Origin of the sequence: Roseateles saccharophilus, from assembly GCF_031458095.1 — a bacterium.
Lineage (GTDB): Bacteria > Pseudomonadota > Gammaproteobacteria > Burkholderiales > Burkholderiaceae_C > Pelomonas > Pelomonas saccharophila_A.
Map to the genome: position 1 here is coordinate 1241320 of NZ_JAVDXU010000001.1, position 220946 is coordinate 1462265.

The window sequence follows — 220946 nt, forward strand, 5'->3', positions numbered from 1 at the left end:
TCTTGATCTTGCCGACGTACTGGATCTCGAAATTGACATTGGGCGTGTAGGCCACGACGCAACCCGTGTCCACCAGCAGGGTCTGACCCGGTTGCAGGCTGCGCTTGACGATGGTGCCGCCGGCGTGCACAAAGGCCAGGCCATCGCCGTCGAGCTTCTCCATGATGAAGCCCTCACCGCCAAAGAAGCCCGTCGACAGCTTCTGCTGGAAGGCGATGCCCAGGGACACACCGCGCGCCGCGCACAGGAAGGCGTCCTTCTGGCAGATCAGCGTGCCGCCGAGCTGCTTGAGGTCCATCGCGATGATCTTGCCCGGATAGGGCGATGCGAAGGCCACGCGCTGCTTGCCGCTGCCGTTGTTGGTATAGACCGTCGTGAACAGCGATTCGCCGGTCAGCAGGCGCTTGCCGGCGCCGAGCAGCTTGCCGAAGAAGCCGCCCTGCCCGGCCGAGCCGTCGCCGAAGACGGCGTCCATGCTGATGGACGAGTCCATGAAGAACATCGAACCGGCTTCGCCGATGGCCGCCTCGCCGGGATCGAGTTCGATCTCGACGAACTGCATCTCGGCACCCTTGATCTCATAGTCGACAACATCCATGGCCATATGGCTCTCCCGTCTATCAAAAACGGCCCGCATGATAGCCACGGCCGGTGTCTCCAATTTCCATTTCCGTATTGACAGAAATTACAGACGGCGTACGCTCGCGCCATGGAACTCACCGACATCGCCCGCCGCTTCATCGTCCACTGGGGCGAGATGGGCTCCAACTGGGGCGTCAACCGCAGCGTCGCCCAGATCCACGCCCTGCTCTTCGTGCACGGCCAGCCCCTGCATGCCGAGGATATCGCCGACACCCTGGTGCTGGCCCGCTCCAACGTCAGCAACAGCCTGAAGGAACTGCTGAACTGGCGGCTGATCCGCGTCACCCATGTGCTGGGCGACCGGCGCGACTACTACGAGACCTCGGGCGATGTCTGGGAGCTGTTCCGCACCATCGTGCGCGAACGCAAGGAGCGCGAGTTCGATCCCACCGTGGCCCTGTTGCGCGAGCTGTCCCAGGACCCGGCCCTGGACAAGGAGGCCCCCGCCCTGCAGGACCGGCTGCGCAGCACCCTGGACTTCATGCAGACCCTGGGCAGCTGGAGCGACGAGATGCTGCGGCTGTCACCGGCCACGCTGGAGAAGATCCTGCGCCTGGGCGCCCAGGTGCAACGCTTCGTGAGGCCGGGTGACGGGGCCGAAACCGGGGCGCCCAACGTCTTCCCGGTCACGCCTCCCATGCCGCCGATGGGGTGAGAAACAAGCGCCTCTTCCGGGGCCCTTTTTTTGCCTTGCAATTTCACTTTAGACAGAAATAACCGCCATGACCGCAAATCAATCCCAGATCCACACCGTCTACTACGACGGCGCCTGCCCGCTGTGCCGCGGTGAGATGGCGCTGCTGATGGCCCGCAATGGCGCAGGCCTGCTCGAGTTCATCGACATCGCCGCGCCTGGTTTCGACCCAACGCCACTCGGCGTGAGCCTGGACGCGATGCTCAAGCTCATCCATGTGCGCCGGCCCGATGGCGGCTGGCTGATCGGCATTCCGGCGTTTGAGGTCATCTACGCGGCCACCGGATTTCCCGGCATTGCACGCTGGCTGCGCCGGCCCTGGTTTGCGGCCCTGGCTGCGCGGGCCTACCCCTGGCTCGTCAAGCACCGCTACCAGATGCCCCACAACCTGGTGCGGGGCCTGTTTCGTCTTCAAGAGCGCAGCTGCCCGGTCGACGGCAGCTGCCGCGTGAACTGATTCAACCCAAGGAGAGCAAGCATGCTTGAACTGAACTTTTCCCTGACCCTTCTGATTGCCGTGCTCGGCCCCGTCATTGCCATCGGCTATCTGCAGCCCATCCTGCTGGTGGTGCTGGACTCGCTGTGCGTCGAGCCCCTGCCCGGCAAGGTCGGTGCCCACTTCTGGGTGCGCAGCGCCTATGTGCTGGCCATCGCAGGCACGCTCGTGCTGGCGCTGACCTTTGGCGACATCCGCGGCAGCATCCTGGACGCCGTGCACCGCGCGCTGTGGCTGACGGCGGCCGGATGCTTCGTCAGCATCGCCGTCATCTCGAGCCGCGTCTGGGCGCCGGTGCAGCAAAGGCTGGCCAGGCAGGCCAAGCCCATGGCATCCCTGGGCCCCGTCGCAACCGCTGCAGCCTCGAGGTGAAGCCATGAAGATCCTCGTTGTCGGCGCCGGCGGCTTCGTCGGCCGCCATCTCCTCACCGCCCTGGCCGCCGCCGGCCATGAAGCGGTGCGAGCCGACCTCCAGCCGGTGGACTGCTGGGACCTGCCCGAGGCCTGGGAGACGCAACTCAAGGGCGTGGACGGCGTTGTCTACACGGCCGGCTCCCTGCGTGACCAGGCGGGTGGGGTGAACGACCTGCTGGATCTGATGCACCACCGCGCACCCGCCGCCCTGGCCGACGCCTGCGAGGCCCGCGGCATCGGTCGCCTCGTGCATGTGTCGGCGCTGTGCGGCGGCGTCAGCGCCTATGCGCGCAGCAAGCAGGCCGGCGAGATCGCCCTGGCCGGGCGCGCCTGCATCGTGCGGCCCAGCCTCATCATCGGCGTCGGCGGCATCAGCAGCCGCCTGCTGGACCGGCTCAGTCGCCTGCCCTGGCTGCCGCTGCCGGCCGCCGTGGCTCGCTGCCGTGTGCAGCCCATCCGCGTCGAAGACCTGGCGGCCGGCATCGTCGCGGCGCTGCTCACTCCCCACGCTCCCTCATGGACCGCCGTGGGTCCCGAAGCCGCGACGGTGGCCGAATGGATCGCGCGCCGCCGCGCCACCCGCGGCCTGAGCACGGCCCGCCAGGTCGAACTGCCCGATGCGCTGACGCGCGCTTCGGCCCGCCTCGGCGACCTCATCCCCCTCGGCCCCTGGTGCAGCACGGCTCTGGACCTGCTGGCCCACGACAGCGCCGAGCCCGCCGGAATTTCGCCGCTGGGCCGGCCGCTGCGCAGCGCCATGCAAGGGGCCTGGGCATGACGGCCGCCCGACTCTCGCTGGCCCGCGCCTCCCTCGTGCTGCTGTGGTGGGGCACCGTAGCCGCCAGCCTGCATGACGGCGGCGCCGCGGGCATGGCCCTGCTGCAGAAGACCACGGGCATGGACGCCGGCATGGCGCTCGCCGTCGTGCTGCTGGGCAGCGCCTGGGACGCCGGCATCGGCCTGCTGATCCTGCTGCGCCCCGGCGCCCTCAGCTACCGCCTGGCCGCGGCCGGCGTCATCGGCATGACGGTAGTGGCCACCTTGCTGCTGCCCATGCTGTGGCTGGACCCCTTCGGCCCTTTCCTGAAGAACCTGCCCGTGCTGGCCCTGCTGGCCCTGCTGGAGCGCCCCACCGCATGAACACCTATCTGCTTGTCAAATGGCTGCACATCGTGTCGAGCGTGCTGCTCGTCGGCACCGGCTTCGGCTCGGCCTTCTATCTCTTCTTCACCAACCGCAGCGCCAACCTCGAAGCGCGCGCCGTCGTCGCCCGCCTCGTCGTGCGGGCCGACCTGTGGTTCACGTCGCCCGCCGTCATCGTGCAACCGCTCAGCGGCCTGTGGCTGGCGCATGCCGCCGGCTTGCCGGTCACGACGCCTTGGCTGCTCGCGTCCATCGTGCTCTACGCCCTGGCGGGCGCCTGCTGGCTGCCGGTGCTGTGGCTGCAGCTGAAGATGGCGCGGGAGGTCGAGGCCGCGCTGGCTCACGGACGCAGCCTGTCACCGCGATATGCCGGCTGGCAGCGCACCTGGGAGGGGCTGGGTTACCCGGCCTTCATCGCCATGCTGGCCGTGTTCTTCCTGATGGTGAACAAACCGGCCCTCTGGGCCTGATTCCCATGTCCACGCCCTCTCCCCACGCGACACCCCGGCCCCACACCGTCTACTACAACAGCGCCTGCCCCGTCTGCGAGGCCGGCGTATGCGCGATGCGCGCGCGCATCGCCGAGGCCGACGTCGAGTGGGTGGACATGCACAGCCAGCCAGAGCGTCTTGACGCACTCGGGCTCGACCTGGAAGACGTCCGCGAGCGGCTGCATCTCATCGATTCCGAAGGCCAGCTGCAGATAGGCGCACCCGCGCTGCTCACCACCTGGTCTCTGCAGCCGCGCTGGGGCTGGCTGCTTCAGCCGCTGGCATGGCCCGGCCTGCGAACCCTCACCTCGTGGACCTACAACGCTTTCGCACGCCAGCTCTACCGCTGGAATCGTCGCCGCGGGCACTGGTGACCCCTTCAGGCAAGGAAAACAGCATGACCACGCATACCAACTTCGATGCCGGCGAGCTCGACAAGTTCCAGGCGCTGGCTTCGCGGTGGTGGGATCCGGATTCCGAGTTCTGGCCCCTGCATGCGATCAATCCGCACCGGCTCGAATGGATAGCCCAACTGGCGGGGCTGGCGGGCCAGCAGGCACTGGACGTCGGCTGCGGCGGCGGCATCCTGGCCGAAGCCATGGCAAACCGCGGCGCTGCCGTGCTGGGCATCGATCTCGCCGACAAGGGACTGAAGGTGGCGGCGCTGCATGCGGCGCAGAGCAAGGCTTCGGTCACCTATCGCCACATCGCGGCAGAAGACCTCGCTGCCGAAACACCCGCTGCCTTCGATGTGGTGACCTGCATGGAGATGCTGGAACACGTACCCGATCCGGCCCAGGTCGTGGCCGCTTGCGCGACGCTGGTGAAACCCGGAGGCTGGGTGTTCTTCTCGACCATCAACCGATCGCCCCTCAGCTGGCTGGTCGCCATCCTGGGCGCCGAACGTCTGCTGAAGATCCTGCCGCGCGGCACACACGATTTCTCCAAGTTCATCCGACCTGCCGAGCTGAAGGCGATGGCCGCCGCGGCCGGATTGGTGCTTCGTGACGAAAAGGGTCTTCGCTACCACGCGTTCACCCGGCGCTTCAGGCTGGGGACCTGGATGGGCGTGAACTATCTGCTGGCGATGCAGAAGCATCCCTAGAACCTCGGCTGGCTTCTGCGTAAACCCTAGTCGACCGTCAATTTGGAACCGGTTCCAATGCCCCGGCGACAGGAGGCTGACGCGGCAGTTCTGCATGGCTTTCGGATCGCATCCACAAGCGCGAACGCGCAAACAAGGAGACACCGAACCATGACCCACTTCCGCCCGTCCCTCGTCCGAGGGCTGTTGATCGCCGCCCTCGCCGGCCTCAGCGCCACCGCCCACGCCGCCCTGCCCATGCTGCGCGCCAGTGGCCGCAATGTCGTCGACGCCGCCGGCAATGTCGTGCCGCAGCGCGGCCTCAACCTCGGCGGCTGGTTCGTCATGGAGAAATGGATGACCCCGCTGGACAGCGGGGCCCTGCCCGACCACTACAGCGTCATGCGCACGCTGAACAACCGCTTCGGCGTCGCCGCCCAGCAGGCGCTGATGAAGGGCTACCAGCAGAACTGGATCACCACGGGCGACCTCGACAACATCAAGGCCGCCGGCTTCAACACCGTGCGCGTGCCGGTCTGGTGGGGCCAGTTCTATCCGCTGGACAACGTCTCCAACGCCGGCTGGCGGCCCGATGCCTTCGAGATGCTGGACTGGCTGGTGAACGCCTGCGCCCAGCGCGGCCTCTACGTCATCATCGTCATGCACGGCGTGGTGGGCAGCCAGTCCACCTCCGACACCACCGGCCAGGCCAACACCAACGCCTACTGGAGCAATGGCAACCACCAGGGCAACACCGGCTATATGTGGTGGCAGATCGCCAACCACTACAAGGGCAACCCGACGGTGGCGGGCTACGACCTGCTCAACGAGCCCACCGGCGCGCCCAACAACGCCGCCGTCATCTCGGCCTACGACAGCCTCTACAGCACGGTGCGATCGGCCGACCCCGACCACATCATCTACCTCGAGGGCACCTTCTCCAGCTGGAACTGGGACATGCTGCCCTCGCCCAGCTCGCACAACTGGACCAATGTCGTCTACCAGATGCACGAGTACCAGTACGGCAACATGAGCGACGCGGGCGTGCGCGCCGGCACCGACAAGCAGGTCAACGATTTCAACAATCACGCGAGCTGGAACGTGCCGGGCCTGATCGGCGAGTTCAACGACTTCGGCAACAGTTCGGCCACCTGGCAGTACACGGTCAACGCCTACAACAACGCCGGCCTGAGCTGGACGATGTGGTCCTACAAGGCCACCCATGGCCTGGGCAATGACAGTTGGGGCTTCTACAACCCGACCTACTGGCCCCAGACACCCAATATCTCGACGGACTCCCAAGCCACCATCGCCTCGAAGTGGGCGCAGTGGACGACGGCCAACGCCTTCGCCAAGAACCCGGCGCTGGGCATCAGCGGCGGCGGTGTCAACGGCCCTCGCGGCGTGTCGACAGGCAGCTGGTTCAACGTCATCAACGTCAAGAGCGGGCTGTGCGTCGATGCCGCCGGCTGGGGCACGGCCAACGGCACGGCGCTGCAGCAATGGAGCTGCGGCAGCAACCAGACCAACCAGGGCTGGCAGTTCCAGACGGCCAATGGCGACATTCGCAAGGTGGCCAATCGCGGTGCGAGCTCGGAAGTCTGGGACGTCGCCAACAACGCCTCAGCCAACGGCTCGCCCACCCAGCTCTGGGCCTATGGCGGCGGCGCCAACCAGCAGTGGCGGCCGGTGCTGCGCAACGACGGCTACTACCAGTTCGTCGGCCAGGCCAGCAACCGCTGCCTGACCGTGGCGGGCGGCGCCACCACCAATGGGGCAGCCCTGCAGATCGCCGATTGCGACGGCAGCGCCCAGCAGGGCTGGAAGCTGTCGGCCCAGCCTTGAGGTTTGTCAGGCGATGGCGGTGCGAAAGCGCGCCGCCGCATCCCGCAGCTGCCCGGCCCGGTCTTCCAGCATCGACGCGGACGCCGCCGTCTGCTCGACGAGAGCGGCGTTCTGCTGCGTCGTCGAATCGACTTCGCGGATGGCCGCGGCGAGCTGGCGGATCTGGTCGGCCTGGGACGAGGACTGGCTGCTGATGTCGCCAACGATGGCCGCGACGCGCTGGATGGCCTGCACGATCTCGCCCATGGAGCCGCCGGCCTGGGCCACATAGGCCTCACCCTGATGGACGGTCTCGATGGAGGTGGTGATCAGCGTCTTGATTTCACGCGCAGCCTCGGCCGAACGCTGGGCCAGCGAGCGCACCTCCCCGGCAACGACCGCGAAACCGCGGCCCTGTTCGCCGGCCCGCGCCGCCTCGACGGCGGCGTTCAGCGCCAGGATGTTGGTCTGGAAGGCGATGGAGTCGATGACCTGGATGATGTCGCCGATTTTGCGCGAGCTGGCGGTGATCTCTTCCATGGAGTCAACGGCGCGCTGCACGATGGCGCCGCCACGCCCTGCCAGGTCGGCCGCGCCCTGCACCAGGTCGTGGGCCTCGCGGGCGCTGCTCATGTTGTCGTCCACCGTCTGCTCCAGCACACCGGTGCTGGCGCTGGTCTGCTCGACGACGGAGGCCATGGCATTGCCGCGGGCCGACAGGTCCTGGTTCGCGCCCGAGATCTGCGTGGCAGAGCTGGAGATGTGCTCAGCGCCCGCGCGCACTTCGTGCACAAGGCCGCTGAGGCGCTTCACGGCGTCGCGCATGGCGTTGGTCGCCAGCACAACCTCGTCGCGGCCCTCCAAGGCCGGGGTCTCGCTGAGGTCGCCGGCACCCAGCGCCTCGATGCGGCGGCCCAAGGCCGCACAAGTGCTGCGCGCGGCCAGGTAGTAGCTCACCAGCGCATAGACGGCGATGGTCACGAAGGTGATGGCCAGCACCATGGCTGTCCACAGCTCACGCGTCAGGCGCTTGACCCGCACCTCGACCAGCTCGGCCAGCTTGGCCTCGGCGGCCCGCTCCAGCTTGTCGGTGGCGGCAATCTGCGCCGTGCCGAGGGCGAACCATTCGGCAGCTTCGACCTTGGGCGCCTCGCCCAGCACAAAGCTCTGGGCGAACTTCTCGCGGTAGTCCTTGCGGATGCGATCCGTGAGCTGCACGTCCAGGTCCTTGACGGCCTCGGGATTGGCCGCCGCGACGCGGTTCAGCGCGCCGGTCAATCGCGTCAGGTATTCCTCGGTCAGCGTGTCGGCCTGGTGAAGACGCTGCAGCACGCCATAGGGCGGTGTGCCCATTTGCGCCGCGGCGGCACCAAGAGCGCGCATGCGCCCGACGGCGTCCCGCAGATGGGGCAAGGCGTCGGTGACGCTCAGCATCAGGTAGTAGGTGTCGGCGTCGGGATCCAGGGCCAGGTTGGATTCCGACGCGGCCTGTTCGACCAGCGACTGCACGCTGTCGGTCAAAGCAAAGCTGGCGACGATGACGGCCTCGGGCTCGCCCGCGCCCAGGGCGACGAGGACTTTGGCCTTGTCCCGAACGGCAGCGAGGCCGGCAGCGAGCTTGAGCGGATCCTGCTCGGCGGCGATGTGCTGGCCCAGCGCGTCGGCCTGGGCGTTGAACTTGGCCAGGGCCTCGTCGCGCCTGGCCTCGGCGCCGGGCGTCTTGGCGCTCACGCCGATGGAGCTGCCGCGCAGCACCATGGCGGCATTCAGCAGGCCGCTGACCTGGCGCACCTGCGCGACACCGACCAGCTCTTTGGCCGAGAAGTCGCGGGCATCGGCGCGGTCCCCCGCCAGCGACGCCAGAAGATAAACCAACGGGATCGCAAAGCACAGACAGACGATGAGGAACTTGTGCGCCATGGGCAGGCGGCGCATCAGTTTCACGGCAGGCAGAAAGATCAGGTTCATCCGACGCATCCCTGTAGCTAATGCGCCAGCTGGGCGGCGCGAGTGCCCGGAATGTAGTCAGGCCAAGTCCCTGATTCAGGTGACGAGTTCACAAGCACGCATCGTTCTTCGCACGAGCGTGCATTTGTTGCCAACAAAAAAGCCGACCGCATCGCGGCCGGCTTTCAGCAAGCTTGCAGCGCTTGAATCAACCCATGTGCATGCCGCCATTGCAGGAGAAATCCGCACCGGTCGAGAAGCCCGAATCGCCGCTGGCAAGCCAGGCGACGATGGAGCCGATCTCCTCGGGCGTGCCCAGGCGCTTGACGGGAATCGTCGCGACGATCTTCTCCAGCACTTCGGGCTTGATGGCGCGGACCATGTCGGTACCGATATAGCCGGGGCTGACGGTGTTGACCGTCACGCCCTTGCTCGCCAGCTCCTGGGCCAGGGCCATGGTGAAGCCATGCATGCCGGCCTTGGCGGCCGAATAGTTGGTCTGGCCGGCCTGGCCCTTCTCGCCGTTGACCGAACTGATCTGGATGATGCGGCCCCAGCCCTTTTCGACCATGCCGGGCACCACCTGCTTGGTGACGTTGAACATGCTGTTCAGGTTGGTGTCGATGACGGCATGCCAGTCGTCGGGCGTCATCTTCAGGAACATGCGGTCCTTGGTGATGCCGGCGTTGTTGACCAGCACGTCGATGGCGCCATGCTCGCCAATGGCCTTCTGGAAGGCCTCGACGGTCGAGTCCCAGTCGGCCACGTTGCCGACCGAGGCATAGAAGGTGTAGCCCTGGGCCTTCTGCTCGTCCAGCCACTTCTGGTAGTCGCGGCTCGGCCCGCAACCGGCGATGACCTTGAAGCCTTCCTTGTGCAGGCGCTGGCAGATGGCGGTACCGATACCGCCCATGCCACCCGTGACGTAGGCAACTTTCTGGCTCATGGGATGTCTCCTGTTGTGGTGAGTGAGGGTATCAACGTTCGACGGTCAGGGCCACGCCCATGCCGCCGCCGATGCACAAGCTGGCGATGCCCTTCTTGGCGTCGCGCTTGACCATTTCATGCAGCAGCGTGACGAGGACACGGCAGCCGCTGGCGCCGATGGGGTGGCCCAGAGCGATGGCGCCACCATTGACGTTGACCTTGCTGAGGTCCCAGCCCATCTCGTTGTGCACGGCACAGGCCTGGGCCGCGAAGGCTTCGTTGATTTCCAGCAGGTCGAGGTCGGCAGGCTTCCAGCCGGCACGCTGCAGGGCCTTCTTGGCGGCGGGCACGGGGCCCATGCCCATGTAGGCGGGGTCCAGGCCGGCCGAGGCGTAGGAGGCGATGCGGGCCAGCGGCGTCAGGCCCAGGGCCGCGGCCTTGGCGGCCGTCATGACGACCACGCCGGCGGCACCGTCGTTCAGGCCCGAGGCATTGCCGGCGGTCACGCTGCCGGCCTTGTCGAAGGCGGGGCGCAGCCCGGCCAGGGCTTCAGCGTTGGATTTGCGGTTGATGAACTCGTCGGCGGCGAACACGACGGGGTCGCCCTTCTTCTGCGCAATGCTGAAGGGCACGATCTCGTCCTTGAAGCGGCCGGCGTCCTGCGCGGCGGCCGCCTTCTGCTGCGAGCCCAGCGCGAGCGCGTCCTGCTGCTCGCGCGTGATGCCGTACTTCTTGGCCACGTTCTCGGCCGTGATACCCATGTGGTACTGGTTGTACACGTCCCACAGGCCGTCATTGATCATGGTGTCGACCATCTTCCAGTCGCCCATGCGCTGGCCGTCGCGCGAGTTCGGCAGCACGTGCGGGCTCATGCTCATGCTCTCCTGGCCGCCGGCGATGACGATCTCGCTGTCGCCATCGCGGATGGCCTGGGCCGCCAGCATGACGGCCTTGAGGCCGGAGCCGCAGACCTTGTTGATGGTCATGGCCGGCACCGCATGTGGCAGGCCGGACTTGACGACGGCCTGGCGCGCCGGGTTCTGGCCAACGCCGGCCGTCAGCACCTGGCCGAGGATGACCTCGTTGACCTGGTCACCGGCCAGGCCCGTGCGGCGCAGCAGGTCCTGGATGACGGCAGCGCCCAGCTCGCTGGCGGGCGTTTTGGCGAGCGTGCCGCCGAACTTGCCGATGGCGGTGCGTGCCGCCGCGACGATGACGATGTCTTCTTTGCTCATGGAAGTCTCCTTAAAAACGATCAGGCCTTGGCCTTCACATACCGACCGGGCGCGGGCTCGATCGCCTTGAACTTGCGGTTGCCCGGCGTCTTGGGCGCCGGCTTCATGGCGCCGGCATGCGAGGCCAGCCAGGCGGACCAGTCCGGCCACCAGCTGCCTGGATGCTCGGTCGCGCTCTTGAACCAGGCGTCGGGGTCGGCCGGCAGGGCCGTGCCCTTGGCGATCCAGTGGCTGCGCTTGCCCTTGGCCGGCGGGTTGATGACGCCGGCGATATGGCCCGACGCGCCCATCACGAAGCGCTTCTTGCCGTTGAGGATCTGGGTGCTGCGGTAGGCCGCCTGCCAGGGCACGATGTGGTCTTCGCGCGAGCCGTAGATATAGACCGGTGCTTCGATGGCGCCGAGGTCCAGCTTCTCGCCGCAGACTGTCAGCTTGCCCGGCTGCTTCAGCTCGTTTTGCAGATAGGTGTGGCGCAGATACCAGCAGTACATGGGCCCGGGCAGGTTGGTCGAGTCGCCGTTCCAGTACAGCAGGTCGAAGGCCGGCGGGGCCTCGCCCTTCAGGTAGTTGCCGACGACGTAGTTCCAGACCAGATCATTGGGGCGCAGGAAGCTGAAGGTGGTGGCCAGTTCCTGGCCGTGCAGCAGTTGCGGGCCCTTGGGCGACTCGGGGCCCAGCGTGGCCTCGCGCAGCCTCACCATGGCTTCGTCGACAAAGATGTCCAGGATGCCGTTGTCGGCGAAGTCCAGCAGCGTGGTCAGCAGCGTGAGGCTGGCGGCCGGCTGCTCGCCGCGGGCAGCCAGCACGCCCAGGGCCGTGGCCAGGATGGTGCCGCCGACGCAAAAGCCCAGGGTGTTGATCTTGTCCTGGCCCGAGATCTCCTGCACGACGCGGATGGCCTGGATGGCACCCTGCTCGATGTAGTCGTCCCAGGTCAGGGCCTTGACGGATTCGTCCGGATTGCGCCAGCTGACGACGAAGACGCGGTGGCCTTCGCTCACCGCATAACGGATCAGCGAGTTGTCCGGCTGCAGGTCGAGGATGTAGAACTTGTTGATGCAGGGCGGCACCATCAGGAAGGGTCGCGCATGCACCTGGGCCGTCAGCGGCGTGTATTCGATGAGCTGGAAGAGCTCGTTCTCGAACACGACGTTGCCCGCCGTCGTGGCGACGTTCTTGCCGACCTCGAAGGCACTCTCGTCCGTCTGCGACACGTGGCCGCGCTGCACATCGCCCCACAGATGCTGCAGGCCGCGGGCCAGGGTTTCACCATGGCTGTCCAGGGCCAGCTTCTGTGCTTCAGGATTGAGCGCCAGGAAGTTGCTGGGTGATGCAGCATCGACGAACTGCTGCACGGCGAAGCGGATGCGCGCCTTGGTCTTGTCGTCGGCCTCGACGGCCGAGGCCATCCTGCTCAGCGTCTGGCTGTTGAGCAGATAGAGCTGAGTCATGAAGTTGGCGGCCGGGCTGGCCCGCCATTCGGGCGCGGCGAAGCGGCGGTCGCCGATGGCCGGAGCCTCGCCGTGACCGAGCGAGGTGTTCCACAGCGCCGTGGCCTGCTTCAGGTAGTCGGCCTGCAGTTCGGCCAGGGCCGCGGGCGAGATCTGCGGCAGATGCGCCATCTGCTGCATCAGGTCCGCAAACGCGGCCTGCCCCTCCATCGCGGACGGCGCGTCGTTCTTCTTGCGTGTGGCCATGTCTTCCTCGGAGCTCCCGCTTCAGCGGGTGTTGTCTCGATCCGTTGCAATAAGCTTGCCACATCTCGCAGACCCAGCTTTTTAACTGCACGCGCTGACGTGCCAATGACACATGTATCTCGTTGCGATTGCCTGGGCCTATGTGGCGCTGATGATGGCCGCGGCCGAAGCGACAAGCCCCCAGGGTACGCTCTTCGGTGCTTTCATCACGCTGATGCTCTACGGCATCCTTCCGCTGGGCCTGTTGCTCTACATCCTCGGCACGCCGGGCCGCAAGCGTCGGCGGCGCGCCGCTGAATCAGCGGCGCAGGGCGATGCAGGCGGCCATGCGACCCCGGGGCCGGCCGAGGGCCTCGCCCCGGAACGAGAAGAAGCGTGAATCATCGGTCAGCGTGCACCAGGCCCCGCCGCTGATTTGAGTGACATTGACCGAGGTCAATCTTTCGCGAGCCAGCAAGGGCAGGTCGGCGCGCCAGCGAGGCTCCGGATTCGGGCGGTAGACAAAGCCGGGCTGGTCGCGCTCGACGGGCGCACGACCGAAGGCCGCAACGACCTCCGGCCCAACCTCGAAGGCCTGGGGACCGATGCAGGCCCCCAGCCAGGCCTTCACCTGATGCGGCTCGCAGCCGGCGGCGTTGCACAGCTCGGCCACCGTGTTCTCCAGCACGCCGGTCGCCAGGCCCCGCCAGCCCGCATGCGCGCCGGCCACGCCGCCCGGCGCCGTGAACAGCACCGGCAGGCAGTCGGCGACGAGGATGGCCACAGCCAGCTCGGGGTCGGTCGACACGGCGGCATCGGCCTTGGGGGCGTTGTCGTCATGCCAGTCGGGGCGCAGGCGCAAGACGTCGGCGCCATGGACCTGGTCGAGGAAGACGGGCCGCGCGCCCAGCGCCTCGGCCAGGCCGGCGCGGTTGGCCAGGGCCTGGGCCGGATCGCCCGCCTTGCGGCCGAAGTTGGGGCCGCGCGTCGTCATGAAGGCCGTCACCTCCGGCCAGTCGGGCCGCAGCCAGTGGGGATCAAGCAGCATCGGGACAGGCGCTGGGATGGGTATTGGCAAAGGCCGGCAGGGTCAGGCAGGCGGCGTTGACGCGCATGACGGTGGGGTAGTCGTCCAGCGGGCATTCGAAGCGCTGGGCGTTGTAGATCTGGGGCACCAGCACGCAGTCGGCCAGGCCCGGCGTGTCGCCAAAGCAGAACCGGCCCGCCGTGGCCGCCAGGCGCTGCTCGACGATGGCCAGGCCCGTGGCCACCCAGTGGCGGTACCAGCGGTCGACCGTGGCCTGTTCCTGGCCGAGGTCGTTCTTCAGATAGCGCAGCACCCGCAGGTTGTTGATGGGGTGGATGTCGCAACCGATGTCCTGGGCCAGCGCCCGCACCTGGGCGCGCGCCAACGGGTCGCGCGGCAACAGCGGCGGCTCGGGATGGGTCTCGTCCAGGTACTCCAGGATGGCCATGGACTGGCTCAGCCACTGGCCGTCGTCCAGCACCAGGGCGGGCACGAGATGCGAGACCTGCTGATTGGCGAAAGGCTCGGCGAACTGCTCGTTCTTGGCGAGATGGATGGCGGCGTAGTCGTAGTCCACGCCCTTCAGCGCCAGGCCGATGCGCACTCGCCAGGAGGCCGAGGAGCGAAAGTAGTTGTAGAGCTTCATGGTCTGGAATTCTGCGCCTCTAAACTGGGCCGATGCCCTTCCCCAGCCCGCTCCGACACTGCCCCAACTGCGGCACCGCCGTGGAGTACCGCGTCCCCGCCGACGACAACCGCGAACGCGCGGTCTGCCCGGGCTGCGGCGCCATCCACTACCAGAACCCGCTGAACGTGGTGGGCACGCTGCCGGTCTGGGAAGAAGACGGCCGCGTGCTGCTGTGCCGCCGCGCCATCGAGCCCCGCCACGGCCTGTGGACGCTGCCGGCCGGCTTCATGGAGCTCAACGAGACCCTGGCCGAAGGTGCCTGGCGCGAGACGCGCGAGGAGGCTGGCGCCGACATCGAGATGGGACCGCTGTACACGGTGCTCAACGTCGTGCGGGTCGGCCAGATCCACCTCTTCTACCGCGCCCGGCTGCTATCGCCGCACTTCGACCCCGGGCCGGAGTCGCTCGAAGCCCGGCTGTTCGGCGAAGACGAGATCCCCTGGGACGAGATCGCCTTCAAGACGACCCGCGAGACCCTGCACTGCTTCTTCGAGGACCGCCGCAAGGGTGTGGGTTACAGGCTGCACGAGATCGACATTCCTTGATCCCGACGCCCCGGGCGCGCATCATCGACGGCATCTCCAAGAGGGGGAGCTGAGCCATGTCGACACGACGCGTTTGGTGCAGGGCGGGACTGGGTTGGATGGCGGGCATGGTATTGCCTCGCGTGGCCCACGCGACGCCGCTGCGGGCGGTGGGCTCGCAGTTTGCGCGCATCTTCGAAGGCGCGGAGGGCCAGGCGCCCAAGGGACTGGCGGTGGAGTTGCTGGGCATGCTGTTCGGCGACAACGTGCGCTGCGAATGGGTGCCCTGGTCGCGGGCGCAGTTGATGATCGAGCAGGGCGAAGCCGACATCCTCGTCGGCCCCTACCGCACACCCGAGCGCGAGGCCCGCATGCTGTTCAGCGTGCGCTCCTTCTACTCCGACGCCATGGTCTGGTATGCGCGGCGCGGCGAGGAAGGACGCTGGACCGGTGAAGTTGCCGAACTGGCCCAGACCCCCGTGGCCGCCGTGCGCGGCTGGGCCTACGGCAGCCGCTTCGAACGCATGAAGACCGCGATGAACCAGCTGACCTGGGTACAGAACGTCGACGCCGGCCTGCAGATGCTGACCAAGCGGCGCGTCGACCTGTTCGCCGCCAACGACCGCAACTGCCAGCCGGTGCTGCAAAAGCTCAACGTCGGCGACGCCGTGGCGCGCTGCTCGCCGCCGTTGGACGTGCTGCACGGCCATATGGCCTTTGCGCGCAGCGCCTCGGGCGAGGAGATCGCGCGGCGCTACGACCAGGCTTTCGAGCAATGGCTGCGCACCGGCTCGGCTTCGGAGCTCTACCGGCGCTGGGGCGTGGACCGCCCCATCACCGCCGCCTAGCGCCCGCTCAGCACCCGCGCCGGCAGCATGACGATGGCGCGCAACAGCCCGAAGGCGCCATCGACCGCGATGCCCAGCAGCCTGAAGGGCAGCGTGATCAGCCAGACCAGCGGCCACAGCAGCAGGGCCAGGATGGCCAGCGGCCAGCAGATCACAAACAGGATGCACCAGAGCAGGAAGCTGAACATCGCGGAACTCCTTACTTCGCGGGCTGGCCCACGCCAGGCTTCAGGTATTTGTCGAGGAACTCGACCATGCGGCGGTTGGCTTCCAGCGTGTTCTTCTTCTTCGAGAAGCCGTGGCCCTCGTCGTCGAAGACCAGATAGTCCACCGGCACACCGTTCTTCTTGACCGCCGCGACGATGTCATCGCTCTCGGGCTTGATGACGCGGGGATCGTTGGCGCCCTGTATGACCATCAGCGGCTTCTTGATCTCGCCGGCGTGGAACAGCGGCGAGGTGGCCATCAGGCGTTCGCGGTCCTTCACCGGGTCGCCGATCTCCTGGTAGAGGGCCAGGCGCTGGGCTTCCCAGTAGGGCGGGATGCTCTCCAGCGTGCGGATCCAGTTGGCGACGCCGAAGATGTCGATGCCGACCTTGAAGGCCTCGGGCCGGAAGGCCATGGCCGACAGCACCATATAGCCGCCATAGCTGCCGCCGACGATGCCGATGCGCTCGGGGTCGATGACGCCGGTGCCGGCCAGGAAGGTCTTGGCCTCGATGCAGTCCCACAGCGGCTCGCGGCCATGCTTGCCATCGTCGGCCGTGAAGAAGCTCTTGCCATAGCCCGAGCTGCCGCGGTTGTTGATGCCGAGCACCGCATAGCCGTTGTTGACGAAGTACTGCATCAGCGCCGAGTAGCCGCGCGTCGTCTGGCCACCGGGGCCGCCATGCACCCAGACGATGGCCGGCACCTTGTTGGTTGGCGAGGCGTCCTTCGGTGCCATGTAGACCGAGGGGATGACCATGCCGTCAAAGCTCCTGAAGCGGACGATGGAGGCATCCACCAGTTCGGCCGGGTCGATATCCTTGGACAGGCTTTGCGTCAGCTGCCTGGGCGCGGCGCCGGAGCCGACGTCGGTCACGAAGAGATTGCTCGGCGAACGGTCGCCATTGACATAGAAGGCCATGCGCTTGCCGCTGCGCGAGAAGGTCACGCCACGCGCCTCGCCGCCGGGCAGCTTGGGCAGGGCGACCGGTTTGCCGTCGCGATAGATGCGCAGCTGGGTGCTGGCATCGGCATTGATGCCGGTCACACGGTGGTGGCCGTCCTTGGAGAAGCGTGTGTAGGCCACGTCCCAGTCGGCCTTCTCGACCTCACGGGTCGCGCCGCTGGCCAGGTCATAGGCAATGACGCGCGTGAACTCGCCGCCGTCATTGCTCGTCATCAACAGCTCCTTGCTGTCGGGATCGAAGTCCTCGGAGGCGTACTGGGCGATGCCCTGGTGCTTGGTGATGTGCTTGATCTCGCCGCTCTTCAGGTCGGCCAGGTGCACGTCGGTGTCGGCCGTCGTGTTGACCTTGCCCAGGGCCAGCCAGCGGCCGTCGCGGCTGATCTCCAGCGAGCCCCAGCCGGCGTCGTTCTTGAAGACCAGGGTGCGGGCATAGGTCTTGGCGTCGTAGCGGTAGAGGTCGTAGAACTTCGCATTGCGCTCGTTGGTCGCGACATAGAAGGCCGAGTCATCGCCGCTCCAGTCGACGAAGCGAGCCTTGAGCTTCTCGCCGGGCGTCAGGTCCTTCTCGCTGCCATCGAGCTCGCGCACATAGAGGTGGTTGAGCTCGTTGCCGGCCTGGTCGCGGGTGTAGAGGAAGCGGTCGTCGCCCGGGAAGAAGCTGACGGCGTAGTGGCTGTCGGTCTTGGAGTTCGTCAGCTGCACCGGCTTGCCGCCGGCCACGGGCATGGCATAGACATTGAAGATGCCCGTCTCGTTGTTGTGGAAGAGGATGCGGCTCTCATCGGCCGAAAAGCTGGCGCCGCCGATGTTGACGGTCGCCATGAACTGCTCGATGGTGTAGCGCTTGGCCGGCTTGGGCGCCACGGCGGCGGCCGGCTTGTCGGCAGCCACGGCGGCCAGGGGGGCGCCGGCCAGCAAGGCCAGGGACGCGACGAGAGTCAGCAGGGGTCGGCTCATGGAGTCTCCGTTGAATTGAACGGGCAGACTCTAGCCACCCGCGCCGCCCTCCCCCATCAGGGTTGTGACGAAGCGGCGGAATCGACCGACAGGCGGTTCAGAGCATGGGACGGCCTGCAACGTAGCAGGCGGCCAGGTTGCGCTCGTCGGCCAGCGTCATCCAGGCGAAGACCCGCTCGTGCAGCTCGCGGGCGACGGCGTCACGCGCCTCGGCCACCGGGCCGGCCGCCCAGTCCCACACGCAGATGTCGGCGGTCTGGCCGACCGACAAGCCTCCGATCTCGCCGCCCAGCTGCAGGGCCTCGGCCGCGCCGCGCGTGGCGGCGTGCAGGGCCGCCCAGGCCGTCATGCGCTCACCGCGCAGGGCCTGGATCTTGTAGGCGTCCAGCATGTTGCGCGGCAGGCTCAAGCTCGTGCCGCCACCCACGTCGGACGCCAGGCTGACGTTGAAGGCCGCGCCCGGCCAGTCGAACAGGCCGCTGCCGAGGAAAAGATTGCTCGACGGGCAATGCGCCACCTGGGCGCCGCGGTCGGCGATGACGACGCGGTCATGCGGGTCCAGGTAGATGCCGTGCGCCAGCACCGAGCGCTCATGCACCAGGCCGACGGCGTCGTAGACGTCCAGATAGCTGCGCGCCTGCGGAAACAGCTCGCCCACCCAGGCCACCTCGGCGCGGTTCTCGGCCACATGGGTCTGCATGTAGAGGCTGGCGTCGGCGCGGCACAGGGCGCCGGCCATGGCCAGCTGCTCGGGGGTGCTGGTCGGCGCAAAGCGCACGGTCACCGCATAGGCCAGGCGGTCGCGGCCGTGGAAGCGGCTGATGAGGTCGATGCAGTCCTTCTCGGCCTGCACGACGTCGTCCCGCAGCCCGTCGGGCGCATGCCGGTCCATCAGCACCTTGCCGGTGACGAGGCGCATGCCACGGGCCGCAGCGCTGCCGAACAGGGCCTCGGCCGAGACCTTGTGCACGGTGGGGAAGACAACGGCCGAGGTCGTGCCGCTGGCCAGCAGCGCGTCCAGAAAGACCTCGGCGCCGGCGCGGCTGCGGGCCGGGTCGGCAAAGGCGCATTCGCTGGGGAAGGTGTAGCGCTTCAGCCAGTCCAGCAGCTCGGTGCCATAGGAGCCGATGACCTCCAACTGGGGGCAATGGACATGGGTGTCGATGAAGCCCGGCAGCACCAGCTGGCCGGCATGGTCCTTGCGCACCCAGGTCGCGTCGGGCTCGGCCGCCTGGCGGCCGACGATGCGGCCGTCCTCGACCAGCAGCCAGTGGCCGCGGTCAAAGCGCACCGCCGACGACTCCGTGTCGCCCCAACGCGGTGCGGCCGTGAAATCGAGCAGATCGCCCCTCAGGGCCCATCGCCGGGGGCTGTCGACGAATTTTTCCTGGTTAGTAAAACTCATATGGCAATTCTGAGGCAAGGCCGGACAATCGGAGCCAGCATGAATACCCGTCCCATCCGCTTTTTCCACCGCGGCGAAGTCGTCGAGGTCCAGAACCTGCCCCCGACGACCACCGTGCTGCAGTACCTGCGCGAGCATGCCGGCTGCACCGGCACCAAGGAAGGCTGCGCCGAGGGCGACTGCGGCGCCTGCACCATCATCCAGGGTGAATTGGGCGCCGACGGGCAGTTGGAACTGCGCAACGTCAACGCCTGCACCCAGTTCCTGCCGACCCTGGACGGCCGCGCCCTGCTGACCGTGGAAGACCTGGGCGGCCCCGAGCAGCTCAACCCTGCCCAGGAAGCCCTGGTGGCCTGCCACGGCTCGCAATGCGGCTTCTGCACCCCCGGCTTCGTCATGAGCCTGACGGCCTGTTACGAGACCCACCAGGGCGCCGGCACCCAGCCCACGCGCCAGCAGCTGGCCGACGCCCTGGCCGGCAATCTCTGCCGCTGCACCGGCTACCGGCCCATCCTGGACGCCGGTGAGCAGATGTTCGACGCGCCGGCCCGGGTTCTCGACCGCGCGCCCATCGCCCAGGCCCTGCAGGCCCTGGCTGCCGACGAGCCGCTGGACTATGGCCAGGCCGGCGCCCGCTTCCATGCGCCGCAAAGCCTCCCCGACCTCGCCCTGCTGCGCGAGACCTATCCCCAGGCCACGCTGCTGGCCGGATCGACCGATGTGGGCCTGTGGGTCAACAAGCAGTTCCGCGACCTGGGCGACATCATCTACACCGGGCGCGTCGCCGCCCTGCGCGAGATCCGCAACGACGGCAGCAGCCTGTGGATCGGTGCCGCCGCGTCGCTCGAAGACAGCTGGGCCGCCCTGACCGCCGCCGTGCCGCACCTGCGCGAGCTGTGGCTGCGCTTCGCCTCGCCGCCGGTGCGCCATGCCGGGACGCTGGGCGGCAATATCGCCAACGGCTCGCCGATCGGCGACGGCGCCCCGGCCTTGATCGCGCTGGGGGCGGACGTCATCCTGCGCCGCGGCGCCACGCAGCGCCGCCTCAAGCTGCAGGACTTCTATCTCGACTACATGAAGAAGGACCTGCAACCCGGCGAGTTCGTCGAGGCCATGCATGTCCCCCTGCCCTCGCCCGACTGGCGCTTCAGCGCGCACAAGATCGCCAAACGGCATGACAGCGACATCTCGGCCGTCTGCGCCGTGCTGGCCGTCAGGTTGGACGCCGGCGTCGTGCAGGAGGCCCGCTTTGCCTTCGGCGGCATGGCGGCCATCGTCAAGCGCGCCGCCGCGGCCGAAGCCGCCGTCGTCGGCCAGCCCTGGACCGAGGCCGCTGCCAAGGCGGCGGCCGCCGCGCTGGCCCAGGACTTCAAGCCCATGACCGACATGCGCGCCAGCGCCGACTACCGGCTCAAGGTCGCGCAGAACCTGTTCACCAAGCTGTGGCTGGAGACCGCGGGGGCCATTCCCATCGGCATCTGGCCTTCCATGCAGGAGGTGGCGGCATGAACAAGCCCGAAACCCTGCCCCTGGCGCAACCCGTGGTCGGCAAGTCGACGCCGCATGAGTCGGCGCATCTGCACGTCAGCGGCGCGGCGCCCTATATCGACGACCTGCCCGAACCCGCCGGCACTCTGCACGCGGCCCTGGGCCTGTCGCCCATCGCCCACGGCAAGCTGCTGTCGGTCGACCTGGACCTGATCCGCCGCCAGCCCGGCGTCGTTGCGGTCCTCAGCGCGGCCGACATCCCGGCCGAGAACAACTGCGGCCCGCTGCTGCATGACGATCCCATCCTCGCCTCGGATGAGCTGCGCTATGTCGGGCAACCGGTATTCGCCGTCATCGCAACCAACCGCGAACTGGCCCGCCGCGCTGCGAGTCTGGCCAAGCAGGTCATCCAGGCCGAGGCGCTGCCGCCGGTGCTGACGGCCCTCGATGCTCATGCCCAGGGCCAGTACGTCTTGCCGCCCATGCATCTGACGCGCGGCGAGCCCGACCAGCACCTCGCCACCGCCCCACATCGCCTGCAAGGCAGCTGGAGCCTGGGCGGCCAGGAGCAGTTCTATCTGGAAGGCCAGATCAGCCTGGCCGTGCCGCAGGAAGGCGGCGAGGGCCTGCTGGTGCATTGCTCCACCCAGCACCCCAGCGAGATGCAGCAGCTCGTCGCCCACTGCCTGGGCTGGCACTCGCACCGCGTGGCCGTGCAGTGCCGGCGCATGGGCGGCGGCTTCGGCGGCAAGGAAAGCCAGTCGGCGCTGTTCGCCTGCGTGGCATCCATCGCCGCGCTGAAGCTGAAGAAGCCCGTCAAGCTGCGCGTCGACCGTGATGACGACTTCCTCGTCACCGGCCGCCGCCACGGCTTCGACTACCGCTGGGACATCGGCTTCGACGCCGACGGCCGCATCCTCGCCGCCGAGATCGACCTGGTCTCCAACGCCGGCCACAGCGCCGACCTGTCCGCGCCCGTGATGGCCCGGGCCCTCTGCCATTTCGACAACGCCTACTGGCTGCCCCATGTGGCCATGCACGGCTACTGCGCCAGGACCAACACGCAGAGCAACACCGCCTTCCGCGGCTTCGGCGGACCTCAGGGCGCCATCGCCATCGAGATGATCCTGGACGGCATCGCGCGCCAGCTCGGCCTGGATGGGGCGGTCGTGCGCGAGCGCAACTTCTACGCCGCCGGCCAGGACATGACGCCCTATGGCCAGCAGGTCGAGGAACTGCATGCCCAGCCGTTGACGGCCCAGTTGCTGGCCAGCAGCCGCTACGACGAGCGCCGTGCCGAGATCACCGCCTTCAACGCCGCCAGCCCGGTGCTGAAGAAGGGCCTGGCCTTCACGCCGGTCAAGTTCGGCATCTCGTTCAATGTCGCCCACCTGAACCAGGCCGGCGCCCTGGTCCATGTCTACACCGACGGCTCGGTGCTGGTGAACCACGGCGGCACGGAAATGGGCCAGGGCCTGAACACCAAGGTGGCCCAGGTCGTCGCCCATGAGCTGGGCCTGCCTTTGAGCAGCGTGCGCTGCTCGGCCACCGACACCAGCAAGGTCGCCAACACCTCGGCGACGGCCGCCTCCACCGGCAGCGACCTGAACGGCAAGGCCGCCCAGGACGCCGCGCGCAAGATCAAGGCACGCCTCGCCAGCTTCGCCGCCGAGCGCTTTGGCTGCGCCGCCGAGCTGATCGCCTTCGAGAGTGGCCAGGTCAGCGGTGGCGGACAGAGCATCGCCTTCGGTGACCTCGTGAGCGCTGCCTATCTGAAGCGCGTGCAGCTATGGAGCGATGGCTTCTACGCCACGCCCGGCCTGCACTGGGACAAAGCCAAGCTGCAGGGCCATCCCTTCTACTACTACGCCTGGGGTGGCGCCGTCTGCGAGGCCCTCGTCGACACGCTGACCGGCGAGAGCCGCATCACCCGTGCCGACATCCTGCACGACGTCGGCACCAGCCTGAACCCGGCCATCGACATCGGTCAGATCGAGGGCGGCTTCATCCAGGGCATGGGCTGGCTGACGATGGAGGAGCTGGTCTGGCACCCCGTGACGGGCCTGCTGACCACGCACGCGCCAAGCACCTACAAGATCCCGACCGCCAACGACTGCCCGCCCGAGATGCGCGTCGAGCTGTTCGGCATCGCCAATGCCAGCGAGACCATCCACCGCAGCAAGGCCGTCGGCGAGCCGCCGCTGCTGCTGGGCTTCGCGGCCCTGCTGGCCATCAAGGACGCCTGCGCGGCCTGCGGGCCCGAGCGCTGCGATCCGCCGCTGCGCGCGCCGGCCACGGCCGAAGCGGTGCTGAACGCGATCGACGCCATCCGATGAGGCTTGCCGCAGCCGCACTGCTGCTCGCGCTGGCCGGCTGTGCCAGCGCTCCACGCATCATCCCCGTTGAAGCCTGGGGCGGCAGTCCGCCCACGGCCCACGACGAGCCTCAACACATCAGCCGCATCACCCTGCATCACCAGGGCGAGATCTGGAAGGAAGGCGCCGACCCCGAGGCCTATCTGCGCCGGCTGCAGCAATGGTCGCGCCTGACCAAGCGCTGGGCCGACATCCCCTACCACTACGTCATCGCGCCCGACGGCCGCATCTATGCGGCGCGGCCGCTGACCCAGGCCGGCGACACCAACACCGAATACGACCCGCGCGGCCATGCCCTCATCATGCTGGTGGGCAATTTCGAGGAGCAGCAGCCTACGCCGGGCCAGCTCAAGTCCGCCGTCGAGCTGACGGCCTGGCTGGCGCGCGAACACCATCTCGGCCTGGACGCCATCGCCAGCCACAAGGACTACAGCCGCCAGACCGTCTGCCCGGGCAGGAACCTCTACGCCTATCTCGAATCCGGCTGGTTCAAGGCCGAGGTCGCCAAGCGCCTCTAGCTGCGCTTCTGCGTCGCGATCAGCACGGCCTGGGTGCGCGAGCTGGCGCCCAGGGCCTTGAAGACGGCGGCGACATGGTCCTTGACGGTCTCGACGCTGACGCCCAGTTCGCGGGCGATCAGCTTGTTGGACAGGCCTTGGGTCAGCAGATGCAGCACATGCTTCTGGCGCGGCGTCAGCGGCAGCTCGGCCCAGTCGGGCAGGGGCGCCGCCGCGCTGGCCGCCGCGGGGGTGTCATCCACGCGGGGCTTCAGCGGGGGCACGTAGGTGCCCCCGGCCAGCACCAGGTGCAGGGCCTGCACCAGGGTGTTGAGGTCGCTGCGCTCGGGCACATAGCCCATGGCGCCGGCGCCCAGGGCCTGCAGGGCCTCCTCGGTGTCGTCGCTCCCCGAGATGACCACGACGGGCAGCAGCAGATGCTCGCGGTGGATCTGCTGCAGCAACTCGAAGCCGCCGTCCATGCGCAGGTCCAGCAGCACCAGGCGGGGCACGCCCTGCTCCAGCGCGGCGCGCGCCGCGGCAACGCTGTCCACGCCCTGCACCTGCGAGCCGGCAAAGTGCTGCTCGATCAGGCCGGTGAGCGCAGCGCGCACCATCGGAAAAGCATCGACCAGCAAGACCCTCATCGCAACCCAAGCCTGTTCATTGGGCGCCGATGATAGTCAACGCAGGGCCGCCGCCAGCAAAGGTTTTGCCCAGGCCGGCACGCTGCGCAGCGGCGCGTGCGCAATGACACGGCCCGCCTGCATCCGCAACAGCAGCACCGGCTGGGGCCGGCGGCCGGCGCGCGGGTCGGCCTCGAAGCTGTTGTCATAGACGCGCAGGCTGGCCAGATGCGGCATCAGCTTGACCAGATTGCTGCGGCTGGCGTCGAAGCGCTCGCGCACCTTGGTTTCTGGGATGTCATGGCCGCCCGCCGCCACGCGCGCAGCAATGCGGCGCAGATGCAGCTCGGGCGTCGCGAGGCCCGCGTACCAGAGGTGGACGTCGGCACCAGCGCGGGCACCTTCGAGCAGCAGCTTGACGATGCTGTTGCCACCCAGCGTGGTCTCGAAGGCATAGGTCAGGCCCTCGGCCAGCGCTTTTTCAAGACCGTGCCGGCCCAGCGTCCAGGCCAGGCCATTGGCCTGTTCGGCGGACAGGCCCGGCTGCTGCTCGCGCAGCCGCGCGGCGGCGATATCGGGGTTGAAGAACTCGGCGCCGCTGGCCTGCAGGGCCGCGCCGCCGATGGAACTCTTGCCGGCACCGTTGACGCCGGCCAGCACATAGAGCTTGGCGGGCAAGGCTCAGGCGGCTTTCTTGATGCGCGGGCGGCCGGGCTTGGCAGCCTTGACGGCTGCCTGGCCGAGGGCTTCGGGCGCCATCGCGAAAGCATCGGCGAGGGCATCGCCCTGCTCCTGCATGCGCGCCAGCATGGCGTCGAACTCGCCGCCCAGGGCGCCCAGGTCGGGCTCGGCGGCGCGCTGCAGTTCGCGGTAGCGCTCGACCGACATCAGCACATAGGCTGGCTGGTCATGCTTGGTGATCAGCACCGCGCCATGGGTGGCGACCGTGCGGCCGACCTTCTGGATGCCCGCCACGAGCTGGGTGGCCGACACGCTGGGCAACTGGTCGGCCAGGGTGGGTTCGAGGACTGCGGACATGATGAGGCTCCCGACTGGCATTTTCGGTATTTTCCCTATTTTGGGAAAAATAGGAAATCCAGGGGATTGCAACACCTCTTTCAGTGGGCTTCTTCCCAGTTCGAGCCCACGCCCACCTCGGCCAGCAGCGGGACCTTGAACTGGGCCACGCCAGCCATCAGGCGCGGCACCTCGGCCTTCATCCACTCCAGCTCGGCCTCGGGCACCTCGAAGACGAGTTCGTCGTGCACCTGCATGACGATCTTCGACTGCTTGCCGGCGCGGTCCAGCTCGGCCTGCACGGCCAGCATGGCCAGCTTGATGAGGTCGGCCGCCGTGCCTTGCATGGGCGCATTGATGGCCTGGCGTTCGGCGCCGGCGCGCCGCGGGCCGTTGCCGCCGCGGATCTCGGGCAGATAGATGCGCCGGCCAAACAGCGTCGACACATAGCCGAGTTCGGCCGCACTCGCCTTGGTCTCGTCCATGTACTTCTTGACGCCGGCAAAACGGGTGAAATAGCGCTCGATGTAGTCCTTGGCGGCCTTTTGCTCGATGCCCAGGGCCGAGGCCAGACCGAAGGCGCCCATGCCGTAGATGAGACCGAAATTGATGGTCTTGGCATAGCGGCGCTGCTCGCTGGAGACCTCGTCCAGCGCGACGCCGAAGACCTCGCTGGCGGTCGCCTTGTGCACGTCCTGGCCTTCCTGGAAGGCGCGCAGCAGGCCCGGGTCCTCGCTGATGTGGGCCATGATGCGCAGCTCGATCTGCGAGTAGTCGGCGCTGACTATTCTGAATCCCGCCGGCGCCACGAAGGCCTCGCGCACCTTGCGGCCCTCGGCCGTGCGGATGGGGATGTTCTGCAGATTGGGCTCGTTGCTGGACAAGCGCCCCGTCACGGCCACGGCCTGGGCGTAGTTGGTGTGCACGCGGCCGGTGTGGGCGTTGATCTGCAGCGGCAGCTTGTCGGTATAGGTGCTCTTCAGCTTGGACAGGCCGCGGTATTCGAGGATCTTGGCCGGCAGCGGGAAGTCGGCAGCGAGTTCGGTCAGCACCTCTTCGTCGGTGGACGGCGCGCCAGTGGCGGTCTTCTTGACGACGGGCAGGCCCAGCTTGGTGAACAGGATGTCGCCGATCTGCTTGGGGCTGCCGATGTTGAAGGGCTGGCCGGCGATCTCGTAGCACTGCTGCTCCAGCAGCACCAGGCGCTGGCCGATCTCATGGCTTTGCAGCTTGAGGCGCTCCGAGTCGATCAGCACGCCGTTGCGCTCGATGCGGGCCAGCAGGTCGGCCGACGGCATCTCGATGTCGCGGTAGATGCGGGTCAGGCCGGCGTCGGCCTCGATCTGAGGCAGCAGCACGCTGTTCAGGTGCAGGCACATCTCGGAGTCTTCGCCCGAGTAGGTCGTCGCCTTGGCCACGTCGACCTGGGCGAAGGGGATCTGATGGGCGCCCTTGCCGCACAGGTCCTCGTAGCTCAGGCCCTTGCGGCCCAGGTGGCGCTCGGCCAGGGCCTCGAGGTTGTGGGTCTTGTGGGCCTCCAGCACATAGCTTTGCAGCAGGGTGTCGTGCTGCACGCCGGCGAGATCGATGCCGTGATTGAGCAGCACGTGGCGGTCGTACTTCAGGTTCTGGCCGATCTTCTTGGCGGCCTCGTCCTCCAGCCACGGCTTGAGGCGGGCCAGCACCTGGTCCAGCGGCAGTTGCTCCGGGGCGTCCGGGCCGCTGTGGGCCAGCGGGATGTAGGCCGCCTCACCGGGCTTGTCGGCGAAGGAGATGCCGACGATGCGGGCCGCCATCGGGTCCAGCGAGTCGGTCTCGGTGTCCAGCGCGCACAGCGGCGCGGCGTGCAGGCGCACCAGCCAGGCTTCCAGCTGCTCGAAGCTCAGGATGGTTTCGTACTGGCGCGCCAGATCGCCCGCGTCGGCAGGCGGCTGCGGCTCATCGAACAGGCCCGGGTTGGCGACGGGCGCTGCCTTGGGCTTGGGGATGACGGCCGTGCCGGTCAGCTCCTCCAGCCACTGCTTGAAACCGTTGCGGGCGTAGAACTCGCCGAGGTGCGCCTTGTCGGGCTCGCGGAAGGCGAGCTCATCCAGCTTGGGCCAGCCGGTCACATGCTCGGCCAGCTCGCAATCCACCTTCACGGTGACGAGCTTGCGGCCCATGGGCAGCCAGTCCAGGGCGGCGCGCAGGTTCTCGCCGGCCTTGCCCTTGATCGTCGGCGCCGCGGCGATGACGCCGTCCAGGGACCCGTACTCGGCAATCCACTTGGCCGCCGTCTTGGGGCCGACGCCGGCCACGCCCGGCACGTTGTCCACCGTGTCTCCCATCAGCGTCAGGTAGTCGATGATGCGATTGGGCGGCACGCCGAACTTCTCCACCACGCCGGCCTCGTCCAGCCTCTCGTTGCTCATGGTGTTGATGAGTTCCACGTCGGGGTTGACCAGCTGGGACAGGTCCTTGTCGCCGGTGGACACGATGACGCGGTGGCCCTCCTTGGCCGCGATGCAGCACAGCGTGCCGATGACGTCGTCCGCCTCGACGCCCGGCACCGTCAGCGTCGGCCAGCCCAGCAGCTTGACGACCTCGTGGATGGGCTCGATCTGGGCGCGCAGCTCCGGCGGCATGGGCGAGCGCTGGGCCTTGTATTCGGGATACCAGTCGTCGCGGAAGGTCTTGCCCGGGGCGTCGAAGACGCAGACGGCGTGCTCGGCACCGATGTCGCTCTGCAGCTTCTTCAGCATGGCCACCATGCCGCGCACCGCGCCGGTGGGCTGGCCCTCGGGGCCGCGCAGGTCCGGCATGGCATGAAAGGCACGGTAGAGGTAGCTGGAGCCGTCAACCAGCAGCAGGATGGGTTTACTCATGGCGACGGATTGTCCGGTAGCCGGCCACCTAGAATCGGCAGCATGTTGCGCCTCGCCGTACCCCTGCTGATCGCCGCCTTCGCCGGCAGCGCCCTGGCCGACCCGCCGCCCGAACCCAAGGTCGAGAGGACCGTGGCCGAGGACGACCAGGTCCGCATCGAGGAGCTGAAGGTGAGGGGCGAGACCAAGAAGGTCACGGTCAAGAACAAGAACAGCAAGGCACCGGACTACGAAATCGTCGTCAACGATGCGGGCCGCGAGTCGGCCGGCGGTACGGGCACCGGGATGCCCAAGAGCGGCTCGGGAACGCGGGTCTGGCGAGTTCTCAAATTCTGATCGCGGGCGGCCCTCCGGGCCCCTTTTGGACCCATGGCCGTTTTTACTGAAGTCAGCCCGGCGCAGGCGCAAGCCCTGCTGGACCACCTCGCCCTCGGGCAGCTCACCTCGCTGCGCGGCATCGGCGCCGGCATCGAGAACACCAACTATTTCGTCGACTGCACGCAGGGCGACGGCCATCTGCACCGCTATGTGCTGACGCTGTTCGAGCGCCTGACCGCCGAGCAGCTGCCCTTCTATCTGCGCCTGATGCAGCACCTGGCCCAGCGCGGCGTGCCGGTGCCCGAGCCGCATGCCGACGCCAGCGGCGAAATCCTCTTCAAAGTGGCCGGCAAGCCGGCAGCCATCGTCGACCGCCTGCACGGCGGCCACCAACTGGCGCCTGACGCCTTCCACTGCGAGCAGGTCGGGGCGACGCTGGCCCGCATGCATCTGGCCGGCCAGGACTTCCCCCTCTACCAGCCCAATCTGCGCGGCCTGGCCTGGTGGCGCGAGGTGGCGCCACAGATCCTGCCCTTCCTGGACGCCGCCGAGACCGAGCTGCTGCAAAGCGAATTGGCCTACCAGGCACAGCTGGCCGCGTCGGCCCGCTACGCCGATCTGCCCAAGGGCCCGATCCACGCCGACCTGTTCCGCGACAACGTCATGTTCGAGCCCGGCGAGGGCCCGGGCCGCGAGCGCCTGACCGGTTTCTTCGACTTCTATTTCGCCGGTTGCGACACCTGGCTCTTCGACCTCGCCGTCTGCCTGAACGACTGGTGCATCGACCTGACCGACGGCCGCCTCATCGAGGAGCGCGCCGGCGTCTTCGTCCAGGCTTATGAAAGCGTGCGGCCGCTGTCGGGCGCCGAACACCGCCTGTTGCCCGCCCTGCTGCGCGCCGCAGCCTTGCGCTTCTGGCTGTCGCGCCTGTACGACCTGCATCTGCCGCGCGAGGCCAGCCTGCTCAAGGCTCACGATCCGCGCCACTTCGAGCGCGTGCTGCGCGAGCGCATCGCCAAGCCCTGGCATGCTCTGCACGACGGAGCGGCTGAATGACGATGCAGCTGCACCTGCAGCAGGTGCCCGCCGCCAACGGTCGGCTCTGGATACGCCACGGCTTCAAGATCTTCCGCCGCCAGCCGCTGGCCTTCTCGGGCCTGCTCGGCCTGGCCCTGCTGGCCTCCATGCTGCTGGGCGCCCTGCCCTTCATCGGCCCGGTGTTGGGCCTGATGGCCATCCCCGTGTGCTCGCTGGGCTTCATGCTGGCCACCCACCTGGCCCTGCAGCGCAAGACGCCCAGCGTCGAGGTCTTCGTCGCCCCCTTCAAGCTGACGCGCGAGAGGCGCCGTCATCAGCTCGTGCTGTGCATCGGCTTTGCGCTGGCCATGCTGCTCATCCTGCTGCTGTCCGACCAGATCGATGGCGAGGTCACGCACGCGCTGATGACGCTGATGAAGAACGACGCGAACTCCGAAGCCATCGCCGCCGTAGCGGCCGACCCGCGCCTGATCTGGGGCTTTGCGGCCCGCGCCACCGGCATGACCCTGCTCTCCATCCCCTACTGGCATGCACCGGCCCTGGTGCACTGGGGCGGGCAGAGCGCGGCCCAGGCCCTGTTCTCCAGCACGCTGGCACTGTGGCGCAACAAGGGCGCCTTCGCACTGAACGCATTGCTGTGGGCCGGGCTGGCCTTTGCCTGCAGCGGCGTCATCAGCATCGTCTTCGGCCTGCTGGGCCTGCTGCAGCTCGCGCCAGTGGCTTCCATCGCCTGCTTCCTCGTGCTGATGTCGGTGTTCTACGCTTCGCTGTACTTCAGCTTCGTCGACTGCTTCATGTTCGGCGCCCCGCAGAGCCTGCTCGACGACCAGCAGGCCTGACGCTTCCATCGGTGGACCGGGCCGCGTTTTCACGCGGCTGACACGCAGACTTCCTACATTGCGCGGCTCGTGCCGGGCCGGCGTGCGACCTCGCACAAGGCCTGGCTGTGCAGTCTTCTTCTGTAGCAGTCGCCCAATGTCCGAATCCCTGAATCGCCGCCACGCCCTCAAGTTCATGGGTGCTCCCCTGATGCTGCCCATTGCCGGTACCTCCATCGCCGGCCTGCTGACCGGCTGCGGCGGCGGCAGCGACGACGACAGCAAGCCCGCCCCGAGCTTCGCCTCCGCCAGCTTCGTCGCCATGTCCGCGCCCAGCCTGGCCACGCCGGCCGACATGGCCAAGACCCTCGTCAACTCGACGCTGATGGTCAAGTTCAGCGACGACAGCACCCAGGGCTTCTCGCTGTCCTATGCCCCCTTCTTCACGACCGGCGACCTGGTTGCCGACGGCAAGGGCGGCACCGTCCTGGCCGGCGGCTATGTCGACTTCGCCGGCAAGCCCATCGTCGACACGACCGTGGCCGGCAAGGAGCGCCAGTTCTTCAGCGATTCGCCCGACGGCACCTCCCTGCTCAAGCTCGACAACGCCAGCGTCGCCGGCGTCAAGGGCAATGCCGTCTTCGCCGTCGTGCAGTTCGAATACACGACCTGGGCCCAGGACGGCAAGACCGACATGTACGGCAAGCTGCCCTCGCCCATCGCCGTGCTGACGCTGGACCAGGACCCCGCCACCGGCAAGCTGTCCCTCGTCAAGTACCACAACGTCGACACTTCGCCCGCCATGGGCCTGTGGATCACCTGCGGCGCCAGCCTGTCGCCCTGGGGCACCCATCTGTCCAGCGAGGAATACGAGCCCGACGCCTTCACCATCGCCGGCAACGCGCAGTTCAAGGCCTACAGCAAGAACCTGTTCGGCAACGAAACCCAGGCCAACCCCTATCACTACGGCCATCTGCCCGAAGTGACGGTCAACCCCGACGGCACCGGCACCATCAAGAAGCACTACTGCCTGGGCCGCATCTCGCATGAGCTGATCCAGGTCATGCCCGACAACCGCACCGCCATCATGGGCGACGACGCGACCAATGGCGGCTTCTTCATGTTCGTCGCCGACAAGGAGAAGGACCTCTCCGCCGGCACGCTGTATGTCGCCAGGTTCGGCGCCGGCTTCTCGCTGGACCCGGCCGCCGCCGGCGCGCCCATCACCTGGATCAAGCTCGGCTCGGCCAGCAGCGCCGAGATCAAGGCCCTGGCCGACACGCTGAAGGCCACCGACATCATGGACATGGCCACCACCGATCCGCTGGACGCCACGTTCACCAAGATCTGGTTCAGCGGCAAGGTGCAATGGGTGCGCGTCAAGGCCGGCATGGACAAGGCCGCCGCCTTCCTCGAGACCCATCGCTACGCCGCGCTGAAGGGTGGCTCCATGGCCTTCACCAAGATGGAAGGCACGACGGTCAACGCCAAGGACAAGATCGCCTACTCGGCCCTGCAGAACATGCAGAGCTCCATGGTGCGCGGCAACGCGGCCTGGAACGAGGCCGCCAACATCACCCTCGACAAGGCGCTGAACGCCGGCGGCGTGCTGGCCCACACGCTGAGCACGGGCCAGAAGGACACGGGCGGCGCGGCCATCAACAGCGAGTGGGTGCCCTCGCTGACCAAGACCCTGCTGGTGGGCGAAGACCTGGCCACGGCCGACGCCCTGGGCAATCTCGCCAACCCCGACAAGATCGGCGCGCCGGACAACCTGAAGTTCTCGGAGAAGCTGCGCACCCTCTTCATCGGCGAGGACAGCAGCTACCACGTCAACAACTTCGTCTGGGCCTACAACGTCGACACCAAGGTGCTGAGCCGCATCGTCTCCATGCCTTCCGGCGCCGAAGCCACAGGCCTGGGCGTCGTCGATGACCTCAACGGCTGGACCTATATCACCAGCAACTTCCAGCACCCGGGCGACTGGGGCACCCCGCTGCACAACGTCGTCAAGGCCACGCTGGACCCGCTGGTGCGCGCCAACTACAAGGACCGCTTCGGCGCCCAGGTGGGCTATCTGACGGGTGCCATCACCAGCGTGAAGCTGGCCAAGATCGGCTGATTGCAGGCGTGTGGCCGAAGGGCTGCGTGAGCAGCCCTTTCTCGTGGATCACCGAGGCTCGGCCGCAGGCGACACGCCCTCCTCATCGACCTCGCGGGCCATGTCGGCGCTCAACTCACCGGTGCCCACGTGGCGCCGCTGGCTGTCCTGCTTCCTGCCCAGCGCCGAATCGAGCGTCCGCGTCAACTTGTCGGCCGCGCCCTCGATCGCCAGGTGCAGGCTTTCGGCCTGGTGCTTGACCGCGATGTTCTTCAGCCCCAGCACGCGCGCCTCCAGCAGGCAGCGCATGTCGTCGGGGCCCGATTTCACGCCGCCATTCATGTCGCCCAGATGCGCCTCCACATGCGTCACCTGGCCCTGGTAGTGGTCCACGGCGTCGCGGATCACGCCCTCGACATGCTCGATCAGCTTCTCCCGGCCCTCGACGTGGTTGTCGGTCTCGATGTGTACCTGCATCGCATTTCCTTTCGGCGTACGGAAGTCGCGCGCTTGAAAGCAAGGGGCAAGCGGCATGCCGCACGGTGCTGCGCAGGCGATGGACCTCAACGCTCCCGCGGAATCGCGTAGGTGCCCGTCGCGTGTGCCACCGGCTCGTCCTCGCCTTCCGAGAAGATCCACACCTCGCCCACCGCCAGCGTCTTGCCCAGCTTCATCAGCCGGCAGCGCGCAATGACACGCCGGTCCGCGCGCGGCTTGCGCAGGAAGTTGATGGACAGATGGGTCGTCACCGCCAGCGGCACGATGCCGATGCGCGCCAGGATGGCCAGGTAGAGCGCCACATCGGCCAGCGTCATCATGACCGGCCCGGACACCGTGTTGCCCGGGCGCAGCTCGCGCTCGCCCACGGGATGGGCGACCACGACGCTGCCATCCTCATCCACCTCTTCCAGCGTGCAACGGTTCTGCGGGAACTCGGCCAGCAGGAAGGCGTTCAGCTCAGCGTGTGAGGGACGATGTTCGGTCATGGCGAATTGCAAGTATTTGCGAAGACAGCGCCGGCGAGCCTAGCACCGCCTCAGAATCGGCCCATGAACCTCACCGACCGGGGCTTCACGGGCTCCATCCCCGAGCTCTACGAGCGCTATATGGTGCCGCTGATCTTCGAGCCCTATGCGCTCGACCTCGCGGCACGTGTTGCTGCGCTGCAGCCCGCCGACGTGCTGGAGATCGCCGCCGGCACCGGCGCGCTGACGCGCCGCCTGGTGGCCGAGCTGCCGCCGCAAACGGCCATCGTCGCCAGCGACCTCAACGCCACCATGATCGACATGGCCGCGACGCTGGGCACGGAGCGCCCCGTCGAATGGCGGCTGGCCGACGCCATGGACCTGCCCTTCGAGGACGAGAGCTTCGACCTCGTGGCCTGCCAGTTCGGCGCCATGTTCTTTCCCGACAAGGCCCTGGCCTATGCCGAAATCCGCCGCGTGCTGAAGCCGGGCGGCTATTTCCTGTTCAACGTCTGGGACCACATCGACAGCAACGAGCTGGCCAAGACCGCCACTGACGCCCTGGCCCAGGCCTTCCCCGACGACCCGCCACGCTTCATGGCGCGCACGCCCCACGGCTATCACGACGTCGACGTGCTGCGCGCCGACCTGGAAGCCGGCGGCTTTGAGCGCGAGGCCGACATCGTCACGCTGCCGCTGCGGGCCTGCGCCGATTCGCCGTCGCCCGCAGCCCTGGGCTATTGCCAGGGCACGCCGCTGCGCACCGAGATCGAGGCCCGCGCGCCGGGCCGCCTGCCCGAGCTGACGGCCCTGGTCGCACGCGCCTTTGCCGATCGCTTCGGCGCTGGGCCTCTGGACACGCGCATCCAGGCCCACATCGTCATCGTTGGCCGCTGACCCTCAATCGATCGGCGTCAGTTTGGCGACGGAGAGCGCCAGCCACTTCGTACCGTGGCGGCCGAAGTTGACCTGGGCCCGCGCATCCGCGCCCGTGCCTTCCAGCGTCAGCAGCACGCCTTCGCCGAACTTGGTGTGGAAGACGCCCTTGCCGACACGCAGGCCGCCATGCTCTTCCGACACCTTCTGCTTCATGCTGGGCGGAATGGGCGGCTCCACCCAGGCCGCTTTCTGCACATTGCCAGCCCCCACCATGCCCTTGAGGCCCGAGCCCCGCTGCCAGGCCTGCTGATACTCGCGTGCAAAGCCCGAGCCGAAGCCCTGGTTGCGCGGCGTCAGCCATTTCAGCGCCTCCTCGGGCAGCTCGTCGAAGAAGCGGCTCTTGATGTGATAGCGGGTCTGGCCATGCAGCATGCGGGTCTGGCAGAAGCTCATGGACAGCTTCTTGCGCGCCCGCGTGATGGCCACATACATGAGCCGGCGCTCCTCCTCCAGCCCGTCGTGGTCGGACATGGAGTTCTCGTGCGGGAACAGGCCCTCTTCCAGGCCGGTGATGAAGACGGCATCGAACTCCAGCCCCTTGGCCGAGTGCACCGTCATCAGCTGCACCGCGTCCTGGCCCGCCTGGGCCTGGTTGTCGCCGGCCTCCAGCGAGGCATGGGTCAGGAAGGCCACCAGCGGCGACATGATCTCGCCGGTCTCGGCGTCGGGCACGGCGCCCGGCGTGCCGGTGGATTGCACGCTCGGGGCCACCTCGTCCACGGGCAGGCCCACGGCGTTCTTGCCAAAGCCCTCCTGCATGACGAAGGCCTCGGCGGCGTTGATCAGTTCGTCCAGGTTCTCCAGCCGCTCGGCGCCATCCTTGTCGGTGCGGTAGAAGTCCAGCAGGCCTGAGGTCTCGAGCACCTGCTCGATGATCTCGCGCAGCGTCATGCCTTGCGTGAGGTTGCGCGTCGAGTCGATCAGGTTGGTGAAGGCGACGAGGTTGGCGCCGCCCTTGCCGGGGATGGCGCCCACGCTCTGGTAGAGGCTGCGGCCGCTGGCCTTGGCGGCGTCCTGCAGGTTCTCCAGCGTCTTGGCGCCGATGCCGCGGGTCGGGAAGTTGACGACGCGCAAAAAGCTGGTGTCGTCGTTGGCGTTCTCCAGCAGGCGCAGATAGGCCAGCGCATGCTTGACCTCGGCACGCTCGAAGAAGCGCAGGCCGCCATAGACGCGGTAGGGGATGCCTGAGTTGAACAGCGCCGACTCGATGACGCGCGACTGCGCATTGCTGCGGTAAAGGACGGCAATCTCCTGCCGCTCCAGGCCGCCGCGGTGCAGGCTCTGGATCTCCTCGATCAGCCACTGCGCCTCGGCGAAGTCGCTGGGCGCCTCGTGCACGCGGATGGGGTCGCCCAGGCCGGCGTCGGTGCGCAGCGTCTTGCCCAGGCGCTGCGTGTTGCGGCTGATCAGCTCGTTGGCGGCATCCAGGATATGGCCGAAGCTGCGGTAGTTCTGCTCCAGCTTGATGACCTTGCGCACACGGTACTCGCGCTCGAAGTCGGCCATGTTGCCGACGCGGGCGCCGCGGAAGGCGTAGATGCTCTGGTCGTCGTCGCCCACGGCCAGGATGCTCTGGCCGCTGTCGGCTCCCGGCGGCGCGAACATCTTCAGCCAGGCATATTGCAGCTTGTTGGTGTCCTGAAACTCGTCCACCAGAATGTGGCGAAAGCGCCGCTGGTAATGCTCGCGCACGGCCTGGTTGTCGCGCAGCAGCTCGTAGCTGCGCAGCATCAGCTCGGCGAAATCGACGACGCCTTCGCGCTGGCACTGGTCTTCGTAGTTGGCGTAGATCTCGACGAGCTTGCGCGTCTGCTCGTCGCGCTGCTCGACGTCGCCGGGGCGCTGGCCGTCTTCCTTGCAGCCGGCGATGAACCAGCCGACCTGCTTGGGCACGAAGCGCTCCTCGTCGAGGTTCATGGCCTTGATGACGCGCTTGACGGCCGAGGTCGTGTCGCTCGCGTCCAGGATCTGGAAGGCCTGGGGCAGGTGAGCCAGCTTCCAGTGCGCGCGCAGGAAGCGGTTGCACAGACCGTGGAAGGTGCCAATCCACATGCCGCGCACATTGAACGGCAGCATCGTGCCCAGGCGCGTCAACATCTCCTTGGCGGCCTTGTTCGTGAAGGTCACGGCCATCACGCCGCCGGGGCTGACCTGGCCGGTGTTCAGCAGCCAGGCGATGCGTGTCGTCAGCACGCGGGTCTTGCCCGAGCCGGCGCCGGCGAGGATGAGGGCGGGTTCCGGAGCGGCGGTGACGGCGGCCAGTTGCTCGGGGTTGAGGTTGCGCAGCAGCGGGCTGGACGCAACGTCGACGACAGCGTCGACAGGGAAGGAAGTCATCCCGGCATTTTAGGGAACCCCCTCTTACAGACCCGGCCGGCGGCCACCGCATTCCCATGAGACCGTTGGCGATACTTCTGGTTTTCCCGTAAGCGACCCTTTCGAATGCCTCGTCTCACCCTCGCCCTCGCCGCCTTCGCCCTCACTGTCGCTTCGCAAACCACCCAGGCCCAGGACACGCCCGACGGCAAATGGCACGGCGGCCTCAGCGTCTCCGGCGCCCTGGCCAGCGGCAACAGCAGCAGCAAGACCTTGGCGGCCAACGCGGACGCCAGCCTCGCCACGGCCGAAGACAAGCTCAGCCTCTATGGCATCGCCAACTACGGCCGCAACAAGAACGCGGGCGTCGACACCACCACCGCCGACCTGCTGCGCGTGGGCGGCCGCTACGACTTCAACCTCGGCCCGCAGTGGTTCTCCTTCGGCGGCGCGGAAGGCGAGACCAACAAGGCCGGTGGCGTGCGCGACCGCTACAGCCTCAACGGTGGTCTCGGCTACCACCTGGTCAAGGACGATGCCACCAACTGGGACATCTTCAGCGGTCTCGGCTACACGGCCACCCGCCTCACGGACGGCAGCGAGGCCAATGGCGCGCAGGTGCTGTTCGGCGAAGAGTCCAGCCACAAGGTCAGCGAGACGACGACGCTGAAGCAGCGCCTCGTCTACTACCCCGGCGGCGGCGATCTCGGCAACCGCGCCACCTTCGACGCCGGCCTGGCCACGCAGATCCTGGGCGGCTGGACGCTCAATGCCGGCCTGGCCAGCCGCTACAGCAGCCGCGTGCCCGTCGGCACCAAGAAGACCGACAACCTGTTCACCGTGGGCTTCGGCTACAAGTTCTGATTCAACGCCCCTTGCGCACCTTGCCGGCCCGGCCGGCCTTGGACCACTCGTAGGCCTCGCCGTCGGGCGTGCGGCCGGACTCCACAGCCGCGACACCCGCCTGACCGACGTGGTCCTCCAGCTCGGTCGAGATACTGACGTGGCGATGGCCCGCCCGGCGCCGGTCTTCCGCCCAGGCCAGGGCCTGGGTCAGCTCCTTGCTGCTGAAGAGCTGGCAGACGGGCATGGTCGTCTCGCCCTCGCTCTCCAGCCAATACACGACGATGCCCACTTGCTTGCTCCCAGTTTGACGCCGGCGCCAGCGTAGCGCCTCTCAAACCACCCAGCCTAAACTGCGGCCCGCGCGACAGCACGGCCACGTGCGGATCGCGAGCCAGGGAGGCGAACATGAGATCAATGGGCTGGATGGCCGGCATTGCGCTGGCCTGGGCGTTGACCGCCTGTGGCGGGGGCGGCGGCGGTTCGACGCCAACGCCCACACCACCACCACCGCCGGCGACAACCCTCAGCGGCAGCATCGCACCGGGCCCCGTCGCGGGCGCCACCGTGCAACTCTTCAGCGTGGACGCCCAGGGCCGCACGACGCTGCTGGAGCAGGTGCGCACCGGCAACGACGGCGAATACGCCTTCCATGCCACGCCGGCGGCGGACACGGTGCTGATGGTGTCGGCCAACGGCGGCAATTGGACGGACCCGCTGCGCAAGGCCAGTGCGACTCTGGACGCCCCGATGCGCTCTCTCGACGTGTGGGCCGGCACGACGCGGCGCGTCAATATCACGCCCTATACCGAGGCCTTCGTGCGCGGCATCGAGAAGGCCAAGGCACCCAACTGGTCGGCAGCCGGCGTGCGTGCGGCCAGCAACGAGGCGGCCAGGACCCTCGGCTTCGACAGCCTGACCGACTTCACGCGCCTGGACCTGACCCAGCCACCGGGCACCACGGCGCCCAAGCTCAGCGATGTCAGCCATGCCGTCGCCAACGGCAGCTTCCTGGGCTTCTGGCACCGCCTGGAAACTACGCCCGGCCAGCTCAACCTGGCTGCGGCCCTGGACGCGCTGGAGCGCTTCATCAATGTCGACCCCGAGGACGACCGCCTGGTACCGGCCTTCATCGCCGGCGCCGTGGACTTCGTCGACGTGGCGGCGTTGAGCGCCGATGACAAGCTGGCAGCCAAGGGCCAGATCCTGTACGGCACCGACATCGTCCCGACGCCGGCCACGATTGCCCAGGCCATGCCCAGGGGCGTGTCCAGCGGCGGCGGCCAGGCGCCCATGCCCGACGACCAGTTCAGGCTGGTCGGCCAACCCCAGGGGCGCACCCACTTCAACCTGCGCGGCGCCCTGGTGAGCTATGGCGAAGGCGACGCCAAGACGCGCCGCAGCGAGCTGTATTCCGCCAGCGTCGCCGAGGTGTTTGCCGACGGCGACGTCGGCGTCGGCCGGTGGAACGGCGGCCTGCAGCAGCTCACGTCGCCGTCGGGGAGTTCCAGCGTCACGAATTCCGTCATCCTGTCCACCGACGGCTGGACCTATGCCGCCGGCCGCGAAACCTCCCAGGTTCCGGCCTGCGGCCTGCGCAAGCTCAGCCTGGCCGGCAGCACCAAGCTGCTGTTCACGCCGTGGAACAGCGGCGATACCGGGCCGGCGCTGACGCTGGACGCCGATTCCGCGCTGGGCGCGCTCTACCTGGGCTATGTGCAGGTCGGCGTCGACATCGGCATCAGGACGGCGGCCGGCGACACCCTCCGCCTGCAGTCCGTCGGCGGGCTCGACCATCCCGAACTCGCCGGCCTGCAGTCGGCCGCCGAGAACGAGGTCTTCCTCAACGTGCCGACGTCGGCCACCTTTCCGGCCGGCAGCACTGCGACGCTGACCGTGCGCCCGGCCGGCGCCGGCGCGCGAAAGGCGGCCGCGCTGCTGAAGATCAGGATGGCCGGCGGCAGCACCTACAGCGCCGCGCTGGCCTTCGTCGCGCCCGACACGCCGCCGGACGCCCGCGGATGCGCCCAGCCTGGCGCGCCGGGCGCCGGCATCAATCCCAGGCCCGCGCCGGGCAGCTACTACGTCTTCCTCAACCAGGCCGACACCGATCTCTTCATGGGTGCCCCGCAGGACGCGGTGGCCTTCGGCAGCGCGGGCGATCTGACCGGCAGCCTGTGGGGCATGAAGTTCGCCGGCCCGGCCTTCGACCTGGCGGGCAACGCCTATGCCAGCATCGGTCGCATCACCGTCACCACCGGCAGTGCGGCCGCGGGCAATGAGCTGACGCGCTCCCAGCCCTATGCCGTCGCCCAGCCGGGCGCAGTGACGCCCACCAGCGGCAGCGCCGTCTACCAGTTGGTGGCGGCCACCGCGGTCACGGCGGAGCGCGGCAGCGGCCAGGCGCAGCTGCCGCCCGGCCAGATCGATGCCGCCAGTGTGACGGTCTACTTCAACCAGGACCCCGTCGGCACGATCAACCCCAACTACGGCACGGCGCGCTTCAACATCGCCGGCCGCTTCGCCGGCCTGCCCTTCGGCAGCGATGTGCTGGCCAGCCAGGGATTCGGCCCGGTCGACGTGCGCATCTATGGCCAGACCCTGGGAGGCAGCAGCCAGGTCTCGGGATCCTTCGCCGGCCCGAGCGGTGACTACCTCGTCGTGCTGTACCGGGACGGCGTCAGCGGCGTCCCGGTACGCGCCGCCCTGTTGTTCAAGCGCCAGGGTTCCTGAGCGGCCCGACGGCGCTGATGAACCGGCCAGCAGGCTCCGGCAGGAAAGCGAAGCGGAGGACTCGAGGCATGCGGGCTCTCGGTTGACGTGCGCCTTCATGGCCCGCGAAAATACTTGCCAAAAGCAACCATCACGTCGAAGATGGCGGCCATGAGCACTCCCAATCCGGCTTTGGACGTCCGCGCCTTCAACCGCTTCTACACGCGCCGCATCGGCGTGCTGGCGCCCAAGCTGGACAGCGACTTCACGCTGCCCGAGGCGCGCCTGATGTGGGAACTGGCGCACCACGCGCCGGTCAGCGCGTCGGCCCTCAGCAAGAGCCTGCAACTGGATGCCGGCTATATGAGCCGACTGCTGCGCGGGCTGAAGAATCGCGGCCTGCTGGCCGAACAGGCTCACCCGAGCGACGGCCGCCAGACCCTGCTCAAGCTCAGTGCCGCCGGCAAGCGCGCCTTCGTGCCGCTGGATCGTGAGGGCACGGCCAAGGCAGAGGCCATGCTGGCCCCGCTGTCCGAAGCGCAGCGCCGTGCCTTGCTGAGCTCGATGGCGCGCATCCAGGCGACACTGGAGCCCGACGCCACCGCGGCCGTGGAGCTGCGCCCTCCCCAGCCCGGTGACCTGGGCTGGATCGTCGAGCGCCATGGCGCCTTCTACGCCGCTGAGTACGGGCTCAACGCGCACTTCGAGGCCCTGGTCGCGCGCATCTGCGCCGACTTCGTCGACCAGTTCCAGCCTGGGCGCGAGGCCTGCTGGATCGCCGCCCGCGGCGTCGAGCGCCTGGGCTGCGTGATGCTGGTGCAGGCGCGCGACGAGGCCACGGGCAAGGTGAAGCCGGGCGTCGCCAAGCTGCGCCTGCTGCTGCTGGAGCCGCATGCCCGCGGCCTGGGCCTGGGCAAGCGCCTGGTGCGCCAGTGCAGCGATTTCGCGCGCGAGGCCGGCTACCAGCGCATCGTGCTGTGGACGCAGAGCGCGCTGACTTCGGCGCGGGCCATCTACGCGGCCGAGGGCTATCGGCTCGTCGCCAGCGAAGCGGTGAACAGCTTCGGCCAGGACGTCATCAGCGAGAGCTGGGAGCTGACCCTCTAGGGCCGCCCGCACCACAGGCGTGCGGGGCGCTGCACGCCGATGGGGCTGCCGGCGCCCACCCACCCGCCAGGGCGTGAGCTAGTGCGCAATTCACGCGGGTGGTGCGCTGGCATGCGAATTGCGCCGTCCCCGCGCATGACAAGCAATCGGGAAGTCAGCATGCCGGCCGCGGCCCTCGAGTTCGGGCCGCCGCGACACCTTCCCACGCCCGCCGCCGCCTGCCCGCAGCATCTCGAGCAGGCCGCCGGCTTCGGCCAGTGGTGGTACGACCCGCAGACCGGCGTCAGCCACCTGTCGCCCACGGCGGCCGACTACCTGGAAATGCCCAGCCGTTCGGCCAGCCGCCTGGGCATCTGCTTGGCCCATGTCGTCGAGGACGACCTGCCCGAATTGACCCGACTCTGGACCGGCGCCTCGCCCCAGCGCCCCATGGACATCCGCGTTGCCGGCCAGGCACGCGGCCTGCGCTGGCTGCGCGTGACGCCGCTGCCGCCTGACCCGGCCCGGCCCCGCTGGCGCCACGGCCTGCTGCAGGACGTGACCGCCCTCACCCATGCCGCCGTGCGCGAGCGCCTGGGCTATGCGCTGACGGAGTACCTCGTCGGCACCCACACACTGGAGGATGCGATCAGCAACGTCATCCAGCTGATCTGCCGCAACCTCGGCTGGGAATGGGGCGCCTACTGGAATATGGAGGACGGCGGCGGCCGCCTGTATTGCCGCCACTTCTGGCACCAGCCCGATGCCCGGCTGGAGCAGTTCAGCGCCGTCAGCGCCTCGCTGAAGATGGCACCGGGCGAAGGCCTGGTCGGCCGCGTCTGGTCCACCGGCCAGGCCGAGTGGGTGGAGGACATGAGCACCGACCCGCGCTTCCTGCGCCGCGGCAGTGCCCAGATGTGCGGCCTGTGGTCGGGTTATGTCTTTCCCGTCACCTATGTCTCGGACGACGGCGAACGCCACCGCCCCGGCGTGCTGGAGTTCTACAGCAGCCTGGCGCGCCAGCCCGAGGCCCAGTTGCCCAAGGTCTCGGCCACCATCGGCGCGCTGATCGCCCAGACCGCCCAGCGCCTGGAGACGGAGGCCGTCATCCTGCGCATGGCCCAGGTCGACGAGATGACCGAACTGGACAACCGCGCCCATTTCTACGCCCAGCTCAATCGCCACTGCGCGCTGAGCCACCAGCAGGGCCGGCGCTTCGCGCTGATGTTCATCGACCTGGACCGCTTCAAGCCCATCAACGATGCCTTCGGCCACGAGGCCGGCAATGCGGTGTTGCAGGAGTTCGCGAAGCGGCTGCGCAAGCTCGCACCGCCGCCGGCCCGTGTCGGCCGCCTGGGCGGTGACGAGTTTGCCGTGCTGGTGCCGGACAGCGGCGACGAGCAGGCACTGGCCGCTCTCGTCGATGCCATGCTGGCCGCCGCCAGCCGGCCCTTTGGCTACGAGGGCGTGGCCCTGACCGTGTCGGCCAGCATCGGTGTCAGCCGCTTCCCCGAGAACGGCCAGAGCGGCCCCGAGCTGCTGCGCAGTGCCGACGCGGCCATGTACCGCGTCAAGGAGAACGGTCGCAATGGCAGCAATGTGTTCTCCACCAGCAGCCCCGACACCCTGGCCCAGCAGCGCGCCAAGCTGGCCCAGCGCCTGGCCATCGAGACCGAGCTGCACGAGGCCCTGCAGACGCAGCAGCTGCACCTGGTCTACCAGCCCATCGTCGACATCGCCTCGGGCGCCCTGCATGGCGTGGAGGCCTTGCTGCGCTGGCACAAGCCGGACGGCACGACGGTGCCGCCCGACGTCTTCATCCCCATCGCCGAGCAGAGCGACCTCATCGTCGACATCGGCCGCTGGGTGCTGGGTCAGACCCTGCGCGACCTGGCCTCGCTGAAGGGCGGCGCGCTGGAGAAGCTCAAGGTCCACGTCAACATGGCGGCGTCCGAGTTCACCAGCAGCGCCCTGCCGCAGATGCTCGAGGCCATGTCGACCGGTCTCGAAGTGCCGCCCTCGCAGATCGTGCTGGAACTCACCGAGGGCATGCTGATGCGCCAGCCCGAGCAGGTGAAGCGCGTCATGCACCAGCTGCGCGACATCGGCTTCGAGATCTCGCTGGACGACTTCGGCATGGGCCACTCGTCGCTGGCCATGCTGAAGAGCCTGCCCATCAGCTCGCTGAAGATCGACCGCAGCTTCGTACGCGACCTGCCCAGCGGCGAGCGCGACCGTGCCATCGCCCAGACCATCGTCGACCTGGGCCGCCATCTGCAGCTGCAGGTCATCGCCGAAGGCATAGAGAGCGCCGAGCAGCTGCAGGTGCTGAGCGAATGCGGCTGCGGCTTTGGCCAAGGCTGGCTGCTGGGCCGGCCGCTGCCGCTGAACGCCTTGATACATGCCTTTCCGCAAGGCCGGGCGCGCTGATTGCCGCCCGTGCATCCGGGCCTGTAGAGTCGGATGACAGAAGCGCTGGAGGCTGCCTGAGGCAGGCCTCCCTCTGCATCGAGACAGGCGCGCCCGGGAGCGCAAAAGGCATGCGATGAATATGTCCACCTTCGTGGCGGCCGCGGCCCACGACATGAAGAACTCGGTCAGCGTCATCGCGGCCTATCTCGAGGACGCCCTGCACGAGCTGGCCAAGACGGACGCCAATCCGCCGTCCGCGGCCACGCTGTCGACCTGCCAGGCTCTCTACGAAACCCAGCGCGTCAACGGCAATCTGGTGCAGCTGATGGCCATCTACAAGCTCGAGGAAGGCATGTACCCCTTCGAGCCGGCCCACATCCAGCTGGACGAATTCGCCGAAGAACTGCTGGGCCGCGTGCGCCCCCTGGCCAAGCTCAAGGGGCTGGAGCTGCAATACGAGGCCGCGGCGGGCACGAACGACTGGGTCTTTGACCATGACCTGATCGGCAGCGTCCTCATCCAGGCCCTGTTCGGCGCGGTGCGCTATGCGCGGCGGCGGGTCAGGCTGAGCCTGACCGTCCAGGACGAGCGCCTGGAGATCGAAGTGGCCGACGACGGCCAGGGCTTTCCCGACTTCATGCTGGCCCAGGGCTTCCCGTCCCGCCAGGGCATCGATGTGCACACCGGCAGCACCGGCATGGGCCTGTTCTTCGCCCGCCTGGCGGCCGGCCTGCACCGCCGCGGCGACGTGAGCGGCAGCACCCGGCTGTGCAACGGCGGCGAGCTCGGCGGCGGCCGCTTCACCCTCGTGCTGCCATGATCAACAACTGGGCCACGACGGCGGACCCGCTGCGCGGCAGCCAAGTCCTGCTGGTGGAGGACTTCGAGGCCATGCGCAGCGTGCTCAAGGGCCTGCTGCTGCGCTGCGGCACCCAGCATGTGGACACCGCCCGCGATGGCCGCGAGGCCACGGCCATGTTGAGCGCCAAGAGCTATGACATCGTCATGTGCGACTACAACCTGGGCGAGGGCAAGAACGGCCAGCAATTGCTGGAGGAGGCCCGGCTCAGGAACTGGATAGGTCCGGCCACGGTGTGGCTGATGATCACTGCCGAGAAGACCAGCATCATGGTCTCGGCCGCCGCCGAGGAGTCGCCCGACGACTATCTGCTCAAGCCCATCACCGAGAGCATGCTGCAAAGCCGCCTGCTCAAGCTGGTGGAGCGCAAGGCGGCCCTGGCCGGCATCGCTGTCGCGATGAAGGCCCAGGACTGGCGCAAGGCCTTGCGGCTCTGCGAGGAGCAGATCGCCGGCGGCACCAAGAGCCTGGCCGAGGTGCTGCGCCTGCAGGCCCAGCTCCACCAGAAGCTGGACGACTGGCCCCAGGCCCAGGCCGTCTACGAGGGCGTGCTGCAGCGCGGCCCCATCCCCTGGGCCAAGCTCGGCCTGGCCCAGGTGCTGCTGCACAACAGGGAGCTGGAACGCGCCCAGGCCCTGCTGCAGGACACGGTGCGCGAGCATCCGCAGTACCTGGAAGCCTATGACGAGCTGGCCGGCCTGCTCTCTTCGCAAGGCCAGGGCGAGCAGCAGGTGGCACTGCTGGAGCGGGCCGTCAACCTGTCGCCCAACTCCGCGCATCGCCAGTCGGCACTCGGCGTGGCGGCCCTGGCCCGCGACCAGCGCGACATTGCGGTGCGCGCCTTTTCGCGCGCCATCAAGCTCACCGAGCACAGCGCCATCGAGAGCCTGGAGCCCTTCCTCGGCATGGCCCGCATGCAAACCGAGGCCGGCAACCCCGGCGAGGCCCAGAAGCTGGTGGCCACCATGACCCAGCGCTACAACAGCCACGACGCCCAGTTGCTGGCCAAGGCCGAGCAGGTGCGCGCCCTGCAGGCCCTGGGCGACAAGGCCGGCGCCGCCCGCCTCGCCGCCGAACTGGTGGCCCTGAGCGCGGATGAGACCTCGCCCGGTGCCGCCGACATCGCCGCGCGCATCGCCGAGACCCTGATCGACGCCCAGCAGGCCGAGGCCGCCACCCAGCTGTTGCAACACGTCACCCGCAACAACTACGACAACGAGCGCCTGCTGCAACGCACCCAGCGCGCCTTCGAACGCCTGGGCCTGGGCATGGCCGGCGGCGAGCTGGTGGCCGCCGCGCGGCGCGAAGCCACCAACGCGATGAAGGACAGCATGCGGCTGATGGCCGAGGGCGACCCGCAGGCGGCGCTGGAGGGCCTGCGCAGCGCCAAGACCTCCATGCCACGCAATGTCCGCGTGCTGCTGAACTTCGCGGCGGTGGCGATGACGGTGCTGCAGCGCCATGGCCGCTCGGCGGCGCTGGAAGCCGAGATGCGCCAGAGCATCACCACGGCCCAAGCGCTGAAGCCCGATGACGCGCGCGCGGCCGATCTGCTGCAGCAGCTGGACCGCTGGACCACAGACGCGGCCTGAATCGCCGTCCGGCATCATGCGGTGCCTATGAGTTCCCCTTCTCCCTGCCCCTGCAGCAGCGGCCTGGCCTACGCCGGCTGCTGCGGCCGCCTGCATGCGGAACACGCTGCCCGTGGCGCGCTGACCGCGCCGACGCCCGAAGCCCTGATGCGCTCGCGCTATGCCGCCTTTGTGCTGGACCTGCGCGGTTATCTGATCGCCAGCTGGCATGCCAGCACGAGGCCTGCCGAACTGGAACCGCCCGAGCAAGGCCTGAAATGGCTGGGCCTCGACGTCAAGCGCAGCGCGATGCAGGACGCCGATCACGGCAGCGTCGAGTTCGTCGCCCGCAGCAAGCTCGGCGGGCGCGCCCACCGCCTGCACGAGGTCAGCCGCTTCGTGCGCGAGAACGGCGAGTGGTTCTACGTCGATGGCGATATGAAAAATTGACTCTGACCCTGCTTTATCAGGACGAGCACCTCGTCGCCGTCGACAAGCCGCCGGGCCTGCTGGTGCACCGCACCCAACTCGCGGCCGGCGAGGACGAGGCCGCGCTGCAATTGCTGCGCGACCAGCTCGGCCGGACGGTCTGGCCCGTGCACCGCCTGGATCGCGGCACCTCGGGGGTGTTGCTGTTCGCGCTGTCGTCCGAAGTGGCGTCGCTGCTGGGCGCGATGTTCGAGCAGGGGCGGATGGACAAGCGCTATCTCGCTCTCGTGCGTGGCTGGCCGCAGGCCGATGAAGGTCTGATCGACCATCCGCTGGCCCGCGATCCCGAACTGCCGTCGGCGGGACAGACGATGCTGGAAGCGCAGACCCGCTGGCGCGTGCTGCAGCGCCTTGAGTGGCCGGTCGTCACCGACCCGCGCTTTGCAGCCACCCGCGTCGCCCTGCTCGAGGCCGAACCGCTGCAGGGGCGCCGCCACCAGATCCGCCGCCATCTGAAGCACATCGCCCATCCCATCCTGGGCGACGCGACCCATGGCAAGGGGCCGCTGAACCGCGCCGTGGCGGTGCACCTCGGCATGCAGCGGCTGTGGCTGCACGCGCGCGAACTGAGGCTGGCGCACCCGGTCACCGGCGCACCACTGCAACTGCAGGCGCTGCCGGGGCCAGGCTGGCCGGGGTGAGCGCTGTCGCATCGGCGATGGCCATGGAGCCCCGGGCGGCTCAGAATCGACGCTCCATCCAAAAAGCAGGAGACCGGCATGGCCATCCAGGGCGTCAAGTCGCTTTACGAACAACGCGGCCCGGTGCCGCAGGACGTCATCGGCGCGGTGCCGTTCGACGTGCCCGCACCCGCAGCGGGCCAGGCCGTCGTGGCCGTGCTGGCCGCACCCATCAACCCGTCCGATGTGCTGATGCTGACCGGTGGCTACGGCATCCTGCCGCCGCTGCCGGCCGTGGGCGGCAGCGAGGGTGTGGGCCGCATCGTCGCCGTCGGCGAGGGCGTGAGTCACTTGAAGGAAGGCCAGACCGTGCTGCTGCCCGCCGGCAGCGGCACCTGGGCCAGCCATCTGGTCGCCGACGCCAAACGCCTCGTGCCGCTGCCGCCGGGCGCGGATGCCCAGCAGCTGTCCATGCTCACCGTCAACCCGGCCACGGCCTCATTGATGCTGTCGGAGTTCGTCAATCTGCAGCCGGGCGACTGGGTCATCCAGAACGTCGCCAATTCGGGTGTGGGCGGCTATCTCACCCAGCTCGCCAAGCTGCGCGGCCTGCGCACCGTCAACATCGTGCGGCGCGAGGGCGCCGCGGCCGTCGTCAAGGCCGATGGCGGCGACGTCGTGCTGGTGGACGGCGACGACCTCAGCAAGCGCGTCAAGGACGCCGTCTCGGGCGCCCCCATCCGCTTAGGCATAGACGCAGTCGGCGGCAAGGCCACCAACCGGCTGGCCATGTGCGTCGCCGAGGGCGGCACCGTCGTCAACTACGGGCTGATGAGCGGCGAGCCCTGCGTGGTGTCGCCGCAGTCCTTTGTCTTCAACGACCTGACGCTGCGCGGCTTCTGGCTGGCCAAGTGGTTCAAGGTGGCCTCGCGCGAAGCCCAGATGGCGCTCTACGGCGAGCTGACCCAGCTGATCGCCACTGGTCAGTTGAAGGCGCGCATCCATGCGACCTATCCGGTCGAGCAGATCAAGGATGCCATCGCCGCGGCCGCAACCGGCGAGCGCGACGGCAAGATCCTCGTCGTGCCCCGGCATGGCTGACATCGCCCTCATCACCGGCGCGTCGTCGGGCATCGGCGAGGCCCTGGCCCACCGCTTCGCGCGCGCCGGCCACGACCTCGTGCTGGTGGCGCGCAGCGAGGACAAGCTCAAGGCCCTGGCGAAAGCCTTGGCGGCCGAGCACGGCATCAAGGCCTGGGTGGCGCCGGCCGACCTCTGCCAGCCTGGCGCCGCCGAGCGCCTGGCCGCGGCCATGAAGCGCTCACGCCGGCACATCGCCATCCTCGTCAACAACGCCGGCGTGCTGGAGCATGGCGAGTTCACGGCCATGCGCAGCAGCCGCCATCGCGAGCTGATCGACCTCAACGTCAACAGCCTGACCGAGATGCTGGCCCACTTCCTGCCGCCCATGCAGGCACGTGGCGCGGGCCGGGTGCTGAACGTGGCGTCCATCGCGGCCTTCCAGCCCATCCCCATGCTGGCGACCTATGCCGCGACCAAGGCCTTCGTGCTGTCGCTGACCGAGTCGCTGTCGGAGGAGCTGCAGGGCACGGGCGTGACCATCACGGCCCTGTGCCCCGGCATCACCGCCACCTCCATGCTGGACCAGGCCCAGGCCGGCAGCGCCGAGCTGGGGGCCCTGCCCGGCTTTGTCATCGGCACGGCCGAGGCGGTGGCCAATGAGGGTTACGAGGCCTGCATGGCCGGCGAGGTCATCCGTGTGCCGGGCGTGCTGAACCTGGCCGCCACCTTGGCCGGGCGCAGCACGCCGCGCTGGCTGGTGCGGCGCATGACGGGGGCCGTGGCCCGGCGGCTCAAGCCCAAGGGCTGAGGCCGGACCGAGGACCAGCCCTGCGGCTTGTCCGACGCCTGACGAAGGACCGCCGCCATGCAGGGCGGCGGGCATAGCGCTTCAGCGCTTCAGCGCTTGAGCCCCGCCTGGCCCAGCCAGCGGGCGCGGATGCGCTGCAGCTCGCCGCTGGCTTCCAGGTGCTGGATGGCCCGGTTGAAGGCGCGCAGATCGGCCTCGGTCAGCGACTTGCGGCTGAGCTTGTAAGTCACAGGGTCGCGCAGCAGCGTGATGGGCAGCTCGATGAGGGGCACGTCGGCGGCACGCGCCGCGAAGGCGATGGCGACGCTGTCACCCAGCAGCACATCGCCCCGGCCGAGCTGCATCAGCTGCACGCCCTTGGCGTATTCCTCGAACCAGGTGAGCAGGCCGCGCGCGCGGAAGTCGTTGATGATGGCCACGCTGGCCGGCCCGCGGTGCGTGACCAGGCGCAGGCCGGCGCGCAGCAACTCGTCCAGCGAGCGCACGTCCATGCGGGCCTCGTCGGCGCGCATGAAGACGCCCAGCACCTCGTCGCGGTAGGGCCGGGTGTACCAGGCGCCGGGCTCCGGCACGGGCGTGGCGGCGATCAGCAGGTCCAGTTCGCCGGCCAGCAACATGGGCAGGCGGCGGTTGCGCGGCACCTCGCGCACATAGCTGAGGCGGCAGCCGGCCTCCTTGGCCACGGCGGCCAGCAGCTCGGTCTCCAGGCCGGTGTGCCGGCCATCGGCCATGAAGGAATAGGGCCGCCAGTCCTCGAAAGGCACGCGCAGCGGCCGCGTGCAGGCGGCCTGGGCCAGCAGCGGCACGAACAGCGTCAGCGCAAGCAGTCGGCTAAGCATCGGGGCCTGACCCTGGGCGGCGATCGGCGCAGGATAGTCCTGTCCGCCTAGCGCGGTAGCACCTTCACCTCCAGCCCCGAAGCCTGGCCCTGCCAGCGATACAGCTTCTGCGTCGCGGCCTGGAAATCCTCGGGCCGCGCGCTGCGGATGGGCACGAAAGCTTGCGGGTTGCGGTCGATCAGCGGGAACCAGCTGCCCTGGACCTGCACCATGATGCGGTGGCCGCGGCGGAAGCTGTGGTTGATGTCCTGCAGCTCCACGCGCAGCTCCTCGACCTGCCCCGGCACCATGGCCTCGGGGGTCTCGAAGCTCTTGCGAAACCGCCCACGCAGCGGATCGCCACGCACCAGCTGCTGGTAGCCCCCGAGCGGTGCCTCGGGCGGCTCGACGTCCTCCGTGCGCTTCTTGCGCTTCCTGGCTTCTTCTTCCTCCAGCTCGGGCGGATAGACGTCGATGAGCTTGACGACCCAGTCGGCGTCCGTGCCCGAGGTCGATGCGAACAGCCGCGCGACGAGGGGGCCGACGACGGTCACGTCCTCCTCCAGCACCTCGCTGCGATAGGTCAGCACATCGGGCCGGGTGGCGGCGAAGCGCTGGTCGCTGACCATGTATTCCTGAGGCACGCCCAGGCTCGCATAGCCGACATAGGGGACCGGCTTGTTGGGGTCGCTGACCCAGCTGTCGAACTCGGGCTGGGCCGCGGCGGGCGGGGTGAAGCTGAGCCGGCCCCCGGGGGCGAAGTAGAGGGTGCGTGCCTGGGCCTGCTGAGGCGGCCAGGCGTCGTAGCGACGCCAGACATTGGTACCGGTCTCGAAGACGGTGGCCTTGGCAATCGGCGTCTTGGGCGCCACCTCACGCAGATGCTGCTCGAAGAAAGGGAAGAGCACCTCTTTCTGGAACTGCTCGGACGTCGGCTGGTGGAACTGGACCCTGCCGAGCTGCCGCCCTGGTGCCCCCACCCAGCCGCCATGCACCCACGGGCCGATGACAAGGCGGTTGTCGGTGGCGGGGCTCTGCCTGGCAATGGCACGGAAGGTGGTGAAGGGGCCGGCCAGGTCCTCGGCGTCGAACCAGCCGCCCACGGTCAGCACGGCGGCACGGATGTTCTTCAGATGCGGCGTGAGGGCGCGGGCCTTCCAGAACTCGTCGTAGCGGTCATGCGCCAGCTGCACGTCGAAGTAAGGGTTGGGCCCGCCATCCTTGGCGAGGCGCTTTGACAGCGTGTCGAGGTTGCCCTGCTGCAGATAGAACTCATAGCCGTCCAGCGTGCCCCAGTCGAACTGCGGCCATTGCTTGGGCGGCAGCACCGGCGTCTGCTGGGGCTTGAAGCCGGTGTAGAAGCCGAAGTTGGCGGCCAGCATGAAGGCGCCGCCGTGATAGCTGTCATCGCCCTTGAAGAGGTCCGCGATGGGGGCCTGGGGCGACGCGGCCTTGATGGCCGGATGCGAGTCGATGATGGAAGCCGAGGTGTAGAAGCCCGGGTAGGAGATGCCCCAGAGGCCGACGCGGCCGTTGTGGCCGGGGATGCGCTCCAGCAGCCATTGCACGCTGTCATGGGTGTCGGAGCTTTCGTCCACCTCCGCCGCCGTCTTCTTGACGGGTTGGTGCGGCGTCATCTCGATGAATTCGCCCTCAGACTGGTGGCGGCCGCGCACGTCCTGGCAGACGAAGATGTAGCCGGCCTTCAGGAAGTCCTCGCTGGGCGCCAGGCCCATTACGCCGTCACGGTCCACGCCATAGGGGCCGCAGCCATAGGGCGTGCGCACCATCAGCAAGGGGTAGCGCCTGCTCTGGTCCTTGGGGATGTAGACGGCAGTGAAGAGCTTCTTGCCGTCGCGCACCGGCACGCGGTACTCGTACTTGGTGTAGTGCTCGCGCGGCTCATAGGCCGGCGGCTTGCTTTCCTCGTCGACGGCATGAGCGGCCGCGCCGGTCAGGCCCAGCAGGAACAGGAGGGAGGCGCGCAACAGCATCTTGGGCGACGGCGGTGTGAGAGAGGGGCGAAGTCTGACACCGACCAGCCCGTCGGCGGCGTTAGGCTGGGTCTTCGCCAGCCTGCAGGAAACCCCACCATGACCATCGACACCCAGGCCTACCGCGTCCCCGCCGGCCAGAAGGTCAAGCTCAAGCACTGGGCCACGCGCGTCGATCCGCTGTACAGCGACAAGGGCGACTACGAAAAGCGCCTGGGCGCCCAGGTCGAACGCCTGAGCGAATTGCAGAACCTGCTCTACGCCCACAACCGCTATGCCCTGCTCGTGATCTTCCAGGCCATGGACGCGGCCGGCAAGGACGGCGTCATCAAGCATGTGATGTCGGGCGTGAACCCGCAGGGCTGCCAGGTCTTCAGCTTCAAGCATCCCAGCGCCCAGGAGCTGGACCACGACTTCCTGTGGCGCACGACGCAATGCCTGCCTGAGCGCGGCCGCATCGGCATCTTCAACCGCTCCTACTACGAGGAGGTGCTGATCGTGCGCGTGCACCCCGAGATCCTGAAGGCCCAGTCCCTGCCCAAGGAGGCGGCACGCGCGCCGGCGATCTGGCAGCAGCGCTACGAGTCCATCACCCACCTCGAGCAGCATCTGCACCGCAACGGCACGCGGGTGCTGAAGTTTTTCCTGCACCTGTCCAAGGACGAACAGCGCCAGCGCTTCCTGGCACGGCTGGAGGACCCGGCCAAGAACTGGAAGTTCACCGCCGACGACATGGCCGAGCGCGAGCTCTGGCCCAAATACCAGCAGGCTTATGCCGAGATGCTGGGCGCGACCAGCAGCGCGGAAGCCCCCTGGCATGTGGTGCCGGCCGATGACAAGCGCAATGCCCGCCTCATCGTCGCCCAGGTCATCGTCGACGCGCTGAAGGCGCTGAAGATGAGCTATCCCGAGCCGACGCTGGATGCGGCCGAACTGGCCGCCATCAAGAAAAGGCTCAGCCGAGCTTGACGTCGGGACGCGTATTCCGGGCCGAGCGCTGGGCCGCTCCCGAGCCGGCCCGCTTGGCGATGCAGGAGGCTCGATGCCGCCAGCGTCGGCGTCCCCTCGGGGGACCGGTCAGACGCACCGCGTTCAGCGGTGTGCGGCTGGACGAGGGGCACCAGCTCAGCCGAACTTGACGGCGTAGATGGGCGGCAGGTGGGCTGACACCGCCTGCCAGCTGTCGCCCGCGTCGGCGCTGGCCCAGACGCTTCCCGTCGTCGAGCCCATCACCAGCTGCTCACCCGCGTCATCGACCGCCAGGCCGTGGCGGAAGATCAGGTCGTAGCAATGCTGCTGGGGCAGGCCTGTGCGGAGCACGTCGAAGCTCTTGCCACCGTCGCGTGTGCGCGTGACGCACAGGGCGGCGTCGACCGGGATGCGGCGCTCGTCCTTGACGGCCGGTACGAACCATGCCGTGTCGCCATCCTTGGGGTGGGCCGCCACCGCAAAGCCGAAGCTGGACGGCCGGGCCTGCAGCTCTTCCCAGGTCGCGCCGTTGTCGCTGCTGCGGAAGATGCCGCAATGATGCTGGCACCAGAGCACATCGGGCTCGGCGCGGCAGCGGGCGATCAGGTGGGGGTCCTGGGAGTTCTCGTCGCCGGCCAGCTCGGGCGGCATGAAGTCGGCCCGCATGCCCTTGGCGCGCAGGCCCCAGGTCCGGCCGCCGTCGGTGGTGCGCCAGGCGCCGCCGCAGGACACGCCCACCAACAGCTCGTCGGCGTTCTGCGGATGCGGGCAGATGGAATGCAGGGCCGGCGCGGGGTTGCCGCCGCCCATCCACTGCAGACGCCGCGGGTCGTTCCAGAGGGTCTCGTCCAGCGTCCAGCTCTCGCCCCGGTCGCGGCTGACGAAGAGACCGCCGGGCACGGTGCCGCACCAGATCGCATCGCCGGAACGTTCCAGCGCGAAGACGTGGTCGAGCTTCCAGGCCGGGCCTTCGGCGCCCTCGGGCTGGGGCGGGAAGCTCGGCGCCGACACTTCCTTCCAGGTCTTGCCGGCATCGTCGCTGGCCTGCAGCTTGGCGCCGAAGTGGCCCAGGTTGAGGCCGGCCAGCATGCGGCCGGAAGCATCGGGCGGCAGCAGCATGGTGACCGGGTCGGCCACGAAGCTGAGGTTCTCGATTTGCCAGGCGCCGCCACGGCGGCGCAGCTCGAAAAGGCCTTTGCGGGTCGCGGCCCAGGCGCGGTCGGTCATGGTCAACCTCCAGAAAGTGCTTGCAGGACGTGGATGCGGCTGTCGACCCGCAGGGGGTCGCTCAAGCCGCGCAGGTCGCGCGCCCGTTTGCCGTCGATGAAGACGACCACGTTGACGCGCAGATGGCCCTGCTCGTCGAGGATGTAGCCCCGCAGCCGCGGCTGCTCGGCAAAGGCGGCGTCCAGGGCCTCACCCAGCGTGGCCGCCTTGCATTGGCAGGAAGGCGCGTCCACGAAGCGGCGCAGCTGGGGGGTGAATTCGACAAGGGCCATGGGTGGATGACGAACGAGGCGGTGGCAATTCGACGTGGACACCCCTAGCGCAGCACCCGGAATAACCCTTAACGACAATGCCGACCATGAACTCCGGTGTCCTCTTCGCCCTCGGCGCCTATCTGAGCTGGGGGCTGTTCCCGCTCTACTTCCGGCAGATCGCCGCCATTCCCGCCCTGCAGATCGTCGCCCACCGCACGCTGTGGTCGCTGGCCTTCGTGGCCGTCGTGCTGCTGGTGACGCGCAATCTCTCATGGCTCAAACAGGTCAGCGCGGCGACCTGGCGGCGTTTTGCGGTGTCTGCCACGCTGATCGCCGTCAACTGGCTGACCTATGTCTGGGCCGTCGGCCATGGCCATGTCGTTGACGCCGCCCTGGGCTATTTCATCAACCCGCTGGTCAATGTGGCCCTGGGCTTTGCAGTGCTGCACGAGCGCCCGCGCCGCGTGCAATGGCTGGCGGTGGGCTTGGCCGCCTTCGGGGTGCTGTGGTTGACGCTGGCCGGCGGCAAGCTGCCCTGGGTGGCCCTGGTGCTGGCGGTCAGCTTCGGCCTCTATGGCCTGATGCGCAAGACGGCCGCCCTGGGCGCCATCGAGGGGCTGACGCTGGAGACCCTGATCCTGGCCCCGCTGGCGGCCATCGGCCTGGCCTTCTGGTGGCAGACCGGCGCGCTGAGCGGACAGACGCCGGTGGACTGGGCCTGGCTGATCGGCACCGGCCCGGTCACCGCCGGCAGCCTGCTGCTGTTCGCCGCCGGCGCACGGCGCATCCCGCTGGCGACGCTGGGCATCGTGCAGTATGTGTCGCCGTCGCTGCAGTTCCTGCTCGGCGTCTTCCTGTTCAAGGAGCCCATGGACGCGACCCGGCTGGTCGCCTTCGGCTTCATCTGGGCAGCGCTGGCCGTCTACAGCGCGGAGGGTCTGTGGCAGACCCGCCGCGCGCTGCAGGTCAAGCCGGCCTAGCTGCGCATCAGGTAGTCGAAGGCGCCGAGTGCTGCCTTCGCGCCGTCACCGGCGGCGATGATGATCTGCTTGAAGGGCACGGTCGTCACATCACCCGCGGCGAACACGCCGGGCAGCGAGGTGGCGCCCTTGGCGTCCACGATGATCTCGCCGTGCTTGCTGAGCTCCAGCGTGCCGCGCAGCCATTCAGTGTTGGGCACCAGGCCGATCTGCACAAAGCAGCCTTCCACCTCGACGCGCTTGGCTTCACCCGAGACGCGGTCGATGTAGTTCAGGCCGTCGAGCTTGCCGTTGGTACCGGTGAACTCGGTCGTCTGCGCGTTCACGAGGACGGTGACGTTGGGCAGGCTTTGCAGCTTCTTGACCAGCACGGCGTCGGCACGCAGTTCCGCGCCGAACTCGATCAGCGTCACATGCCTGACGATGCCGGCCAGGTCGATGGCCGCCTCGACACCCGAGTTGCCGCCGCCGATGACGGCGACCGGCTTGCCCTTGAACAGCGGGCCATCGCAATGCGGGCAGTAGGCCACGCCCTTGTTCTTGTACTCGGCTTCGCCGGGCACGTTGACGTTGCGCCAGCGCGCGCCGGTGGACAGGATGACGGTCTTGCCCTTGAGCTTGGCGCCGTTGGCCAGTTCGACCTCGACAAAGCCGCCCGGCGTCGCTGCCGGCGTCAGCTTCTCGGCGCGCTGCAGGTTGTGGATGTCGACCTGGTAGTCCTTGACATGGCCTTCCAGGGCCGCGGCGAACTTGGGGCCGTCGGTGACCGACACGGAGATGTAGTTCTCGATGCCCAGGGTGTCATTCACCTGGCCGCCAAAGCGCTCGGCGGCCACACCGGTGCGGATGCCCTTGCGAGCGGCGTACACGGCCGCAGCTGCGCCGGCGGGGCCGCCGCCGATGATGAGCATGTCGTAGGGTTCCTCGGCATCCAGCTTCTTGGCGTCGCGCGCCGCGGCGCCGGTGTCGAGCTTGGCGACGATCTCCTCCAGCGACATGCGGCCCGAGGCGAAGGGCTGGCCGTTGAGCCACACCGCCGGCACGGCCATGATCTCGCGCGCCTCGACTTCCGACTGGAACAGGCCGCCATCGATGACGGTGGTGCGGATGCGCGGGTTGACTATGGCCATCAGCGACAGGGCCTGCACGACGTCGGGGCAGTTGTGGCAGGTCAGGCTCATATAGATCTCGAAATCGAGATCCATGTCCAGGGCCTTCACCGCGTCGATCTGCGCCTGCTCGACCTTGGGCGGGTGGCCGCCGGTCCACAGCAAGGCCAGCACCAGGGACGTGAACTCATGGCCCAGCGGGATGGCGGCGAAGCGCAGCGACTGCTCGGTGCCGGTGCGGCGCAGCAGGAAGGACGGGGTTCGGGTGTCGACGCCATCGGCGCGAAACGAGATCTTGTCGTTCATGCCAGCGATCTCTTCGAGCAGCTCGCGCATCTCATCGCTGGAGGCGGAGTTGTCGAGGGAAGCGACGATCTCGAAGGGGAGTTTGACGTGGTCCAGGTAGCCCTGGAGCTGGGTCTTCAGTGCGGCGTCCAACATGGAGGTCTTCCTTTCAGTGAGGCGTGGCGGAGCTGGCCACTGCTGAAAGAGTCCCCGGGTTCGGAGGCCCTTTCAGCAGAACCTGCGAGGCTCTGCGAGAGGAAGGAGCCCTCCCGGGCTCCTTGCCATGGGCATGGACTTAGATCTTGCCGACGAGGTCCAGCGACGGAGCGATCGTGGCAGCGCCTTCGTTCCACTTGGCCGGGCAGACCTGGCCGGGGTTCTTGGCGGTGTACTGGGCAGCCTTCAGCTTGCGCAGGGTTTCCTTGACGTCGCGGGCGATCTCGTTGGAGTGCACTTCGGCCGTCTTGATGACGCCTTCGGGGTTGATGACGAAGGTGCCGCGCAGGGCCAGGCCTTCTTCGGGGATGTGCACGCCGAAGGCATTGGTCAGGGTGTGGGTCGGGTCGCCGACCAGGGGGAACTTGGCCTTGCCGACGGCCGGCGAGGTTTCGTGCCAGACCTTGTGCGAGAAGTGGGTGTCGGTCGTGACGATGTAGACCTCGGTGCCCAGCTTCTGGAACTCGGCGTAGTTGTCGGCCGCGTCCTCGACTTCGGTCGGGCAGTTGAAGGTGAAGGCGGCCGGCATGAAGATCAGTACGGACCACTTGCCCTTCAGGGATTCTTCGGTGACGGTGACGAACTTGCCGTTGTGGAAGGCTTCGGTCTTGAAGGGCTGGACTTGGGTGTTGATCAGGGACATTGCGAAAGCTCCAGAGGGACTGGGTTGATGGGATAGGCAGAACTATATCGGCTTAACATTTTCAGTTGAAAACATTAATCAAATCGCCGTTATTGATCCAGCCTATCGGGCCGGACCGGCCTGGCGTCAGGCTTCGTAGCGGCGGTCGTAGAGCTGGTGCGGGCTCAGCTTCACGCGCAGGACCTGGGCGGCCACGAGGCCCGTGATGGCGTACTCGGCCACCGCCGTATCGCGCCTGACCGGTGAGCCTAGGGCATCCCCATGACGATTCATCACGGCGCTGACGATGGGAGTGTTGCCCGATGTACCGCGGCGCACGGCCACGGCCGTCTCGCCGCTGGCCAGCTTGACCAGGGTGCCGGGCGGGAACATGCCGACCTCCTTGACCAGCAGAGCGGCGAAAGGGTGGCCGTTGCTGCCGGTGTAGAGCGACTTGGCGGCCTGCGGCGCCGGCAGCCCGGCCCGCCCTCCCCGGCTGGCCAGCTTGGCCAGGAAGATGTCGACGAGGCGCAGCAGCTGGGCCGTCTCGTCGGGCTCGGTCAGGCCCTGCGGGTAGCCGCCGCCGCCCGGCTGCTCATGGTGCTGTGCCACGGCGGCCAGCCATTCGGCGTCTTCGAGCCCGGCATTGCGCAGCCAGGCTACGGCTTCGTCCGGATGGCGGTCGATGGCCGCACGCTGGGGCGGCGCCAGCTTGCCGCCGCGCGAGGCGAGCCGCCCCTGCAGGTCGATGATGGACAGGTTCATCGTCAGCGCCGCGCCGACCAGGCTCTTCTGGCGCTCGGGCGCCCAAGCCAGGCGGCGTGCCAGCAAGGCAGCGACGGCCGCCGTGTGCAGCAGGTGGGCCAGGCCATACACCTCGTGACGACTGTGGTCGTGCTGAATCACGACGAACAGCAACTGGTCCGGGAAGCGCTCGGCCCAAGCGATCAGCAGCGCGGCGCATTCCTTGACGCGCGGCAGGAACAGCGGCTCCTGCGGCGCGCGCAGCAGCACCGACAGCCGCGTCTGCAGCGCCTCCCAGCGGGCGAAGAAGTCCTCACCGCCCGTGCCCTCGTCACTGCCGCGCCTGGAAGGATCACGCAGTTCTTCCATGTCGACGAAGACGCCGCGGTTCAGCAGCGCCTCGCGCATCTGCTCGTTGGGCACCGGCTGGCCCTTGGCGAGCAGCAGCTTGCCTTCGGCGTCACGTACCCCGAAAGGCAGGGGCGCCCCGGCCTTGATGTGACCGGCAACCTGCTGGATGGGGACGAGTTTCATGGCCGGATGATCTCCGGACTTGGGCGCCCCCCGCAGCGGAGAAACGCTCAGGTTTCCAGCGCCAGCAGCTCCTCGACAGTCTGGCGACGGCGGATCAGGCGGCTGGTGTCTGCCTCGACCAGGACCTCGGCGGCCAGCGGGCGGCTGTTGTAGTTGCTCGACATGGAAGCGCCATAGGCCCCCGCGTCGTGGATGACGAGCAGGTCGCCGACGGCGGCGGGCGGCAGGTCGCGCGTCAGCACCTCGCCACCGGGGCCCTGCGTGAACACATCGCCCGATTCGCACAGCGGGCCGGCGACGACGGTGGGCTGCTCGGCGCCGCCGGCGCCGATGAGGCTCATCGCATGGAAGGCGCCATACATGGCCGGGCGCATCAGCTCGTTGAAGCCGGCGTCCACCAGCACGAAGCGATTCGCACCGGCGTTCTTCACCGCCCTCACCTCGGCCAGCAGCACGGCGCTTTCGGCCACGAGGTAGCGGCCGGGCTCCAGCTCCAGCTTCAGCGCGTGGCCCACCAGGCCTTGCGCCTCACGGCGGGCGGCGTCCCAGAGGCCGAAGTAATGGGCCACGTCGATGCGGGCATCGCCATCGCGATAGGGAATGGACAGGCCGCCACCGGCCGAGATCGCGTGCAAGTCATGCCCGGCCGCGACGGTCTCGCGCACCAGGCCCACCATGGCCTGGCCGACCTGGGCCAGGTGTTCGTAGTCGACGCCCGAGCCGATGTGCATGTGCAGGCCGACGAGTTGAAGCCCATGGCGGCGGATGGCCGCCAGCGCGGCGCCCAGGTCGGCATGCCAGATGCCATGCTTGCTGTGCTCGCCGCCCGTGTTGGTCTTGTGGCTGTGGCCATGGCCAAAGCCGGGGTTGATGCGCAGCCAGACGGCATGGCCGGGTGAAGCGGCGCCGAGCTGGTCCAGCATGTCGATGGAGCCGGCATTGACCGGGATGCGGTGCTCGACGACGGTGGCCAGCGTGGCGTGGTCCAGCAGGTCGGCCGTGAAGACGATCTCGTCACCGCCCACCTCGTAACCAGCAGCCAAGGCACGCAGGATCTCGCCGCGCGACACCGAGTCGACCTTGACGCCGGCCTCGCGCAGCAGCTTGAGGATGTGGATGTTGGAGCAGGCCTTCTGCGCAAAGCGCACGACGTCGAAGCGCTGCAGCGAGGCCACGCGCTCGCGGATGGTGGCGGCGTCATAGACCCACAGCGGCGTGCCGTGCTCGGCGGCGAGGGCCTGCAGGCGGGCGGGGTTCAGGGCGGTGGGCAGGGGCTTGGTCATGGTGCGCAGCATGCGCCTGGCAATCCATTCAATCAAATTGAAATTTGTACTGCGACAATTCAATCCTGATATGGATATCCAGCACCGCCACATCGAGGTCTTCCGCGCCGTCATGACGGCCGGCAGCGTCACTGGCGCCGCTGCGCTGCTGCATACCTCCCAACCGACGCTGAGCCGCGACCTTGCGCGCCTGGAACAGCTGCTGGGCTATGCCCTGTTCGAACGCGAGCGCGGCCGGCTCAAGGCCACGGCGCGGGCGCGGGCGCTGTTCGAAGAGGTGGAGCGCAGCTTCCAGGGCCTCGCCCGCGTCATCGAGAGAGCCGAGGCGCTGGGGCGCTCGGAAGACGCGGAATTGAGCCTGCTCAGCCTGCCCGCCCTGTCCCACGCGCTGCTGCCCGGCGCGCTGCAGCAGTTGCTGGCGGCAAGCCCGTCAGCGCGCGTCTCCATCACTCCGGCCGAGCCGCCTTTGCTGGACGCCTGGATCAGCGAGCAGCGCTTCGACCTCGGCCTGGCCGAACAGGCCACACCCCTGCCCGGCGTGCGCGTCGAACCGGTGCTGGAGGCCGATGAAGTGGCCGTGCTGCCGGCCAGCCATGCCCTGGCGTCGCGCAGGCGGCTGGCCTTGAAGGATTTCGAGGGCCAGGACTTCATCAGCCTGGCCGAGGACGACCCCTACCGGCGCGAGATCGATGCGCGCTTCGAGGCTGCGGGCATCCCGCGCCGTCTGCGCGTGCAGACGCACAGCGCCGTGGCCGTCTGCGAGCTGGTGCGGGCGGGCCTGGGCGTGGCCATCGTCAATCCGCTGACGGCCGCGGCCTGCGCGAGCGGGAGCCTGCTCGTGCGGCCGTTGACGGTGTCGATTCCCTACCGGGTCAGCGCCCTGATCCCCTTGCATCGACCCGCGCAACCGCTGGTCGATGGCTTGCTCAGCGCGCTGCGGTCCTGGCGACCACCGTCGGTTTCGCGCCAAAGCGCTTGACGATGCTGGCCTCGATGCCGGCGGCGTCCAGGCCGCACAGGCTCATCAGCTTGACGGGGTCGCCATGCTCGACAAACTCGTCGGGCAGGCCCAGTTGCAGCACCGGCACATGCAAGCCGGCGGCGTTCAGCGCCTCGGTGACGGCACTGCCGGCGCCGCCCATGAGGCAGCCGTCTTCCACCGTGACGATGGCCTCATGCGTGCGCGCCAGCTCGCAGACGAGCTCGGCATCCAGCGGCTTGACGAAACGCATATTGGCCACGGTGAGGTCCAGGCGCTCGGCCGCCTCCAGCGTCGGGTAGAGCAGCGTGCCGAAGGCCAGCACGGCGATGCGCTGGCCCTTGCGGCGCACTTCGCCCTTGCCCCAGGCCTGGGCGGTCATCTGCTTGACCGGCACGACGCCGACGCCGGCACCGCGCGGATAGCGCACGGTGACCGGGCCGTTGTGCAGGAAGCCGGTGTACAGGGCCTGGCGGCACTCGTCCTCGTCGGCCGGCGTCAGCACGGCCATATTGGGAATGCAGCGGGTGTAGGCGATGTCGTAGTTGCCGGCGTGGGTCGCGCCATCGGCACCGACGAGGCCGGCACGGTCCAGAGCGAACAGCACGGGCAGGTTCTGGATGGCCACGTCATGGACCAGCTGGTCGTAGGCGCGCTGCAAAAAGGTTGAATAGATGGCGACGACCGGCTTGACGCCCTCGCAGGCCAGGCCGGCGGCGAAGGTGACCGAATGCTGCTCGGCGATGCCGACGTCGTGATAGCGCTGCGGGAAGCGCTTGTGGAACTCGACCATGCCCGAGCCCTCGCGCATGGCCGGCGTGATGCCCACCAGGCGCGGGTCGGCCTCTGCCATGTCGCACAGCCAGTCGCCGAAGACCTGGGTGAAGGTGGTCTTCCCCGGCGTGGCCGGCTTGACGAAGCCCACGGCGGGGTCGAACTTGCCGGAGGCGGCGTGGTACTTGACCGGGTCGGCCTCGGCCAGCTTGTAGCCGGCACCCTTCTTGGTGACGATGTGCAGGAACTGCGGGCCCTTTTTGTCGCGCAGGTTCTCCAGCGTCGGGATCAGCGAGTCCAGGTCGTGGCCGTCGATGGGGCCGACGTAATTGAAGCCGAACTCCTCGAAGATGGTGCCCGGCACGACCATGCCCTTGGTGTGCTCCTCGAACTTGCGCGCGAACTCGTAGAGCGGCGTGTTCTTCAGCACGCTCTTGGCGCTCTCGCGGGCGGCGGCGTAGAAGCTGCCGCTCATCAGCCGCGCGAGGTATTTGTTCAGCGCGCCGACCGGCGGGCTGATGGACATGTCGTTGTCGTTCAGGATGACGAGCAGGTCACCCATCAGGCCGCCATGGGCCACGCCGGCGTTGTTCAAGGCCTCGAAGGCCATGCCGGCGGTCATCGAACCGTCGCCGATGATGGCCACGGCCTTGCGGTCCTCGCCCTTGAGCTTGAACGCCATCGCCATGCCATGGGCGGCGGAGATGCTGGTGGACGAGTGGCCGGTGCCGAAGGTGTCGTACTCGCTCTCATCGCGGCGCGGGAAGCCGCTGATGCCGCCGAGCTGGCGCAGCCCCGGCATGCGGTCGCGCCGGCCGGTCAGCACCTTGTGCGGATAGGTCTGGTGGCCCACGTCCCACACCAGCCGGTCATCCGGCGTGTTGAAGACGTAGTGCAGGGCCACGGTCAACTCGACCGTGCCGAGGTTGGAGCCGAGATGGCCGCCAGTCTTGGAGACGCTTTCCAGCACATAGGCGCGCACCTCGTCGGCCAGCTTCTTCAGCTCGGTGCGTGGCAGGCGGCGCAGGTCTGCCGGGCTGTCGATGCTCTTCAGCAGCGTGTATTCCATGGCGGTCCTTCTTCAGTTGTCCCGCTCTACAACGGAGTCGGCCAGCAGGCTGAGGTGGCTGACGTCGGCCAGCCCCGTGGCGGCCAGGGCCGCCTTGGCCTCGGCGCGCAACTGCTGGGCCAGGGCTCGCGCAGCCTCCAGGCCCAGCACGCTGACATACGTCGGCTTATTGGCATCCTGGTCCTTGCCGGCCGTCTTGCCCAGCACGGTGGAGTCCTGGGTCACGTCCAGGATGTCGTCGACGACCTGGAAAGCAAGGCCCAAGGCCGCGCCGTAGTCGGCCAGGGCCTGGGTCGCCTGCGTCGAGGCGGGGCCGCAGGCAGCACCCATCATGACGCTGGCCTGCAGCAGCACGCCCGTCTTGCGGCGGTGCATGTCGCGCAGCGTGACCTCGTCGAGTTGCTTGCCAATGCTGGCCAGGTCGATGGCCTGGCCGCCGGCCATGCCGTCGTGGCCCGCCGAGCGGGCCAGCAGGGAGCACAGCCGCGCCTGCAGGGCCGGGGCGATGCCGGTGTCGGGCGTCAGCACCTCGAAGGCCAGGGCCTGCATGGCGTCGCCGGCGAGCATGGCCTGGGCCTCGCCGAAAGCCACGTGGGTCGTCGGCTTGCCGCGGCGCATGACGTCGTCGTCCATGCAGGGCATGTCGTCATGCACCAACGAGTAAGCGTGGATGAGCTCGACCGAGCAGGCCGCACGCATGGCGGCAAAGCTGTCGCCGCCGACGGCTGCGCAGCTGGCTAGCACCAGAAGGGGGCGCAGCCGCTTGCCGCCGCCCAGCACCGCATAGCGCATCGCCTCGCCAAGGCCGGCCGGCGCGCCCGCGGGCACGAGATCGTCCAAAGCCGCCTCGAAGGCGTTCAGCGACGCCTGCACCCAGCGGTCAAAGTCCTGTGCATTCAAGATTCGGGGCCCTCCCAGGCCTTCAGTTCGGCGCCATCCAGCAGCCTAACCTGCTGTTCGACCGCCGTCAGCCGGCCGCGGCACAGTGCCAGCAGCTCGGCACCGCGCTTGTAGCTGTGCAGGAGCTGGTCCAGCGGCAGCTGCTGCCCCTCCATGGCCGCCACCAGTCGCTCCAGCTCGTCGAGCGCCTGCTCGTAGCTGAGGTCGGCATCGCCGTCGGTCGCGGCGGCCTTGGTGCGGGGAGAGGTCTTGGTCATTTCAAAGCGCGAAACGCTGATTGTAGTCAGCGGGTTTTGCCATTCCCGCACAGCCGCAGCGTGTCCTTCGTCAGCAGGTCGCCCGGCATGGGTAGAATCCCGGACCTCTCGCCCGAGCGCGCGCACGCGCGACTCCTGATCTCCACCACCACAGCAACCTGGCCGACTCGGCAACCCCGAGATGCGCCGGAGGGACGCAGCACCCCTACTCCGCCTGAAAGACCCGCCTGGATCATGTCCGACCTGAGCCTTCCCGTCTCGGCGCTACAACGCAGCCAGACCCAGCTCCCGGTGAGCGCCTATTTCGATACCGATCTGTTCCAGCGCGAGCAGGCCAGCATCTTTCAGCGAGGGCCCCGCTATGTCGGCCATGCACTGGCCGTCCCTGAAATCGGTGACCACTACGCCCTGCCGCAGGAGGGCGAAGGCCGGGCCCTGGTGCGCTCGGCCACCGGCATCGAGCTGATTTCCAACGTCTGCCGGCACCGCCAGGCCGTCATGCTGCGCGGGCGCGGCAACACCCGGGCCAATATCGTCTGCCCCCTGCACCGCTGGACCTATTCCCACCAGGGCGAGCTGATCGGCGCACCGCACTTCGACCACGACCCCTGCCTGAACCTGAACCGTTACAAGCTTCAGGAGTGGAACGGCCTGCTGTTCGAGGACAACGGCCACGACGTCGCCGCCGAACTGGCCAAGCTGGGCCCGCGCGCCCAGCTGGACTTCTCCGGCTATGTGCTCGACAAGGTCCAGGTCCACGAGTGCAACTACAACTGGAAGACCTTCATCGAGGTCTACCTCGAGGACTACCACGTCGGCCCCTTCCACCCCGGCCTGGGCGGCTTCGTCAGCTGCGACGACCTGGCCTGGGAGTTCGGCAAGCACCATTCGGTGCAGACCGTGGGCGTGCACAAGGAACTGGAGCGCCCCGGCTCGCCCGTCTACCAGCGCTGGCATGACGAGCTGCTGAAGTTCCGCGAAGGCCGCCCGCCCGAGGCCGGCGCGATCTGGCTGACCTACTACCCCCACATCATGGTCGAGTGGTACCCGCATGTGCTGGTCGTCTCGACCCTGCATCCGGTGTCGCCGCAGAAGACCGTCAACCTCGTCGAGTTCTATTACCCCGAGGAGATTGCCGCCTTCGAGCGCGACTTCGTCGAGGCCCACCAGGCCGCCTATATGGAGACCTGCATCGAGGATGACGAGATCGCCGAGCGCATGGATGCCGGCCGCAAGGCCCTGATGATGCGCGGCGACAACGAGGTCGGCCCCTACCAGAGCCCGATGGAAGACGGCATGCAGCACTTCCACGAGTGGTTCCGCCAGCAGATGGGCAACGTGGGCTGATGCCGGCTCCCTTGCTCATGATGGCGGCGACGCTGCTGTTCGCCACCATGGGTGTCTGCGTCAAGCTGGCCAGCGAGTTCTACGCGGCCAGCGAGATCGTCATGTACCGCGGCCTGGTGGGCTCGGTCATGATGGCCCTGCTGGCCCGCCGCCAGGGCGTCGGCCTCAAGACCCGCCTGCCCGGCATGCATCTGTGGCGCAGCATCTCCGGCGTCACCTCGCTGTGCCTGTGGTTCTATGCCATCGGCAAGCTGCCCCTGGCCACGGCGATGACGCTGAACTACATGTCCTCGGTCTGGATGGCCCTCTTCCTGCTCGGCGGCGCCGTGCTGATGGGCGCCCAGCGCCTGGACTGGAGGCTGATGGCCTCGGTGCTGCTCGGCTTTGTCGGCGTGGCCCTGATCCTGCGCCCGACGCTGGACCAGCAGCAGCTCTGGCACGGCCTGGCCGGCCTGCTGTCGGGCATGATCGCCGCGATGGCCTATCTGCAGGTCACGGCCCTCGGCCGAGTCGGCGAACCCGAGCTGCGCGTGGTCTTCTACTTCTCCGTCGGCGGCTGCGTGGCCGGCGCCGTCATCACGGCCATCGCCGAGGGCGGCCTGCACACGCACACGCTGTGGAGCGCCGCGCTGCTGCTGGCCGTCGGCGTGCTGGCCACCACGGCCCAGGTCTGCCTGACGCGGGCCTACTCCATCGGCCGCCCACTGGTGAACGCCTGCCTGCAATACCTGGGCATCGTGTTCTCCTTCATCTACGGCATGCTGCTGTTCAAGGATCCGCTGACCTGGCATGCCTTCTTCGGCATGCTGCTCATCATCGGGGCCGGCATCGCCGCGACGCTGCTGCGTGCCAAGGTCGCCCCGCCGGCCAAGGACAGCCAGTTCAACCCCAACGAGACCTGACCGTGCCCTACAAGACGCTGATCTCCCCCGCCGAGCTGCGCGCGCTCTCCAACCCGCTCATCCTCGAAGCGAGCTTCGACCTCGCCGACACCGCAGCCGGCGAGCGCACCTACACGGCCGGCCACATCCCCGGCGCCTTCTATCTGCACCTGGACCGCGACTGCTGCGGCCCCCTGACCGGCCCCGACGGCGCCTTCCGCGGCCGCCACCCGCTGCCGGAGCGCGAGACTTTCGCCGCGCTGATGCGGCGCCTGGGCCTCACGGCCGGCCGCCAGGTCGTCGCCTACGACCGCCAGGGCGGCCCCTATGCCGCCCATCTCTGGTGGATGTTGCGCTGGCTGGGGCATGCCGAGGTCGCTGTTCTCGACGGCGCCTGGGACGGCGAGATGACGGCCGAGGTTCCGGCCGCCACGCCCAGCGACTGGCAGCCCGGCGCGCCCCTCGTCGGCCAGATCGACGCCGCCACGCTGCTGAAGAAACTCGGCAATGTCCGCCTCATCGACGCCCGCGCCGCCGAGCGCTTCCGCGGTGAGATCGAGCCCCTGGACAAGGCCGCCGGCCACATCCCCGGCGCCAGCAACCGCTTCTTCAAGGACAACCTCGGCGCCGATGGCCGCTTCAAGCCAGCCGCCCAGCTGCGCGCGGAGCTGCAGCCCCTGGCCGCCAAGGTCGTCGTGCACCAATGCGGCTCAGGCGTCACGGCCTGTCACAACCTGCTCGCCATGGCTCACGCCGGCCTGGGCGACGGACTGCTCTACCCGGGCTCCTGGAGCGAATGGTCGTCCGACCCGACCCGGCCGATCGCGAAGGGTTGATCTCCGACAAGCATTCCGGCCCCTGTTGCGCCACACTGTGGTTCCCTGCAACGACTGGAGGACCGAATGTTCAAGCGCATCCTCGTCCCCACTGACGGCTCCGACATCACCGCTCACGCGGTGGATACCGCCATCCAGCTCGCCAAGGTGCACGGCGCCCAGCTGCTGACACTGAGCGTCATGGAGCCCTTCCCCTACAGCGCGGTCTCCGAGATCCAGCCCGTGCCGCCGCAGGAATTCATCGACGCCCAGCTGCGCGTCGCCACCCAGCGCGTCGAGGCCGTCAGCGCCTCGGCCGCCGCCGCGGGCTTGTCCTGCAAGGGCTGCACGGTCGAAGCCCTGCACGCCTGGGAAGCCATCGTCGACCACGCCAAGGCCGAGAACGTCGACCTCATCGTCATGGCCTCGCACGGCCGCAAGGGCTTCGCCGCCTTGCTGCTGGGCAGCGAAGCGCAGAAGGTGCTGACTCACATCGAGACGCCGGTGCTGATCGTCAAGTGAGGGCCGGCCCGTGCCGGGCTATCGCTGCTCCGCCTTGCTTTCGTCCTCCCGCTGCGCGCGCCGCTGCAGCCAGGCGTCGCGCACGAACAGGTATTTATCCAGCGCCGCCTCGTCGACGATGCGCGTGACGTCCAGCAGACCGGCGCGCTTGTCCACCATGCTGAGCACCGTCAGCGAGTTGCGCAACGCAACGTCGCTGACCTGACCGATCGGGCTGGCCAGGCTGTTGACGGGAAACGCCGCCGCTCCGCGCAGATCGGACGGCCCCAGCAGCGGCAGCACCAGGTAGGCTCCGCCGCCCACGCCCCATGCGCCCAGCGTGCCGCTGAAGCCTTCGCCATGGCGCGGCATGCCCCAAGCCGTGGCGACGTCCAGCAGGCCGAACAGACCCGCCGTCGTATTGGTGCCGAAGCGGGCGAAGTCCGACAGGCCCTCCCGCACTCGCCCCTGCAGCATCAGGTTCACACCCGACCAGGGATCGCCCAGGTTGGCGAAGAAGTTGGACACGCCCGTGCGCACCGGCGTCGGCAGGGCGGCCTTGTAGGCTGTGGCGGCCGGTTTCAGCACGACCTTGTCGAGGCCCTCGTTGAAGGCAAAGGTCTTGCGGTTGATCGACTCCAGCGGGTCGGGGTTCTGCGTCGTGGCGCAGCCCGACAACAGTGCGCTGGAGCCCAGCAGCAGGCCGGGCAGGAAGGTTCTGACAGACAGCATGCGAGACCTCGCTTCATCTTGATGACCCGGGTCATCGTGTCCGGGGTCGTCTTGCTGAACACTTACCGCGGCGCCAGCGCGACCTGGGCCAGCAGGCCGCAAGCCAGGGGCGCGGCCAACTCCGGCGGCGGCCCGTGCGCAGCGCTGACAAGCGAGATGGCCGCGCCCGCGACGGCGATGAAGAAGGTTGACAGGAGACGCCGGGTGGAGGCTTGCATGTCTTGTCCTCGGAGTCATCGCTTCACGCGCCCGTTGCGCGCCAGCTGCGAAGGAGGCTCTGCATTGGCTGAATGGCGATGCGCAGCCACGTCGTCAACGTGCGCGGCTGCAGGCAAGCGGGGCTGCCTTGGCGTCGCGGCGGCTGCCGCACGCAGCAGGCCCGCGGCGGCCCAGACCATGCGGGAAGGGGGTGTGAATCTCATGGGACGGACTGTTCGGCCACCCGACTTTCCGGGCACTTACGGCGCCATGCCCTGCAGCAGAGGCCCGGTAAGTGCGCGGTAAGACGGCGACCTCGACGATGAGCGCCCCTTCACCTTGCCCACCCCGGGAACGTCCCCATGCGACAGCTGTACCTCATCTCCTCTCAAATCCTGGCCCTGGCCTGCGCAGCGGTCGCACCGCTGGCTGCAGCAGCAGCTCCCGCAGACCAGAGCGGCAAGGATGGTGAGGCGTCGTCCTGGGGCTTGGGCGTCGCGGCCATCTCCAAGCAGCAGCCCTATGCCGGCATGGATCGCGAGACCCGTGTGCTGCCCATGCTGAGCTACGAGAACAGCTGGTTCAAGTTCAGCGGGCTGGGCGCCGAAGTCAAGCTGCCGCGCTTGGGGTTGGGCGAGCGGCAATCCATCGACTTCCGCCTGGTGGGCCGCTTCGACATGGCTGGCTACGAGGCCGGCGACGCTCCCATCCTGAACGGCATGGCCGAGCGCAAGGGCGGCTTCTGGGCCGGGGCCAAAGCCACCTGGCGCAACGACGTCGCCCACCTGAGCGCCGACTGGTCGGCGGACGCCTCGGGCCACAGCAAGGGCCAGCGCTTCGGCCTGAGCCTGGAGAAGAGCTTCCGTCTCGGTCCGCAGCTGATGCTGACGCCGCGTCTGGGCGCGGCGTGGCTGGACAAGAAGTACGTCGACTACTATTTCGGCGTCCGCAGCCATGAGGCCAATGCAGGCCGTGCGGCCTATACGGCCAAGGCCGCCGTCAACACCGAGCTGGGCCTGCGCGGCGCCTATATGTTCGACAGTCACCACTCCGTGTTCCTCGACGTCGGCGTGACCGGCCTCGCCAAGGAGATCAAGAACAGCCCCCTGGTCGACCGCTCGACCGAGAACCGCGTGCTGCTGGGCTATCTCTACCGCTTCTGATGAATCGCATTCTCCTGGTCGAGGATCACGAACGACTGGCGCAGCTGATCAGCAAGGGGCTGGCCAATGCCGGCATCGCCGTCGACGTGGTCGACCGGGTGAGTGCGGCTTGGGCAGCCCTGCAGCAGATTCCCTATCGCGCGCTGGTGCTGGATCGCGGCCTGCCCGGCGGCGACGGACTGGAGCTGCTGAAGCGCCTGCGTGATGCAGGCCTGGGTACACCCTGCCTCGTGCTGACGGCGCGCGACGCGCTGCACGACCGTGTCGAGGGGCTGGAGGCTGGCGCCGACGACTACCTGGCCAAGCCCTTCGCCATGGATGAGATGGTGGCGCGCGTGCGCGCCCTGCTGCGCCGGCCGGTGCTCAGCCGCACGCTGGCCCCGCGGCTGGGCGACCTGCAGTTGCGGCCGGATGCCGGCACGCTGGGCTGCGGCGACGAGAGCGTCACACTGGCCGCGGCCGAGATGCAGATCATGCTGCTGCTGATCGAGAAGGCGGGCGAGACCGTCAGGCGCGGGGCACTGGAAGCGGCCGGCTGGGGTCTGGACGAAGCGGTGACGCCCAACGCGCTGGACGTGGCCCTGCACCGCCTGCGCCGCAAGCTGGGGGCCGTGGGCTCGCGCCAGCGCATCGTCAACGTGAGGAACCTGGGATATGCGCTTCGTGAATCGGGCGTGGACGAATAGCCTCAGCTTCAAGGTCATCCTCGCCTACGTGGCGGGTGTCGTGCTGAGCGTGCTGATCATCGTGCTGGTCATCAAGGGCCTGCTGGCCTTCAGAAGCCCCATCCTGCTGGAGGAAGACGTCAAGGAGAACGCCGAAGGCCTGGGGAAACACATGAAATTCGGCGCGTCAGGGGCGCCCGTCGGCTTTGACGAGAAGCATGCCTGGGTCTTCGAGACCATGAAGGAAGAGGTGGCGTATCGCGTCCTCGACAGCTCGGGGCGGGTCGTCCTGCAGTCGCAGGCGGGAGATGGCTTCTGGCCGTCGAACAGCGGCCAGGCGGGGGCGCCCAAGCCGGGCCGCATTGATTTCAGCCGGGCAGGGACCCCATTCCAAGGCGCCACCGCGGTGATCGAACACGGCGGTCGACAGTGGTTTTTTCAGATGGCCAACAGCGCGAGGCTGGCCGAGCTGATCAGGCTCGAATTCGCGCTGCCCTTCATGGGCATAGGCATCGGCCTGTTCAGCGCGGTGCTGCTGTTCGTGTTCGGCATCTGCGCCTTCATCACGCTGCACCATGTGCAAAAGCCCTTGCAGGAGCTGTCCACGGCGGCGGCCGCGATCTCGCCGCGCTCCCTGCACGCCAGGCTGCAAAGCGAGCGCGCCCCGATCGAGATCGCGCCGCTGGTGGAAAGCTTCAACCGCGTGCTGGAGCGGCTGGAGCACGGCTACCGCGTGCAGCAGGAATTCCTGGCGACCGCCGCCCACGAGCTGAAGACGCCGCTGGCCCTGATCCGCGCCCAGATCGAGCTGACCCACCCAGGGGGCGAGCGCGACGCGCTGCTGCGCGACGTGGCCCACATGACACGCCAGGTGCAGCAGCTGCTGTTGCTGGCCGAGGCCAGCGAAGCGCACAACTACGGCTTTGCGCCCATCGACGTGCTGGACGTGGCGCGCGAGGCGGCCGACTATCTCGACCGCATGGCCCAGGCCACCCAGGTGCGCATCGAGCTGACGAGCCAGGCCGGCAGCATCGAATGGAACGCCGACCGCGGCGCCCTCTTCACGCTGCTGAAGAACCTGCTGGAGAACGCCGTCCAGCACGCGCCGGCCGGCACGGCCATCGCCATCGATGTGGACGCCACGACGTTGTCGGTGCGCGACTTCGGCCCTGGCGTGACACCGGACCAGCTCGCCAAGCTGTTCGCGCGCTTCTGGCGCGGCGCCCACCGCCGCGACCATGGCGCCGGGCTGGGCCTGGCCATCTGCCAGGAGATCGCGCAGGCCCATGGCTGGCGGCTGACGGCGCATCATGGCGACCCGGGGCTGCGGCTGGAGGTCTCCATCGTCAAGTGATCGGCGGCCCTCCCGGAACTTCACACTGACCTCATCTTGACCTCACCGGCGCTCTGCACACTGCAGGCAGGGCAGTCGGCACCCGTCTGCCCCCGCGGTCCACGCGCGACGTGGTTCAAGTTCACGGAGGCCTCTGACATGACGACCGGCAATGACAACACGCACTGGATCGAAGTCGTCGATGGCGAGGGGGTCTACCCCGTCAAGCGGCTCGGCCCCTATGCCACCGCACGCCTGGCGGACCGCGCGAGCCGCGGCGTCCTGCGCCTGCTGAATGCCAGGCGCTACACCGTCGCCGTCGTGCCGCAGCAGGCGCCTGAAGACCGCAAGCAGGGCATCGGAGTCGCCGCATGATCCCGGCACGCCTGCCAACGCCCCTGCTTCAATGGCGCGAGGCAGCCTTCACCTTCCTCGAGCTGCGCGACCTCTGCAGGCCGCACTGGCCGCCAAGGGCGACGCCCCGCCAAGGCCACGCTGGCCGTGGCCGCCCTCATCGGCGCCATGGCCATCTCGCGCGGCGTCGTGAGGACCGGCGAGGCCCTGGCGAACGAGGTGCTGAAACAGGTGCGCGAGCAGATCGAGAAGCTGGCGGAGTGATGAGGCACTGTCAGGCACGGCCTACGCGGGCACGCGGCACTGATGCACTGCATAGAGTCGCCAAGCGTGGATTAAATTCAAACCCATGATCCTCGTCTGCCCCCAATGCGGCACCCGCAATCGCGTGCCGGATGAACGCCTTGCCGACGACCCAACCTGCGGCCACTGTGGCGGCCCGGTTGCGCCACGCAAACCTGTGGCCCTGGGCGATGCCGACCTCGGCCCCTATCTGCAGGGCACCGAGGCGCCGGTGCTGGTGGACTTCTGGGCCGCTTGGTGTGGGCCCTGCCACTCGTACGCTCCGCATTTCGAGCAGCTCGCCGCCGCCCGGCCCGACATCCGCTTCGTCAAGGTGGACAGTGATGCCGCGCAGCGCAGCAGCGCCAGCCTGCAGATTCGCAGCATTCCGACGACCGTGCTGTTTGTCCGCGGGCGCGAGGTGGCGCGGCAGAGTGGGGCGATGACGGCGGCGCAACTCGACAATTGGGTCAAAGGGGCAATGGACTAACTAAGCGTACCCGCAGCTGTCAGCTGCGAATAAAGAGATACCTGTTCACCTGTACGCCTCTCCAAGTTGATTTCCTCCCTGCCCTTCTCTTCGCCTGCTGGCATATCAACCTTACCGCCGAATCACTGACTCGCGAGTCAATAAGTGGCTAGTACGCCTTAAATTGGGCATTTCGAGCGGGCGCAGACTTCGAGCGCGTCGATAGACATGTCGCGCCGAGGGCAGCAAAGGGCTTAGAACTGCAGACAAATTATTTATGCAGTCGGTGGGGCTGCGAATTTTTAAGCGCTTGCATCAGCGCTATCTCATAAGCCCTAGCTCCTGCGACTGATGCAATATGTTGCCGCACACAGCGAGCAAAAATTTCTTTGAAGAGATCTTCCTCGTAAATACGCCAACTCGGTTGAAATGCATAATCCTCTGGATCGGTCCATGCAAGGAAGCCGCCGCAAATGTAATCCAATTCCGGATCCGCGCCTAGTTTCGATAAGAAAATTAGAAATGCAGAAACCTAGGGCCTAGTGACTAGGCTCGTTGTCTTGTTCTCCTAAGCCAGAGAGAGCGATGAATAATTACTCATTGCCGCCCTGGGTGTGCATAAATTTTCGGAACTCCATCCGGACCGATTGACCCTGACCCTGAACACCGCGCGCGTAATCCCGAACCCCGAACTTGCGAACCTGCCACCGGACGCGCAGCCACAAGACCTGTGCGAGACCATCGCGCCCCGCAATAAGTGGACGCGCTGGGGAACAGACGGCTTTCTGCGGCGGTGAAAGCCGCCAGGGGTGGCGAGTTCGGCGCTTCAAGCGCTGAGTTCCAGGCCTTGATCCCGCTGCGTGACTAGTGCGCTGCGGCGCAGCCCAATACTTCGAGAACCAAGTGCGCGGTGAGTTCGATGGCGGGGAATCCAGTCTTTAAGGAGAAGAGGTGCGCTCTTGCGGTGCAAAGGAGCGTGTTTGCCACTTGACGCGAACGTCTAATGGGTGATCCCGAATTTGCGAATTTGCGCCCCGGATTCGCGAACTTATGACTCGACTATCCACAGAGCATTAATGCGACGCCGGGTTTCGCAAAAAATCAAGAATCATCTCAATTTGATGCTGAAATCGAATCCAGTTAATTTCGTCGGACCAATCGATATTTGTATCTCTCTCCAACTTTTTTATAAAATCGCCATTTCGATCCAATTGGAGCCCTCTAAGAATATCAACGACTTTATTCAGAGAATCGCCACTGGCGTAGAAAGCAAACCTTTCCGCCGAGTTTTTAGCGAGTTTCCGAAACGCCCAATCCTCCCAGATCAATTCATCCGCCTGATAGTAGCAATCAAACTCCTTGGCAACCAACGCTGACGCATCTATAGCACTCATTTGCAGCACCTCACTCTGGATAATATGTCACCTGTCGCCACCCACCGATACTTGGAACATATTCCCATATAATTTTTGCACTCATAAGAACAGTAGGCGAAATTTGAGTCACCGGCAAACCAAAACCATCATAAAATACCGCGCCAGTAGCAGCATTTTTAAGTTTAACAACAGATTTACCGAAACCGCCAGGTTGATTCGTGGAAACAATCACGGAATACCTAACAGGGAGCCCGTTTGGTTCTACAAAGGTAGGCATGCCGCGCCCGTCTATTACGCCGGGTGGCACAACTCCTCTTCCAAGAGCACGCATCAATTCCTCTGTTCCCCGACCAATGGCCTCCGCCTCAGCTTCAGGTGAGACAAACTTCGAGGCTTTACTCGTCGGCGCCGACCTTCCAGTGGGGCTAATGCCGGTTCTTACACGAGTGGCTTGTTCGCTAAAACTGGTCTGGTGTCCATGATCGCCATGTCCGTGTCCTATTCTGGATGCGATGGGTGAAGGGCTCTCTAGGGGCAGATCTACGCCGGCCACTGTCTGCTCAGCGCGCAAACGACTATTGGAAGTCAGCCATTCTTCTCTTGCTGGGTTTGTTTTAGGACGTCTATTTGCTCTTGAAGCGTATGTGTTGGACCTTGCGTACCGTGGCAATTGGAACCCGCCCAGTTGCCCAAACGATCCCTCCACCAGTTCCCCACCTTGAGCGAGCCGATCCAGGGTTGTGCTGCTCGCGCCGGTGGCGTCGCCGACCAAGGACACAATGCCTGCCAGCCCTGAGTTGCGAACCGCATCGATGCGCGCAAAGCGCGGATCAGGCGCTGGATTGATGCGCTCGTAAATAGCTGCCCGAGCTTCCGGCGACGGCTCGTATTTCCAATGGGCACGCGCCAATGCCCAGTCCCCACGCCATGCGGCGGCAATCGCTTCACTGGTCGTGTTCAGCGTGCCTTCGATGGCCAGACGCCCAGCGGCGTCGTACTCGTAGCTGATCTTGAGCTTCAGGCCCTCGGGGTCCACGATTTCGGACGTACGCCGACCAAGGATGTCGTACGCATAGGCCGTCTTGCGTGAAGCGGCCGTGCCGGCGCCTTCGACGACGGTAAGCACGCGACTCTGGGCGTCGTAGCTGTAGCTGGTCTTGAGCTTGAGGCCGCCTGCCACGTCGTCGACGATGACGTCCGCGAGTTCGCCTTTGGCGTTGAAGACCTGGGTCGTCACGGTGCCGCGGGAGTCGGTGATCTTGAGCTTGCGCCCCTGACCGTCGTACTCGTAACGGGTTTGCAGGTTCAGCCCCACGCCGTTGACCAGCGGGTCTACCGTCTGGGTCAGCACGCGGTTTGCGGCATCGAAGCTGTAGCTGGTCGTGGTGGCGGACCCGTCGTTGATGGGGGCGCCGCTGGCGTTAGCTTTCAGGCCCTGGACGACTTGGACAAGGTTGTCGTTGGCGTCGTAGCCGTTCTGCGTAACGTTGCCCAGCGCATCGGTCACGGTGAGTAGGTTGCCGTGAGCGTCGTAGGCGTAGGTGGTGGTCGCGCCGGCGCCGTCGGTCACCTTGTAGACCTGGCCGTTGCGGTTGTACTCGGTGACGATCTGAATACCCGCAGCGGTCTTCACCGTCAGTTTGCGATTGATGGCGTCGTGTGTGTAGGTGACGGTGCTGATGGTGCGATCGACACGGGCGACCATTCGATCCAGCGCGTCATACGTGGTCGATGTGGTGCCTGCAGGCCCGGCGATCGTGACCTTGCGGCCACTGCCGCTGTCACGCGTATAGGTGTATTGCGTAACGCGGCTGAGTTCGTCGGTGGTGTCGTAGAGCCGGCCAAGAGCGTCGAAGGTAGCGCCCGTGATCACGGCGCTTGTCAGCCCAGGGCCGCTGCGTTCGGTTCGCGTGGCATGGCCGCGCCGGTCATAGCCATAGTCGAGCGTGAGGCGGCGCGCATTGGCCGTGCCCACCGGGTCGATATCGCGGCTCTCTTGACGCAGCTGGCTGAAGGCGTTGTAGCTGTAGTCAGTCTTGTCTCCCAATGCGTCAATAGCCTGCTGGATCAGGCCTCGACGGTTGTAGATCGCCGAGCTGCGGTTGTCGAAACTGGTCTTGCTCAGCGCTGCAATCGCTTCTGCCAGCGAGATGTCACCCGCCGGTGCACGACTGAGTCGAGCTGTCGCTGCTTGGCCGCCTGTGAGGCCTGCGACGTCGTTCAGCGAAAGCCGCTCACGGTGCGTGACAGTGGCCTGCACCTCGCTGAAGTTGCTGTAGATCGTTTCGGTGACTTCCCCACCCACGAGGGGATCGCGCAGGATGGCGTACACCTGCCGCCCCTGGGCGTCGTAGTAGTAGAAGGTCGTGTTGCCGCGCGCGTCCTTGATCCGGACGCGGCGGCCAGCGGCGTCGTACCACGTGACGGCCTCGGCCGCATCGCCCAACGTCTTCGCGATCTGGACGCGTCCCCAATCGTCGTAGTCGACATAGCGGCCGACGGCCTCGCTGCTGCCATAGGCCAGCGTCTTGGTCTTGAGGCGCTGCAGGTCGTCGTACTGATAGAAGGTGACCGTGCTGTCCACCGACGTCTCGCTCTCGAGCAGGCCGCGGTTGTTGTAGCTGCGGCTGGTCTTGAGGGCCGCACCCAAGGTAGGCCGCAGGGTGTCCAGCTCCGCGCGCTGCAGCCATCGCAGGGTGTTGGGACTGCCAGTGACGATCGGCCTGAAGGCTCGCGTCAGGTACTGCAGCGTGTCCTTGAGCCGCCCGGCTCCGTCGTAGGTGAATTCGGTGAAATAGCCCTCGGCGCTCAGCTGCGCGATCTGGACGCCATGGCCGTCATAGAGCCACTGGGTGAATTCGTCATCCGCAAGCAGCGCCAGGTTGCTCAGCGTGGCCAGGTCACCCGTGGTGCGAAGGCTGTCGTCGAGAAGCGTGGAGCGGCGCAACTGTGAGCGCCGATTGCCCGTGGCGTCATATGTCCACCGCGTCAACCCGCCATCGCCGTCTATTTGAGCCGCCAGACGGCCGGCCCCGTCGTAGAGATTGCGAAGCGTGCGATCCCGGGCGGCGTCCACAGTGGGGGCGGGCTGACTCGGCGCGCTGCTTTGAGTTGTGCCTTTGGAGACGTCGAGCCGAGTCACGGCCACCGCATTGGCGTAGGTCGTTTGCGACGTGACTGCACTTGCGCCGTCATATTTGGTGACGCTGAGATAACCGTCGGCATCGAGCACCCCGGTCAGCCGGCCGGCCATGTCGTAGTAGGAGGTGGTGATGCGGTCCTGATCCACCTGCATCGCGGGTCGAACGCTGGCCACCGTGCTGGCGGCGGTGAGGCCGCTCAGCGTGGTCTGGCTCAGCAGCGTGGCGTAAGCGATCCGCTGGATCAGGCGTCCGGCGGCGTCGTAGAGGTACTCCGTGAGCTGACCGTTGGCGGCGATGTCCGCACTCTTGCGCCCGCTGACGTCATAAAGGCTGAAGACGGCCACGCCGGTCGCGTCCGTGGTGCGCCAGAGACGACCCAGGTTGTCATAGCTGTATTGGGTGGCGCCTAAGGCCTTGGGATTGGCCTGCGTGTTGCCCGCCCCCAGAACGTCGCTCGCAACAAGATCGCCCCACTGGTTGAAAGTTTGGACGGTGGTTTGGCCATTGGCCAATTGAACGCTGGTCTTGCGACCAACATCGTCGTAGCTGTAGACCGTCGCCACCAGGTTGGTGTCCAGGCTCTTGGTGATGCGCCCCAGCCCGTCGTACTCGTAAGCCAGCTTGACGCCGCTGGCGTCCAGGCGGCTGAGCAGGCGGCCTGAAGGGTCGTAGGTGTAGATCGTGTCGGTCGCGTCGACGGAATCGAACCCGTTGGTGGTGGCGTTGTAGGTGCTGCTGGCATAGCTGCGCTCCTTGCTCAGCAGGCCACGCAGGTCGTACTCATGGTGGAGGCGCTGGATACCTTTGTCGGTTTTGAAGGCGTTGGTGGCAAAAGCGCTGACCTCGGACCAGGTCTGGCGATTGCCAGAGAAGACGACGTCGGGGCTGTACTTGAAGGTGTCGGTAAGCTGACCCAGACCGTCATAGACATAGCTCGTCAACGATCCGTCGCCGTAGATGACGTACATAAGACGCCGACGCCCCGAGGTCGTGTCGTAGTAGTAGTTGGTCGTAAGGGGCTTGCTGGCTGTGCCGGCATTGGTCGGACCGTCCGGATCAGGCACGAGATAAAGGGTCTCAGTGGCGAGCAAGTTCCCAGACGTGTAGCCACGCTCCAGCACATTGCCAGCTGCGTCCGTCCGGCGCGTCATTGCCCCTACGCTGTTGTATTCATAGGTCGTGGTCTCGTTCTTCGCGTTGGTACTGGTCAGCAGATCGCCGGTGGTGGGGTCGTAGGTGTACTTCTGGGTGAAGCTGCTGCCACCCGTCACGGCACCCAAGATTTCAAGCAGTTCGCCCTTGGGGCTGTACTTGAGCGTGGTAGCTTGGCCCAGCGCGTCCTTGACGGTCGTGGTACCAGGCGCGTCGTAGGTGAAAGTTGTGCCCAACCCCCGACCGTCGAGGACCGACGCGACGCGCCCGGTGCCGGACTCGTAGCTGATGGTGATCTGGGTGCCGTCGGTCTGCTGGATCGAGTTCAGCCGCGCATCCACGGCGGCGCCTTCATAGCCGTAGGTGATGGTGTAGACCTTGCCATCGGCAACGGCGCTGTCGTCCGGGCTCAAATCGGTCGTGACGTGCCAGAGCCGGTCCGAGCTGTCGTAGTCATAGCGGGTGAGGCTGCGCGCCTTGGCGCCGCTTTCCCAATACTCGGTGCTTTGCAGCTTGGTGCCGCCGTAGGTGAGCTTGATGACTCCGATCGCCGTGGCGCCGCCTGCCTTGTATGTCGAGATCCGCGAGATCTGGTCGCCGCTGTAGTCGATGGCGACATAGTGGCCCTCGGGGTCCGTCACTCGCGTCAGGCGATAGTTGCCAGCGCCATAGAGTTGATAGGTCTCGGTGGTGCCGGTATCGCCGTCGCGCCAGGTCCAGGTATCACTGGGAGCGTCGTAGCTTAGGGTGTCGTACTGACCCGAACCGTCCTTGCTGACGTATTGGCCACCTTCCAGGGTGTAAGTGGTCAGCCGGCCATCAGCCTCCACGCGCTTGATCATGCCGCCGCCGAGGCCGTACACCTTGCGGTAGTAGCCGATGCGCCAGCGGTCGCCGTTGTCGCCATCCCAGCCACCCTGGCTGTTGTAGGTACGAAGGAGATTGGCGTCCGGACCAACGCCAGCTAGGAATTCGTCGCGGTCCTGCACGACGAGATTGCCATTGGCCGCGTTGACCGTGACCTGCTCACCGGCCCGCCCCGTCGACGCTTGCCCCAGCCCGCCCGCTGCGCCCAACACGTCCTTGGAGGTGTTGACCAAGCCTGCGCCACTACCCGTCACCACTGAAACCATGTGTTCTCTCCCAAGGATCGGCATTTAGGTAATCCAGAGAACGGCCCAGCGGTTTAGCGTTGTTTCAAACGGTCACATATCGGCTATCGCAGACGCTCGCGGAAAAAGTGCACCACCGCCTCCACCCATCGCGCAGTCGCGCTGGGGCGATCAAAGCCCGGCGGGTCGCACAGCAGGTCGCATTCCAGCCGGCCGAGATTGCTGGCCGGCGGAGGCGGCGCGAGTAGTGCGCCATGGCCGGCGCCCGGCAGCGCGGCCAGCAGCTCGCAGCTTTGGCAGGCCGCCAGCACCGCGTCGCCGTGAAAGCGCGGCGCAAGCCAGCGGTCGCCGTCGGCGGTGATGAGGCCCAGCGGCACGCGCGGCTTGGCTAGGGTGCTCATGTCGAAGTCGGCCGCCGCCGGCACGGCGGCCACGATGGCGGCCATGCGCGGGTCGGTGTGGGTCTGCGGCGCATCGTCGCCACCGAACTTCCAGCCCAGCACGCGCCGGGCCAGCCAGAGCTTGAAGCCGTCCAGCGCCCCACCGGTCAGGCGGGTGGCCAGGCCGACGCAGGCGGGGAAGTCCTCGGCCAGGTCGCGCTCGCAACGCGCGCGGAAGGCGCTCGGCCGTAGCAGCTGCCAGGCGATCAGGCTGGTCAGGGTCAGCAGCATCGCCACGTCGGCCAGGGCCGTCGCGTCGCTGAGGGTGCCATCCCGGGAGCTGACGCGCAAAGCCACCATGGCCAGGGCATAGCTGGCACCGCCGCCCACCACGAGGCCGCGCAGGCGCCGGCGCGGCTCGACGAGGTCGACGCGCCAGGGCCCGGCCACGGCCGCCAGGCCCAGCAAGGCGAAAACGACGGGAATGGCACGCATCAACACCCAGGGCTGCCACCACGTGCCCCATTGGCAGGCCATGGCGCCGAACAGCGCGACCGCCCCCCACAGCAGGCCATGCCAGGGGCGCAGGCGGAAGCCGTCTTCGAAGACGGCGCGTGCAAACAGCCAGAACAGCACGGCGGAGCCCAGGGAAATGCCGATGCCGGGCGCCTGGACGGCGCAGCGCAGTTCATGTTCCACCCAGGGCGAGGCCGAGAGGGCCTGCACGGCCGAGGACAGCGACAACGCGATGCCCGTGCGCACGAGGTCGGCATGTCGGGCATGCCGCCAGTGGGGCAGCAGCATCAGCACCACCAGGACCAGCACGGCGACCAGGGCGCCGCGCAGCCCGGCGTCAATGAGCCCCATGCAGCAGCTGTGACACCGCGAAGGCCACGCCCAGGCCGATGGCCAGCCAGGCCACCTGGGCGAAGGTCTCGCGCCAGGCCAGGCGCTGCTGCAGCTGGGGCAGCAGGTCGGCCACCGAGATGTAGATGAAGCTGCTGGAGGCCAGCACCAGCAGATAGGGCAGCACGCCGTCGAAGCTGCCGATCAGGAAATAGCCCAGCACGCCGCCGACGACAGCGGCCATGCCGGAGATGGCGTTGAACAGCAGGGCCTTGCCGCGCGACAGGCCGGCGTTGAGCAGCACGATGTAGTCGCCGACTTCCTGCGGAATCTCGTGGGCCACGATGGCCAGGGCCGTGGCAAAACCCAGGCGCGTGTCGGCCAGGAAGGCGGCCGCGATGATGGCGCCGTCGCAGAAGTTGTGGATGCTGTCACCCACCAGCACGGTCAGGCCGCCACGGCCGGCCTGCTCGGCGTCGAAGTGGTGGTGATGGTGGTGGCCGTCGTCTTCGTGGTGGTGGGTGTGGCGGTAGAGCTCGACCTTTTCCAGCAGCCAGAAGAACAGCAGGCCGCCCAGCAGCACGGCGAACAGGGTCTGCGGCTGGGCCGTGCGGCTCTCGAAGGCCTCGGGCAGCACGTTCAGCAGCGACGTGCCCAGCAGGATGCCGGCCGACAGGCTGACCAGGCTCTTCACGAGGCGGGTCAGCACGCCGATGGTCAGGCTCGCGGCGACGAGCACCGACAGCAGGCCGCCCGCGAAGGTGGCGAGCACAATATAGAGAAGGGTCATGGGATCAGGCAAAAGCAACGGGCCACAGCCATGGACTGCGGCCCGAGGGCGGTCAGCGTAGCAGAGCCGTCAAACCCCGTGCTTCTTGAACCAGGCCAGGCAGCGCGCCCAGGCGTCGTCGGCCGCGGCCTTGCGGTAGCTGGGGCGGTAGTCGGCGTAGAAGGCATGCGGCGTGTCGGGGTAGACGACGAACTCGCATTTCGTGTTGCCGGCCGCCTTCAGCGCGGCTTCGAGCTGGGTCAGGGTCTCGACCGGGATGCCGCCATCGGCCGCGCCGTACAGGCCCAGCACCGGCGCCTTGATGCTGCCGGCCAGCTCGATGATGGTCGGGTCGCCCTTGAAGTAGCTGCGCGCCACGGGGCCATACCAGGCTGCGGCGGCCGTCAGCCTGGGGTTGTGCGCGGCATAGCGCCAGGTCGTGCCGCCGCCCCAGCAGAAGCCGGTGATGGCCAGCTTGCTGGTGTCGCCGCCGTTGGCCGCGGCCCAGGCGACGGCGGCGTCCAGGTCGCCGTTGACCTGGGCGCCGGACGCCTTGCCGACGACCTCGCTGATCAGCTTGGGGATGTCGGTGTAGGCGCCGGCATTGCCATGGCGCACGAAGAGTTCGGGGGCGATGGCCAGATAGCCCTGCTTGGCAAAGCGCCGGCAGACGTCGGCGATGTGCTCGTGCACGCCGAAGATCTCGCTGGCCACCAGCACGACGGGCAGGTTCTTCTTGCCGGCGGGCGCGGCGCGGTAGGCCGGCATCTGGAAGTCGCCCACGGGAATGGTGACCGTGCCTGCCTCCAGGCCGGCGGTGTCGGTCGTGATCGTCTGGGCCGTCACCGGCAGCACGGCGGCCGCGAAGCCGCTGCCCACGGTCGTCTGCACAAAGCTGCGGCGGCTGAAGTCGCGGGACGGCGCGAGGCTGTCGATCTCGTCTTTCAACATAGGGCTCCTGGGGGCTCGGTTACCGGATGGGTTACGGAAGGGCGTCAAATTTTGCCCCGACAATGCCCGCCCATGACGACGCGCCCCGACCCTGCCGGCCAAATCTGGGCCTCCATCGACATCGGCTCCAACAGCTTTCGCCTGGAGCTGGCCCGGCTGTCGGGCGATCGCTACCAGCGCGTCAGCTACATCAAGGAGAGCGTGCGCCTGGGCGCCGGCCTGGATGACCAGGGCATGCTGACCGAGGCTGCCATGCAGCGCGGCCTGGAATGCCTGAAGGGTTTTGGCGAGCAGCTCGTCGGCATCGCGCCCGAGCGCATCCGCGCCGTCGCGACGCAGACCCTGCGCGAGGCCCGCAACCGCAATGCCTTCCTGGCCCGTGCCCAGGCCGTGCTGGGCCATCCCATCGAGGTCATCGCCGGCCGCGAGGAGGCCCGCCTCATCTATGCCGGCGTGGCCCGCCTGCAGCCCTCGGACAAGCCGCGCCTGGTCATCGACATCGGCGGCCGCTCCACCGAGATGATCCTGGGCCGCGGCCGCAAGCCGCTGCTGGCCGAGTCCTTCGGTGTCGGCAGCGTGGGCCTGTCGGTGCGCTTCTTTGCCGACGGCCGCTACACGCCCGAGTCTTTCCGCGCCGCCCAGGTGGCCGCCGGCGCCGAGCTGGAAGAAGCCCTGACGCTGTTCCGCCCCGAGCTGTGGAAGGAGGCCCTGGGCTCGTCGGGCACCGTGGGCGCGGTGTCGCAGATCCTCGCCGCCAGCGGCAAGACCGACGGCCGCATCACGCCGGCTGCGCTGCGCTGGTGCGTCGAGCAATGCCTGGCCGCCGGCTCGCAGGACAAGCTCCAGCTGCCCGGCCTGAAGGACGACCGCCGTCCCGTCGTCGCCGGCGGGCTTTGCATCCTCTACACGCTGCTGACCCAGTTCGGCATCGAGGAGCTGCTGCCCACCAAGGGCGCGCTGCGCCAGGGCGTCATCTTCGACCTGGTCGAGCGCCTGCAGCCCAGCGGCGCGCGCGACCCGCGGGCCGACTCGGTCAACGAGCTGCAGGAGCGATTCGAGGTGGACGTGGCCCAGGCCGAGCGCGTGTCCAGCCAGGCCGAGCTGCTCTACCGCCAGCTGGCGCCGAAGCCGGCGCCCGAACTGCTGCGCGAGCTGGGCTGGGCCGCCGCCCTGCACGAAGTGGGCATGCTGGTCTCCCACCACGACCACCACCGCCACAGCGCCTACGTCATCGCCCACGTCGACGCGGCCGGCTTCTCCACCAACCAGCTGCAGCGCCTGGCGGGCCTGGCCCTGGGCCAGCGCGGCGGCCTGCGCAAGCTGGAGGCCCAGCTGAACGATGCCAGCCTGCTGGACCAGCTCATCGCGCTGCGCCTGGCCGTCATCCTCTGCCATGCCCGCACGCCGACGGCCGTGGCGACGCCCAGGCTGGAGCGCGCGGGCAGGCAGCTGACGCTGCACTGCCCCAAGACCTCGTCGGCCGAGCAGGCCCGCACCCGCTTCCTGCTGAAGGAAGAAGCCGAGGCCTGGGCCAAGAGCGGCTTGTTGGAGCTGGCCGTCGTCTGAGCATCCTGGGGATGTCGAACCCGGGGCCGGCCCGGGACACTGCTGCCAAGGCCTGACAGCACCGTCGGTGAGCATCTGGGCCCGCCCCATCACAGGAGACACCCATCATGCTCAAGACCTACACCGGCAGCTGTCACTGCAAGGCCGTGCGCTTTGAAGTCGACCTGGACCTGGCCGCCGGCACCGGCCGTTGCAACTGCTCCATCTGCTTCAAGACCCGCAACTGGAGCGCCAGCGTCAAGCCTGAGGCCTTCCGCCTGCTGTCAAGCGAAGACGCGCAGAGCGACTATCAGTTCGGCAGCAACAGCGTCCACAACCTGTTCTGCAAGACCTGTGGCGTGCGCTCCTACGGCCATGGCTATATCGAAGAGGTTGGCGGCGCCTTTGTGTCGGTCAAGGTCAATTGCCTGGACGACGTGCCGGCCGAGGAACTGGTTGCCGCACCCATCCAGTACTTCGACGGGCTGCACAACAACTGGTGGAACAAGCCTGACGAGACCCGGCACCTCTAGAGCGCGTCGGGGCCCTGCACCGCGTGCAGGGTGACCTCGGGCTCGCCGTCGCGCTGGCGCCAGCGCAGCCACCAGACGGCGCCCTTCTTGACGGTCCAGTCCTGCTCCACGCCGGCCAGCAGGTGGGCCGCCAGCTGGCCCAGCGTCGGCTGGTGGCCGCAGATCAGCACCGGCTCGCTGGACTTGGGCCAGCGTGAGGCCTCGATCAAGGCCGAGATCGGCGCGTCCGGAGCGATGGCCGGCACGATGCGCACCTCGCGGCCCAGGGCCTCGGCCGTCTGGCGGCAGCGCAGGGCCGGACTGACCAGCACCCGCGTCGTCGCGGCCAGGCGGTGGTTGAGCCAGGCGGCCATGCGCCGTGCCTGGCGCTCGCCCTTGGGAGTCAGCGAGCGCTGCAGATCGTCCTGCCCGGGGGCGGCGATCTCGGCTTCGGCATGGCGCCACAGAATCAGGTCCATCGTCGGTCAGCCCTCGGAATAGCGCCGCATCAAGGCCTGCTGGGCGCTGACGCCGGTTTCGCTGATGCGCACCGAACGGCCGTCGGGCCCGAGCTGCCAGGCATCCATGGTGTCATTCAGATAGGGCTGCAGGGCCTCGTCGATGACACGCTGGCGCAGGCGGGCGTCCTGCACCGGCCAGGCCACCTCGATGCGGCGGAACATGTTGCGGCTCATCCAGTCGGCGCTGGACAGGAACAGCGCTTCGCCCTCCTCCGCATCGGCCCAGCGGAAGTACAGCACCCGCGTGTGTTCCAGGAAGCGGCCGACGACGGAGCGCACGACGATGTTGTCGCTGACGCCCGGCAGGCCCGGCGGCAGCATGCAGGCGCCGCGCACGATGAGGTCGACCTTGGCGCCCGCCTTGGCCGCGCGCAGCAGGCCATGGATGAGCTCGGCATCGGTCAGCGCGTTGATCTTCACGACGATGCGCGCGGCCTTGTAGCCGGACAGGGCCGCGGCCTCCACCTGGGCCAGCAGCTCCAGCATGCGGCTGTGCATATTGAAGGGCGCCAGCAGCATGCGGCGCAGCGCCTTGAACTTGCCCAGGGACGCCAGTTGGCGGAACACCGAGTCGGCATCGGCCGTCAGGTCGGCATCGGCCGTCAGCAGGCCCAGGTCGGTGTACAGGCGCGCCGTCTTCGGGTTGTAGTTGCCGGTGGAGATATGCGCATAGCGGCGCAGCTTGCCGTTCTCGCGCCGCGTGATCATCAGCAGCTTGGCATGGGTCTTGTAGCCGACGATGCCGTACACGACCTGGGCACCGACGGCTTCCAGCCGCTCGGCCCAGTTGATGTTGGCCTCCTCGTCGAAGCGCGCCTTCAGCTCGACGACGGCCATGACCTCCTTGCCGCGCCGTGCCGCCTCGATGAGCAGATCCATCAGCTCCGACTTGGCGCCGGTGCGGTAGATGGTCTGCTTGATGGCCAGCACCTCGGGGTCGGCCACGGCCTCGCGCAGCATCTGCACGACCGGCTCGAAGCTCTCGAAGGGATGGTGCAGCAGCACATCGCCCTTCTTCAGCTTCTCGAAGATGGACTTGTGGCGCGGCAGGCGGCCCGTCGGCCAGGCCGGCTCGAAGGGCGTGAAGCGCAGGCCGGGCGCATCGGTCTGGTCGATGAGCTCGTTCAGGCGCACCAGGTTGACCGGGCCGTTGACACGGTAGAGGGCCGCATTGGGCAGGCCGAACTGCTCGAGCAGGAACTCCGACAGCTCGGCCGGGCAGGTGTTGACGACCTCCAGCCGCACCGCGCGGCCGAAGTGGCGTGTCGTCAGGCCCGAACGCAGCGCATGGCGCAGGTTGGCGATTTCTTCCTCGTCGACTTCCAGGTCGGAGTCGCGCGTGACGCGGAACTGCGAGAAGGCCTCGACCTTGCGGCCGGGGAACAGCTCCTCCAGGTGGGCGCGGATGACGCTGGTCAGCAGCACGAAGGCCTGGCGGCCGTCGCTGAGGTTGGCCGGCAGCTTGATGACGCGCGGCAGCACGCGCGGCACCTTGACGATGGCGATGCGGTTGTCGCGGCCAAAGGCATCCTTGCCCGACAGCCGCGCGATGAAGTGCAGCGACTTGTTGGCCACCTGCGGGAAGGGGTGGGCCGGGTCCAGGCCCACCGGCACCAACAGCGGCTTGACCTCGCGCTCGAAGTACTTGGCCACCCAGCGCCGCTGCGGCTCGTCGCGGTCGGCGTGGTTGAGGACGACGATGCGCTGCTTGAGCAGCAGCGGCGTCAGCTGCTCGTTGAAGATCAGGTATTGCTCGTCGATCAGCGTGTGGGCGGCGCGGCCGACGCGGTCGACGTCCTGGCCCGTCACGGTGCTCAGCGGGTCGCGCACGGCCTCCAGCATGTCGGCGAAGCGCACCTCGAAGAACTCGTCGAGGTTGCTGGACACGATGCAGACGTAGCGCAGGCGCTCCAGCAGGGGCACGTCCTCGCGCTGGGCCTGGGCCAGCACGCGCCGGTTGAACTCGAGGATGGCCTGTTCGCGGTTGAGGAGCTTCAGCGGAGTCGGGTCGGTCATGAAGAAAAGTGTATGAAGCTTGTGTGACAAGCGCTTGAAATGACCCCGGGATAATCCAGGCCCATGCATCTGATGATTCCCCATGCCAGCGCCCTGGACGACGCGGCGCGGCATGCCTTCTCCAGCCTGGCCCTGCCCAACCTGGCTGGGCAACTGGCTCGATTGAGCCCCGCCGAGACCTGGGGCAGCGACGAGTACGCGCCCCAGCCCCCGCACCACCTGGCCCTGGCCGCCCTGCGCGGCCAGGCCGAACCCAGCGCAGCGGCCTGGGCCGTCGATGCCGGCCCTGAACTGTCCTGGGCCTTGATGACGCCCGTGCATCTGGCCGTCGGGACCGATGGCGTCGACGTGCTGCCGCCCGCGGCCCTGCACCTGTCCGAATCCGATGCGGCCCGCTTCTGCGCCGTGCTGCATGAACTCTGGCCCGAGGCCGAAGGCTGGCAATGGCGCTTGCTGGACGCCAACCGCTGGGCCATCGGCCATGCAAGCGCCCTGGATGACTTGAGCGCCGCCAGCATCGAACGCGCCGCCGGCCGGCCCATCGAGCCCTGGCTGCCCCAGAGCCGGGTCTTGCGCCGCTGGCAGAACGAAGCCCAGATGCTGCTGCACGAGCATGCGCTGAATGTCGAGCGGGAAGCACGCGGCGAGCACGCCATCAATTCGGTCTGGATCGGCGACATCGGCCGCAGCAATGGGCGGGCCGCCGACGTGACGGTCGACGCCCGGCTCACCGAGCCGCTGCTGAATGGTGACCTCGCCGCCTGGGCCGAGGCCTGGCAGCGCCTGGACGCCGGTCCTCTCGCCAAGGAACTGACCGGCCTGACGCTGTGCGGCGAACGCTTCGCGCGCCGTTTTGCCGTCCAGCCCCTTTCCTTCTTCGACAAGCTCAAGCGCCGGTTCCAGACGCCCGATGTGGCCGCCGTCATGGAGGCGCTGTGAACTCGCCCCGACTCATCGAACGCGACGTGCCGCCGCGCACCGCCTGGGCGCTGGAGCAGGCCGGCGTCGCCCCGCTGCTTGCCCGCCTGCTCGCCTCGCGCGGCGTGCGCGAAGCGGGCGAGCTGGACGAGAGCCTGGCCCAGCTGCTGCCGCCCACCGACCTGAAAGGCCTGCCCGAAGCCTCCCGCCTGCTGGCCGATGCCATCCAGTCCGGCGAGCGCCTTGTCATCGTGGCCGACTACGACTGCGACGGCGCCACCGCCTGCGCCGTCATGCTGCGCGGCCTGCGCCTGCTCGGCGCCCAGCCCGAACAGCTGGGCTATGTGGTGCCTGACCGCGCCGTGCATGGCTATGGCCTGACACCGACCATCGTCGACCTGGCGCTGGAGCAGCAACCCAAGCTGCTGGTGACCGTGGACAACGGCATTGCCAGCCTGGCCGGCGTCGCCCACGCGCGGGCGCTGGGCATCAAGGTGCTGGTGACCGACCACCACCTGCCGGCCCAGATCAACGACGCCATCGTCGTCCCCGAGGCCGAGGCCATCGTCAACCCCAACCAGCCCGGCTGCACCTTCGCGAGCAAGTCGCTGGCCGGCGTCGGCGTGGCCTTCTATGTGCTGATGGGCCTGCGCGCCGAGCTGCGCTCGCGCGGTGCCTTCACCGAGGTGCCGCGCCTGGATGGCCTGCTCGACCTCGTGGCCCTGGGCACCGTGGCCGACGTCGTCAAGCTCGACGCCAACAACCGCCGCCTCGTTGCGCAAGGCCTCAAGCGCATGCGCGCCGGCCGCGCCCAGCCGGGCGTCATGGCGCTGTTCAGTGCCGCCAAGCGCGATGCCTCCAAGGCCCAGGGTTTCGACCTCGGCTTTGCGCTGGGCCCGCGCATCAACGCGGCGGGCCGTCTGGCCGACATGACGCTGGGCATCGAGACCCTGACGACCGACGACCCCGAGCGTGCGATGGAACTCGCCACCCAGCTCGACGCCATCAACCGCGAGCGCCGCGAGATCGAGAGCGGCATGCGCGAGATGGCCGAGGCAAGGCTGGAGGCCCTGGTCGAAGCCCTGTCCGGCGCCCTGCCCCCGGCCGTGGCCCTGTTCGACGCCGACTTCCATGAAGGCGTGGTTGGCATCGTCGCCTCGCGCATCAAGGACCGCGTGCACCGCCCGACCTTCGTCTTCGCCCGCGGCGCCGATGGTCAATTGAAGGGCTCGGGCCGCTCCATCCCGGGCTTTCATCTGCGCGACGCGCTGGACCTCGTCAGCAAGCGCGAGCCCGATCTGCTGGCCAAGTTCGGTGGCCATGCCATGGCAGCCGGCGCGACGCTGGCCGTCGATGACGTGAATCGTTTCGCCCTGGCCTTCGCCCGCGTCGCCGAGGAATGGCTGAACGAGCAGGACCTGACCCGCACCCTGCGCCACGACGGCGCCCTGCCCCCCGAGGCCGCCACGGCCGAGACGGCGCGGTTGCTGGACGCCCAGGTCTGGGGCCAGGGCTTCGAGGCGCCCCTGTTCTGCGACCGCTTCGAGCTGGTCTCGCAGCGCCTGGTGGGCGAGAAGCATCTCAAGCTGCGCCTGCGCCGCGCCGGCCAGCTCATCGACGGCATCTGGTTCAACCACGTCGACATGCTGCCCGAGCGCGTCACGCTGGCCTATCGCTTGAGCCTCGATGAATGGCAGGGGCAGCTGCGCGTGCAGTACGTCATTGAAGCTGCCCAGACGTGAAGGAGTTGGCAGGGCCGCGTGCCCTGCCTTGCCAAGTCACCTGACTGTCATGGGGGACTCCAAGAATCCGCGGCGCCAGCCAGCCCGGAGCCTCACCCCATGCGCGCCACCGCGCCCGATCCCCTTGCCCTCGCCCTCGATCGCCTGATCGAGCAGCGCAGTTTCGACATCCACTTCCAGCCCCTCGTCGCCATCGACCGCGCCGAGATCTTCGGCTTCGAGGCCCTCACGCGTGGCCCGGCCGACGGCCCCCTGCATTCGCCGCTGGTGCTGTTCGAGGCCGCCGCCCGCCTGGGCCGCCTGGTCGAGCTGGAGCACCTCATCGTGCAGCGCGCCCTGCAGCGCTTCAAGCAGCTCGGCCTGCCGGGCCAGCTCTTTCTGAACGTGACGGCCGACACCCTGCTCGGCGCGCGCGAGCATGCCGGCCGCCTGGCCGCCGAGCTGGCCGAGCTGGGCCTGCCGACCTCGCGCCTCGTCATCGAGCTGACCGAGACCCGCCCCATCGAAGACCTGGCCCAGCTCGACGACGCCCTGCAGGCCCTGCGCGAGCGCGGCTTTCGCGTCGCGCTGGACGACCTCGGCGAGGGCTTTGCTTCGCTGCGCCGCTGGATGCAGATGCGGCCCGACTTCGTCAAGATCGACCGCCACTTCATCGACGGCATCGCCCAGGAGCCGCTGAAGCAGCAGTTCGTGCGCTCCATCGTCGAGATGGCCGCCACCAGCGGCTGCGAGGTCGTCGCCGAAGGCCTGGAGCAGGAGCCCGACCTCGACGTGCTGCGCCGCCTGGGCCTGACCATCTGCCAGGGCTATCTCTTCGCCCGGCCGAGCGCGACGCCGCGCGCCTCGCTGGGGGCGCAATGGAGCGGCCGCCTGGCCGCCAACGCCCAGCCGCGGCTGCTGCAGAACGACCTCGCCCTGACCCTGGGCCAAGGCGCCATCACGATGGCCGCCCAGCTCGCGCGCCGCGGCCGGACCGTCACCGCCGCGGCCAACTGCCGCAGCGTCGTGGACCTCTTCCACGGCGACGAGCAGCTGCTCGCCATCCCCGTGCTCGACGAGCAGCAGCGCCCCATCGGCGTGCTGCGCTCCCTGCATGTCCTGAAGCGCAGCACCGAGCGCTATTTCATGGACATCTTCGACAAGCGCAGCTGCGTCGAGCTGATGGACAGGAACCCCCTGGTCTTCGACGTCGCCACGCCGCTGCGCGCCATGAGCGATGCCGTGTCCAATCTCGACGAACGCCTGCTCATCGACGGCTTCATCGTCACGCGCGACGGCGCGTATTTCGGTTCGGGCCGCAGCTCCGACCTGCTCAAGGCCGTGTCCGACCTGCAGGTGCATGCGGCCCGCTATGCCAACCCGCTGACCCTGCTGCCGGGCAACGTGCCCATCGACAACCACCTGGACCGCCTCATCGAGGCCGGCGAGACCTTTGCCACCGTGGTCTGGGACATCGACCACTTCAAGCCCTTCAACGACATCTACGGCTACCGCATCGGTGACGACATCATCCGCCTGGCCGCCCGCGTGCTGACCCAGGCCGCCGACCCGCAGGTGGACTTCGTCGGCCATATCGGCGGCGACGATTTCGTCATGGTGCTGGGCAGCGCCGACTGGGAGGCCCGCCTCTCACGCATCTGCGAGGACTTTGACGCCGGCGTGCGCAGCTTCTTCTCGGCCGAGCACCTGGCCGCCGGCGGCTATGTGACGCTGAACCGCCAAAACCAGCCCAGCTTCCATCCGCTGCCGACGATCTCGGCCGGCGCCGTGCTGCATCTGCCCGGCCACTACGAGAACTCCCGCGCCCTGGCCGCCGCCCTGGCCGAGCCCAAGCGCGTGGCCAAGGGCCGCGCCGGCGGCAGCCGCTTCTTCGTCGACCGCCGCCAGCCCCAGCGCGCCCTGCTGGCCGCCTGATCCTGCCTCGCGCGTCGCAGCGCCGCGGCGCCCTTCACCGCCATGAACCTCTTCAAAGCCACGGAACACTGGAGCCTGCGCACGCGCCTCGCCCTGGTCGCCTGCCTGTCCCTGCTGCTCGGCGTCGTGCCCAGCGCCCTGCTGCTGCGCGGCTATGCCGCCCAGTTCGACTCTGCGTCGCAGCAGCACCAGGCCCTGCCCGCCAACCACGCCTGGCAGGCCCTGCTCGAGCGCCTGCAGGCCCAGCGCGGCCTGGCTGCCGAAGCCTTGTCCACCAAGCCCGACAGCAAGCCGCAGGCCATCGCCGCCGCCGCGGCCGTGCAAGCCGCGCTGAAGGCCCTGGACGCCGCCCTGGCCGACGGCCTGCCCGCCGGCCTCGCCGCCACCCAGCGGGAGCGCGTCGCCGCCCTGCGCAGCCGCCATGCCGAGCTGGCCCGGACCCTGGCCCAGGGGCCGCTGGACCCGCCGCGCCTGCTGGACGTCCAGGCCGCCCTGGCCGACGGCGCCTTCGAGGCCATCGCCGAGCTCAATGCCGCCACCGGCCTGCTGCTGGACGCCGAGGCCGCCTCTCATTTCGCCATCGAGGCTGGCCTGCAGTCGGCGCCGCGCGTGCAGGACGCCCTCTCAGAACTCGCCGCCCTGGCCCGCGCCGCCGCCGTGGACGACCTGGGCCGCATGTCGGCCGCCCACACGCGCTACCGCGAGCATGCCGCCCAGATGCAGTTACGCCTGCGCCTGGCCCTGCAGGCGGATGATGCCGAACTGGCCCGGCGGCTCGCGCCGCTGACGCAGATCGCCAAGGCCCAGCGCGAGCAGGTCGACCAGACGCTGGAGGCCGCCACCAAGGACGTCAACTATCCGCTGGACCAACTCGCCGCCAAGCTCGCCGAGGCCGGCGCCCTGCAGGCCCGGCTCAGCGCCCAGGTCATGGAGGCGTTGGACGCCGGCCTGTCGGCCCGCGCCGAGCGCGCCGCCCACCGCCGCAATGCGCTGACGCTCCTTCTGCCCGCCGCGCTGGCGCTGATGCTCTTCCTGATGGTCCGCTCCATCCGCCAGCTGCTGACACCGGTGCGCCAGATGGTGGAAGTGACCGAGCGCATCGCCGCCGGCGACCTCAGCCAGGCCGTGCCCCAGGGCCGGCGCGACGAACTCGGCCGCGTGCTGGCCGCGCTGGCGCATATGCAGCAGCGCCTGCGCAGCCTCGTCAAGCGCATCCACGAGGACGCCGGCGGCATCCGCCTCGCGGCGCAAGAGATCGCCGCCGGCAACCAGGATCTGGCCCAGCGCACCGAGGCCGCCGCCGCGCGCCTGCAGCAGACCGCCTCCAACGTGCAGTCGCTGACCGAGGCAGTGCGCCACAGCAGCCAAGCCGCACGCGATGCCGAAGCCCTGGCGGCTTCGGCCGCCGACGTCGCCACCCAGGGCGGTCGCATCGTCGGCCAGGTCGTTGGCAGCATGCAGGGCATGGCCGAGGCCAGCCGGCGCATTGCCGACATCACCGGTCTCATCGACGGCATCGCCTTCCAGACCAATATCCTGGCCCTGAATGCCGCCGTGGAGGCCGCGCGCGCCGGCGACGCAGGCCGGGGCTTCGCCGTCGTCGCCTCCGAGGTGAGGGCCCTGGCCCAGCGCAGCGCGACCGCGGCGCGCGAGATCAAGACGCTGATCCACCAGTCCGTCGAGGGCGTCGAGACCGGCACTGCCCAGGCCGCCGAGGCCGGTCAGGCCGTTGACGCCATCCTCGGCAAGGTGGGTGAGATGAGCACCCTCATCCATGCGATGGCCGAGCAGACCCGCGCCGAGGCCCAGCAGACCCTGGAGGTCGGCGAGGCCGTGGGCGCCATCGACGCCATGACACAACAGAACGCCGCCCTCGTCGAGGAGGCCGCCTCATCGGCCGACAGCCTGCGCTGCCAGGCCCAGGACATGGACGAGACGGTCAACGCTTTCACCCTGTAACCCTGGCGCGAAGGGGGCGTGCAGCGCCTGCGAGAATCGGGCCGTGAACCTCGACCCCACCCTCAACGCCGACCTGCACTGCCACTCGGTCGTTTCCGACGGCACGCTGACCCCCGAGGCCCTGGCCGAACGCGCCAAGGCCGGTGGCGTGCAGCTGTGGTCGCTGACCGACCACGACGAGATCGGCGGCCAGGCCCGTGCCATCGCCGCGGCGCGTGCCAACGGCCTGGCCTATCTGACGGGCACCGAGATCTCGGTGACCTTTGCCGGCCGCGTCGTGCACATCGTCGGCCTGGGCTTCGACCACGAGGCCACCGAGATCATCGAAGGCCTGCGCGCCACCCGTGGCGGCCGCGAGGCCCGCGCCCGCGAGATGGCTGCCAGCCTGGCCGAGGTCGGTATCCGCGGCGCCTTCGAGGGGGCGCTGAAATACGTCGGCAACCCCGACCTGATCTCGCGCACCCATTTCGCCCGCTTCCTGGTCGACGCCGGCCACTGCGCCGACGTCCCCGAGGTCTTCCGCCGCTTCCTGACCGAAGGCAAGCCCGGCTTCGTGCCGCACAAGTGGGCGACGCTGAAGGACGCGGTGGGCTGGATCACGCGTGCCGGCGGCATCGCCGTCATCGCCCATCCGGGCCGCTACGACTTCACGCCGACCGAGGAGTACGCGCTGATCACCGAGTTCATGGCGCACGGCGGCCGCGGCATCGAGGTGGTCACCGGCAGCCACACCACGGCCGAGTTCGAGCAGTACGCCAACACGGCGATCGAGTTCGGCCTGCTGGCCTCGCGCGGCTCGGACTTCCACTGCCCCGAAGAGAGCCGCATCGACCTGGGTGCCCTGCCGGCGCTTCAAGGCCGGCTGACGCCGGTCTGGGCGGAGCTGGCAGACCGCATTCGCTGAGCCTGCGCCGCCATTGGCCGCTACGGTGACGTCCGGTTGATGCGGGCGAAATAGAGATTCAGCCCGGCGAAGCCGCCAACCATCTTGCCCGAGTCGGTGATGCTGTAGCAGTGCATGACGTCCGGCATTGGCGAAGGGGCTGCCGGGATCGCGGCAATGGCTGCGTCGACGGCCTCCTCAATCGATACGCCCATGCCAAAGCCCTCCTCTGCCGAGTCCCCGACGAGGCTGGCCAAGGTCTTCGACACCTGCAAGCCCTTGATCTCGACCTGGTGGCTCCCTTGCGCATCGCGGATGAGGACGGTCTCCGGCCCCTTCGGATAAGCGACCATCACGGTGAAGTGGAACGGCCGCAGCGCAGGCGGCGTGATCTGTGGCGAGTAGACGAGGAAGTCGAAGGCGGGCGGGTAGATGCGAATGGGCGCCTGCCGGATGTCGGCAATCTCGTTGTAGTTGCCCAGCGTGCCCTGGGCCGTGATGAACAGCGCCGTGCCCAGCCGGAATGCCGTGTACTGCGCGCCGCTTCCGAACGCCTCCGAGTAGCCCGGCGGCGCGGCAGGGTAGCCGCCACCGTCTCTGGGCGCGGCTCGCGTCGCCTGGGCGCGGGCCGAGGGAATCGGGATGAAGGTGTCACCCAGCAACTTCATCAGCGGGGCCCAGGGCCAGTTGTCGCCCGGGTCACGGTTGGTCGAATCGCTCATAGCCATCCTCCACAGGTTCGTCGGCAGACCCGTCAAAGCAACACGCCTTGCATGATCACGATGCCGAACCGCAGGGATTGCAGCCCCCTTGAACAGCAGCGTCATCGTCAGAAATTGGTAGGCTGCAACCATTCGCAGGCTTGAGCGGTTACGGGCCACGGAGGCCGCCCCCGGATCTGCCGTCGGGAATCGCGCGGGCGGTATACGCTTGCGGACATGGCCCAGCTCTTCGAAGTCCACCCCGACAACCCGCAGCCGCGCTTCCTGCGCCAATGCGCCCAGATGCTGCAGGCCGGCGGCATCGGCGCGGTGCCGACGGACTCCAGCTATGCCTTTGTCTGCCATCTGAACGACAAGTCCGCCGCCGAGGCCCTGCGCCGCGTGCGCGGCGTGGACGACAAGCACCACCTGACCCTGCTGTGCCGTGACCTGTCGGAGCTGGCCACCTATGCCATGGTGGACAACCGCCAATACCGCCTGCTGAAGCTGGCCACACCCGGCGCCTACACCTTCATCCTGCCGGCGACCAAGGAAGTGCCGCGGCGGCTCTCCCACCCGAGCCGGCGCACCATCGGCCTGCGCGTGCCCGAGCACAAGGTCATCCAGGAGCTGCTGGCCCTGTTCGGCGAGCCGCTGCTGTCGACGACGCTGATCCCGCCGGGCGAGACCGAGCCGATGAACGACGCCGCCGACGTCTGCGATCGCCTGGACCGCCAGCTGCAGTTCGTGCTGGACGCCGGCGCCTGCCCGGCACAGCCGACCACGGTACTGGACCTCAGCCAGGGCGACGAGCCGGTGCTGGTGCGCCAGGGGCGCGGCGATCTGACCCGTCTGGGCCTGCAGCTGGACTGATTCAGGCCAGGCCGGCCGCCTTCAGCTCGCCGATCAACAGCGCGTTGTCCGGTCTCGGCAGCAGCGGCTGCACGGCGTTCACCACGTCGCGTGCGTCCTCGCCGCGGCCGGCCTGCTGCAGGGCCAGCGCCCACCAGCCGGCAGCGACACCGAAGATGCCCCAGACGGCCGACATGGTGGCACTCTGGGCCGCCCAGCCCTCGACCCGCGGCGTCAGCAGCTCCAGCGCGTCGGGCTGCGCCTCGCGCACGGCCAGGATGCCGCGCACGAGAGCCACCCAGGGGGCGAAACCCGGGTTGTCGAACAGCCCGGCATGCTCGGCCAGCAGCGCCCGGGCGGCCTGCACCGAGCCGCAGCTCGCCTCCCTCAGCGCGCGGTCCAGCCGTTGCATGGCAACGCCCTGGCCCGCGGCGATGAGGCGGTCGCGCAGCTGTTCGGCTTGAGCCTCGGCGCCGGCGGCCTGGAAGACGCTCATGCAGCGGCTGTCGAAGGTGCCCGGCGCCAGCGCCTCGGCCGCCTCCCGCCAAGGTTCGAGCGCGGCCAGGGCCTCGTCCAGCCGGCCCTCGGCGGCCCAGGTCTTGGCTTCGCGCACCGCGAGGTCCCACAGCGTCTTGGCGTCGGTGGCCGGGTCCATCAGGGGCCGCAGTCGGGAGATGCCTTCGCGCACCGCGGCGGCTTCACCCAGGGCTTCGGCACCGACCACGGCCGAGAACAACTGGGACCTCGCCACGGCGGCCAGCGGACCTTGGGCCAGCTCCGGCGGCGGGAAGTCCGGCAGCGCAAAGCCCAGGCCCTGGATGCGCCGCACCAGCTTGGCGATTTCATCCCGCACCGGCACGGCTGCCAACGGCTGTGGCGGGGCCAGCAAGCGGTGGCGCAGATGGGCGACCGAGGCCAGCCAGTCCTCGCCGCTGTCGCTCTCCTCCCACAGCTCCTTCAGTTCGGAATCTTCACCCGTGATGCGCTCGAGCACGGCCAGCGCCTGCTTCACGAGGGCCTCGGGCGGGACCAGCCGCGTGCGCGCGATCCAGTCTTCGGCGACTTCGGGGCAGCTCTCTTCCCCGCCGTGGCCGCGCAAGTGGGCGATCAGCTCGGTGGCCGCCAGGGCTTCGGTGGCCTGAGGCGCTTCCAGATAGCCCTCGCCGTCGTCGAGGACGGCTTGCAGCGCCGCCTCGATCAACGACAGGTCGTCAACCTCCTCCAGGCCATGGACCCAGTCGAGGGCGTCGTCGTTGCCGAAGGCTTCGTGGCTCCAGGCTCCCATGGCGGCTGACCGGATAGCCCGGCGTGGTGGTGATGGGCCGCAGTGTAGGAAGCCGCCAGCTCGGCCTTGCCGGCCATATTCACACCGTCGGTTCATCCACCACGCCTGCAGTTCATCCCGCGCGGCTGGCGCTTGATCGCAGAGCCCTGGAAGCACTCGGGTCCATTGCCGAAACTGACGCCATCGAACAAGCAATCACGCTTCTCGAACCCCAGTCAACGGAGTCCATCATGAGCCTGCAAACCGCCCTTACCGCCGCCGTCCTGGCCTTCTCGGCCGTCGCCGCCCAGGCCGCACCCCAGCCCACCGTCAAGCTGGAACGCGTCGTCGTCACCGGCAAGGCCGTCCGCGAAGTGGCACAGCTGCCGCGCGTCGTCGTGACCGGCTATGCCCAGCGTGAAGTGGCCCAACTGCCGCGCGTTGTCATCACCGGCTACAGCGAAGCCACCCTGGCCCGCCAGACCCTGGCCGCCGCCAGGACCACCGCCAAGCGCGGCTGAGCAAGCGTCGTCGAGATATGCGAATGACGTCTTTGAATCCCATCGCCACCGAGCCGAGTCGCCAGCGCTGCTGAGCAGCGTTGCCGACTCGGCTCGGTCTTTGGCCCTCGTGAGCCGCCCTCGGGCGGCTTTTTCATTCCGAGTGCAGCCCGGGGCAGGAAGGTGATCCAGCCGCAGCCTGTCCGCCGCGCCTGCAGTTCATCCAGCGCGGCCAGCGCTTGATCGCAGGGCCATGGAAAGGCCCGCCGCCATTGCCGAAACTGACTCCATCGAACAAGCAATCACGCGGTTCGAAACCCCAGCAAAACGGAGTCCATCATGAGCCTGCAAACCGTCCTTACCGCCGCTGTCCTGGCCCTCTCGGCTGTCGCCGCCCAGGCCGCGCCCCAACCCACCGTCAAGCTGGAACGCGTCGTCGTCACCGGCAAGGCCGCCCGCGAAGTGGCGCAACTGCCGCGCGTCGTCGTCACCGGCTACAGCGAAGCCACCCTGCTGCGCCAAGCCACGCTGGCTGCCGCCAAGACCTCCGCGAAGCGCGGCTGACGCAGGCGTCGACCGGACATGCGAATGACGCCTTTGATTTCCACCGCCGCCGAGCCGAGTCGCCAGCGCTGCTGAGTCAGCACTGCCGACTCGGCTCGGCCCTTGTTTCTTTCAAGACTTCACGATCTCGATGATGCGCTCGCGATCGAAGCCCAGCACCTGCTGGCCGCGCACGATCAGCGTGGGCGTGCCCAAGCCGCCCTGGGCCCGGTAATCGGCCATGCATTGCTCATCGCGCTCGATGAAGCATTCGCTGAAGGCCACACCCTCTTCCTGCATCCAGTGCCTTGCCGCCGTGCACCAGCCGCAGGTTTCGGACGAGATCATGCGGATGTCGCCGGGCTTGACACGCTCGGCCAGCAGTTCGCCGTCTTCAGCAGACACATGGCTGCGCCAGGCCCAGGAGGCCGCGGCGGCCACGGCGATGACGACGAGCAGGGAGCGCGGTGGCAGGTTCATGCCGCCATTGTCCGACGCCTCTCAATACACCTCGGGCACGATGAGGTTCTGCGGCACCGGATGGCGGATGTAGTCCTCGCGGCGCTCGCGCGGCGGCAGCTCGACGTCGGCATGCGGCACCTCCCGGTAGGGCATCTGCGACAGCAGATGGCTGATGCAGTTCAGGCGCGCGCGCTTCTTGTCGTCGGCCGGCACCACCCACCACGGCGACTCGGGAATGTGGGTGCGCTCCAGCATCACCTCCTTGGCCTTGGTGTACTCCTCCCAGCGGCGGCGCGACTCCAGGTCCATGGGGCTGAGCTTCCACTGCTTGAGCGGATCGTGGATGCGGCCGAGGAAGCGCACCCGCTGCTCGTCGTCGCTGATCGAGAACCAGTACTTGATCAGCTGGATGCCCGAGCGCTGCAGCATGCGCTCGAACTCGGGCGCGGAGCGGAAGAACTCCTCGTACTGCTCGTCGGTGCAGAAGCCCATCACGCGCTCGACGCCGGCGCGGTTGTACCAGCTGCGGTCGAACAGCACGATCTCGCCGGCGGCCGGCAGATGCGAGACATAGCGCTGGAAATACCACTGCGTGCGCTCGCGGTCGTTGGGTGCCGGCAGGGCAGCGACGCGGCAGACGCGCGGGTTCAGCCGCTGCGTGATGCGCTTGATGACGCCGCCCTTGCCCGCCGCGTCGCGTCCCTCGAACAGGATGACGACCTTGTGGCCCGTGTGCTGCACCCAGTCCTGCAGCTTGACGAGCTCGCTCTGCAGCCGGAACAGCTCGCGGAAATAGCGCTTGCGCTCCAGGCCGTCTCCGGCCGGCGCATCGCTGGCCATGACGCCATGGTCGCGGTCCTCGAGTTCGAGCTCCAGCTCTTCGTCGAAATCGTCCTGCAGGTCGCGGTGAATGCGCTTCACCAGTTCGTCATCGATGTGGCTCACGACGGCTCCCGGCCGCAACGGCGGCGCTAAGCGCCAGCCTACGCCGGTGCCGTGGCGGGCCTGTGACAAACCCGTACTTGACGACATCGTTTACAGGCGTAATCATTCGCCATCGTTTACACACGTAATCATGAACAAAGCGCCCCACCCCATCAGTGATGCCGAGGCCCAGGTCATGCGCCAGCTGTGGCAGCGCGCGCCGCAGGCGGCCGACGAGATCGCCGCGGCCCTCGGCCCCCAGCAGGGCTGGGCCCTGGCCACCGTCAAGACGCTGCTGAACCGCCTGCTGAAGAAGGGCGCCATCACGGCCGAGCGCGACGGCCGGCGCTTTCTCTACGTGCCGGCCATTCCCGAAGACGCCTGGGTGGCCGACACCGGCCTGTCGTTGATCGACCGCCTGTTCGGCGGGCGGCTGGCGCCGCTGGTGGCCCAGTTCGCGTCGGAGCGCAAGCTCAGCGCCGACGACCTGGCTGCACTGAAGGCCCTGCTGAAGGAGCAGGAGCGTGGCTGAGGGCGCCTGGCTGTCGTGGCTGGGCCAGCAGGCCTTGCTGCTGAGCGCGGCCGTGCTGCTGCTGGCGTTGGCCCGCCCGCTGCTGAAGCGCCAGGGCGCAGGCCTTGTCTACGCCGCCTGGCTGCTGGTGCCCGCTCTGCTGCTGACGCCCCTCCTGCCCCGCCCGGCGCCGCAGCAGGAACCCCTCCCCCTGGTGCTCGGCGCGGCCGGCCTCGATGCCCATGCCACCCTGCCGACATGGAGCCGGCCGGCGCCCGATCAGGGCTCGCTCTGGCTGATGTTTTGGCTGATGCTCTGGCTGGCCGGCGCGGCCTTGTCGCTGGCACTGCAGCTGCGCCACCAGTGGCGGCTGCAACGCCACGGCAGCCGCCTGCCTGCCGGCCACAGTCCCGCCCTGATCGGGCTGCTGCGCCCACGCGTGCAGCTGCCGCTGGACTTCGAGGCGCGCTTCGGCGCCACCGAGCGCGCCCTGATCCTGGCCCATGAAGACGTGCACCGCAGCCGGCACGACAACCTTTGGAATCTGCTGGCCGGCCTGCTCGTCGCCCTGCACTGGTGGAACCCTCTGGCGCACTGGGCTTGGCGGCGCATGCAGACCGACCAGGAGCTGTCCTGCGACGCCGCCGTCCTCGCCTCCCGGCCCGGTGACCGGCCCGTCTACGCCCGCGCCCTGCTGCTGGCTCATGGCCTGGATGCCCGGGCCGCCCCCCTGGCCAGCCGCTGGAGTTCCCACCACCCCCTCATCGAAAGAATCGCCATGCTGAACCGCCCCCGCTCTGCCACCTCACGCGGCCGCAACGTGCTGGCTGCCTCGCTGCTGGCCCTGACCGGCCTCGTCTACGCCGCCCAGGCCGCCGACGTCCCGGCGCCGCGCGAGTACCAGGCCGTGACCGTCGACCTGCAATGGCAGGACGCTGCCGGCCGCACCCAGGGCCATTGGCCCGTCACCCTGCCCTGGCACTTCTTCGTGACCAACCAGCCCTTCGTCTTCTCGCCGCCGTCGACGGCCCAGCCGCTGGAGGTGGTGCTGCGCGGCAGCCAGCTCCCGGATGGCCGCAGGCAGCTCACGGCCGCTGTGCGCGACCGCAAGACGCAGGACACGCTGAGCGCCGAGCAGGCCCTGGCCGAAGGCGCTGCGGCCAGCGCGGAAGTCGCCGCGCCGGCCCAGGCCGGCAGCGGCCGGCTGGTGTTCAAGTTCCTGCAGCCATGAGCGAGCTGCTGCTGTCATCGCTGCTGCGCCAGGCCCTGCTGCTCAGCGCGGCGGTGCTGCTGCTGTGGGCCCTCCACCGCCCGCTGCTGCGCCTCGGTGCGAGCGCCGCCTATGCATCCTGGCTGCTGCTGCCCCTGCTGCTGCTGACGCCGGCCCTGCCGCGGCCGGGCCGGGAGCCGCTGCAGCGGGCGCTGCAGGCCGCGACGAACGCCGACATGACCGAGTTGCCGGCTGTGGTGGCGCCGGCGACGGACCACGCCGCCCTCTGGCTGGTGCTGTGGCTGGCCGGCGCTGCCGTCGTCGTCGCGGTGCAGGCGCGCCGCCAATGGCAGCTGGGCCGCTTCGGCGAGCGCTTGCCCGCGGGCAGAAGCCCGGCCCTGGTCGGCCTGCTGCGCCCCCACGTCGCCCTGCCCGCTGACTTCGAGCAACGCTTCTCGGCCGCCGAGCGCGAGCTCATCCTGGCCCACGAGCAGGTGCACCGCGAACGCGGCGACAACCTCTGGAACCTGCTGGCCTGCGCGCTGACGGCCCTGCACTGGTGGAACCCGCTGGCCTGGTGGGCGGCGCGGCGCATGCAGGCCGACCAGGAGCTGGCCTGCGACGCGGCCGTGCTCGCCCGCTACCCGGGCAGCCGCCCGACCTATACCCAGGCGCTGATGACAGCGCATCACCTCATGCCCGCGCGCGCGCCACTGGCGAGCCGCTGGGGCAGCTCCCATCCCCTTGTCGAAAGGATCACCATGTTGAACCGCTCCCGCACCCTGCCGCGCCGGCGCGCGGCGGCGCTGGCCCTCGCCCTGCTGGGCGTCGCCGGCCTGGCCTATGCAGCGCAGACACCCCCCCAGGCCGCGAGCGCCACGCAAGCCGCGCAGCCGCAGAAGGTCGAGATCCGCCTGAACGTGACGTCGGGCGCTTTCAAGGCCGCGCCGCGGTTGATCACGGCGCTGGGCGAGCGCAGCAGCCTGCAGTGGGGCGGCACCGCGGCCCAGAGCTGGCGCCTGGACTTCACCGTGACGCGCGGCGACGACGGCAAGCTGCAGGTGCTGACCCAGCCCAGCTACGGCGGCAAGGCGCTGGGCGAGCACAAGGGCGTGCTGGCCTCCGGCGAGAGCTTCGGCCAGCGCATCGGCGGCAGCGACGGCGTGCCGGCACTGCAGATGACGCGTGTCGTCACCCTGCTGCCGGCCGATTTCAAGATGCCAAGCCACGAATCCAAGCCGCGCAGCTGACGCGGCATGCTCAGGGAGAATTTTCATGAACCGACTGCTTGAGATCCTGGTCTACCAGACCCTGCTGTTCAGCGCCGGCGTGGCCTTGCTGGCCCTGCTGCGCCCGCTGCTGTTGCGCAGCCTGGGTGCCGGCGCGACCTATATGGCCTGGCTGCTGGTGCCTCTCCTGATGGCCAGCCCCCTGCTGCCCGTGCCCGCCGCGGCGCTGCCGGCGCCCACTGCGGCCCCGGTCAAGCTGGTCACCCTCGTCGACCAGGCCCTGCCAGCCCTGCAGCCTGCCCAGGCCGCCCCCAGCGTCGCCGCCCTGGCCTGGCTGCTCGCGTGGGCTGCGGGCGCACTGCTGGTGGCAGTCAGCTTGTTCCTGCTGCAGCGCCGCTACCTGACCGGCCTGCATCGCGACGCCCAGGGCCGCTGGCTGGCGCCCAGCGGCGCCAGTCCCGCCGTTGTCGGCCTGTGGCCGCAACGCCTGGTGCTGCCTCTGGACTTCGAGCAGCGCTTCGACGCGCCCGCCCAGCGCCTTGTGCTGGCCCACGAGGCCGTGCATGCGCGCCGACATGACAACGCCTGGAACCTGCTCGGCGCGCTGCTGCTGTGCCTGCAATGGTTCAATCCGCTGGCCTGGTGGGCCTGGCGACGCCTGCGCGGCGACCAGGAGCTGGCCTGCGACGCCGCCGTGTTGTCGGCCGAGGCCGGCCCGGCAGCGCTGGCCGCCTATGCCCAGGCCATGCTGGCCGCGCATCCGGCCGGCCGCCAGCCCGCCCTGGCCAGCGGCTGGGCGGCCCGCCACCCGCTGGTGGAGCGCGTGCGCATGCTGTCGCGCCACCGCCGGGCGCCGCGCTGGCAGCATGCGGGCGCCATGCTGCTGGTGCTGGGTCTCGGCGGCAGCGCCGCGCTGTTGGCTCGCGCAGCACAGCAACCCGCACCCGCACGGGATGCGAAGCCACCCCAGGGCCAGGGGCTGATCTTCGAGGTCTCCTCGCAGCTGGGCCAGAACGACTGGACGCGCCGCACGGTGACCATGCCCGGCAAGAACGTCTCGATGGCCGGCGGCCCCTGGGGTGTCTTCATGGATGTGCTGCAACCCGCCTCGTGCATGCGGCTGACGTTGCATGGCTTTGACGACGGCAGCTTCCGCCTCACCGGCCAGGTGCTGGATGAAACCTGCCAGCGCGTGCTCAGCGACTGGCGGGAACTGAAGGTCGATGGCAGCCTGGTGCAGTTCGTCGCCACGACGCCGCAAGGACCGCTGCAGGCCCAGCTGTCAGCGCGCCTGTTCGACCCCAAGGATGCGCGTCTGCCGGCCCAGATGAAGGCCGAGCTGGAAGCCGCGCAGCCGCTGTCGCCGGCGCAACAAGCACTGCAGGCCGAGCAGCGCGAGCGCATGGCCGCGCTGCATCGCGAGCAGGAGGCCCAGGACCGCGCCTGGCGCGCCGCGCGCGCGGCCCGCTAAAGTCGCGCCCTCCCGAATCCGCCCCTTTCCTTTTCGATGAGCCTTGCCGACGTGCGCGCGGCGCTGAACGCCGAGCTGTCGGCCACGCCCGAGTATTACGACTTCAAGGTGCTGAGCAGCGAGCGGGAGGGCGCGCTGTGGCGGGTCACGCTGGAGCCCGGCTATGTATTCGCCGAGGGCCAGCGCCCCGGCGCCGCCTCGGCCCAGGCGCTGCTGGACGACAGCCTGGACGGCGCCAGTGCCTGGTGGGGCGCGCCCACCAAAGGCGGCGCCAGCGTGCTGGCCGTCGTCGCCGAGGACGATCAACTGGTGCTGCAGAACGCCAGCAGCGCGCCGCCCCCGGCAGGCAGCCTGATCCGCCTCTACCCGACCCGATTCCTGAACGCCGTCGCCGACGCCTGGTGGGACAGTCCTTGGGCCGAGCGCGCCCTGGCCTGCCTGCCCGACCTGGGCCGGCCACAGCGCATCGATGCCGGCCCGGCCTTGACCGGCTCACCCTTTCGCTGGCTGCGCGCGGCCCAGCGCCAGGCCCTGGCCCTGGTCGGCCACAGCAGCGCCTTCCTGTGGGGGCCACCAGGCACCGGCAAGACGACGACGCTGGGCGTGCTGCTGGCCGAGTACCTGGACACGCGTCCCGACGCCCGCGTGCTGCTGCTGTCGACCACCAACCACGCCGTCGACCTCGCCACCCTGGCCATCGACAAGGCCTTGCAGAAGGGGCGGCGCGAGCACTGCCGCGCCGGCGTGCAGCGCCTGGGCACACGCTTTGACGCCGCGGCCTACGCCGGCCGCGAGCACCTGATCCCGACCGAGGACGCCGAGCTGATCGCGCGGCTGGCGCGGGCCGAAAGCGCGCGGCCGTCGGCTCGCGACGCCGTGGCGCTGAAGGGCTGGGCCGACCGCGTCGCGGCGCTGCGCGACGAATTGCGGGCCTCCTCGCTGAAGGTGCTGAGGCGCTGCCGCCTGGCAGCGATGACGACGACGCGCGCCGCCTTCACGCTGAAGTCGCTGCGCGAGCTGGCGCCCGATGGCGAGCCGCCCTTCGATCTGATCGTGTTCGACGAGGCCAGCCAAGCCAGCCTCGCCCACGCGCTGGTGCTGATGCCGTTGGGCCGTGCACGCCTGTTCGCGGGCGACCCACAACAGCTGTCGCCCGTGCAGCGCAGCGAGGACCGCCTCGCCCGCCGCTGGCTGGGGCGCTCGGCCTTCGCGGAGATGCCGCGCTCAGGCCCATCGGTCGCCCTGCTGGACGAGCAGTCGCGCATGGCCGCCCCCATCGGTGACCTCGTCAGCCAGCTCTTCTACGACGGCGCCCTGCGCGTGGCGGCGGACACCCCGGCTCAGTGGCAGGCGGCGCGACGCCGCACTCTGGGCGACATCGCGCCCGACGACCATCTGCATCTGCATCGCGTCCAGCTCGATGGCGGCTGGTCCTCCACCCACCGCGGGCCGGTGCGGCGCGAGTCGGCCGAAGCGATTGCTGCGCTGGTCGCCAGCGCCTTGGAGAGCGGCAACTGGCAGCCCGAAGAGCTGATCGTGCTGACGCCTTTCCGCGCCCAGCGGGCGTTGATCCGCCAATGCCTGCGTGCGCGCGGCCTGCCCGAGGCGCTGCGCGTCAGCACCGTGCATCGCGCCCAGGGCAGCGAGGCCCCGGTCGTGCTGTTCGATCCGGCCGATGGCGCCCAGCCTTTTCTGCAGGGCGAGGAGGCGCAGCGCCTGCTCAATGTGGCGCTGAGCCGCGCCCAGGCCAAGCTGGTGCTGTTCGTGTCAGCGGCCGATGCGGCTGGCGCTTTCCTCGCACCGCTGGTGCGCAAGCTGCGGCTGGCGGCCGACGAGCGCACCGCCCAACCCTTGATCGAGCTGGCGCGCGCACCGGGTTTTCCGGCCAATGCCATCGGGCGCCGCGTGACGGCCGGCCGCCTGAGCGGCGAGGTCACGCGCGTGAGCTGCGATGGGGATCAGTTCTGGCTCGTCAACGCGATCACCGGTGCCGAACAACCGTTCGACACCGCGTTCTGGCGCCAGCGTGCCAGAGAGGGCGTCGCAAACGCCTAGACCGCCGCCGTCACGACGATTTCGACCTTCCACTCCGGGCGGGCCAGGCCGGCGATGACGGTGGCGCGCGGCGGCGTGTGGCCGGCGGCGACCCAGGCGTCCCAGGCGGCATTCATGCCGGGGAAGTCGGCGCGGTCGGCCAGGTAGATCTGGGCGCGCAGGATGCGGCTCTTGTCGGTGCCGGCGCGCTCCAGCAGCTTGTCGATGGCGGCCAGCACCTGGGCCGTCTGGCCCGTGATGTCGGCGCTGGCGTCCTCGGGCACCTGGCCAGCGAGGTAGGCGACGCCGTTGTAGACGGCCATCTCGGACAGGCGGGCACCGATGTCGAAGCGTTCAACGGGGGCGGAGGCGGTCATGATTTCTTCCGGGCAGTTTTCGAAGACGTGGATTTGGCGGCAGGCGCCGCGGTGCCGGCCTTGGCCCCAAGCTTGCTCTCGGTGCCGGCCAGCAGCTTCTGGATGTTGGCCGAATGGCGCCACACCAGCAGCAAGCCCATGATGATCAGGGCCAGCGCGGTCGGGCCGGCTTCCCAAATGAGCAACTGATACATCGGCGCAAAGGCGGCCGACACGATGGCGGCCAGCGAGGAGTAGCGGCTGAACCAGGCAATGATGAGCCAGGTCGCCAGCGTCGCAACCCCTAGCAGGGGATTGAGACCGAAGATGACGCCGGCCGCCGTCGCCACGCCCTTGCCGCCCTGGAAGCGGAAGAACACCGGCCACAGATGGCCGAGGAAGGCCGCCACGCCGACGAGGGCCATCGTGCCTTCCTCCAGGCCATGGGGCTGGCCCCAAAGCTTGACAGCCAGGACCGGCAGGAAACCCTTGAGGGCATCGAAGACCAGGGTCAGGATGGCGGCGGCCTTGTTGCCCGAGCGCAGCACATTGGTGGCGCCGGGATTGCCCGAGCCATAGGAGCGCGGGTCCGACAGGCCCATGGCGCGGCTGATGATGACGGCAAAGGACAGCGAGCCGATCAGATAGCCGACGACAGCGGCAAGCAGGGGGAGCACGGTTTGCATGGGGCAGCATTGTCGGGCAGGTCTGGCCGGCCGACGCTGCCGCCGCGAAGCTTCAGCGTCTGTCCCGGCCGACCAGCCGCGGCAGCACCGCGAGCACGGCCAGGGCCAGCAGCGTGCTCAAGACGGCCTTGCTCTCCCGGCCCAGGCCACAGGCGACGCCGATGGCCGCCGTCATCCAGATGCCGGCCGCCGTCGTCAGGCCCTGCGTGTCTTCCTCGCTGCGGTGCTTGATGATGGCGCCGGCACCGAGAAAGCCGATGCCGGTGACGATGCCCTGGATGACGCGGCTCATGTCCGCGACGGCCATGCCATCGAACTCCGGCACCAGCACGAAGAGGGCGGCCCCCAGCGCCACCAGCATGTGCGTGCGGATGCCGGCTGCCTTGCCCTTGTGCTCGCGTTCATAACCCAGCACTCCGCCCAGCAGGGCCGCGAGCAGCAGCCGCGTCAGCAGGCGGGTCAGCTGCGCGACATCGGGCGCGTCGGAAAACTCGTCGTGAAGGGTCGCGAGGATGGTGTTCCACATGGCCCGCACCGAGCAACCGGCATGCCCGCCGCGTCAGTTCGCGCAGCTGACCGGCCTGGCACCCAGCAGCTCGGTCAGCACCTGGGGCTCGATGCCGACCAGATAACCGCGCCGCCCGCCGTTGATGCAGATCTTCGGCAATTCGAGGATGGTCGCCTCGACGAACACCGGCATGGCCTTGCGCACACCGAAGGGTGAGGTGCCGCCGACCTGGTAGCCGCTGTGGCGCTGCGCCACCTCGGGCTTGCAGGGCTCGACCTTCTTGCAGGGGATCTGCCGCGCCAGCTCCTTCAGGCTGACCGTGCGGTCGCCATGCATCAGCACGATCAGCGGCTCGGCCTTGTCATCCTGCATGACCAGGGTCTTCACGACGGCGTGCTCGTCCACGCCCAGCTGCTTGGACGACTCGGCCGTGCCGCCGTGCTCGACATAGTCATAGACATGCTCGGTGAAGGCGACGCCGGCACGCTTCAGGACCTGGGTCGCGGGGGTCTCGCTGACGTGGCTGCTCTTTTTACTCATCCCCTCATTCTCGGAGAGGTGCCGAATTCCGTTGGGCGGCGACTATTTATTGTTTTACAGTAAGTTTTTCTTGTTTTACGAAGACCACCATGCCGGATTCCTTCTCCGCCGACGGCCTGCGACGCATCCGCCGCCTGGCCTGGATCGTGCGGCTGCTTTGTCTGCTGGGCGTGGTGGTCATCGGCACCCTCCCCTTCATCTTCTGGGCCGACGCGGTCTGGGTGGCCGAGGTCGCTGCCCGCACCTGGAGCCTGAGCAAGATGCAGCTCGACCTCGGCGCGCGCCTGGGCGGCCTGGCGGCCTCGCTGCTGCCCGCCTCGGTCAGCGTGTTCGCGCTGTGGCAGATGTGGTCGCTGTTCGGCTGCTTCGCCCAGGGCGAGCTGCTGGCGCGCCGCCCGGCCCAGCATCTGCGCCGCCTGGGCCTGGGTCTGTGCGCCCTGGCCGCCGCCCAGCCCCTGGGTCACACCCTGGCCATCCTCGCCTTGACCTGGGGCAACCCGGTCGGCGAGCGCCAGCTGTGGTTCGGCCTGTCCTCTGACCATTACCTCGCGCTGCTCTTCGGCCTGCTGCTGCTGGCCTTGGCACAGGTGCTCCATGAAGCCGCCCGCGTTGCCGACGAGAACGCAGAGTTCATCTGAGAAAGCCATGCCCATCGTCGTCACCCTCGACGTCATGCTCGCGCGCCGCAAGATGCGTTCGCGCGAGCTGGCCGAGCGCGTCGGCATCACCGAGGCCAATCTGTCCCTGCTGAAGAGCGGCAAGGTGCGCGGCGTGCGCTTCGACACCCTCGCGCGCATCTGCGCAGTCCTGCAATGCCAGCCCGGCGACCTGCTCGCCTGGGAGCCTGGCCCCGAACCTCCCGAAGACAACAACTGACCCATGCGATTCCTGCTTGCCTGCCTGCTGGCCCTGGCCACGGCCGCCCATGCCCAGACCGAAGTCCTGCCCGCCGTCCAGACCGACCTCAAGCGCGACAAGGACGTCCTGCCCTATGCGCGCATCAACGAGCTGCTGACCAAGTTCGGCAAGCATGGCGAGGGGCTGTTCCGCATGGACTTCAAGGTCGATGCTCAGAAGACCACGATGGCCGTGACGGATGTGCGCCTGGTGGTGCGCAGCGACGAGGCCGACCATCCCATCCGCATCGACGGCGAAGGCCGCTTCGACCTGCCGGTGCTGCCCGAGGCCGAAGCCAAGACAGCCGACCTGGCCAGCAATGCCGGCAAGGGCAAGCTGGCCGTGCGCGGCACCATCGAGCTGACCGTGCCGCCCGAGCAGCTGACCCTGGCCAAGGTGCGCCAGGTCGTGCGCGTCGCCCGCACGCTGCGCGAGGAGCTGCTGCCCTGGTATCTGCGCTGGCTGTTCCCGCGCATCGAGGCCGTGCGCGTCTGCAGCGCCACGCCCGACTGGCAATTGCAGTGGAGCGAAAACGGCCAGCTGCTCGGCCTGCCCCTGGCCGTCGCCGCCGGCGAGCGCGACCCCGAGGCCGGCAAGGCCGAGGCGGGCCGCCCCTGCACCCTGCTGAGCGGCCAGGAGAACTGGCCCGACGCGGCCCGCCTGGTGGCGCCGGCCGGCACCAAGCTCAGCATCAAGTTCTGACCGCCATGAATCACCGCTGGATCGCGCGCATCGCCGTCGCGGCCCTGCACCTCGGGCTGCTGGCGGCGCTGTGGATGCACAAGCCGCCCCCGCCCGCCGAGCATGCCGACAGGCGGTTGACGGTGGTGCGCCTGATCGCACCGCCGCCCCCGCGCCTGCCACCTTCCAGCCTGCCGAAGACGGAGCTTCCCCGCGCGGCAGCCCGGCGCGCCATCCCACCCCCGGACCTCGCCCCCGAGCCGCAGAAGACGCGTGAGGCGGCAGCCCCACCCGCAGCGGCGGATCCTCCCGCCATCGTGCCGCCTGCCGAGCCCCCCCGTACGACACTGCGCCTGACCCTGCCGTCCGGCTATGCCGCCTCCAGCGCCGCCGCGCGCAACCCGGCGCTGAGCGACCCGCGCAGCAACACGCCGCGCCCGACGCTGGAAGACCGCATCGCCGACGCCACCGGCGGCGCGGGTGCCTGGGTGGAGGAGAGCACCAGTGAGAACCGCTCCCAGTCCGTCGGCGCCCTCGGCGACCGCCGCACCGTCATGCGCCGCGGCGACACCTGCGTGGAGATCTTCCGCTCGCGCATCGCCGACATGGACAACTTCAACGGCAACGTCGCCCCGCGGGCGATCAGCATGGTCGGCAAGCCCTACAAGTGCAAGTGAAGGCCGTCTGCCGCTGGCATAGACTGCGCGCAAACAGATCAGGGGGAGATGGCCAGCATGCAGCTGACCACGGAGGCCGTACTCGCGCTCGCACCGGATGCCGCTTCGGCCAAGGCCGCGCATGGCCTGGTCAGGCCCTCGCAATGGCCGCTGCTCGGCGCCGACGATGCGGCCCTTTGGGGCGAATGCCAGGGCAGCGGCGCCAAGCCCTACCAGACCCAGGTCGACCTCGCCGGTCCTGCCTTCCGCTGCTCCTGCCCGAGCCGCAAATTCCCCTGCAAGCATGGCCTCGCCCTGCTGCTGATGCGCGCCCAGCAGGCCGCCGCGTTCACGGCCAGCGAAACGCCCGCCTGGGTCCGCGAATGGCTGGACAGTCGGGCCGAGAAGGCCGAGAAGCAGGCCGAAAGACAGGCCGCCAAGGCGACCGCCGCGCCGGCCGACCCCGAGGCCGCCGACAAGCGCGAAGCCCAGCGCTGGCAGCGCATCGTCACCGCCGCCAGTGATCTGCAGCGCTGGCTGGCCGACCAGCTCGCCCGCGGCCTCGGTGCGCTGGACGATGAAGCCCTGGCCAACTGGCAGACCCAGGCACGCCGCCTCGTCGACGCGCAGGCGCCGGGCCTGGGCCAGCGCGTATTGGCCGCTGCCCAGGGCGTGCGCCACGGCGCCGACTGGCCCGAGCTGACGCTGCAGCGCCTGGGCCTGCTGCAACTCGCCTGCGAAGGCCTGGCCCACCGCGAGCAACTGCCGCCATCCTTGCAGGCAGACCTGCGCACCGTCGCCGGCTGGCCGCTGGAGCGCAGCGAGGTGCTGGAACAGGGCGAGCGCGTGCTGGACCGCTGGACGGTGCTGGGCGTCGTCACCGAGGAGCGCGACGACAAGTTGACCGAGCGCCGCGTGTGGCTGCACGGCGAACGCAGCGGCCGTCGCGCCTGGCTGCTGGACCATGCCTTCGGCGGCCGCGGCTTCGAGCAGTCCTGGCTGGTCGGCACCTCGACCGAGACCGCCCTCGCCTTCTTTCCTGGTTCGGCGGCGCTGCGCGCCCTGCCCGCCGAACCGCTGTCGGACGCAGGCAGCCCACGCTGGCCTGACGCGACGGCCACCGCCGAATGGCAGGCCATCGCCGAGCGCCTTGCCGCCAACCCCTGGGTGAACCTGCACCCCCTGGTGCTGGCCGACGCGGTGCCGCTGCGCCGGGGCAATGTCATGGCCATGGCCGGCGCCGGCCGCCTGCTGCCCATGACCCTGCCCGACACCGAGGCCTGGACCCTGCTGGCCATCGCCGGCGGCCGGCCGCTGCGGCTGATGGGCGAATGGGATGGCCGCAGCCTGGTGCCGCTGACGGCCTGGGCCGCCGATGGCAGCATCAGCTGGCTGCGGAGGTCGGCATGAGCTCCGCCTGGACCGCCCTGCTGCCCGCCGCCACGGTGGGTACGGACCGCCATGCAGCGGCGCTGCCGAGCTGGCCCGGGGACATCGGCGACGCCATCCGCCAGGCCGCCGATGCGGCGCCCGACCCCGCCACCGCGCTGCTGCGCACCGTGGCCGTGCTGGCCGCCTGCAGCATGGCGGGCACGCAGGGTGCAGCTGTGCCCGCCGGGCTGCCCGCGCCAGCCGCCGCCGAGACCCTGCCCGCACCCGGGCCTGGCCTCGTCTTTGATGCACTGCGACTGGCCCTTTTCGACGGCCCGCCCCGCCTGCCTCACGAAGCCTGCCTGATCCTGGCCCAGGCCGGACTGCGCCTGCCCGAGCTGCTGCTGCCGCAGGCCCTGGAGCTCGGCCGTCGCTCGATCGCGCTGCGTGCCGCCCTGCTGCCCGCCCTGGGCCAGCGCGGCCTGTGGCTGGCGGCGCAGCGCGAGGACTGGGCCTATGCGGCCGGCGTCACCGAGGACGAGGGCGGAGACACGCCATGGCTGGAGGGCACGCTGGAACAGCGCCGCGCCTGGCTGGCGCGCCTGCGTGCCGCCGACCCCGGCGCCGGCCGCGATCGCCTGCAGGCCGCGCTGGCCGAGCTGCCCGCCCGCGAGCGCGCCGACCTCGCAGGCGCACTCGCCACCGAGCTGAGCCTGGCCGACGAGGCGCTGCTGGAGACCCTGCGCAGCGATCGCAGCAAGGAAGTGCGCCAGGCCGCGCTGCAACTGCTGCTGCGCCTGCCCGATGCCTCCCATCCGCGTCGTGCCATGGATAGACTCGCGCCGCTGCTGACGCAAGAACGCGACCTGCTGCTGCGCAAGCGCTGGCAGATCGACGCACCTGCCGCCGCCGCCAGCGACTGGAAGGCCGACCAGATCGACGCCGTCCGCCCCACCCACGAGTCCCTGGGCGAGCGCGCCTGGTGGCTCTACCAGCTCGTGCGCCAGACGCCGCTGGGCTGGTGGAGCCGCCACACGGGCATGACGGTGCCTGAGCTGCTGGCCTGGGCCGCCGGCACCGACTGGAGCGAGGCCCTGGTGCGCGGCTGGGCCGACGTGTTGTTCGCCGCGCCCGATGACGCCTGGTGCGACGCCCTGCTGGACCGCTGGCCGCCCGCGTTGCGCGAGGACCCGGCCCGTGTGCTGGGCCTGCTGCCGCCGGCCGCGCGCGACCGCCACCTGACGGCCTCTGCGCGCAACGGTTCGCAGCAACTGGCCCTCGTGCTGATGCACGCGCTGAATGCCTGCCCGCCCGGGCAGTCGCTGTCGGCCGAACTGTCGGGTGTGCTGGTGCGCGCCCTGCACAACAAGGCCCGCGACGGCGCCCTGAACACCGACTACGGCCTGCGCGGCCAACTGGCCGACTTCGCCTGCGTCGCCCACCCCGGCAGCTTCGGCGCTCTTGCCGACCTGCCCCGCCGTGCCGACGAAACCCCCGGCTGCACCGAAGTGCTGGCCCTGGTTGACAGGACCATCGCCGCGCGGCGCGCCCTGCACACCCTGATCCCGACGAGGACGCCATGAGCTCTGTACTTCGCCAGCATGCCGAGACCCAGTTCGCCGAGGAACTTGCCGAACTCCAGCGCGCCGACACCCGCCAGCGCCCCACCAACTGGCTGCTGTCGCCCTGGGCCGTCGTGCGCTATCTGATGGGCGGCCGGCTGGACAACGGCTTCGAGGTCAGCCCCAAATACATCGGCGATGCGCGGCTGATGGAGATCGCCGTCGCGACGCTGGCCACCGACCGCGCCCTGCTGCTCTACGGCGTGCCGGGCACGGCCAAGTCCTGGGTGTCTGAGCACCTTGCAGCAGCCATCAGTGGCGACTCGACCCGCCTCATCCAGGGCACGGCCGGCACCAGCGAGGAGCAATTGCGCTACGGCTGGAACTACGCCCAGCTGCTGGCCCACGGCCCCTCGGAAGCGGCCCTGGTGCCCAGCCCGCTGATGCAGGCCATGCGCCACGGCAAGATCGCCCGCGTCGAGGAGCTGACGCGCATCCCGGCCGACGTGCAGGACAGCCTCATCACCGTGCTGTCCGAGAAGACCCTGCCCATCCCCGAGCTGTCCAGCGAGGTGCAGGCGGTGCGCGGCTTCAGCGTCATCGCCACGGCCAACAACCGCGACAAGGGCGTCAACGAACTGTCGGCCGCGCTGAAGCGCCGCTTCAACACCGTCGTGCTGCCGGTACCGTCCAGCGCCGAGGACGAGATCGCCATCGTCACCAAGCGCGTCGGCGAAATGGGCCGCGCGCTGGAGCTGCCGGCCGAGCCGCCGGCGCTGAAGGAGGTGCAGCGCGTCGTGCAGATCTTCCGCGAACTGCGCAGCGGCCAGACCGAGGATGGCAAGACGCGCATCAAGTCGCCCACGTCCACGCTGTCCACGGCCGAGGCCATCTCCGTCATCAACAGCGGCATGGCCCTGGCCGGCCATTTCGGCGACGGCGTGCTGCGCCCGGCCGACATGGCCGCCGGCCTGATCGGTGCCGTCGTCAAGGACCCGGTGCAGGACAAGGCCGTGTGGACCGAATACCTGGAAACCGTCGTCAAGGAACGAGCCGACTGGAAGGATCTCTACCGCGCCTTCCGAGAACTGAACTGACATGGCCCACCTCTTCGGCATCCGCCACCACGGCCCGGGCTGCGCACGCAGCCTGGTGCGTGCGCTGGAAGCGCTGAAGCCCGACTGCGTGCTGGTCGAGGGCCCGCCCGAGGCCGATGGCTTGGTGACTGCCGTGCTGCAGGCCGGCATGCAGCCGCCCGTGGCCTTGCTGAGCTATTGCCCCGACGAGCCGGGCCTCGCCGTCTACCACCCCTTTGCCGAGTTCTCGCCCGAATGGCAGGCCCTGCGCTGGGCGGCCGCGAACGGCGTGCCGGTGCGCTTCATCGACCTGGCCGTCGCGCATTCGCTGGCGATGACGAAAGCGCAGCGCGAGCGCGAGGAGGAAGACAAGGACAGCCCGCGCGAAGATCCGCTGGGCGAGCTGGCCAAGGCGGCCGGCTATGCCGATGGCGAGGCCTGGTGGAACCATCAGGTGGAGGAGCGGGGCGACGGCGAGGAGCTGTTCTCGGCCATCACCGAGGCCATGACGGCCCTGCGTGCCGACATCGGCGAGGACAACCCGCGCGACCTGCTGCGCGAGGCCCAGATGCGCCAGGGACTGCGGGCCGCGCAGAAGGAAGGTTTCGAGCGCATCGCCGTCGTCTGCGGCGCCTGGCATCTGCCGGCCCTGCAGGCGAATGTGACGGCCAAGGCCGACGCCGCACTGTTGAAGGAGGGCTTGAGCAACCTGCCCAAACTCAAGGTCGCCGCCACCTGGGTGCCCTGGACCAACCGGCTGCTGACGCGCGCCAGCGGCTATGGCGCCGGAATCGCGTCGCCCGGCTGGTACGAGCATCTGTGGACCGACACGGGCGCGCGGCGCAGCATCGGCTGGCTGGCCCGCGTGGCCGCGCTGATGCGGGCGCGCGACCTGGACTGCTCCTCGGCCCATCTCATCGAGGCCGCACGCCTGGCCGACACGCTGGCCGCCCTGCGCGGCCGCCCAGCGCCCGGCCTGGAGGAACTGCACGAAGCCACGCGCACCGTGTTGACCCTGGGCGATGAGGCCCTGCTGCACTTCGTGGCCGATGCCCTCGTCGTCGGCGACCGCCTCGGCGCGGTGCCACCCGACCTGCCCACCGTGCCGCTGCAGCGCGACCTGGAGCAGACGCAGAAAAGCCTGCGCCTCAAGGCCGAGGCCCTGCGCAAGACCCTGGACCTGGACCTGCGCCAACCCAACGACCTGGCGCGCAGCCATCTGCTGCATCGGCTCAAGCTGCTGGACCTGCCCTGGGGCGAGATCGCCCAGGTGAGGCGCTCGTCGCGCGGCAGCTTCCACGAGGTCTGGACCCTGCAGTGGCAGCCCGAGTTCGCGCTGCGCCTCATCGAGGCCAGCCGTTTCGGCCAGACTGTCGCTCAAGCCGCCGCGAACCGCGCCATCGAGCGCGGCGCCCAGACCGAGGCCCTGGGCGAACTGGCCACCCTCATCGACACCGTGCTGCTGGCCGACCTGCCCGCCGCCGTACCGGCCGCGACGCAGGCCCTGCAGGACCGAGCCGCGCTGACCGGCGACGCCGGCCAGCTGCTGGCCGCCCTGCCACCGCTGGCCCAGGTCTTCCGCTACGGCAATGTGCGCCAGACGGATGCGGGCCTGGTGTCGCATTTGCTGGACAGCCTGATCGTGCGCGCCGCCCTCGCCTTGCCGCTGGCCGCCACGGCCCTGGACGACGAGGCCGCCGCCGCGCTGCGCAGCCGCCTGCTGGCGGCCCACTCGGCCGTGGGCCTACGCGACGCGGAGGAGCAGACCGCCGCCTGGCGCAAGGCGCTGCAGCAGCTGGCCGGCCTGCCCACGGCCCACGAGCTGCTGCAGGGCCTGGCCACGCGGCTGCTGCTGGACGCCGGTGACTGGACCAGCGAGCGTGCCGCCCAGCAGCTGTCACTGCACCTGTCGGCCGGCGCCGATGCGCCCAAGGCCGCGGCCTGGCTGGACGGCTTCCTGAACCGCAATGCCGTCGTGCTGCTGCACGACGCCGCCGTCTGGGGCCTGGTGGACGCCTGGCTGGCCGGCCTTGGCGAAGCCCATTTCGTGCAGGTACTGCCGCTGGTGCGGCGCAGCTTTGCGCAGTTCTCGGCCGGCGAGCGGCGCGATCTCGGCCAGCGCGCCGTGCAGGGCGCTGTCGCGGCCGACCCGCAGGCCGGCACCGACTGGGACGAAGCCCGCGCCATATTGCCGCTGCCCACGCTGCGGCTGTTGATGGGGTTGAGTGCATGAGCGAAAGCGAACGACTGCGGCGCTGGCGCCTGGTGCTGGGCGGCGAGGCCGAGGCATCCCTGGGCGGCCTTGCGGGCCCGGCCCAGGAGATGGACCAGGCCCTGGCCGCCTTGTACGAAGCGCCCGGCTCGGGCGGCGCCAAGTCGCGCGATCGTGTCGGCGGCCGCGGCGGTTCGTCGCCCAGCGTGGCGCGCTGGCTGGGCGACATCCGCAAATACTTCCCGAGCTCCGTCGTGCAGGTCATGCAGCGCGACGCGCTGGAGCGGCTCAACCTGCGCGACATGCTGCTGCAGCCCGAAATGCTGAACGCCGTGCAGCCCGATGTGCACCTGGTGGCCCAGCTGATCTCGCTGTCGCGCGTGATCCCGGCCAACACCAAGGAGACGGCCCGCCTCGTCGTGAGACGCGTCGTCGAGGAGCTGCTGCGCAAGCTCGAGGAGCCGATGCGCTCGGCCATCACCGGCGCCCTGGACCGCAGCCAGCGCAACCGCCGGCCGCGCCATGCCGAGATCGACTGGCACCGCACCATCCGCGCCAATTTGCGCCACTGGCAGCCCGAACACCGCACCATCGTGCCCCAGCAGTTGATTGGCTACGGCCGCAAGGCGCGCCGGCCGCAGCGCGAGGTGGTGCTGTGCATCGACCAGAGCGGCTCCATGGCCAACTCCGTCGTCTACTCCAGCATCTTCGGCGCGGTGATGGCCTCGCTGCCGGCGGTGTCCACCCAGTTGGTCGTCTTCGACACCGCGGTGGTCGACATGACCGAGCAGCTCGACGACCCGGTGGAGCTGCTGTTCGGCGTGCAGCTGGGCGGTGGCACCGACATCAACGGCGCGGTCGGCTATTGCCAGTCCATCATCCGCGAGCCGCGCAACACCATCCTCGTGCTGATCTCCGACCTGTACGAAGGCGGCGTCGAGGCCGGCCTGCTGAGCCGCGCCGCGGCCCTGGTGGAAAGCGGCGTGCAGTTCGTGACACTGCTGGCGCTGAGCGACGAGGGCGCGCCGGCCTATGACCGCGGCCTGGCGACCAAGCTCGCCGCCCTGGGCGTGCCTTCCTTCGCCTGCACGCCCGAGGCCTTCCCCGGCCTGATGGCCGCAGCCATCCGGCGCGAGGACATCGCCGCCTGGGCCGCCGGCCAGGGGCTTACGACGTCTCGCTGAGGCGTGCGCGCAAGGCCTGGCCGCCCGCGCCGCCGCGGCGCTTGAGCTGGCGGAACAGGGTCTGGCGCGAGCCCAGGCCGCTGCGCGCGGCGACCTCGTCCAGCGACAGCGTCGCGTCCTGCAGCAGGCACAGCGCCTGCTCGGTGCGCTGGCGCGCCAGCCAGGCCATGGGCGTGCAACCGTGCAGGGCGCGGAAGCAGCGCACGAAGTGGTATTTGGACAGCCGCGCCACGGCGGCGATGTCGTCCAGCATCAACGCCTCGGCGCGGCAGCTCAGCATGTAGTCGGTGGCACGGTCGAGGCGGGCCAGCAGCTCGGCATGCTGGCCACGGCTGAGGGCAGCCAGGGAGCCGCTGCGCGAGCGCCAGCCGGGTTCAGCCTCCAGCATGCGCCACAGCAGGGACTGCATCCTCTCTTCCAGCCAGGCTTCGTCATCGCCATCGCCGATGCGCTCGCCACGGCCGGCGAGGATGGCGTCGCGCAGGCCCGCCAGCTCGGCACCCAGGGCGCCGTCGGCCGGGCGCAGATGCTCGGCAAAGCACAGCCCCAGCGAGCCGGTCTCGCCGTCGGCAGCCAGGGCCTCAGGCAGGGTCTGGCGGGCCGCATGGGCCAGCTCCGCCGCCAGGCCGGGGCGAAAGAACACGCCGAAGCTCAGCACCGGTTCGCGGCTGCGGATGCGGGCCCCGTAGTGGCCGCCCTGGTTCAGGATCAGGCAGTGGCCGGCATCGACGCGCAGCCGCCGCGCGGGCAGCAGATAGTCCTCGCCCTCGCCGCCCCAGGCCCGCTTGATGGACAGCGTCTGGGTGTGCGGCGGGAACTCGACGTTGCGCGACCAGCCCATGACGATGGCGTTCTCCCGCCCCCAATGCTCGGCGAACCACTGGCGAAAGCCCGCGTTGGCGGGTGTCAGCGGCCGGGGCGCCAGGTCGGGCAGCTCGCGCAGGATCATGGCCCCCAGTCTAGGGTGGTGAAGCGCGTGGCGCCGGTGCGCTCGCAGCCGGCCTGCCGTCGCCGCCGCTGGGCTGCATGGCGCGGTCCGATCTGCCCCCCGCGGCCTGCCCCGCCGTCATGGCGCCGATGGCAGGCGCTGCCTGCGGATGGTCGGACGCCCCACGCGCCTCGGCGCCCGCGCTCACGCGCGGCGTCGGCTCGGCGGGCGGCACCGGTGGTGGCGGCACCTCCTTGCGGCAGGCGGCCAGCACCACAGTCAGCACGGCCGCGGTCAGGCGAAGGTGGGAAGTCAGGGCGGTCATGACGGGCTCCTTGGGGCGCTCGCCCGTCCGGGGCAATCCGCATGCCCCGTCGGCCGTCGCAGCGACGCGGCGCCACCGGAACGCACGGGTAGGACTCTGCTGCAGCGAATGACGGCGGCGGGAATCGACAGCGCGCAATTTCTGCAACACCGGCAGGCGCGGTGCCCGCCTAGGCTGACGCTCTCGCCACTGCCTTCAGCCGCCATGCGCTCCGTGATCGCCGCCACTGCCATGTTCGCCGCCCTGCTCCACCCCGCCCAAGCCGCCACACCCGCCGAACTGTTCGACTTCTGGATCGGCGACTGGGTGGTCAGCTGGAAGAACGCCAACGGCAGCCCGGGCCAGGCCCGCAACCGGGTCAGCAAGATCCTGGACGGCAAGGTCATCGAGGAGGATTTCGCCGGCGACCCGGCCGTCACGCCGCGCCTGCTGGGCCGCTCGCTGTCGGTCATGGACAAGGCCGGGGTCTGGCGTCAGGCCTGGGCCGACAACCAGGGCGGCTTCTTCGCGCTGAGCGGCGGCGCCGAGGGCGAGACGCGCTTCTTCACCACCGCCTTCCAGCCGGTGGGCGAGCAGCTCAAGGGCCAGCGCATGCGCTTCTACGACATCAGGCCCGACAGCTTCGACTGGGACTGGGAAGGCAGCAGCGACGGCGGCAAGACCTGGACGCTGATCTGGCGATTGCACTACCGCCGTGCTCAGTCTTGAGCTCTTCCCTAGACTGGCCGGGCTTTCACCTCCTCCCGGCCCGACCATGCCCCTCTCGACCTGGCTGCTGTTTTGCGGCGTCGCCCTGCTGACCTGTTTCTCGCCGGGCCCCGGCGTGCTGCTGGCCATCTCCAACTCGGTGGCCGTCGGGCCGCGTCACACGATGTTCAGCTCGCTGGGCAATGCGGCCGGCCTCTTCATCGTGTCGGGCGCGGCGACGGCCGGTATGGGTGCGCTGCTGGCCGTGTCGGCCTCGGCCTTCCTGGTCGTCAAGCTCGTCGGTGCAGGCTATCTGATCTATCTGGGCATCAAGCAGTGGCGCAGCGCGCCGCTGCGGCTGGATGCCGCCGCCTCACCCCACCAGCCGACCACGCCGGGCAAGCTCTTCCTGCAGGGCCTGGGTGTGGCCGTCACCAACCCCAAGGCCATCCTGTTCTTCACGGCGCTGTTTCCGCAGTTCCTGGTGCCGGGCGAATCACTGGCGTGGCAGACGGTGCTGCTGACCGTCACCTTCACGACCTTCGCCCTGGTGTCGCACGCCTTCTACGTCAGCCTGTTCCGCACGCTGCGCCGCTTCCTGACCGAGGCCCGGCATCTGCGGCTGTTCAACCGCATCTCGGGCGGTCTGTTCGTGCTGCTGGGCCTGAGCCTGCTGCGGCTGCGCAACCGCGCGGCCTGACGGCTCAGCGCGCGGCCGCGGCGGGCTGGGGGCGCACCGCCGTCGGCTCGATGCCGAACATGCGCTTGTGCGTGCGGCTCAGATGGGCCGAGTCCGCAAAGCCGGCTTGGTGGGCGGCCACTGTCCATGAGGCGCCAGCCATCGCGGCGTCGATGGCCAGGTTGATGCGCAACCACAGCAGATAGGCGCGGAAAGAGCTGCCCGTACCGCTGACGAAGAGATGGCGGAAGCGGCTCTCGGACAGCGCGACCGAGGCCGCCACCTCGCCCAGTGACAGCGGCTGGGCGATGCGCTCGCGGATGAAGGCCAGGGCGCGGGCCAGCCGCGGGTCCAGCTCGGCATCGGGCTCGGTGTTGGCGCCGCACAGCGCGGCGATGGCGGCGAGGGCCGCCTGGCGCATGGCCGGCGCGTCGGCATCGGCGGCAAAGGCCGCGAACAGGGCCTGCGCCGCCGCGCGCGCCTCGTCGCCCGGCAGCGAGGCGATGCTGCCGGCGCCGAAGCGCTGCAGCAGCGCCCGGCCGGCCCGGCTCTCGGGCTCGACGAAGAGGTGGATGACACGCAGGCCGTCGACCTCGAATTGATGCTTGCAGTGGCTGGGCACCAGCGCGCCGGCGAACTCCGTCCACGGCCCTTGCGCCTCGGTGCGAAAGCGCAGTTCGCCCGCGGGCGCCAGAGCCAGCTGGTGGGCATGGTGGTCATGCCATTCGGTGCGGCCCTGGCTGCTGCCTATCCACAGACTGCCGCCCTGCCAGGAGTAGATGCGGCCACTGCTGTCGCTGCCGCGCGCGGGCCGGCCCACCAGGCTCCAGGGCTGGGCCGGTTCCAGGCCCGGCCCGCTCATGCCAGCCCCTTCAGGTCAGCCGTTTCGTTCAAGCGCATTCCGGTCTCCCCGCGAAGAATCCAAGCCATTGCAGCCACCCACGCCATCGCGATGAACCTCTCGCCCCAGTTTGCCCGCCGCATCCGCCCCCGCGTGCAGGCCGAGCTCGACGCTGCTCGCTGGCAGGAAGCGCGCGGCCGCCTCGACCTGGCCCTGCACCACCTGGAGCGGGCCCACATCCTAGGCCAGGCGTCGACGCTTGAGCATGTGCGCGCGCACGGCGCCATGCTCGCCTTCGCCTGGCGCCAGCGCGATGCGGCCGAACTGCTGGGCCAGGCCTGGCGCGTCGCCGGCGCGGCGCTGAAGACCTGGCTCTGGGTGCCCGTCGGCAACACCGGCCGCGCGAATGTCAGCGGCTGGCGGCCCATGCCGGTGCCGACCGAACTGCAGCGCCTCATCGACGCGGCACGCCGGCCCGGCCGCTGACGCCTTCTCCTTCCTTCAACCTTGCAGGGGCGGCCACGTCGCCCCGGGGCGCACTCGCCCCCACAACACCTACGGAGCTCCGCCATGCGCAGATCAACCCTCATCGCCACCCTCGCCGCCGTCGCCAGCGCCGCCTACCTGAGCGCCTGCGGCAGCCCACCCAAGGACCTGGACCTGTCGCTGCAGCACGCCAGCACCCAGGGCCTGTTCGTCGTCGGCATGACGCCGCCGGCCGAGGGGCCGGTCATCGACAGGATCCAGACCTGGCAGCTGCGCCTGACGGCCGCCGACGGCACACCGGTCTCGCAGGCCCGCATCCTGTTCAGCGGCGGCATGCCCCAGCATGGCCATGGCTTCCCGACCCAGCCGCGCGTGACGCGCGAACTCAGCCCCGGCGTCTACGCGCTGGAAGGCGTCAAGTTCAGCATGTCCGGCTGGTGGGACATGCGCCTGGGCATCCAGGCGGGTGGGCGCGCGGACACCGCCGTCTTCAACGTCGTGCTGGACGACGGCCGCAATCGCCGCTGAGGAGGCCCCCCGCATGAAAGCAACCCTGTGGCTGGCCCTGGCCGCCCTGCTGCCCCTGGCCGCCGCGGCGTCGGGCTGGACCGAGGCAGAGCGCACCACGCTGGCCAGCCTGCACATCGGCAAACTGCCCGCGACGCCGGCCGATGCATCGAACGCCGTGGAGGCCAGCCCCGAAGCGGCCGCCCTGGGCAAGCGGCTGTTCTTCGACACCCGCCTGTCCGCCAACGGCCGGGTGGCTTGCGCGAGCTGCCACGCGCCCGAGCGCGGTTTCCAGGACGGGCGGCCTCTCGGCCAGGGCCTGGCCACCGGCAGCCGGCGCACCATGCCGATCGCGGCGGCCTCGCATGGCCGCTGGTTCTTCTGGGACGGCCGCAAGGACAGTCTGTGGTCCCAGGCCCTGGGGCCGCTGGAAGATGGCGCCGAGCATGGCGCCAACCGCGTGCAGCTGGTGCGCCTGCTGGCCGGCGGCTACCGGCGCGACTACGAAGCCGTCTTCGGTCCGCTGCCTGCCCTCGCCGGCCTGCCAGCGGCGGCCAGCCCGCTGGGCACGCCGGCCGAGCGCGAGGCCTGGACCCGGCTGCCGGCCGCGCAGCAGGACGCCGTCAACCGCGCCTTCGCCAATCTCGGCAAGGCCATCGCGGCCTATGAGCGTGGGCTGATGCCGGGCGAGACGCGGTTGGACCGCTACATCGCCGGTGACGCATCGGCCCTGTCGGCCCAGGAGGTGCGCGGCCTGCGTCTGTTCATTGGCAAGGCCCAATGCGTCAGCTGCCACGCCGGCCCGCTGCTGAGCGATCAGCACTTCCACAACACCGGCGTCGCGCCGCGCAACCCGCTGCAGCCCGACCGCGGCCGCGCACCGGCGGTGGCGCGCGCGCAGGCCGACCCATTCAACTGCCTGGGCCCGTTCAGCGACACCCCGCCGGGCGGCTGCGCGGAGCTGAGCTTCATCGCCACCGACGACGAGCGCATGGAGGGGGCCTTCAAGACGCCGGGGCTGCGCAACGTGGCCGAGCGCGCGCCCTTCATGCATGCCGGGCAGATCGCGACGCTGGAGGACGTCGTCGTCCACTACGTCGCCGCACCCGACGCGGCCGTGGGCCGCAGCGAGCTGGCCCGCGCCGACCGGCGCCGCGCCGAGCGCCGGCCCATCGCCCTCAACGCGGCCGAGGCGGCCGACCTGGTGGCGCTGCTGCGCGCCCTGTCCGGCCCGATCTGCGAGCGCGGCAAGCCATGCTGAGCTGCCGCCACGCCACGCGGCGCGATGCGCCCGCGCTGTTCGAGATGCTCCGCGAGCTGGCTGCGCACGAGGGAAGTCCGGCGGCGCTGCAGACCGACCTGGAACGCTTCTGTCGCGACGGCTTCGGCCCCCAGCCCCGCTTCGCCGCAGTGCTGGCCGAACTCGACGGGCGGCAGGTCGGCTATGTCAGCTACACCCGCGTCTACGCGATCTGGCGCGGCGCGACGACGCTGGCCATCGACGATGTCTATGTGCGCGCCGCCTGCCGTGGCCGTGGCATCGGCGAGGCGATGCTGCGCTGGCTGCACGGTTTCGCGGCGCAGACCGGCGCGAACCGGCTGCGCTGGGAGGTCAACGCGCGCAACGCCAGCGCGATCCGCTTCTACGAGCGCCTGGGCGCAGCGGTGACGACCAAGGGTTTCTGCGCCTGGGAGGTGCCGGAGCGCGTTCGCTAGGCCGTGGCCGCCGCGCGCTCCTGCTCGCGCAGCCTCAGCACGCGGCGCTGCACCTTGCCCGTCGTCGTCATGGGCAGGGCGTCGATGAACTCGATTTCCTTGGGGTACTCGTAGGGCGCCAGGCGGGCCTTCACGTGCGCCTGCAGGGCCTCCACCAGCGCGGCGTCGCCGGCGTGGCCGTCGGCCAGCACCACATAGGCCTTCACGAGGGCGCCGCGCTCGGCGTCCGGCTTGGGCACGACGGCCGCGTTGGCCACGGCCGGGTGCTTGAGCAGGCAGTTCTCGATCTCGCCGGGGCCGATGCGGTAGCCGGCGGCCTTGAAGACGTCGTCGGCACGGCCCTCGTACCAGAGCGTGCCGTCGCGGTCGCTGCGAGCCAGGTCGCCGGTGCGGCACCAGTCGCCCGTGAACTTGGCCTTGGTGGCCGCCTCGTTGTTCCAGTAGCCGAGGAAGAACACCGGGTCGGGGACGCCGTGGCGGTCATAGGCGTTCACGGCCACCTCGCCAGTCTCGCCGGGTGGGCTTTCACGACCTTCATCGTCGATGACGGCCACGCGATGGCCCGGGTAGGCCCGGCCCATGCTGCCCGGCTTGGCCGGCCACAGGGCCTGGCAGTTGCCGACGACATAGTTCATCTCGGTCTGGCCGAACATCTCGTTGACCGGCACGCCAAGCGCATCCCGGCACCAGCTGAACACCGCGTCCCCGACCGCCTCGCCGGCGCTCATCAGCGCGCGCAGCTTCAGCCCATGGCGCTTCGGCCGCGGCTCGGCCTTCATCATGGCCTTGAGTGCCGTCGGGAACAGGAAGGCATGCGTGACGCCATAGGCCGCCATCAGCTCGAAGGCCTTGGCCGTCGAGAAGCGGCCCTGCCAGGCGACGATGGGGCGACCGAAATAGAGGGTGGGCAGCAGCGCGTCCATCAGACCGCCCGTCCAGGCCCAGTCTGCAGGGCTCCAGAAGACGGCGTCGCTGGGCTTGCTGGCATCGAAGGGATCGAAGCCGAACCAGTTCTGGCTGGCCACAAAGCCGGTCAGATTGCCGATCAGCGCCCGCTGTGGGATCAGCGCGCCCTTGGGGTTGCCGGTCGTGCCGCTGGTGTAGATCAGGATGGCCGGGTCCTCGGCCTTGGTCCCCACCGCCTTGAAGCGGGCTTCCTCGGCCTGCAGGGCCTCCATCCACGGCATCTCGTCGCAGTCCACCGGGCATTCGCCGACGACAAAGATGCGGCGCAGGGCCGGGCAGCGGGCCTTGACCTCGCGCAGGGCCGGCAGGGCCTCGCAGGCGGCGATGGCCAGCACGGCCCCGCTGTCCTGCAGGCGGTATTCCAGGGCCTCGGCGCCGAACAGCATGGACAGCGGCATGGCGACCGCACCGATCTGCTGGATGGCGATATGGGCGACGGCCGTCTCGAAGCGCTGGGGCAGCACGATGGCGACGCGGTGGCCGCGGCGTACGCCCTGGTTCAGCAGCGCGTTGGACAGACGGTTGGCGGCGCGCTGCAGCTGGCCGTAGCTGTAATGGGCGCGGCAGCCGCTCTCGCTGTCGAAATAGATGGCCGGGGCATCGGGCGTGTCACGCGCCCAGCGGCCACAGCAGGCTTCGGCGATGTTGAAGTCCGCCGGCACCTGCCAGCGGAAGGCGCCGTGCAGCTGCTCGTATCGGTCTTCCGCCATCGGCCACCCCCGGTTGGGACAAGGGGGCGAATGCTAGCCAGCCCGCCCCGGGCCGGTCTCATGGATTGCCCGGAGCCGATGCTGTGATTGGATCCAGCGTTTCGTCAGCGAGTCAGAGCCCGAGCCATGCGGAGGGCGACCACATGCTGGGACGGTCGCCGTCGGCATAACGCTGCAGCGCCTCGCCGGTCAGGCGGCAGATGCGCCAGTCGGGCATGACCTCGGCACCCAGCTTCTGATAGAAGCGGATGGCGTCCTCGTTCCAGTCCAGCACCGTCCAGTCGAAGCGGCCATAGCCGCGCTCGCAGGCCAGCTGGGCCAGCTGGATCAGCAGGGCCTTGCCCAGGCCGCTGCGGCGGTGGGCGGGGCGCACGTAAAGGTCTTCCAGATAGAGGCCGGGCTTGGCCAGGAAGGTCGAGAAGTTGGTGTAGTACAGCGCGAAGGCGACGACCTCGCCGTCGATCTCGCCGACCATGCACTCGGCCACCGGCTCGTCGCCGAACAGATGCGGCTCGAGCTTGTCGGGCGTGACCTCCAGCAGATGGGTCAGATGCTCGAACTCGGCCAGCTCGCTGATCAGCTGGACGATGGCTTTCAGGTCGCGCGGCTCGGCGGCGCGGATGTCGTGGGGTGAAGGCATGGTGACCCCATTGTCAGCGGACTGCGGTGTCCTACAGTGCGGATATGCCCGATGTCTATATCCCGCGCCGCGCTCACCGCAGCGAATTCCTGACCCTGCGCGGCCTGCGCCACCACATTCTGCGCTGGGGTCAACCCTTGCAGGGGCAGCCGCCCCTGGTCATGGTGCATGGCTGGATGGACGTCGGCGCCTCCTTCCAGTTCGTCGTCGACGCGCTGCGGCAGGAACGCGAGGTCATCGCGCTGGACTGGCGCGGCTTCGGCCTCAGCGCCACGACGGGCGCCGACTGCTACTGGTTTCCCGACTATCTCGGCGACCTCGACGCCCTGCTCGATGCCTTGAGCCCGGACCGCCCCGTCGACCTGCTGGGCCACAGCATGGGCGGCAACGTGGCCATGAGCTATGCCGGGGTTAGGCCGCAGCGCATCCGTCGCCTCGTCAATCTCGAAGGCTTCGGCATGCCCGACATCTCGCCCGCGGCCGCGCCCGAGCGCCTGGCCAAATGGCTGGACGAGCTGAAGGACCCGCCCTCGCTGCGCCCTTACGCCAGCCTGTCCGACGTGGCCGAACGCCTGCGCCGCAACAACCCCCGCCTGGCCGCCGACAAGGCCGCCTGGCTGGCCAGCCACTGGTCCCGTGAGACGGCGGAGGGCTTCCAGCTGAATGCCGATCCGGCCCACAAGCTGGCCAACCCCATGCTCTACCGCAAGGCCGAGGTGCTGGCCTGCTGGCAGCGCATCGCCGCGCCGACGCTGTGGGTGGAGGGCAGCGACGACCAGCTGACGCGCTTCTGGGGCACGCGCTACCCGCGCGCCGATTTCGAGGCCCGCCTGGCCCTGGTGCCCGGCCTGCGCCAGGCCGTGCTGCAGGACGCCGGCCATATGCTGCACCACGACCAGCCCGAAGCGCTGGCGGCGGCCATCGAGGCCTTCCTGGCTTGAGCATGGGCCCAAGACACGCCGCCTTCGCCCTGCTGGCCTTGGCCGCCGCCCAGCCCGCGACGGCGGCTTGCTCCCGCGAGCTCCATATCGGCGTGTCAGACCTGGGCTATTCGGCCTTCCTGCGCGATGGCCGCGTCCAGGGCGTCGTCCCCGACCTGCTGGACGAGGTCGCCCGGCTCAGCGGCTGCAGGCTGACGCTGCGCTACATGCCCCGCGCCCGCGTGCTGCTGGACTTCGAACGCGGCGAGATCGACGTCGTGACCTCGGCCATGCGCGCCGCCGACCGTGACCGCGTCGGACACTTCCTGCCTTATGCCTACACCAAGCTGGACCTCGTCGTCGCTTCGGCCCAGGGCCCACAGTCACTCAAGGCCTTGCTCGGCCGGCCCGAACTCAGGCTCGGCCTGGTGCGCGGCGTGCGCCTTGGCGAGGCCCTGGAGGAGCAGGTCGCGCCGCTGCTGGCCTCGCGCCAGGCGGAGTATTCGCCCGACTTCAACAACCTCGCGGCCAAGCTCGTCGCCGGGCGCATCCAGGCCGCCATCATGCCCAACATGATCCACGCCAAGCTGGTCCGCGAGGGCAGCCTGCCTCCCCAGGCCGTCATCGTGGACCTGCCCGAAGCCGCCACCGAGCCCATCGGCCTCTACCTGAACCGCGGCAACGTCAGCGACGACGACGTGCAGTTGCTGCAGGCCCAGATCGCCATGCTGCGCCGCGAAGGCTGGATCCAGCAGCTTTATGCCCGCTATGTCGGCGAAGCCGAGGCGCGCCGGCTGTTCAGGAGCGAAGCGGCTCGCTGAGCTCCGCCTCCAGCCTGTCCATCGCACGGGCGTAGACGATGACGATGGCGCAGAAGCCCAGCAGGGCGCCCTGCGAGGCCAGCCAGAAGCCCAGGGGCCAGCCGAACACCTCGATGCTGAGCTCGCGCGCGAAGAACACCGGCGCGAAGCCCACGACGGCCCAGGCGAGCAGCAGCCCGACCGTGAGGCGGCGCGTGCGGCGCCAGTAGCCGTCACTCATTCAAGAGGCCCCACTGCTGCAGCATGAAGGCATAGGTGCGCGCCGTCTCGCGCAGCGCATCGAAGCGGCCCGAGGCGCCGCCATGGCCGGCTGTCATGTTGATGTCGAACAGGACCGGGCCGCTGCCACTGTTCATGCTGCGCAGCTTGGCCACGTATTTGGCCGCCTCCCAGTAGGGCACCTGGCTGTCGTTGATGGCGGTCTTGGCCAGCACCGCCGGATAGGCTGCCGGCTTCAGATTGTCATAGGGGCTGTAGGCGCGCATCCAGGCGTATTCGTCGGCCTTGTTGGGGTTGCCCCACTCGATGTATTCCTCGGTCGTCAGCGGCAGGCTCGCGTCCAGCATGGTGTTGATGACGTCGACGAAGGGCACCTGGGCGACCACGGCCTTGAAGAGGTCGGGGCGCAGGTTGGTGGCCGCCCCCACCAGCAGGCCGCCGGCGCTGCCGCCATGGATGATGAGCTGGCCGGGCTGGGTATAGCCCTGCTTCACCAGGCCTTCCGCGCAGGCGACGAAATCGGTGAAGGTGTTCATCTTCTTGCCGAGCTTGCCGTCCAGATACCACTGCCGGCCCAGGTCGCCGCCGCCGCGGATGTGGGCGATGGCGTAGATGACGCCGCGGTCCAGCATGGACAGGCGGGCGCTGGAGAAGTACGGGTCGTTCGGGAAGCCATAGCTGCCATAGCCGTAGAGCCACAGCGGCTGCGGGCCGGCGCGGCGCTTGTCCTTGCGGTAGACCAGGCTGACCGGCACCTTGGCGCCGTCGGCCGCTGTCACCCACAGGCGCTCGCTGGCATACAGGCTGGCGTCATAGCCGCCCTGCACGGGAGCCACCTTCAGCAGTTCCAGCTTGCCGGTAGCCAGATCGGCCTCGTAGGTGCTGGCCGGCGTGGTCAGCGAGTTGTAGGCGAAGCGCACCTTCGGCGCGTCGAACTCGCGCTGGACGCTGACCATGGCGCTGTAGGCCACCTCCTTGAAGGCCACCTCGCGCGGCGCGCCGCCGGCCATGGGGTAGATGCGCAGCTTGACCGAGCCGCCTTCGCGGATCTGGGCGACCGCATGGGTCTTGAACGCCACCGCCCTTTCGATCATGGCGTCGTCGCGGTGGGCGATCAGCTCGCGGCCGCGCTTCAGGTCCTGGGCAGCGTACAGCGGCCCCTTGCCGGGCTTCATGGGCAGGCGCAGCAGGCGGTAGTTCACGCCGCGGTCGTTGATGCGCAGCAGCAGCTCGCCGCCAAAGGGCGTGATGGCGTACTCCTGCCCGGACTTGCGCGGCAGCACCTCGCGCCAGCGGCCTTCGGGCTGGTCGGCCGGCAGCACCTGCCAGTCGAAGGTGTCCTTGGACATCGAGCCCAGCATTAGCGTGCGGCCGTCCAGCGACCTGGTCAGCTGCAGGTTGAAGAGTTCGCTGGGCTCCTCGTGCACCAGCACGTCCGGCGTGGTGGTGCCGAGGCGGTGGCGCCACAACTGGTGGGAGCGGCGGGCCTCGTTGTGGCGGATGTAGAACAGGGTCCGGCTGTCGGCCGCCCAGACAAAGGCGTCGGCGTGAGGCGTGCTGGCGATGACGCGGTCCTCGCCCGTCGTCAGGTCGCGCACATGCAGCTCGAAGTCGCGCGCGCCGCTGCTGTCCACACCGTAGGCCAGCAGGCGGTCGTCGGGGCTGACGGTCATGCCGTTCAGGTTCACGAACTTGCGGGTCTTGGCCAGCTCGTTCATGTCCAGCAGCAACTGCTCGGGCGCCTGGGCGTCGTGCAGGCGCTGCGGGCCCTGCGCCGGGCGGCGGAAGAAGATCGGGTACTGCTTGCCGACCTCGGTGCGGCTGCTGTACCACCAGGCGCCCTGGCGCTGCGGGACGGCCTCGTCGCGCTGCTGGATGCGGCCCTTCATCTCCTCGAAGAGCTTCTCCACCGCCGCCTCATGGGGCTTGTACCAGGCCTCGGCATAGGCGGCCTCGGCCTTCAGATGGGCCTGCACCTCGGCATCGTCCTTCTCGCGCAGCCAGAAATAGTCGTCGATGCGGCGGTCGCCGTGGACGCTGACGTCACGCGGCTTCTTGGCCGCGACCGGCGGCGCGGCGGTGTCGGCCAGGGCGGGGCTGGTGGCCCAGATCAGGCAGGTGGCGAGCGCGGCCGTCTGGGCCAGCGCGCGACAGGAGGACAGCAGGTGCATGTTGTTGGAGCTCCCACCGGGCGCTGCCTGCGGCAGTCTCGTCCCCGGCGGCCCGCAGTGTGCCTCCTCGCCATGCGAAAATCTCCCCCTTTTGACCCGCGTGCCCGTCATGGACATCGAACACATCAATCAAATCGGCAACAACCTCGCCGACCTCGCAGCGCGTACCGACGCGCTAAGGGGGTATCTTTGACTTCGATCGCAAGGCCCTGCGCCTGAACGAAGTCAACGCGTCGCTCGAGAACCCCAACGTCTGGAACGACCCCAAGCGCGCCCAGGAACTGGGCAAGGAAAAGCGCACGCTGGAAGCCGTGGTCGAGACGATCACGCACCTGACCTCCTCGCTGGCCGACAACGCCGAGCTCTTCGAGATGAGCAAGGAGGAAGGCGACGAGGCCGGCATGCTGGCCATCGAGGCCGACGCGGCCGCACTGCAGGCCAAGGTCGAGGAACTCGAGTTCCGCCGCATGTTCAACAACCCGGCCGACCCGAGCAACTGCTTCATCGACATCCAGGCCGGCGCCGGCGGCACCGAGGCCTGCGACTGGGCCGGCATGCTGCTGCGCCAGTACCTGAAGTACTGCGAACGCAAGGGCTTCAAGGCCACGCTGGAAGACGAGACGCCGGGTGACGTGGCCGGCATCAAGAGCGCCACCATCAAGGTCGAGGGCGAGTACGCCTTCGGCCTGCTGCGCACCGAGACCGGCGTGCACCGCCTGGTGCGCAAGAGCCCCTTCGACTCGTCCGGCGGCCGCCACACGTCCTTCGCGTCGCTGTTCGTCTATCCCGAGGTGGACGACTCGATCGAGATCGACATCAACCCGGCCGACGTGCGCACCGACACCTTCCGCGCCAGCGGCGCCGGTGGCCAGCACATCAACAAGACCGACTCGGCGGTGCGCCTGACGCACATCCCGACCGGCATCGTCGTGCAATGCCAGGACGGCCGCAGCCAGCACAGCAACCGTGACGTCGCCTGGCGCCGCCTGCGCTCGCGCCTGTACGACCACGAGATGAAGAAGCGCATGGAAGAACAGCAGAAGCTGGAAGACACCAAGACCGACGTCGGCTGGGGCCACCAGATCCGCAGCTATGTGCTGGACCAGAGCCGCATCAAGGACCTGCGCACCAACTACGAGACCTCGGCGACGCAGAAGGTGCTGGACGGCGACCTCGATCCCTTCATCACCGAATCGCTGAAGCAGGGCGTCTGATGAAGATGGGGTTTGCCCTGGCCATGGCCGTCGCCATCACCGGCCAGGTGCTCTACCACCTCATGCAGAAGCAGGTCGCGCCCGGCGCCCATCCGGTGCTGGCGCTGATCGCCTTCTATCTCGGCGCGGCGGCCCTGAGCCTGCCCCTGTTCCTGCTCTTCCCGCTGCAGGCGCCGCTGGCGCAGGCGGCGGGCGAGCTGGGCGGTGCGGTCTGGGGCGTGGCCGTCGCCATCGTGCTGATCGAGCTGGGCTTTCTGCTCGCCTACCGGGCGGGCGCAACGCTGTCCAGCGCCTTCGTGCTGTCGGCCTCGGTCGTCACAGCGGCGCTGCTGATCATCGGCATGATGGCCTTCAAGGAGGCCGTAAGCCTCAAGCAATTCGCCGGCCTGGTGCTTTGCCTGGCCGGCATCTGGCTGCTGTCGGGCAACCGAGCGGCCCATTAAAAGGAAACCTCATGCGTGAAGGTACTGCCCCCCTGATCCAACGCCTGGACTACCAGCAGCCGGCGTTCTGGATCCGCAAGGTCGACCTGACCTTCGATCTCGATCCGGCCAAGACCATCGTCACGAGCAAGATGCAGATCGAGCGCAACCGCTCGGTCGCCCACGGCCCGCTGCGCCTGCATGGCGAGGAGCTCAACCTGCTGCGCGTGCTCATCGACGGCAGCAGCGTGTCCTTCCGCCAGGAGGGCCACGAGCTCATCATCGAAGGCGCGCCCGATGCCGACTTCGCGCTCGAGATCCGCAACACCACCTGCCCCGAGAAGAACACCGCCCTGTCCGGCCTCTACACCTCGGGCGGCAGCTTCTTCACGCAGTGCGAGGCCGAGGGCTTCCGCCGCATCACCTATTTCCTGGACCGGCCCGACGTGATGGCCGTCTACAAGGTGACGCTGCGCGCCGACAAGGCCCGCTTCCCCATCCTGCTGGCCAACGGCAATCTGGAAGACAGCGGCGACCTGGAAAACGGCCGCCACTTCGCCGTCTGGAGCGATCCCTTCCCCAAGCCCAGCTATCTGTTCGCCGTCGTCGCCGGCGACCTGGTCGCGCGCGAGCAACGCGTGCGCACCCGCGCCGGCAAGGACCATCTGCTGCAGGTCTATGTGCGCCGCGGCGACCTGGAGAAGACCGAGCATGCGATGAACTCGCTGATCGCCTCCATCGTCTGGGACGAGGCCCGCTTCGGCCTGCCGCTGGACCTGGAGCGCTTCATGGTGGTCGGCGTGTCCGACTTCAACATGGGCGCCATGGAGAACAAGGGCCTGAACATCTTCAACACCAGCGCCCTGCTCGCCTCGCCCGCCACCGCCACCGATGCCGACTTCAACCGCATCGAGTCCATCGTCGCGCACGAGTACTTCCACAACTGGACCGGCAACCGCGTCACCTGCCGCGACTGGTTCCAGCTGTCGCTGAAGGAAGGCCTGACCGTCTTCCGCGACCAGGAGTTCTCCATGGACATGGCCGGCAGCCCGTCGGCCCGCGCCGTCTGCCGCATCCAGGACGTGCGCCAGCTGCGCGCCATGCAGTTCCCCGAGGACAGCGGCGCCATGGCCCACCCGGTGCGCCCGGACAGCTACAGCGAGATCAACAACTTCTACACGGCCACCGTCTACGAGAAGGGTGCCGAGGTCGTGCGCATGTACCAGACCCTGGTCGGCCGCAAGGGCTTCGAGGCGGGCATGAAGCTCTACTTCGAGCGCCACGACGGCCAGGCCGTGACCTGCGACGACTTCGCCGCGGCCATCGCCGACGCCAACCCTGGCTCGGCGCTGGCCACCCGCCTGGACACCTTCAAGCGCTGGTACTCCCAGGCCGGCACGCCGCGCGTGACCGCCCGCGGCGAGCATGACGCGGCCGCCCGCACCTTCACGCTGCGCCTGTCGCAGACGACGCCGGCCACGCCGGGCCAGACCGACAAGCAGCCCCAGGTCATTCCCATCGTCATGGGCCTGCTGGACCGCCACGGCGCCGCCCTGGCGCTGAACGCCAACGGCGAGACCGAACAGGTGCTGGTGCTGGACCAGGCCGAGCAGACCTTCGTCTTCGACAACATCGACAGCGAGCCCGTGCCTTCGCTGCTGCGCGGCTTCTCGTCTCCGGTGGTGCTGGAAGACGGCCTGTCCGACGCCGGCCTGATGGTGCTGATGCGCCATGACAGCGACCCCTTCAACCGCTGGGAAGCCGGCCAGCGCCTGGCGCTGAACCGCATCCTGCACTCGCTGCGCGCTGGCCAGCCCCTGGTGCTGAGCCCCGTCTTCATCGAGGCCATGCGCGCCATCCTCAACCACCCCGAGCTGGACCCGGCCTTCAAGGAGCTGGCCCTGACCCTGCCCGGCGAGGCCTATATCGCCGAGCAGCTCGAGGTCGTCGATCCGCAGGCCATCCACGCCGCCGTCATGGCTGCGCAAACCCAGCTCGCCGCCGCCCTGCGCGACGACTGGGCCGCCGCCTTCGAAGCCAACCAGGTCGCCGGCGGCTACACGCCCGACCCGGTCTCCTCCGGCAAGCGCGCCCTGGCCAACCTGGCCCTGTCCATGCTCGTGCTGGATGCGCAAGCCTCGGGCGACACCGTCTGGCCGGGCAAGGCCTACCAGCGCTTCAAGGACGCGTCCAACATGACGGAGCGCCTCGGCGCCCTGGCCGCCTTGGTCAATGCCCATGCCGGCCTGGCCGCGCCGGCCCTGGAGCGCTTCCACGCGCTGTTCAAGGACGACGCCCTGGTGGTGGACAAGTGGTTCTCGCTGCAGGCCCGCGCCCCCGAAGCCGATGGCCGCGTGTTCGCCCGCGCCAAGGCCCTGACCAAGCATGCCGACTTCACGCTGAAGAACCCGAACCGCGCGCGCAGCCTGCTGGCCTCGCTGTGCATGTTCAATCCGGCCGCCTTCCACCGCGTCGACGCGGCGGGCTATGTGTTCTGGGCCGACCAAGTGCTGGCCATCGATGCCATCAACCCGCAGCTGGCCAGCCGCATCGCCCGTGCCATGGACCGCTGGGCCGTGCTGGCCGAGCCCTATCGCGCGGCAGCCCGCGAGGCGGTGGCCCGCGTCGCCGCCAAGCCGGACCTGTCCAGCGACGTGCGCGAGATCGTCGAGCGCGCCCTCGCTTCCGGAGGCCAGGCATGAGCCGCGTTTCGCTTACCCAGTACCTGGTCGAGCAGCAGCGCGAGCACGGCCACATCCCGCAGGAACTGCGCCTGCTGATCGAGGTCGTCGCGCGCGCCTGCAAGCACATCGCCATCGCCGTCAACAAGGGCGCGCTGGGCGGCGTGCTGGGCAGCGCCGGCAGCGAAAACGTGCAGGGCGAGGTGCAGAAGAAGCTGGACATCATCGCCAACGAGGTGTTGATCGAGGCCAACGAATGGGGGGGTCATCTCGCGGCCATGGCCAGCGAGGAGATGGACAGCATCTACGTCGTGCCCAACCGCTATCCGCAAGGCGAATACCTGCTGCTGTTCGATCCGCTGGATGGCTCGTCCAACATCGACGTCAACGTCAGCATCGGCACCATCTTCAGCGTGCTGCGCAAGGTGGGCCATTCGCGCGGCGTCAGCGACGAGGACTTCCTGCAGCCCGGCAAGCAGCAGGCCGCTGCCGGCTACTGCGTCTACGGCCCGCAGAGCATGCTGGTGCTGACGGTGGGCGACGGCGTCGCCATGTTCACGCTGGACCGCGAGACCGGCTCCTGGGTGCTGACCCAGGACGAGGTACGCATTCCCGAGGACACCAAGGAATTCGCCATCAACATGTCCAATATGCGCCACTGGGCGCCGCCGATGCGCCGCTACATCGACGAATGCCTGGCCGGCTCCACCGGCCCGCGCGTCAAGGACTTCAACATGCGCTGGGTGGCCAGCATGGTGGCCGACGTGCACCGCATCCTGACCCGCGGCGGCATCTTCATCTACCCCTGGGACCAGCGCGAGCCCGACAAGCCCGGCAAGCTGCGCCTGATGTACGAGGCCAACCCCATGGCCTTCATCGTCGAGCAGGCCGGCGGCGCGGCCACCAATGGCAGCGAGCGCATCATGAGCCTGCAGCCCACCAAGCTGCATGAGCGCGTGGCCGTGGCGCTCGGCTCGAAGAACGAAGTCGAGCGCATCACGGCCTACCACCGCGACGCGAGCTGATCACGGCACCGGCTGGTCCATCCAGCCGGTGATCAGCCTCACGGCCTCGGCCTCCATGCCGATGAAACCGTGCCAATGGAAGGCCTCGCAGGCGTCGCCCGTCGGGTCGGCGCCGCCTTCCACCATCCACTGCTTCTTCATCGGTGCGGCGGTCAATCCCTTCAGGATGTAGCCGACGTCTCGCGGCAGGGTCTGGCGGCACTGGTCCTTGGCGTGGTGCAGCACCAGCACCGGCACGTGGATGGCGGCCAGATCCTGGCGCGGTACGGCGCCCGGCTTGTCCCAGGCGACGATGCTGGACGTCAGCACCAAGCCCGCGATGTCGCTCTGCAAGCGGATGGCCGCCGCCGTCGCTGAGACCGTGCCGCGACTGGTGCCCACCAGCCAGACCGGCAACGTGGACTTCTGCTTCACCGCCCGCAGCACCGCACGGATGTCGGTCATGTGGGCATCCGAGATGCGCTCCTGGTAGCCGAGGTCGGGCGTGTCGCTGGGCTTGCCGAAGATGGCGACGTTGTAGCCCTGGGCCAGGAAGTCGCCCATGGAGCGCACCAGGAAGTTGCGACTCGCCGGCCGCCCGGCTTCCACGCGCCCGAAGCCGCCGATGCCGCCGGGAAACAGCAGCACCGTCGCCTTGGGCGAGTCCGCCGCCTCCCAGAACACCGGCGTCACGACGCCTTCGCGGGTGGCCACGTCAAAGCGCTCACCCGCGGCCTGGACCGCCACCAAGGTGAACAACGCCCAGACGGCGAGCAGCAGGTTCCGGATCGTCTTCATGCGGCGGAGTTTGCTGGCTGAAAGCCGAAAAGCAAGCCAATCTTGGCGGTCCGCAACACTTAGGCTATCATCTAGGGCTTCGCCAAACCCGCAAGGGAAAAGCGGATACGGCTGCCCCGCAAGGGGCAGAGGCCGGCATAGCTCAGTTGGTAGAGCAGCGCATTCGTAATGCGAAGGTCGGGGGTTCGACTCCTCTTGCCGGCACCAGAATTCCAAGAAATCCAATACCTTGTCAAAGCCGCCTCGCGCGGCTTTTTTGTTGTCTGCGCTTGACTCATTTAGATGATTAGCTAATCATCACAACATGAGCCAAGTCTTCAAGGCACTCGCCGATCCGACCCGCCGCCGGGTGCTGCAGTTGCTGCGCCAGGGGCCATTGAGCGCGGGCGAAATCAGTGATCAATTCAATGTCTCCAAGCCGACGATGTCGGCGCACTTCGCGGTGCTGAAGGAGGCTGACCTGGTGCACGCGGAAAAGAGCGGCAAGTCCGTCATCTACCACCTCAAGCTCTCGGTGCTCGAAGAGGCACTGCTGGGCTTTGTCCATTCCTTCAGCCTGGGCGACCAGGCGCCGCACACTGGCAGGGAGATTGCGCAATGAACAAGGCACAGAGAAGCGAACTGATTGGCAGCCTCGCCTGGGGTGCAGGCATCGTTGTACTGGCGCTTGTCGCCAGCGTCGCGCGCAAACTGGGCTATCTGGACGGCGATACGGTCACGCGCCTGGTCATCGGCGCCAACGGGCTGATGATTGCCTGGTTCGGCAACCGCATGCCCAAGGCCTTCGTGCCCAGCGCCTGCGCACGACAGGTCCGCCGGGTTGCTGGGTGGTCCCTGGTGCTGAGCGGCCTCGTCTATGCCGGGCTGTGGGCATTTGCACCGATGCCGGTGGCGATCTGGGGCGGTACCAGTGCCGTCATGGCAGGGATTGCCGTGACGCTGGGCTACTGCCTTTCGTCGCGGGCCAAGATGAAGGCCGTCTGAGCTGGGCAGTTTTTCGCGCTTGAGACGGCTGTTGCAATCGACTCCGGCCCAAGCTCGATAACGCACGCGCAGCGCCGGCGCGAGGCCGCTAGTCTGGGCGGATTGCAGTACCGGACCTCGCCCTCACACCATGGACAGCGCCAGCAACACCCCTTCGCCCGGGTTGCGTCAGAAGCTCATCATTGCGGCCAGCGCCGCGGCCCTGCTGCTGGCTGGGCTCGGCCTGTCGACGCTGCATGAACGCACCGCCAGCGAGATGCAGGCTCGCAAGAACGCCACCGCTCTTGCCTTCGAGAAGGCGCCCGAGCAATGGCTGGCCCACCCGCGCGAGGCCTCGGAGTTCGAACGCGCCCTGCAGGCCAAGGACGTTGCCGCCGTCGGCGTCAGCGGGGGCCTGGTGCTCTATACCGACCGTAGCGGCAAATTCTTCAGTACCCGGCTCATCGACTGCGGCCTGGGCTGCAAGAACGAGATCGGCTCGCGCCTGGGCGAGCTCAGCGTGGCCCAGGGCTTTGCGCTGACCGACATCGACGTGGACGCTCGCACTTCGGGCCAGCGCCTGTTCCAGTCCCTGGAGCGCGCCGCGAATGTGCTCGGCCCCATTCTGCTGCTGCTGCTGGTAGCCGCACCGCTCATCTATCTGCAGATGCGCGGCGGCCTCGGCCAGCGCACCCGCCTGGCTGAAAAGCCCCGCACCCGCTTCGACGACGTCATCGGCGCCGACGAGGCCAAGAAGGCCCTGCGCCGCGTCGCCGCCTTCATGAAGGATCCCAAACAGTACGCCGCCGTCGGCGCCAAGGCCCCGCGCGGCGTGCTGCTCGACGGCCCGCCCGGCACCGGCAAGACGCTGCTGGCCAAGGCCCTGGCCGGCGAGTGCGGCGCCAGCTTCATCAGCGTGGACGGCTCTTACTTCAGCTCCATGTTCTATGGCGCCGGCATCGGCAAGGTGAAGGAGTTGTTCAAGAAGGCCCGCGAATCGGCCCCCTGCATCATCTTCATCGACGAGATCGACGGCATCGGCAAGCGCAGCAACGGCAAGGAAGCCGGCGGTGGCGGCGGCGAGCAGGAGCAAAACCGCATCATCAACCGCCTGCTGGTGGAGATGGACGGCTTCGCCGCGCTGGAGAACGTCGTCGTCGTCGGCGCCACCAACCATGTCGACAACGTCGACGAGGCCATGCGCCGCCCTGGCCGCTTCGACCTCATCGTGCGCACCGCCCTGCCCACGGTGCCCGAGCGCGAGCAGCTGTTCGGCCTGTATCTCGGCCAGACCAAATCGGCGCCCGGCATCGACGTTGCGTCCATCGCCCGCACCGCCGCCGGCATGTCGCCGGCCGACATCGCCAACTGCGTCAACCGCGCCGCCGCCTATGCGGCCGAGGCCGGCGAGGCCCTGGTCAGCCAGGAGCGTGTCTACCAGTCGCTGGAGACCCACCAGCTCGGCGGTGAAGTCAGCAACACCAAGAACCTCATCACGCCGGAGACGCTGCGCCGCATCGCCTTCCACGAGTCCGGCCATGCCCTGGTGGCCCATGTGCTGGAGGCCGGCAGCGTCGAACGCGTCAGCATCGAGCCGCGCGGCCCCGCCCTGGGCGTGACCTACGTGGCCCGCGCCAATGAGGAGCCCCTCTATGGCGAGCGCGAGCTGCGTGGCCGCCTGGCCATGATGCTGGCCGGCCGCGAAGCCGAGCTGATCGCCTTCGGCAATGCTTCCTCCGGCGCGGCCGACGACCTCAAGCGCGCTTCCGAACTGGCCACCAACATGGTGGGCTCGCTGGGCTTTGGCAAGACCTTCGGCCTGCTCAGCATGGCCGGCGTGCCGCGTGAGCTGATCGGGCCGGACGTGCAGAAGTCGGTGCTCGACGAGGCCCGCGCCCTGCTGGAAAGCGCCCAGGCCGAATGCCGCCGGGTGCTCGAGGAAAAACGCGACCGCCTGGACAGGCTGACCGAGATGCTGCTGGGCCAGGAGACCGTCAGCGGCGCACCGCTGAAGCGCGTGCTCGCGGGGGACACCGTCTAAACCGGCTGCGGCTAGGCCGCGGCCACGGCGGGCCGCAAGACCGCAGCGCGTCGGGCCGGCGTGAGCCGCCGCTCCCGAGTCTGCCGCCTCTCGGGGGTGAATTGCCAGTCTGCCAGGGCCGCGGCGATGTCGGGCACCCTCAGCACATCCACCTCCAGCAGGATGGCCTTGGGCAGGCGCTCCACCACCTTGGCCCCGCAAGCGGCGGCCACGGCGCCGGCCTTGCGCACGGCCTCATGGTCGGCCGCGTTGTTGAAGAAGACGTAACGCTCAGTCGATGTCGACATGGGCCACCCGGTTCGAAGCTGGAAGACCTGTCTGGCAATCGGCGTGCCTGATCCGGCCTCGTCAGACCGCCCTGGACGCCATCCACAGCGCCATCGCCGCCATCATCAGGTTCTCGGTCAGCGACACAAAACCCAGCGGCACGGCGCTGTCGCCTCCTACACAGGCGCATTTGAGCTCCCGCTTGTCGACATAGACCGCCTTGATGACCGAGACGGCGCCCACCGTACCAATGAAGAGGGCCAGCGGCACGGACAGCCACGGCGCCACGTCCGCCAGCATCAGCAGCCCGGCCAGCCCTTCGGCAAAGGGATAGAGGTAGGCATAGCGCACCCAGCGCCGCGCCAGCAGGTCGTAGTTGAGGAACAGGGTCGAGAAGCTTTCGACATCGCGCAGCTTCTGCAGCGCCAGCAGGCACATGGCGATGGCGACGAAGCGCTGCAGGGTCTGCACAAGGAGCAGGCCGCCGACCTCGTCCCAACTGATCGCCAGCGCCAGCGCTGCCGCCATGCCGAACAGCGCGACGACGGGCATGTAGCTGACCGCATCCTTGGCCTTGACCGGATGGTCGAAGAAGGCGCGCAGATCGTCATGCCCGCCGATACGCCGGCCCTCAATGAAGGTCTGGGGCGTGGTCTTGACGCCCTCGGCCTTCTTGAAGACCTCGGTCATGGCGTGGCTGGTCAGGTGATGGTCCTCGACCTCGTAGCCCTGGCGCTTCAGCAGGTCCAGCGACTTCAGCCCATAAGGGCAGATGTGTTCCGGCATGACCATGCGGTAAAGCACGGCGCGTTTGGGGAGCTGCTTCATCGCTTGGGCGGCCAGCGCTTGACGGTCTGGCGGCTCTTCCAGAAGTCAGCCCAGGGGTCGCCGCGCTGCAGCGACAGGTGGTCGCGCGCCGTCTTCACCGTCCACTGCGCCCCGCTCTTCAGCTCGGCCAGCTGTTCCCAGGCCACCGGCATGGACACGCCCAGCCCGGGCCGGGCACGCGCCGAGAAGGCCGCCACCGTGGTCTGGCCTTCGCCATTGCGCAGATAGTCGATGAAGATCTTGCCGACGCGGTTGGCCGGGCCACTCTTGGCGACAAAGCGTTGCGGGATGGTGCGCGCCATATGCGTGACGACCGTATGGGCGAAGTCCTTGGCCTGGGCGTCGTCGATCTTGGGCTTCAGCGGCACGACGATGTGCAGCCCCTTGCCGCCGCTGGTCTTGAGCCAGCTGTGCAGGCCCAACTCCTCCAGCATCGTGCGGGTCAGCACCGCGGCCTCCTGCACATGGGCCCAGGGGACGCCCTCGCCCGGGTCGAGGTCAAAGACGATGCGGTCGGGTTGGTCGATATGGGCCGTGGTCGAGTTCCAGGTGTGGAACTCGACCACATTCATTTGCGCGGCGGAAACGAGGCCCTCGACGCTGTCGACCACCAGCAAGGGCTCGTGCTCGGGCCACAGTTCGACATCGAGCTGGCGTATGCCTGGCATCGCCGTGTCCGCGTGCTTCTGGAAGAAGAGCTGGCCGGCGATGCCGCGTGGCGCCCGCACCAGGGACACGGGCCGCTCACGCAGATGCGGCAGCAGCCAGTCGGCCACGCTCTCGTAATAACGCACCAGGTCGAGCTTGGTGACGCCCGAGGCGGCATCGATGACGCGTTCGGGGTGGGACACCTTGGGCGCCGACCTGGCTGCCAAAGCCGGCAAGGCCTGCTCACGCGTGATGGCACTGGCCGGCTTGTCCTCGCGCAGGCCGCGAAAGCTCGCATGGCGGATATGGCCATCCGGCGTCCATTCGCCAAAGGCGATCTCGACGACGAGCTGCGGCTTGACCCAACGCTCCTGCCCGCGCGAGCGACCGCCGCGCCGGCTGGGCGGTGGCGCCTCGGGGGCGACGGCCGGACGCTTGGTCTCCAATTTCACCAGCTGGCGGTGCAGGTCGCGCCCCTGCGTGGACGACCATCCCGTGCCCACCGCGCCGGCATGCCGCAGCCGCCCCTGCTCGTCGTGATAGCCCAGCAGCAGCGCGCCGACCTCGTTGGCCGAGTTGCTGCGGTCCGTGAAGCCGAGCACGATGAACTCCTGGCGGCGCTGGCATTTCAGCTTCAGCCAGCTGTCGCTGCGCCGGTTCACATAGGGCGAATCGGCCCGCTTCAGGATGATGCCCTCCAGGCCGATGCGGCAGGCCGCATCCAGCACCTCGGCCGGCGGCGCGGGAAAGGCGTCGCTGAAGCGGATGCGCGGACCCTCGTGGCCCCCCAGCAGGCCCTGCAGCACGGCGCGGCGACTTTGCAGCGGCACGGCGCGGAGGTCGCGGTCGCCGAGGAAGGGCACGTCGAAGAGGTAGAAGACGATGTCCTCATTGCGGGCGCCGCTTATGGCGTCCTGCAGGCGGTTGAAGTCCGGCACGCCGGCCTCGTTGAGCACGACGATCTCGCCGTCCAGCCAGGCCCGCGTGATGCCGAGCTGCTCGACTTCAGCGGCCAGATGCCTCAGCTTCGCCGTCCAGTCATTGCCGTTGCGCGTGATGAGGCGGGCCTTGCCCGCCGACAGCCGCACCAGCATGCGATAGCCGTCGAACTTGTTCTCGACCACCCAGTCCACGCCCGGGGGCACGGCGGCGGCCAATGTCGCCAGCTGCGGTTCCAGCGTCTTGGGCAGGGCCGCCTTGACCGCCTTGGCGAGGTCTGGCGCAGATGGCGCCTCGCCACGGCCCTCGCGCTCCTCGGCCAGGCCCAGCGGCGTCTGGACGACGCTGTCCGGCAGTGCCGTCACGACGTCGTAGTCGCTGCTCGGCCGCGCCCACGCGTCGCCCTTCTTCTTCAGCAGCAGCCAGGCCTCCTGCTTGTCGCCCGGCTTGGCGATGCGCACCAGCTCCCACAGGCCGGCCAGCTTCTCGCCATGCAGCTGGAAGACCAGCTTGCCCTGGGCCAGGCCCTCGTGCGGATCGCCGACGGGCGTCCATTCGCCGCGGTCCCAGATGATGACGCGGCCAGCGCCGTAATGGCCCTTGGGGATCTCGCCCTCGAACCGGTTGTAGCTGACGGGGTGGTCTTCCACGCGCACCGCCATGTGCTTGACGGCGGGGTCGTAGCTCGGCCCCTTGGGCACGGCCCAGCTCAGCATGACGCCATCGAGTTCGAGGCGGAAGTCGTAGTGCAGGCGCGAGGCCCAATGCTTCTGCACGACGAAGGCCAGGGCCTTGGCCTTCTTGCGCCCGAGACGGCCCTGGGGTTCGGCTGTGCCGCTGAAATCCCGCTTGGCGTTGTAGCGCGCGAGCGGGATTTCCGCCGAGGCCTGCGGGGCACGGGCCATGGGCTAGCGCGTGCCTTCCCTGAGGTAACGCTCGACCTCGTCCGCATGGTCGCCAACGAGCAGCACCGTCTCGCGCAGGCGCTCGACGGAGACGCCGAACTTGGCCGCCCAGTCCCGCAGTTCATAGTCTTCGTTCACATTGATGCGCTTGCGGTCCTGGCCGCCAGATTGGGTCTTGTCGTCTGCCATGAAGGATCTCCTGTCGATTCAACGATGGGCCCGCGCCCGCTTGGGCGCCGGTTCAGTGGGGGCGGCCGCCTTGCGCGCCGGCAACCGCGTGACCTTGGCCGAGGTCTTGGCGCCGGCCTTGGGCTTGTCGACCTTCTCCGCCTTGGCCGCCGGCTGCTTGCCCAGGCTGGCGCGCAGGGCGTCCATCAGGTCGATGACCTGGCCGCCGCCCACCGGGCCGTGTTCCTCGCGGGAGGACGTGACGATCTTCTTGCCCTTGACCTTTTCCTCGATGGCCGCCAGCACCCTTTCCTTTTCCTCGTCGTGGAACTGCTCGGGATCGAAGCTGTCGGCGGCGATCTGGTCCACCAGCTGCAGGGCCAGCTGCAGCTCGGGCTTGGAAACGGCGGTCTTGGGGATGTCCAGGGCCGCCAGCGACCTCACCTCGGCCGAATAGCGCAGCTGCTGCAGGATCAACCCATCCTCGTTGGCCCGCACCTGGGCCACGTACTGCTTGGCCTTCCACGGCCATTTGGCGAGAGCGCAGCGGCCCGACTGGCGCAGGGCCTCGGCCAGCAGGGCATAGGGCTTCTCGCCGCGCTTGTCGGGCGCGAGCAGATAGCTCTTGTCGTAGTAAAGCGGGTCGATGGATTCCAGCGGCACGAAGCTGACGATCTGGATGACGTGGCTGCTGCCCTCCTCCAGCTCCTTGAGCTCCTCGGGCGTGAACAGCACGAACTGGTTGTCCTCGATCTCATAGCCCTTGACCATGTCCTTGCGCTCGACGACCTTGCGGGTGCGCTCGTTGACGTATTGCTGCTTGAGGCGCGAGCCGTCCTTGTCCAGCAGGTTGAAGCGGATGTCGGCGCTGCTCTCGGTCGCCGAGAACAGCCGCACGGGCACGTTGACGAGGCCGAAGCTCAGCGTCAGCGAGGCGATGGAACGGGTCGGGGTGGCCATGGAATCTCCTGTCGACTGCGCAACCCTAGCCCCGTGGCCGGCCTCGGCTCAGGGGATGGGCGCCGCATCGGCCTGTAGGACGCGGTTGTCGGCAAGGGCCATTCCCGCCACCGGGCACGCCGATTGCCAGAGCTGCTGCCGCACCGCCCTCCACCCGATGCCCACCGCGAAAGCCCCGATGTCCACGCCTCACGACCCTTTCAGCCCGTCGACGATGCGCGATCTGCAGCGGCCCGTCACCCGCGCCCCGCAGCGTCCCTGTCTCTTCATCGACAAGGACGGCACCCTGGTCGAGAACCTGCCTCACAACACCGACCCGCTGCTGCTGCGCTTCCTGCCCGGCGCCGGCCAGGCGCTGGCGCGCCTGCAGGCGGCGGGCCTGGCCCTGGTCATCGTGACCAACCAGAGCGGCCTGGCCCGCGGCTACTTCACCCGGGCCGAGTTCGCGCGCTTGCAGCAGGTTCTGCTGCAGCGCCTGCAGGAGGAGCACGGCGTGCGCATCGATGGCGTCGAGGTCTGCCCGCATGGCCCGGACAGCGACGGCCGGCCGGCCTGCCTGTGCCGCATGCCGGCACCGGGCATGCTCATCCGCGCCGCGCATCGCCACGGGGTGGATCTGAAGCGCTCGTGGCTGGTGGGTGACACCCTGGACGACGTCGAAGCCGGCCACCGCGCGGGCGCCGGCGGCCTGCTGCTGGACAGCGGCGCCGAGACGATCTGGCGCCGCTCGCCGCTGCGCGAGCCCGACGCCCGTTTCTTCGACTGGGAGGCCCTGGCCGACTATGTTCAGAAGATGGCCGACGGCCCTGCCCATACCCCGGTCGAATGGCTGCCCAGGCCCCCGACGGGGTACACGTCGGCGCTCTCGGCCGGCTGAACCTCTGTAACGCTTGTTTTGAAGCTGACCCACGCCGAGCGCGTCGTCGATGCCCGCAGCGGCGCGACCAAGGGCGACGTGGCGCGCTACTACGAGGACGTCGCGCCGCTGCTGCTGCCCCAGCTCAGGGGACGTCCCGTCGCGCTGCTGCGTGCGCCCGAGGGCGTGGGCGAGTCGACGTTCTTCCAGAAGCACGCCGGCAAGACGGCCTGGCCCGGCCTGCGCGAACTCGACCCGGCCCTCTGGCCCGGCCATGAAGCCCTGCTGGAAGTGACCACGCGGCAGGCCCTGAGGGGTGCCGTGCAGATGAACACGCTGGAGTTCCACAGCTGGAATGCGCGCAGCGCCAACCTGGGCAAGCCAGACCGCCTGGTGCTGGACCTCGACCCCGGCGAGGGCGTGGCCTGGCAGGCCATACGCGAAGCCGCCGGCCTGGTGCGCGATCTGCTGCTTGAGCTGAGCCTGCGCAGCTGGCTCAAAACCAGCGGCGGCGCCGGCCTGCACCTCATCGTGCCGCTGGCGGCACGCTGGTCAGTGGACACGGTGCGCAGCCTCAGCGCAGCCATCGTGCAGCGCCTGGCCGATGAGCATCCGCAACGCCTGGTTGCCAAGAGCGGCGCGGCGAATCGCGTCGGCCGCATCTATGTGGACTGGCTGCGCAACGGCGAGGGCGCCACCGCGGTGGCCGCCTATTCGCTGCGCGCCCGGCCCGGCCTGGGCGTGGCCATGCCTATCGGCTGGGAGGAGCTGCCCTCGGTGAGCGGCGCGGCGCACTGGACCCTGGCCAATGCCCGGGAGCATCTCGCCGCGCGCAGCACCGCCCCGTGGGCCGATCTGGCCGCGCACAAGCAATCGCTCGCGGCGGCGCTGCAGGCCCTGGCCTAACCCTGCTCGGACAGGAAGATCTCGACGCGCCGGTTGGCCGCGCGGCCGGCCTCGCTGTCGTTGCTGGCCACCGGCTCGTGAGAGCCCCGCCCCGCGACGCTGACCCGCGCCGTCGACACGCCGCGCAGCGACAGGTAGTCGCGCACGGCCGCGGCGCGCTCGCGCGACAGCGGATCGTTGATCGCATCGCTGCCGGTGCTGTCGGTGTGGCCGACGATGGTCACGTGCACATTGGGATCCAGATTGCGGCCGACCTCGTCCAGCACCGGCCGCATCTGCGGCTTGATGTCGGCACGGCCGGTGTCGAAGGACACGTCGCTGGGCACATTGAGCCTCAAGCGGTTGTCGTCGGTGCGGGCCACCTCGACACCCGTGCCCTGGCTGGCCTGGGCCAAGGCCGCCCGCTTGTCCTCCATGCGCTTGGACCACAGGTTGCCGGCCACTGCGCCGACAGCGCCACCGATGACGGCGCCACGGCCGGCACTGCCGCCGGTCACCGAGCCGATGATGGCTCCGGCCACCGCACCGGCACCGGCGCCTTTGGCCGTGCCCTGTTCACGCTCGCTCATGGACGAGCAGCCGGTGGCCAGCAAGGCCGCCGCGACGAGGACCGCTGTCGCGCTCTGGCGCAGCGGCATGGAGAAGGAAGAATTCATCGTTACCTCTTCAAAGAGAAAAAGCGCCGCCGGGCGCACAGGCCCGGCGGCGCGGCAGTTAACAAGCCAGTCAGATCTTGCGGTTGTCGCGGGCGTCCTTGACGGCCTCGCGCACATCGCCCACGGCCTTCTGGGCCTTGCCTTCCACCTGGGTGGCGGCGCCCTTGACCTGCTGCTCGGTGCTGCCGATGGCTTCGCCCAGCTTGCGCTGCGCCTTGCCGGCGACGTCCTTGACGCTGCCCTTGATTTGATCGCTGTTCATGGTGAACTCCTTTGCGATGGCCCCTTGTGGCGGCTGCCTAGGGAATGGCCTTCAGGCTAAGCGTTAGGCCCATGGACCGGGGCCGGCCTGGGCCCTGTCCGCCGGTGGGTCCAGTCCTACGCCCCGGGCCGCGTCCGCTCTTCCTACGCGAACGCCGGGCCTCGTCCGCTGTCCCGACGAAGCTGCTGCGTTCAAGCTTGCCCTACCCTTCACCCTCACAGGAGAACCATCATGGGCAAGTACCTCCTCGCCTGGCTGCTCGGCGTTCCGGGCATCGTGCTGCTGCTGGTCTATCTGTTCTTCCACTGACGCACGGCCACGCGGGCCCGGCTTTGGCAGCGGGCCCGCGGTGGATGCCGGTTCAGAGCCGGCCGCGCCCCAGCCGGGGCAGCAGGGTCAGCGCGAACAACGCGGCGATGCCGACCAGCACATAGACGGCACGCGACAGCAGCGTCATGCGGCCAAACAGGGCGGCGACAAAGTCGAGATTGAACAGTCCCACCAGGGCCCAATTCAGGCCGCCGATGATGAGCAGCACCAGGGCTACGGTGCTGGCGGTGCGGGCGGTTCGACGCCCCGTGACGGTCGTATCAGGTGTTTGCATCATGGCAGAAGGGGGCAGGTCGTGTGCCCGGCACCCCCCTTGCCGGTCCTTGATTCCAAGCCTCCAGGAGACACCATGACCACCATTGCCGACATCATGTCCACCGACGTGCGCACCATTCAGCCGCAGGAAAGCCTGCGTCGCGCCGCCCAATGCATGCAGGAACTCGACGTCGGCGCTCTGCCGGTCTGCGACGGCGAGCGTCTGCTCGGCATGGTGACCGATCGCGACATCACCGTGCGCGGCATCGCCGACGGCCTCCACCCCGACCACGCCTGCGTGTCCGACATCATGAGCCCGCAGGTCGAGACCTGCACCGTGGATCAGGACGCCGACGACGCCAAGCGGCTGATGGGCGCCAAGCAGCTGCGCCGCCTGCCCGTGCTCGACAGGACCGGGCGTCTGGTGGGCATCGTCTCCCTGGGTGACCTGGCGGTGCGCGAGTCAGGCCATATCGACCGGGCGTTGCGTGAGATCTCCGAACCCGCGGTCGCTCCGGCCCACTAGAGCCGGCCTGCGCCGGCGCTTTGGACGTTGCCCAACCTGCCCATCAGACTGGGCGCGGAGCTCAAGCCACGCGGCGGCGTCGATCTACCGCCTCGATCTTCAGCATCTGGCGGTATTTGGTGACGGTACGGCGCGCCACCACCAGGCCCTGCTGGGCCAGCTGGCGCGTGATCTCGGCATCCGACAGCGGCAGGTCGGGGCTTTCGGCCTCGATGATGTCCTTGATGAGGCCGCGGATGGCCGTGCCCGAGCAGGCACTGCCATTGGCGCTGATCATGGCGCGGCTGAAGAAGTACTTCAGCTCCAGCACGCCGACCGGCGTGGCCATGTATTTGTTGTTGGTCACGCGCGAGACCGTGCTTTCGTGGATGCCCACTTCATCGGCGATCTCCTTGAGGCCCAGCGGCTTCATGGCCATGGCGCCGTAGTCCAGGAAGTTGTGCTGGCGCCTGACGATGGCCTCGGCCACGTCCAGGATGGTGGAGAAGCGCTGCTCGACATTGCGCAGTGTCCAGCGCGCCTCCTGCAGATGAGCGCCGAGCTCGGCATTGGCCGGCGTGCGGTGGCGTTGGAACAGCTGGGCATAGACCTGGTTCAGCCTGAGCTTGGGCACGATGGCCGGGTTGAGCTGTACCGTCCAGCGGTCGCGCACCTTCTTGACGATGACATCGGGCACCACATAGGCCACATGGGAGGAGCCGAAGCGCCAGCCCGGCCGCGGATCCAGGCGGCGGATGCGGTCGCAGACGGCCTCGATGCGGGCCGGCGACTCGCCCAGCTGCCGGGCCAGGGCGGCGATGTCGCGCGCGGCCAGCGCCGGCAGGTGGTCGGTGATGATGGCCTGGGCCAGACTGCGGGTCTCGCTGCAGTCGATGCCGGGCAGTTGCAGCAGCAGGCATTCGCCGACGTCGCGCGCGGCGACGCCGGCGGGATCCAGGGATTGCACCAGCTTGAGCGCGATCTGCATCTCCTGCAGATCGGGCGCCGGTTCCAGGCCGACGACGACACCGACCAGCTCCTGCAAGGGCGTGCGCAGATAGCCGTCGTCATCCAGGGATTCGACGATGGTTCGCGCCAGCGCGAGGTCGCGCTCGGACAGCGGCAGCACGTTCAGCTGTCCGTGCAGATGCGTCGTCAGCGAGGTCTCGACGGCCATCATGTCCAGCGCACTGAGCTCGCCGTCCTCGGCGCGCCGCTGGCCGCCTCCATCGGCAGCCCAGAGGTCGCGATCGCTGCCCTCCTCGTTGATAGCGGTGACGTCCACGTCGGCCGGGGCCGCAGACACGTCGGCGCCGGCCTCGGTCACGGCGACGTCCGCATCGTCCATCAGGCCCGACAGGCTGGACAGCTCCGGCGCGCTGGCCGTCGCCTCGCCTGGCGTCAGCGGGGCGTCTTCGCTTTCCGGGGCGTCGCCGTCTTCGGCTTCCAGGAAGGGGTTGCGGCCCAGGGTGTCGCGCAGCATGGCGGCGAAATCCAGCGACGACATCTGCAGCAGGCGCACGGCGTGCTGCAGTCGGGGCGACAGGGTCTGACTTTGCCGGTGGTCGGCGCGAAGATCCATGGACGGCACGTGGTTTCCTCTTGCAGGGGTCGGGTGCTTGCCATGGCGCTTCAGCGCTGCAATGCGACATGGCCCTAGCCTTGCTACGCAACGTCCATGCCGGCCGCGGCGCCGTCGTCGCATCCGGAAACAACACTGCAATCCTCGTTGTATGGCAAGGGTTTGCGTGCGTGCTTTCGCATCGTGGAGAGGCGTGCCCGCCCGGGCTTTGCAGGATTTACCGATCACCCCTGCAGCCGCCGGCATTTTCGGCAAAGCCTGCCGCGGCGATCGGCTTCTGCAGGCCAGCAGGCACACCGCTTGCCTCGGGCCGGCCGCGAAGTCCCTCGCGCAAGGAGAACGCATGAACAAGATCCTCATCGCCTCCATGGTCGTGCTGACCGCCCTCGCCACCGGCGGCTGCGCCGTGACCAGCGGCCAGAGCACCGTGGGCCAGTACGTCGACGACGCCACCATCGCCACGCGCGTGAAGACGCGCTTTGCCGAAGACTCCCAGGTCAGCGCGATGCGCATCCAGGTCGAGGCCCTGAAGGGCACGGTGCAGCTCGCCGGCTTCGCCACCTCCAAGACCGAGAAGGACCGCGCCGGCCAGATCGCCCGCGCCACGCCGGATGTGAAGGAGGTACGCAACAACATCATCGTGAAGCCACCCACGAACTGAGCCCGCAGGGCGCGTAGCCCGAGGTGGCTGCGCCGCTTGCGCCTACGTGCCTCCCACCACCCGGGTGGGCGGGCACGCCGTTTGCCCGGCGGACCGGCAATTTCCGTGGCCGGGGCCGGGTCATGGCGCTATGGTTGCGTCCGTGCGATCGGCCCTGCCCTGCCCGCACCCTGGACTCGCCATGCCGGTCACCATACGTTCCCGCCTGCTGCTGCTCGTGCTGTCGGTGCTGCTGCCCGGCATGCTGGGCGTCGCCTGGCTGATCGCCAGCACCTTCGAGGCCGAGCGCAACGCCCATGAGCGCAATCTGCGCGACACTGCCCGGGCGTTGTCGATGCTGGTTGACGGCGAGCTGTCGCGCCGCGCAGCCATCGCCCATGTGCTGGCGCAGTCGCCCGCCCTGGATGCCCCGGCCCCCCTGGACGAGGACAAGCGCCTGGCCTTCGAACGGCTGGCCCGGCGCGCCATGCAGGGGCTGGACGGTTGGATTGAACTCAGGGCGCCGGGCAGGCTGCTGCTGAGCACCCGACTGCCCGAAGGCAGCGGGGGCGAATCTGCCGGGCCGGCGACGCTGAGCGCCAGCCCCATCATGCTGCCGCTGCAATCCAGCGGTCCGTCTTCGGCCGGAGAGGCCCAGGAGCCGCATGCCGCCTGGGTGGAGCCGGTCATGCGCAATGGCAGCCTGCTCTACAACCTGGTCGTCACGGTCAGGCCCTCCGAGCTGCAGCGCCTGGTGCAGGCCCAGGCCCCCCATCCCGGCTGGATAGGCACGGTCATGGACAGCCGCGGCCGCCTCGTCGCGCGGCTGCCGGGCGGCGCCAGCTTCGTCGGCCGGCAGGGCAGTGCCGATCTGCTCGAGCGCATGGCCGCCGAACGCGAAGGGGCCTTCCAGTCGGTCTCGCTGGACGGCCGGCCCACGGCGGGCTACTTCAGCACGTCCGCTCTCGGCTGGAGCTATGTGAGCGCAATGCCGCGCGAGGAGTTCGCGGGCCGCATGCCCCAGGCCGTGCAGCGCGTGGCGGTAGGCGCCCTGGTGTTGCTGGCCCTGGCCATGGCCGGCGCCGTCTGGGTGTCGCGGCGCATCGAGCGGCCCATGCGCTCGCTCAAGCGCCTGGCCCAGGACCTGCAGGCGGGCCGGCCCGTGGAGGCCCGGCCTACCGGCATGGCCGAGTCCGACGAGGTGGCCGAAGCCCTGGTGTCTGCCGGCCGCAGCATGACCAGCGCCCGCGCCGAGCTGGAGCGCAGCGTGGCCGAGGCCGTGGAGCGCACGCGCCAGGTGGAGCAGCGCGGCGCGCAAAGCCAGCGCGTCGTCGCCCTGGGCCGCCTCACCGGTGGCGTGGCCCACGAGTTCAACAACCTGCTCGGCGTCATCAGCAACAGCATGCATCTGATGCAGCGCCATGCCAGCGCCGCCGAGCTGCAGGGGCCGCTCAGCGCCACGCAGCGCTCGGTCGACAAGGGCAGCCAGCTGACCCAGCATCTGCTGCGCTTTGCCGGCAAGCGGCCGGTGCGGGTGCAGACCCTGTCGCTGGCCCGCTACCTGCCCGAGGTGCAGGAGCTGATGCGCAGCGTGCTCGGGCGGCGCATAGCGATCCAGGTGCAGGTTCCGGCCAATGTCTGGCCGGTGCGGGTCGACGTCAACGAGTTGGACCTGGCCCTCGTCAACCTGGCCTTGAACGCCCATGACGCCATGCCCTCCGGCGGCGAGCTGAGGCTCAGGGCCTGCAATGCCGAGGCGGCCGACAAGGAAGGCATGCCCAACCTCGCGCCGGGCGACTATGTGCTGCTGACCGTCAGCGACGACGGCATGGGGCTGGCCCCCTCCCTGGTCGAACATGCCTTCGAGCCCTTCTTCACGACCAAGGCGGTCGGCCAGGGCAGCGGCCTGGGCCTGAGCCAGGTCCACGGCTTTGCGACCCAGGCTGGCGGCGGCGCGCGCCTGGCCAGTACGCCGGGCGTGGGCACGACGGTGTCGCTGCTGCTGCCGGTGGCGGGCAATTCTCCGGATCAGACGACGCCGGTCTTCGACGACGTCACCCAGCAGAGCATCGCCGGCATCACCGTGCTGCTGGTCGAGGACGACGAGGCCCTGGGCGACGTGACGGCGGCCTTGTTGATGTCCCACGGTGCGCGCGTGCTGCGCGCCGGCGACGCGGGCGCCGCCCTGCGTCTGCTGGAGGATGGAGCCCAGGCCGACGTGGTGCTCAGCGACGTCGTCATGCCTGGCCCTCTGGACGGCGTCGCGCTGGCGCGCCGGCTGCGCGAGCAGCGCCCCCGGCTGCCGGTGGTCCTGATCACTGGCTTCAACAACGCTGGCATCGCCGACGGCGAGTTCGTCACCCTGCGCAAGCCCTGCGCGCCGGCCGAATTGCTGGGTGCCCTGCAGGCCCTCATCACGGCGGCCCGCATCGCCCACCCGTCGCCGCTGGCAGGCCACAAGCCCTAGAGGCCGGCCTACCGCACCTTTCGCGGGCATGCCAAATGCCCCTCCTCGGCCTGGACGCCCGGCCACCGAGGCACGCCGCGCGCCTTCATCGAACCGCGAAAGGACCTGCCATGAGCAACGACGACATCATCGACACCCTGAACGACCTCATCGAAACCTGCAAGGACGGCGAATACGGCTTCCACGCCTCCGCCGAATACCTGAAGGACGCGTCCATCAAGCAGAGCTTCGAGCGCCGCGCCGAGGAATGCCGCCAGGCCGCCGCCGAACTGCAGTCCCAGGTCGTGCGCCTGGGTGGCAAGGCTGAGGACAGTGGCACCGCCGCCGGCGCCATGCATCGCGGCTGGGTGGCCGTGAAGGGCACGCTGGCCGGCTATACCGACAAGGCCATCCTCGAGGAGACCGAGCGCGGCGAAGACAGCGCCATGAAGGCCTACCGCGAAGCCCTCGAGCAGGCGCTGCCGCCCGATGTGCGCCTGGTGGTGGAGCGCCAGTACGAAGGCGTGAAGCGCAACCACCTGCAGGTGCGTACCCTGCGCGACCAGGCCCGCGCCGCAGTCTAAGGAGCCGCTCGCCCAGTCCCACGCTGCTGTATGCGGGTGGGACGGGCCGATCTTCCGAGGGGACGGCCCGCCTAGGCAGCGGCCCGGCGCTCGGCCCGCAGGAAAGGAAACGCTGCCCTAGCTTCGGCCGGGGCGGTGGGAGGATTCGGCATCGGCATCGCCGGGCCGTTCCTCGCTGTCGGCCGACGTGGCCCGCGCGGTTCGCTTGCCGCGTGGGGCCGCATCGCCCCCCTCCACGTCCTCATCTTCTTCGTCCTCGCTGAGCGGCGCGTCGTCGACCGACTCGAGCAGGGCTTCCAGATCGTCGTCCTCGCCCGGCGTGAAGACGCGGTCCACGCCGATATCGGCACCATCGCGCACCCCCGTCTCGCCCTCGCTGGAGGGCAGCGATTCGCCCAGGGGCAGCGGGGCGGCCTGATCGTCGCGCAGGGCCACGTCCACGGGCAGGCCCGGGTCAGCGCCATCGTCGGCGCCCTCGAGGCCACTCACGTCGCTGCCACTGTCCGAACTGTCGCCGGGGCCGAGGCTGGCCTTGTCACGGCCGGCGGGCTCGGTCGCGGCGGGGTCGATGCCGAGCAGGCTGCTGCGTGCCATGGGAACCTCCGATTTCGTCAACGCGGGACGTCCCCGCCCACCATCAATGGCAAGCCATGTGCCGCCGCCACGTCGGGCGCCGGCTCAGACGGGCAAGGACTTCTGTTCGTCGGCGCCTTCGTCGTCATCAGCCGGCTTGGCCTCGCGGATGACGCTGATGCCGCCGTCGGGCTCCATGCGGGCGATCTTCACGTCGGCCAGCTTGTCGATGCCATGGGTGCGCAGGCTGGCCATCAGCTCGGGAACGGTGACGAACTCGCGGCGCATATTGCGCAGCAGCAGCCGACCATGGCGCACCAGCACGAGGGGCGGCGGCTCGACGAAGCGGCGCACGCGCTTGAAGCGAAAGCTCGCCCAGTCCATCAACCAGTTCCAGCCGACCAGCGTGGCCACCAGCACGAAGCCCTCGGCCAGCGTCTGGTAGCCGCCCGCCATCGCGTTCTGGGCCGCATCGGCAATCAACACCAGCAGCAGGATGTCGGGAATGCCGATGGAGCCGGTGTCCCGCCGCATGATGAAACGCAGCATCAGGAACAGCGCCCAGTACATCACGCTGCCCCTGAGGATCAGCTCAAGCGGCGAGACGTCGAAGCGCAGCAGCTCGCCAAGATCGGGCAGCAGGGGCATCACGGCGCCCCGAAAAAGCGCAGGCCGTCTACCCCGAAGCCGCGTTCGCGGGCGATCTGCACGAGGGCCTGGCGGCGCTCCTCGGCCAACGTGGGCCGGCGCGACAGCAGCCACAGGGACTCGCGATCGGCACTGCCGATCAGCGCCTCTTCATAGGCGTCGTCGACATGCAGTACGGCACGCTCGATCCAGGCCCAGGGCAGGAAGTGCAGCGTCTCGGGCCAGTGACTGAATCTCAGCCGTGCACCATGGCTGCCCGGCACCACCTGGACGCGCGCCTCACTGCCGTGCGTGCCATGGGCATCGATACGCCGCTGCAGCAATTCGAACTCGGCCTCGCCGCGCGCCAGCAGGCCCAGCTCGGGCGGCTGCAGCGGCTCGGCCTGCAGGGGCAGCGGCAGCTCGCCGACGAGGAACCAGCGGCCGGCCAGGCGGCTCAGGTCGACCTCGGCCATCGTCGGCAAGGAGCGGGCGCGACGGCGGCTGAGCAGTCCCTCGACCAGCGGCAGGCCGAGCGTCACGACGCTGCTCGCCGTGGCAGGACTGACGCGCTGGCGCCAGCGCGAAGGCAGCAGGGGCCAGGCCAGGCCCAGCACACGCAGCCACGGAATGTCCAGCAAGGCGCCCGCCAGGATGGGTGATGGGGGAGTCGCAGCGGGGCGCCGGCGCAGCGCCAGCAAGGCCGCAACGCCGAGCACGATGCTGCCCGCCGGCAACAGCAGCCTTCTGGGCTGCAGGCTCTGGCGCAACCGGCCGGCGAGATCCTGGGCTCCCGCCCGCAGCCGCGCTTCGCGGGCCACCAACCGCTGCTCGACATGCAGGATGCGGGCCTCGATGTCGCGCTCAGGCGACGGCGCGGTCATTGGCGGCCTCCTGGGGTTGCGGATCGGGCGCGAGCATCAGATGCCGCTGCGTCAGGGGCAGCGCCAGCCTGGGCAGCAGCCGGCGCACGCGCCGCACCGCCAGCAATATGGCCAGGCCATTGACGCCGATGGCCACCAGCAGGGCGGCCTCCCACGGCAGGCCGGCCCGCACCATCAGGCGGATGGCGCCAGCCCACAGCACCAGCCAGGCCGTCACGCCGAGGATGGCCACGGCCACCATCAACGCGACGATCTGAGCCAGGGCGCGGGCTGCGCGCTGCAGTTCCAGCGACAGCAGCTCGACCCGGTCGCTGACCAGGCCGGGCAGCTCACGCCACAGCGACTGCAGTTGCGCCAGCAGTGGCTTGTCGTCTTGCGGCGCGTCGGCCAAGGCGGCCTCAGCGCGCGAGACGCGAGACGAGCACGCCGACGGCCAGTGCCGTCGCCAGCGCCGCCAGCGGATGTTCGCGCACCGTGCTGCGCAGGCTCTCGACCCATTCGTCGCCGGCCTCGCGCGCCTCGGTGGCGCGCTGCGTCAGCGTTTCGCCGGCGGCCTGCACGCCGTCCTGCAGGCGTTGCACGGCGGGTCCGGCCGTCTCGGCCATGCGGTCGATGGCGCTGTGGGCGCCCTGCACGACGCGGTTCAGCACGTCGTGGCCGACGGCTGCGCCCTTGTCGACGGCGTCACCTGCCTTGGATGCGGTGTCGTTGATGGCGGCGACGGCCGGCGCGGGCGTGGCCGGAGATGCCGAGGAGGTGGGAAAGGGCGTGTCGACTGTGGTGGTGGGCATGGTGGTCCTTGGGTTGAAAACAGGAGGAAAGGTCAGCGGCGCCTTCGATGCGACGCAGCGCCGCTGTGCAACAGGCAAACGGCACGCCGTCCGCCAGCGGGCCGTTTCGGCAGGACTTGCCGCAGCGCTTGCCGGCTTCAGATCGCACCTACGCTGCCCGTGACGGGCAGCACGATGCCGGTGATGTAGCCGGCGCAGACCGGCGACGCCAGAAAGACATAGGCCGGCGACAGCTCCTCGGGCTGGGCCGCGCGCTTCATGTCGGTCTGCTTGCCGAACTCGGCCACCTTGCCGGCCGGCGCATCGGCCGGATTCAGCGGCGTCCAGACCGGCCCCGGCGCGACCGCATTGACGCGGATGCCGCGCTCGAGCAGGTTGCTGGCCAGGGACTTGGTCAGCGCATGGATGGCACCCTTGGTCGCCGAGTAGTCGATCAGATGCGGGCTGCCGCGCAGGCCGGTTGTCGAGCCCGTGTTGATGATGGAAGCGCCCGCCTTCATGTGCGGCAGCGCCGCGCGGGCCATCCGCAGATAGCCGCCGATATTGGTGTCCAGCGTCTCCATCATGCGTTCGTCGTCGATGTCCTCCAGCGAAGCGGCGTGCTCCTGGAAGGCGGCGTTGTTGACGAGCACGTCGATCCTGCCGAAGCGCTCGATGACCTGGTCGACGGCGTCCTCGCACCAGGCGCTGTCCTTCACATCGCCCTGGATCAGCAGGCATTGCCGGCCTTCGGCCTCGATGCAGCGCCGGGTTTCCCTGGCGTCCTCCACGGAGGAATGAAAGGCCACCGCCACGTCGGCGCCCTCGCGGGCGAACAGCACGGCCACGGCGCGGCCGATGCCCGAGTCGGCTCCGGTGATCAGCGCGACGAAGTCCTGCAGCTTGCCGCTGCCCTTGTAGTCCGGCGCCAGGAAGCGCGGCGCCAGTTCGAGCTCGGCCTCGCGACCCGGTTTCTGCACATGCTGGGCCGGCAGCGACTCGGGCTGCTCGCGGGCGCCGGCCTGCACCGCGCCTGGCTGCTGCTTCTCGCCCTTGGGCTGGCGGGCATCGGCCGCATCCTGGCGCTTCTGGATGCGGCGCTGGGTCTCGAGGGTGGAGTCGGTGGAGGTCATCACAGGCCTTTCTTCAGCGTCGCTGCCTCGGTTTCCTTGCCGGACGGCGTCTGCGCATCCAGGCCGCGGTCGGGGGATTCGGCCACCTGGCTGATGTCGCCAGGGCGCTCGATGAGCTCCTCGATGATGAAGTGGCCATAGTGCTGGGCGCGCTCGGCGCCGCAGCCCTCCGCCGCCCGGGCCACGCGCGTGGCCTGATCGTCATTGCCGACATGGACGACCAGCCAGTGATAGCCCCGGGCGGCCAGGGCCCGATGCGCGAGCACGAGGTTCATCTCCTGGCCCACGGCGGCGATCGGGCTGGCGTGGGCGATGTCCTCGTCGATCTGGCTGAGCATCTCGCGGTCGCTGTAGTGGCGCACGGCATCGTCGGGCAGGCCGAGGTCGGCCAGGGCCTGGCGGGCATGCAGAGCCTGGCTGGCCTCGGGGAAGGAGATGACGACGTGGCCGACCGGCTTGAAGACGCCGAAGCTGCGCGGCGCGCCGTTGGAGGTGGTGCTGGACATGGCGGAGCCTTGGTTGGGTCTATGCCCGGTCCATGGCAATGGCGGTGCCTGCGAACGGGCACGCGGATTGCCGCTCACGCGGCCCATGATGCCCGGAGGATCCATGCCCAATCCAGCCCGCCGACCCGTTCTCTATGTCGAGGACCACCCGGTCAACGCGTTGCTGATGGCCGCCATCCTGGAGAGACGTCCCGAGCTGGAACTCGTCGTCGCCACCACCGGCGAGGAAGCCTTGTGCATGGCGGCCGGCCTGCATCCGGCCCTGTTGCTGCTCGACCTGGGCCTGCCCGATTGCCACGGCAGCCGCCTGCTCGGCCTGCTGCGCGCCCTGCCCGGCTGCGAGTCGGTGCCGGCCGTGGCGGTGACGGCCGACGTCAATTTCTCCGTGGAGGACTGGGGCTTTTGCGAGCTTTGGCCCAAGCCGTTGAACGTCGACGAGGTGCTGACGCGCCTGGATGAGCTGACCGGCACCCATCCTGCGCCGGCGCCCCAGCTGCCTGAGTTGCGCACGCGGCCGGCGCCGTCCGTGCTGGCGCCGCACTGGCGTTGAACGACGCCGCGGGCATTGCCATTGCCCGTCACCCAGACCCCGCCTGCATCACGGCGGCGGTTTTGGATCACTCTTGAAGGAGATTGGCATGAGCAAGACTTTCACCCGACTCGCGGGCGCGGCCGCGGTCTGTGCGGCGGTAGCCGGCGGCATGGCCTATGCGCAGAATTCCGACCCCAACAGTCCCGCCGCGAGCACACCGGCCAACACCCAGCCCACCGATCAGCGCTTCAACACCGGCACCAACAACAGTACGCCCGCCAGCAGCGCGATGCCGGACAGCAACAGCAGCTCGTCGGGCAGGTGGAACGCCGACGGCACGCCGGCCCCGCGCACCGACCGCCACTGAGGACGCGTCACCCGGGCTCAGGCCCGGGCCGCTGCGACGATGCGATGCACCAGATGGAGCTTGCGCACGGCCGGCGCCGACAGCACGAAGGGATAGAAATCGGCCACGCCCATGCTGCGTGACAGCTCGTTGAGCACGCCCGTCAATTCCATCCAGCTGTTGATGAGCTGCAGGAAACCCTCGTCGGCCACCAGTTCGGCGTCGAAGCGCTCATAGCTCAGCTCCACGCGCTCGCCGTCCAGGCCGAAGCTGCGCGCCGTGTCCAGCGTGTCGACGAGATGCAGGTAGTGGGCCCAGGTCTCGGCCCAGTCCTCCCAGGGGTGGGCGCTGGCATAGGCACTGACGAAGCGCTGCCCCCAGTCGGCAGGTGCGCCGTCGGCATAGTGGCGCTGCAGCGCCTGGGCATAGTCCTCGCGCTCGTCGCCGAACAGCTCGCGCCAAGGCTGCAGCCAGGCCGAGGGTTCGACCAGGCACTGCCAGTAGTAGTGACCAGTCTCGTGGCGCAGATGGCCGAGCAGGGTCCGGTAGGGCTCGCCCAGCTCATGGCGGCGAGCCTCACGGCGGGCATCGTCGGCCTCTGAAACGTCCAGTGTGATGACGCCATCCGCATGGCCGGTGACGACGGGGGGCCCGTCGGGGGCGCTGAGCAACAGATCGAAGGCCAGGCCCTGCTCGGCGTCCTCGGCCTTGGAGACGACCGGCAGCTTCAGCCCGATCAGCGATGACACCAGGCGGCGCTTGGCCTGTTCGATGCGGCACCACCACAGGCCGGCGCCGGGCTGGGCCAGGTCGGGTACGGTGCGCGTCAGGCGGCAGCAGCGGCACAGCGTGAAGCCGGCCAGCACCTCGGCCGAGTCGAGCAGCCAGTTGCAGGCGGCGGCGCTGTCAAGGTTGGCGCAGCGGGCATAGCGCGGCGCCCGCCGCACCGGCACGCCGGCCTCGCGCCAACTGCCGCGGCCCGAACGCGAGGGCGCGGCCTCCAGGGCCAGCAATTGACCACGCAGGGCGGCATAACCCAGAGGTCGGTGGCAAGCCAGGCATTCGCTGTTGCGGAAGAACACCGGCCGGCCACAGGCGCAGCTGAAAGCGCGCGCCGTCGTCGGCGCGGGCAGGGCGCGCGGCGTGGCGGCGACAGGCAGCATCAGCGCGGGCGGCCGGCGTCAGGCCAGGGCGGCATAGCCCGGCACCGCCTGCGAAGCCGCGGCCAGTTGCACCAGCATCTGCTCGAAGCGGCGCTGCACGCTGCCCCAGTCGGCCCGGACTGCGGCCAGCCGCGCCTCCAGGCGCAGCAGGCCATCGGGCGCCGATGCATCGAGGGCACGGGTCGCGGCGTCAAGGAAGGCGTCGGCCGCATCCAGCCCCTCGCAGGGCTCCGCCAGGCAGCCGCTGACGTCGTCGCGCACATGTTGGGCGGCGGCACCGCTGTCGAAGGCCGCCACGGCCAGGCCGCTGGCCAGGGCCTCCAGCGTCACATTGCCGAAGGTCTCGGTCTGGCTGGGGAAGAGGAAGACATCGGCGCTGGCGTAGTGGCGGGCCAGCGCGATGCCGGTCTGCATGCCGACAAAGCGCGCCGTGGGGTGGGCCTGCTCCAGCCTTGCGCGCAGCGGCCCGTCGCCGACGACCACCATGCGCAGCCCCGGGCGGCGCGCGCTCAGGCGCTCGAAAGTCTGCAGGGCCAGCCCCGGGTTCTTCTCGGGCGCGAGGCGGCCGACATAGAGCATGACGCGATGGTCGGCGCCGATGCGCCAGTCGCGGCGCAGGCGTTGATCGCGGCGCTCGGGTGAGAACAGCCCGGCATCGACGCCTCGGCCCAGCACCTGCAGACGATCGAAGCCATGGCCGGCGAGCTCGCGCTGCAGTTCGACGGTGGGGACGAAGTTGAGGTCGGCCATGCCATGCAGGCGCTTCAGATAGCCCAGCACGACGGACGCCATCCAGCCCAGGCCGTAGTGGCCGCAATAGGCATGGAAATTGGTGCGGAAGTCGGCGCTGCAGACGATGCCGTCGCCACGCGCGGCACGCAGCGCGGTCCAGCCCAGCGGCCCGGGCGTCGCCACATGCACCAACTCGGGCGGCCCGCCGAACTCGCGCCACAGCTCGCGCAGGGCCGCCGGCGTGGCCCAGCCGTAGCGCAGCCCGGGATACATCGGAACGGGACCGCCGGCGCAGCGCCATTCCTGCGCGTCGCGGCGCGGTGGTTCGTCCGGCTGGCGGGGGCGGATCAGCTGGACGTCATGGCCGGCCTCGCGCAGATGCCGCAGCGCGCGTTCGGCGGTCAGCGACACCCCGTTGATCTCGGGCGGAAAGGTCTCGGTGACATAGGCGATACGCACGGCGGGTTCACTCCAGCGGGTTGCAGCCCCGCTCAACAGGCAAGCGGGATGCCTGCGCCGCTCTGGTGCGCAGCAGTGCCAGCAATTGGCGCTCCGCGGCATTCAGGCCGGCGCGGGTCGCCGGCGCCGTCCAGCGCTGCTGGCGCAGGGCGCGGCGGGCCGCCTCGTCGCCCAGGGATTCGCCCAGGGCCAGCACGCGCGGGTGGATGTAAGCCTTGCGGCAAACCGCGGGCGTGTTGCCCAGGCGGCGGGCCACGGCAGCCAGCACCTGCTGGGGCCGGCAGGGCTCGGCACCGTCGGCGCAGGCCTGCAGCGTCAGTTGCAGGGCCAGCACGCTGCCATGCCAGGTGCGGAAGTCCTTGGCCGTCACGCGCAGCCCCGCGGCCTGCGCCAGCCAGGCATTCACGTCGGCGGAATCCAGCGCATGGCTCTCCCCTTGCTCGTCGACATAACGGAACAGCTCCTGGCCGGGCAGCTCGCGGCAACGGCGCACGATGCGGGCGACGCGGCGGTCGTTGATGCTGACCGAATGGCGCACACCGCTCTTGCCGACGAAGGACAGCTGGATGGCGTCGCCCTTGACCCCGGCATGGCGATTGCGCAGCGTGGACAGGCCGAAGGAGCCGTTCTCGCGCGCATAGGCGCTGTTGCCGATGCGCAGCCAGGTGGTGTCCAGCAGGCGCACCAGCGTCGCCAGCACGCGTTCGCGGGTGGGCTCGCCCGGCCCGGCCAGGGCGCGCTGCACGCGCCGGCGCAGCCGCGGCAGCACGGCACCGAAGCGCAGCAGGCCGTCGAACTTGGTCTGGCCGCGGCCGGCCATCCAGTCGGCGTGATAGCGGTATTGCTTGCGCCCGCGCGCATCCCGGCCGGTGGCCTGCAGATGGCCGTTCGCATGCGGGCTGATCCAGACCTGCTGCCAGGCCGGCGGGATGGCCAGCTTGCGGATGCGGGCCAGCGTGGCGGCGTCGCGAATCAGGCGCCCGCGCGCATCGCGGTAGCGAAAGCCATCACCGGCCGGCTCGCGGGCAATGCCGGGGCCGGCGTCGCTGAGCCAGCGCAGGCCGACGCTGCGCGCCTCATGGACCTCGGAGGAGTTGGGCATGCGAGGCCCAGGCAGGCGGCATGCCAGGCATGGCAATTGCCCCGCACGGGAAATGCATGTGAACCCCCTCATGCCCGAACAGCAGCACCCGGAAGCGACCCCTGGTGTGGGCCATCATCTGCTGGACGTGTCGATGTTCTGGGCCCCCACCGGCGGCGTGCGGCGGGTGCTGATGGCCAAGCATGACCGGCTGCGCAGCCTGGGCTGGCGCCACACCGTCATGGCGCCTGGCGCCCAGGGACCGGGCCTGCTGGACTGCGGCGGCCTGCCGCTGCCGTACAGCGGCGGCTACCGCCTGGTGCTGGGCCGGGGCCGTGCCCTGCGGCAGATGGAATTCGTCGCCCCCGACCTCATCGAATCGGCCGACCCCTATGTGCTGGCCTGGGCCGCGCTGGCCGCGGCCGAGCGACTCCAGGTGCCGGCGGTGGCCTTCTGCCACAGCGACCTGCCCGAGCTGGCGGCGCGCCTGGGTCGTGGCGCTCAGCGCTGGGCCCGACGCTATCTGGTCAACCTGTATCGCCATTTCGACCTCGTCATGGCGCCCAGCCGCAGCATGGCCCAGCGCCTGCAGGCCTGGGGCGTGCCGCGCGTGACGCTGCAGCCGCTGGGCGTGGACTGCTCGATCTTCACGCCCTGCGCCCAGGACCCCGCCTGGCGGCAGCGCTTCTGCCTCGACCATGGCCTGGCCGCGGACACGCGGCTGCTGATCTACACCGGCCGCTTCGCGCCGGAGAAGAAGCTGCAGCTGCTCGCCGATGCCGTCGCCCTGCTGGGCCGCGGCCATGCGCTGCTGGCCGTTGGCGCCGGGCCGGCAGCGCCGGTAGGCGAGCAGGTGCTGGTGCTGCCGCCCGAGCAGGACGGCCAGCAGCTGGCGCGCATGGTGGCCAGCTGCGATGCCTATGTGCATGCCGGCGACCAGGAGACCTTCGGCCTGGGTGTACTCGAGGCCATGGCCTGCGGCACGCCGGTCGTCGTCGCCGGCGCTGGCGGCCTGGCGGAGCTGGCGCAGGACGCGGGCCTGCTGGTGGACCGTCCACGCGCCGGTTCCTGGGCCGAGGCGCTGGAAGCCAGCCTCGGCGGCAACAACGCCGCCTGGCGCCGCACCGCCCTGGCCCGCGCCCAGGGCCAGGACTGGCCACGCGTGCTGACGCAGATGACGCGCCGCTACGCCGCCCTGCTCGGCGGCCACTCAACCGCAGCGGCACCCAGCCGAGAGCGCGTGCTGGCGCCGCTGGCCAGCCGGCTGGCTCGCCAGCGTTGATGGACGCGCACGCCTAGCCGACCGCGTACAGGTTCTCGACACCGCCGCTGTCCGCCCGCCATTGCAGCAGCGCCGCTTCGGTGCTGCGCTCCAGCTCTTCCCACGGCAGCGACGTCGCATCGACCTCGGCCAGCAATTCGTCCAGGCTGACGAAGTGCAACTGGACCAGGCCTTCGAGCAGGGCCATGAGGGCGCGTTGCTGGGTATCGGCGGCGCGACCGCCCAAGGCCACCAGGTCGCGCAACGCCACCACCGATTCCATCGCCCGGTCCAGGGCCGGCCAGGGCTGGGGCCGGGAAGCGGCCAGCGCGGGGTGCAGCAATTCCTGCTGCAGCTGGCACAGCAACTCGATGCCCGAGCTCAGCCGCAGCAGCCCGGCACCGGGCCGGTAGCGGGCGCCATGGCGGCAGCTGTCGAACTCCTCGTTCAGGGCACGCTGGAAATCGGCCAGCTGAGTCAGCAGCGGCAGCCTGGCCACCAAGGCCTGCGCCGTCAGCGGGAATTGCGCGAGCTCAGCAGATGCCATAGCGCAAATGCCAGGGTTCCCACCGCCGCGGCGGCGATGGCCGCCCGCACGGGTTCATTGCGCACATAGCCCAGGGTGCGGTCGGAAGCGTGGGCAACGCGCGAGCTCACATCCCGCAGCATCGGCGTCACCGCATCGGCGGCTTGGTGCATCAGATCGGAGTGACCCATGGCCTGTCCTTCATGGAGATGTCGGGACAGGATGCACGGCAATCGGCGCGCCCGGCGGCGCGCAGCGTCAGTCCTGCTGCGTGGTGTTGCAGTCCGGCGGCTGGGCGCCCTCGGCCGCGTATTCCTTCAACCGGTTGTAAAGCGTCTTCAGGCTGATGCCCAAGGCCGCGGCCGTGCGCTCCTTGTGGTGGTTGAAGTGGCGCAGCGTGGCCAGCATCAGGGCGCGCTCGGCCTGGGCCACGCTGGAGCCAATGGGCAGGGTGATGAAGGGCACGTCGGCATCGGCGCCACGCACCTCGGCCGGGCGCGGGGCCGGTGCACTGGCGGGCGGTGCGGCCGGCGCCTCCTGCGGCCCCAGGGCGCCCCAGGCTGAAGCCCCCGCAGCCTCCTCGCCGCCGGGCAGCCAGGTCTCGTCGATCAGCTCGCCCTGGGCCATCACATAGGCGCGCTGCACGACGTTGCGCAGTTCGCGCACATTGCCAGGCCAGGCATAGCCGACCAGGGCTGCCACGGCAGCCGGCGTGAAGCGGCGCACCACGCCTTCCTGTTCGCTGATGGCGGCCAGGAAGTGGTTGGCCAACAACGGGATGTCGGTGACGCGGTCGCGCAGCGGCGGCAGCGCGATGGGGAAGATGTTGAGCCGGTAGAGCAGGTCTTCACGCAGCTTGCCCGAGGCCACGGCCTGGTAGGGCAGGCGGTTGGTGGCCGCCACGATGCGCACATCGGTCTCCAGCGCCGTCGTGCTGCCCACGCGCATGAAGCGCCCGGTCTCCAGCACCCGCAGCAGCTTGACCTGCAGCTCCAGCGGCATCTCGGTGATCTCGTCCAGGAACAGGGTGCCGCCGCTGGCGCGCTCGAAGAAGCCCTGGTGCTGGCGCTCAGCGCCCGTGAAGCTGCCCTTCTCGTGGCCGAAGATCTCGCTCTCGATCAGGTTGGGGCTGATGGCGCCGCAGTTGACGGCCAGGAAGGGCTGCTTGCGGCGGCGGCTGAGGTCGTGCACGGTCTGGGCGACGACCTCCTTGCCGGTGCCGGATTCGCCGGTGATGAAGACCGACACGCTGGTGCCCGCCACGCGCGAGATCTGCTCGTAGATGCGCTTCATCGGCAGGCTACGGCCCCAGAGATGGCCGAAATGGCCGGATTCGTCCAAGGTAGCGGCCAGGTCCTCGACCTCGGCCTGCAGGGTCGCCGGCTTCATGATGCGCGACAGCACGCCCTGCAACTGCTTCAGGTTGACGGGCTTGACGAGGTAGTCGGCCGCGCCCAGGCGCAGGGCCTGCAGCGAGGTTTCCAGGCTGGCGTGGCCGGTGCACAGCACCACCTCGGAATTGGCGACCAGCTTGGGGTCGGCCAGCAGGTCCATGCCGTTGCCATCGGGCAGGCGCAGGTCGAGCAGCAGGATGTCGGGCTGCTGCAGCGAAATCTGCCGGCGGGCGTCCCGCATGTTGTGGGCAACCGCCACGGTGAACTGCTCGCCCGCAATCAGCTCGCGCAGCGAGGCGGCCGAATCGTGGTCGTCGTCCACTACCAGGGCATGCGGCATCGTTTCCTTCCAACGTGGTTACGGGCGCCGAGGGGCTTCGGCACCGATCATTCTTCAACACATTCGACAGCGCCGGGAGAAATCCCGGTCGTCCGCGGGCATGCCAACTGCCGGCCCGCGAGCAGGCACCGTAGCGTTATGCATTGCTATGGGCAAGCCCTCGTTACAAAACGTTGGCCGGGTCTGAGGCAGGGCCGGCGCGGCTTTGGCAGGCTTGCTGCAAGTTCTACCGGTGACCTGCCCGCCTTCTTCCCGTTTCGCCGCGCAATCGAGCGGGCCTTCGCGCGGCGCGGGCACGTCGCTTGCCGTGATTGCTCAACATTGGTGCATTCATAAGGGCCTCATGAAGCAATCTGGCGGCTGGCGCCTCGGCGGCTGGGCTCGGGCCCTCGCAGCGGCAATCGCCTTGGCGGGTGCGGTGGCCTGCGGCACGCTGCCGGAACAGAACCGGCAGGTGAAGACGCTGCCACCCCAGCAGGCCGCCAATCACATCACCCTGCAGGGCCGCAACGGCCCGGTGTCCGAGGCCACCGAGGCCCGGGACCTGGCCCGCGTGCGGGACGAAGGCAATGGCGCCTTGTTCGAACGCCATCTCGGCGTGCTGGCGGCCCAGGGCGATGCACAGCTGCTGCGCGGCAACACGGCCAAGTTGCTGGTCGACGGACCGGCCACCTTCGCCGCGATGAAGGCCGCGATCTCCGCCGCGCGCCAGCGCCTGCTGGTGGAGTTCTACATCGTCGAGGACGAGGGCGTCGCGGCCGAAGTGGGCGAATTGCTGCTGCGCAAGGCCGCCGAGGGCGTCCAGGTGGCGCTGATGTACGACAGCCTCGGTTCGGTGGGCACCGACGGCGCCTTCTTCGAGCGCCTGCGCCAGGGCGGCATCGCGGTCTGTGCCTTCAACCCGCTGAACCCGCTGGAGCGGCCGGGCCACTGGGGCGTGCTGGAGCGCAATCACCGCAAGATGCTGGCCGCTGACAGCGATGTGGCCTTCACGGGCGGCATCAACCTCAGCAATGTCTACGCCGAGGGCTCCTTCGGCAGCGCGCGCCGTCAGCGCCCACCAGAGGATGCCGACAAGCGCGGCTGGCGTGACACCCAGATCGAACTGCGCGGACCCGTCGTGTCGGCCCTGGCCGCCGTCTTCAGCGCATCCTGGGCCCAGCAGGGTTGCAAGGGCCAGTTGGCCGCGGCGCCGACGCCCCGCGTGCCCCTGCCCGGCCAGCGCGTCGTCAAGCTGGTGGCGGGCGACCCCGCAGCCGGCATCAACCCCAGCTACACGGCCCTGCTGCATGCCATCGACGCGTCCGAGCGCAGCGTGCAGCTGACGATGGCCTATTTCGCGCCCGGCCCGGAGCTGATCCAGGCCCTTTGCGATGCGGCGCGCCGCGGTGTGGCCGTCTCCCTCGTGCTGCCGGGGCGCAGCGATGTGTCCCTGGTGCTGCACGCCGCGCGCTCACGCTACGCCCAGCTGATGGAGGCCGGCGTGCAGATCCACGAGATGTCGGGATCCGTCATGCATGCCAAGACGGCCGTCGTTGATGGCGTCTATTCCAGTGTCGGTTCGAGCAATCTGGACTGGCGCAGCATCGTCGGCAACCACGAGATCGACGTCATCGTACTGGGCGACGACTTCGGCCAGCAGATGCAGGCCCTGTTCGCCCGCGACCTGACGGTGTCGCAGCGCATCGACCCCGCCCAATGGGCCCGACGCGGCCTGGGCCAGCGCCTGCTGCAGGGATTTGCCCGGCTGGTAGAGCCGTTGCTGTGAGGCTGGCACCCCGTTTGCCCTGGATTGGCGGGTTTATTCAGCAACTCGGAGTCTTGAGATGACGATTGACACCATGGCCACCTCCACCATGGCCAGCACCGCCAACATGGCTGCTGCCGGACGCCTCTTGAACGACATGCGCCTGGAGCAGGCTCGCCGGCCCGGCGGCAGCAGCACAGGGCGGCTGATGCGGCGCAGCCGCACGCGCACCGCCGGCATCCGCTTTGAATGGGTGACGCGCACGACCGGACCGGTGCTGCGCGTCGTGGCCACCTGGACCGACCGCCACGGCCAGCCCCATCACACCTCGTTCTCGGTGCAGTGCAATGGCCTGGAAGGCGCGCTGGACCGCGCCATTGCGGCGCGCTGCTCCTGCGGCGCGCCGCTACCGGATCGCGAGGATCTGCTGCAGCGGCTGCGTCAGGAATTTGCCACGGCACCGTTGGCCGCAGACCTGCTCGCCGGCATGGCGCCGGGACGGACGCTGCTGACGGCCCAGACCGCTCAGGGCAGCTTGGCCAGCATGGCCGCCTCGGTGGCCTCGTCCCAGGCCAACGGGTAGAGGCAGCGGGCCTGAGTCAACAGCTCAGGCCGTCCGCCCCAGAGCGCGATCTGCTCGCGCACCGTCGCGAAATCGATGCTCATCAGCACGGCCGGCGCATTCACGCGCGGGTTGTGCCGGGCCGTCGTGTAGGGCAGCAGGCCCAGATAGCGGCGATAGAAGGCGACGTGGCGCGGGTTGACCTCGATGACGAGGCGCTCGCAGCGCGCGCGGCGGTGGGCGTGCAGATAGCCGAGGTGAAAGACCTGGGCCAGCACGCGCTTGGCGTTGTGGGAGTGGCGGTCCACGGCCAGGCTGCCGAATTCACAGAGCTTGACGCCGGCCGAGCGCCACTCGGCCAGTTCGGCTTCGAACAGCGCGTCCGCGTGCAGGCCGCCCACGCCGTCAAAGCGCACCGACAGCGTACCGACGATCTGCTCGCCATTGCGGGCGGTGCAAACGATGTCACCGTCCACGTCGCGGCTGCTGTAGCGCTCCTTCGTCATCGCAAGGCCGCGATCCCCGTAGCGACGCTCGACGAGGTCGTAGGCGTCCCCTTCGAGTGCACCGAAATCGCTGTCCAGCTCCAGCGGCGGGCCGCCGAGGGGGTTCAGCGGCGTGCGGCGGCTTTCTTCAAAGGTAGGGATCATCTACAGCATCCTTGGCGCCCAACGCGCCGAGCGGCGGAGTCTAGGGATTGAAAGGCCAAATTTCGTTGAAGCTCACAGACCGATACATCTAAATGGGTGGGATTTCGGGGTTTACCCCGTCACCCGGAAATGCGACAGGGGCAGCCAAGGCGGCCAAACGGCTCATTCCGGCGGCAGGCGCGGGTCCTCGTGGCCATAGGCCTGGGGCAGCAGATGCGGCAGGCGATGGCGCCAGTGGGCCAGCAGGCGCTCGGCCTCGGCCTCGTCCGGCAAGGTCGGTTGCGCAGGGGCTTCGCCCGGGCCGATGCGCTGCAGGGCCTGCTCCAGCGCTGCCACCGACCGGCAGGCATCGATGAGCAGGCCCGGACCCGGACCCGGGCCCGGCCGGCCGGCCTGCGGCAAGGCCAGGCCGAGGTTGCGCGCCAGGATGGCAGCGACTGCCTTGTCGCCGCCAAGCGGCAGCTGCAGTCCCGCGGCCGCACGGCGCAAGGGCTCGATGCCGCCCAGCAGCAGGCCCAGCCCCAGGGCCAGCCAGGCGCGCGGCAGGCGCGACGGATCGCGGGCATCGGCCAGGGCCAGCAAGGCCTGGGCCGTCGCCAAGGCCTGCGCCTCGAGCAGACGCAGGGCGCGCCGCGTCTGCATCAGCAGGGCCACATCCAGCAGCTCCTGGCTGAGCGGGTCAGGCAGGTGGCGGGCCGCCTCGACCTCGCGTGCCGAGGCCCAGGACTGCAGGCCGGCCTCGGCGCGGGCCAGGGCCACGGCGGCCTGCACCTCGAGCAGGGCCTGCCCGACAGCAGGCGGCTCGAACAGCGCGGCGCAACCGGGCTCGGCGGCAAGCTTCATCGACCCAGCATAGCCAAGCGGCCAAGAAAAAGGCCACGCTGAGCGTGGCCTCGGGGCGCTGGCCGCCGCGGGATCAGGCCGCGTACTTGCCCACCAGGCGGTTCATGTTGGTCAGCGACAGGCGGTGCATCTCGATCATGGCGATGAGGCCATTGCGATGCAGTTGCAGCACCTTGTCGTCGGCCAGCTCGGCGTACTTCTTTTCGTCCAGGGCCATGAAGCCCTCGACGTCGATCTTTTCCTCATTGGGCAGGGTTGCCTCGAAGCGCATGTCCTGCAGCAGGTCCAGCTCGACGAGCAGGTTGCAGATCAGGCGGGTGCGCTCGGCTTCCTGCTCGAAGTTCTCCAGGAAGGCCTTGGCATTCATCAGGAACTCCGTGGGCTGGCCGTCCTTGAACAGCGCCTCGCCGGTCGTCTCGTTGAAGGCCGGCCACTTGGTGTCGTAGCAGACCGCCATGCTGTCGGCCTTGTCGTCCAGACGGGCCATGGCGAAGGGGTAGCGGCGCACATAGGCCGGCACATAGTTGCCGGTCCACTTGCCGTCCTCGATGAAGAGGTTGGAGCCGGGGCGCAGGCCCAGCACCGCCAGCGGCGCGACGGGCGTCTTGCCGTCCGGGCCGGGCTGGCCGGCGCGCACGAAGACGATGGGGTGCTCCTTGCAGGCGTCGGCAAATTCGACCGCGGCCAGGAAGACCGAGTTCTGGTCGGCCACGCGGGCCACGACGGACTGGTCGGTGTCCAGCTTCAGGTTCTTGTGGACATCACGATCCAGCGGCGCCAGCTCGCCGTACATCGGGGGGTTGCTCATGTTTCTCTCTCTCTCGTTTCCTCGGCCAGACGACTGACCAGCACTTTGTCCACACGCTTGCCATCGAGGTCCACGACCTCGAATCTCCACGCGTCCCACTCCACGACATCGGTCGTGCGCGGCAAGCGCCCCAGCAGCAGCATGATCATGCCGGCCAGGGTGTTGTAGCGCCCACGGTCCTCTTCGGGCAGTTCCTTCAGCTCCAGGCGGTCTTTCAGCTCGGGCACGGGGATGAGGCCGTCGATCAGCCAGCTCCCGTCCTCGCGCTGCACCGCCCAGGCGTCGCCATCGCTCGGGGCATTGAACTCCCCGGCAATGGCCTCCAGCACGTCGCGCACGGCAATCACGCCCTGCACCTCGCCGTACTCATCGACGACGAAGACCAGGGGCGCGTCCGAGACGCGGAAATGTTCCAGCAGCTCCATGCCAGACAGCGTCTCGGGCACGAACAGCGGCGACTCCAGGCCCGACGTCAGGTCCAGCGGCTGCCCTTCCAGCATGTCGGCCAGCAGGGCCGGCGCATTGGCGACGCCCAGCACCTCGCTCAGGCCACCACGGCAGACTGGATAGCGGCTGAAGCCGTGCTCGCGCAGCACCGCAAGCACCTCGGCGGGCGTCGCGTCGGCATCCAGCCAGGCGATCTCGGCGCGCGGAATCATCATCGAGCCGATCTGGCGCTCGTCCAGGCGGAACACATTGCGCACCATCTGGTGCTCATGCTCCTCGATGACGCCGGCATCCAGGCCCTCTTCCAGGCTGGCCGCGATCTCTTCTTCCGTCACGCCGCGCTGGCCCTTGTTGCGCAGGCCCATGAGGCCCAGCGTCGCCTCGGTCAGGAAGCTCAGCGACTTCACCAGCGGCCGCGCGGCGAAGGAGAGGAAGTTCATCGCCGGTGCGACGAGGCGGGCCACCGTCTCGGGATAGATCTGACCGACGCGCTTGGGCACCAGCTCGCCGAAAACGATGGTCAGCAGCGTGATGATGACGACGACCAGGGCCGTGGCGGCAATGTCGGTGGCGTGAGGATTGAGGTGGAAGGTCTCGGTCAGCCAGCGCGACAGCGGGCCCGAGAAGGCCGCGTCGCCGACGATGCCGTTCAGCACGCCGATGCCGGTGATGCCGATCTGCACCGTGGACAGGAATTTGGTGGGGTTGTCGTGCAGGTCCATCGCGGCCTGCGCCCCGCCCTCGCCGCTCTCCACCATCACCTGCAGCCGCGCCTTGCGGCTGGCGGTCAGGGCCATCTCCGACATCGCGAACAGGCCGTTGAGAAGGATCAGAAAGAGAACGAGAGCGGTATCCATCGAGGGCGCCAGGGTCGGGAAAATTACGGGGAAACCCGAAGTGGCGCGGGAGCAAAAACGAAGCCCGGGAGACTATCAGAAGGGCGTGACGCGGCCCACCGTGCGATCCCTCGCTTCGGGGCCCACCGGGCGCTGCCCGGACAATCCGGCGCATGAACTACCTGATCGGCGACCTCCAGGGCTGCTGCGATGCGCTGGAGCGGCTGCTGCAACGCCTGGACTTCTCCCCCTCGCGCGACCGCCTCTGGCTGCTGGGCGACCTCGTCAACCGCGGCCCGTCCTCGCTGACGACACTGCGCCGGCTGAGCAGCCTTGGCGAGGCCGCCACCTGCCTGCTCGGCAACCACGACCTGCACCTGCTCGCCGCCCACCACGGCGTGCGCCGGCCGCACCGTGGAGACACCCTGGACGACATCCTGGGCGCCCCCGACCGTGCGGCGCTGATGGACTGGCTGCGCCGGCAGCGCATGGCCGTCTTCGAGGCCGGCTGGCTGATGGTGCATGCCGGCGTCGTGCCGCAATGGAGCCGCGACGACACCCTGGCCCTGGCCGGCGAGGTCGAGGCCGTGCTGCGCAGCCCCGCACTGCCCGACTTCCTGCAGGCCATGTATGGCAACGAGCCGGCGCGCTGGGACCCCATGCTGACCGGCACGGCCCGCCTTCGCTTCACCGTCAATGCGTTGACGCGCTTGCGCTTTTGCAGCGCCGACGGTGAGATGGACTTCAAGACCAAGGACAGCGCCGGCGCCGCACCCGAGGGCTTCATCCCCTGGTTCGACGTACCGGGGCGCCAGACGGCCGACACGCCGATCGCTTTCGGCCACTGGTCGACACTGGGCCTGCTGGACCGCCCGACGCTGCTGGGACTGGATACCGGCTGCGTCTGGGGCGGCCAGCTGACGGCGGCACGCGTGGACGGCACGGCGCGCGAGATCATCCAGGTGCAGTGCGAGCAGGCGCAGAAGCCGGGCGCGTGAGCTGGGCACCGTAGAATGCGCGTCCCGCTGGAAGCGTGGGAGAGTGGTTCAAGCCAGCGGGCTTGCTCAATCGACGCCATGGGCGGCGATTGCGCCGAAGCTCATGTCGCTTGCGACGTGAGCGCAGGCAAAACCGCATTGCTGCGATTTCCGGGGTACGGAGGCTTGGGGGAGCGGTTTAACCCAACGGTCTTGAAAACCGTCGGCCGGTCAAACGGCCCGTGAGTTCGAATCTCACAGCCTCCGCCAGTCCTGGAAGCAATAGCGCAGTGCTTGCGACTTAAGGCATTCCATTGCGCCGATCGCAGGTCTTAGGTTTATTTCGGCGGCGCAGTTCTAAGGTTAAAACGGTCCCACGGGGCCGTTTCTCGTTGCCAAGCAGCGGTTCGGCAGCGCCAGACGTGTGGACACGCCACCGCTCGCCTCAAGCAGTCAGTCGCGAGACAGGAGCAGGTGGTGCTCAACGGCCTGCCGATCAAGCCCCAACATCATGCGCACCAACCGATCCGGCACTGCCTGGTTGGGCGCTGCTTCCAGCGCATGACGCATTGAGCTCGTATTCGCCACCATCTCAATTCGGTGGTCGGCGCGCAGGTAGACCCAATGGGGGAACTTCGCGTCAATGGCCGCAAACAGCTTGTCGGCCATCACGGAAAACTCGGGCGCGGCGGCAATCTGATCCTTATCTGATTCGCGTCGATCGCAGACAGCTTGGGCGAGTGTTTGCAGGCCCTAGTAAATGACGTTCACCGCAGCTCTGCAGAATTCGACCAAATTGAGTTCTGCCTTCCACCGTTTCTTTCCTAAATGACCATACAGATGAACGAATGGGTTGAGCGCACCTCGTTGCCCCCCGATGTCAGGAGTTCCATCGAAGTGAACGGTGGTAGCGTGAATGATCTTGTTGCACGCTTCGCGCAGTTCCAGTGGCACTGTGACGGCTGGCACGGTCATGTCGGGACATAGGACGCCAGTGCCCTGGAAATCGGCATGCAGCCAGTGCCCGTGATCCCACATGTCACTGTCTGCCTTGACACGAAAATAGGTAGCGACGCGGATTAGCAGGCGAGATATCTCTGACGTCTGCCATCCTAGGCCGAACCATCGGCTCATCGGACTTCCGTCATGATTCGCAGCAATCGCTGGACTCGCAAGCGCACACGCGAGCAGACGGTAAATCTCCGCCATGTACTCAGACGGATCAATTTGATGCGTAGCTTCGTACTTCTCCGGCGGGACTAGCTCTGCCATGACTTACCTGCCCATGTCGATTCGGCTCAATTGTCAGGTTCTTAGATCCATTGCCTACCATGAGCCATGACGGACGCGGAGCAAGTTGCCTTCCAGCCTCCGTCGACGAACGTCTGCTGGGTCGCGGAGTCAACGCCGGATACGCTGGCGGCTCTCACCCACCAAGACGCTGGAGTCGCCAGAACACGCCCCCCTAGCAGGCATGCCGCCTTGAGTTCAAGCACACAAGAATCCTTCCATGACGACGCAACGGGTAAGAAATCACGAGCTTGAGGACCTGTCCCTTGCCGCTCTGCGCCTGGCGTTGCCAGACAAATGGGTGATCCATGAATTCCGGCGCGACTACGGAATAGACGTTCAGCTTGAACTGTTCGACAAGGACGGCATGGCGCTGGGCCTGCGAGCGTACGGGCAACTCAAAGCTACTGACAACCTTGAGGACGCGGACGAGCTGTCGTTGGACCGTGACCATTTTGAGTATTGGTCCTCGCACTCTGACCCCGTATTGCTGCTCCGCTTCTTCAGCACGAATCAAAGCTTCAAATGGTGCTGGCTGCACGACGTGGCTTGGTCGATAAAGCCAGGCGCGGGAAGCCTTTCGGTTGCACGCTTCCTACGGCACTGGAACCGCGAGACGTCAGCCGCGGATGTAGCAACCTTCCTGAAAGAACGAGGTCAGGTGCTTGCTTCAAGGCTTCTCCCTCCGTTCACCGTCTCCATCCAAAGCCGGACTCTTCCGCCTGATGCCGTGATGGCGATCGCTCAGCGCGCGGCGGACCCGGTAGATCGGAAAACCTTCCGCGTCCTTTCAGGTGATCAACCAGACGCAGCTTTCAAGGTCTTCATCGAGCGAGCGTCAATTGCTACAACGCATCTTGGCGCGGCAGGAATCGTCGTCAATCTTGACGGCCAAGAGGACGACTTACCGTCCTTGGTGTGGCTCCTGATCTTTCTGACCGCATGCAGGTATGACCGCGTTCTAGTTGCGCGGCCACTGGCGCAGCGGCACTTTGAGGTACTGAAACGAGCCGCGAATGGATCGCTAGTGGCGTTGTTGGCCGAGGCAGCGACCTTCGCGCTTGGCCTCAAACACGCCGCGGCCTTGCTGAAGCCGTTTGAGGCCTCGGACAGAGACTCGCAAGAGATGTGGGCACCATTGACCTACATGGGCTTATTTAGTGCCGCCACTCGCTTTGGCGAGCACGCGGCATGGACCGAGCTGCTCGCGGAAGCGTATCAAGTCGTTGGGAACGACGAACGAGCGTCAATCGCCTACAGCAGCGGAAACGCGTTTTGCTCAGTGGGGAGTTGGGATGAAGCTGTAGCGATGTTTCAAGCTGCAGCGCGTAGTGACCCCAGCTACCTCGAGCGCCCGTACTTCCTGTGCGAGTTGGCTGGCGCGCTGTTCGAGAGCGGTCGGTACCTAGAGGCCGTGAAGCACTATCGCCTGGCCCTCGAAGTGCAGGAGGTGCCCCGAACAAGATATTTCCTTGGAGACGCCTTGTTCTGCCAAGGAGAGTTCGCGGCGGCAAGGGCCGAGTTGCTGGGCGCGATTGCCGGTGGGTTGGATTCCGAATCCGAGGCGCACGCGATGCTCATCGCGGAAATGAGCGCCGAGATGTGCGACAACTGGAGCTTGCCAGCAGTCATCCAAACAGTTCCCTATGACGGGGGCACCGAGGCCCTAGAAGCGTTTGGAGGCCAGACGGGCCAAGACTTTATGGACAGTCTCAAGAGGATGCTGGCCACGTACGGCTCCGATGGCTTCTTCAACTTCAATGCGGCTCACATGTGCCGTTTGGCTGGGAGGGCGGATTTGGCTTCGTATAGATACTTTCACTGTGCGCATAGACAGCGCAACGATGCAGAAGCATGGGCGTTGGGGATCGCCTCTTCGATAGAAGCAGGCGACGCCGAGCTGACCGCTCTTGGGATCTTCGTGGGCTACTTCTATTGCGGCGAACGCCTAACCAGCGAGTACCTGAGAGTCGTCCGCCCAGTGGGCATGGAAGCCGACTCCTATCGACTCTGGCAGCAAGACGTGATCGACATGTTTCGAAGCGCGCGGCAAAAAGAGGATCAACCGGCCACAGTCAGGCTCAACGGCAAGGGGAATCAACAGCCTACCGAGGTTGAGCTGTGACCTGCGCTAGCCCATGTTTTGCTTCGCGACAGAACGCCACTTCATCAAAAGTGCTGACGTGCTGTCCTTGACACCGCGATACAGAAGGAGCTCTACCAGTTGCCCGTATGAGCATGATGCCCAGGGCTGGCTGAAGCTAAGGGGCCAAGCTGCCCCTTTTTTAAATCTGCTTTCTTGTTTAGATCAAAACGGGTCTCCCCATGTCACGCTATGTCGATGAGGTCCTCGTCCCCGGTGAGCGGGTCGTCCACCTGGGGCGCACCAGCCTCTGGTCGGTCTGGCATCTGCTGCTGTTCGGCTTGCTGCTGCTGCCCGCCTTCGGCCTGGGCCTCATCCTGTGGGCGGTCGCCTACGTGCGCATCAGGTCGACCGAATTGGCCGTGACCACCAAGAGGCTGATCGTCAAGCACGGCTTCATCCGTCGGCACACGATGGAGATCAACATCAACAAGGTGGAGAGCATCCAGGTCGAGCAGTCGCTCACGGGTCGGATGCTCAACTTCGGCACACTCGTCATCGCGGGCACGGGCTCATCGCATGCGCCCCTGGCCGGCATCGCCGACCCGCTGGGTTTTCGCCGCGCCTTCGTCGAGGCCCAGGACGCGGCCCCCACCAACCAGACCTAGCATGCACCTGCCTTCCTTCCGCTACCACCCCGACCCGCTGGCCACGGGCGCCATCGAAGCACGGCAGATCGAATGCGCCTGCTGCGGCCAGGCCCGTGGCTTCGTCTACGTGCAGCCGGTCTATGCGACCGGCGACCTGGACGAGAAGCTGTGCCCCTGGTGCATCGCCGACGGCTCGGCAGCAGCCAAGCTGGGCGCGAGCTTCTCGGACCCGCAGCCGCTGCTGCAGGCGGGCCTGTCCCAGGACGTCATCGACGAGGTCAGCCTGAGGACGCCGGGCTACTCCTGCTGGCAGCAGGAAGAGTGGCTCGCGCATTGCAACGACGCCTGCGAATTCCACGGCGACGCCTTGGAGGAGGACGTCGAGGACGCGCGCGAGGCCGTCAAGGCCGAATGGCGCCAGCACTATGGCCTGACGGAGAAGGACTGGGCGCGGGCGACCCGGGACTACGAACCGGCGGGCGACAACGCCTTCTACAAATTCGTATGCCGGCATTGCGGCGTGGTGCGCCTGGGATGGGATGCCTCCTGAGCCCCGCGCATCGCGCGCCGCCGCTCCCCTCAAGACAGGTAGATGATGTGGATCTGCGCCAGGGCGCGGAGCACGCCCTTTTTCTTGACCTTGACGTTGTACTCGTAGGCCTTCTTGGTCGTGCCGCCCGCACCGATATTGAAATAGTGGTTGCTGCCGAGCTTGAATTCCTTCAGCTCCTTGGCGGGCGACAGGCGGTTGAAGCGGTCCCGGACGGCCCGCTTCAGGCGCCCCGGGTCGTACCGGTTGCGGGGGAAGAACGCTGACACGTCGTAGGAGGGGCCGGCGTAGTCAAAACGCCCACGAAAACGCTGCAGCACTTCCCTGACGATGGTGTCGGCCGCAGCGGCGTAATCGGGCGGCGCGGGCGGCTGGCGCGGCGGGCGCTCCGCACGCTCGACCTTGCTCCATTCCTTCTGCCGCTTCAGGAAGTGCGCGATCTTTGGCTTGAGCTCGTCTTTGACAAAGTCCAGGGCGAGGCCAAAGGCGGTCTCCGTCTTGGGCTCGGCCTTGCTGCGGGCCTGCCCGACCAGCTTCTCCATGGTCTGAACCTCGGCCGGGTCGATCTCCCCCTCCTTGTAGTCCTCGACCTTGTCCAGCGCCTCAGCCAGTGCGTTCTCGAAGGTCTCCTGCGCCTGCTCCGTGGCCTGGATGCGCAGCTCCACCTCGGCCAGCAGCTCCTCCAGGGCGTCGCATTGCTTCAGCGCATCGACGTAGTCGCGCTTGCGGGCCGCGGCGCGGGCGGCGGCCAGCAATTCCTTGAGCGCCTTCTTGTCCTTGGCGCTGGCGAGTTCCTCCGCAGCGACCTGCTCGACGGGATCTTCCAGCTGGTCCAGCGCGGCCAGGTAGTCATCGCGCTGCGGGTGGGCTTCGCGCAAGTCATGCTCCGCGGCATCGAGCTGCGCGGGCATGTCTTCCAGCAGCCAGAGCGCCTTGGCGAAGTTCGATGCAGCGATGGCCTGCTTCACGTCGATGTAGGCGCCAGCGAGCCGGACGGGGAGGTCGCCATCCTTGAGGATTTGCTCGCAGCGCTCGCCCAGTTCAGCGGCGCGCTCACGCAGCTCCGACTCCTGCTCCGCCTGTTGCCGGGTCAGGTCGTCCCAGCGCTGCTGGCTGTCCTTGACGTTCTGCTGCAGCTCCGTGTGCAAGCGCTCGGCTTCGTCGTAGCGCGCCCCGACCTCGGCCAGGGGCAGCAGCCGGTTCTCCAGCTCCCCCTGCTCGCGCTTGGCCTTCTTGATACGCTCCTCGTAAGCGTCCTTCTTGCCCGTGAAGTTCCCGGTCTGCAGATTCGTCTCCAGCAGCTTCACCTGATCCTTCTTCAGCTTGAGCTCATCCCTTAGCTGGTGCAGACGGACCTTTTCGCCGGCCTTGCGCGCCTCTTCCTGCCGCTCGCGCGCTGCGCTCTCTTCCTGCTTGAGACGGGCCAGCTCGGTCTTGGCGGCTTCCGTCTGCGCGGTTTTCCTCTGCTGCACGAAGCTGACCCAACCTTCCTGGAAGAGGGGCTCGAGCCGATCGATGCCTTCCAGGATCTTCACGGGCTTGCCGGTCTTACTCTTGATCGCCGATACGATGGCCGCGCGAAGCTTGATGTACTCGCCCAAGGCGTTTTCAAGGGCCTTGTCCTTCTGGTCCTTCTCGTCGACCTTCTTCATGAGCCGCTCGCGGACGGCCGCGAGGGCGACCCCGCAGTCTTCATGCGTCGGCCCGCTGGGGCCCGGCTTCTCGATAGGTTCGATGTCATCACGGCTCTCGGACAGCTTGATCGCCACCAGCACCTTGCCGGTCTCCGACTTGGGCGTCAGCTTGTCCATCTGCTCCGAGCTCTGGGCCATGACTCGATCTCCTGAAATGCGGCGTTAGCTGATTATGCTCAGCCGCCAGCGCGCCGCCATTGACGCGCGCCACCTGCCGCTGGCAGACTTGCGGCCTTCATCAACGCAGCCCCAAGGAGATGGCCATGGAACAAGCAGATCGTGTCGCCCTCCTCGTGTCGGCTGCCTGAGCGCCAAGCACCCCTGAACTTGCGCTGACAGGCCCTCGCGTTCATCGCGGGTCCATGGATCGCCGCCTCAGCGGCGGCCGGCTTCACTTCCCTTCTCGACCCTCGCGCGCAGCCGTGCGCGGGGCGGGTCCGCGTACGCGCGGACGAAGCCAATCTCCAATGGACTCCCATGATGGAATTCGAATTCGAGACGCTGCGCGCTCTCGGTCTCACACAAGCCGTGGCAAGCCGCGTCGCGCAACTCCCCACGTCAGACCTGCGCCTGGCACGCGTGATCGAGGCTCAGCGTGACTGCTACACCCTGCATGACGGGCGCGTCGAACAGCCGGCGCGAGCGTTGCCGAGGCTGGTGGAACAACTGCAAGCCCGGGCCGAGCCGCTGACCATCGGCGACTGGGTCGGCATGCAGGTCGACGTGCACGGCCAGGCCTGGGTCGTCGACCGCGTCGACCCCGTCACGCAGATCGCCCGCCGCGCCAACGACGGGCGCCGCCAGCCGCTCGCGAGCAATGTGGACGCTGCGCTGCTGGTGATGGGGCTGGACGCGGATTTCAACTCGCGCCGCATGGAGCGCTACATCGCCATGGTGCGCGCCAGCGAGGTGGCCCCCGTCGTCGTGCTGACCAAGCTCGACATCGCGCCCAACGCCCGGGAGCGCGTCGCCGAGATGCATGCCCGCCTGCCCGCCACCGTGCCGGTGCTGTCGGTCAACGCCCTGTCGCGCCAGGCCTGCACCGAGATCGGTCCGTGGCTGCACGCGGGCCAGACCCTGGTGCTGCTCGGCTCCTCGGGCGCCGGCAAATCGACCCTCATCAACACGCTGGCCGGGGCCGGGCAGTTGACGGGCGGCGTGCGCAGCAGCGACGGCCGCGGTCGCCACACGACGACGGCGCGCTCCATGCATCGCTGCGCTCAGGGCGGTTGCATCATCGACACGCCGGGCCTGCGCACCTTCCGGCCGGATGCGGATGCCCAGACGCTGGCCGCGACCTTCGACGACGTGCAGGCGCTGGCGCATCAATGCCGGTTTCGCGACTGCCGTCACGAGAGCGAGCCGGGCTGCGCCGTGCGGGCACAGGTCAATGGGGACCGGCTCGACAACTACAAGAAGCTGATGCGGGACGCGCAGCGCGGTGACATGACCCCGCTTGAGCGCATCGAACAACGCAGCAAGTGGAAGACGATCCGCAAGGCGGGCAGCCAGCGTGCACGCGAGAAGCGGACCTAGCCGTCCCGCCCCCACCCGCCGCCACGGTCCTACCGCGTTTCAATGCCCATGTCGCCTTGGCCTCAGGCCCGTGGCCGGCGCGCTCATCAGCCCCAGCTGCGGCGTGGGCTGCAGCCGCTTGCCCTCCTGCAGCATGCGCGCGTAGTCGTCGGCCGGCACCGGGCGGCTGAAGTAATAGCCCTGGATCTGGTCGCAGCCGGCGCGGCGCAGGAACTGCAGCTGTTCCTGCGTCTCGACGCCTTCGGCGATGACGTGCATGCGCATGCTGTGGGCCATGGCGATGATGGCAAGCGCAATGGCTGCATCCTGCTCGCCGCGGGACACGTCGGTCACGAAGGCCCGGTCGATCTTGACCGAGTTGAAAGGGAAGAGCTTCAGATAGGCCAGCGATGAATAGCCGGTGCCGAAGTCATCCAGCGACAGATGCAGGCCGAACTGGCGCAGGTCCTGCATGGTGCGTTCGGCCTCGCCCGGGTTCTGCATGACCAGGGTTTCCGTCAGTTCGAGTTCGATGGCATCGGCCTCCAGACCGTTGTCGCGCAGGGCCTGCTCGACACACAGGCGCACGCGCCCCTCGCGGAATTGCAGGGCCGACAGGTTCACGGCCACCGGCAGCGTCGGCATGCCGCGCTCGCGCCAGGCCGCCTGCTGGGCGCAGACGGCCTGGATGACCCATTCACCGATGGACACGATGAGGCCGGTCTCCTCGGCCACGGCGATGAACTCGCCGGGCGACAGCAGACCGCGGCCCGGATGCTGCCAGCGGATCAGCGCTTCGGCGCCGGTGATGCAACCCTGGTCGAGGTCGACCTTGGGCTGGAAATGCAGCACGAACTGCTGGCGCGCCAGGGCTTCGCGCAGCTGACGCTCCATCTCGTGCTTCTCGACCATGCGGGCGTTCAGCTCGGGCGAGTAGGTGGCCTGCCTTTCCCCCGACAGCCGGGCCTGGCGCAGCGCCGCCTCGGCGTTGCGGAACAGCGATTCGGCGTCCCTGCCGTCGTCGGGGTAGACGGCCAGGCCGAAATGCGCGTCCAGGGCGATTTCGGCGCCGTCGATGCCGACCGGCTTGCCGACGACCTCGCCCAGCGTGCGCAGCAGCGCGGTCAGGCCCTCGTCGCCGCTGTAGGGCCCGGCCAGCGCGAAGGTGTCGCCGGCGACCCGGGCGACGCTGTGGCTGCGGGAGAACTCGGTCGTCAGACGCTGGCCCAGCTGGCGCAAGAGCTGGTCACCGACATGGCGACCGAAGCTGTCGTTGAAGCGCTTGAAGCGCGCCAGGTTGGCGACGATGGCCACCACCGTGCGGCCGGCCGAAGCGGCCGACTGGATGGCCAGGCCCAGGTGGTCGAGGAAGACATGGTTGTTGGGCAGTCCGGTCAGGGCGTCGTAACGCGACAGGTAATGGACCTTCTCCTCCTGCTCGATGTGCTTGAGGGCGAAGGAGATGTCGCCGGCCAGCTCGCCCAGCAGCTTGAGCTCATCGTCGTCGAAGAGGTGGGCGTCGCGGGCATAGAGCACGATGACGCCGACGGGGCGCTCCCAGGGCGTCAGCGGCAGCGCGATGGCGGAGCCGAAGCCGCAGGCCCGTGCGTCGGCGCAGATGGCGTCGGCTGCGTCAGCCTGCGAGAGGTCGTTGCTGTAGACCGCCGCCGCCTCATCCAGCGCCCGGTAAGGCAGGGCCAGCCGCGGCGACAACACGCCCTTCGAGAGGGTCAGACACAGGCGGTCCAGCTGGGCCGCGTCCAGGCCGCGAGTCGCGACCGGGCTGAGGGTGGACAGCGGGCCATGGGCCAGCGCCACCCAGGCCATCGCGAAGCCGCCGTCCTCGGCGGCGACGCGGCAGGCCTCGTCCAGCAGCGCCTGGCGCTCGCGCAGGCGCACGATGGCGGAGTTGATGCCGCTCAGCACGGTCTTGATGCGGCTGAGCCGGCCGATCTTGAGCTGCTGGGCCTCCAACTGCTGGACGTAGCGCTCCAGCATGGAGGCGCGTACCAGCGACAGCTGGTTGCGGACCCGGGCCAGCACCAGGGCGGGCGACACCGGCTTGACGATGTAGTCCACCGCGCCGCAGTCGAAACCCGCGGCTTCGTCGCCGACCTCGGCCAGGGCCGTGACGAAGATGACGGGGATGTGCTCGGTCTGCGGGTCGGCCTTCAGACGCCGGCAGACCTCGTAGCCGTCCAGGTCGGGCATCTGCACGTCGAGCAGGATCAGCGCAGGCTGGTGCTTGGCCGCCGCGGCCAGGCATTCATGGCCGCTGCGCGCGAAGGCCAGCGTGTACTGCGGCGCCAGGATCTGCTTCAGGGTCGCGAGATTGATCGCTTCGTCATCAACGACGAGGATGGGTCGGGTCGACATGGCTTACTGCTCCATTGGTTCGCTCAACTCGGCAACGAGGTCTCGCGCCATTTGTTCCGCGCGGCGGAAATCGAAGTCCTCGACGCTGGCCCGCAGCGCTGCCAGCCTGGCCTGGGGCAACTGCCCTTCCAGATGCTGCAGCGCGGGGGCCGCCAGGTCAGGGTTGTCGCGGTCCAGGGCGTCCAGAAGTTCGCCCAGCAGCGCCCGCAACCGCGTCTTGCTGACCGAGGCCGGGGCGCCGGCCGGCTCCACGGCCTCGGTCTCGCCCAGATAGGCGGCGATGGCCTGGCAGGCGCGGGCGAAGGCGGCCTGCAGCGGCGCCAGCTCGGCGCGCACGTCACCACCGTCCATCAAACGGTGTTCGAGATGTCCGGCGGCACGCGCCAGCTCGGGCAGGGCCAGGTTGCCGGCCGAGCCCTTGAGCTTGTGCAGCAGCGCGCCGGCCTGTTTGGCATCGCCCTGTTCGAGCAGCAGGCCCAGCTGCTGCATGCTGTCGGCGTTGTCGCGGGCGAATTTGGCCAGGAAGCGGCGGTAGACGGCGAGGTCGCGCCAGACCTTGGCGGCCTCGTCGACGACCAGGCCCTCGAAGGAGTGCCCGGACGCGGGTTGCGACCCGGCCGGCACCGGCGCCTCCAGTGGCGCGGCGGAGCGCCGCGGCCCGACCAGGCGCTGGATGACGGCGATCAGCTCGTCGACGGCGAAGGGCTTGGCGACGAAGGCATTCATGCCGGCCTGGCGGGCTTCGTCCTGCTGGATCTTGAAGGCGCCCGCCGTCAAGGCCACGACGGGCAGGTCGGCGAGGCCGGGCGTGCCGCGCAGCAGGCGGGTGGCCTGGTAGCCGTCCATGACAGGCATCTGGACGTCCATCAGCACGATGTCCACCGCGCCGACATGGGCCGTCAGCCATTCCAGCGCCACCTGGCCGTTCTCGGCCAGCTCCACGCTGGCGCCCTCGGACTGGAGGATGCGCGACGCGACCTCGCGGTTGATGTCGCTGTCGTCAACGACCAAGGCCCGCACGCCCGCCAGGCGCTGCGCCGTCTCGGCGTCCTGCCGCTCGGGCGCGGTTGGGCGGCCGCGGCGGCGCATGGCTTCAGCGACGCTGTTGTAGAGGGAAGAACTGGTCACGGGCTTGTTCAGCACGCCGTCGATGAGGTCGCTGCCGGCGTTTTTGCGCAACTCGTCGTGGGAATAGGCCGTCACCATCAGCACGATGGGCGCCTCGCGCCCCTCCATCTCGCGGCGAATGGCGCGCGCGGCCTCCAGGCCATCCATGCCGGGCATGCGCCAGTCCAGCAGCAGCACGTCGTAGCGCTGCTCGGCCTGCCAGCGATGGCGCACCTGGTCGACGGCGGCCTGGCCGGAGTCGGTCAGCGTCGGCGCCCAGCCCATGGCCCGGGCGGTCAGTGCGAGGTTCTCGCGCGCCACATCGCTGTCGTCGGCGACGAGCACGTCCAGCTTGGCCAGGGCCATCGGCTCGTAGGCCTGGGCCGGCGCCCACCGGAAAGGCAGGTTGAACCAGAACTCGCTGCCCTTGCCCGGCGTGCTGATGACGCCGATCTCGCCGCCCATCTTCTCGACGAGCTGGCGGCAGATGGCCAGGCCCAGGCCCGTGCCGCCGAAACGGCGTGTCGTCGAGGTGTCGGCCTGGGCAAAGGCCGAGAAGACGTGGGCCTGCTTGTCCTGGGCGATGCCGATGCCGGTGTCGCTGACGGAGAAGCGCAGCCGCGCGATGCTGTCCGAGCGCTCCAGCAGGGTGATGCCGACCTTGACGACACCGCGGCTGGTGAACTTGATGGCGTTGCCGGTCAGATTGATGAGGATCTGCTCCAGCCGCAGCGCATCGCCATGCAGCTCGCCGCCGACGTCAGGGGCCGGTGCGATGACGAGCTCCAGGTCCTTGTCGCCGGCATTGGTGCCCATGATGTTGGCGAGGTTGTCGAGCACGCCCTCGAGATGCAGCGGCGCCTCCTCGATCTCCAGCCGGCCGGCCTCGATCTTGGAGAAGTCGAGAATGTCGTTGATGATGGTCTGCAGCGAGCGTCCGGCGTTGCGGATCTTGCGCACCAGGTCCAGGGCGTCGGCGTCCAGCGGCTTGTTGGCCAGCAGATAGGCCAGGCCCAGCACGGCATTCATGGGCGTGCGGATCTCATGGCTCATATTGGCCAGGAAGTCGGCCTTGGCGCGGCTGGCGGCCTCGGCCTCGCGGGTGCGCACGGCCAGCTCGGCCGTGCGCTGCTCGACACGCTGCTCCAGCCCGGCGTTGAGGGTGCGCACCTCCAATTCGGCGGTGCTGCGCTCGGCAATCTCATGCTCCAGCGTCTGCAGCATGCCGTTGAAGGACTCGGCGAGCTGCCCGATCTCGTCCTCGGTGGTCTTGGCCGCACGCAGGCTGAAGTCGCGCCTCTCCATGACCTTTCGGGCCACGTCGCCGACGGCCAGGATAGGGCCCGTGACGCGGCGCTGCAGACGCGAAGACACCAGCAAGCCAAAGGCGAGGCTCGCGGTCAGCACGAGGCCGAAGATGACGAGATAGTCGCGCAGCCATTGCGCCGCGTCATGCCGGCCATCCACATAGACGGCGCCGATGCGGCCCGACACCCCGTTGATGGGCACCAGCACCGTCAGGTTGTCGCGGTAGACCTGCACGCCGCCGGCCGCCGTCGTGGCCGGTACCGTGGCCGGCACGCGCGCCTCCTGCGCCTGCGGGCTGGCGTACTGCGCGAACAACTTGCCGCCGGCGGTGTACAGGGCGGCCGCATTGATGTTGGCGTCGCCGCGCAGCTGCATCAGGTTGTCAGTGGCGACCTTGGCGTCGTCGAACTCCAGGGCCGCCACGCTGCCCTGGCCCAGGATCTCGGCCAAGGTGGTGAGCTCGCGGACCGCCCGGTCGCGGTTCTCCGCCATGTCGTGATAGAAAAAGGCTGCACTGGCAGCCAGCAGCGTGCAGGCGTTGACGGCGAGCACCATCAGCAGCAGCTTGGTGCGGATGGAGCGCAGCTGGATCTTCATTCAAGGTCTCCCGGTATCGACGCGCTGCGCGACCGCCAGCAGGCGGGCGCTCACCTTGAGCCCATGGCGCTCCGCATTGCCGGTCGAGATCTCGAAGCGGATGCGCTTGTCCACCGTGACGAAATTGATGATGCAGCCCGCGTCCATGCCGCCCGGGATGTCCGAGATCGTCAGCGCGGGCACGGCCTTGTAGAGCTCGAGCAGGCGGCGCAGCTGTGCCGTGTCGGCGCTGCCAATGAAGATCAGCTGGACGCCGCGGGTCGGGTCGCCGGGCTTGAGGACGCGCACCTCCACCGGCCTGTCGTTGGCCGCGCGGTTGGGCTTGAGCTTGTTGAGCTCGTCGGCGACATCGCTGGCGCCGACGACGCCGATGGTCAGTGGCGTCGCCGCGTCGGGAAAGGCGCTGGGCGGCCATTCGATATGAGCCACGAATTTGTAGAGATAGGCCGCCTTGACCTGGGCTTCCAGCGGCCGGCCGTCGCCGTCGGCCGCGGCGCTGCCCATGGCGGCGCAACTCAGCAGGCCGGCTGTCGCCCAGCGCTGCCAGCCCACGGCGCCACGGCGAGCCAGGAAGCGGCGCAGCGCGACCATCATGGCCTCACCGTCAGCGTGAGCTGCACCGTGCGCCCCACCATGACGGGATTGGCCGCGGCCGCCGCGCCGCTCTGCGGGAACTCGCGATGCTGGGCATGCAGCAGGTTGCGTCCCGACAGGGCGACTTCCATGCGCTCGGAAATCCGCCAACCCAGCCGCGCATCGGCCTCGTTGTAGGCCGGCACGCTGGTATAGCGCAGCCCGCCCACGCGGCGCAGCGACATATCGAGATCGACGCCGTCGGCGAGCGACCACGAGGATTGCAGCCGCGCCTGGAAGGGCGGATCGTTGCCTGGAGCGATGGACAGGATGCCGGCGCCGCTGAAGCGCTCATGCATGGCAGTCAGGCCCGCCTGCAGCGCCCAGCCGCGCAGCACCTGCCAGCGCCCCCAGGCCTCGACGCCATAGACATTGGCCGTGGCGGCATTGATCAGGATGAAGGTGTTGGCCGTGGCACTGATGCGCCGGTAATTGCGCAGGCTGGTGTAGCGGCTGCCGAACAGCGTCAGCGAATAGGACAGCGTCTCGGTGGGCTGGGCGCGCAGGCCGGCCTCCAGCGTGTTGGCGATCTCCGAGCGGAAGCCGGGGCCGCCAGCCAGCAGATAAGGCGGCTGGGGCGGCGAGAAGAGCTCGACGTCGGTGCGCGACGGAGTGCGCACGGCGCGCGAGACCGCGCTCCACAGCAGCAGCTGCGGCGACAGCTTCCAGCCGAGCCGTGCACTTGGCATCCATTCGACGCCCGAGTAGCTGTTGTGCTCGGCCCGGGCGCCGAGCGTCAGCGTCGTGGCGGACGACAACGTGCGCTCGTATTGTGCAAACACATTGGCCCAGTGCAGGCGCCGCGACGCCGGCAGAAAGGCCAGCACGCCATAGCTACCGACGACGTCGTCGGCCTGGCGGTAGCCACCGCCCAGGGTCCACTGGCTGCTCTCCCCGGCTGCCAGCAGGTATTGCAGATCGAGGTCCAGCACGCGCAGGTTCTCGGTATAGCTCCCCGGGACGTCGCGCCAGGAACGGTCGACATAGCCCTGCAGGTTCAGCGCCGCGCCGCCGTCAAGCGAACGCGCCCAGCGCGCCAGCAGGTTGGCACCATGGTGGCGCTGGTCGGCGGCATTGGTCTGTTCGATGGCTTGCTTGTAGGCGTCGCCCTGCAGCGTCAGCGCACCGTCTGCGATGTCGGCGTCGGCGCGAAAGCCGAGCTGCAGCTTCTCGAAGCCGTCGTTGGCATCGATGCCGCTGGCTCGCTCGCTGTCACGGCGCTTGTTGTACTTGGCATAGGCACGCAGCGCGCCACCATCGTCCCAGCGCCAGCCTTGGCGCAGCGATACGGCCCGACTCAGGTTGCCGGCTGCGGCCTGGGCCTGCGTGCCGACGCTGTTGCGGGCCGAGGTGGTGATGACGTTGATGACGCCATTGACCGCGTTGGCGCCCCACAGCGTGCCGCCCGGGCCGCTGATGACTTCGATGCGCTCGATGTCTGACAGGGACACGTCCTGCGTCTCCCAGAACACGCCGGAGTACAACGGCGTGTAGACGCTGCGGCCGTCGACCAGCACGAGCAGCTTGTTGGCCGTCGCCGCATTGAAGCCGCGGGCGCTGATCGCATACTGGCTGGCATTGATGCGCGCCACCTGCAGATTGGGCGCCAGTCTCAGGGCCTCGGCCAGCGTGTTGACGCCGGCGCGCTGGATGGCTTCCCGGGTGATGACGTAGATCGACGCCGGCGCATCGCCCAGGCGCTGCTCACGCTTGGAGACCGAGGTGATCTCAATGTCACCCAATTGCTCCAGCGACAGGTCGGCCAGATTGCGCGTTTGCTCCGCGCCCGCTGCGCCCTGTGAAGCCGTCAGCAACGCCGCACAAGCCCAGGCCCAGGCCCAATACCCAGCCCCGCGAATTCGCCCCTGGCTGGCCCATACAGTCTCCCGCTTCGCCCGGCCTTTCGCTCTGTCGCACATGGCCAGCCTCGTCTGATGGACTTGTTAGTCAGTTGATTCTGGAAGTCATGAAACGACAAGGCAATGCCGGGTGAAATACCTCGGCCGCGACGTGGTTTTGCACCCAAGCGACCGCGCATCAGCTAGGAGCCGGGACGGCCATCGCCAGTCCGGCGCCTCAAGATGAGGCGTAACGGTCAAAAAAAGCCCCGAGCTGAACCAGCTCGGGGCATGAATCCATCCAGGCGGATGGAGGAGACAACTGACTGCTTCGGGCTTTGCAGATTGCGTGCCAGCTCGCTCCTGAGGGGGCGCGCAGCGGGACCATCCGGGCCGTGGCTGGCCGGGCCTCAGGCCTGGGCCGCGCCCAGCAGCTCCGCCATCTGCTGCGGCGCCAGCGGCTTGCAGAAGCCGAAGCCCTGCATCAGATCGCACCCCATGGCGATCAGCGCCGCTTCGTCGGCCGGCAGCTCGACGCCTTCGGCCACGACCACCATGCGCATCGCATGGGCCACCCTCACCATGGATTCCACCAGGGTGCGCGAGTCGGCACTGGCCGACAGGCCGTGGACGAAGAGCCGGTCGATCTTGAGCTTGCGGCAGCGGATGCGGCGCAGATAGGCCAACGAGCTGTAGCCGGTGCCGAAGTCGTCGATGGCCAGGCCATAGCCCAGGCCCTGCAGCGTGAAGACGAAGGAGTCGGGCTTGTCGATGTCCTCGAAGCCGGCGCTTTCCGTCAGCTCGAACTCGACCTCGCCGGGCCCCAGACGCAGCGTCTTGAGCTGCTGCAGGAAGCGCTCGCGATGCAGGGGCTTGCGGCATTGCTCCCAGGACAGGTTGACGGCCACGGGCGGGCAGGTCAGGCCCTGAGCGCGCAGGCCGTCCAGATCGCGGCGCAGCACGGCGAGCAGCACCAGGCCGAGTTCGACGATCAGTCCCGAGTTCTCCGCCACGGGGATGAACTCGACGGGCGCCACCCAGCCGCGCTCGGGATGACGCCAGCGCGCCAGCGCCTCCAGGCCCTGGATGCGGCGCTGGGCGTCGTACTGCGGCTGATAGAAAAGGCAGAACTGATCCTGCCCCAGGCCATCGCGCATGTCCTGCTCCAGCGCCAGCCGCTGGCGCAGGGCCTCGCCGATCTCCGGCGTGAAGAGCTGGAAGCTGTCCTTGCCGGTCTGCTTGGCATGGCGCAGGGCCGCGTCGGCGCTGCGCAGGGCCTCGCTGGGATCGCTGGCATGCGCCGGCAGAGAGACGCCGCCGCTCGAGATATGCAGATGCAGCCAGTGGCCGTCATGCAGCACGGGCTGGGTCAGCTCGGCCTGCAGATGGGCCACATGGGTTCGCAGTGCCTCGTCGTCCATGGCCGGCACCAGCAGCATGGCGAACTCGTCGGCGGACAAGCGGGCGATCTGGTCACCCGGCCGGCTCAGCAGCCTGAGCCTCTGGCCGACGGCCTGCAGCACGGCGTCGCCAGCGGCATGGCGGTGCTGGTCGTTGATCTGCTTGAAATCGTCCAGGTCCAGGATCAGCAGCGTCGCGCGGCCCTGCTGCAGCAGCAGGCGCTCCAGCAGGCCGCGCATATGGTCGCGGTTGGGCAGGTCGGTCAGCGCATCGAAGCGGGCCAGGTAGCGGGTGCGGCGCTCGACCTCCTTGATCTGCACCCTGAGCCGCTTGGACATCCACCAGGCCAGCCCCGCGGTGGCCAGCAGGATGGCCACCGCGGCGGCCAGGAACTGGACCAGCCCGTCCCACACCGGCAGGCGGCTGGCTTCGACGGCCAGCATGCCAACGCGCCGGCCGTCGGCCATGACGGGCACCTGCACGGTCGCGGTGCCCGCCGCCGCATGCAGCCAGGAGGCCTCCGCTGGCGAGCGTGAGAATTGCGTGAAGACGGCGCCGTCGCCCTTCAGCAGGCGGGCATGCAGGATGGCGGGGCTTTGCTGCAGGGCGGCCAGGCTTTCGCCGGCGTCGCTGCGGCTGTCAAAGACGAGGGCGGCCGAGACCGTCTGGGCGACGATGTCGGCCTGGATGCGCAGATCCTCGAGCTGGCGGTCCTGCAGCCGCCAGTACTGCAGCACGCTGAGCAGCAGGGCGAAGAACAGCAGGGCGGCCAGCGCGACGACGAGTTCGCGCAGGCGCTCGAAGGCATCGGCAAATTGCGGCTTCACGGCGATGTCGTCTGGTGGCGCACATAGCGGGCCAGGCGCAGCAGCTTGGTGCTGACGGCCAGGCCGACGCGGCGTGCGGCGTCGAGATCCACGTCGAAGACGATACGGCCATCCTCGATCTGCAGGTTGATCATGGCCCCCTGCTCGAGCATCGCCGTGGCATCCGACACGACGAGCACCGGCAGCTCGGCCAGCGCCGGGCGCAGGCCCGGCTGGGGCGTGGGCAGGTAGAGCAGATGGCAGCCGGCCAGCTGATCGGCGCGCGGCTGGCGCCGGATATCGACGCTGAGATGCCGGATGGGCCTGCCGGCCAGGCTTTGCAGCGCCTGGTCCATCCGCCCTTCACCGAGGGTGCAGAGCTGCAGGGGGCGGCCGGCCAGCTCGCGTTCGGCGGGCCAGTTGACGAACATCAGCAGACGGTAGACGACTTCGGCCTTCAGCGCTTCCGGGCTGCCGCCCTGAGCCAGCGCGGGCCGGCCCGACAGCAGGGCGAACAGCATCGCGCAGCCGGCACCCCAGCGCCAGCGCATCGATCGGTTCGCCATGACCGGACTGCCGTGCATCGCCGGGCTCAGAGCATGAAGCGCCAGTCCAGCCGCCAGGCGCGGCCGGGCTGGGGGATGGCGCTCAGGGGCGTGTCGGGGGTCGACGGGTCCAGATTGCGGCGGTCCAGCGCGTTGTTCAGATGCAGGGCCAGGCTCTGGCGCGGGTCGACGTGGTAGCGCAGATGGGCATTGACGAGAGCTGTCGTGGGTACCTCGACGCGCCCGATGCGCGGACCGAGCAGGTTCCACTCCACACCCAACTGCCAGCGCTGCCACAGCGGCGTGACGAGATCGCCCTTGAACATCCACGACGGCGAGTTGCTCAGGCGCTGTCCGGCGTCGTCGCGGCCGTCCATCCAGGAAGCGCTGAGGCGCCACAGCCAGCCGTCCGTCGCCCGCCTCTCGATGCCCAGGTCCACGCCGCGCAGCCCGACCTTGCCGACGTTGCGGTATTGCACGGCAGCGTCAACTTCGGCGCTGACGGGCTGCTGCTCGATGAGGCGGTTCATGCGCGTGTAGTAGGCATTGGCACTGAGGGCGTGGCCGCTGCTGAGCACGTATTCCCAGGCGCCCTCGACGGAGTTGAGGCGCTCGGGCTTGAGGTTGTCGCTGCGCAGCTGGGAGACACCGCCGTCGTCGTAGAAGCGCTCGTACAGATTGGGCGTGCGAAAAGACTGGGCCCACATCAGCTTGAAGGATTCACGCTCGTCGGGGCGCCAGGCGAGGACGGCCCGCGGCGACAGGGCGGTCGCGAAGCCGCGCACATGGTCCAGGCGCAGGCCGGTGGTCAGCTGCAGGGCCGAGGACAGCCGCCACTGGTCCTGGGCGTAGATGCCCAGGGCGTCCTGGCTGACGCGCGAATCCAGACGCAATGCATAGGGCTCGACGTCGTAGTTGCGTTGCACGCCGTCGGGCGAGGTGCGCAGCTCGGCACCGAACATCAGCTGGTGGTTGAGCAGGCCGCGCCACAGCATGCGGCCCTCCAGCGTCGTCCACTGTGCGCGCGCCACGTCCTTGTTGACGAGTTCAGGCGCCGAGCCGAAGACATAGCGGCCCAGGAATTCATAGCCGGCCAGGCTGAGCCGGGCGGACTTGCGCACATCGCCCTGCCAGCCTTCGTCGTAGCTGAGTTCGGCCAGCACGAGACTGTCGACATAGTGGGTGCCGGCGGCGCCGGCCTCGGTGCCATAGGGCGCCGTGGGAGCGTCCTTGTCGCGGCGCACCGCGTTCAGGGCAACCCGCCAGGGCCCGTTGCGGTATTTGGCGAGCAGGGCCAGCTGGCGCTCGCCGTCCAGGCCGCGCACCCAGCCGTCGGCGGTGCCGAGTTCGGGCAGGAAGAGATCCTCGCCGGCCGTGCGCTGCAGATTGAGGCCGATGAAGAGGTCGCTGCCCGCGCTGGCGGCGCCGTAATGCATCTCGGCGCGGCGAAAGCCGTTCCCGCCCACGCTGCCCTGGGCCGTCAGCCCCGGCGCGTCGGCACCGTCCAGGGTGACGATGTTGACGACGCCCAGCAGCGCATTGCTGCCATAGATGGAGGAGCCGGGGCCGTGCACCAGCTCCACGCGCTTGACCCATTCGGCCACGACGGGCAGCTCCAGCTGCGGGAGGCCCTGGTCGTAGATGGCGTCGTTGACGCGCTGGCCGTCGATGGCCATCAACAGGCGGGCGCTGTAGTCGCCCGGCCGGTTGAAGCCGCGCAGGCCCAGGCCGCTGTAGGTGCGCGAGTTGCTGAGGTAGACACCCGGCAGGCGGGCCAATTGGTCGCCGACGGTCTGGTGGCCCAGACCCTCGGAAGCGGCACGCTCCAGCACGCTGACGGAGGCCGGGGCATCCATCAGGCTCTGGGCATAGCGGGAGGGGCCCTGCACTTCCCGTTTCAGCAGGGCTTCCAGCGCCTGGTCTTCCGAGGCGTCAGTGGCGGGGGCGGCGTGTGCCGCGGGAGTCAGGGCCAGCGTGGACAAGCACGCGAGCGAAAAAAGGCGGCTTTTCACGAGGGCGGTCACCGTCATGCGACGGCGAGGGGCAAGGGTGGCGGAAGCTTAGCCCCGGCCCTTGTGGCAGTCCCTGTCAGATTTCACGGCGGCGCCGCTTGAAAGCGCCCCTCAGGGCTGGGCCGTGTAACGCGTATGAAAGCGCCGCCCCTGGCTGTCCATGGCTTGCAGCCACAGCTCGGAGGTCTCGGCGCCCGCGGGCGTGTGGGCCGTGCTCAGCGTGGCCGTGGTCTTGGGCGGCAGGGGCACGGCCGTGTCGAGCACGGTCGGCGCCCCGCCGGCGGTGGGCGTGAAGACGCGCTTGATCTCGATGAGGCGCAGGTCGGGGTTGGCGGCGGCCCAGCCCGCCCAGTTGATCACCAGGGTGCCGCCCTGCAGCGACGCGGCGGACACCGGGCTGGTGGCCGAGACGCTGTCGATGCGCGGGAAGCGCGTGATGGCCGGCTCGCCCAGCACGTCGGCACGCAACCAGGCATTGCGCGTCTCGGCGACGCCGCCGATGGTGTAGCTGGTGATGAACTTGGCGCCGCGCACGCTGTCCACGCTGCCTATCCAGCCCACCGCGGCGCGCTGGATGGCGATGTCGCCCACGCCGCCAGTCGGAATCAGGTTGGTCGCGCCCGGCGTGGACGACACGCACAGCAGCAAGCGGTTGCAATAGCCGAAGGGGATGCTGAAGCCGCCGGGCAACTGCACCGTGGCCGAGCTGAGCAACTGGGTCGGCGGAATGCCGGGCACCGGGTCGGCCGTCTGCGCCTGGAGCTCGATCTGCAGGCCGATGCCGGGGTTGGGCACGACGGCACTGCTGGCGCTGCCATCGGCGGTCAGGGCCCGGTAGCCCAGCGGGTAGACCGCCACGGACAGCTTCTTGCCATTGCCGATCAGGTTCCACTTGTTGGTCGTCGCGGCCGACTTGTTGTAGCTGACGGCGTCGCTGAAGAGGCCGACGGTGGCGCCCGTCGAGTCGCTGATGATGGCGCCCACCAGCACCTTGGCGCAGTTGCCGGCGGTCGGCGCATCGTCGGCGCAGCCCAACAGCTGCAAGCGCCCGAACTGGCGGTTGCTGGTCGTGTAGGTGGACAGGATGCCGGCCAGGTCAGCCTTGCTGCGGCCGTTGTGCTTGTCGTAGCCGCTGACCAGGGTGTGGGTCAGGATGGTGCTGACGTCGCGGCCCTGGGCGATGAGCTGGTTCAGCGCCGCGCCGAGGTCGTCCAGGCCGGACAGCGTGCTGAGCAGCGTCGTCGCGCTCGTTGCCGCCTTCAAGGTGGACGTGATGGCATTGGCCGGCGTGCCGCTGGTCTTGAGCAGCTCGGTCTGGGCCGTGGGCAGCTCGACCACGACCTCGGCCGTCGGTGCAGCAATGAATTTGTTGCCGATCTGCAGGACCGGCACATTGAGCTTGCTGCGGGCGAGGTCGATGCGCACGCTCTCGATGAGCAGGTCGTGGGCACCCTTGTTGGCGGCGAAGCTGGCGTCGGCCAGGGGGTCGAAGGCCGTGGCATCGGTGATCTTCAGGTCGCTGATCTGGGTCTTGACCAGGGTCTTCAGGAAGGTGGCGGCCGCCGGAGCGGCGGTGGCCATCTGCGACAGCTGGCTGCCGCTGGTCGATGCAGCGGCGAACACTGGCGCGGGCTCGGTGCCCAGGGACAGGGCGACGATGGCGTTGGTCAGCGGCGTCACATGGCCGACCATGGCCGCGCTGATGGTGGGCACCGTCGAGTGCAGGACCTGCATGGTGCCGGCGGCATCCATGCCACGCACCTGGATGAACAGCGGCGCGGCCGGGCTGGTGGTGTTCAGCGTCAGGCTGTAGCTGCCATCGGCGGCATGGGTGGTGGCCGAGCCGACCGCCCTGCCCTGGCCGTCGACGACGCTGACCTGGGCGCTGATCAGGGGCGCGCCGGTGGCGGCCACACCGCGCAGATTGGGCGGTGTCTCCAGCGGCGGCGTGCTGCCGCCCCCGCCCCCACCGCCTCCACAGGCGGTGAGCAGCAGGGTCAGGGTCAGGGCGGCGAGGCGGTACAGCATGGCACGGGCGGAAATCTGGCTTCAGGCAGTCTGCCTAAACGCCCGTCTCGCATTCACCTGATAACGAGGCGAACTTAGGGCTTTACCCAGCGGCTCCCGCAGAACCGGCTTTGCCGGGCTGCGTGGAGCGCCCCTTGAGGGGCCGGCGGAAGCCGGTAGGGGTGGGCCTATTTCATCTGCACCCAGGCCAGCTCCAACCAGTTGTCGGGGCGATGCACGGCCGTGACGTTTGCACGGGCGCCCCAGGGTACGACCTGGCGGTGCAGCGGGATGATGTTGATCTGCTCGCGCAGCTCGGTGAGCGCGCCGCGGATCAGCTGCTCGCGCTTCTTCGCATCCGGCTCGACGCTGGACTGGGCCGCCAGCGCGTCGGCCTTGTCGTTGCGAAAACCGCCGAAGTTGTAGTTGCCCACGCCCTTGTCGCCGCGCGTGCGGTACAGCGGCGTCAGGATGCTCTCGGCGTCCGTCACCGAGCCGCCCCAGCCGTACATATAGAGGCTGGTGTCGTACTTCTCCAGCTTGGGGAAGTAGAGGACGCGCGGCATGGCGTTGACCTTGACCTTGATCTTCAGCTGGGCCCACATCGAGGCCAGGGCCGTGCAGATCTCCTCGTCGTTGATGTAGCGGTTGTTGGGGCAGTCCAGCGTCACCTCGAAGCCGTCGGCATAGCCAGCCTCGGCCATCAGCTTCTTCGCCGCGGCGAGGTCATGCGGCAGGCGGGTCTGCAGGGCCGGGTCGTCGAAGGAAGCGAGGCCCGAGGGTGTCAGCGCGCCGGTGGGGACGGCCAGGCCGGCCATCAGCTTGGTGCGGATGGCCTCGATGTCAATGGCCTGATACAGCGCCTTGCGCACGCGTTGGTCCTTGAACGGGTTCTTGTCGCCCGGCACATTGCCGTAGAGCAGCTTGTCGCGCGACTGGTCCATGCCGATAAAGACCAGGCGGTTCTCCGGCCCCTCGATGACCTTGACGCCGGCCGTGTTGCGCAGGCGGGCGATATCGCGCGGCGCCGGGTCGAGGACGAAGTCGATCTCGCCCGAAACCAGGGCGGCCAGGCGCGTCGCATCGGTGGCGATCGGCGTGTAGACCACCTCCTGCAGATTGCCTTCGAACTTGTTCCACCAGTTCGGGTTGCGCTTGAGCACGGTCTTGATGCCCGGCTGGCGGCTGGCCAGCATGAAGGGGCCGGTGCCATTGGCGTTCAGCGCCGTGAAGCTCTCTTCCTTGTTCTTGAAGTCCAGCGGCTTGGTGACCTTGTGCGTCTCGCACCACTTGCGGCTCATGATCCACAACTGGTCGATGTGCTGCAGGAAGATGGGGTCGAAGGTGGTGAGCTGGAAGTCCACCGTCAGCTCATCGACCTTCTTCGCCGTGCCGACCGCATTGGCCCAGACGGCGATCTGGGACGTGGGCTCCTTGGCGCGCTGCACCGAGAAGACGACGTCGTCGGCCGTCAGCGGCGTGCCGTCGTGGAACTTGACGCCCGGGCGCAGCTTGAAGCGCCAGGCCAGCGGGCCGGTCTGGGACCAGGAGGTGGCGAGACCCGGCACCAGGCCCAGCTTGGCGTCACGGTTGGTCAGGCGCTCGTAGATCTGGCCATTGACCATATTGGTCAGGCTCTCGTTCTGCGAGTCCGGGTCCATGGTCTGGGGATCGCCCTGGCTGGCCCAGCGCAGGGTCTGGGCCGACGCGCCACAAGCGACCGCCAGCAAGGCCACACCAATCCATCGCTTCATCGCTGATCTCCCAACTGCATGCACTGGCAACAGTTTAGGAGGGCGGGCAAAGCCCCTGCATCCGCGATTTGCGTTGGGCGATCAGCGTTTCCCGTTGGGATTCCAGAGCTCGTCCAGATGGCCGAAGTTCCAGTTCTCGGGCGGCTCACGGCCGGCAATGCGGTCGGTGGACGTGGCCAGGTCGATGAGCTGCACCGGAATGGGCATGTTCGACTTGGTCGAGAAGAAGACCTTGATGCGCGGCGCGACCAGGGAGGCAGGGTTCTGCTCGACGACGACGGCCAGCTTTCCCGATTGCAGGCGCACCAGGGTGCCGGTAGGGTAGATGCCGACGCTCTTCACAAAGGCCTGGAAGATGGCCGGGTCGAACTGGCCCTTCCACTGCGACATGCGCTGCAGCGAACCAGCCGGGTCCCAGGCCGCCTTGTAGGGCCGGGTCGACGTGATGGCGTCATAGACATCGCAGACGGCGCCCATGCGCGCCAGCAGGCTGATCTGCTCACCGGCCAGCTTGTGCGGATAGCCGCTGCCATCCATCTTCTCGTGGTGATGCAGGCAGACGTCCAGGGCCGCGGCCGGTACCTTGGCGCCGTCCTTGAGCAGGTCCCAGCCGCGCTCCGGGTGGCCACGCATGACGCTGAACTCGGCATCGGTCAGCGCACCGGGCTTGTTCAGCACCTCCAGCGGCATCTGCATCTTGCCGACGTCATGCAGCAGGCCGGCCAGACCGGCCTCGCGCTGCTCGGCGTCGCTCATGCCCAGTTGTCGTCCCAGGGACACCATCAGGCCGCAGACGGCGACCGAATGCATATAGGTGTAGTTGTCCTTGTCCTTGAGCCGGGCCAGGCTCAGGAAGGCGGACGGGTTGCGCGCCAGCGAGGACGTGACCTCGTCGACGATGGGCAGGCAGTTCTCGGTGTCGATGGCCTTGCCCAGGCGGGCCTCGCCGAACAGGGCCGTGACGGCGACGCGGGCCTTGTGCAGCACCTGGGCGGCGCGGTCCAGTTCGGCCTCCATGCTGACGCGGGGCTCCGGCACCGGCACCGGCGCCGCGGCCGGCGCGGGGGGCGGTATGGGCGCCACCGCGACGACGGCAGGGGCCGCCGCCGGGCTTGGCGCGGCATCCTCGCCCTTGCTGTCGTCTATCCACACCGCCGGCACGCCGCTGGCCTTCAACGCAGCCAGGTCGGCCGGGTCGGTCAGGACGAACTTGGTTTTCCAGAAGGGGTGGGACAGCCATGCGCCCTCAAGCGCCTGGAGATACATGCCCAGCCTCACCTCCGCGGTGGCAATCTTCTTCAACATGACAGCGTCGTCTATGTAACGCCGAGTATCTCCGTCGGTCTCGCCGGCCACTGTGCATCCCTGCACGCTTTTTGCCCGGGCAACAAAAAGCCGCCTCGAGGGCGGCTTCCAGGATCGGGGCGGACCGGATCAGCGGAACTTGCCTTGCGGCACGGTGGCCAGTTCAGTGGGCAGCGTGCTGATGTAGGCGGCGATGGCCTTCAGCTCGGCATTGCTGAACTGCTTGACCTGGCCGGCCATGACGCCGTTGCTGCGGCCGACGCTGGCGTTGTGCTCGGTCTTGTAGGACTTCAGCGCCACCGTCAGGTAGTCGGCATGCTGGCCGGCCAGCTTGGGATAGCTCGGGTCGATGGGCTTGCTGAAATTGGCGCCGTGGCAGGACACGCAGGCGCCCTTGGTCAGCAACTCGGCGACATGGGCCGGGGCGGCCGGGATGCCGTCGGCCACGGCCGGCAGCTTGGCCTGCTGCTCGTAGAAGGCGGCCACGTCGTTCATGTCCTGCTCGCTCAGCGAACCGGCGATGCCGCGCATGGTCGGGTGCTTGCGGTCGCCCTTGGCATAGGCCTGCAGGGCCGAGACGATGTATTTGGCGTTCTGGCCCGCGATCATCGGCACCTTGTGGATCTCGGGGAAGCTGGCCTGGTAGCCGACGATGCCGTGGCAGCCAATGCACATCGCAACCTTCTTCTCACCGGCCTTCGCATCCTGGGCCTGGGCGGCAAAGGCACCAAAGGCAGTGGCCAGGGCGAGCGAGATCTGCAGCAGTTTTTTCATGGTCCCAATCGTCTTCGGGTTGGTGTCGTGTTCCAGAGCGGCGGCGATTATAGGGGGCCACCTATACTGGTCCGGCACCTCTGCCCGCCCCGGTTTTCCCCATGAAATTCCAAGGTTCCGACCAGTACGTCGCCACCGCCGACCTGATGCTCGCGGTGAATGCCGCTGCCAAGCTGCAGCGCCCCCTGCTCATCAAGGGGGAGCCCGGCACCGGCAAGACCATGCTGGCCGAGGAAGTGGCATCTGCCCTGGGCATGCCGCTGCTGCAGTGGCATATCAAGAGCACGACCAAGGCCCAGCAGGGCCTGTACGAGTACGACGCCGTCAGCCGGTTGCGCGACAGCCAGCTCGCCGGCATCGAGGGCAGCGACCGCGTGCGCCACATCGAGAACTACATCGTCAAGGGCGTGCTGTGGCAGGCCTTCGAGGCCGACCAGCCGGTCGTCCTCCTCATCGACGAGATCGACAAGGCCGACATCGAATTCCCCAACGATCTGCTGCGCGAGATCGACCGCATGGAGTTCTATGTCTACGAGACGCGTCAGCTGATCAAGGCCAGGCACCGCCCGCTGGTCTTCATCACCTCCAACAACGAGAAGGAGCTGCCCGACGCCTTCCTGCGCCGCTGCTTCTTCCACTACATCAAGTTCCCCGACGCCGAGACGATGAAGAAGATCGTCGATGTGCACTTCCCGACGCTGAAGAAGGACCTGCTGGCCGCGGCGCTGAAGAACTTCTACGACGTGCGCAACCTGCCCGGCCTGAAGAAGAAGCCCAGCACCTCGGAGCTGATCGACTGGCTCAAGCTGCTCGTGGCCGAGGACGTGCCGGTGGACGCCCTGCAGGCCAAGGACGAGAAGGTCAGCATCCCGCCGCTGGTCGGGGCGCTGCTGAAAAATGAACAAGACCTGACGCTCTTCGAGAAACTGGTCTTCATGCAGCGAAACAACCGCTGATGGCGCAGGACTTCGATCGCGCCCTGCGCGAAGGCCTGGCCGATGCCGTCGGCTTTGTCGGCGGCGCCCTGGCCGGCTGGTGGCTGGGCCGGCAGTTCGGCATCGACTTCGTCGCCAGCACCGACTGGAATGCCCGGCAGCTTGTCGGCCTGCTGCTCATCGTCGCGGGCTGCGGCGCCGGCCGCCTTCTCGCACGCCGCCTGATGCTGAAGGACAAGGCATGAAGCCCGTCACCCCCACCACCCTGGCCGGCGGCCCCATCCGCCTCGTGCCGCTGACGCTGGAGCATGTGCCCGGCCTGCAGGCCGCCGCCGCCGACGGCGAGCTGTGGAATCTGCGCTTCACCAGCGTGCCGGCGCCCGACGAAACCGTCGCCTACGTCGAGGCCGCTCTGGCCGGCCAGGCTGCCGGCCACCGCCTGCCCTTCGCCGTGCTGGACGCTTCGACCGGCGAGGTGCTGGGCTCCACCAGCTATCACGACATCGTGCCGGCCGTCGAGCGCGTCGAGATCGGCTACACCTGGTATGCCCAGCGCGTACAGCGCAGCGCCGTCAACACGACGGCCAAGCTGCTGCTGCTGACCCATGCCTTCGAGACCCTGGGCGCCCGGCTGGTGGGATGGCGCACCGACAACTTCAACCACGCCTCGCAGCGCGCCATCGAGCGCCTGGGCGCCAGGCGCGACGGCGTGATCCGCCACCACGCGCTGCGCCGCGACGGCACGGTGCGCGACACCGTCATGTACAGCCTGACCGCGGGCGAATGGCCCGAGGTCAAGGCGCATCTGCAGTGGCAACTGACCCGACCCAGAGCATGAAAAAAGAAGCATCCAGGGCCTTTGACGTCAACGCACTCTGGGCCCTGGATCGCATCGGCGAACCCAGCCTCAGCCCCGATGGCGCCCAGGCAGCCGCCGGCGTTACGCGCCATTCCATGGAGACCAACCGAGCCCAGAGCAGCCTGTGGCTGTTCTCGACCCTGGGCGGCGAGCCGCGCCGCCTGACGGAGGCCGGCGAGAAGGACGGCAACCCGCAGTGGAGCCCGCGCGGCGACCTGATCGCCTTCACGGCCAAGCGCGAGCAGGCCGGCCAGCGTGATGAGGAGACCCAGCTCTATGTGATCCCGCCGGACGGCGGCGAGGCGCGCCGCGTCGGCCATGTGCCCACCGGCGTCGAGTCCTTCAAATGGTTCCCGGACGGCCGCCGCATCGCCTTCGTGTCGTGGGTCTGGCCCGGGCTGAAGGCCGCCGCCCAGGATGCGGCCCTGCGCGACTTCAAGAGCCGCAAGGAGAGCGCCTATGTCACCGACGAGGCCCTCTACCGCTTCTGGGACCACCATGTGCCCATGGACCGCGTGCCGCATCTGCATGTGATGGATGTCCAGACCGGCAAGGCCCGCGACCTCTTCGAAGGCACGGCCTGGGAACTCAGCCGGGCCGAGCCCGACGCCAACAGCTATGACGTGGCTCCCGACGGCAAGCGCATCGCCTTCGCCTTCGACCCCGCCGCCGAGAAGAAGCTCGACGGGCGCTTTGCGCTGGCCGAGATCGATGTGCGCACGCGCCGCGTCGAGAACCTGCTGCAGGACGCCGACTGGGACTTCGCCGCGCCGCGCTACAGCCATGGCGGAACCTATCTCGCCTTCCTGGCCAGCCACCAGGCCCTGGGCCACAACCGTCCCAACCGGCTCGCCGTGCTGGACCAGCAGGGCCAGTGGGCCGTCTTCAGCGAGGACTGGGACCACGAGGTCAGCGCGCCGCTGCGCTGGACCGCCGACGATCAGTCGGTGCTGTTCGCCGCCGAGGAACGCGGCCGCCGCCATCTCTGGCAGTTCATGCTGGGCGAGCGCCTGGCTTCAGCCCTCTTCGAGGGTGGCCATGTCGGCAGCTTCACGCTGGCCCAGGACTTCGTCGTCATCAACCATGACGGCGTGCAGTTCCCGCCGCGGCTGTCGGTGCTGGCCGACGATGGCCTGCGCCGCATCGAGGCGTTGAACGACGAGCGCCTGGCCGCCCACCGCTGGGGCCGCCACGAGGAGGTCACCATCAAGGGCGCGCGCGGCGACGACGTGCAGATGTGGCTGATCTACCCACCCGGCTTCGACGCCAAGAAAAAGTGGCCTGTCATGCACGTCATCCACGGCGGCCCACACACGGCCTTCGGTGACAGCTGGCATTGGCGCTGGAACCACCAGGCCTTCGCGGCCCAGGGCTATGTCGTCGCCTGCGTGAACTACCACGGCTCGTCCAGCTACGGCTTCGAGTTCCTGGACAGCATCACCGGCCACTGGGGCGAATACGAGCTGCAGGACGTCGAGGCCGGCACCGACTGGCTGCTGAAGAAGCCCTGGGTGGACAGGAAGCGCATCGCCGCCACCGGCGGCAGCTATGGCGGCTTCATGGTGGCGTGGATGAACGGCCACGTGAAGCCCGGCCGCTACCAGGCCTATGTCTGCCATGCCGGCTGCTATGACTGGCAGGCCATGTATGCCGACGACGCCTACAGCTGGCACCGCAAGGAGCTGGGCGCCGCCTACTGGGACGACCCGGCCCGCGTCGCCGCGCAAAGCCCGCACGCGTTTGCCAGGCACTTCAAGACGCCCACCCTCGTCATCCATGGCGCCATGGACTACCGCGTCCCCGACGCCCAGGGCCTGGCCTACTACAACACGCTGAAGACCCTCGGCGTGCCGGCCCGCCTGGTGTGGTTCCCCGACGAGAACCACTGGGTGCTGAAGCCGCGCAACAGCAGGCTCTGGTATGGCGAGTTCTTCGCCTGGCTGGACAAGCATCTGGCGCGATGAAGCGGCGCTGCCTGCTGGATGCCACCATCGCCGCGCTGGCGGCGGGCGCCCTGCCCGCCTCGGCGCGCGGCCAGCCGCCGCAGGCCGAGCAGAAGCGCCTGCAGGCGCATGTCCGCTTCCTGGCCGACCCGCTGCTGGAAGGCCGTGAGGCCGGCACGCGCGGCTTCGACCTTGCCGCCGCCTATGTGGCCAGCCAGTTCGCGCAGCTCGGCCTCAAGCCCATGGGCGACGCCGGCGGCTATGCGCAGGCCGTGCCGCTGAAGAGCGCCCGCCTCGCGGCCACGCCGCCGACACTGGAGTTCTGCCGCGGCGCGGCCTGCGAGCGCCTGGCCTGGCTGGACGAGTTCAGCACCCGCCCCGACATGGCGCGGGCCCATGCCGAGATGCAGGGCGAGCTCGTCTTCGTCGGCTACGGCATCACGGCGCCGCGGTTCGGCATCGACGACTACACCGGCCTGGACGTGAAGGGCAAGATCGCCGTCGCCCTGGCCGGCCGGCCACTGAAGCTGCCGTCCGAGGAAGGCGCCCATTTCGGCAATGGCCGTACCAAGCAGGAACTGGCCGACCGCCATGGCGCCATCGGTCTCATCACGCTGGCCACGCCGCGCAGCGACCGGGTCTCGCCCTTCCACCTCAACCGCCAGTACGCCGACGCCGTCTACATGGACTGGCAGGCGCCCGAAGGGGGCGGCGGCAATGACGTGCCCGGCATGCTCGGCACGGCCACGCTCAGCGTGCAGGCCGCGCCGCGGCTGCTGGCCAAGATCACCGGCGACTACGCCGGCCTGGTGGCCGACGCCGAGGCCGGCCGGCCGCTGCCCCGCGGCGAGCTGGGCCTCAGCGCCCGCCTCGTGCGCGACACGGTGCATGGCCAGGCGCGCAGCCACAACGTCATCGGCTGCATCGAGGGCGGGCGCCGCAAGCATGAGTTCATCGTGCTGACCGCCCATCTCGACCACCTCGGCCGCAAGGGCGACGTCATCTATCCCGGCGCCATGGACAACGCCATGGGCGTGGCCATGCTGCTCGAGACGGCCCGGCTGCTGGCCCAGAGCCCGGGCACGCTGGAGCGCTCCGTCCTCGTCATCGCGCTGACCGGCGAGGAGAAGGCCCAGTCCGGCTCGTCCTATTTCGCCCAGCACCCGACCGTGCCGGCCCAAGCGATGGCCGCGGCCATCAATATCGACATGCCGGTGCTGCTGCACGACTTCAAGGACGTCGTCGCCCTGGGCGCCGAGCATTCGACGCTGGGCGCGGCCGTCGAGCGCGCCGCGCGCCGGCTGGGCCTGCAGACCTCGCCCGACCTCATGCCCGAGCAGAGCCGCTTCACGCGCTCCGACCAATACAGCTTCGTGCGCTGCGGCATCCCGGCCCTCATCCTCGGCCCCGGCGGCGCCTCATTCAAGCGCGGCGAAGACGGCAACGCGCTGATCAACGACTTCCGTCGCCAGCGCTATCACCAGCCCGGCGACGACCTCAGCCTGGCTTTCCATTGGCCGGCCGCGCAGCGCTTCGCGCAATTGCAGTGGGAGCTGGTCCGGGAGCTCGCGCAGCAGGCCGAGCGGCCGCGCTGGCTGCCGGGTGACTTCTTCGGCGAGCTGTACGGGCGCCAGGGCGGCCGCTAGCTCATCCAGTCGATGTCCGTGCACAGCACCCGCAGCCCATCGGGCGTGGGACAGGCCACGGACAGCGTGACGCACATGCGCGCGCCGTGCAGGCTCAGATAGGGCCGCGTCATCTGGATGACGCCAGGCTCCTCCAGCGCACGGCGGAAATAGGGCCGCCGCGCCCAGCGCGCCTCGCCGGCCAGGCCCAGGGGCTTGAAGCGCGGATCCTGGGACAGGTCCTGCACACCCGGCGGCAGCAGCGGTTCGGCGACATGGCGGCCCTGCTCGTCCAGCAGGAAGCAGACCTGCACGCCGGCCAAGGCCAGCAGTTCGGCGCAGGCCGCGGGCAAGGCCTGGCCCGCCAGCCTCTCCTGGGCCTGCCGGAGCGCTTCGCGGTAGGGCGCGATCTGGGCCGCATGCACGCGGCGCGTGTCGGCGTGGCGCCCATCCAGCAGCTCCCAGATTTCCTCGATCTCGTCGGACACGCCCTGCGGCCCCAGCATGCCCGGCACGGGCCGGCCAAAGACAAAGCCCTGCACCATGTCGACGTCCACATCCAGGGCCAGCAAGGCCTCGTCGCGCGTCTCCACGCCCTCCAGCAGCACCAGCGAGCCGCACTCGTGCAGCAGCGACACCATCTGGGCCAGCACGCGGGCGATGCGCGGCGAACCGCAGGCGCGGCGCAGCAGGCTGCGGTCCAGCTTCACGATCTCGGGGTGGATATGCCAGATGCGATCGAAATTGGAATGACCCGCGCCAAAGTCGTCCAGGGCCAGCAGGCAGCCGGTCTGGCGCACATTGGCCACGGCGCGCTCGAAGTCGGCCTGCTGGGACATGACGTCCTCGGTCACCTCCAGCACGACGCGATGCATGGGCAGGCCCAGGGACTGCAGGGTGCGCACCGATGACTCCAGCGCCTGCATCTGCTGGGCGCCATGCACGAAGACGGCCGGATGGATGTTCAGGAACAGCCAGCCCTCGTCACCCGCCTGGTGCACGAAGTTGTGGACATGCAGCAGACGGCACAGGCGGTCGGCCGCCCATTGCTGATCGAAGCTGCGCAGCTGCTCGAAGAACTTCAGCGGCGACACCTGCTCGCCGCTGGCGTCGGCCACGCGCAGCAGGGCTTCGTAGCCGACGGCGCGCCGGTGCGGAAAGCTGAACACGGGCTGGAAATGACTGTCCAGCAGCCAGCCGCCCTGGCGCGCCCGCCAGCGCCCGTCCTCCATCTCCAGCGACTCGACCAGGCGCAGCAGCATGGCGTCCGCTCCGGGCGGGGCGATGGCTTTCAAGGGCGGTCCTGCGCGAGCGACATGCGGCCCATACTAGCCCTGCGGCCTGCCAAGGCGCGGGAATATCGCACTGCATAATCGTTTTCGACTCCACAGTCCCCCCGAGTGACGCGCCCATGCCGACCCCGTTGCTGCACACGCTGCGCGCCGCCAAGCTCCCGGTGACGGTGCGGCAATGAGCGAAGCGCCTGACCATCCCTCCGGGCGCCCCGCGCCAGAAGACAAGGTAGAGCGCACCGTCGCCGTGGAAGTGCAGTTGACGCCGGGGCACACCCTGCCGCCCGGCACGCGCATCCACGACTACCGCATCGACCGGGTGCTCGGAGAAGGTGGCTTCGGCATCGTCTATCTCGCCACCGACGTCGCGCTGGAGCGCCAGGTCGCCGTCAAGGAATACCTGCCCTCCTCGATGGCGGCACGCGCCGGCAAGGGGCTGACGGTGCTGGTCAAGTCGGCTGAGCACGCCGAGACCTTTGCCATCGGGCTGAGGAGCTTCGTCAACGAGGCCAAGCTGCTGGCCCGCTTCGACCACCCGGCCCTGCTCAAGGTGCACCAGTTCTGGGAAGAGAACGGCACCGCCTACATGGCCATGCCCTATTACCAGGGGCAGACGCTGAAGGAGTCGCTGCGCCAGCTTGGCCGGCTGCCGACCGAGAAGGAAGTGCGGGCCTGGCTGATGCCGCTGCTGGATGCGCTGGAGGTGCTGCACAACGAACACTGCTACCACCGCGACATCGCGCCGGACAACATCCTGCTCACCGACCACGGGCCACTGCTGCTGGACTTCGGCGCCGCGCGCCGCGTCATCGGCGACCTCACCCACGCCCTGACCGCCATGCTCAAGCCGGGCTTCGCGCCCATCGAGCAATACGGCGACATGCCCGGCGTCACCCAGGGCCCCTGGACCGACATCTTTGCGCTGGCCAGCGTGCTCTACGCGGCCATCAGCGGCAAACGCACCGTGGCCTCGGTCGAGCGCCTGCTCAACGACCAGCTGCAGCCCCTGTCCACGGTGGCGGCCGGCCGCTGCGGCAACGCCTTCCTCTCGGCCATCGACCGCGCCCTGGCCATCCATCCCAAGGACCGCCCGCAATCCATCGCCGAGTTCCGGACCCTGCTCACCGCCCACGACACCCAGGCCATCGACCTGCTACAGCTGCAGGCCCTGGGCCTGCCGACGGGCGAGGAAACGGTGCTGTTGCCGGATTTCGACCCGACCCAGATGGCGCCGACGGCGCCCGCCCCCGCGCCGCGGGAGCCGACACGCACCCAGCCCGCGTCGCCACCGCCCGCACCGGCGCAGCCACCTGCGCTGCCGCCAACGCCCCCGGTGCAGCCTGCGCCGCCGCAGCCTCGCCCCACCGCCGCGCCCGTGCAGGCGCACCTACCGGCCCAGCCGCGACGCAACCTGCTGTTCGGCGCCGTCGGCGCGGTGGGCCTGGCTGCCGTGGCCTGGGAAGCCTATCGCCTGCTCGCCACGCCCGCGCCCGCGCCCGCGCAACTGCCGCCGGCATCTGCGCCAGCACCCGCTGCAGCGCCAGAACCGGTGCCGGTCGCCTCCGCGCCTCAGCCGATCCCGGCCGCCTCGGCGCCGGATCTGCCCGCTTCCACGGCCCCGCCGCCGCCTGCCCCCACGCCGGCCTCGGCGCCCGCACCTGCGGCCCCGGCGCCGACACCCGCAAGCGCGGCATCGGCCGTCCCCAAGCCGCGGCCTGCCGCCCCCGCACCCGCTCCCGTTGCCACGAAAGGCGCAAAGTGCAGTGATATTCTGCAAAAGGCCTCGCTGGAACCGCTGACCGCGAGCGAGGCCGCCTACCTGAAGAAGGAATGTCGATGAGTAGCGCTGGCCACACGAATCGCATCGTTTTTTCAGTGCAGCTGGCGCGTGCCGCCATGCTGGGCTGCCTGGCCCTGCTGGCCGGCTGCCTGGAGACGGCGCCCAAGCAGCCGACCGTCTCGACCAACGAGCTGTCCTTCAGCGAAGCCATCGTCGTGGCGACCGATGGCCTGGTGGGCCAGACCCAGAAGCTGCCCGCCTTCCTGGCCAAGATGGAATCCAAGATCGTCAGGAAGAACGTCGTCGTCGACCCCATGATCGACGCCACCAGCGGCCAGCAGACCCAGACCACCCAATTGCTGGAACGCCGCATCGGCGAGCGCCTGGCCGCACGCAAGGAAGGCGGCTTTGACCTGCTGCCCTTCAAGACCGAGAACCTGTCCAAGGTCCAGTACCTGCTGACCGGCACGCTGACCCGGCTGCTTGGCGTGCCGGGCAAGAAGTCCCTGCAGATCAACCTGGCCCTGGTGGAGCTCAAGACGGGCCAGGTGGTGGCCCAGGCCTCGGCCCTGGCCCGCGACGACGGCCTCAACCACACGCCGCTGGCCATCTACCAGGACAGCCCGGTGCTGGTGAAGGACCGGGTGGTGGACGGCTATATCAGCACGGCCCTGACGGCGCCGGGCAGCGCGGCCAACAGCACCTATATGGAACGCGTCTCGGTGGCCAGCGTCATCAACGAGGCCGGCTCTCTCTACAACGCCGAGCGCTACCAGGAATCGCTGGCCAAGTACCAGGAGGCCCGCGGCCAGACCGGTGGCGAGCAGCTGCGCACCCTCAACGGCATCTATCTCAACAACGTCCGCCTCGGGCGCACCGCCGAGGCCGAATGGGCCTTCGGCCAGATCGTGGCCTACGGGCTGCGCGCCAACAAGCTGGACGTGAAGTTCCTGTTCAACCCGGGCAGCACCGAGTTCTGGTCCGACACCAAGGTCAGCGGCGCCTATCCGATGTGGCTGAGGCAGATCGCCAAGGAAGGCAGCGGCGCCCGTGTTTGCATGGTCATCGTCGGCCACACCAGCCACACCGGCTCGGAGCAGACCAATGACGCGCTGTCGCTGCAGCGCGCAACCTTCATCCAGCAGCGCCTGGCCACCGAGGCCCCCACCCTGGCCCAGCGCATCAAGGCCAGCGGCATGGGCTGGCGCGAGAACCTGGTCGGCAGCGGCAGCGACAACGCCGTGGACGCCCTGGACCGCCGCGTCGAGTTCCGCGTCGAACCCTGCAACTGAGAGCCCCTCGCCCAGTCCCGCGCCGCTGAACGCGGGCGGGCCTGATCGGTCCCCCGAGGGGACGGCGATGCTTGCGGCATTGAGCCGCAAGCACATCGCCTACGCGGGCCGGCTAGGGAGCGGCCCGGCGCTCGGCCCGCAAGAACTTAGTCGCCAACTCGGCATCCCTAGTTCCAGCAAGATGCGCACTGCATAATCGTTTTCGACCTGCAGTCCCCGAGTCCGCGCCCATGCTGATCCAGTTCTTCTACACGCTGCGTGCCGCCAAGCTCAAGGTGACGGTGCCCGAGTACCTGACGCTGCTGGAGGCCCTGCAGGCCGGCGTCATCGGCGGGCCCGACAACGGCGGCGTGGCCAGCATCGACGACTTCTACACCCTAGCCCGCACCAGCCTCGTCAAGGACGAGACCCAGTACGACAAGTTCGACCGCGCCTTCGCCGCCTACTTCAAGGGCGTGGAGATGCTGACCGACTTCACGGCCGAGGTGCCGCTGGAATGGCTGCGCAAGCAACTCGAGATCGAGCTCACGCCCGAGCAGAAGGCGGCCATCGAGAAGATGGGCTGGAACGAGCTGATGGAGACGCTCAAAAAACGTTTCGAGGAGCAGAAGGAGCGCCATGAGGGTGGCAACCGCTGGATTGGCACCGGCGGCACCAGCCCCTTCGGCAACAGCGGCTACAACCCGCAGGGCATCCGCATCGGCGGTGCCGGTGGCAACAAGAGTGCCGTCAAGGTCTGGGAGCAGCGCGCCTACCGCGACTACGACGACTCGCTGGAGCTGGGCACGCGCAACATCAAGGTCGCCCTGCGGCGCCTGCGCCGCTTTGCGCGCGAGGGCTCGGAGCTGGAGCTGGACCTGGACGGCACCATCCATGGCACGGCCGCCAATGCCGGCATGCTGGACATTCGCATGCAGCCCGAGCGCCACAACAAGGTCAAGGTGCTGCTGCTGATGGACGTGGGCGGCACCATGGACGAGCACGTGCACCGCGTCGAGGAACTCTTCAGCGCCGCCAAGAGCGAGTTCAAGCATCTGGAGTTCTATTACTTCCACAACTGCGTCTACGACTTCGTCTGGAAGAACAACCGGCGCCGCTTCGCCGAGAAGCTCAACACCTTCGACCTGATCCGCAAATACAACCGCGACTACAAGCTCATCTTCGTCGGCGACGCGACCATGAGCCCCTACGAGATCCTGCAGGTGGGCGGCAGCGTCGAATACAACAACGACGAGGCCGGCGCCGAATGGCTGCAGCGCCTCACCCACGCCTTCCCCAAGTACGCGTGGATCAACCCCGAGCCGCAAGGCGTCTGGCAGTACCGGCAGAGCATCGCGCTGATCCAGCAGTTGATGCAGCAGCGCATGTTCCCGCTGACCCTCTCCGGCCTCGAAGGCGCGATGCGGCTGCTCAGTAAATGAGGCGTCTGCTCGCCCTGCTGCTCGTGGCGGTACTGAGCGGCTGTGCGACACAAGCACCTCCGCAGGCTCCCGCGCCGCCAGCGCCTGACATCCCCGCCGATGCCCCGGCCGTCTACAACCTGGACATCCGCATCGACGGCGACAGCCGCGACGCCGCCGCGCTGCGCACCCTGCTGTCCCAGAACCTGGACATCGCCCGCTACCGCGCCAGCGAGGCCGCCCTGAGCAAGGTCGAACTGGCCCGCCTCGCCGCGGCCGCACCGGCCCAGACCGAAAGCCTGCTGGAGACCGAAGGCTATTTCAATGCCAAGGCCGACGTCGACCGCGACCCGGCGGACGAGACCCGGCTGCTGCTGACCGTCAAGCCGGGGCCGCTGACGCGCGTCGGCCAGCTCGACCTCGAGTTCAATGAAGGCCTGGCCGAAGAGGAGGCCAAGCCCCTGCGCGAGATCCTGCGCGGCGCCTGGCCCCTGAAAAACGGGGCGGCCTTCACGCAGTCGCAATGGGCCGCCGGCAAAAGCGATGTGCTGCTGCGTGCCCGCAATGGCGGCTACCCGCTGGCGCGCTGGGCCGAGACCGCCGCCCGCGTCGACCCCGAGACTCAGACGGCCGACCTCCACCTCGTGCTGGCCAGCGGCAACCGCGCCAAGCTGGGCGCCCTGCGCATCGAGGGGCTGAAGCGCCAGAGCCGGGATGCCGTCGAACGCCTGGCCGGCTTCGACAAGGGGGACGGCTACACCGAGCAGAAGCTGGCCGAGTTCCAGGAACGCCTGGCCAAGACCCAGCTCTTCGATGCGGTGCGCGTGCAGTTGATGCCCGAGGCCCCGGATGCCGATGGCCGCTTCCCCGTGCAGGTCACCGTCACCGAATCGGCCCTGCAGCAGGCCACGGTCGCCGTCGGCTATCACAGCAACACCGGCCAGAGCGTCAGCGTCGAGCATCTGCACCGCCGGCCCTTCGACTTGCCGGTGCGCGCCCGCACCAAGCTGCAGCTCAGCCGCGACCTGCGCGGCGCCGAACTCGAGCTGAGTTCCCATCCCCAGCCCGACCTGCACCGCAATCTCGCCTCCGTGCAGTTCGAGCAGGACCGCACCGGCGACACCCTCGCCACCAACCTCGGCGTGCGCCTGGGCCGCCTCTACGAATCCACGCGCGACGAGCGCCTGAGCTATGTGGAGCTGCTGCGCGCCCGCGAGACCGAAGGTGAGCAGGTCAACACCAACCTGGCCCTGTCCCTCAACCAGCAATGGATACGCCGCCGCCTGGACAGCACCCTGCTGCCCACCGACGGCCATCAGGCCCTGGCCCTGGTCGGCTTCGGCTATGCCAAGGGCGGCGGCACCGACGACAGCGGTCCCTTTGGCCGCATGCAGTTCAAGCTCGGCGTCTACAAACCTTTCGGCGGCTGGTTCGGCTCAGCGCGTGCCGAGGTCGCCCAGGTGGTGGCCAAGGAGCAGGTCGGCGTGCCCGAGAAGCTGCTCTTCCTGGCCGGCGGTGACGAGTCCGTGCGCGGCTATGCCTATCGCAGCCTCGGCCCGCAGAAGAACGGCCTGACCGTCGGCGGCCGCGTGCTGGCCACCGGCAGCCTGGAGATTGCGCATCCCATCATGCCCAGCTTCCCCAGCCTGTGGGGCGCCGTCTTCGTCGACGCCGGCAATGCCGCCTCGCGCTGGCAGGACTACCGCGCCGTCGTCGGCTACGGCGCCGGTGTGCGCTGGCGCAGCCCCGTCGGCCCACTGCGCGTGGACCTGGCGCGGGCACAGGAGACGGGCAAGTGGCGACTGCACTTTAGTGTGGGGATCACGCTATGAGGCGATCCCTGCGCGTACTGCGCGCCTTGCTGATCGCGCTGGCTTTGGTGCTGCTGCTGGTCGCCGGCTTCATCGCCTGGCTGTTGCACAGACCCGCCGGCGGCGCTTGGCTGATGGCCCATCTGCCCGGAGTGCAGATCGAGGCGCCCGAGGGTTCGCTGATGGGCGAGTTCAGCGCCCGCCGCCTCATCATCACCTGGACCGGTGGCTCGGCCGAACTGCGCGGCCTGCACTGGAAGGGCCTGGGCCTGACCGCCAGCGATGGCCTGCTGCTAGCGCAGGAACTGGTGGTCGACGAGGTCGTCATCCGCAGCCAGGCCAGCGACAAGCCCATCGCCCTCCCGCCGGACCTGACCCTGCCGCTGGGCGTGCACATCGCCAGCCTGCGCGTCGCCAAGCTCAGCTGGGCGCCCGACCAAGCACCGCTGCTCGGCCTGGATGGCCAGCTCAACCTGCCGCGCCGCGGCACCCACCACATCCAGCTCAAGGCCGCGCGCTGGCAGCACCTGACGCTGGCCGGCGAAGCCAAGATCGCAAGCGCCGCCCCGCTGCAGACCGATGCGACGCTGCGCGTGCAGCAGACCGAGGCAACCGACCTGCCCTGGACGGCAATAGCCGCCGTGACCGGGCCGCTGGCCAAACTCAAGGCCAAGGCCGAACTGGAAGCCGCCCACCAGACGCTGAAGGCCGACGGCGAGGTGCAGCCTTTTGCGCCCTGGCCCGTCAATGCCCTGCAACTGAAGGCCGACAAGCTCGACCTCGCCGCCCTCGCGCCCGGCCTGCCGCGCACGGCCCTGAGTGGCGAGGCCCAGCTCAAGGCCCCGGCCCGCGACGCCGAGGCCACGCTGCAGGCCGACCTGAGTAACGCCAGCGCCGGCCGCTGGGACCAGGGCGCCCTGCCCGTGCGTCGCCTCGTCATCGCCCTGGCCGGCCGCCCTGACCAGCTGGCCAGCCTGCGCCTGACCGCCCTGGACGCCGAACTGCCCGGTGGAGGCCGCGTGCAAGGCAAGGGCCAGCGCGAGGCCGACGGCCGCTGGCAGCTCGAGGCCCGCGTGCAAGGCCTGCGCCCCGAGGCCCTGGACGCGCGCGCCACGCCGGCGCGCCTGGACGGCCCGCTCACGCTCGCCGGCAGCAAGGGCGGCCCCTTGAACGTCAGGCTGGATCTCAGCGGCACGATCGAAAACCGCCCGCTGCGCCTGAAGGCCCAGCTTCAAGGCGAAGGCACGAAGTGGCGAATCGAGGATGCCCGCCTGGCCAGCGGTGACGCCACGCTGCAAGCCAGCGGCCGCGTCGATACCGCAGGAGCTGCCCAGTTCAAGGCCCAGCTGCGCCAGTTCGACCCGCATCTGCTGTGGCGCGGTGCGCCCGGTACCGCCTGGGCCCGTCTGCCCGGCCCGACGCGGATCAATGCCGAGGCCGATGTGGATGTGCGCGGCAAGGGCCTGGCCACGCTCAGCGGCACCGCCTATGTCCGGCTGCTGCCCGGCCAGTTCGCCGGCCTGCCGCTGGAAGGCCGCGTCAAGCTGCAGCGCGAACGCACGGCCGACGCGGCGGCCTTCGACATCGACGGGCGCCTGGGCAACAACCGTGTGCAGACCAGCGGCCAGGCCCGGCCCGAGGCCGTCACCGGCACCGCAAGCCTGAAGGCGGCATCACTGGCCGAGCTGAATCCACTGCTGGCCCTGTTCGAGCAGCAGCCCATTGCCGGCCAGGGCGAGGCCGAAGGCAGCTACCAGTTGGTGCGTGGCGCCAAGGGCTGGCAGGCCGGCGGCAGTGGGCGGCTGTCGCTGGCCTCCGCCAAGGCCCTGGGCACCAGCATCGCCAGCCTGAAGGCACGCTGGGAACTGCCGCTGCCCGGCGCCGATGGCGACGGCCCGGTCGCGCTGAACCTCGACATCGGCCAGCTGCGCGACCCGCTGGCCCAGCTCAGCAGCGCCAGGATCGATCTGCAGGGCCGGCGCAGCGCCCACGACGTCAAGGCCGCGGTCAGCGGCAAGATCACGCGTGAAGCGCAAGACCTGGCTCTGAACGCCAGAGTCCAGGCCCGCGGCCGCTGGGACGGCCAGGCCTGGAGCGGCCGCGTCGCGCGCATCGACATCGGCCCGCTGCGCCCCAACACGCCGCCGCTGCTGGCGGCCCAGGACATCAGCCTGCGCTGGTCCAGCGACGGCCCGCGCCTGCAGGCCGAGCCCGGTCGCGCCGAGGTGGGCGGCGCCTTCATCCGCTGGCAGACCCTGAGCTGGACCGGTGGCGAGCACCCTGAAGCCCGTGCCGAGCTGCAGCTGGAGGACGTGGCTGCCGCGCCGCTGATGGCGCGCTGGCAGCCCGATTTCGGCTGGGGCGGCGATCTGCGCGTGACCGGCCATGCTTCGCTGCTGCTGAACGACAGGCTGACCGCCGAGCTGCTCATCGAACGCCAGAGCGGCGACCTGCGCGTGACCGACGAGTTCGGCCAGCGGGCACTCGGACTGACCGACCTGCGCCTGGCCGTCAACGTGAAGGACGGCATCTGGCAGTTTGCCCAGGGCATTGCCGGCAGCGAACTCGGCAGCCTGGGCGGCGCGCTGACGCTGCGGCCGGCCGGGCTCTGGCCCGATGCGCAGACGCCGGTGCAGGGCGTACTGCAGGCCAATGTCGCCAACCTCGCCACCTGGGGCAGTTGGGTACCGGCCGGCTGGCGCCTGGGTGGCCGCGCCGCCGCGACGGTGCAGTTGAGCGGACGCCTGGGCTCGCCCGACCTGACCGGCCGTGCCGAAGGCGAGAACCTGGCCCTGCGCCACCTGCTGTTCGGCGTTGATGTCACCGAGGGCCGTTTCACGCTGGACTTCAAGGGCCAGCATGCCGAACTGTCCAAGCTCGAAGCCCGCGGCGGCGACGGCTGGCTGCGCGCCAGCGGCAAGGCCGAGCTGGGCGCCGAGCCCAAGGCCCATATCGAGATGACGGCCGACAAGCTGCGCGTGCTGTCGCGGGTGGACCGCCGCCTCGTCGCCAGCGGCCAGGCCACGCTGGACCTCGATGCCAAGGGGCTCAAGCTCGACGGCAAGCTGCGCGCCGACGAAGGCCTGTTCGACTTCAGCCGTGGCGACGCCCCGGCCCTGGCCGATGACGTCACCGTGCTGCGCGGCCAGCGCGATGCCGCGCCCACTGCGCCACCGGCGCCCAAGGCGGCACGCAACAGCATCGTCAACGTCGCCATCGACTTCGGCCGCGACTTCAAGGTGCGCGGCCGGGGCCTGGCCACGACGCTGCGCGGCCAGTTGCAGGTCAGCCAGAACAACGGCCCGCTGCGCGTGACCGGCAAGCTGGACGCCGACAGCGGCCAGTACGCGGCCTATGGCCAGAAGCTGGACATCGAGCGCGGCGACATCAGCTTCACCGGCGCCTACGACAACCCCTCGCTGGACCTGCTGGCCGTGCGCCCCAACCTCGACGTGCGCGTTGGTGTCTACGTTGGCGGCACCGCGCTGGCGCCGCGCGTCAGCCTCTACTCCTCGCCCGAGATGAGCGACACCGACAAGCTCTCCTGGCTGTTGCTGGGCCGCGGCCCCGACGGCCTGGGCCGCACCGACACGGCCCTGCTGCAACGCGCTGCACTCGCCCTGCTCAGCGGCGAGGGCGAGGGGCCGACGGGCAAGGTGCTGCGCAACCTGGGCCTGGACGAGCTCTCGCTGTCGCAGAGCGACGACGACACCAAGGCCACCATCGTGCGCCTGGGCAAGCAGATCTCGCGGCGCTGGTATGTCGGCTACGAGCGCGGGCTGAACGCGACCACGGGCTCCTGGCAACTGATCTATCGCATCGCGCAGCGTTTCACTCTGCGCGCCCAGGGCGGCGAGGACAACGCCCTGGATCTGATCTGGCAATGGAAATGGGACTGAGGCAGGACCGAGAACAGGCCCTGCGGCCTGTTCGACGCCTGCCGAAGAACATCCGGCATGCTTGCCGGATGGCATGAATGGCACCCCTCAGCCTGCGCTGTAAGACAACGCCGCATCGAAGCTCGCGTTACATCCGCCAACCGCCAGCGCCTTCCTACAAAGCGATGCGATGGCACGCCCCTTCGCCATCCCGGCCTGCCTACACATCTGGAACCTCATCGAGACCAAAGTTGTCTCATCAACCCCGCGTTGATTCCGAAGGAGGTTCACGATGACCCAAATTCAACTCCCCACGGCGACGGCGCCCACGGCGCTGCCGGTTCCGCAGTCCGCATCCAAGACGTCGCTCGCCGACGCACTGCCGACCGACGCCGAACCCACGCATCTGCTGCATTTCGAGCCCCTGGCCTACCAGGGCGCGGGCCTCGACATTCCCTGCGACCCGCAGGGCCGCGTCGGCCTGGACGCCCTTGGCGACAAGCTGCGCAACGACTACTTCTTTGCGCGCGCGCTGATAGGCCGCCTGTTCGACAAACCCACCGTCAAGCAGGCCATGCCGATGATGCACGCCTGAGCGATCAGGCGCCGTCCTACAGCCGCGCCCTGGCCTGCCCGACAACGGGCAGCCGGGCCTTCCGCGAGGATTCCGGTCATGTTTTCAGATTCCCTTTCCCCGGCGACCGTGCCTCATCTGCCGGTCGCGGCCGACCTTGTCGATGCCGATCTCGACGTGTCGCTGAGCACGCCGTCCACCCTGGTCGTCCATGCCAGCCTGGAATTGCAATCCCACGAAGCCATGGACCTGGCCCTGGTCATTCCCCGCTCGCGCTGCAGTGGCGAGCGGCCCCGTGTGGCAGCCCTGCTGGACGCCATGCAGGCGGCCGTGGCCCGTGCCACGCGGGGCGGCACACTGCACCAGCCCCGCCGGGTGCTGACCAGCGTGGCCGGCCAGCCCCATTTGGTGGCGCAGTTCTGAAGCGCCTATTTCGAGCGCCCGTCGTACTCGGTGATGGGTACGGCCTTCAGCTCGATGTCCTCCAGACAGCGGAGATTGATCGCCGCCATCGCCGAGCCGTCCGGCCCCTTGCCCTCGCCATAGGGGTGCATGCCGCAGGTCGGGCAGAAGCGGTGCCGGATGACATGCTGGTTGAAGGTGTAGCTGCTGGCGTCCTCTTCCGGCGTCAGCAGCCTCAGCGCGCCACGCGGCACGAACCAGAGCAACGAGCCCTTGCGCTGGCAGATCGAGCAGTTGCAGGACAGGGCCGAGGCCGGCTCGCCCTCGACCTCGAACTTGATGCGGCCGCAGTGGCAGCTTCCGTGATGGCTCATGTCAGGCTTCCTGGATCTGAGGTTGAAGAAAGGCGTCGAGTTGAGCGAAGGCCGGCTGCCAGCCGCGCTCATGATTGGCGCGCGCCTGATCGTCGAAGAAGCGGTCGTGCACGAACAGCAGCGCCGTGCCGCCGTCTCGCGCGATGAAGTCGATGCTGATGCGCGAAACGCGCTCCGGCGTGCTGCGCCAGGCCCAGCTGAAGACGAGACGGCGCTGGGGCAGCACCTCGAGGTATTCGCCCGAGACGTCATGGCGCTCGCCATCGGGCAGCTGCGACACGATGCGATAGCGGCCACCGACGCGAAGATCGATCTCGGCCTCGGTGCTGACACCCGGCCGGCCGCCCATGAACCAGCTGCTCAGGGCTTGCGGCTCGGTCCACGCCCGCCAGACTTTTTCGGGGCCGACGGGGTAGTGGCGTTCGATGCGGACCTGGGCGGCCGCTTGCTGTTCGTCGTGCATGAGGGGGTTTGCTCCTTTTGATAGAGATAGCGGCCGAGCGCGCCGAGTTGCTCGCCCCAGAATCGCTCGTAGCGCGACACCCAGGCCGCAGCGGCCTGCAGGGGCGCCGCATCGAGTTCGCAGCGCACGACCCGCCCTTCCTTGGCCCGCGCGATGAGGCCGGCGGCCTCCAGTACCGCGAGATGCTTCATGAAACCCGGCAGCGACATGCCGTGCGGCTCGGCCAGTTCGCTGACCGTCGCGCCACCGCCGTCGAGCTGCTCCAACACGCGCCGCCGCGTCGCGTCGGACAGCGCGGCAAACACGAGATCGAGTTGGGCATCCGTTTCGTTAACCATTTGGTTTAGTATTCATGCCAGGCTCGCCCGTTGTCAAGCGTCCCCATGCGAGAATCCGCGCCGCTCGTCAGGCGTGACCACGCCGAGCAGGCTCTCTCCGTAGTTCAATGGATAGAACGGCCGCCTCCTAAGCGGCAGATACAGGTTCGATTCCTGTCGGAGGGACCACCAGCAATCCCGGCATCTCACGGCAAACCAGGCAACGCCCTGAAGCGCTCCGAGCGCCCCTGCTCCAGCCGCCGCAGCCGCCTTTCCAGATCGGCGAGATCCCGGGCTTCGCAGAGGAAGGCCTCATCGTCATCCCGCATGAACCTGCCCAACAGGCCAGGCAGCCAGGTGCGCAAGCGCAGCGCCAGGCCGGTGACGGCAGATCGTGAGGTCCAGGTGGCGGTGGCGTGCATGGCGGGCTGTTCGTGGAGCTCGGGAAGCGATGAGCCACGATAGGCAGCACCCATGCCATCGCAAAGACACAACCGGGTCGCAGATTCGCTCGCCTGTATCAGCGGCGGCGCAGGCACAGCCAGATGCCTCGGCAGGCAGCCGGCACCTACTCGCCGGCCGGTTCGAGAAAGCAGCGGCTATAGCTCTTGAAGGGTGGGACCGCGAAGCGTCTGTTGGCCTCCATGCCTTCGGGGTCGGTCGCCACGTTTTCGCGGTAGCGGCGGTAGGCGTCGTCGTCAGGGAAGGCGAACAGGGCGACTGCCTCGTTCGCGGGGCCGCTGCTGCCCAGGCCGGCAAAGCTCATGGGCGACCCCGCCGGCGCCGCGCGCGGCATGAAGAACCCATGGTGGACGCCTCCATGCCGGCGAATCAGGCGGATCCAGGTAAGGGCGTAGTCCGCGAACTCATCCAAGCGGTCGGGATCGAGTTCGTAGCGGACTTCGCAAACGAGCTTGTAGTGGCGCATGGCGCCCAAGTGTCCCTGACGATGCCTTGGGGCCGGCTCAGGCGTAGACGTTCAGATGGCGGCCCAGCGAGCCCTCGGTCGCCAGTGCCGGTTGCTGCGGCAGCGCGCTGAGCAGGGCCAGGGCGCCATCCGCCTGGATGTCGAGTGCCTTGCGCAGCACCAGCAGGTTGACCGCATCGGCCGTTTCACCCTGGGTCTGGGGGGGCGCGGCGCTGACGGCGGTGGAGTTGGCGATGTCCATCCCGCGTCTATCGGCCGGGCGGTTCGGAACTTGAGGGCCGGGTTTGTATCCGCCTGCAAATCGGCCCGCCCGCGCAATTTGCCCTTGTCTCGGCGGCCCTCAGCGCAAGAATTGCGGGTTGCCTTCACCGAGGACTTGCGATGCCGACACTCGCCTTGCGCGCCCTGGGCGCTGCCCTCCTGCTCAGCGCGACCGCCGCGGCTTGCGCCGCCGACCAGGTCGTCACCCTGCCGCTGAAGGAAGCCTGGTTTGAAGGCGAGATCGTGCACTACGTCAGCACCGACATCTCCGACCCCGGCATCGCCAAAAAGCAAGGCATCAACTACGTGCCCGCCCTGGCCGACACCCTCAAGCCCGGCATGCCGGTCGAGAAGGCCTACAAATTCCCCGGCGACGAGCAAGCCACCGTGCTGCCCTCCATCCCGCGGCCGCTGGGCGGTGCCAATGCCGATGCCAGCTACAGCCCGCTGTGGGTGCTGGTCATGGTGCGCTGGAAGCCAGGCATCACGCTGCACACGCTGAAGTCCGAGGAGGCGGTGCTGGCCGCCGAGGAAAAGGGCGAGGTCGAACTGACCCGCACCCGAATCGTCGCGAACTGGCCCGTCGTGCGGGCTCGCGGCGCGGCCCTGCAGGGCGTGCGCTAACGCCCCTGCGCAGCGCCAACCACGCTGCGCGCATAAGCATCGCCGCTTTCCTTCGTTCCGCGAGGAAGGCGGTTTCCCTATCGTGCAAGGCATTCACCGATTCCGGCCGCCATGCACATCACCAGCCTCTCAGCCAGCCCCAGCGAACGCTCGCGCTCCGCCTGGCTCACGCAGTTCGCTCTGACGCGGCTGGAAGGCCGCGGCACGCAGTACGAACAGATCCTCGTGCGCCAACTGCCCGCCGCCGCCCTGCTGAGCGCCGACGTGCAGGACCCCGCGATCGCTGCCGCCGTGCAAGCCGTCGAGCAGGCCGACCTCGTCGTCGTCGGCACTCCCATCTACAAGGCGGCCTACAGCGGCCTGCTCAAGGTCTTCCTCGACCTGCTGCCGCCCGATGCGCTGCGCGACAAGCTCGTGCTGCCCCTGGCCACCGGCGGCAGCCCGGCCCATTTCCTGGCCCTGGACTATGCGCTCAAGCCCGTGCTGTCGGCTCTCGGCGCCCGCCACGTGCTGGATGGTGTGTTCGCCACCGACGCTCAATTGCGCCGTCACGAAGCGGGCGGCTTCGTGCCCGAGCCCGACCTGATCGCGCGCCTGGACCGCGCCCTGGCTCCACTGGCGCCACGAATGCGGGCGCGGCTGGAGCCGGCGCTCAGCTGTTGAAGCCCGCCCCACCGCCTACCCCCACCGCTTGTCTCCTCGCCCCCCGCACGGGAACGGCGACTTCATCCCGGCGCCATCGGGTGCTGATCGGGTGCGCCCCGGCGCCGGGATCTTTTTGCACAGGACCTCTCTCATGCAATTCCGTTCACTCCTGCGCTGGACCGCGCCGCTGCTGATCGCGGCCGCCAGCTTCCACGCCTCGGCCCAGACCACCCTTCGCATCGGCTTCCAGAAATCCGCCAGCCTGCTCAGCTTCCAGAAATCCTCGGGCTCGCTCGAGAAGAAGCTCGCGCCCCTGGGCGTCAGCGTGAAATGGGTCGAGTTCCCTGCCGGCCCGCAGCTGCTCGAAGGCCTGAACGTCGGTGCCGTCGACGTCGGCTTTGTCGGCGAGGCTCCGCCCATCTTTGCCCAGGCTGCCGGCGCCCAATTTGTCTACATCGGCTACGACCCGGCCGCGCCGGAGGCCGAAGCCATCGTCGTGCCCAAGGACTCGCCCATCAAGTCGGTGGCCGACCTCAAGGGCAGGAAGGTTGCGCTGAACAAGGGCAGCAATGTCCACTACCTCATCGTCAAGGCGCTGGAGAAGCAAGGCCTGAAGTTCAGCGATGTGCAGGCCGTCTACCTGCCGCCGGCCGATGCGCGC

The 220946-nt window shown here is 68.7% G+C and carries 213 protein-coding genes and 3 tRNA genes (2 of these 216 only partly in view); 115 read left to right on the forward strand and 101 right to left on the reverse strand.

Features of this window, described 5'->3' with window-relative positions:
* On the reverse strand, window positions 1–604 hold the 5' portion of the coding sequence (locus tag J2X20_RS05680) for a TIGR00266 family protein (protein WP_310262050.1). 209 nt of this gene lie to the left of the window's left edge; 604 of the gene's 813 nt are visible here — the first part of the coding sequence; its start codon is at window positions 602–604; its stop codon lies beyond the left edge, outside the window.
* 105 nt (window positions 605–709) lie between these two features.
* Here J2X20_RS05680 and J2X20_RS05685 point away from each other — a divergent pair, with 105 nt between their 5' ends.
* The 9 genes from J2X20_RS05685 (at window position 710) to J2X20_RS05725 (ending at window position 6809) form a co-directional block, all read left to right on the forward strand.
* Entirely contained in the window at window positions 710–1297 is a 588-nt protein-coding gene (locus J2X20_RS05685) for a GbsR/MarR family transcriptional regulator (protein WP_310262052.1), read from the forward strand.
* A 67-nt stretch (window positions 1298–1364) separates the two neighbouring features.
* On the forward strand, window positions 1365–1793 hold the full coding sequence (locus tag J2X20_RS05690) for a thiol-disulfide oxidoreductase DCC family protein (RefSeq protein WP_310262054.1): 429 nt from the start codon (window positions 1365–1367) through the stop codon (window positions 1791–1793).
* Window positions 1794–1814: 21 nt separating this feature from the next.
* Window positions 1815–2204 carry a hypothetical protein gene (locus tag J2X20_RS05695; protein ID WP_310262057.1) on the forward strand — a complete coding sequence of 130 codons (390 nt, stop codon included), beginning with the start codon at window positions 1815–1817 and terminating at the stop codon, window positions 2202–2204.
* Window positions 2205–2208: 4 nt separating this feature from the next.
* On the forward strand, window positions 2209–3024 hold the full coding sequence (locus tag J2X20_RS05700; RefSeq protein WP_310262060.1) for a sugar nucleotide-binding protein: 816 nt from the start codon (window positions 2209–2211) through the stop codon (window positions 3022–3024).
* A complete protein-coding gene (locus tag J2X20_RS05705; RefSeq protein WP_310262062.1) occupies window positions 3021–3386 on the forward strand; it encodes a DoxX-like family protein in 366 nt (121 codons plus the stop codon). Before J2X20_RS05700 ends, J2X20_RS05705 begins: the two co-directional genes overlap by 4 nt.
* Window positions 3383–3859, forward strand: a complete 477-nt coding sequence (locus J2X20_RS05710; protein WP_310262065.1) for a DUF2269 family protein — start codon at window positions 3383–3385, stop codon at window positions 3857–3859. The genes J2X20_RS05705 and J2X20_RS05710 overlap by 4 nt, the downstream gene beginning before the upstream one ends.
* Window positions 3860–3864: 5 nt before the next feature.
* A complete protein-coding gene (locus tag J2X20_RS05715; RefSeq protein WP_310262067.1) occupies window positions 3865–4254 on the forward strand; it encodes a thiol-disulfide oxidoreductase DCC family protein in 390 nt (129 codons plus the stop codon).
* 23 nt (window positions 4255–4277) lie between these two features.
* Complete coding sequence (ubiG, locus tag J2X20_RS05720; RefSeq protein WP_310262070.1) at window positions 4278–4985, forward strand: bifunctional 2-polyprenyl-6-hydroxyphenol methylase/3-demethylubiquinol 3-O-methyltransferase UbiG; 708 nt, start codon at window positions 4278–4280, stop codon at window positions 4983–4985.
* Between the two features lie 150 nt (window positions 4986–5135).
* Window positions 5136–6809 (forward strand): cellulase family glycosylhydrolase, encoded by a 1674-nt coding sequence (locus J2X20_RS05725; RefSeq protein WP_310262074.1) that lies wholly within the window; start codon window positions 5136–5138, stop codon window positions 6807–6809.
* A 6-nt stretch (window positions 6810–6815) separates the two neighbouring features.
* Here J2X20_RS05725 and J2X20_RS05730 read toward each other — a convergent pair whose 3' ends face one another.
* From J2X20_RS05730 to phaC, 4 genes are all read right to left on the reverse strand, one after another.
* A complete protein-coding gene (locus tag J2X20_RS05730; protein WP_310262076.1) occupies window positions 6816–8756 on the reverse strand; it encodes a methyl-accepting chemotaxis protein in 1941 nt (646 codons plus the stop codon).
* 187 nt (window positions 8757–8943) lie between these two features.
* Entirely contained in the window at window positions 8944–9681 is a 738-nt protein-coding gene (gene phbB / locus J2X20_RS05735) for an acetoacetyl-CoA reductase (RefSeq protein WP_310262078.1), read from the reverse strand.
* A gap of 31 nt (window positions 9682–9712) precedes the next feature.
* Complete coding sequence (locus tag J2X20_RS05740; protein WP_310262080.1) at window positions 9713–10897, reverse strand: acetyl-CoA C-acetyltransferase; 1185 nt, start codon at window positions 10895–10897, stop codon at window positions 9713–9715.
* 20 nt (window positions 10898–10917) lie between these two features.
* Window positions 10918–12558, reverse strand: a complete 1641-nt coding sequence (phaC, locus tag J2X20_RS05745) for a class I poly(R)-hydroxyalkanoic acid synthase (RefSeq protein WP_409034156.1) — start codon at window positions 12556–12558, stop codon at window positions 10918–10920.
* A gap of 148 nt (window positions 12559–12706) precedes the next feature.
* Between phaC and J2X20_RS05750 the strand changes: the two genes are divergently transcribed.
* The gene (locus J2X20_RS05750; protein ID WP_310262084.1) at window positions 12707–12973 is read left to right on the forward strand and encodes a hypothetical protein; all 267 of its coding nucleotides are present in this window, start codon (window positions 12707–12709) and stop codon (window positions 12971–12973) included.
* Here the strand turns inward: J2X20_RS05750 and pgeF are convergent.
* Together pgeF and maiA are read right to left on the reverse strand one after the other, a co-directional pair.
* Entirely contained in the window at window positions 12893–13621 is a 729-nt protein-coding gene (gene pgeF, locus J2X20_RS05755) for a peptidoglycan editing factor PgeF (RefSeq protein ID WP_310262087.1), read from the reverse strand. The two genes, J2X20_RS05750 and pgeF, sit on opposite strands and share 81 nt — an antisense overlap.
* The gene (maiA, locus tag J2X20_RS05760) at window positions 13611–14246 is read right to left on the reverse strand and encodes a maleylacetoacetate isomerase (RefSeq protein ID WP_310262090.1); all 636 of its coding nucleotides are present in this window, start codon (window positions 14244–14246) and stop codon (window positions 13611–13613) included. The genes pgeF and maiA overlap by 11 nt, the downstream gene beginning before the upstream one ends.
* Before the next feature lie 32 nt (window positions 14247–14278).
* On the opposite strand from maiA, the gene J2X20_RS05765 reads away from it, so the two are divergent.
* Window positions 14279–14833 (forward strand): NUDIX hydrolase, encoded by a 555-nt coding sequence (locus tag J2X20_RS05765; protein ID WP_310262093.1) that lies wholly within the window; start codon window positions 14279–14281, stop codon window positions 14831–14833.
* Between the two features lie 107 nt (window positions 14834–14940).
* Entirely contained in the window at window positions 14941–15660 is a 720-nt protein-coding gene (locus J2X20_RS05770; protein ID WP_310262097.1) for a substrate-binding periplasmic protein, read from the forward strand.
* Here J2X20_RS05770 and J2X20_RS05775 read toward each other — a convergent pair.
* The 3 genes from J2X20_RS05775 to guaD form a co-directional block, all read right to left on the reverse strand.
* Window positions 15657–15848: a hypothetical protein gene (locus J2X20_RS05775; RefSeq protein WP_056198443.1), complete on the reverse strand. Its 192-nt coding sequence runs from the start codon at window positions 15846–15848 to the stop codon at window positions 15657–15659. The genes J2X20_RS05770 and J2X20_RS05775 overlap by 4 nt on opposite strands.
* Window positions 15849–15859: 11 nt before the next feature.
* A complete protein-coding gene (locus tag J2X20_RS05780) occupies window positions 15860–17791 on the reverse strand; it encodes a S9 family peptidase (RefSeq protein WP_310262101.1) in 1932 nt (643 codons plus the stop codon).
* Window positions 17792–17888: 97 nt separating this feature from the next.
* Window positions 17889–19196, reverse strand: coding sequence for a guanine deaminase (gene guaD / locus J2X20_RS05785; protein WP_310262103.1), 1308 nt, complete (start codon window positions 19194–19196; stop codon window positions 17889–17891).
* A gap of 39 nt (window positions 19197–19235) precedes the next feature.
* Here guaD and xdhA point away from each other — a divergent pair, with 39 nt between their 5' ends.
* The 3 genes from xdhA to J2X20_RS05800 are packed head-to-tail and all read left to right on the forward strand — an operon-like array spanning window position 19236 to window position 23577.
* Window positions 19236–20705 (forward strand): xanthine dehydrogenase small subunit, encoded by a 1470-nt coding sequence (gene xdhA, locus J2X20_RS05790; RefSeq protein ID WP_310262106.1) that lies wholly within the window; start codon window positions 19236–19238, stop codon window positions 20703–20705.
* The gene (gene xdhB / locus J2X20_RS05795) at window positions 20702–23020 is read left to right on the forward strand and encodes a xanthine dehydrogenase molybdopterin binding subunit (protein WP_310262108.1); all 2319 of its coding nucleotides are present in this window, start codon (window positions 20702–20704) and stop codon (window positions 23018–23020) included. Before xdhA ends, xdhB begins: the two co-directional genes overlap by 4 nt.
* Entirely contained in the window at window positions 23017–23577 is a 561-nt protein-coding gene (locus J2X20_RS05800) for a peptidoglycan recognition protein family protein (protein WP_310262109.1), read from the forward strand. The genes xdhB and J2X20_RS05800 overlap by 4 nt, the downstream gene beginning before the upstream one ends.
* Here J2X20_RS05800 and J2X20_RS05805 read toward each other — a convergent pair.
* The 4 genes from J2X20_RS05805 to polA form a co-directional block, all read right to left on the reverse strand.
* On the reverse strand, window positions 23574–24203 hold the full coding sequence (locus tag J2X20_RS05805; protein ID WP_310262112.1) for a response regulator transcription factor: 630 nt from the start codon (window positions 24201–24203) through the stop codon (window positions 23574–23576). The genes J2X20_RS05800 and J2X20_RS05805 overlap by 4 nt on opposite strands.
* A gap of 36 nt (window positions 24204–24239) precedes the next feature.
* On the reverse strand, window positions 24240–24860 hold the full coding sequence (locus tag J2X20_RS05810; RefSeq protein WP_310262115.1) for an ATPase: 621 nt from the start codon (window positions 24858–24860) through the stop codon (window positions 24240–24242).
* Between the two features lie 3 nt (window positions 24861–24863).
* Window positions 24864–25220 (reverse strand): type II toxin-antitoxin system prevent-host-death family antitoxin, encoded by a 357-nt coding sequence (locus J2X20_RS05815; RefSeq protein ID WP_310262118.1) that lies wholly within the window; start codon window positions 25218–25220, stop codon window positions 24864–24866.
* An 80-nt stretch (window positions 25221–25300) separates the two neighbouring features.
* A complete protein-coding gene (gene polA / locus J2X20_RS05820) occupies window positions 25301–28063 on the reverse strand; it encodes a DNA polymerase I (RefSeq protein ID WP_310262122.1) in 2763 nt (920 codons plus the stop codon).
* A gap of 42 nt (window positions 28064–28105) precedes the next feature.
* Between polA and J2X20_RS05825 the strand changes: the two genes are divergently transcribed.
* The 4 genes from J2X20_RS05825 to J2X20_RS05840 all read left to right on the forward strand — a co-directional run bounded on the left by J2X20_RS05825 (window position 28106) and on the right by J2X20_RS05840 (window position 32359).
* Window positions 28106–28399 carry a hypothetical protein gene (locus J2X20_RS05825; protein WP_310262125.1) on the forward strand — a complete coding sequence of 98 codons (294 nt, stop codon included), beginning with the start codon at window positions 28106–28108 and terminating at the stop codon, window positions 28397–28399.
* Window positions 28400–28432: 33 nt separating this feature from the next.
* Complete coding sequence (locus J2X20_RS05830; RefSeq protein ID WP_310262126.1) at window positions 28433–29437, forward strand: homoserine kinase; 1005 nt, start codon at window positions 28433–28435, stop codon at window positions 29435–29437.
* On the forward strand, window positions 29434–30258 hold the full coding sequence (locus tag J2X20_RS05835; RefSeq protein ID WP_310262130.1) for a BPSS1780 family membrane protein: 825 nt from the start codon (window positions 29434–29436) through the stop codon (window positions 30256–30258). Before J2X20_RS05830 ends, J2X20_RS05835 begins: the two co-directional genes overlap by 4 nt.
* A 136-nt stretch (window positions 30259–30394) precedes the next feature.
* Window positions 30395–32359 (forward strand): PhoX family protein, encoded by a 1965-nt coding sequence (locus tag J2X20_RS05840; RefSeq protein ID WP_310262133.1) that lies wholly within the window; start codon window positions 30395–30397, stop codon window positions 32357–32359.
* 48 nt (window positions 32360–32407) lie between these two features.
* Here J2X20_RS05840 and J2X20_RS05845 read toward each other — a convergent pair whose 3' ends face one another.
* The gene (locus J2X20_RS05845; RefSeq protein WP_310262136.1) at window positions 32408–32872 is read right to left on the reverse strand and encodes an HPF/RaiA family ribosome-associated protein; all 465 of its coding nucleotides are present in this window, start codon (window positions 32870–32872) and stop codon (window positions 32408–32410) included.
* Window positions 32873–32901: 29 nt separating this feature from the next.
* Window positions 32902–33324 carry a PaaI family thioesterase gene (locus J2X20_RS05850; RefSeq protein ID WP_310262139.1) on the reverse strand — a complete coding sequence of 141 codons (423 nt, stop codon included), beginning with the start codon at window positions 33322–33324 and terminating at the stop codon, window positions 32902–32904.
* Window positions 33325–33387: 63 nt separating this feature from the next.
* On the opposite strand from J2X20_RS05850, the gene J2X20_RS05855 reads away from it, so the two are divergent.
* Window positions 33388–34200: a class I SAM-dependent methyltransferase gene (locus tag J2X20_RS05855; protein ID WP_310262142.1), complete on the forward strand. Its 813-nt coding sequence runs from the start codon at window positions 33388–33390 to the stop codon at window positions 34198–34200.
* A gap of 3 nt (window positions 34201–34203) precedes the next feature.
* On the opposite strand, the gene J2X20_RS05860 is transcribed toward J2X20_RS05855, so the two are convergent.
* A complete protein-coding gene (locus J2X20_RS05860; protein WP_310262144.1) occupies window positions 34204–36579 on the reverse strand; it encodes a UvrD-helicase domain-containing protein in 2376 nt (791 codons plus the stop codon).
* A gap of 105 nt (window positions 36580–36684) precedes the next feature.
* Here J2X20_RS05860 and J2X20_RS05865 point away from each other — a divergent pair, with 105 nt between their 5' ends.
* Window positions 36685–37422, forward strand: a complete 738-nt coding sequence (locus J2X20_RS05865; protein WP_310262147.1) for a DUF481 domain-containing protein — start codon at window positions 36685–36687, stop codon at window positions 37420–37422.
* 1 nt (window position 37423) lies between these two features.
* Here the strand turns inward: J2X20_RS05865 and J2X20_RS05870 are convergent, their stop codons facing one another.
* Entirely contained in the window at window positions 37424–37693 is a 270-nt protein-coding gene (locus J2X20_RS05870) for a hypothetical protein (protein ID WP_310262150.1), read from the reverse strand.
* A gap of 116 nt (window positions 37694–37809) precedes the next feature.
* Between J2X20_RS05870 and J2X20_RS05875 the strand changes: the two genes are divergently transcribed.
* The 9 genes from J2X20_RS05875 to J2X20_RS05915 all read left to right on the forward strand — a co-directional run bounded on the left by J2X20_RS05875 (window position 37810) and on the right by J2X20_RS05915 (window position 49041).
* Complete coding sequence (locus J2X20_RS05875; RefSeq protein ID WP_310262152.1) at window positions 37810–40134, forward strand: hypothetical protein; 2325 nt, start codon at window positions 37810–37812, stop codon at window positions 40132–40134.
* Between the two features lie 150 nt (window positions 40135–40284).
* Window positions 40285–41220, forward strand: coding sequence for a bifunctional helix-turn-helix transcriptional regulator/GNAT family N-acetyltransferase (locus J2X20_RS05880; RefSeq protein WP_310262154.1), 936 nt, complete (start codon window positions 40285–40287; stop codon window positions 41218–41220).
* Window positions 41221–41355: 135 nt separating this feature from the next.
* Window positions 41356–43629 (forward strand): putative bifunctional diguanylate cyclase/phosphodiesterase, encoded by a 2274-nt coding sequence (locus tag J2X20_RS05885; protein WP_310262157.1) that lies wholly within the window; start codon window positions 41356–41358, stop codon window positions 43627–43629.
* A gap of 115 nt (window positions 43630–43744) precedes the next feature.
* Window positions 43745–44431 carry a sensor histidine kinase gene (locus J2X20_RS05890; protein ID WP_310262160.1) on the forward strand — a complete coding sequence of 229 codons (687 nt, stop codon included), beginning with the start codon at window positions 43745–43747 and terminating at the stop codon, window positions 44429–44431.
* Window positions 44428–46062 (forward strand): response regulator, encoded by a 1635-nt coding sequence (locus J2X20_RS05895; RefSeq protein WP_310262164.1) that lies wholly within the window; start codon window positions 44428–44430, stop codon window positions 46060–46062. Before J2X20_RS05890 ends, J2X20_RS05895 begins: the two co-directional genes overlap by 4 nt.
* A gap of 27 nt (window positions 46063–46089) precedes the next feature.
* Window positions 46090–46491 (forward strand): YchJ family protein, encoded by a 402-nt coding sequence (locus tag J2X20_RS05900; RefSeq protein ID WP_310262167.1) that lies wholly within the window; start codon window positions 46090–46092, stop codon window positions 46489–46491.
* Complete coding sequence (locus J2X20_RS05905) at window positions 46488–47171, forward strand: pseudouridine synthase (protein WP_310262169.1); 684 nt, start codon at window positions 46488–46490, stop codon at window positions 47169–47171. The genes J2X20_RS05900 and J2X20_RS05905 overlap by 4 nt, the downstream gene beginning before the upstream one ends.
* A 78-nt stretch (window positions 47172–47249) precedes the next feature.
* Window positions 47250–48251, forward strand: a complete 1002-nt coding sequence (locus J2X20_RS05910; RefSeq protein WP_310262173.1) for a zinc-dependent alcohol dehydrogenase family protein — start codon at window positions 47250–47252, stop codon at window positions 48249–48251.
* Window positions 48244–49041, forward strand: coding sequence for an SDR family NAD(P)-dependent oxidoreductase (locus tag J2X20_RS05915; protein WP_310262176.1), 798 nt, complete (start codon window positions 48244–48246; stop codon window positions 49039–49041). Before J2X20_RS05910 ends, J2X20_RS05915 begins: the two co-directional genes overlap by 8 nt.
* An 89-nt stretch (window positions 49042–49130) precedes the next feature.
* Here the strand turns inward: J2X20_RS05915 and J2X20_RS05920 are convergent, their stop codons facing one another.
* Window positions 49131–49880: a substrate-binding periplasmic protein gene (locus tag J2X20_RS05920; protein WP_310262179.1), complete on the reverse strand. Its 750-nt coding sequence runs from the start codon at window positions 49878–49880 to the stop codon at window positions 49131–49133.
* Between the two features lie 47 nt (window positions 49881–49927).
* Window positions 49928–51853, reverse strand: a complete 1926-nt coding sequence (locus J2X20_RS05925; RefSeq protein WP_409034134.1) for a CocE/NonD family hydrolase — start codon at window positions 51851–51853, stop codon at window positions 49928–49930.
* Window positions 51854–51952: 99 nt separating this feature from the next.
* On the opposite strand from J2X20_RS05925, the gene J2X20_RS05930 reads away from it, so the two are divergent.
* On the forward strand, window positions 51953–52822 hold the full coding sequence (locus tag J2X20_RS05930; protein WP_310262185.1) for an ADP-polyphosphate phosphotransferase: 870 nt from the start codon (window positions 51953–51955) through the stop codon (window positions 52820–52822).
* Window positions 52823–52978: 156 nt separating this feature from the next.
* Here the strand turns inward: J2X20_RS05930 and J2X20_RS05935 are convergent, their stop codons facing one another.
* Together J2X20_RS05935 and J2X20_RS05940 are read right to left on the reverse strand one after the other, a co-directional pair.
* Window positions 52979–54049: a WD40/YVTN/BNR-like repeat-containing protein gene (locus tag J2X20_RS05935; protein ID WP_310262190.1), complete on the reverse strand. Its 1071-nt coding sequence runs from the start codon at window positions 54047–54049 to the stop codon at window positions 52979–52981.
* 2 nt (window positions 54050–54051) lie between these two features.
* Window positions 54052–54321: a MoaD/ThiS family protein gene (locus J2X20_RS05940; protein WP_310262191.1), complete on the reverse strand. Its 270-nt coding sequence runs from the start codon at window positions 54319–54321 to the stop codon at window positions 54052–54054.
* A gap of 86 nt (window positions 54322–54407) precedes the next feature.
* Between J2X20_RS05940 and rarD the strand changes: the two genes are divergently transcribed.
* A complete protein-coding gene (gene rarD / locus J2X20_RS05945; protein ID WP_310262194.1) occupies window positions 54408–55283 on the forward strand; it encodes an EamA family transporter RarD in 876 nt (291 codons plus the stop codon).
* Here rarD and ahpF read toward each other — a convergent pair.
* The 4 genes from ahpF to lysA all read right to left on the reverse strand — a co-directional run bounded on the left by ahpF (window position 55280) and on the right by lysA (window position 60088).
* Window positions 55280–56833 carry an alkyl hydroperoxide reductase subunit F gene (ahpF, locus tag J2X20_RS05950; RefSeq protein ID WP_310262197.1) on the reverse strand — a complete coding sequence of 518 codons (1554 nt, stop codon included), beginning with the start codon at window positions 56831–56833 and terminating at the stop codon, window positions 55280–55282. The genes rarD and ahpF overlap by 4 nt on opposite strands.
* Window positions 56834–56972: 139 nt before the next feature.
* The gene (gene ahpC / locus J2X20_RS05955; protein ID WP_310262200.1) at window positions 56973–57536 is read right to left on the reverse strand and encodes an alkyl hydroperoxide reductase subunit C; all 564 of its coding nucleotides are present in this window, start codon (window positions 57534–57536) and stop codon (window positions 56973–56975) included.
* A gap of 126 nt (window positions 57537–57662) precedes the next feature.
* Window positions 57663–58793, reverse strand: a complete 1131-nt coding sequence (locus J2X20_RS05960) for an HD domain-containing phosphohydrolase (RefSeq protein ID WP_310262203.1) — start codon at window positions 58791–58793, stop codon at window positions 57663–57665.
* Between the two features lie 47 nt (window positions 58794–58840).
* Window positions 58841–60088, reverse strand: a complete 1248-nt coding sequence (lysA, locus tag J2X20_RS05965; RefSeq protein ID WP_310262206.1) for a diaminopimelate decarboxylase — start codon at window positions 60086–60088, stop codon at window positions 58841–58843.
* 58 nt (window positions 60089–60146) lie between these two features.
* Between lysA and J2X20_RS05970 the strand changes: the two genes are divergently transcribed.
* Entirely contained in the window at window positions 60147–61055 is a 909-nt protein-coding gene (locus tag J2X20_RS05970; protein WP_310262208.1) for a LysR family transcriptional regulator, read from the forward strand.
* On the opposite strand, the gene dxs is transcribed toward J2X20_RS05970, so the two are convergent.
* Genes dxs through xseB form a run of 3 tightly spaced genes read right to left on the reverse strand, consistent with a single transcriptional unit; the run spans window position 61003 to window position 64055 of the window.
* Window positions 61003–62898: a 1-deoxy-D-xylulose-5-phosphate synthase gene (gene dxs / locus J2X20_RS05975; protein WP_310262211.1), complete on the reverse strand. Its 1896-nt coding sequence runs from the start codon at window positions 62896–62898 to the stop codon at window positions 61003–61005. The two genes, J2X20_RS05970 and dxs, sit on opposite strands and share 53 nt — an antisense overlap.
* Before the next feature lie 12 nt (window positions 62899–62910).
* Entirely contained in the window at window positions 62911–63798 is an 888-nt protein-coding gene (locus J2X20_RS05980; protein WP_310262213.1) for a polyprenyl synthetase family protein, read from the reverse strand.
* Window positions 63795–64055 (reverse strand): exodeoxyribonuclease VII small subunit, encoded by a 261-nt coding sequence (xseB, locus tag J2X20_RS05985; protein ID WP_310262216.1) that lies wholly within the window; start codon window positions 64053–64055, stop codon window positions 63795–63797. Before xseB ends, J2X20_RS05980 begins: the two co-directional genes overlap by 4 nt.
* Window positions 64056–64289: 234 nt before the next feature.
* Here xseB and J2X20_RS05990 point away from each other — a divergent pair, with 234 nt between their 5' ends.
* From J2X20_RS05990 to J2X20_RS06005, 4 genes are all read left to right on the forward strand, one after another.
* Entirely contained in the window at window positions 64290–65402 is a 1113-nt protein-coding gene (locus tag J2X20_RS05990; RefSeq protein ID WP_310262218.1) for an aromatic ring-hydroxylating oxygenase subunit alpha, read from the forward strand.
* Window positions 65402–66304 carry a DMT family transporter gene (locus J2X20_RS05995; protein WP_310262219.1) on the forward strand — a complete coding sequence of 301 codons (903 nt, stop codon included), beginning with the start codon at window positions 65402–65404 and terminating at the stop codon, window positions 66302–66304. The genes J2X20_RS05990 and J2X20_RS05995 overlap by 1 nt, the downstream gene beginning before the upstream one ends.
* 2 nt (window positions 66305–66306) lie before the next feature.
* Window positions 66307–67119, forward strand: a complete 813-nt coding sequence (locus J2X20_RS06000; RefSeq protein WP_409034135.1) for a sulfurtransferase — start codon at window positions 66307–66309, stop codon at window positions 67117–67119.
* 66 nt (window positions 67120–67185) lie between these two features.
* Complete coding sequence (locus tag J2X20_RS06005) at window positions 67186–67620, forward strand: universal stress protein (RefSeq protein WP_310262223.1); 435 nt, start codon at window positions 67186–67188, stop codon at window positions 67618–67620.
* A gap of 18 nt (window positions 67621–67638) precedes the next feature.
* Here the strand turns inward: J2X20_RS06005 and J2X20_RS06010 are convergent, their stop codons facing one another.
* A complete protein-coding gene (locus J2X20_RS06010; protein ID WP_310262226.1) occupies window positions 67639–68331 on the reverse strand; it encodes an MlaA family lipoprotein in 693 nt (230 codons plus the stop codon).
* Window positions 68332–68393: 62 nt separating this feature from the next.
* Window positions 68394–68549 carry a hypothetical protein gene (locus J2X20_RS06015; RefSeq protein ID WP_310262229.1) on the reverse strand — a complete coding sequence of 52 codons (156 nt, stop codon included), beginning with the start codon at window positions 68547–68549 and terminating at the stop codon, window positions 68394–68396.
* A gap of 342 nt (window positions 68550–68891) precedes the next feature.
* Here J2X20_RS06015 and J2X20_RS06020 point away from each other — a divergent pair, with 342 nt between their 5' ends.
* From J2X20_RS06020 to trxC, 5 genes are all read left to right on the forward strand, one after another.
* Complete coding sequence (locus tag J2X20_RS06020; RefSeq protein WP_310262232.1) at window positions 68892–69692, forward strand: MipA/OmpV family protein; 801 nt, start codon at window positions 68892–68894, stop codon at window positions 69690–69692.
* Entirely contained in the window at window positions 69692–70378 is a 687-nt protein-coding gene (locus J2X20_RS06025) for a response regulator transcription factor (RefSeq protein WP_310262235.1), read from the forward strand. The genes J2X20_RS06020 and J2X20_RS06025 overlap by 1 nt, the downstream gene beginning before the upstream one ends.
* On the forward strand, window positions 70347–71711 hold the full coding sequence (locus J2X20_RS06030; protein ID WP_310262237.1) for a sensor histidine kinase: 1365 nt from the start codon (window positions 70347–70349) through the stop codon (window positions 71709–71711). The genes J2X20_RS06025 and J2X20_RS06030 overlap by 32 nt, the downstream gene beginning before the upstream one ends.
* Window positions 71712–71849: 138 nt before the next feature.
* Window positions 71850–72065 (forward strand): hypothetical protein, encoded by a 216-nt coding sequence (locus J2X20_RS06035; protein WP_310262239.1) that lies wholly within the window; start codon window positions 71850–71852, stop codon window positions 72063–72065.
* Window positions 72066–72393: 328 nt separating this feature from the next.
* Entirely contained in the window at window positions 72394–72816 is a 423-nt protein-coding gene (gene trxC, locus J2X20_RS06040) for a thioredoxin TrxC (protein WP_310262241.1), read from the forward strand.
* Window positions 72817–73868: 1052 nt separating this feature from the next.
* Here the strand turns inward: trxC and J2X20_RS06045 are convergent.
* The 5 genes from J2X20_RS06045 to J2X20_RS06065 all read right to left on the reverse strand — a co-directional run bounded on the left by J2X20_RS06045 (window position 73869) and on the right by J2X20_RS06065 (window position 82524).
* The gene (locus J2X20_RS06045; protein ID WP_310262242.1) at window positions 73869–74189 is read right to left on the reverse strand and encodes a hypothetical protein; all 321 of its coding nucleotides are present in this window, start codon (window positions 74187–74189) and stop codon (window positions 73869–73871) included.
* A 10-nt stretch (window positions 74190–74199) separates the two neighbouring features.
* Window positions 74200–79599 (reverse strand): hypothetical protein, encoded by a 5400-nt coding sequence (locus tag J2X20_RS06050; RefSeq protein ID WP_310262243.1) that lies wholly within the window; start codon window positions 79597–79599, stop codon window positions 74200–74202.
* 83 nt (window positions 79600–79682) lie between these two features.
* Window positions 79683–80825, reverse strand: coding sequence for a hypothetical protein (locus J2X20_RS06055; protein WP_310262246.1), 1143 nt, complete (start codon window positions 80823–80825; stop codon window positions 79683–79685).
* Window positions 80812–81594, reverse strand: coding sequence for a ZIP family metal transporter (locus J2X20_RS06060; protein ID WP_310262248.1), 783 nt, complete (start codon window positions 81592–81594; stop codon window positions 80812–80814). Before J2X20_RS06060 ends, J2X20_RS06055 begins: the two co-directional genes overlap by 14 nt.
* A gap of 69 nt (window positions 81595–81663) precedes the next feature.
* A complete protein-coding gene (locus J2X20_RS06065) occupies window positions 81664–82524 on the reverse strand; it encodes a dienelactone hydrolase family protein (RefSeq protein WP_310262251.1) in 861 nt (286 codons plus the stop codon).
* 72 nt (window positions 82525–82596) lie between these two features.
* On the opposite strand from J2X20_RS06065, the gene J2X20_RS06070 reads away from it, so the two are divergent.
* The gene (locus J2X20_RS06070) at window positions 82597–84090 is read left to right on the forward strand and encodes a Ppx/GppA phosphatase family protein (protein WP_310262253.1); all 1494 of its coding nucleotides are present in this window, start codon (window positions 82597–82599) and stop codon (window positions 84088–84090) included.
* A 107-nt stretch (window positions 84091–84197) separates the two neighbouring features.
* Window positions 84198–84602, forward strand: a complete 405-nt coding sequence (locus tag J2X20_RS06075) for a GFA family protein (protein ID WP_310262256.1) — start codon at window positions 84198–84200, stop codon at window positions 84600–84602.
* On the opposite strand, the gene sixA is transcribed toward J2X20_RS06075, so the two are convergent.
* A complete protein-coding gene (sixA, locus tag J2X20_RS06080) occupies window positions 84599–85060 on the reverse strand; it encodes a phosphohistidine phosphatase SixA (protein WP_310262259.1) in 462 nt (153 codons plus the stop codon). The genes J2X20_RS06075 and sixA overlap by 4 nt on opposite strands.
* Window positions 85061–85066: 6 nt before the next feature.
* Window positions 85067–87118 carry a polyphosphate kinase 1 gene (gene ppk1, locus J2X20_RS06085; RefSeq protein WP_310262263.1) on the reverse strand — a complete coding sequence of 684 codons (2052 nt, stop codon included), beginning with the start codon at window positions 87116–87118 and terminating at the stop codon, window positions 85067–85069.
* A 63-nt stretch (window positions 87119–87181) separates the two neighbouring features.
* Here ppk1 and J2X20_RS06090 point away from each other — a divergent pair, with 63 nt between their 5' ends.
* The 5 genes from J2X20_RS06090 (at window position 87182) to J2X20_RS06110 (ending at window position 94555) form a co-directional block, all read left to right on the forward strand.
* Entirely contained in the window at window positions 87182–88057 is an 876-nt protein-coding gene (locus tag J2X20_RS06090) for a hypothetical protein (protein WP_310262265.1), read from the forward strand.
* Entirely contained in the window at window positions 88054–89778 is a 1725-nt protein-coding gene (gene recJ / locus J2X20_RS06095) for a single-stranded-DNA-specific exonuclease RecJ (protein WP_310262268.1), read from the forward strand. The genes J2X20_RS06090 and recJ overlap by 4 nt, the downstream gene beginning before the upstream one ends.
* A 99-nt stretch (window positions 89779–89877) precedes the next feature.
* On the forward strand, window positions 89878–91692 hold the full coding sequence (locus tag J2X20_RS06100) for a bifunctional diguanylate cyclase/phosphodiesterase (protein ID WP_310262269.1): 1815 nt from the start codon (window positions 89878–89880) through the stop codon (window positions 91690–91692).
* Window positions 91693–91734: 42 nt separating this feature from the next.
* The gene (locus J2X20_RS06105) at window positions 91735–93651 is read left to right on the forward strand and encodes a methyl-accepting chemotaxis protein (RefSeq protein ID WP_310262270.1); all 1917 of its coding nucleotides are present in this window, start codon (window positions 91735–91737) and stop codon (window positions 93649–93651) included.
* 43 nt (window positions 93652–93694) lie between these two features.
* Window positions 93695–94555: a 3',5'-nucleoside bisphosphate phosphatase gene (locus J2X20_RS06110; protein WP_310262272.1), complete on the forward strand. Its 861-nt coding sequence runs from the start codon at window positions 93695–93697 to the stop codon at window positions 94553–94555.
* Window positions 94556–94575: 20 nt separating this feature from the next.
* Here J2X20_RS06110 and J2X20_RS06115 read toward each other — a convergent pair whose 3' ends face one another.
* Complete coding sequence (locus J2X20_RS06115) at window positions 94576–95361, reverse strand: hypothetical protein (protein ID WP_310262274.1); 786 nt, start codon at window positions 95359–95361, stop codon at window positions 94576–94578.
* Between the two features lie 111 nt (window positions 95362–95472).
* Here J2X20_RS06115 and J2X20_RS06120 point away from each other — a divergent pair, with 111 nt between their 5' ends.
* Complete coding sequence (locus J2X20_RS06120) at window positions 95473–96108, forward strand: L-threonylcarbamoyladenylate synthase (protein ID WP_310262276.1); 636 nt, start codon at window positions 95473–95475, stop codon at window positions 96106–96108.
* A 1-nt stretch (window position 96109) separates the two neighbouring features.
* Here the strand turns inward: J2X20_RS06120 and J2X20_RS06125 are convergent, their stop codons facing one another.
* Window positions 96110–97372 carry a DUF4259 domain-containing protein gene (locus J2X20_RS06125; RefSeq protein WP_310262279.1) on the reverse strand — a complete coding sequence of 421 codons (1263 nt, stop codon included), beginning with the start codon at window positions 97370–97372 and terminating at the stop codon, window positions 96110–96112.
* Window positions 97373–97602: 230 nt separating this feature from the next.
* On the opposite strand from J2X20_RS06125, the gene J2X20_RS06130 reads away from it, so the two are divergent.
* The gene (locus tag J2X20_RS06130; RefSeq protein WP_310262282.1) at window positions 97603–97872 is read left to right on the forward strand and encodes a hypothetical protein; all 270 of its coding nucleotides are present in this window, start codon (window positions 97603–97605) and stop codon (window positions 97870–97872) included.
* 318 nt (window positions 97873–98190) lie between these two features.
* Window positions 98191–98415 (forward strand): hypothetical protein, encoded by a 225-nt coding sequence (locus J2X20_RS06135; protein ID WP_310262286.1) that lies wholly within the window; start codon window positions 98191–98193, stop codon window positions 98413–98415.
* A gap of 111 nt (window positions 98416–98526) precedes the next feature.
* Here J2X20_RS06135 and J2X20_RS06140 read toward each other — a convergent pair whose 3' ends face one another.
* Both J2X20_RS06140 and ppk2 read right to left on the reverse strand, forming a co-directional pair.
* Window positions 98527–98874, reverse strand: coding sequence for a glutaredoxin family protein (locus J2X20_RS06140; RefSeq protein WP_310262289.1), 348 nt, complete (start codon window positions 98872–98874; stop codon window positions 98527–98529).
* Window positions 98875–98895: 21 nt separating this feature from the next.
* The gene (gene ppk2, locus J2X20_RS06145) at window positions 98896–99801 is read right to left on the reverse strand and encodes a polyphosphate kinase 2 (protein WP_310262292.1); all 906 of its coding nucleotides are present in this window, start codon (window positions 99799–99801) and stop codon (window positions 98896–98898) included.
* 130 nt (window positions 99802–99931) lie between these two features.
* Between ppk2 and J2X20_RS06150 the strand changes: the two genes are divergently transcribed.
* From J2X20_RS06150 to J2X20_RS06170, 5 genes are read left to right on the forward strand one after another with little or no spacing between them, the layout of a single operon-like run.
* The gene (locus tag J2X20_RS06150) at window positions 99932–100312 is read left to right on the forward strand and encodes a BlaI/MecI/CopY family transcriptional regulator (protein WP_310262295.1); all 381 of its coding nucleotides are present in this window, start codon (window positions 99932–99934) and stop codon (window positions 100310–100312) included.
* Complete coding sequence (locus J2X20_RS06155; protein ID WP_310262297.1) at window positions 100305–101522, forward strand: M56 family metallopeptidase; 1218 nt, start codon at window positions 100305–100307, stop codon at window positions 101520–101522. Before J2X20_RS06150 ends, J2X20_RS06155 begins: the two co-directional genes overlap by 8 nt.
* Complete coding sequence (locus J2X20_RS06160) at window positions 101519–102751, forward strand: M56 family metallopeptidase (protein WP_310262300.1); 1233 nt, start codon at window positions 101519–101521, stop codon at window positions 102749–102751. Before J2X20_RS06155 ends, J2X20_RS06160 begins: the two co-directional genes overlap by 4 nt.
* A gap of 25 nt (window positions 102752–102776) precedes the next feature.
* Window positions 102777–104201: a M56 family metallopeptidase gene (locus tag J2X20_RS06165; protein ID WP_310262303.1), complete on the forward strand. Its 1425-nt coding sequence runs from the start codon at window positions 102777–102779 to the stop codon at window positions 104199–104201.
* Window positions 104202–104237: 36 nt separating this feature from the next.
* Window positions 104238–106256: a DEAD/DEAH box helicase gene (locus J2X20_RS06170; RefSeq protein ID WP_310262305.1), complete on the forward strand. Its 2019-nt coding sequence runs from the start codon at window positions 104238–104240 to the stop codon at window positions 106254–106256.
* On the opposite strand, the gene J2X20_RS06175 is transcribed toward J2X20_RS06170, so the two are convergent.
* From J2X20_RS06175 to ybaK, 4 genes are read right to left on the reverse strand one after another with little or no spacing between them, the layout of a single operon-like run.
* Complete coding sequence (locus J2X20_RS06175; RefSeq protein ID WP_310262308.1) at window positions 106253–106612, reverse strand: RidA family protein; 360 nt, start codon at window positions 106610–106612, stop codon at window positions 106253–106255. The two genes, J2X20_RS06170 and J2X20_RS06175, sit on opposite strands and share 4 nt — an antisense overlap.
* Window positions 106609–107277, reverse strand: a complete 669-nt coding sequence (gene plsY, locus J2X20_RS06180) for a glycerol-3-phosphate 1-O-acyltransferase PlsY (RefSeq protein WP_310262310.1) — start codon at window positions 107275–107277, stop codon at window positions 106609–106611. Before plsY ends, J2X20_RS06175 begins: the two co-directional genes overlap by 4 nt.
* A gap of 52 nt (window positions 107278–107329) precedes the next feature.
* Window positions 107330–107803, reverse strand: coding sequence for an MgtC/SapB family protein (locus tag J2X20_RS06185; protein ID WP_310262312.1), 474 nt, complete (start codon window positions 107801–107803; stop codon window positions 107330–107332).
* Window positions 107804–107836: 33 nt separating this feature from the next.
* Entirely contained in the window at window positions 107837–108325 is a 489-nt protein-coding gene (gene ybaK, locus J2X20_RS06190) for a Cys-tRNA(Pro) deacylase (protein ID WP_310262316.1), read from the reverse strand.
* Window positions 108326–108414: 89 nt separating this feature from the next.
* Here ybaK and J2X20_RS06195 point away from each other — a divergent pair, with 89 nt between their 5' ends.
* Genes J2X20_RS06195 through J2X20_RS06235 form a run of 9 tightly spaced genes read left to right on the forward strand, consistent with a single transcriptional unit; the run spans window position 108415 to window position 117964 of the window.
* Entirely contained in the window at window positions 108415–108963 is a 549-nt protein-coding gene (locus J2X20_RS06195) for a DUF2975 domain-containing protein (RefSeq protein ID WP_310262318.1), read from the forward strand.
* Between the two features lie 7 nt (window positions 108964–108970).
* Entirely contained in the window at window positions 108971–109201 is a 231-nt protein-coding gene (locus tag J2X20_RS06200) for a helix-turn-helix domain-containing protein (RefSeq protein WP_310262321.1), read from the forward strand.
* A 3-nt stretch (window positions 109202–109204) separates the two neighbouring features.
* Entirely contained in the window at window positions 109205–109924 is a 720-nt protein-coding gene (locus J2X20_RS06205) for a hypothetical protein (protein ID WP_310262325.1), read from the forward strand.
* A 5-nt stretch (window positions 109925–109929) separates the two neighbouring features.
* Window positions 109930–110580 carry a hypothetical protein gene (locus tag J2X20_RS06210; RefSeq protein ID WP_310262328.1) on the forward strand — a complete coding sequence of 217 codons (651 nt, stop codon included), beginning with the start codon at window positions 109930–109932 and terminating at the stop codon, window positions 110578–110580.
* 57 nt (window positions 110581–110637) lie between these two features.
* Complete coding sequence (locus tag J2X20_RS06215) at window positions 110638–111969, forward strand: SWIM zinc finger family protein (protein ID WP_310262331.1); 1332 nt, start codon at window positions 110638–110640, stop codon at window positions 111967–111969.
* Complete coding sequence (locus J2X20_RS06220; protein WP_310262337.1) at window positions 111966–113513, forward strand: DUF5691 domain-containing protein; 1548 nt, start codon at window positions 111966–111968, stop codon at window positions 113511–113513. The genes J2X20_RS06215 and J2X20_RS06220 overlap by 4 nt, the downstream gene beginning before the upstream one ends.
* The gene (locus J2X20_RS06225; RefSeq protein WP_310262340.1) at window positions 113510–114589 is read left to right on the forward strand and encodes an ATP-binding protein; all 1080 of its coding nucleotides are present in this window, start codon (window positions 113510–113512) and stop codon (window positions 114587–114589) included. Before J2X20_RS06220 ends, J2X20_RS06225 begins: the two co-directional genes overlap by 4 nt.
* Window position 114590: 1 nt before the next feature.
* On the forward strand, window positions 114591–116801 hold the full coding sequence (locus tag J2X20_RS06230; RefSeq protein ID WP_310262342.1) for a DUF5682 family protein: 2211 nt from the start codon (window positions 114591–114593) through the stop codon (window positions 116799–116801).
* On the forward strand, window positions 116798–117964 hold the full coding sequence (locus J2X20_RS06235; protein WP_310262345.1) for a VWA domain-containing protein: 1167 nt from the start codon (window positions 116798–116800) through the stop codon (window positions 117962–117964). The genes J2X20_RS06230 and J2X20_RS06235 overlap by 4 nt, the downstream gene beginning before the upstream one ends.
* Here the strand turns inward: J2X20_RS06235 and J2X20_RS06240 are convergent.
* Window positions 117948–118913 carry an AraC family transcriptional regulator gene (locus J2X20_RS06240; protein ID WP_310262348.1) on the reverse strand — a complete coding sequence of 322 codons (966 nt, stop codon included), beginning with the start codon at window positions 118911–118913 and terminating at the stop codon, window positions 117948–117950. The two genes, J2X20_RS06235 and J2X20_RS06240, sit on opposite strands and share 17 nt — an antisense overlap.
* A 10-nt stretch (window positions 118914–118923) precedes the next feature.
* Window positions 118924–119217 (reverse strand): hypothetical protein, encoded by a 294-nt coding sequence (locus J2X20_RS06245; protein WP_310262353.1) that lies wholly within the window; start codon window positions 119215–119217, stop codon window positions 118924–118926.
* 204 nt (window positions 119218–119421) lie between these two features.
* Between J2X20_RS06245 and J2X20_RS06250 the strand changes: the two genes are divergently transcribed.
* Window positions 119422–119925, forward strand: coding sequence for a hypothetical protein (locus J2X20_RS06250; protein WP_310262356.1), 504 nt, complete (start codon window positions 119422–119424; stop codon window positions 119923–119925).
* 46 nt (window positions 119926–119971) lie between these two features.
* Window positions 119972–120604, forward strand: coding sequence for a LysE family translocator (locus J2X20_RS06255; protein ID WP_310262359.1), 633 nt, complete (start codon window positions 119972–119974; stop codon window positions 120602–120604).
* A gap of 4 nt (window positions 120605–120608) precedes the next feature.
* Here the strand turns inward: J2X20_RS06255 and J2X20_RS06260 are convergent, their stop codons facing one another.
* Window positions 120609–121445 carry an AraC family transcriptional regulator gene (locus J2X20_RS06260; RefSeq protein ID WP_310262362.1) on the reverse strand — a complete coding sequence of 279 codons (837 nt, stop codon included), beginning with the start codon at window positions 121443–121445 and terminating at the stop codon, window positions 120609–120611.
* A gap of 90 nt (window positions 121446–121535) precedes the next feature.
* Between J2X20_RS06260 and J2X20_RS06265 the strand changes: the two genes are divergently transcribed.
* From J2X20_RS06265 to J2X20_RS06280, 4 genes are all read left to right on the forward strand, one after another.
* Window positions 121536–121910 (forward strand): DUF3703 domain-containing protein, encoded by a 375-nt coding sequence (locus J2X20_RS06265; RefSeq protein WP_310262366.1) that lies wholly within the window; start codon window positions 121536–121538, stop codon window positions 121908–121910.
* Between the two features lie 84 nt (window positions 121911–121994).
* A complete protein-coding gene (locus tag J2X20_RS06270; RefSeq protein ID WP_310262369.1) occupies window positions 121995–122438 on the forward strand; it encodes a FixH family protein in 444 nt (147 codons plus the stop codon).
* 13 nt (window positions 122439–122451) lie between these two features.
* Window positions 122452–123678: a cytochrome-c peroxidase gene (locus tag J2X20_RS06275; protein ID WP_310262371.1), complete on the forward strand. Its 1227-nt coding sequence runs from the start codon at window positions 122452–122454 to the stop codon at window positions 123676–123678.
* The gene (locus J2X20_RS06280; protein ID WP_310262374.1) at window positions 123672–124133 is read left to right on the forward strand and encodes a GNAT family N-acetyltransferase; all 462 of its coding nucleotides are present in this window, start codon (window positions 123672–123674) and stop codon (window positions 124131–124133) included. Before J2X20_RS06275 ends, J2X20_RS06280 begins: the two co-directional genes overlap by 7 nt.
* Here the strand turns inward: J2X20_RS06280 and J2X20_RS06285 are convergent.
* Together J2X20_RS06285 and J2X20_RS06290 are read right to left on the reverse strand one after the other, a co-directional pair.
* On the reverse strand, window positions 124130–125809 hold the full coding sequence (locus J2X20_RS06285) for an acetate--CoA ligase (RefSeq protein WP_310262377.1): 1680 nt from the start codon (window positions 125807–125809) through the stop codon (window positions 124130–124132). The two genes, J2X20_RS06280 and J2X20_RS06285, sit on opposite strands and share 4 nt — an antisense overlap.
* A 112-nt stretch (window positions 125810–125921) precedes the next feature.
* Window positions 125922–126449: a GNAT family N-acetyltransferase gene (locus tag J2X20_RS06290; RefSeq protein WP_310262379.1), complete on the reverse strand. Its 528-nt coding sequence runs from the start codon at window positions 126447–126449 to the stop codon at window positions 125922–125924.
* A 44-nt stretch (window positions 126450–126493) separates the two neighbouring features.
* On the opposite strand from J2X20_RS06290, the gene J2X20_RS06295 reads away from it, so the two are divergent.
* Entirely contained in the window at window positions 126494–127390 is an 897-nt protein-coding gene (locus tag J2X20_RS06295) for an alpha/beta fold hydrolase (protein WP_310262383.1), read from the forward strand.
* Between the two features lie 2 nt (window positions 127391–127392).
* On the forward strand, window positions 127393–128190 hold the full coding sequence (locus J2X20_RS06300; protein ID WP_310262386.1) for a substrate-binding periplasmic protein: 798 nt from the start codon (window positions 127393–127395) through the stop codon (window positions 128188–128190).
* Here the strand turns inward: J2X20_RS06300 and J2X20_RS06305 are convergent.
* Entirely contained in the window at window positions 128168–128410 is a 243-nt protein-coding gene (locus J2X20_RS06305; RefSeq protein WP_310262390.1) for a DUF4212 domain-containing protein, read from the reverse strand. The two genes, J2X20_RS06300 and J2X20_RS06305, sit on opposite strands and share 23 nt — an antisense overlap.
* Entirely contained in the window at window positions 128403–130580 is a 2178-nt protein-coding gene (locus J2X20_RS06310) for a S9 family peptidase (protein WP_310262393.1), read from the reverse strand. The genes J2X20_RS06305 and J2X20_RS06310 overlap by 8 nt, the downstream gene beginning before the upstream one ends.
* A 109-nt stretch (window positions 130581–130689) precedes the next feature.
* Here J2X20_RS06310 and prfB point away from each other — a divergent pair.
* The 4 genes from prfB to J2X20_RS06330 all read left to right on the forward strand — a co-directional run bounded on the left by prfB (window position 130690) and on the right by J2X20_RS06330 (window position 135922).
* A protein-coding gene (prfB, locus tag J2X20_RS06315) for a peptide chain release factor 2 (protein WP_310262396.1) occupies window positions 130690–131794 on the forward strand; the annotation gives its coding sequence in 2 pieces (ribosomal slippage) (window positions 130690–130770 and window positions 130772–131794; 1104 coding nt in all).
* Window positions 131794–132237 carry a hypothetical protein gene (locus tag J2X20_RS06320; protein ID WP_310262399.1) on the forward strand — a complete coding sequence of 148 codons (444 nt, stop codon included), beginning with the start codon at window positions 131794–131796 and terminating at the stop codon, window positions 132235–132237. Before prfB ends, J2X20_RS06320 begins: the two co-directional genes overlap by 1 nt.
* An 11-nt stretch (window positions 132238–132248) precedes the next feature.
* On the forward strand, window positions 132249–134918 hold the full coding sequence (gene pepN / locus J2X20_RS06325) for an aminopeptidase N (RefSeq protein ID WP_310262402.1): 2670 nt from the start codon (window positions 132249–132251) through the stop codon (window positions 134916–134918).
* The gene (locus tag J2X20_RS06330) at window positions 134915–135922 is read left to right on the forward strand and encodes a class 1 fructose-bisphosphatase (protein ID WP_310262405.1); all 1008 of its coding nucleotides are present in this window, start codon (window positions 134915–134917) and stop codon (window positions 135920–135922) included. The genes pepN and J2X20_RS06330 overlap by 4 nt, the downstream gene beginning before the upstream one ends.
* Here J2X20_RS06330 and J2X20_RS06335 read toward each other — a convergent pair whose 3' ends face one another.
* Window positions 135923–136699: an alpha/beta hydrolase gene (locus J2X20_RS06335; RefSeq protein ID WP_310262409.1), complete on the reverse strand. Its 777-nt coding sequence runs from the start codon at window positions 136697–136699 to the stop codon at window positions 135923–135925. It lies immediately after the preceding gene.
* A gap of 131 nt (window positions 136700–136830) precedes the next feature.
* Here J2X20_RS06335 and J2X20_RS06340 point away from each other — a divergent pair.
* The 4 genes from J2X20_RS06340 to J2X20_RS06355 all read left to right on the forward strand — a co-directional run bounded on the left by J2X20_RS06340 (window position 136831) and on the right by J2X20_RS06355 (window position 139703).
* A tRNA-Thr gene (locus tag J2X20_RS06340) sits at window positions 136831–136906 on the forward strand.
* 97 nt (window positions 136907–137003) lie between these two features.
* A complete protein-coding gene (locus J2X20_RS06345; protein ID WP_310262412.1) occupies window positions 137004–137300 on the forward strand; it encodes an autorepressor SdpR family transcription factor in 297 nt (98 codons plus the stop codon).
* The gene (locus tag J2X20_RS06350; RefSeq protein ID WP_310262414.1) at window positions 137297–137683 is read left to right on the forward strand and encodes a hypothetical protein; all 387 of its coding nucleotides are present in this window, start codon (window positions 137297–137299) and stop codon (window positions 137681–137683) included. Before J2X20_RS06345 ends, J2X20_RS06350 begins: the two co-directional genes overlap by 4 nt.
* Before the next feature lie 130 nt (window positions 137684–137813).
* Window positions 137814–139703: an AAA family ATPase gene (locus J2X20_RS06355; protein ID WP_310262417.1), complete on the forward strand. Its 1890-nt coding sequence runs from the start codon at window positions 137814–137816 to the stop codon at window positions 139701–139703.
* Between the two features lie 11 nt (window positions 139704–139714).
* Here J2X20_RS06355 and J2X20_RS06360 read toward each other — a convergent pair whose 3' ends face one another.
* The 5 genes from J2X20_RS06360 to ku form a co-directional block, all read right to left on the reverse strand.
* On the reverse strand, window positions 139715–139990 hold the full coding sequence (locus J2X20_RS06360) for a hypothetical protein (protein ID WP_310262420.1): 276 nt from the start codon (window positions 139988–139990) through the stop codon (window positions 139715–139717).
* Window positions 139991–140051: 61 nt separating this feature from the next.
* A complete protein-coding gene (locus J2X20_RS06365; protein WP_310262423.1) occupies window positions 140052–140798 on the reverse strand; it encodes a MauE/DoxX family redox-associated membrane protein in 747 nt (248 codons plus the stop codon).
* Window positions 140795–143290 carry a DNA ligase D gene (gene ligD, locus J2X20_RS06370; RefSeq protein ID WP_310262426.1) on the reverse strand — a complete coding sequence of 832 codons (2496 nt, stop codon included), beginning with the start codon at window positions 143288–143290 and terminating at the stop codon, window positions 140795–140797. Before ligD (J2X20_RS06370) ends, J2X20_RS06365 begins: the two co-directional genes overlap by 4 nt.
* A 3-nt stretch (window positions 143291–143293) precedes the next feature.
* Window positions 143294–143479, reverse strand: coding sequence for a DUF3606 domain-containing protein (locus J2X20_RS06375; RefSeq protein WP_310262428.1), 186 nt, complete (start codon window positions 143477–143479; stop codon window positions 143294–143296).
* 18 nt (window positions 143480–143497) lie between these two features.
* On the reverse strand, window positions 143498–144418 hold the full coding sequence (ku, locus tag J2X20_RS06380) for a non-homologous end joining protein Ku (RefSeq protein ID WP_310262431.1): 921 nt from the start codon (window positions 144416–144418) through the stop codon (window positions 143498–143500).
* Window positions 144419–144575: 157 nt separating this feature from the next.
* Between ku and J2X20_RS06385 the strand changes: the two genes are divergently transcribed.
* Window positions 144576–145295: a D-glycero-alpha-D-manno-heptose-1,7-bisphosphate 7-phosphatase gene (locus J2X20_RS06385; RefSeq protein WP_310262435.1), complete on the forward strand. Its 720-nt coding sequence runs from the start codon at window positions 144576–144578 to the stop codon at window positions 145293–145295.
* A gap of 18 nt (window positions 145296–145313) precedes the next feature.
* Window positions 145314–146180, forward strand: a complete 867-nt coding sequence (ligD, locus tag J2X20_RS06390) for a non-homologous end-joining DNA ligase (protein WP_310262439.1) — start codon at window positions 145314–145316, stop codon at window positions 146178–146180.
* Here the strand turns inward: ligD (J2X20_RS06390) and J2X20_RS06395 are convergent.
* The 3 genes from J2X20_RS06395 to J2X20_RS06405 all read right to left on the reverse strand — a co-directional run bounded on the left by J2X20_RS06395 (window position 146177) and on the right by J2X20_RS06405 (window position 147705).
* Window positions 146177–146836, reverse strand: coding sequence for a YiaD family glycine zipper/OmpA-like lipoprotein (locus J2X20_RS06395; RefSeq protein ID WP_310262442.1), 660 nt, complete (start codon window positions 146834–146836; stop codon window positions 146177–146179). The genes ligD (J2X20_RS06390) and J2X20_RS06395 overlap by 4 nt on opposite strands.
* Window positions 146837–146906: 70 nt before the next feature.
* Window positions 146907–147098: a CsbD family protein gene (locus tag J2X20_RS06400; RefSeq protein ID WP_310262444.1), complete on the reverse strand. Its 192-nt coding sequence runs from the start codon at window positions 147096–147098 to the stop codon at window positions 146907–146909.
* Between the two features lie 361 nt (window positions 147099–147459).
* Window positions 147460–147705, reverse strand: coding sequence for a DUF378 domain-containing protein (locus tag J2X20_RS06405; RefSeq protein WP_310262447.1), 246 nt, complete (start codon window positions 147703–147705; stop codon window positions 147460–147462).
* A 72-nt stretch (window positions 147706–147777) separates the two neighbouring features.
* Here J2X20_RS06405 and J2X20_RS06410 point away from each other — a divergent pair, with 72 nt between their 5' ends.
* Window positions 147778–148209, forward strand: a complete 432-nt coding sequence (locus J2X20_RS06410; protein WP_310262451.1) for a CBS domain-containing protein — start codon at window positions 147778–147780, stop codon at window positions 148207–148209.
* Between the two features lie 61 nt (window positions 148210–148270).
* On the opposite strand, the gene rpoN is transcribed toward J2X20_RS06410, so the two are convergent.
* Window positions 148271–149779, reverse strand: a complete 1509-nt coding sequence (gene rpoN / locus J2X20_RS06415; protein WP_409034136.1) for an RNA polymerase factor sigma-54 — start codon at window positions 149777–149779, stop codon at window positions 148271–148273.
* 334 nt (window positions 149780–150113) lie between these two features.
* Here rpoN and J2X20_RS06420 point away from each other — a divergent pair, with 334 nt between their 5' ends.
* The 3 genes from J2X20_RS06420 to J2X20_RS06430 all read left to right on the forward strand — a co-directional run bounded on the left by J2X20_RS06420 (window position 150114) and on the right by J2X20_RS06430 (window position 153440).
* The gene (locus J2X20_RS06420) at window positions 150114–150431 is read left to right on the forward strand and encodes a BON domain-containing protein (RefSeq protein WP_310262455.1); all 318 of its coding nucleotides are present in this window, start codon (window positions 150114–150116) and stop codon (window positions 150429–150431) included.
* 181 nt (window positions 150432–150612) lie between these two features.
* On the forward strand, window positions 150613–152877 hold the full coding sequence (locus tag J2X20_RS06425) for an ATP-binding protein (protein ID WP_310262456.1): 2265 nt from the start codon (window positions 150613–150615) through the stop codon (window positions 152875–152877).
* 110 nt (window positions 152878–152987) lie between these two features.
* The gene (locus J2X20_RS06430; RefSeq protein WP_310262458.1) at window positions 152988–153440 is read left to right on the forward strand and encodes a PA2169 family four-helix-bundle protein; all 453 of its coding nucleotides are present in this window, start codon (window positions 152988–152990) and stop codon (window positions 153438–153440) included.
* A gap of 117 nt (window positions 153441–153557) precedes the next feature.
* On the opposite strand, the gene J2X20_RS06435 is transcribed toward J2X20_RS06430, so the two are convergent.
* From J2X20_RS06435 to J2X20_RS06465, 7 genes are all read right to left on the reverse strand, one after another.
* Window positions 153558–154034 (reverse strand): hypothetical protein, encoded by a 477-nt coding sequence (locus J2X20_RS06435; protein ID WP_310262461.1) that lies wholly within the window; start codon window positions 154032–154034, stop codon window positions 153558–153560.
* Between the two features lie 84 nt (window positions 154035–154118).
* Window positions 154119–154661 carry a DUF421 domain-containing protein gene (locus J2X20_RS06440; RefSeq protein ID WP_310262463.1) on the reverse strand — a complete coding sequence of 181 codons (543 nt, stop codon included), beginning with the start codon at window positions 154659–154661 and terminating at the stop codon, window positions 154119–154121.
* Entirely contained in the window at window positions 154661–155524 is an 864-nt protein-coding gene (locus tag J2X20_RS06445) for a lipocalin family protein (RefSeq protein ID WP_310262466.1), read from the reverse strand. Before J2X20_RS06445 ends, J2X20_RS06440 begins: the two co-directional genes overlap by 1 nt.
* Window positions 155505–155915 carry a phage holin family protein gene (locus J2X20_RS06450; protein WP_310262469.1) on the reverse strand — a complete coding sequence of 137 codons (411 nt, stop codon included), beginning with the start codon at window positions 155913–155915 and terminating at the stop codon, window positions 155505–155507. The genes J2X20_RS06445 and J2X20_RS06450 overlap by 20 nt, the downstream gene beginning before the upstream one ends.
* A 7-nt stretch (window positions 155916–155922) precedes the next feature.
* Window positions 155923–156315, reverse strand: a complete 393-nt coding sequence (locus J2X20_RS06455; protein ID WP_310262474.1) for a hypothetical protein — start codon at window positions 156313–156315, stop codon at window positions 155923–155925.
* 137 nt (window positions 156316–156452) lie between these two features.
* On the reverse strand, window positions 156453–157427 hold the full coding sequence (locus J2X20_RS06460; RefSeq protein WP_310262476.1) for an SDR family oxidoreductase: 975 nt from the start codon (window positions 157425–157427) through the stop codon (window positions 156453–156455).
* Complete coding sequence (locus tag J2X20_RS06465; RefSeq protein ID WP_310262477.1) at window positions 157427–157933, reverse strand: hypothetical protein; 507 nt, start codon at window positions 157931–157933, stop codon at window positions 157427–157429. The genes J2X20_RS06460 and J2X20_RS06465 overlap by 1 nt, the downstream gene beginning before the upstream one ends.
* Before the next feature lie 103 nt (window positions 157934–158036).
* Between J2X20_RS06465 and J2X20_RS06470 the strand changes: the two genes are divergently transcribed.
* Together J2X20_RS06470 and J2X20_RS06475 are read left to right on the forward strand one after the other, a co-directional pair.
* Window positions 158037–158483: a response regulator gene (locus tag J2X20_RS06470; protein ID WP_310262479.1), complete on the forward strand. Its 447-nt coding sequence runs from the start codon at window positions 158037–158039 to the stop codon at window positions 158481–158483.
* Window positions 158484–158571: 88 nt separating this feature from the next.
* On the forward strand, window positions 158572–158832 hold the full coding sequence (locus tag J2X20_RS06475) for a hypothetical protein (protein WP_310262482.1): 261 nt from the start codon (window positions 158572–158574) through the stop codon (window positions 158830–158832).
* A 17-nt stretch (window positions 158833–158849) separates the two neighbouring features.
* Here the strand turns inward: J2X20_RS06475 and J2X20_RS06480 are convergent, their stop codons facing one another.
* Genes J2X20_RS06480 through J2X20_RS06490 form a run of 3 tightly spaced genes read right to left on the reverse strand, consistent with a single transcriptional unit; the run spans window position 158850 to window position 162267 of the window.
* Window positions 158850–159974, reverse strand: a complete 1125-nt coding sequence (locus J2X20_RS06480) for a zinc-binding metallopeptidase family protein (protein ID WP_310262485.1) — start codon at window positions 159972–159974, stop codon at window positions 158850–158852.
* Window positions 159975–159992: 18 nt separating this feature from the next.
* A complete protein-coding gene (locus J2X20_RS06485) occupies window positions 159993–161165 on the reverse strand; it encodes a glycosyltransferase family 4 protein (protein ID WP_310262487.1) in 1173 nt (390 codons plus the stop codon).
* Between the two features lie 7 nt (window positions 161166–161172).
* On the reverse strand, window positions 161173–162267 hold the full coding sequence (locus J2X20_RS06490) for a DNA topoisomerase IB (RefSeq protein WP_310262491.1): 1095 nt from the start codon (window positions 162265–162267) through the stop codon (window positions 161173–161175).
* A gap of 70 nt (window positions 162268–162337) precedes the next feature.
* Between J2X20_RS06490 and J2X20_RS06495 the strand changes: the two genes are divergently transcribed.
* Complete coding sequence (locus tag J2X20_RS06495) at window positions 162338–163528, forward strand: glycosyltransferase (RefSeq protein WP_310262494.1); 1191 nt, start codon at window positions 162338–162340, stop codon at window positions 163526–163528.
* A gap of 13 nt (window positions 163529–163541) precedes the next feature.
* Here J2X20_RS06495 and J2X20_RS06500 read toward each other — a convergent pair whose 3' ends face one another.
* The 3 genes from J2X20_RS06500 to J2X20_RS06510 form a co-directional block, all read right to left on the reverse strand.
* Window positions 163542–164054, reverse strand: a complete 513-nt coding sequence (locus J2X20_RS06500; protein WP_310262497.1) for a hypothetical protein — start codon at window positions 164052–164054, stop codon at window positions 163542–163544.
* Window positions 164021–164224, reverse strand: coding sequence for a hypothetical protein (locus tag J2X20_RS06505; RefSeq protein ID WP_310262499.1), 204 nt, complete (start codon window positions 164222–164224; stop codon window positions 164021–164023). Before J2X20_RS06505 ends, J2X20_RS06500 begins: the two co-directional genes overlap by 34 nt.
* A 67-nt stretch (window positions 164225–164291) precedes the next feature.
* Window positions 164292–165767, reverse strand: a complete 1476-nt coding sequence (locus J2X20_RS06510; RefSeq protein WP_310262501.1) for a sigma-54-dependent transcriptional regulator — start codon at window positions 165765–165767, stop codon at window positions 164292–164294.
* 343 nt (window positions 165768–166110) lie between these two features.
* On the opposite strand from J2X20_RS06510, the gene J2X20_RS06515 reads away from it, so the two are divergent.
* On the forward strand, window positions 166111–167535 hold the full coding sequence (locus J2X20_RS06515) for a phospholipase D-like domain-containing protein (RefSeq protein ID WP_310262503.1): 1425 nt from the start codon (window positions 166111–166113) through the stop codon (window positions 167533–167535).
* 58 nt (window positions 167536–167593) lie between these two features.
* Entirely contained in the window at window positions 167594–168097 is a 504-nt protein-coding gene (locus J2X20_RS06520) for a hypothetical protein (protein ID WP_310262506.1), read from the forward strand.
* Here the strand turns inward: J2X20_RS06520 and J2X20_RS06525 are convergent.
* The 4 genes from J2X20_RS06525 to J2X20_RS06540 form a co-directional block, all read right to left on the reverse strand.
* The gene (locus tag J2X20_RS06525; protein ID WP_310262509.1) at window positions 168040–168726 is read right to left on the reverse strand and encodes an N-acyl amino acid synthase FeeM domain-containing protein; all 687 of its coding nucleotides are present in this window, start codon (window positions 168724–168726) and stop codon (window positions 168040–168042) included. The two genes, J2X20_RS06520 and J2X20_RS06525, sit on opposite strands and share 58 nt — an antisense overlap.
* A gap of 162 nt (window positions 168727–168888) precedes the next feature.
* On the reverse strand, window positions 168889–169569 hold the full coding sequence (locus J2X20_RS06530; RefSeq protein WP_310262512.1) for a hypothetical protein: 681 nt from the start codon (window positions 169567–169569) through the stop codon (window positions 168889–168891).
* Between the two features lie 73 nt (window positions 169570–169642).
* Complete coding sequence (locus tag J2X20_RS06535) at window positions 169643–170377, reverse strand: SapC family protein (protein WP_310262514.1); 735 nt, start codon at window positions 170375–170377, stop codon at window positions 169643–169645.
* Complete coding sequence (locus tag J2X20_RS06540) at window positions 170374–171681, reverse strand: hemolysin family protein (protein WP_310262517.1); 1308 nt, start codon at window positions 171679–171681, stop codon at window positions 170374–170376. Before J2X20_RS06540 ends, J2X20_RS06535 begins: the two co-directional genes overlap by 4 nt.
* Window positions 171682–171833: 152 nt before the next feature.
* On the opposite strand from J2X20_RS06540, the gene J2X20_RS06545 reads away from it, so the two are divergent.
* Entirely contained in the window at window positions 171834–172658 is an 825-nt protein-coding gene (locus tag J2X20_RS06545; RefSeq protein ID WP_310262520.1) for a symmetrical bis(5'-nucleosyl)-tetraphosphatase, read from the forward strand.
* 159 nt (window positions 172659–172817) lie between these two features.
* Window positions 172818–172907 (forward strand) — tRNA-Ser (locus J2X20_RS06550).
* A gap of 183 nt (window positions 172908–173090) precedes the next feature.
* Here the strand turns inward: J2X20_RS06550 and J2X20_RS06555 are convergent.
* Window positions 173091–173306 carry a hypothetical protein gene (locus J2X20_RS06555; protein WP_310262522.1) on the reverse strand — a complete coding sequence of 72 codons (216 nt, stop codon included), beginning with the start codon at window positions 173304–173306 and terminating at the stop codon, window positions 173091–173093.
* 84 nt (window positions 173307–173390) lie between these two features.
* Entirely contained in the window at window positions 173391–173771 is a 381-nt protein-coding gene (locus J2X20_RS06560; RefSeq protein WP_310262524.1) for a hypothetical protein, read from the reverse strand.
* A gap of 376 nt (window positions 173772–174147) precedes the next feature.
* Between J2X20_RS06560 and J2X20_RS06565 the strand changes: the two genes are divergently transcribed.
* The 3 genes from J2X20_RS06565 (at window position 174148) to J2X20_RS06575 (ending at window position 177210) form a co-directional block, all read left to right on the forward strand.
* Window positions 174148–176052 carry a DUF4365 domain-containing protein gene (locus tag J2X20_RS06565; protein ID WP_310262527.1) on the forward strand — a complete coding sequence of 635 codons (1905 nt, stop codon included), beginning with the start codon at window positions 174148–174150 and terminating at the stop codon, window positions 176050–176052.
* A 200-nt stretch (window positions 176053–176252) separates the two neighbouring features.
* Window positions 176253–176678: a PH domain-containing protein gene (locus tag J2X20_RS06570; protein WP_310262529.1), complete on the forward strand. Its 426-nt coding sequence runs from the start codon at window positions 176253–176255 to the stop codon at window positions 176676–176678.
* Window position 176679: 1 nt separating this feature from the next.
* Window positions 176680–177210 (forward strand): CbrC family protein, encoded by a 531-nt coding sequence (locus J2X20_RS06575; protein WP_310262532.1) that lies wholly within the window; start codon window positions 176680–176682, stop codon window positions 177208–177210.
* Window positions 177211–177239: 29 nt separating this feature from the next.
* Here J2X20_RS06575 and J2X20_RS06580 read toward each other — a convergent pair whose 3' ends face one another.
* Complete coding sequence (locus tag J2X20_RS06580) at window positions 177240–179042, reverse strand: coiled-coil domain-containing protein (RefSeq protein ID WP_310262535.1); 1803 nt, start codon at window positions 179040–179042, stop codon at window positions 177240–177242.
* Between the two features lie 342 nt (window positions 179043–179384).
* Between J2X20_RS06580 and rsgA the strand changes: the two genes are divergently transcribed.
* Window positions 179385–180440 (forward strand): ribosome small subunit-dependent GTPase A, encoded by a 1056-nt coding sequence (gene rsgA / locus J2X20_RS06585; RefSeq protein ID WP_310262541.1) that lies wholly within the window; start codon window positions 179385–179387, stop codon window positions 180438–180440.
* A gap of 39 nt (window positions 180441–180479) precedes the next feature.
* Here the strand turns inward: rsgA and J2X20_RS06590 are convergent, their stop codons facing one another.
* The 11 genes from J2X20_RS06590 to J2X20_RS06640 form a co-directional block, all read right to left on the reverse strand.
* Window positions 180480–182795, reverse strand: coding sequence for a two-component system response regulator (locus J2X20_RS06590; protein ID WP_310262544.1), 2316 nt, complete (start codon window positions 182793–182795; stop codon window positions 180480–180482).
* 3 nt (window positions 182796–182798) lie between these two features.
* Window positions 182799–185807, reverse strand: coding sequence for a sensor histidine kinase, YfiR-like protein-associated (locus tag J2X20_RS06595; protein WP_310262547.1), 3009 nt, complete (start codon window positions 185805–185807; stop codon window positions 182799–182801).
* Window positions 185808–186401: a TOL_0243 family YfiR-like periplasmic protein gene (locus tag J2X20_RS06600; RefSeq protein WP_310262551.1), complete on the reverse strand. Its 594-nt coding sequence runs from the start codon at window positions 186399–186401 to the stop codon at window positions 185808–185810. It abuts the gene before it with no gap.
* Window positions 186398–188254 carry a TOL_0244 family TonB-dependent receptor gene (locus tag J2X20_RS06605; protein WP_310262554.1) on the reverse strand — a complete coding sequence of 619 codons (1857 nt, stop codon included), beginning with the start codon at window positions 188252–188254 and terminating at the stop codon, window positions 186398–186400. Before J2X20_RS06605 ends, J2X20_RS06600 begins: the two co-directional genes overlap by 4 nt.
* A gap of 434 nt (window positions 188255–188688) precedes the next feature.
* A complete protein-coding gene (locus tag J2X20_RS06610) occupies window positions 188689–190506 on the reverse strand; it encodes a putative bifunctional diguanylate cyclase/phosphodiesterase (RefSeq protein ID WP_310262557.1) in 1818 nt (605 codons plus the stop codon).
* A complete protein-coding gene (locus J2X20_RS06615) occupies window positions 190503–191051 on the reverse strand; it encodes a YfiR family protein (RefSeq protein ID WP_310262560.1) in 549 nt (182 codons plus the stop codon). Before J2X20_RS06615 ends, J2X20_RS06610 begins: the two co-directional genes overlap by 4 nt.
* A 26-nt stretch (window positions 191052–191077) precedes the next feature.
* Entirely contained in the window at window positions 191078–193012 is a 1935-nt protein-coding gene (locus tag J2X20_RS06620) for a TonB-dependent receptor plug domain-containing protein (protein WP_310262563.1), read from the reverse strand.
* 141 nt (window positions 193013–193153) lie between these two features.
* Window positions 193154–195070 (reverse strand): hypothetical protein, encoded by a 1917-nt coding sequence (locus J2X20_RS06625; protein WP_310262565.1) that lies wholly within the window; start codon window positions 195068–195070, stop codon window positions 193154–193156.
* 167 nt (window positions 195071–195237) lie between these two features.
* A complete protein-coding gene (locus J2X20_RS06630; protein ID WP_310262568.1) occupies window positions 195238–196803 on the reverse strand; it encodes an ABC transporter substrate-binding protein in 1566 nt (521 codons plus the stop codon).
* 81 nt (window positions 196804–196884) lie between these two features.
* Window positions 196885–198108, reverse strand: coding sequence for a cyclic di-GMP phosphodiesterase (locus J2X20_RS06635; protein WP_310262571.1), 1224 nt, complete (start codon window positions 198106–198108; stop codon window positions 196885–196887).
* A gap of 129 nt (window positions 198109–198237) precedes the next feature.
* A complete protein-coding gene (locus J2X20_RS06640) occupies window positions 198238–198882 on the reverse strand; it encodes a c-type cytochrome (protein WP_310262574.1) in 645 nt (214 codons plus the stop codon).
* Window positions 198883–198983: 101 nt separating this feature from the next.
* Here J2X20_RS06640 and J2X20_RS06645 point away from each other — a divergent pair, with 101 nt between their 5' ends.
* Genes J2X20_RS06645 through J2X20_RS06665 form a run of 5 tightly spaced genes read left to right on the forward strand, consistent with a single transcriptional unit; the run spans window position 198984 to window position 204265 of the window.
* Window positions 198984–199838 carry an AAA family ATPase gene (locus J2X20_RS06645; RefSeq protein ID WP_310262577.1) on the forward strand — a complete coding sequence of 285 codons (855 nt, stop codon included), beginning with the start codon at window positions 198984–198986 and terminating at the stop codon, window positions 199836–199838.
* On the forward strand, window positions 199838–200062 hold the full coding sequence (locus J2X20_RS06650; RefSeq protein ID WP_310262580.1) for a hypothetical protein: 225 nt from the start codon (window positions 199838–199840) through the stop codon (window positions 200060–200062). Before J2X20_RS06645 ends, J2X20_RS06650 begins: the two co-directional genes overlap by 1 nt.
* Entirely contained in the window at window positions 200059–200655 is a 597-nt protein-coding gene (locus tag J2X20_RS06655; RefSeq protein WP_310262583.1) for a GNAT family N-acetyltransferase, read from the forward strand. Before J2X20_RS06650 ends, J2X20_RS06655 begins: the two co-directional genes overlap by 4 nt.
* A complete protein-coding gene (locus J2X20_RS06660; protein ID WP_310262586.1) occupies window positions 200652–202640 on the forward strand; it encodes a S9 family peptidase in 1989 nt (662 codons plus the stop codon). The genes J2X20_RS06655 and J2X20_RS06660 overlap by 4 nt, the downstream gene beginning before the upstream one ends.
* Window positions 202637–204265, forward strand: a complete 1629-nt coding sequence (locus J2X20_RS06665; RefSeq protein WP_310262588.1) for a M28 family metallopeptidase — start codon at window positions 202637–202639, stop codon at window positions 204263–204265. The genes J2X20_RS06660 and J2X20_RS06665 overlap by 4 nt, the downstream gene beginning before the upstream one ends.
* Here the strand turns inward: J2X20_RS06665 and J2X20_RS06670 are convergent.
* Window positions 204262–205539 (reverse strand): EAL domain-containing protein, encoded by a 1278-nt coding sequence (locus J2X20_RS06670; protein ID WP_310262591.1) that lies wholly within the window; start codon window positions 205537–205539, stop codon window positions 204262–204264. The genes J2X20_RS06665 and J2X20_RS06670 overlap by 4 nt on opposite strands.
* Window positions 205540–205714: 175 nt before the next feature.
* Between J2X20_RS06670 and J2X20_RS06675 the strand changes: the two genes are divergently transcribed.
* The 7 genes from J2X20_RS06675 (at window position 205715) to J2X20_RS06705 (ending at window position 216694) form a co-directional block, all read left to right on the forward strand.
* Entirely contained in the window at window positions 205715–207376 is a 1662-nt protein-coding gene (locus tag J2X20_RS06675) for a serine/threonine protein kinase (RefSeq protein ID WP_310262595.1), read from the forward strand.
* A complete protein-coding gene (locus tag J2X20_RS06680) occupies window positions 207373–208608 on the forward strand; it encodes an OmpA family protein (protein ID WP_310262598.1) in 1236 nt (411 codons plus the stop codon). The genes J2X20_RS06675 and J2X20_RS06680 overlap by 4 nt, the downstream gene beginning before the upstream one ends.
* A gap of 230 nt (window positions 208609–208838) precedes the next feature.
* Complete coding sequence (locus J2X20_RS06685) at window positions 208839–210029, forward strand: vWA domain-containing protein (RefSeq protein ID WP_310262601.1); 1191 nt, start codon at window positions 208839–208841, stop codon at window positions 210027–210029.
* Window positions 210026–211840 (forward strand): autotransporter assembly complex protein TamA, encoded by a 1815-nt coding sequence (locus J2X20_RS06690; RefSeq protein ID WP_310262603.1) that lies wholly within the window; start codon window positions 210026–210028, stop codon window positions 211838–211840. The genes J2X20_RS06685 and J2X20_RS06690 overlap by 4 nt, the downstream gene beginning before the upstream one ends.
* Complete coding sequence (locus J2X20_RS06695; RefSeq protein WP_310262605.1) at window positions 211837–215718, forward strand: translocation/assembly module TamB domain-containing protein; 3882 nt, start codon at window positions 211837–211839, stop codon at window positions 215716–215718. Before J2X20_RS06690 ends, J2X20_RS06695 begins: the two co-directional genes overlap by 4 nt.
* 271 nt (window positions 215719–215989) lie before the next feature.
* Entirely contained in the window at window positions 215990–216292 is a 303-nt protein-coding gene (locus J2X20_RS06700) for a hypothetical protein (protein ID WP_310262606.1), read from the forward strand.
* 78 nt (window positions 216293–216370) lie between these two features.
* Complete coding sequence (locus J2X20_RS06705) at window positions 216371–216694, forward strand: hypothetical protein (protein WP_310262607.1); 324 nt, start codon at window positions 216371–216373, stop codon at window positions 216692–216694.
* Between the two features lie 5 nt (window positions 216695–216699).
* On the opposite strand, the gene J2X20_RS06710 is transcribed toward J2X20_RS06705, so the two are convergent.
* The 3 genes from J2X20_RS06710 to J2X20_RS06720 are packed head-to-tail and all read right to left on the reverse strand — an operon-like array spanning window position 216700 to window position 217848.
* Entirely contained in the window at window positions 216700–217047 is a 348-nt protein-coding gene (locus tag J2X20_RS06710) for a GFA family protein (RefSeq protein ID WP_310262609.1), read from the reverse strand.
* A 1-nt stretch (window position 217048) separates the two neighbouring features.
* The gene (locus tag J2X20_RS06715; RefSeq protein WP_310262611.1) at window positions 217049–217510 is read right to left on the reverse strand and encodes an SRPBCC family protein; all 462 of its coding nucleotides are present in this window, start codon (window positions 217508–217510) and stop codon (window positions 217049–217051) included.
* On the reverse strand, window positions 217408–217848 hold the full coding sequence (locus tag J2X20_RS06720) for an ArsR/SmtB family transcription factor (RefSeq protein ID WP_310262613.1): 441 nt from the start codon (window positions 217846–217848) through the stop codon (window positions 217408–217410). Before J2X20_RS06720 ends, J2X20_RS06715 begins: the two co-directional genes overlap by 103 nt.
* A 93-nt stretch (window positions 217849–217941) precedes the next feature.
* Here J2X20_RS06720 and J2X20_RS06725 point away from each other — a divergent pair.
* Window positions 217942–218016: transfer RNA gene (locus J2X20_RS06725), tRNA-Arg, on the forward strand.
* Between the two features lie 17 nt (window positions 218017–218033).
* On the opposite strand, the gene J2X20_RS06730 is transcribed toward J2X20_RS06725, so the two are convergent.
* From J2X20_RS06730 to J2X20_RS06740, 3 genes are all read right to left on the reverse strand, one after another.
* The gene (locus J2X20_RS06730) at window positions 218034–218249 is read right to left on the reverse strand and encodes a DUF3563 family protein (RefSeq protein ID WP_310262616.1); all 216 of its coding nucleotides are present in this window, start codon (window positions 218247–218249) and stop codon (window positions 218034–218036) included.
* Between the two features lie 146 nt (window positions 218250–218395).
* On the reverse strand, window positions 218396–218755 hold the full coding sequence (locus J2X20_RS06735; RefSeq protein WP_310262618.1) for an NIPSNAP family protein: 360 nt from the start codon (window positions 218753–218755) through the stop codon (window positions 218396–218398).
* Window positions 218756–218792: 37 nt separating this feature from the next.
* Window positions 218793–218996: a YjfB family protein gene (locus tag J2X20_RS06740; RefSeq protein WP_310262620.1), complete on the reverse strand. Its 204-nt coding sequence runs from the start codon at window positions 218994–218996 to the stop codon at window positions 218793–218795.
* Between the two features lie 140 nt (window positions 218997–219136).
* Here J2X20_RS06740 and J2X20_RS06745 point away from each other — a divergent pair, with 140 nt between their 5' ends.
* The 3 genes from J2X20_RS06745 to J2X20_RS06755 all read left to right on the forward strand — a co-directional run.
* On the forward strand, window positions 219137–219640 hold the full coding sequence (locus J2X20_RS06745) for a DUF7482 domain-containing protein (RefSeq protein WP_310262623.1): 504 nt from the start codon (window positions 219137–219139) through the stop codon (window positions 219638–219640).
* A 111-nt stretch (window positions 219641–219751) separates the two neighbouring features.
* Entirely contained in the window at window positions 219752–220303 is a 552-nt protein-coding gene (gene ssuE / locus J2X20_RS06750) for an NADPH-dependent FMN reductase (RefSeq protein WP_310262626.1), read from the forward strand.
* Window positions 220304–220436: 133 nt separating this feature from the next.
* Window positions 220437–220946 carry the 5' portion of a sulfonate ABC transporter substrate-binding protein gene (locus tag J2X20_RS06755; protein ID WP_310262629.1) on the forward strand. Its footprint extends 450 nt past the window's final position, so only the first 510 of its 960 coding nucleotides appear in the window; its start codon is at window positions 220437–220439; its stop codon lies off the right edge, out of view.

Coding starts and splice junctions, on each gene's coding strand:
- rarD (WP_310262194.1), top strand. CDS start 54,408: ATGAACTCCGGTGTCCTCTTCGCCCTCGGCGCCTATCTGAGCTGGGGG.
- J2X20_RS05935 (WP_310262190.1), bottom strand. CDS start 54,049: ATGACCGACCGCGCCTGGGCCGCGACCCGCAAAGGCCTTTTCGAGCTG.
- J2X20_RS06705 (WP_310262607.1), top strand. CDS start 216,371: ATGTTTTCAGATTCCCTTTCCCCGGCGACCGTGCCTCATCTGCCGGTC.
- J2X20_RS06635 (WP_310262571.1), bottom strand. CDS start 198,108: ATGTTGAAGAAGATTGCCACCGCGGAGGTGAGGCTGGGCATGTATCTC.
- J2X20_RS05770 (WP_310262097.1), top strand. CDS start 14,941: ATGGTATTGCCTCGCGTGGCCCACGCGACGCCGCTGCGGGCGGTGGGC.
- J2X20_RS06500 (WP_310262497.1), bottom strand. CDS start 164,054: ATGGCATCTGCTGAGCTCGCGCAATTCCCGCTGACGGCGCAGGCCTTG.
- J2X20_RS06740 (WP_310262620.1), bottom strand. CDS start 218,996: ATGGACATCGCCAACTCCACCGCCGTCAGCGCCGCGCCCCCCCAGACC.
- J2X20_RS05685 (WP_310262052.1), top strand. CDS start 710: ATGGAACTCACCGACATCGCCCGCCGCTTCATCGTCCACTGGGGCGAG.
- J2X20_RS06240 (WP_310262348.1), bottom strand. CDS start 118,913: ATGATCCTGCGCGAGCTGCCCGACCTGGCGCCCCGGCCGCTGACACCC.
- J2X20_RS06675 (WP_310262595.1), top strand. CDS start 205,715: ATGAGCGAAGCGCCTGACCATCCCTCCGGGCGCCCCGCGCCAGAAGAC.
- ahpF (WP_310262197.1), bottom strand. CDS start 56,833: ATGTTGGACGCCGCACTGAAGACCCAGCTCCAGGGCTACCTGGACCAC.
- J2X20_RS06295 (WP_310262383.1), top strand. CDS start 126,494: ATGCCCGATGTCTATATCCCGCGCCGCGCTCACCGCAGCGAATTCCTG.
- J2X20_RS06630 (WP_310262568.1), bottom strand. CDS start 196,803: ATGAAGCGATGGATTGGTGTGGCCTTGCTGGCGGTCGCTTGTGGCGCG.
- J2X20_RS06590 (WP_310262544.1), bottom strand. CDS start 182,795: ATGTCGACCCGACCCATCCTCGTCGTTGATGACGAAGCGATCAATCTC.
- J2X20_RS06405 (WP_310262447.1), bottom strand. CDS start 147,705: ATGATGCAAACACCTGATACGACCGTCACGGGGCGTCGAACCGCCCGC.
- J2X20_RS06420 (WP_310262455.1), top strand. CDS start 150,114: ATGAACAAGATCCTCATCGCCTCCATGGTCGTGCTGACCGCCCTCGCC.
- polA (WP_310262122.1), bottom strand. CDS start 28,063: ATGAGTAAACCCATCCTGCTGCTGGTTGACGGCTCCAGCTACCTCTAC.
- J2X20_RS05700 (WP_310262060.1), top strand. CDS start 2,209: ATGAAGATCCTCGTTGTCGGCGCCGGCGGCTTCGTCGGCCGCCATCTC.
- J2X20_RS06345 (WP_310262412.1), top strand. CDS start 137,004: ATGAGCCAAGTCTTCAAGGCACTCGCCGATCCGACCCGCCGCCGGGTG.
- J2X20_RS06515 (WP_310262503.1), top strand. CDS start 166,111: ATGAAGCAATCTGGCGGCTGGCGCCTCGGCGGCTGGGCTCGGGCCCTC.
- J2X20_RS06385 (WP_310262435.1), top strand. CDS start 144,576: ATGCCCACCGCGAAAGCCCCGATGTCCACGCCTCACGACCCTTTCAGC.
- J2X20_RS06015 (WP_310262229.1), bottom strand. CDS start 68,549: ATGCAAGCCTCCACCCGGCGTCTCCTGTCAACCTTCTTCATCGCCGTC.
- J2X20_RS06445 (WP_310262466.1), bottom strand. CDS start 155,524: ATGACCGCGCCGTCGCCTGAGCGCGACATCGAGGCCCGCATCCTGCAT.
- J2X20_RS05880 (WP_310262154.1), top strand. CDS start 40,285: ATGAGCACTCCCAATCCGGCTTTGGACGTCCGCGCCTTCAACCGCTTC.
- J2X20_RS06320 (WP_310262399.1), top strand. CDS start 131,794: ATGAAGATGGGGTTTGCCCTGGCCATGGCCGTCGCCATCACCGGCCAG.
- J2X20_RS06075 (WP_310262256.1), top strand. CDS start 84,198: ATGCTCAAGACCTACACCGGCAGCTGTCACTGCAAGGCCGTGCGCTTT.
- J2X20_RS06665 (WP_310262588.1), top strand. CDS start 202,637: ATGAAGCGGCGCTGCCTGCTGGATGCCACCATCGCCGCGCTGGCGGCG.
- J2X20_RS06120 (WP_310262276.1), top strand. CDS start 95,473: ATGGCCCAGCTCTTCGAAGTCCACCCCGACAACCCGCAGCCGCGCTTC.
- J2X20_RS06285 (WP_310262377.1), bottom strand. CDS start 125,809: ATGGCGGAAGACCGATACGAGCAGCTGCACGGCGCCTTCCGCTGGCAG.
- J2X20_RS06020 (WP_310262232.1), top strand. CDS start 68,892: ATGCGACAGCTGTACCTCATCTCCTCTCAAATCCTGGCCCTGGCCTGC.
- J2X20_RS05840 (WP_310262133.1), top strand. CDS start 30,395: ATGTCCGAATCCCTGAATCGCCGCCACGCCCTCAAGTTCATGGGTGCT.
- J2X20_RS06565 (WP_310262527.1), top strand. CDS start 174,148: ATGACGACGCAACGGGTAAGAAATCACGAGCTTGAGGACCTGTCCCTT.
- J2X20_RS06470 (WP_310262479.1), top strand. CDS start 158,037: ATGCCCAATCCAGCCCGCCGACCCGTTCTCTATGTCGAGGACCACCCG.
- J2X20_RS06185 (WP_310262312.1), bottom strand. CDS start 107,803: ATGTGGAACACCATCCTCGCGACCCTTCACGACGAGTTTTCCGACGCG.
- J2X20_RS06300 (WP_310262386.1), top strand. CDS start 127,393: ATGGGCCCAAGACACGCCGCCTTCGCCCTGCTGGCCTTGGCCGCCGCC.
- ligD (WP_310262426.1), bottom strand. CDS start 143,290: ATGGCCCGTGCCCCGCAGGCCTCGGCGGAAATCCCGCTCGCGCGCTAC.
- J2X20_RS05780 (WP_310262101.1), bottom strand. CDS start 17,791: ATGAGCCGACCCCTGCTGACTCTCGTCGCGTCCCTGGCCTTGCTGGCC.
- J2X20_RS06175 (WP_310262308.1), bottom strand. CDS start 106,612: ATGACCGCCTCCGCCCCCGTTGAACGCTTCGACATCGGTGCCCGCCTG.
- J2X20_RS06235 (WP_310262345.1), top strand. CDS start 116,798: ATGAGCGAAAGCGAACGACTGCGGCGCTGGCGCCTGGTGCTGGGCGGC.
- J2X20_RS06135 (WP_310262286.1), top strand. CDS start 98,191: ATGAGCCTGCAAACCGTCCTTACCGCCGCTGTCCTGGCCCTCTCGGCT.
- sixA (WP_310262259.1), bottom strand. CDS start 85,060: ATGGACCTGATTCTGTGGCGCCATGCCGAAGCCGAGATCGCCGCCCCC.
- J2X20_RS06645 (WP_310262577.1), top strand. CDS start 198,984: ATGAAATTCCAAGGTTCCGACCAGTACGTCGCCACCGCCGACCTGATG.
- J2X20_RS06280 (WP_310262374.1), top strand. CDS start 123,672: ATGCTGAGCTGCCGCCACGCCACGCGGCGCGATGCGCCCGCGCTGTTC.
- xdhB (WP_310262108.1), top strand. CDS start 20,702: ATGAACAAGCCCGAAACCCTGCCCCTGGCGCAACCCGTGGTCGGCAAG.
- J2X20_RS05750 (WP_310262084.1), top strand. CDS start 12,707: ATGTATCTCGTTGCGATTGCCTGGGCCTATGTGGCGCTGATGATGGCC.
- J2X20_RS05930 (WP_310262185.1), top strand. CDS start 51,953: ATGACCATCGACACCCAGGCCTACCGCGTCCCCGCCGGCCAGAAGGTC.
- J2X20_RS05715 (WP_310262067.1), top strand. CDS start 3,865: ATGTCCACGCCCTCTCCCCACGCGACACCCCGGCCCCACACCGTCTAC.
- J2X20_RS06360 (WP_310262420.1), bottom strand. CDS start 139,990: ATGTCGACATCGACTGAGCGTTACGTCTTCTTCAACAACGCGGCCGAC.
- ku (WP_310262431.1), bottom strand. CDS start 144,418: ATGGCCACCCCGACCCGTTCCATCGCCTCGCTGACGCTGAGCTTCGGC.
- J2X20_RS06265 (WP_310262366.1), top strand. CDS start 121,536: ATGAACCTCTCGCCCCAGTTTGCCCGCCGCATCCGCCCCCGCGTGCAG.
- J2X20_RS06125 (WP_310262279.1), bottom strand. CDS start 97,372: ATGGGAGCCTGGAGCCACGAAGCCTTCGGCAACGACGACGCCCTCGAC.
- J2X20_RS06525 (WP_310262509.1), bottom strand. CDS start 168,726: ATGATCCCTACCTTTGAAGAAAGCCGCCGCACGCCGCTGAACCCCCTC.
- phbB (WP_310262078.1), bottom strand. CDS start 9,681: ATGAGCCAGAAAGTTGCCTACGTCACGGGTGGCATGGGCGGTATCGGT.
- J2X20_RS05960 (WP_310262203.1), bottom strand. CDS start 58,793: ATGAAACTCGTCCCCATCCAGCAGGTTGCCGGTCACATCAAGGCCGGG.
- J2X20_RS06065 (WP_310262251.1), bottom strand. CDS start 82,524: ATGTTGAAAGACGAGATCGACAGCCTCGCGCCGTCCCGCGACTTCAGC.
- J2X20_RS06250 (WP_310262356.1), top strand. CDS start 119,422: ATGCGCTCCGTGATCGCCGCCACTGCCATGTTCGCCGCCCTGCTCCAC.
- J2X20_RS06050 (WP_310262243.1), bottom strand. CDS start 79,599: ATGGTTTCAGTGGTGACGGGTAGTGGCGCAGGCTTGGTCAACACCTCC.
- J2X20_RS06615 (WP_310262560.1), bottom strand. CDS start 191,051: ATGGCGAACCGATCGATGCGCTGGCGCTGGGGTGCCGGCTGCGCGATG.
- pepN (WP_310262402.1), top strand. CDS start 132,249: ATGCGTGAAGGTACTGCCCCCCTGATCCAACGCCTGGACTACCAGCAG.
- J2X20_RS06580 (WP_310262535.1), bottom strand. CDS start 179,042: ATGGCCCAGAGCTCGGAGCAGATGGACAAGCTGACGCCCAAGTCGGAG.
- J2X20_RS06090 (WP_310262265.1), top strand. CDS start 87,182: ATGCATCTGATGATTCCCCATGCCAGCGCCCTGGACGACGCGGCGCGG.
- J2X20_RS06490 (WP_310262491.1), bottom strand. CDS start 162,267: ATGCCCAACTCCTCCGAGGTCCATGAGGCGCGCAGCGTCGGCCTGCGC.
- J2X20_RS06375 (WP_310262428.1), bottom strand. CDS start 143,479: ATGGCAGACGACAAGACCCAATCTGGCGGCCAGGACCGCAAGCGCATC.
- J2X20_RS06510 (WP_310262501.1), bottom strand. CDS start 165,767: ATGCCGCATGCCCTGGTAGTGGACGACGACCACGATTCGGCCGCCTCG.
- J2X20_RS06115 (WP_310262274.1), bottom strand. CDS start 95,361: ATGACGCTGCTGTTCAAGGGGGCTGCAATCCCTGCGGTTCGGCATCGT.
- J2X20_RS06560 (WP_310262524.1), bottom strand. CDS start 173,771: ATGAGCCGATGGTTCGGCCTAGGATGGCAGACGTCAGAGATATCTCGC.
- J2X20_RS06150 (WP_310262295.1), top strand. CDS start 99,932: ATGAACAAAGCGCCCCACCCCATCAGTGATGCCGAGGCCCAGGTCATG.
- J2X20_RS05710 (WP_310262065.1), top strand. CDS start 3,383: ATGAACACCTATCTGCTTGTCAAATGGCTGCACATCGTGTCGAGCGTG.
- J2X20_RS06165 (WP_310262303.1), top strand. CDS start 102,777: ATGAACCGACTGCTTGAGATCCTGGTCTACCAGACCCTGCTGTTCAGC.
- J2X20_RS05865 (WP_310262147.1), top strand. CDS start 36,685: ATGCCTCGTCTCACCCTCGCCCTCGCCGCCTTCGCCCTCACTGTCGCT.
- J2X20_RS05855 (WP_310262142.1), top strand. CDS start 33,388: ATGAACCTCACCGACCGGGGCTTCACGGGCTCCATCCCCGAGCTCTAC.
- J2X20_RS06355 (WP_310262417.1), top strand. CDS start 137,814: ATGGACAGCGCCAGCAACACCCCTTCGCCCGGGTTGCGTCAGAAGCTC.
- J2X20_RS06400 (WP_310262444.1), bottom strand. CDS start 147,098: ATGAACAGCGATCAAATCAAGGGCAGCGTCAAGGACGTCGCCGGCAAG.
- J2X20_RS06695 (WP_310262605.1), top strand. CDS start 211,837: ATGAGGCGATCCCTGCGCGTACTGCGCGCCTTGCTGATCGCGCTGGCT.
- J2X20_RS05800 (WP_310262109.1), top strand. CDS start 23,017: ATGAGGCTTGCCGCAGCCGCACTGCTGCTCGCGCTGGCCGGCTGTGCC.
- J2X20_RS05860 (WP_310262144.1), bottom strand. CDS start 36,579: ATGACTTCCTTCCCTGTCGACGCTGTCGTCGACGTTGCGTCCAGCCCG.
- J2X20_RS06575 (WP_310262532.1), top strand. CDS start 176,680: ATGCACCTGCCTTCCTTCCGCTACCACCCCGACCCGCTGGCCACGGGC.
- J2X20_RS05830 (WP_310262126.1), top strand. CDS start 28,433: ATGGCCGTTTTTACTGAAGTCAGCCCGGCGCAGGCGCAAGCCCTGCTG.
- J2X20_RS06730 (WP_310262616.1), bottom strand. CDS start 218,249: ATGCACGCCACCGCCACCTGGACCTCACGATCTGCCGTCACCGGCCTG.
- J2X20_RS06480 (WP_310262485.1), bottom strand. CDS start 159,974: ATGCTGCCTGTCGCCGCCACGCCGCGCGCCCTGCCCGCGCCGACGACG.
- J2X20_RS06330 (WP_310262405.1), top strand. CDS start 134,915: ATGAGCCGCGTTTCGCTTACCCAGTACCTGGTCGAGCAGCAGCGCGAG.
- J2X20_RS05825 (WP_310262125.1), top strand. CDS start 28,106: ATGTTGCGCCTCGCCGTACCCCTGCTGATCGCCGCCTTCGCCGGCAGC.
- J2X20_RS06225 (WP_310262340.1), top strand. CDS start 113,510: ATGAGCTCTGTACTTCGCCAGCATGCCGAGACCCAGTTCGCCGAGGAA.
- J2X20_RS05835 (WP_310262130.1), top strand. CDS start 29,434: ATGACGATGCAGCTGCACCTGCAGCAGGTGCCCGCCGCCAACGGTCGG.
- J2X20_RS05915 (WP_310262176.1), top strand. CDS start 48,244: ATGGCTGACATCGCCCTCATCACCGGCGCGTCGTCGGGCATCGGCGAG.
- J2X20_RS06365 (WP_310262423.1), bottom strand. CDS start 140,798: ATGAAGCAGCTCCCCAAACGCGCCGTGCTTTACCGCATGGTCATGCCG.
- J2X20_RS06745 (WP_310262623.1), top strand. CDS start 219,137: ATGCCGACACTCGCCTTGCGCGCCCTGGGCGCTGCCCTCCTGCTCAGC.
- J2X20_RS06170 (WP_310262305.1), top strand. CDS start 104,238: ATGAGCCTTGCCGACGTGCGCGCGGCGCTGAACGCCGAGCTGTCGGCC.
- J2X20_RS05695 (WP_310262057.1), top strand. CDS start 1,815: ATGCTTGAACTGAACTTTTCCCTGACCCTTCTGATTGCCGTGCTCGGC.
- J2X20_RS06230 (WP_310262342.1), top strand. CDS start 114,591: ATGGCCCACCTCTTCGGCATCCGCCACCACGGCCCGGGCTGCGCACGC.
- J2X20_RS06010 (WP_310262226.1), bottom strand. CDS start 68,331: ATGCTGTCTGTCAGAACCTTCCTGCCCGGCCTGCTGCTGGGCTCCAGC.
- J2X20_RS06640 (WP_310262574.1), bottom strand. CDS start 198,882: ATGAAAAAACTGCTGCAGATCTCGCTCGCCCTGGCCACTGCCTTTGGT.
- J2X20_RS06535 (WP_310262514.1), bottom strand. CDS start 170,377: ATGAGCAACCCCCCGATGTACGGCGAGCTGGCGCCGCTGGATCGTGAT.
- J2X20_RS05890 (WP_310262160.1), top strand. CDS start 43,745: ATGAATATGTCCACCTTCGTGGCGGCCGCGGCCCACGACATGAAGAAC.
- J2X20_RS05845 (WP_310262136.1), bottom strand. CDS start 32,872: ATGCCGCTTGCCCCTTGCTTTCAAGCGCGCGACTTCCGTACGCCGAAA.
- J2X20_RS06105 (WP_310262270.1), top strand. CDS start 91,735: ATGAACCTCTTCAAAGCCACGGAACACTGGAGCCTGCGCACGCGCCTC.
- rsgA (WP_310262541.1), top strand. CDS start 179,385: ATGGAATTCGAATTCGAGACGCTGCGCGCTCTCGGTCTCACACAAGCC.
- J2X20_RS06660 (WP_310262586.1), top strand. CDS start 200,652: ATGAAAAAAGAAGCATCCAGGGCCTTTGACGTCAACGCACTCTGGGCC.
- J2X20_RS06310 (WP_310262393.1), bottom strand. CDS start 130,580: ATGCACCTGCTGTCCTCCTGTCGCGCGCTGGCCCAGACGGCCGCGCTC.
- J2X20_RS05995 (WP_310262219.1), top strand. CDS start 65,402: ATGCCGGCTCCCTTGCTCATGATGGCGGCGACGCTGCTGTTCGCCACC.
- lysA (WP_310262206.1), bottom strand. CDS start 60,088: ATGCTGCGCACCATGACCAAGCCCCTGCCCACCGCCCTGAACCCCGCC.
- J2X20_RS05805 (WP_310262112.1), bottom strand. CDS start 24,203: ATGAGGGTCTTGCTGGTCGATGCTTTTCCGATGGTGCGCGCTGCGCTC.
- J2X20_RS06025 (WP_310262235.1), top strand. CDS start 69,692: ATGAATCGCATTCTCCTGGTCGAGGATCACGAACGACTGGCGCAGCTG.
- J2X20_RS06160 (WP_310262300.1), top strand. CDS start 101,519: ATGAGCGAGCTGCTGCTGTCATCGCTGCTGCGCCAGGCCCTGCTGCTC.
- J2X20_RS06245 (WP_310262353.1), bottom strand. CDS start 119,217: ATGACCGCCCTGACTTCCCACCTTCGCCTGACCGCGGCCGTGCTGACT.
- J2X20_RS05885 (WP_310262157.1), top strand. CDS start 41,356: ATGACAAGCAATCGGGAAGTCAGCATGCCGGCCGCGGCCCTCGAGTTC.
- J2X20_RS06475 (WP_310262482.1), top strand. CDS start 158,572: ATGAGCAAGACTTTCACCCGACTCGCGGGCGCGGCCGCGGTCTGTGCG.
- J2X20_RS06495 (WP_310262494.1), top strand. CDS start 162,338: ATGCCCGAACAGCAGCACCCGGAAGCGACCCCTGGTGTGGGCCATCAT.
- J2X20_RS06600 (WP_310262551.1), bottom strand. CDS start 186,401: ATGATGGTCGCGCTGCGCCGCTTCCTGGCTCGCCGTGGCGCCGTGGGC.
- J2X20_RS05875 (WP_310262152.1), top strand. CDS start 37,810: ATGAGATCAATGGGCTGGATGGCCGGCATTGCGCTGGCCTGGGCGTTG.
- J2X20_RS06690 (WP_310262603.1), top strand. CDS start 210,026: ATGAGGCGTCTGCTCGCCCTGCTGCTCGTGGCGGTACTGAGCGGCTGT.
- J2X20_RS06655 (WP_310262583.1), top strand. CDS start 200,059: ATGAAGCCCGTCACCCCCACCACCCTGGCCGGCGGCCCCATCCGCCTC.
- J2X20_RS06530 (WP_310262512.1), bottom strand. CDS start 169,569: ATGAAGCTTGCCGCCGAGCCCGGTTGCGCCGCGCTGTTCGAGCCGCCT.
- J2X20_RS06735 (WP_310262618.1), bottom strand. CDS start 218,755: ATGCGCCACTACAAGCTCGTTTGCGAAGTCCGCTACGAACTCGATCCC.
- J2X20_RS06650 (WP_310262580.1), top strand. CDS start 199,838: ATGGCGCAGGACTTCGATCGCGCCCTGCGCGAAGGCCTGGCCGATGCC.
- J2X20_RS06195 (WP_310262318.1), top strand. CDS start 108,415: ATGCCGGATTCCTTCTCCGCCGACGGCCTGCGACGCATCCGCCGCCTG.
- ahpC (WP_310262200.1), bottom strand. CDS start 57,536: ATGTCCCTGATCAACACCCAAGTCCAGCCCTTCAAGACCGAAGCCTTC.
- J2X20_RS05705 (WP_310262062.1), top strand. CDS start 3,021: ATGACGGCCGCCCGACTCTCGCTGGCCCGCGCCTCCCTCGTGCTGCTG.
- J2X20_RS06210 (WP_310262328.1), top strand. CDS start 109,930: ATGAATCACCGCTGGATCGCGCGCATCGCCGTCGCGGCCCTGCACCTC.
- xseB (WP_310262216.1), bottom strand. CDS start 64,055: ATGACCAAGACCTCTCCCCGCACCAAGGCCGCCGCGACCGACGGCGAT.
- J2X20_RS06035 (WP_310262239.1), top strand. CDS start 71,850: ATGACGACCGGCAATGACAACACGCACTGGATCGAAGTCGTCGATGGC.
- ubiG (WP_310262070.1), top strand. CDS start 4,278: ATGACCACGCATACCAACTTCGATGCCGGCGAGCTCGACAAGTTCCAG.
- J2X20_RS06680 (WP_310262598.1), top strand. CDS start 207,373: ATGAGTAGCGCTGGCCACACGAATCGCATCGTTTTTTCAGTGCAGCTG.
- J2X20_RS05690 (WP_310262054.1), top strand. CDS start 1,365: ATGACCGCAAATCAATCCCAGATCCACACCGTCTACTACGACGGCGCC.
- J2X20_RS06595 (WP_310262547.1), bottom strand. CDS start 185,807: ATGAAGATCCAGCTGCGCTCCATCCGCACCAAGCTGCTGCTGATGGTG.
- J2X20_RS06700 (WP_310262606.1), top strand. CDS start 215,990: ATGACCCAAATTCAACTCCCCACGGCGACGGCGCCCACGGCGCTGCCG.
- J2X20_RS06555 (WP_310262522.1), bottom strand. CDS start 173,306: ATGGCCGACAAGCTGTTTGCGGCCATTGACGCGAAGTTCCCCCATTGG.
- J2X20_RS06070 (WP_310262253.1), top strand. CDS start 82,597: ATGACGACGCGCCCCGACCCTGCCGGCCAAATCTGGGCCTCCATCGAC.
- dxs (WP_310262211.1), bottom strand. CDS start 62,898: ATGGAATACACGCTGCTGAAGAGCATCGACAGCCCGGCAGACCTGCGC.
- J2X20_RS05775 (WP_056198443.1), bottom strand. CDS start 15,848: ATGTTCAGCTTCCTGCTCTGGTGCATCCTGTTTGTGATCTGCTGGCCG.
- J2X20_RS05970 (WP_310262208.1), top strand. CDS start 60,147: ATGGATATCCAGCACCGCCACATCGAGGTCTTCCGCGCCGTCATGACG.
- J2X20_RS05740 (WP_310262080.1), bottom strand. CDS start 10,897: ATGAGCAAAGAAGACATCGTCATCGTCGCGGCGGCACGCACCGCCATC.
- plsY (WP_310262310.1), bottom strand. CDS start 107,277: ATGCAAACCGTGCTCCCCCTGCTTGCCGCTGTCGTCGGCTATCTGATC.
- J2X20_RS06055 (WP_310262246.1), bottom strand. CDS start 80,825: ATGGGGCTCATTGACGCCGGGCTGCGCGGCGCCCTGGTCGCCGTGCTG.
- J2X20_RS06260 (WP_310262362.1), bottom strand. CDS start 121,445: ATGAGCGGGCCGGGCCTGGAACCGGCCCAGCCCTGGAGCCTGGTGGGC.
- J2X20_RS06335 (WP_310262409.1), bottom strand. CDS start 136,699: ATGAAGACGATCCGGAACCTGCTGCTCGCCGTCTGGGCGTTGTTCACC.
- ybaK (WP_310262316.1), bottom strand. CDS start 108,325: ATGAGTAAAAAGAGCAGCCACGTCAGCGAGACCCCCGCGACCCAGGTC.
- J2X20_RS05765 (WP_310262093.1), top strand. CDS start 14,279: ATGCCCTTCCCCAGCCCGCTCCGACACTGCCCCAACTGCGGCACCGCC.
- phaC (WP_409034156.1), bottom strand. CDS start 12,558: ATGGAGGGGCAGGCCGCGTTTGCGGACCTGATGCAGCAGATGGCGCAT.
- J2X20_RS06305 (WP_310262390.1), bottom strand. CDS start 128,410: ATGAGTGACGGCTACTGGCGCCGCACGCGCCGCCTCACGGTCGGGCTG.
- ppk1 (WP_310262263.1), bottom strand. CDS start 87,118: ATGACCGACCCGACTCCGCTGAAGCTCCTCAACCGCGAACAGGCCATC.
- J2X20_RS06290 (WP_310262379.1), bottom strand. CDS start 126,449: ATGCCTTCACCCCACGACATCCGCGCCGCCGAGCCGCGCGACCTGAAA.
- J2X20_RS06570 (WP_310262529.1), top strand. CDS start 176,253: ATGTCACGCTATGTCGATGAGGTCCTCGTCCCCGGTGAGCGGGTCGTC.
- J2X20_RS06100 (WP_310262269.1), top strand. CDS start 89,878: ATGCGCGCCACCGCGCCCGATCCCCTTGCCCTCGCCCTCGATCGCCTG.
- J2X20_RS05920 (WP_310262179.1), bottom strand. CDS start 49,880: ATGCTTAGCCGACTGCTTGCGCTGACGCTGTTCGTGCCGCTGCTGGCC.
- J2X20_RS06215 (WP_310262331.1), top strand. CDS start 110,638: ATGCAGCTGACCACGGAGGCCGTACTCGCGCTCGCACCGGATGCCGCT.
- pgeF (WP_310262087.1), bottom strand. CDS start 13,621: ATGCTGCTTGATCCCCACTGGCTGCGGCCCGACTGGCCGGAGGTGACG.
- trxC (WP_310262241.1), top strand. CDS start 72,394: ATGATCCTCGTCTGCCCCCAATGCGGCACCCGCAATCGCGTGCCGGAT.
- guaD (WP_310262103.1), bottom strand. CDS start 19,196: ATGAGTTTTACTAACCAGGAAAAATTCGTCGACAGCCCCCGGCGATGG.
- J2X20_RS06255 (WP_310262359.1), top strand. CDS start 119,972: ATGCCCCTCTCGACCTGGCTGCTGTTTTGCGGCGTCGCCCTGCTGACC.
- J2X20_RS06540 (WP_310262517.1), bottom strand. CDS start 171,681: ATGGATACCGCTCTCGTTCTCTTTCTGATCCTTCTCAACGGCCTGTTC.
- J2X20_RS06625 (WP_310262565.1), bottom strand. CDS start 195,070: ATGCTGTACCGCCTCGCCGCCCTGACCCTGACCCTGCTGCTCACCGCC.
- ssuE (WP_310262626.1), top strand. CDS start 219,752: ATGCACATCACCAGCCTCTCAGCCAGCCCCAGCGAACGCTCGCGCTCC.
- xdhA (WP_310262106.1), top strand. CDS start 19,236: ATGAATACCCGTCCCATCCGCTTTTTCCACCGCGGCGAAGTCGTCGAG.
- J2X20_RS06455 (WP_310262474.1), bottom strand. CDS start 156,315: ATGCCCACCACCACAGTCGACACGCCCTTTCCCACCTCCTCGGCATCT.
- J2X20_RS06430 (WP_310262458.1), top strand. CDS start 152,988: ATGAGCAACGACGACATCATCGACACCCTGAACGACCTCATCGAAACC.
- J2X20_RS06465 (WP_310262477.1), bottom strand. CDS start 157,933: ATGTCCAGCACCACCTCCAACGGCGCGCCGCGCAGCTTCGGCGTCTTC.
- J2X20_RS06545 (WP_310262520.1), top strand. CDS start 171,834: ATGAACTACCTGATCGGCGACCTCCAGGGCTGCTGCGATGCGCTGGAG.
- J2X20_RS06030 (WP_310262237.1), top strand. CDS start 70,347: ATGCGCTTCGTGAATCGGGCGTGGACGAATAGCCTCAGCTTCAAGGTC.
- J2X20_RS06685 (WP_310262601.1), top strand. CDS start 208,839: ATGCTGATCCAGTTCTTCTACACGCTGCGTGCCGCCAAGCTCAAGGTG.
- J2X20_RS06505 (WP_310262499.1), bottom strand. CDS start 164,224: ATGGGTCACTCCGATCTGATGCACCAAGCCGCCGATGCGGTGACGCCG.
- J2X20_RS05850 (WP_310262139.1), bottom strand. CDS start 33,324: ATGACCGAACATCGTCCCTCACACGCTGAGCTGAACGCCTTCCTGCTG.
- J2X20_RS05990 (WP_310262218.1), top strand. CDS start 64,290: ATGTCCGACCTGAGCCTTCCCGTCTCGGCGCTACAACGCAGCCAGACC.
- J2X20_RS06220 (WP_310262337.1), top strand. CDS start 111,966: ATGAGCTCCGCCTGGACCGCCCTGCTGCCCGCCGCCACGGTGGGTACG.
- J2X20_RS06520 (WP_310262506.1), top strand. CDS start 167,594: ATGACGATTGACACCATGGCCACCTCCACCATGGCCAGCACCGCCAAC.
- J2X20_RS06005 (WP_310262223.1), top strand. CDS start 67,186: ATGTTCAAGCGCATCCTCGTCCCCACTGACGGCTCCGACATCACCGCT.
- J2X20_RS06045 (WP_310262242.1), bottom strand. CDS start 74,189: ATGAGTGCTATAGATGCGTCAGCGTTGGTTGCCAAGGAGTTTGATTGC.
- J2X20_RS06425 (WP_310262456.1), top strand. CDS start 150,613: ATGCCGGTCACCATACGTTCCCGCCTGCTGCTGCTCGTGCTGTCGGTG.
- J2X20_RS06060 (WP_310262248.1), bottom strand. CDS start 81,594: ATGACCCTTCTCTATATTGTGCTCGCCACCTTCGCGGGCGGCCTGCTG.
- J2X20_RS06200 (WP_310262321.1), top strand. CDS start 108,971: ATGCCCATCGTCGTCACCCTCGACGTCATGCTCGCGCGCCGCAAGATG.
- J2X20_RS06710 (WP_310262609.1), bottom strand. CDS start 217,047: ATGAGCCATCACGGAAGCTGCCACTGCGGCCGCATCAAGTTCGAGGTC.
- J2X20_RS05725 (WP_310262074.1), top strand. CDS start 5,136: ATGACCCACTTCCGCCCGTCCCTCGTCCGAGGGCTGTTGATCGCCGCC.
- J2X20_RS06350 (WP_310262414.1), top strand. CDS start 137,297: ATGAACAAGGCACAGAGAAGCGAACTGATTGGCAGCCTCGCCTGGGGT.
- J2X20_RS06440 (WP_310262463.1), bottom strand. CDS start 154,661: ATGCCCCTGCTGCCCGATCTTGGCGAGCTGCTGCGCTTCGACGTCTCG.
- J2X20_RS06715 (WP_310262611.1), bottom strand. CDS start 217,510: ATGCACGACGAACAGCAAGCGGCCGCCCAGGTCCGCATCGAACGCCAC.
- J2X20_RS06460 (WP_310262476.1), bottom strand. CDS start 157,427: ATGACCTCCACCGACTCCACCCTCGAGACCCAGCGCCGCATCCAGAAG.
- maiA (WP_310262090.1), bottom strand. CDS start 14,246: ATGAAGCTCTACAACTACTTTCGCTCCTCGGCCTCCTGGCGAGTGCGC.
- J2X20_RS05900 (WP_310262167.1), top strand. CDS start 46,090: ATGAGTTCCCCTTCTCCCTGCCCCTGCAGCAGCGGCCTGGCCTACGCC.
- J2X20_RS05925 (WP_409034134.1), bottom strand. CDS start 51,853: ATGCTGTTGCGCGCCTCCCTCCTGTTCCTGCTGGGCCTGACCGGCGCG.
- J2X20_RS06140 (WP_310262289.1), bottom strand. CDS start 98,874: ATGAACCTGCCACCGCGCTCCCTGCTCGTCGTCATCGCCGTGGCCGCC.
- J2X20_RS06410 (WP_310262451.1), top strand. CDS start 147,778: ATGACCACCATTGCCGACATCATGTCCACCGACGTGCGCACCATTCAG.
- J2X20_RS06395 (WP_310262442.1), bottom strand. CDS start 146,836: ATGAATTCTTCCTTCTCCATGCCGCTGCGCCAGAGCGCGACAGCGGTC.
- J2X20_RS05815 (WP_310262118.1), bottom strand. CDS start 25,220: ATGTCCGCAGTCCTCGAACCCACCCTGGCCGACCAGTTGCCCAGCGTG.
- J2X20_RS06205 (WP_310262325.1), top strand. CDS start 109,205: ATGCGATTCCTGCTTGCCTGCCTGCTGGCCCTGGCCACGGCCGCCCAT.
- J2X20_RS06720 (WP_310262613.1), bottom strand. CDS start 217,848: ATGGTTAACGAAACGGATGCCCAACTCGATCTCGTGTTTGCCGCGCTG.
- J2X20_RS06130 (WP_310262282.1), top strand. CDS start 97,603: ATGAGCCTGCAAACCGCCCTTACCGCCGCCGTCCTGGCCTTCTCGGCC.
- J2X20_RS05940 (WP_310262191.1), bottom strand. CDS start 54,321: ATGGCCCTTGTCGAATTCACCCCCCAGCTGCGCCGCTTCGTGGACGCG.
- J2X20_RS05730 (WP_310262076.1), bottom strand. CDS start 8,756: ATGAACCTGATCTTTCTGCCTGCCGTGAAACTGATGCGCCGCCTGCCC.
- J2X20_RS05910 (WP_310262173.1), top strand. CDS start 47,250: ATGGCCATCCAGGGCGTCAAGTCGCTTTACGAACAACGCGGCCCGGTG.
- J2X20_RS06435 (WP_310262461.1), bottom strand. CDS start 154,034: ATGGCACGCAGCAGCCTGCTCGGCATCGACCCCGCCGCGACCGAGCCC.
- J2X20_RS06275 (WP_310262371.1), top strand. CDS start 122,452: ATGAAAGCAACCCTGTGGCTGGCCCTGGCCGCCCTGCTGCCCCTGGCC.
- J2X20_RS06270 (WP_310262369.1), top strand. CDS start 121,995: ATGCGCAGATCAACCCTCATCGCCACCCTCGCCGCCGTCGCCAGCGCC.
- J2X20_RS05895 (WP_310262164.1), top strand. CDS start 44,428: ATGATCAACAACTGGGCCACGACGGCGGACCCGCTGCGCGGCAGCCAA.